The sequence below is a fragment of the Tardibacter chloracetimidivorans genome (assembly GCF_001890385.1).
GTDB lineage: Bacteria > Pseudomonadota > Alphaproteobacteria > Sphingomonadales > Sphingomonadaceae > Tardibacter > Tardibacter chloracetimidivorans.
In genome coordinates this window covers 1,663,331-1,882,854 of sequence record NZ_CP018221.1, presented here as the reverse complement: position 1 = coordinate 1,882,854, position 219,524 = coordinate 1,663,331, and the positions used below count along the sequence as shown (strand labels likewise).

The 219,524-nt window shown below is 62.3% G+C and carries 237 protein-coding genes, 3 tRNA genes and 4 pseudogenes (2 of these 244 running past the window's edge); 129 read left to right on the top strand and 115 right to left on the bottom strand.

The features are described from left to right. The 5 genes from BSL82_RS09865 to BSL82_RS09845 form a co-directional block, all read left to right on the top strand. Positions 1-22: the 3' portion of a cytochrome c oxidase subunit 3 gene (locus BSL82_RS09865; RefSeq protein ID WP_072597234.1), read on the top strand. 806 nt of this gene lie to the left of the window's left edge; only the last 22 of its 828 coding nucleotides appear in the window; its start codon lies beyond the left edge, outside the window; the stop codon is at positions 20-22. Positions 23-25: 3 nt separating this feature from the next. Continuing rightward, on the top strand, positions 26-388 hold the full coding sequence (locus tag BSL82_RS09860) for a DUF983 domain-containing protein (protein WP_072597232.1): 363 nt from the start codon (positions 26-28) through the stop codon (positions 386-388). Between the two features lie 2 nt (positions 389-390). Then, complete coding sequence (locus BSL82_RS09855) at positions 391-996, top strand: SURF1 family protein (protein WP_072597230.1); 606 nt, start codon at positions 391-393, stop codon at positions 994-996. Between the two features lie 68 nt (positions 997-1,064). Then, positions 1,065-3,095 (top strand): TonB-dependent receptor, encoded by a 2,031-nt coding sequence (locus tag BSL82_RS09850; RefSeq protein ID WP_226998419.1) that lies wholly within the window; start codon positions 1,065-1,067, stop codon positions 3,093-3,095. A 123-nt stretch (positions 3,096-3,218) separates the two neighbouring features. Beyond that, positions 3,219-4,292: a hypothetical protein gene (locus BSL82_RS09845; protein ID WP_158010808.1), complete on the top strand. Its 1,074-nt coding sequence runs from the start codon at positions 3,219-3,221 to the stop codon at positions 4,290-4,292. Between the two features lie 7 nt (positions 4,293-4,299). On the opposite strand, the gene BSL82_RS09840 is transcribed toward BSL82_RS09845, so the two are convergent. Both BSL82_RS09840 and BSL82_RS09835 read right to left on the bottom strand, forming a co-directional pair. After that, positions 4,300-4,659 (bottom strand): YbaN family protein, encoded by a 360-nt coding sequence (locus BSL82_RS09840; protein ID WP_072597226.1) that lies wholly within the window; start codon positions 4,657-4,659, stop codon positions 4,300-4,302. An 87-nt stretch (positions 4,660-4,746) separates the two neighbouring features. Then, positions 4,747-4,941 carry a hypothetical protein gene (locus BSL82_RS09835; RefSeq protein WP_072597224.1) on the bottom strand — a complete coding sequence of 65 codons (195 nt, stop codon included), beginning with the start codon at positions 4,939-4,941 and terminating at the stop codon, positions 4,747-4,749. Positions 4,942-5,104: 163 nt separating this feature from the next. Here BSL82_RS09835 and BSL82_RS09830 point away from each other — a divergent pair, with 163 nt between their 5' ends. From BSL82_RS09830 to BSL82_RS09820, 3 genes are read left to right on the top strand one after another with little or no spacing between them, the layout of a single operon-like run. Further along, entirely contained in the window at positions 5,105-5,545 is a 441-nt protein-coding gene (locus BSL82_RS09830; protein ID WP_072597223.1) for an iron-sulfur cluster assembly scaffold protein, read from the top strand. Next, complete coding sequence (locus BSL82_RS09825) at positions 5,545-7,326, top strand: monovalent cation:proton antiporter-2 (CPA2) family protein (protein ID WP_072597222.1); 1,782 nt, start codon at positions 5,545-5,547, stop codon at positions 7,324-7,326. The genes BSL82_RS09830 and BSL82_RS09825 overlap by 1 nt, the downstream gene beginning before the upstream one ends. After that, on the top strand, positions 7,323-7,718 hold the full coding sequence (locus tag BSL82_RS09820; protein ID WP_072597220.1) for a DUF423 domain-containing protein: 396 nt from the start codon (positions 7,323-7,325) through the stop codon (positions 7,716-7,718). Before BSL82_RS09825 ends, BSL82_RS09820 begins: the two co-directional genes overlap by 4 nt. Before the next feature lie 152 nt (positions 7,719-7,870). Here the strand turns inward: BSL82_RS09820 and aroB are convergent, their stop codons facing one another. Then, positions 7,871-8,980 (bottom strand): 3-dehydroquinate synthase, encoded by a 1,110-nt coding sequence (gene aroB, locus BSL82_RS09815; protein ID WP_072597218.1) that lies wholly within the window; start codon positions 8,978-8,980, stop codon positions 7,871-7,873. Beyond that, the gene (locus tag BSL82_RS09810; protein ID WP_072597216.1) at positions 8,967-9,518 is read right to left on the bottom strand and encodes a shikimate kinase; all 552 of its coding nucleotides are present in this window, start codon (positions 9,516-9,518) and stop codon (positions 8,967-8,969) included. The genes aroB and BSL82_RS09810 overlap by 14 nt, the downstream gene beginning before the upstream one ends. Before the next feature lie 74 nt (positions 9,519-9,592). Between BSL82_RS09810 and BSL82_RS20490 the strand changes: the two genes are divergently transcribed. The 5 genes from BSL82_RS20490 to BSL82_RS09790 all read left to right on the top strand — a co-directional run bounded on the left by BSL82_RS20490 (position 9,593) and on the right by BSL82_RS09790 (position 14,897). Then, positions 9,593-9,730 carry a hypothetical protein gene (locus BSL82_RS20490; RefSeq protein WP_158010806.1) on the top strand — a complete coding sequence of 46 codons (138 nt, stop codon included), beginning with the start codon at positions 9,593-9,595 and terminating at the stop codon, positions 9,728-9,730. After that, the gene (locus BSL82_RS09805; RefSeq protein ID WP_072597214.1) at positions 9,711-11,486 is read left to right on the top strand and encodes a hypothetical protein; all 1,776 of its coding nucleotides are present in this window, start codon (positions 9,711-9,713) and stop codon (positions 11,484-11,486) included. Before BSL82_RS20490 ends, BSL82_RS09805 begins: the two co-directional genes overlap by 20 nt. Beyond that, complete coding sequence (locus BSL82_RS09800) at positions 11,483-12,400, top strand: tyrosine-type recombinase/integrase (protein ID WP_072597213.1); 918 nt, start codon at positions 11,483-11,485, stop codon at positions 12,398-12,400. Before BSL82_RS09805 ends, BSL82_RS09800 begins: the two co-directional genes overlap by 4 nt. A 12-nt stretch (positions 12,401-12,412) precedes the next feature. Next, complete coding sequence (locus BSL82_RS09795) at positions 12,413-13,357, top strand: acetyl-CoA carboxylase carboxyltransferase subunit alpha (RefSeq protein ID WP_072597212.1); 945 nt, start codon at positions 12,413-12,415, stop codon at positions 13,355-13,357. Between the two features lie 67 nt (positions 13,358-13,424). After that, on the top strand, positions 13,425-14,897 hold the full coding sequence (locus BSL82_RS09790; protein ID WP_072597211.1) for a M48 family metalloprotease: 1,473 nt from the start codon (positions 13,425-13,427) through the stop codon (positions 14,895-14,897). A 62-nt stretch (positions 14,898-14,959) separates the two neighbouring features. Here BSL82_RS09790 and BSL82_RS09785 read toward each other — a convergent pair whose 3' ends face one another. Together BSL82_RS09785 and BSL82_RS09780 are read right to left on the bottom strand one after the other, a co-directional pair. Next, on the bottom strand, positions 14,960-15,133 hold the full coding sequence (locus BSL82_RS09785) for a Flp family type IVb pilin (RefSeq protein ID WP_072597210.1): 174 nt from the start codon (positions 15,131-15,133) through the stop codon (positions 14,960-14,962). Positions 15,134-15,291: 158 nt separating this feature from the next. Then, positions 15,292-15,471: a Flp family type IVb pilin gene (locus BSL82_RS09780; protein WP_226998418.1), complete on the bottom strand. Its 180-nt coding sequence runs from the start codon at positions 15,469-15,471 to the stop codon at positions 15,292-15,294. A gap of 72 nt (positions 15,472-15,543) precedes the next feature. On the opposite strand from BSL82_RS09780, the gene BSL82_RS09775 reads away from it, so the two are divergent. After that, positions 15,544-15,969: a (deoxy)nucleoside triphosphate pyrophosphohydrolase gene (locus tag BSL82_RS09775; RefSeq protein ID WP_072597209.1), complete on the top strand. Its 426-nt coding sequence runs from the start codon at positions 15,544-15,546 to the stop codon at positions 15,967-15,969. A gap of 127 nt (positions 15,970-16,096) precedes the next feature. On the opposite strand, the gene BSL82_RS09770 is transcribed toward BSL82_RS09775, so the two are convergent. Further along, on the bottom strand, positions 16,097-16,954 hold the full coding sequence (locus BSL82_RS09770) for a class I SAM-dependent methyltransferase (RefSeq protein WP_072597208.1): 858 nt from the start codon (positions 16,952-16,954) through the stop codon (positions 16,097-16,099). A gap of 20 nt (positions 16,955-16,974) precedes the next feature. On the opposite strand from BSL82_RS09770, the gene BSL82_RS09765 reads away from it, so the two are divergent. Genes BSL82_RS09765 through BSL82_RS09750 form a run of 4 tightly spaced genes read left to right on the top strand, consistent with a single transcriptional unit; the run spans position 16,975 to position 19,351 of the window. Next, complete coding sequence (locus tag BSL82_RS09765; protein WP_226998417.1) at positions 16,975-17,748, top strand: ComF family protein; 774 nt, start codon at positions 16,975-16,977, stop codon at positions 17,746-17,748. Positions 17,749-17,793: 45 nt separating this feature from the next. Beyond that, positions 17,794-18,051, top strand: coding sequence for a glutaredoxin 3 (grxC, locus tag BSL82_RS09760; protein WP_072597207.1), 258 nt, complete (start codon positions 17,794-17,796; stop codon positions 18,049-18,051). A 14-nt stretch (positions 18,052-18,065) separates the two neighbouring features. Continuing rightward, positions 18,066-18,893 carry a carbon-nitrogen hydrolase family protein gene (locus BSL82_RS09755; RefSeq protein ID WP_072597206.1) on the top strand — a complete coding sequence of 276 codons (828 nt, stop codon included), beginning with the start codon at positions 18,066-18,068 and terminating at the stop codon, positions 18,891-18,893. Further along, a complete protein-coding gene (locus tag BSL82_RS09750) occupies positions 18,890-19,351 on the top strand; it encodes a DUF1178 family protein (protein ID WP_072597205.1) in 462 nt (153 codons plus the stop codon). Before BSL82_RS09755 ends, BSL82_RS09750 begins: the two co-directional genes overlap by 4 nt. 177 nt (positions 19,352-19,528) lie before the next feature. Here the strand turns inward: BSL82_RS09750 and BSL82_RS09745 are convergent, their stop codons facing one another. The 18 genes from BSL82_RS09745 to BSL82_RS20475 all read right to left on the bottom strand — a co-directional run bounded on the left by BSL82_RS09745 (position 19,529) and on the right by BSL82_RS20475 (position 28,493). Beyond that, positions 19,529-20,560, bottom strand: a complete 1,032-nt coding sequence (locus BSL82_RS09745; RefSeq protein WP_083579131.1) for a tyrosine-type recombinase/integrase — start codon at positions 20,558-20,560, stop codon at positions 19,529-19,531. Then, positions 20,458-20,742, bottom strand: coding sequence for a helix-turn-helix domain-containing protein (locus BSL82_RS21910; protein WP_072597203.1), 285 nt, complete (start codon positions 20,740-20,742; stop codon positions 20,458-20,460). The genes BSL82_RS09745 and BSL82_RS21910 overlap by 103 nt, the downstream gene beginning before the upstream one ends. A 34-nt stretch (positions 20,743-20,776) precedes the next feature. Continuing rightward, complete coding sequence (locus BSL82_RS09735; RefSeq protein ID WP_269466288.1) at positions 20,777-22,132, bottom strand: RtcB family protein; 1,356 nt, start codon at positions 22,130-22,132, stop codon at positions 20,777-20,779. Further along, on the bottom strand, positions 22,098-22,313 hold the full coding sequence (locus tag BSL82_RS09730) for a hypothetical protein (protein ID WP_072597199.1): 216 nt from the start codon (positions 22,311-22,313) through the stop codon (positions 22,098-22,100). The genes BSL82_RS09735 and BSL82_RS09730 overlap by 35 nt, the downstream gene beginning before the upstream one ends. A gap of 2 nt (positions 22,314-22,315) precedes the next feature. After that, positions 22,316-22,732 (bottom strand): DUF1367 family protein, encoded by a 417-nt coding sequence (locus tag BSL82_RS09725; RefSeq protein WP_072597197.1) that lies wholly within the window; start codon positions 22,730-22,732, stop codon positions 22,316-22,318. Further along, positions 22,732-23,073, bottom strand: coding sequence for a DUF968 domain-containing protein (locus BSL82_RS21905; protein ID WP_083579130.1), 342 nt, complete (start codon positions 23,071-23,073; stop codon positions 22,732-22,734). The genes BSL82_RS09725 and BSL82_RS21905 overlap by 1 nt, the downstream gene beginning before the upstream one ends. A 445-nt stretch (positions 23,074-23,518) precedes the next feature. Further along, positions 23,519-23,842 carry a hypothetical protein gene (locus BSL82_RS09710; protein ID WP_072597195.1) on the bottom strand — a complete coding sequence of 108 codons (324 nt, stop codon included), beginning with the start codon at positions 23,840-23,842 and terminating at the stop codon, positions 23,519-23,521. After that, positions 23,842-24,519, bottom strand: a complete 678-nt coding sequence (locus BSL82_RS09705; protein ID WP_072597193.1) for an ERF family protein — start codon at positions 24,517-24,519, stop codon at positions 23,842-23,844. Before BSL82_RS09705 ends, BSL82_RS09710 begins: the two co-directional genes overlap by 1 nt. Continuing rightward, a complete protein-coding gene (locus BSL82_RS09700; protein ID WP_072597191.1) occupies positions 24,516-25,349 on the bottom strand; it encodes a YqaJ viral recombinase family protein in 834 nt (277 codons plus the stop codon). The genes BSL82_RS09705 and BSL82_RS09700 overlap by 4 nt, the downstream gene beginning before the upstream one ends. Positions 25,350-25,450: 101 nt before the next feature. Continuing rightward, positions 25,451-25,591 carry a hypothetical protein gene (locus BSL82_RS20480; RefSeq protein WP_158010802.1) on the bottom strand — a complete coding sequence of 47 codons (141 nt, stop codon included), beginning with the start codon at positions 25,589-25,591 and terminating at the stop codon, positions 25,451-25,453. Between the two features lie 88 nt (positions 25,592-25,679). Continuing rightward, complete coding sequence (locus BSL82_RS09695) at positions 25,680-25,865, bottom strand: hypothetical protein (RefSeq protein WP_158010800.1); 186 nt, start codon at positions 25,863-25,865, stop codon at positions 25,680-25,682. After that, positions 25,865-26,203, bottom strand: coding sequence for a hypothetical protein (locus BSL82_RS09690; protein ID WP_072597187.1), 339 nt, complete (start codon positions 26,201-26,203; stop codon positions 25,865-25,867). Before BSL82_RS09690 ends, BSL82_RS09695 begins: the two co-directional genes overlap by 1 nt. Further along, positions 26,200-26,520: a hypothetical protein gene (locus BSL82_RS09685; protein ID WP_072597185.1), complete on the bottom strand. Its 321-nt coding sequence runs from the start codon at positions 26,518-26,520 to the stop codon at positions 26,200-26,202. The genes BSL82_RS09690 and BSL82_RS09685 overlap by 4 nt, the downstream gene beginning before the upstream one ends. A gap of 1 nt (position 26,521) precedes the next feature. Then, positions 26,522-26,710, bottom strand: a complete 189-nt coding sequence (locus tag BSL82_RS09680) for a hypothetical protein (RefSeq protein ID WP_072597183.1) — start codon at positions 26,708-26,710, stop codon at positions 26,522-26,524. Positions 26,711-26,890: 180 nt separating this feature from the next. Then, a complete protein-coding gene (locus tag BSL82_RS09675) occupies positions 26,891-27,118 on the bottom strand; it encodes a hypothetical protein (protein WP_072597181.1) in 228 nt (75 codons plus the stop codon). Continuing rightward, positions 27,119-27,382 carry a hypothetical protein gene (locus BSL82_RS09670; RefSeq protein WP_072597179.1) on the bottom strand — a complete coding sequence of 88 codons (264 nt, stop codon included), beginning with the start codon at positions 27,380-27,382 and terminating at the stop codon, positions 27,119-27,121. Positions 27,383-27,482: 100 nt separating this feature from the next. Further along, positions 27,483-27,800: a helix-turn-helix domain-containing protein gene (locus tag BSL82_RS09665; protein WP_072597177.1), complete on the bottom strand. Its 318-nt coding sequence runs from the start codon at positions 27,798-27,800 to the stop codon at positions 27,483-27,485. Between the two features lie 231 nt (positions 27,801-28,031). Further along, positions 28,032-28,493, bottom strand: coding sequence for a helix-turn-helix domain-containing protein (locus BSL82_RS20475; protein ID WP_158010799.1), 462 nt, complete (start codon positions 28,491-28,493; stop codon positions 28,032-28,034). Between the two features lie 75 nt (positions 28,494-28,568). On the opposite strand from BSL82_RS20475, the gene BSL82_RS09655 reads away from it, so the two are divergent. The 36 genes from BSL82_RS09655 (at position 28,569) to BSL82_RS09495 (ending at position 55,173) form a co-directional block, all read left to right on the top strand. After that, the gene (locus BSL82_RS09655; RefSeq protein WP_072597173.1) at positions 28,569-28,799 is read left to right on the top strand and encodes a carph-isopro domain-containing protein; all 231 of its coding nucleotides are present in this window, start codon (positions 28,569-28,571) and stop codon (positions 28,797-28,799) included. Then, entirely contained in the window at positions 28,796-29,362 is a 567-nt protein-coding gene (locus BSL82_RS09650) for a GIY-YIG nuclease family protein (protein ID WP_072597171.1), read from the top strand. Before BSL82_RS09655 ends, BSL82_RS09650 begins: the two co-directional genes overlap by 4 nt. Positions 29,363-29,535: 173 nt before the next feature. Continuing rightward, positions 29,536-29,973, top strand: a complete 438-nt coding sequence (locus BSL82_RS20470; RefSeq protein ID WP_158010797.1) for a hypothetical protein — start codon at positions 29,536-29,538, stop codon at positions 29,971-29,973. Then, positions 29,970-30,329, top strand: coding sequence for a hypothetical protein (locus BSL82_RS09640; RefSeq protein WP_072597167.1), 360 nt, complete (start codon positions 29,970-29,972; stop codon positions 30,327-30,329). Before BSL82_RS20470 ends, BSL82_RS09640 begins: the two co-directional genes overlap by 4 nt. Then, the gene (locus tag BSL82_RS09635; protein ID WP_072597165.1) at positions 30,326-30,601 is read left to right on the top strand and encodes an HNH endonuclease; all 276 of its coding nucleotides are present in this window, start codon (positions 30,326-30,328) and stop codon (positions 30,599-30,601) included. The genes BSL82_RS09640 and BSL82_RS09635 overlap by 4 nt, the downstream gene beginning before the upstream one ends. A gap of 130 nt (positions 30,602-30,731) precedes the next feature. Then, on the top strand, positions 30,732-31,133 hold the full coding sequence (locus tag BSL82_RS09630) for a RusA family crossover junction endodeoxyribonuclease (protein WP_072597164.1): 402 nt from the start codon (positions 30,732-30,734) through the stop codon (positions 31,131-31,133). 100 nt (positions 31,134-31,233) lie between these two features. Next, positions 31,234-31,428 carry a hypothetical protein gene (locus tag BSL82_RS09625; protein WP_072597162.1) on the top strand — a complete coding sequence of 65 codons (195 nt, stop codon included), beginning with the start codon at positions 31,234-31,236 and terminating at the stop codon, positions 31,426-31,428. After that, positions 31,425-32,135, top strand: coding sequence for a hypothetical protein (locus BSL82_RS09620; protein ID WP_072597160.1), 711 nt, complete (start codon positions 31,425-31,427; stop codon positions 32,133-32,135). Before BSL82_RS09625 ends, BSL82_RS09620 begins: the two co-directional genes overlap by 4 nt. A gap of 147 nt (positions 32,136-32,282) precedes the next feature. After that, a complete protein-coding gene (locus BSL82_RS09615; RefSeq protein WP_072597158.1) occupies positions 32,283-33,752 on the top strand; it encodes an AAA family ATPase in 1,470 nt (489 codons plus the stop codon). A gap of 31 nt (positions 33,753-33,783) precedes the next feature. After that, positions 33,784-34,023 carry a hypothetical protein gene (locus BSL82_RS09610; RefSeq protein ID WP_072597156.1) on the top strand — a complete coding sequence of 80 codons (240 nt, stop codon included), beginning with the start codon at positions 33,784-33,786 and terminating at the stop codon, positions 34,021-34,023. Beyond that, positions 34,020-34,238 carry a hypothetical protein gene (locus BSL82_RS20465; RefSeq protein ID WP_158010795.1) on the top strand — a complete coding sequence of 73 codons (219 nt, stop codon included), beginning with the start codon at positions 34,020-34,022 and terminating at the stop codon, positions 34,236-34,238. Before BSL82_RS09610 ends, BSL82_RS20465 begins: the two co-directional genes overlap by 4 nt. Beyond that, positions 34,228-34,449: a hypothetical protein gene (locus BSL82_RS09605; RefSeq protein WP_072597155.1), complete on the top strand. Its 222-nt coding sequence runs from the start codon at positions 34,228-34,230 to the stop codon at positions 34,447-34,449. The genes BSL82_RS20465 and BSL82_RS09605 overlap by 11 nt, the downstream gene beginning before the upstream one ends. Continuing rightward, positions 34,442-34,702, top strand: a complete 261-nt coding sequence (locus BSL82_RS09600; RefSeq protein ID WP_072597153.1) for a hypothetical protein — start codon at positions 34,442-34,444, stop codon at positions 34,700-34,702. Before BSL82_RS09605 ends, BSL82_RS09600 begins: the two co-directional genes overlap by 8 nt. Further along, positions 34,699-34,851: a hypothetical protein gene (locus tag BSL82_RS20995; RefSeq protein WP_158010791.1), complete on the top strand. Its 153-nt coding sequence runs from the start codon at positions 34,699-34,701 to the stop codon at positions 34,849-34,851. Before BSL82_RS09600 ends, BSL82_RS20995 begins: the two co-directional genes overlap by 4 nt. Before the next feature lie 214 nt (positions 34,852-35,065). Beyond that, positions 35,066-35,599 carry a hypothetical protein gene (locus BSL82_RS09595; protein ID WP_072597151.1) on the top strand — a complete coding sequence of 178 codons (534 nt, stop codon included), beginning with the start codon at positions 35,066-35,068 and terminating at the stop codon, positions 35,597-35,599. Positions 35,600-35,732: 133 nt separating this feature from the next. After that, a complete protein-coding gene (locus tag BSL82_RS09590) occupies positions 35,733-36,008 on the top strand; it encodes a hypothetical protein (RefSeq protein ID WP_072597149.1) in 276 nt (91 codons plus the stop codon). 140 nt (positions 36,009-36,148) lie between these two features. Then, complete coding sequence (locus tag BSL82_RS21550) at positions 36,149-36,271, top strand: hypothetical protein (RefSeq protein ID WP_257786768.1); 123 nt, start codon at positions 36,149-36,151, stop codon at positions 36,269-36,271. Beyond that, positions 36,271-36,828, top strand: a complete 558-nt coding sequence (locus tag BSL82_RS09585; RefSeq protein ID WP_072597148.1) for a terminase small subunit — start codon at positions 36,271-36,273, stop codon at positions 36,826-36,828. The genes BSL82_RS21550 and BSL82_RS09585 overlap by 1 nt, the downstream gene beginning before the upstream one ends. A gap of 58 nt (positions 36,829-36,886) precedes the next feature. Next, the gene (locus tag BSL82_RS09580; RefSeq protein ID WP_072597146.1) at positions 36,887-37,324 is read left to right on the top strand and encodes a hypothetical protein; all 438 of its coding nucleotides are present in this window, start codon (positions 36,887-36,889) and stop codon (positions 37,322-37,324) included. After that, positions 37,324-38,880, top strand: coding sequence for a terminase (locus BSL82_RS09575; protein WP_072597144.1), 1,557 nt, complete (start codon positions 37,324-37,326; stop codon positions 38,878-38,880). Before BSL82_RS09580 ends, BSL82_RS09575 begins: the two co-directional genes overlap by 1 nt. 1 nt (position 38,881) lies before the next feature. Next, entirely contained in the window at positions 38,882-39,127 is a 246-nt protein-coding gene (locus BSL82_RS09570) for a hypothetical protein (RefSeq protein ID WP_072597143.1), read from the top strand. A gap of 1 nt (position 39,128) precedes the next feature. Then, positions 39,129-39,353: a hypothetical protein gene (locus tag BSL82_RS09565; RefSeq protein ID WP_072597141.1), complete on the top strand. Its 225-nt coding sequence runs from the start codon at positions 39,129-39,131 to the stop codon at positions 39,351-39,353. Then, positions 39,353-40,984, top strand: a complete 1,632-nt coding sequence (locus BSL82_RS09560) for a portal protein (protein WP_072597139.1) — start codon at positions 39,353-39,355, stop codon at positions 40,982-40,984. The genes BSL82_RS09565 and BSL82_RS09560 overlap by 1 nt, the downstream gene beginning before the upstream one ends. After that, complete coding sequence (locus BSL82_RS09555) at positions 40,981-41,256, top strand: hypothetical protein (RefSeq protein WP_072597137.1); 276 nt, start codon at positions 40,981-40,983, stop codon at positions 41,254-41,256. The genes BSL82_RS09560 and BSL82_RS09555 overlap by 4 nt, the downstream gene beginning before the upstream one ends. Continuing rightward, positions 41,249-42,151, top strand: a complete 903-nt coding sequence (locus BSL82_RS09550) for a hypothetical protein (protein WP_072597136.1) — start codon at positions 41,249-41,251, stop codon at positions 42,149-42,151. The genes BSL82_RS09555 and BSL82_RS09550 overlap by 8 nt, the downstream gene beginning before the upstream one ends. Before the next feature lie 221 nt (positions 42,152-42,372). Next, complete coding sequence (locus BSL82_RS09545; protein ID WP_072597134.1) at positions 42,373-43,224, top strand: phage capsid protein; 852 nt, start codon at positions 42,373-42,375, stop codon at positions 43,222-43,224. Between the two features lie 12 nt (positions 43,225-43,236). Further along, complete coding sequence (locus BSL82_RS09540; protein ID WP_072597132.1) at positions 43,237-43,497, top strand: hypothetical protein; 261 nt, start codon at positions 43,237-43,239, stop codon at positions 43,495-43,497. A gap of 104 nt (positions 43,498-43,601) precedes the next feature. Continuing rightward, the gene (locus tag BSL82_RS09535; RefSeq protein ID WP_072597130.1) at positions 43,602-44,033 is read left to right on the top strand and encodes a hypothetical protein; all 432 of its coding nucleotides are present in this window, start codon (positions 43,602-43,604) and stop codon (positions 44,031-44,033) included. After that, positions 44,033-44,677, top strand: coding sequence for a phage connector family protein (locus BSL82_RS09530; protein WP_072597128.1), 645 nt, complete (start codon positions 44,033-44,035; stop codon positions 44,675-44,677). The genes BSL82_RS09535 and BSL82_RS09530 overlap by 1 nt, the downstream gene beginning before the upstream one ends. Beyond that, a complete protein-coding gene (locus BSL82_RS09525) occupies positions 44,617-47,319 on the top strand; it encodes a phage tail protein (protein ID WP_226998416.1) in 2,703 nt (900 codons plus the stop codon). Before BSL82_RS09530 ends, BSL82_RS09525 begins: the two co-directional genes overlap by 61 nt. Continuing rightward, positions 47,316-47,681, top strand: coding sequence for a hypothetical protein (locus BSL82_RS09520; RefSeq protein ID WP_072597125.1), 366 nt, complete (start codon positions 47,316-47,318; stop codon positions 47,679-47,681). The genes BSL82_RS09525 and BSL82_RS09520 overlap by 4 nt, the downstream gene beginning before the upstream one ends. Then, positions 47,681-48,124 carry a hypothetical protein gene (locus tag BSL82_RS09515; RefSeq protein WP_072597123.1) on the top strand — a complete coding sequence of 148 codons (444 nt, stop codon included), beginning with the start codon at positions 47,681-47,683 and terminating at the stop codon, positions 48,122-48,124. The genes BSL82_RS09520 and BSL82_RS09515 overlap by 1 nt, the downstream gene beginning before the upstream one ends. Further along, entirely contained in the window at positions 48,124-50,124 is a 2,001-nt protein-coding gene (locus BSL82_RS09510) for a hypothetical protein (RefSeq protein ID WP_158010789.1), read from the top strand. Before BSL82_RS09515 ends, BSL82_RS09510 begins: the two co-directional genes overlap by 1 nt. A gap of 392 nt (positions 50,125-50,516) precedes the next feature. Next, positions 50,517-52,412, top strand: coding sequence for a glycosyl hydrolase 108 family protein (locus tag BSL82_RS09505; protein ID WP_226998415.1), 1,896 nt, complete (start codon positions 50,517-50,519; stop codon positions 52,410-52,412). Beyond that, complete coding sequence (locus tag BSL82_RS09500; RefSeq protein WP_072597119.1) at positions 52,409-54,829, top strand: hypothetical protein; 2,421 nt, start codon at positions 52,409-52,411, stop codon at positions 54,827-54,829. The genes BSL82_RS09505 and BSL82_RS09500 overlap by 4 nt, the downstream gene beginning before the upstream one ends. Then, entirely contained in the window at positions 54,826-55,173 is a 348-nt protein-coding gene (locus BSL82_RS09495) for a hypothetical protein (protein ID WP_072597118.1), read from the top strand. The genes BSL82_RS09500 and BSL82_RS09495 overlap by 4 nt, the downstream gene beginning before the upstream one ends. Here BSL82_RS09495 and BSL82_RS20455 read toward each other — a convergent pair. Beyond that, positions 55,170-55,616: a hypothetical protein gene (locus tag BSL82_RS20455; protein ID WP_158010788.1), complete on the bottom strand. Its 447-nt coding sequence runs from the start codon at positions 55,614-55,616 to the stop codon at positions 55,170-55,172. The genes BSL82_RS09495 and BSL82_RS20455 overlap by 4 nt on opposite strands. 173 nt (positions 55,617-55,789) lie before the next feature. Between BSL82_RS20455 and BSL82_RS09490 the strand changes: the two genes are divergently transcribed. The 9 genes from BSL82_RS09490 (at position 55,790) to BSL82_RS09455 (ending at position 63,393) form a co-directional block, all read left to right on the top strand. Then, positions 55,790-57,580, top strand: a complete 1,791-nt coding sequence (locus tag BSL82_RS09490; RefSeq protein WP_072597117.1) for a glycosyl hydrolase family 28-related protein — start codon at positions 55,790-55,792, stop codon at positions 57,578-57,580. Between the two features lie 59 nt (positions 57,581-57,639). Beyond that, on the top strand, positions 57,640-58,041 hold the full coding sequence (locus BSL82_RS09485; protein ID WP_072595557.1) for a hypothetical protein: 402 nt from the start codon (positions 57,640-57,642) through the stop codon (positions 58,039-58,041). 10 nt (positions 58,042-58,051) lie between these two features. Further along, a complete protein-coding gene (locus BSL82_RS09480) occupies positions 58,052-59,371 on the top strand; it encodes a hypothetical protein (protein ID WP_072597116.1) in 1,320 nt (439 codons plus the stop codon). Positions 59,372-59,468: 97 nt separating this feature from the next. Further along, positions 59,469-60,491, top strand: a complete 1,023-nt coding sequence (locus BSL82_RS09475; protein WP_048575010.1) for an IS1595 family transposase — start codon at positions 59,469-59,471, stop codon at positions 60,489-60,491. Between the two features lie 29 nt (positions 60,492-60,520). Next, complete coding sequence (locus BSL82_RS09470) at positions 60,521-61,891, top strand: LamG-like jellyroll fold domain-containing protein (protein ID WP_072597115.1); 1,371 nt, start codon at positions 60,521-60,523, stop codon at positions 61,889-61,891. 14 nt (positions 61,892-61,905) lie between these two features. Beyond that, entirely contained in the window at positions 61,906-62,094 is a 189-nt protein-coding gene (locus tag BSL82_RS09465; protein WP_072597114.1) for a hypothetical protein, read from the top strand. Then, the gene (locus BSL82_RS09460) at positions 62,087-62,686 is read left to right on the top strand and encodes a glycoside hydrolase family 108 protein (protein WP_072597113.1); all 600 of its coding nucleotides are present in this window, start codon (positions 62,087-62,089) and stop codon (positions 62,684-62,686) included. Before BSL82_RS09465 ends, BSL82_RS09460 begins: the two co-directional genes overlap by 8 nt. A gap of 10 nt (positions 62,687-62,696) precedes the next feature. Continuing rightward, positions 62,697-62,825 carry a hypothetical protein gene (locus tag BSL82_RS21545; RefSeq protein WP_257786766.1) on the top strand — a complete coding sequence of 43 codons (129 nt, stop codon included), beginning with the start codon at positions 62,697-62,699 and terminating at the stop codon, positions 62,823-62,825. Between the two features lie 106 nt (positions 62,826-62,931). Next, the gene (locus BSL82_RS09455) at positions 62,932-63,393 is read left to right on the top strand and encodes a hypothetical protein (protein ID WP_158010786.1); all 462 of its coding nucleotides are present in this window, start codon (positions 62,932-62,934) and stop codon (positions 63,391-63,393) included. Positions 63,394-63,799: 406 nt separating this feature from the next. On the opposite strand, the gene BSL82_RS09445 is transcribed toward BSL82_RS09455, so the two are convergent. The 17 genes from BSL82_RS09445 to BSL82_RS09365 form a co-directional block, all read right to left on the bottom strand. Then, positions 63,800-64,348: a hypothetical protein gene (locus tag BSL82_RS09445; protein WP_158010598.1), complete on the bottom strand. Its 549-nt coding sequence runs from the start codon at positions 64,346-64,348 to the stop codon at positions 63,800-63,802. Positions 64,349-64,369: 21 nt separating this feature from the next. Beyond that, the gene (locus BSL82_RS09440; RefSeq protein WP_072595686.1) at positions 64,370-64,681 is read right to left on the bottom strand and encodes a hypothetical protein; all 312 of its coding nucleotides are present in this window, start codon (positions 64,679-64,681) and stop codon (positions 64,370-64,372) included. Then, the gene (locus tag BSL82_RS09435; RefSeq protein ID WP_072597110.1) at positions 64,678-65,088 is read right to left on the bottom strand and encodes a hypothetical protein; all 411 of its coding nucleotides are present in this window, start codon (positions 65,086-65,088) and stop codon (positions 64,678-64,680) included. The genes BSL82_RS09440 and BSL82_RS09435 overlap by 4 nt, the downstream gene beginning before the upstream one ends. After that, a complete protein-coding gene (locus BSL82_RS09430; RefSeq protein WP_072597109.1) occupies positions 65,081-65,341 on the bottom strand; it encodes a hypothetical protein in 261 nt (86 codons plus the stop codon). The genes BSL82_RS09435 and BSL82_RS09430 overlap by 8 nt, the downstream gene beginning before the upstream one ends. Next, complete coding sequence (locus tag BSL82_RS09425) at positions 65,334-65,621, bottom strand: hypothetical protein (protein WP_158010782.1); 288 nt, start codon at positions 65,619-65,621, stop codon at positions 65,334-65,336. The genes BSL82_RS09430 and BSL82_RS09425 overlap by 8 nt, the downstream gene beginning before the upstream one ends. After that, a complete protein-coding gene (locus BSL82_RS09420; RefSeq protein ID WP_072597107.1) occupies positions 65,614-66,072 on the bottom strand; it encodes a hypothetical protein in 459 nt (152 codons plus the stop codon). Before BSL82_RS09420 ends, BSL82_RS09425 begins: the two co-directional genes overlap by 8 nt. Then, positions 66,072-66,491 (bottom strand): hypothetical protein, encoded by a 420-nt coding sequence (locus BSL82_RS09415; RefSeq protein WP_072597106.1) that lies wholly within the window; start codon positions 66,489-66,491, stop codon positions 66,072-66,074. The genes BSL82_RS09420 and BSL82_RS09415 overlap by 1 nt, the downstream gene beginning before the upstream one ends. Beyond that, entirely contained in the window at positions 66,488-67,420 is a 933-nt protein-coding gene (locus BSL82_RS09410) for a hypothetical protein (RefSeq protein ID WP_072597105.1), read from the bottom strand. The genes BSL82_RS09415 and BSL82_RS09410 overlap by 4 nt, the downstream gene beginning before the upstream one ends. Further along, positions 67,413-67,730, bottom strand: a complete 318-nt coding sequence (locus BSL82_RS09405) for a hypothetical protein (RefSeq protein WP_162274392.1) — start codon at positions 67,728-67,730, stop codon at positions 67,413-67,415. Before BSL82_RS09405 ends, BSL82_RS09410 begins: the two co-directional genes overlap by 8 nt. Continuing rightward, a complete protein-coding gene (locus tag BSL82_RS20450) occupies positions 67,711-67,965 on the bottom strand; it encodes a hypothetical protein (RefSeq protein WP_158010778.1) in 255 nt (84 codons plus the stop codon). Before BSL82_RS20450 ends, BSL82_RS09405 begins: the two co-directional genes overlap by 20 nt. A gap of 226 nt (positions 67,966-68,191) precedes the next feature. Next, entirely contained in the window at positions 68,192-68,662 is a 471-nt protein-coding gene (locus tag BSL82_RS09400; protein ID WP_226998414.1) for a hypothetical protein, read from the bottom strand. A 259-nt stretch (positions 68,663-68,921) separates the two neighbouring features. Then, positions 68,922-69,302: an HNH endonuclease gene (locus tag BSL82_RS21760; RefSeq protein WP_072597100.1), complete on the bottom strand. Its 381-nt coding sequence runs from the start codon at positions 69,300-69,302 to the stop codon at positions 68,922-68,924. A 143-nt stretch (positions 69,303-69,445) separates the two neighbouring features. Further along, positions 69,446-69,940, bottom strand: a complete 495-nt coding sequence (locus BSL82_RS09390) for a DUF1643 domain-containing protein (protein ID WP_072597099.1) — start codon at positions 69,938-69,940, stop codon at positions 69,446-69,448. After that, a complete protein-coding gene (locus BSL82_RS09385; protein ID WP_072597098.1) occupies positions 69,937-70,410 on the bottom strand; it encodes an XF1762 family protein in 474 nt (157 codons plus the stop codon). The genes BSL82_RS09390 and BSL82_RS09385 overlap by 4 nt, the downstream gene beginning before the upstream one ends. Positions 70,411-70,651: 241 nt before the next feature. Next, positions 70,652-70,903, bottom strand: a complete 252-nt coding sequence (locus BSL82_RS09375) for a hypothetical protein (RefSeq protein WP_072597096.1) — start codon at positions 70,901-70,903, stop codon at positions 70,652-70,654. Further along, positions 70,900-71,223, bottom strand: a complete 324-nt coding sequence (locus tag BSL82_RS09370; protein WP_072597095.1) for a hypothetical protein — start codon at positions 71,221-71,223, stop codon at positions 70,900-70,902. The genes BSL82_RS09375 and BSL82_RS09370 overlap by 4 nt, the downstream gene beginning before the upstream one ends. Next, the gene (locus BSL82_RS09365; RefSeq protein WP_072597094.1) at positions 71,220-71,813 is read right to left on the bottom strand and encodes an HNH endonuclease; all 594 of its coding nucleotides are present in this window, start codon (positions 71,811-71,813) and stop codon (positions 71,220-71,222) included. The genes BSL82_RS09370 and BSL82_RS09365 overlap by 4 nt, the downstream gene beginning before the upstream one ends. A 180-nt stretch (positions 71,814-71,993) precedes the next feature. Between BSL82_RS09365 and BSL82_RS09360 the strand changes: the two genes are divergently transcribed. Continuing rightward, positions 71,994-72,070 (top strand) — tRNA-Arg (locus tag BSL82_RS09360). Positions 72,071-72,287: 217 nt separating this feature from the next. Here BSL82_RS09360 and BSL82_RS20990 read toward each other — a convergent pair. Continuing rightward, the gene (locus tag BSL82_RS20990; RefSeq protein ID WP_226998413.1) at positions 72,288-72,524 is read right to left on the bottom strand and encodes a hypothetical protein; all 237 of its coding nucleotides are present in this window, start codon (positions 72,522-72,524) and stop codon (positions 72,288-72,290) included. A gap of 14 nt (positions 72,525-72,538) precedes the next feature. On the opposite strand from BSL82_RS20990, the gene BSL82_RS09350 reads away from it, so the two are divergent. Then, positions 72,539-72,901: a winged helix-turn-helix transcriptional regulator gene (locus BSL82_RS09350; RefSeq protein ID WP_226998412.1), complete on the top strand. Its 363-nt coding sequence runs from the start codon at positions 72,539-72,541 to the stop codon at positions 72,899-72,901. A 108-nt stretch (positions 72,902-73,009) separates the two neighbouring features. Here the strand turns inward: BSL82_RS09350 and BSL82_RS20985 are convergent. Together BSL82_RS20985 and BSL82_RS20980 are read right to left on the bottom strand one after the other, a co-directional pair. Continuing rightward, a pseudogene (locus BSL82_RS20985) lies at positions 73,010-73,315 on the bottom strand (winged helix-turn-helix domain-containing protein); the annotation flags it as partial. Positions 73,316-73,990: 675 nt separating this feature from the next. After that, positions 73,991-74,311, bottom strand: a pseudogene (locus BSL82_RS20980) (DUF4118 domain-containing protein); the annotation flags it as partial. A gap of 134 nt (positions 74,312-74,445) precedes the next feature. Between BSL82_RS20980 and BSL82_RS09340 the strand changes: the two are divergent. Then, the gene (locus BSL82_RS09340; RefSeq protein ID WP_083579126.1) at positions 74,446-76,362 is read left to right on the top strand and encodes a potassium transporter Kup; all 1,917 of its coding nucleotides are present in this window, start codon (positions 74,446-74,448) and stop codon (positions 76,360-76,362) included. Positions 76,363-76,383: 21 nt separating this feature from the next. Here BSL82_RS09340 and BSL82_RS21900 read toward each other — a convergent pair whose 3' ends face one another. Continuing rightward, positions 76,384-76,470: a small membrane protein YohP gene (locus tag BSL82_RS21900; RefSeq protein WP_158011065.1), complete on the bottom strand. Its 87-nt coding sequence runs from the start codon at positions 76,468-76,470 to the stop codon at positions 76,384-76,386. A gap of 32 nt (positions 76,471-76,502) precedes the next feature. Then, positions 76,503-76,631, bottom strand: a complete 129-nt coding sequence (locus BSL82_RS09335) for an entericidin A/B family lipoprotein (RefSeq protein ID WP_072598711.1) — start codon at positions 76,629-76,631, stop codon at positions 76,503-76,505. Between the two features lie 125 nt (positions 76,632-76,756). Here BSL82_RS09335 and BSL82_RS09330 point away from each other — a divergent pair, with 125 nt between their 5' ends. Continuing rightward, positions 76,757-77,278, top strand: coding sequence for a DUF1993 domain-containing protein (locus tag BSL82_RS09330; RefSeq protein WP_072597089.1), 522 nt, complete (start codon positions 76,757-76,759; stop codon positions 77,276-77,278). A gap of 36 nt (positions 77,279-77,314) precedes the next feature. Here BSL82_RS09330 and BSL82_RS09325 read toward each other — a convergent pair whose 3' ends face one another. Genes BSL82_RS09325 through otsB form a run of 3 tightly spaced genes read right to left on the bottom strand, consistent with a single transcriptional unit; the run spans position 77,315 to position 81,293 of the window. Continuing rightward, on the bottom strand, positions 77,315-78,736 hold the full coding sequence (locus BSL82_RS09325; protein ID WP_072597087.1) for an alpha,alpha-trehalose-phosphate synthase (UDP-forming): 1,422 nt from the start codon (positions 78,734-78,736) through the stop codon (positions 77,315-77,317). After that, positions 78,733-80,529: a glycoside hydrolase family 15 protein gene (locus tag BSL82_RS09320; RefSeq protein WP_072597085.1), complete on the bottom strand. Its 1,797-nt coding sequence runs from the start codon at positions 80,527-80,529 to the stop codon at positions 78,733-78,735. The genes BSL82_RS09325 and BSL82_RS09320 overlap by 4 nt, the downstream gene beginning before the upstream one ends. Beyond that, entirely contained in the window at positions 80,526-81,293 is a 768-nt protein-coding gene (gene otsB / locus BSL82_RS09315; RefSeq protein ID WP_072597083.1) for a trehalose-phosphatase, read from the bottom strand. Before otsB ends, BSL82_RS09320 begins: the two co-directional genes overlap by 4 nt. A 129-nt stretch (positions 81,294-81,422) precedes the next feature. On the opposite strand from otsB, the gene glk reads away from it, so the two are divergent. After that, positions 81,423-82,391 (top strand): glucokinase, encoded by a 969-nt coding sequence (gene glk, locus BSL82_RS09310; protein ID WP_072597081.1) that lies wholly within the window; start codon positions 81,423-81,425, stop codon positions 82,389-82,391. Positions 82,392-82,396: 5 nt separating this feature from the next. Here the strand turns inward: glk and BSL82_RS09305 are convergent, their stop codons facing one another. The 3 genes from BSL82_RS09305 to BSL82_RS09295 all read right to left on the bottom strand — a co-directional run bounded on the left by BSL82_RS09305 (position 82,397) and on the right by BSL82_RS09295 (position 84,316). Beyond that, positions 82,397-82,588 carry a hypothetical protein gene (locus BSL82_RS09305; protein WP_072597079.1) on the bottom strand — a complete coding sequence of 64 codons (192 nt, stop codon included), beginning with the start codon at positions 82,586-82,588 and terminating at the stop codon, positions 82,397-82,399. Positions 82,589-82,616: 28 nt separating this feature from the next. Then, a complete protein-coding gene (locus BSL82_RS09300) occupies positions 82,617-83,261 on the bottom strand; it encodes a hypothetical protein (RefSeq protein WP_072597077.1) in 645 nt (214 codons plus the stop codon). Between the two features lie 170 nt (positions 83,262-83,431). Further along, positions 83,432-84,316 (bottom strand): alpha/beta fold hydrolase, encoded by an 885-nt coding sequence (locus BSL82_RS09295; RefSeq protein ID WP_072597075.1) that lies wholly within the window; start codon positions 84,314-84,316, stop codon positions 83,432-83,434. 117 nt (positions 84,317-84,433) lie between these two features. Here BSL82_RS09295 and BSL82_RS09290 point away from each other — a divergent pair, with 117 nt between their 5' ends. Next, a complete protein-coding gene (locus BSL82_RS09290; RefSeq protein ID WP_072597073.1) occupies positions 84,434-85,522 on the top strand; it encodes a mechanosensitive ion channel family protein in 1,089 nt (362 codons plus the stop codon). Positions 85,523-85,570: 48 nt separating this feature from the next. Here BSL82_RS09290 and BSL82_RS09285 read toward each other — a convergent pair whose 3' ends face one another. From BSL82_RS09285 to BSL82_RS09265, 5 genes are all read right to left on the bottom strand, one after another. Beyond that, entirely contained in the window at positions 85,571-85,762 is a 192-nt protein-coding gene (locus tag BSL82_RS09285) for a hypothetical protein (RefSeq protein WP_158010775.1), read from the bottom strand. Positions 85,763-85,897: 135 nt separating this feature from the next. After that, positions 85,898-87,019: a glycoside hydrolase family 130 protein gene (locus BSL82_RS09280; RefSeq protein ID WP_072597069.1), complete on the bottom strand. Its 1,122-nt coding sequence runs from the start codon at positions 87,017-87,019 to the stop codon at positions 85,898-85,900. Positions 87,020-87,076: 57 nt separating this feature from the next. Further along, positions 87,077-87,295, bottom strand: a complete 219-nt coding sequence (locus BSL82_RS09275; RefSeq protein ID WP_072597067.1) for a hypothetical protein — start codon at positions 87,293-87,295, stop codon at positions 87,077-87,079. Positions 87,296-87,303: 8 nt separating this feature from the next. Beyond that, positions 87,304-87,585, bottom strand: a complete 282-nt coding sequence (locus tag BSL82_RS09270) for a hypothetical protein (protein ID WP_072597066.1) — start codon at positions 87,583-87,585, stop codon at positions 87,304-87,306. A gap of 244 nt (positions 87,586-87,829) precedes the next feature. Beyond that, entirely contained in the window at positions 87,830-88,681 is an 852-nt protein-coding gene (locus tag BSL82_RS09265; RefSeq protein ID WP_072598710.1) for an SDR family oxidoreductase, read from the bottom strand. A gap of 141 nt (positions 88,682-88,822) precedes the next feature. On the opposite strand from BSL82_RS09265, the gene BSL82_RS09260 reads away from it, so the two are divergent. The 3 genes from BSL82_RS09260 (at position 88,823) to BSL82_RS09250 (ending at position 93,566) form a co-directional block, all read left to right on the top strand. Further along, positions 88,823-90,496, top strand: a complete 1,674-nt coding sequence (locus tag BSL82_RS09260; protein ID WP_226998411.1) for an MFS transporter — start codon at positions 88,823-88,825, stop codon at positions 90,494-90,496. Between the two features lie 167 nt (positions 90,497-90,663). Then, complete coding sequence (locus tag BSL82_RS09255) at positions 90,664-93,198, top strand: PAS domain S-box protein (protein WP_158010773.1); 2,535 nt, start codon at positions 90,664-90,666, stop codon at positions 93,196-93,198. Then, on the top strand, positions 93,195-93,566 hold the full coding sequence (locus tag BSL82_RS09250; RefSeq protein WP_072597060.1) for a response regulator: 372 nt from the start codon (positions 93,195-93,197) through the stop codon (positions 93,564-93,566). The genes BSL82_RS09255 and BSL82_RS09250 overlap by 4 nt, the downstream gene beginning before the upstream one ends. Here BSL82_RS09250 and BSL82_RS09245 read toward each other — a convergent pair. The 6 genes and pseudogenes from BSL82_RS09245 to BSL82_RS09220 all read right to left on the bottom strand — a co-directional run bounded on the left by BSL82_RS09245 (position 93,561) and on the right by BSL82_RS09220 (position 101,238). After that, positions 93,561-94,823, bottom strand: coding sequence for an MgtC/SapB family protein (locus BSL82_RS09245; protein WP_072597058.1), 1,263 nt, complete (start codon positions 94,821-94,823; stop codon positions 93,561-93,563). The genes BSL82_RS09250 and BSL82_RS09245 overlap by 6 nt on opposite strands. A gap of 24 nt (positions 94,824-94,847) precedes the next feature. After that, positions 94,848-96,392, bottom strand: coding sequence for a SpoVR family protein (locus BSL82_RS09240; protein ID WP_072597048.1), 1,545 nt, complete (start codon positions 96,390-96,392; stop codon positions 94,848-94,850). Beyond that, positions 96,389-97,699 (bottom strand): YeaH/YhbH family protein, encoded by a 1,311-nt coding sequence (locus BSL82_RS09235; protein ID WP_072597047.1) that lies wholly within the window; start codon positions 97,697-97,699, stop codon positions 96,389-96,391. Before BSL82_RS09235 ends, BSL82_RS09240 begins: the two co-directional genes overlap by 4 nt. Before the next feature lie 20 nt (positions 97,700-97,719). Further along, positions 97,720-99,666 carry a PrkA family serine protein kinase gene (locus BSL82_RS09230; RefSeq protein ID WP_072597045.1) on the bottom strand — a complete coding sequence of 649 codons (1,947 nt, stop codon included), beginning with the start codon at positions 99,664-99,666 and terminating at the stop codon, positions 97,720-97,722. 167 nt (positions 99,667-99,833) lie between these two features. Further along, a complete protein-coding gene (gene hspQ / locus BSL82_RS09225) occupies positions 99,834-100,193 on the bottom strand; it encodes a heat shock protein HspQ (protein WP_072597044.1) in 360 nt (119 codons plus the stop codon). 83 nt (positions 100,194-100,276) lie between these two features. Beyond that, positions 100,277-101,238: pseudogene (locus tag BSL82_RS09220) on the bottom strand (IS1595 family transposase). Positions 101,239-101,527: 289 nt separating this feature from the next. Between BSL82_RS09220 and BSL82_RS09215 the strand changes: the two are divergent. Both BSL82_RS09215 and BSL82_RS09210 read left to right on the top strand, forming a co-directional pair. Then, a tRNA-Ser gene (locus tag BSL82_RS09215) sits at positions 101,528-101,617 on the top strand. 24 nt (positions 101,618-101,641) lie between these two features. Next, positions 101,642-103,333, top strand: a complete 1,692-nt coding sequence (locus BSL82_RS09210) for a DUF6538 domain-containing protein (RefSeq protein WP_226998693.1) — start codon at positions 101,642-101,644, stop codon at positions 103,331-103,333. Here the strand turns inward: BSL82_RS09210 and BSL82_RS09205 are convergent. Further along, positions 103,309-103,521 (bottom strand): helix-turn-helix domain-containing protein, encoded by a 213-nt coding sequence (locus tag BSL82_RS09205; RefSeq protein WP_072598709.1) that lies wholly within the window; start codon positions 103,519-103,521, stop codon positions 103,309-103,311. The genes BSL82_RS09210 and BSL82_RS09205 overlap by 25 nt on opposite strands. 111 nt (positions 103,522-103,632) lie before the next feature. Here BSL82_RS09205 and BSL82_RS09200 point away from each other — a divergent pair, with 111 nt between their 5' ends. From BSL82_RS09200 to BSL82_RS09165, 8 genes are all read left to right on the top strand, one after another. Continuing rightward, entirely contained in the window at positions 103,633-105,096 is a 1,464-nt protein-coding gene (locus tag BSL82_RS09200) for a PH domain-containing protein (protein ID WP_072597041.1), read from the top strand. Between the two features lie 96 nt (positions 105,097-105,192). Next, positions 105,193-105,819, top strand: coding sequence for a hypothetical protein (locus BSL82_RS09195; RefSeq protein ID WP_072597039.1), 627 nt, complete (start codon positions 105,193-105,195; stop codon positions 105,817-105,819). Positions 105,820-106,480: 661 nt separating this feature from the next. Then, entirely contained in the window at positions 106,481-107,167 is a 687-nt protein-coding gene (locus tag BSL82_RS09190; RefSeq protein ID WP_072598708.1) for a recombinase family protein, read from the top strand. Between the two features lie 216 nt (positions 107,168-107,383). Then, complete coding sequence (locus BSL82_RS09185) at positions 107,384-108,883, top strand: type I restriction-modification system subunit M (RefSeq protein ID WP_072597029.1); 1,500 nt, start codon at positions 107,384-107,386, stop codon at positions 108,881-108,883. Next, entirely contained in the window at positions 108,873-110,060 is a 1,188-nt protein-coding gene (locus tag BSL82_RS09180; RefSeq protein WP_072597028.1) for a restriction endonuclease subunit S, read from the top strand. Before BSL82_RS09185 ends, BSL82_RS09180 begins: the two co-directional genes overlap by 11 nt. Then, positions 110,057-113,101 carry a type I restriction endonuclease subunit R gene (locus tag BSL82_RS09175; protein ID WP_072597027.1) on the top strand — a complete coding sequence of 1,015 codons (3,045 nt, stop codon included), beginning with the start codon at positions 110,057-110,059 and terminating at the stop codon, positions 113,099-113,101. Before BSL82_RS09180 ends, BSL82_RS09175 begins: the two co-directional genes overlap by 4 nt. Then, the gene (locus tag BSL82_RS09170; RefSeq protein WP_072597025.1) at positions 113,101-113,877 is read left to right on the top strand and encodes a M48 family metallopeptidase; all 777 of its coding nucleotides are present in this window, start codon (positions 113,101-113,103) and stop codon (positions 113,875-113,877) included. The genes BSL82_RS09175 and BSL82_RS09170 overlap by 1 nt, the downstream gene beginning before the upstream one ends. A 13-nt stretch (positions 113,878-113,890) precedes the next feature. Next, complete coding sequence (locus BSL82_RS09165) at positions 113,891-115,522, top strand: DUF6119 family protein (RefSeq protein WP_193408577.1); 1,632 nt, start codon at positions 113,891-113,893, stop codon at positions 115,520-115,522. 25 nt (positions 115,523-115,547) lie between these two features. Here BSL82_RS09165 and BSL82_RS09160 read toward each other — a convergent pair whose 3' ends face one another. From BSL82_RS09160 to BSL82_RS09130, 7 genes are all read right to left on the bottom strand, one after another. Continuing rightward, on the bottom strand, positions 115,548-116,291 hold the full coding sequence (locus BSL82_RS09160) for a hypothetical protein (RefSeq protein ID WP_072597023.1): 744 nt from the start codon (positions 116,289-116,291) through the stop codon (positions 115,548-115,550). 995 nt (positions 116,292-117,286) lie between these two features. Further along, positions 117,287-117,694 carry a hypothetical protein gene (locus tag BSL82_RS20440; RefSeq protein ID WP_158010769.1) on the bottom strand — a complete coding sequence of 136 codons (408 nt, stop codon included), beginning with the start codon at positions 117,692-117,694 and terminating at the stop codon, positions 117,287-117,289. 33 nt (positions 117,695-117,727) lie between these two features. Continuing rightward, positions 117,728-118,012 carry an excalibur calcium-binding domain-containing protein gene (locus BSL82_RS09150; protein WP_072597021.1) on the bottom strand — a complete coding sequence of 95 codons (285 nt, stop codon included), beginning with the start codon at positions 118,010-118,012 and terminating at the stop codon, positions 117,728-117,730. Between the two features lie 412 nt (positions 118,013-118,424). Then, positions 118,425-121,487 carry a transglycosylase domain-containing protein gene (locus BSL82_RS09145; protein ID WP_158010766.1) on the bottom strand — a complete coding sequence of 1,021 codons (3,063 nt, stop codon included), beginning with the start codon at positions 121,485-121,487 and terminating at the stop codon, positions 118,425-118,427. A gap of 137 nt (positions 121,488-121,624) precedes the next feature. Then, positions 121,625-122,326, bottom strand: a complete 702-nt coding sequence (locus tag BSL82_RS09140) for a glutamine amidotransferase (RefSeq protein WP_072597020.1) — start codon at positions 122,324-122,326, stop codon at positions 121,625-121,627. Between the two features lie 4 nt (positions 122,327-122,330). Further along, positions 122,331-123,734, bottom strand: coding sequence for an NAD(P)H-dependent flavin oxidoreductase (locus BSL82_RS09135; protein WP_072597018.1), 1,404 nt, complete (start codon positions 123,732-123,734; stop codon positions 122,331-122,333). An 81-nt stretch (positions 123,735-123,815) separates the two neighbouring features. Then, positions 123,816-124,679, bottom strand: coding sequence for an alpha/beta fold hydrolase (locus BSL82_RS09130; RefSeq protein WP_072597017.1), 864 nt, complete (start codon positions 124,677-124,679; stop codon positions 123,816-123,818). Between the two features lie 37 nt (positions 124,680-124,716). Between BSL82_RS09130 and BSL82_RS09125 the strand changes: the two genes are divergently transcribed. From BSL82_RS09125 to BSL82_RS09075, 11 genes are all read left to right on the top strand, one after another. Then, positions 124,717-126,126 (top strand): protein adenylyltransferase SelO, encoded by a 1,410-nt coding sequence (locus tag BSL82_RS09125; RefSeq protein ID WP_072597016.1) that lies wholly within the window; start codon positions 124,717-124,719, stop codon positions 126,124-126,126. Between the two features lie 42 nt (positions 126,127-126,168). Then, complete coding sequence (locus BSL82_RS09120) at positions 126,169-127,386, top strand: hydrolase (RefSeq protein WP_072597015.1); 1,218 nt, start codon at positions 126,169-126,171, stop codon at positions 127,384-127,386. Continuing rightward, positions 127,383-128,399 (top strand): arginine N-succinyltransferase, encoded by a 1,017-nt coding sequence (locus BSL82_RS09115; RefSeq protein ID WP_072597014.1) that lies wholly within the window; start codon positions 127,383-127,385, stop codon positions 128,397-128,399. The genes BSL82_RS09120 and BSL82_RS09115 overlap by 4 nt, the downstream gene beginning before the upstream one ends. Then, complete coding sequence (astD, locus tag BSL82_RS09110) at positions 128,386-129,801, top strand: succinylglutamate-semialdehyde dehydrogenase (protein ID WP_072597013.1); 1,416 nt, start codon at positions 128,386-128,388, stop codon at positions 129,799-129,801. The genes BSL82_RS09115 and astD overlap by 14 nt, the downstream gene beginning before the upstream one ends. A 9-nt stretch (positions 129,802-129,810) precedes the next feature. Beyond that, positions 129,811-131,073 carry an N-succinylarginine dihydrolase gene (locus tag BSL82_RS09105; protein ID WP_072597012.1) on the top strand — a complete coding sequence of 421 codons (1,263 nt, stop codon included), beginning with the start codon at positions 129,811-129,813 and terminating at the stop codon, positions 131,071-131,073. Between the two features lie 57 nt (positions 131,074-131,130). Next, positions 131,131-131,934, top strand: coding sequence for a uroporphyrinogen-III C-methyltransferase (gene cobA, locus BSL82_RS09100; protein WP_072597011.1), 804 nt, complete (start codon positions 131,131-131,133; stop codon positions 131,932-131,934). Further along, positions 131,931-132,224 carry a DUF2849 domain-containing protein gene (locus BSL82_RS09095; RefSeq protein WP_072597010.1) on the top strand — a complete coding sequence of 98 codons (294 nt, stop codon included), beginning with the start codon at positions 131,931-131,933 and terminating at the stop codon, positions 132,222-132,224. The genes cobA and BSL82_RS09095 overlap by 4 nt, the downstream gene beginning before the upstream one ends. Before the next feature lies 1 nt (position 132,225). After that, positions 132,226-133,860, top strand: coding sequence for a nitrite/sulfite reductase (locus BSL82_RS09090; protein ID WP_072597009.1), 1,635 nt, complete (start codon positions 132,226-132,228; stop codon positions 133,858-133,860). Continuing rightward, complete coding sequence (locus tag BSL82_RS09085) at positions 133,853-134,278, top strand: DUF934 domain-containing protein (RefSeq protein ID WP_072597008.1); 426 nt, start codon at positions 133,853-133,855, stop codon at positions 134,276-134,278. Before BSL82_RS09090 ends, BSL82_RS09085 begins: the two co-directional genes overlap by 8 nt. Next, positions 134,271-135,032, top strand: coding sequence for a phosphoadenylyl-sulfate reductase (locus BSL82_RS09080; RefSeq protein ID WP_072597007.1), 762 nt, complete (start codon positions 134,271-134,273; stop codon positions 135,030-135,032). Before BSL82_RS09085 ends, BSL82_RS09080 begins: the two co-directional genes overlap by 8 nt. Before the next feature lie 166 nt (positions 135,033-135,198). Then, positions 135,199-135,396, top strand: coding sequence for a hypothetical protein (locus BSL82_RS09075; RefSeq protein ID WP_072597006.1), 198 nt, complete (start codon positions 135,199-135,201; stop codon positions 135,394-135,396). Positions 135,397-135,408: 12 nt separating this feature from the next. Here BSL82_RS09075 and BSL82_RS09070 read toward each other — a convergent pair whose 3' ends face one another. After that, a complete protein-coding gene (locus BSL82_RS09070; protein ID WP_226998410.1) occupies positions 135,409-135,717 on the bottom strand; it encodes a c-type cytochrome in 309 nt (102 codons plus the stop codon). 243 nt (positions 135,718-135,960) lie between these two features. Here BSL82_RS09070 and BSL82_RS09065 point away from each other — a divergent pair, with 243 nt between their 5' ends. Both BSL82_RS09065 and BSL82_RS09060 read left to right on the top strand, forming a co-directional pair. Then, the gene (locus BSL82_RS09065) at positions 135,961-136,239 is read left to right on the top strand and encodes an integration host factor subunit beta (RefSeq protein WP_072597005.1); all 279 of its coding nucleotides are present in this window, start codon (positions 135,961-135,963) and stop codon (positions 136,237-136,239) included. A 72-nt stretch (positions 136,240-136,311) separates the two neighbouring features. After that, positions 136,312-136,398: transfer RNA gene (locus BSL82_RS09060), tRNA-Leu, on the top strand. 146 nt (positions 136,399-136,544) lie between these two features. On the opposite strand, the gene BSL82_RS09055 is transcribed toward BSL82_RS09060, so the two are convergent. The 7 genes from BSL82_RS09055 to BSL82_RS09025 form a co-directional block, all read right to left on the bottom strand. Continuing rightward, complete coding sequence (locus BSL82_RS09055) at positions 136,545-136,742, bottom strand: hypothetical protein (RefSeq protein WP_072597004.1); 198 nt, start codon at positions 136,740-136,742, stop codon at positions 136,545-136,547. Positions 136,743-136,893: 151 nt separating this feature from the next. After that, a complete protein-coding gene (rpoN, locus tag BSL82_RS09050; RefSeq protein ID WP_072597003.1) occupies positions 136,894-138,438 on the bottom strand; it encodes an RNA polymerase factor sigma-54 in 1,545 nt (514 codons plus the stop codon). A 14-nt stretch (positions 138,439-138,452) separates the two neighbouring features. Further along, positions 138,453-139,226 (bottom strand): LPS export ABC transporter ATP-binding protein, encoded by a 774-nt coding sequence (gene lptB / locus BSL82_RS09045; RefSeq protein ID WP_072597002.1) that lies wholly within the window; start codon positions 139,224-139,226, stop codon positions 138,453-138,455. Between the two features lie 125 nt (positions 139,227-139,351). Next, positions 139,352-139,897: an LptA/OstA family protein gene (locus BSL82_RS09040; RefSeq protein ID WP_072598703.1), complete on the bottom strand. Its 546-nt coding sequence runs from the start codon at positions 139,895-139,897 to the stop codon at positions 139,352-139,354. 8 nt (positions 139,898-139,905) lie between these two features. Then, a complete protein-coding gene (gene lptC, locus BSL82_RS09035; RefSeq protein WP_072597001.1) occupies positions 139,906-140,544 on the bottom strand; it encodes an LPS export ABC transporter periplasmic protein LptC in 639 nt (212 codons plus the stop codon). Between the two features lie 3 nt (positions 140,545-140,547). Beyond that, the gene (locus BSL82_RS09030; protein ID WP_072597000.1) at positions 140,548-141,165 is read right to left on the bottom strand and encodes a ribonuclease D; all 618 of its coding nucleotides are present in this window, start codon (positions 141,163-141,165) and stop codon (positions 140,548-140,550) included. A gap of 31 nt (positions 141,166-141,196) precedes the next feature. Continuing rightward, positions 141,197-141,955, bottom strand: a complete 759-nt coding sequence (locus BSL82_RS09025) for a TerC family protein (protein ID WP_072596999.1) — start codon at positions 141,953-141,955, stop codon at positions 141,197-141,199. A gap of 106 nt (positions 141,956-142,061) precedes the next feature. Between BSL82_RS09025 and BSL82_RS09020 the strand changes: the two genes are divergently transcribed. Both BSL82_RS09020 and BSL82_RS21595 read left to right on the top strand, forming a co-directional pair. Next, positions 142,062-142,433, top strand: a complete 372-nt coding sequence (locus BSL82_RS09020; protein ID WP_072596998.1) for a DUF4870 family protein — start codon at positions 142,062-142,064, stop codon at positions 142,431-142,433. 185 nt (positions 142,434-142,618) lie between these two features. Further along, a complete protein-coding gene (locus BSL82_RS21595) occupies positions 142,619-143,401 on the top strand; it encodes a cold-shock protein (protein ID WP_072596997.1) in 783 nt (260 codons plus the stop codon). A 64-nt stretch (positions 143,402-143,465) separates the two neighbouring features. Here BSL82_RS21595 and BSL82_RS09010 read toward each other — a convergent pair whose 3' ends face one another. Next, positions 143,466-144,146 (bottom strand): YiaD family glycine zipper/OmpA-like lipoprotein, encoded by a 681-nt coding sequence (locus BSL82_RS09010; RefSeq protein ID WP_193408576.1) that lies wholly within the window; start codon positions 144,144-144,146, stop codon positions 143,466-143,468. 134 nt (positions 144,147-144,280) lie between these two features. Here BSL82_RS09010 and BSL82_RS09005 point away from each other — a divergent pair, with 134 nt between their 5' ends. Beyond that, positions 144,281-145,624, top strand: a complete 1,344-nt coding sequence (locus BSL82_RS09005; RefSeq protein ID WP_072596996.1) for a hemolysin family protein — start codon at positions 144,281-144,283, stop codon at positions 145,622-145,624. Between the two features lie 35 nt (positions 145,625-145,659). On the opposite strand, the gene BSL82_RS09000 is transcribed toward BSL82_RS09005, so the two are convergent. Together BSL82_RS09000 and BSL82_RS08995 are read right to left on the bottom strand one after the other, a co-directional pair. Then, the gene (locus BSL82_RS09000; RefSeq protein ID WP_083579124.1) at positions 145,660-146,385 is read right to left on the bottom strand and encodes a sugar transferase; all 726 of its coding nucleotides are present in this window, start codon (positions 146,383-146,385) and stop codon (positions 145,660-145,662) included. A gap of 361 nt (positions 146,386-146,746) precedes the next feature. Next, entirely contained in the window at positions 146,747-148,948 is a 2,202-nt protein-coding gene (locus BSL82_RS08995; protein ID WP_072596995.1) for a primosomal protein N', read from the bottom strand. 76 nt (positions 148,949-149,024) lie between these two features. Here BSL82_RS08995 and fsa point away from each other — a divergent pair, with 76 nt between their 5' ends. From fsa to BSL82_RS08980, 3 genes are read left to right on the top strand one after another with little or no spacing between them, the layout of a single operon-like run. Then, positions 149,025-149,678 carry a fructose-6-phosphate aldolase gene (fsa, locus tag BSL82_RS08990; protein ID WP_072596994.1) on the top strand — a complete coding sequence of 218 codons (654 nt, stop codon included), beginning with the start codon at positions 149,025-149,027 and terminating at the stop codon, positions 149,676-149,678. A 57-nt stretch (positions 149,679-149,735) separates the two neighbouring features. Next, positions 149,736-150,293 carry a DUF484 family protein gene (locus BSL82_RS08985; protein ID WP_072596993.1) on the top strand — a complete coding sequence of 186 codons (558 nt, stop codon included), beginning with the start codon at positions 149,736-149,738 and terminating at the stop codon, positions 150,291-150,293. Next, positions 150,278-151,216 carry a tyrosine recombinase XerC gene (locus BSL82_RS08980; protein ID WP_072596992.1) on the top strand — a complete coding sequence of 313 codons (939 nt, stop codon included), beginning with the start codon at positions 150,278-150,280 and terminating at the stop codon, positions 151,214-151,216. The genes BSL82_RS08985 and BSL82_RS08980 overlap by 16 nt, the downstream gene beginning before the upstream one ends. Positions 151,217-151,225: 9 nt before the next feature. On the opposite strand, the gene BSL82_RS08975 is transcribed toward BSL82_RS08980, so the two are convergent. Genes BSL82_RS08975 through rsmI form a run of 4 tightly spaced genes read right to left on the bottom strand, consistent with a single transcriptional unit; the run spans position 151,226 to position 154,043 of the window. Continuing rightward, the gene (locus BSL82_RS08975) at positions 151,226-151,846 is read right to left on the bottom strand and encodes a DedA family protein (RefSeq protein ID WP_072596991.1); all 621 of its coding nucleotides are present in this window, start codon (positions 151,844-151,846) and stop codon (positions 151,226-151,228) included. Next, complete coding sequence (gene gshB, locus BSL82_RS08970; RefSeq protein ID WP_072596990.1) at positions 151,836-152,792, bottom strand: glutathione synthase; 957 nt, start codon at positions 152,790-152,792, stop codon at positions 151,836-151,838. The genes BSL82_RS08975 and gshB overlap by 11 nt, the downstream gene beginning before the upstream one ends. A 52-nt stretch (positions 152,793-152,844) precedes the next feature. Then, entirely contained in the window at positions 152,845-153,153 is a 309-nt protein-coding gene (locus tag BSL82_RS08965) for a YraN family protein (RefSeq protein ID WP_072598700.1), read from the bottom strand. A gap of 41 nt (positions 153,154-153,194) precedes the next feature. Next, positions 153,195-154,043, bottom strand: coding sequence for a 16S rRNA (cytidine(1402)-2'-O)-methyltransferase (gene rsmI, locus BSL82_RS08960; protein ID WP_072598699.1), 849 nt, complete (start codon positions 154,041-154,043; stop codon positions 153,195-153,197). A 17-nt stretch (positions 154,044-154,060) separates the two neighbouring features. On the opposite strand from rsmI, the gene BSL82_RS08955 reads away from it, so the two are divergent. Then, positions 154,061-155,302, top strand: coding sequence for a penicillin-binding protein activator (locus BSL82_RS08955; protein WP_072596989.1), 1,242 nt, complete (start codon positions 154,061-154,063; stop codon positions 155,300-155,302). Here the strand turns inward: BSL82_RS08955 and hemW are convergent. The 5 genes from hemW to BSL82_RS08930 all read right to left on the bottom strand — a co-directional run bounded on the left by hemW (position 155,295) and on the right by BSL82_RS08930 (position 164,089). Beyond that, on the bottom strand, positions 155,295-156,494 hold the full coding sequence (gene hemW, locus BSL82_RS08950; protein WP_226998409.1) for a radical SAM family heme chaperone HemW: 1,200 nt from the start codon (positions 156,492-156,494) through the stop codon (positions 155,295-155,297). The genes BSL82_RS08955 and hemW overlap by 8 nt on opposite strands. After that, positions 156,454-157,056 (bottom strand): RdgB/HAM1 family non-canonical purine NTP pyrophosphatase, encoded by a 603-nt coding sequence (gene rdgB / locus BSL82_RS08945; protein ID WP_072596988.1) that lies wholly within the window; start codon positions 157,054-157,056, stop codon positions 156,454-156,456. Before rdgB ends, hemW begins: the two co-directional genes overlap by 41 nt. Continuing rightward, positions 157,053-157,769 carry a ribonuclease PH gene (gene rph, locus BSL82_RS08940; RefSeq protein ID WP_072596987.1) on the bottom strand — a complete coding sequence of 239 codons (717 nt, stop codon included), beginning with the start codon at positions 157,767-157,769 and terminating at the stop codon, positions 157,053-157,055. The genes rdgB and rph overlap by 4 nt, the downstream gene beginning before the upstream one ends. A gap of 75 nt (positions 157,770-157,844) precedes the next feature. Next, the gene (locus tag BSL82_RS08935; RefSeq protein WP_072596986.1) at positions 157,845-162,050 is read right to left on the bottom strand and encodes a translocation/assembly module TamB domain-containing protein; all 4,206 of its coding nucleotides are present in this window, start codon (positions 162,048-162,050) and stop codon (positions 157,845-157,847) included. Continuing rightward, positions 162,050-164,089 (bottom strand): autotransporter assembly complex protein TamA, encoded by a 2,040-nt coding sequence (locus BSL82_RS08930; protein ID WP_226998408.1) that lies wholly within the window; start codon positions 164,087-164,089, stop codon positions 162,050-162,052. The genes BSL82_RS08935 and BSL82_RS08930 overlap by 1 nt, the downstream gene beginning before the upstream one ends. A gap of 513 nt (positions 164,090-164,602) precedes the next feature. On the opposite strand from BSL82_RS08930, the gene cofH reads away from it, so the two are divergent. Genes cofH through cofC form a run of 5 tightly spaced genes read left to right on the top strand, consistent with a single transcriptional unit; the run spans position 164,603 to position 169,745 of the window. Next, entirely contained in the window at positions 164,603-166,831 is a 2,229-nt protein-coding gene (gene cofH / locus BSL82_RS08925; RefSeq protein WP_226998407.1) for a 5-amino-6-(D-ribitylamino)uracil--L-tyrosine 4-hydroxyphenyl transferase CofH, read from the top strand. A gap of 10 nt (positions 166,832-166,841) precedes the next feature. Next, positions 166,842-167,501, top strand: a complete 660-nt coding sequence (gene npdG, locus BSL82_RS08920) for an NADPH-dependent F420 reductase (protein ID WP_072596981.1) — start codon at positions 166,842-166,844, stop codon at positions 167,499-167,501. Between the two features lie 8 nt (positions 167,502-167,509). Then, positions 167,510-168,265: a coenzyme F420-0:L-glutamate ligase gene (gene cofE / locus BSL82_RS08915; RefSeq protein ID WP_072596979.1), complete on the top strand. Its 756-nt coding sequence runs from the start codon at positions 167,510-167,512 to the stop codon at positions 168,263-168,265. Continuing rightward, the gene (gene cofD, locus BSL82_RS08910; protein ID WP_072596977.1) at positions 168,262-169,197 is read left to right on the top strand and encodes a 2-phospho-L-lactate transferase; all 936 of its coding nucleotides are present in this window, start codon (positions 168,262-168,264) and stop codon (positions 169,195-169,197) included. The genes cofE and cofD overlap by 4 nt, the downstream gene beginning before the upstream one ends. After that, positions 169,194-169,745: a 2-phospho-L-lactate guanylyltransferase gene (gene cofC, locus BSL82_RS08905; RefSeq protein ID WP_072596975.1), complete on the top strand. Its 552-nt coding sequence runs from the start codon at positions 169,194-169,196 to the stop codon at positions 169,743-169,745. The genes cofD and cofC overlap by 4 nt, the downstream gene beginning before the upstream one ends. Here the strand turns inward: cofC and BSL82_RS08900 are convergent, their stop codons facing one another. After that, positions 169,746-170,603: a LysR family transcriptional regulator gene (locus tag BSL82_RS08900; RefSeq protein ID WP_072596974.1), complete on the bottom strand. Its 858-nt coding sequence runs from the start codon at positions 170,601-170,603 to the stop codon at positions 169,746-169,748. A 99-nt stretch (positions 170,604-170,702) separates the two neighbouring features. Here BSL82_RS08900 and BSL82_RS08895 point away from each other — a divergent pair, with 99 nt between their 5' ends. The 4 genes from BSL82_RS08895 to BSL82_RS08880 are packed head-to-tail and all read left to right on the top strand — an operon-like array spanning position 170,703 to position 175,763. After that, positions 170,703-171,854: an isovaleryl-CoA dehydrogenase gene (locus BSL82_RS08895; protein WP_072596973.1), complete on the top strand. Its 1,152-nt coding sequence runs from the start codon at positions 170,703-170,705 to the stop codon at positions 171,852-171,854. Beyond that, the gene (locus BSL82_RS08890) at positions 171,851-173,446 is read left to right on the top strand and encodes a carboxyl transferase domain-containing protein (protein ID WP_072596972.1); all 1,596 of its coding nucleotides are present in this window, start codon (positions 171,851-171,853) and stop codon (positions 173,444-173,446) included. The genes BSL82_RS08895 and BSL82_RS08890 overlap by 4 nt, the downstream gene beginning before the upstream one ends. A 2-nt stretch (positions 173,447-173,448) precedes the next feature. Beyond that, positions 173,449-175,311, top strand: a complete 1,863-nt coding sequence (locus BSL82_RS08885) for an acetyl/propionyl/methylcrotonyl-CoA carboxylase subunit alpha (protein WP_072596971.1) — start codon at positions 173,449-173,451, stop codon at positions 175,309-175,311. Then, on the top strand, positions 175,311-175,763 hold the full coding sequence (locus tag BSL82_RS08880; protein ID WP_072596970.1) for a MaoC family dehydratase: 453 nt from the start codon (positions 175,311-175,313) through the stop codon (positions 175,761-175,763). Before BSL82_RS08885 ends, BSL82_RS08880 begins: the two co-directional genes overlap by 1 nt. Before the next feature lie 128 nt (positions 175,764-175,891). On the opposite strand, the gene BSL82_RS08875 is transcribed toward BSL82_RS08880, so the two are convergent. Genes BSL82_RS08875 through BSL82_RS08865 form a run of 3 tightly spaced genes read right to left on the bottom strand, consistent with a single transcriptional unit; the run spans position 175,892 to position 178,879 of the window. Beyond that, the gene (locus BSL82_RS08875; RefSeq protein WP_072596969.1) at positions 175,892-176,950 is read right to left on the bottom strand and encodes a phosphotransferase; all 1,059 of its coding nucleotides are present in this window, start codon (positions 176,948-176,950) and stop codon (positions 175,892-175,894) included. Next, positions 176,947-178,110, bottom strand: a complete 1,164-nt coding sequence (locus BSL82_RS08870; RefSeq protein WP_072596967.1) for an acyl-CoA dehydrogenase family protein — start codon at positions 178,108-178,110, stop codon at positions 176,947-176,949. The genes BSL82_RS08875 and BSL82_RS08870 overlap by 4 nt, the downstream gene beginning before the upstream one ends. Positions 178,111-178,123: 13 nt before the next feature. Further along, positions 178,124-178,879, bottom strand: a complete 756-nt coding sequence (locus BSL82_RS08865; protein ID WP_072596965.1) for an SDR family NAD(P)-dependent oxidoreductase — start codon at positions 178,877-178,879, stop codon at positions 178,124-178,126. An 85-nt stretch (positions 178,880-178,964) separates the two neighbouring features. Between BSL82_RS08865 and BSL82_RS08860 the strand changes: the two genes are divergently transcribed. Beyond that, a complete protein-coding gene (locus BSL82_RS08860) occupies positions 178,965-179,627 on the top strand; it encodes a GntR family transcriptional regulator (RefSeq protein ID WP_072596964.1) in 663 nt (220 codons plus the stop codon). A gap of 34 nt (positions 179,628-179,661) precedes the next feature. On the opposite strand, the gene BSL82_RS08855 is transcribed toward BSL82_RS08860, so the two are convergent. Next, positions 179,662-180,672, bottom strand: coding sequence for an amidohydrolase family protein (locus BSL82_RS08855; RefSeq protein ID WP_072596963.1), 1,011 nt, complete (start codon positions 180,670-180,672; stop codon positions 179,662-179,664). Positions 180,673-180,907: 235 nt separating this feature from the next. Here BSL82_RS08855 and BSL82_RS08850 point away from each other — a divergent pair, with 235 nt between their 5' ends. Then, entirely contained in the window at positions 180,908-183,271 is a 2,364-nt protein-coding gene (locus BSL82_RS08850; RefSeq protein ID WP_226998406.1) for a membrane-bound PQQ-dependent dehydrogenase, glucose/quinate/shikimate family, read from the top strand. Positions 183,272-183,274: 3 nt separating this feature from the next. Here BSL82_RS08850 and BSL82_RS08845 read toward each other — a convergent pair whose 3' ends face one another. Further along, entirely contained in the window at positions 183,275-185,005 is a 1,731-nt protein-coding gene (locus BSL82_RS08845; protein ID WP_072596961.1) for an N-acyl-D-amino-acid deacylase family protein, read from the bottom strand. 311 nt (positions 185,006-185,316) lie between these two features. On the opposite strand from BSL82_RS08845, the gene BSL82_RS08840 reads away from it, so the two are divergent. From BSL82_RS08840 to BSL82_RS08825, 4 genes are read left to right on the top strand one after another with little or no spacing between them, the layout of a single operon-like run. Continuing rightward, on the top strand, positions 185,317-188,745 hold the full coding sequence (locus BSL82_RS08840) for an indolepyruvate ferredoxin oxidoreductase family protein (protein WP_072596960.1): 3,429 nt from the start codon (positions 185,317-185,319) through the stop codon (positions 188,743-188,745). Further along, positions 188,742-189,623 (top strand): crotonase/enoyl-CoA hydratase family protein, encoded by an 882-nt coding sequence (locus BSL82_RS08835; protein WP_072596959.1) that lies wholly within the window; start codon positions 188,742-188,744, stop codon positions 189,621-189,623. Before BSL82_RS08840 ends, BSL82_RS08835 begins: the two co-directional genes overlap by 4 nt. Positions 189,624-189,646: 23 nt before the next feature. Further along, positions 189,647-190,987, top strand: coding sequence for a cytochrome P450 (locus tag BSL82_RS08830; protein ID WP_072596958.1), 1,341 nt, complete (start codon positions 189,647-189,649; stop codon positions 190,985-190,987). Then, positions 190,984-191,859, top strand: a complete 876-nt coding sequence (locus tag BSL82_RS08825; protein ID WP_072596957.1) for an SDR family oxidoreductase — start codon at positions 190,984-190,986, stop codon at positions 191,857-191,859. The genes BSL82_RS08830 and BSL82_RS08825 overlap by 4 nt, the downstream gene beginning before the upstream one ends. Positions 191,860-191,893: 34 nt before the next feature. Here BSL82_RS08825 and BSL82_RS08820 read toward each other — a convergent pair whose 3' ends face one another. After that, a complete protein-coding gene (locus BSL82_RS08820) occupies positions 191,894-193,087 on the bottom strand; it encodes a phosphotransferase (RefSeq protein WP_083579123.1) in 1,194 nt (397 codons plus the stop codon). A gap of 348 nt (positions 193,088-193,435) precedes the next feature. On the opposite strand from BSL82_RS08820, the gene BSL82_RS08815 reads away from it, so the two are divergent. Both BSL82_RS08815 and BSL82_RS08810 read left to right on the top strand, forming a co-directional pair. Then, complete coding sequence (locus BSL82_RS08815; protein WP_048575010.1) at positions 193,436-194,458, top strand: IS1595 family transposase; 1,023 nt, start codon at positions 193,436-193,438, stop codon at positions 194,456-194,458. A gap of 26 nt (positions 194,459-194,484) precedes the next feature. Next, a pseudogene (locus BSL82_RS08810) lies at positions 194,485-195,252 on the top strand (tyrosine-protein phosphatase); the annotation flags it as partial. Positions 195,253-195,274: 22 nt separating this feature from the next. On the opposite strand, the gene BSL82_RS08805 reads toward BSL82_RS08810, so the two are convergent. The 4 genes from BSL82_RS08805 to BSL82_RS08790 are packed head-to-tail and all read right to left on the bottom strand — an operon-like array spanning position 195,275 to position 199,944. After that, positions 195,275-196,441 (bottom strand): lipid-transfer protein, encoded by a 1,167-nt coding sequence (locus tag BSL82_RS08805; RefSeq protein WP_072596953.1) that lies wholly within the window; start codon positions 196,439-196,441, stop codon positions 195,275-195,277. Then, positions 196,438-196,857 (bottom strand): Zn-ribbon domain-containing OB-fold protein, encoded by a 420-nt coding sequence (locus tag BSL82_RS21405; protein ID WP_072596952.1) that lies wholly within the window; start codon positions 196,855-196,857, stop codon positions 196,438-196,440. The genes BSL82_RS08805 and BSL82_RS21405 overlap by 4 nt, the downstream gene beginning before the upstream one ends. Positions 196,858-196,865: 8 nt before the next feature. Then, on the bottom strand, positions 196,866-198,242 hold the full coding sequence (locus BSL82_RS08795) for an MFS transporter (protein ID WP_072596951.1): 1,377 nt from the start codon (positions 198,240-198,242) through the stop codon (positions 196,866-196,868). Between the two features lies 1 nt (position 198,243). Then, complete coding sequence (locus BSL82_RS08790; protein WP_072596950.1) at positions 198,244-199,944, bottom strand: N-acyl-D-amino-acid deacylase family protein; 1,701 nt, start codon at positions 199,942-199,944, stop codon at positions 198,244-198,246. 227 nt (positions 199,945-200,171) lie between these two features. On the opposite strand from BSL82_RS08790, the gene BSL82_RS08785 reads away from it, so the two are divergent. From BSL82_RS08785 to BSL82_RS08775, 3 genes are all read left to right on the top strand, one after another. Beyond that, the gene (locus BSL82_RS08785; RefSeq protein ID WP_072596949.1) at positions 200,172-202,130 is read left to right on the top strand and encodes a flavin-containing monooxygenase; all 1,959 of its coding nucleotides are present in this window, start codon (positions 200,172-200,174) and stop codon (positions 202,128-202,130) included. A gap of 1 nt (position 202,131) precedes the next feature. Next, complete coding sequence (locus BSL82_RS08780) at positions 202,132-203,469, top strand: MFS transporter (RefSeq protein WP_072596948.1); 1,338 nt, start codon at positions 202,132-202,134, stop codon at positions 203,467-203,469. A gap of 431 nt (positions 203,470-203,900) precedes the next feature. After that, positions 203,901-204,683: an alpha/beta hydrolase gene (locus tag BSL82_RS08775; RefSeq protein WP_158010762.1), complete on the top strand. Its 783-nt coding sequence runs from the start codon at positions 203,901-203,903 to the stop codon at positions 204,681-204,683. On the opposite strand, the gene BSL82_RS08770 is transcribed toward BSL82_RS08775, so the two are convergent. From BSL82_RS08770 to BSL82_RS20740, 6 genes are read right to left on the bottom strand one after another with little or no spacing between them, the layout of a single operon-like run. Then, on the bottom strand, positions 204,680-205,042 hold the full coding sequence (locus BSL82_RS08770; protein ID WP_072596947.1) for an EthD domain-containing protein: 363 nt from the start codon (positions 205,040-205,042) through the stop codon (positions 204,680-204,682). The two genes, BSL82_RS08775 and BSL82_RS08770, sit on opposite strands and share 4 nt — an antisense overlap. Beyond that, positions 205,030-205,545: a VOC family protein gene (locus tag BSL82_RS08765; RefSeq protein WP_158010760.1), complete on the bottom strand. Its 516-nt coding sequence runs from the start codon at positions 205,543-205,545 to the stop codon at positions 205,030-205,032. The genes BSL82_RS08770 and BSL82_RS08765 overlap by 13 nt, the downstream gene beginning before the upstream one ends. 4 nt (positions 205,546-205,549) lie before the next feature. Next, on the bottom strand, positions 205,550-206,659 hold the full coding sequence (locus BSL82_RS08760) for an NADH:flavin oxidoreductase (RefSeq protein ID WP_072596945.1): 1,110 nt from the start codon (positions 206,657-206,659) through the stop codon (positions 205,550-205,552). Positions 206,660-206,680: 21 nt separating this feature from the next. Beyond that, positions 206,681-207,466: a PhzF family phenazine biosynthesis protein gene (locus BSL82_RS08755; RefSeq protein WP_158010758.1), complete on the bottom strand. Its 786-nt coding sequence runs from the start codon at positions 207,464-207,466 to the stop codon at positions 206,681-206,683. A 20-nt stretch (positions 207,467-207,486) separates the two neighbouring features. Next, complete coding sequence (locus BSL82_RS08750; RefSeq protein ID WP_072596943.1) at positions 207,487-208,026, bottom strand: nuclear transport factor 2 family protein; 540 nt, start codon at positions 208,024-208,026, stop codon at positions 207,487-207,489. Beyond that, complete coding sequence (locus BSL82_RS20740) at positions 207,993-208,304, bottom strand: hypothetical protein (protein ID WP_162274388.1); 312 nt, start codon at positions 208,302-208,304, stop codon at positions 207,993-207,995. Before BSL82_RS20740 ends, BSL82_RS08750 begins: the two co-directional genes overlap by 34 nt. On the opposite strand from BSL82_RS20740, the gene BSL82_RS08745 reads away from it, so the two are divergent. Both BSL82_RS08745 and BSL82_RS08740 read left to right on the top strand, forming a co-directional pair. Continuing rightward, positions 208,198-209,145: a zinc-binding dehydrogenase gene (locus tag BSL82_RS08745; RefSeq protein ID WP_072596941.1), complete on the top strand. Its 948-nt coding sequence runs from the start codon at positions 208,198-208,200 to the stop codon at positions 209,143-209,145. The two genes, BSL82_RS20740 and BSL82_RS08745, sit on opposite strands and share 107 nt — an antisense overlap. Then, a complete protein-coding gene (locus tag BSL82_RS08740) occupies positions 209,142-209,900 on the top strand; it encodes a glucose 1-dehydrogenase (protein ID WP_072596939.1) in 759 nt (252 codons plus the stop codon). Before BSL82_RS08745 ends, BSL82_RS08740 begins: the two co-directional genes overlap by 4 nt. Here the strand turns inward: BSL82_RS08740 and BSL82_RS08735 are convergent. From BSL82_RS08735 to BSL82_RS08715, 5 genes are read right to left on the bottom strand one after another with little or no spacing between them, the layout of a single operon-like run. Next, positions 209,869-210,891, bottom strand: coding sequence for a helix-turn-helix domain-containing protein (locus BSL82_RS08735; RefSeq protein WP_072596936.1), 1,023 nt, complete (start codon positions 210,889-210,891; stop codon positions 209,869-209,871). The genes BSL82_RS08740 and BSL82_RS08735 overlap by 32 nt on opposite strands. A 54-nt stretch (positions 210,892-210,945) precedes the next feature. Beyond that, complete coding sequence (locus tag BSL82_RS08730) at positions 210,946-211,710, bottom strand: SDR family NAD(P)-dependent oxidoreductase (RefSeq protein WP_072596934.1); 765 nt, start codon at positions 211,708-211,710, stop codon at positions 210,946-210,948. 21 nt (positions 211,711-211,731) lie between these two features. Next, on the bottom strand, positions 211,732-212,913 hold the full coding sequence (locus tag BSL82_RS08725; protein ID WP_072596932.1) for a thiolase family protein: 1,182 nt from the start codon (positions 212,911-212,913) through the stop codon (positions 211,732-211,734). 28 nt (positions 212,914-212,941) lie between these two features. Next, complete coding sequence (locus BSL82_RS08720; RefSeq protein WP_072596931.1) at positions 212,942-213,763, bottom strand: enoyl-CoA hydratase-related protein; 822 nt, start codon at positions 213,761-213,763, stop codon at positions 212,942-212,944. Further along, positions 213,760-214,932 carry an acyl-CoA dehydrogenase family protein gene (locus tag BSL82_RS08715; RefSeq protein ID WP_072598696.1) on the bottom strand — a complete coding sequence of 391 codons (1,173 nt, stop codon included), beginning with the start codon at positions 214,930-214,932 and terminating at the stop codon, positions 213,760-213,762. Before BSL82_RS08715 ends, BSL82_RS08720 begins: the two co-directional genes overlap by 4 nt. 147 nt (positions 214,933-215,079) lie before the next feature. Between BSL82_RS08715 and BSL82_RS08710 the strand changes: the two genes are divergently transcribed. From BSL82_RS08710 to BSL82_RS08690, 5 genes are all read left to right on the top strand, one after another. Continuing rightward, a complete protein-coding gene (locus tag BSL82_RS08710; protein ID WP_072596930.1) occupies positions 215,080-215,892 on the top strand; it encodes a helix-turn-helix transcriptional regulator in 813 nt (270 codons plus the stop codon). A gap of 269 nt (positions 215,893-216,161) precedes the next feature. Beyond that, complete coding sequence (locus BSL82_RS08705) at positions 216,162-216,926, top strand: acetoacetate decarboxylase family protein (protein WP_158010757.1); 765 nt, start codon at positions 216,162-216,164, stop codon at positions 216,924-216,926. A gap of 2 nt (positions 216,927-216,928) precedes the next feature. After that, positions 216,929-218,116: an acyl-CoA dehydrogenase family protein gene (locus tag BSL82_RS08700; protein ID WP_072596928.1), complete on the top strand. Its 1,188-nt coding sequence runs from the start codon at positions 216,929-216,931 to the stop codon at positions 218,114-218,116. 26 nt (positions 218,117-218,142) lie between these two features. Beyond that, on the top strand, positions 218,143-219,246 hold the full coding sequence (locus tag BSL82_RS08695; protein ID WP_072596927.1) for an acyl-CoA dehydrogenase family protein: 1,104 nt from the start codon (positions 218,143-218,145) through the stop codon (positions 219,244-219,246). A 37-nt stretch (positions 219,247-219,283) separates the two neighbouring features. Beyond that, on the top strand, positions 219,284-219,524 hold the 5' portion of the coding sequence (locus BSL82_RS08690) for an enoyl-CoA hydratase/isomerase family protein (protein ID WP_072596926.1). It continues 572 nt past the right edge of the window; only the first 241 of its 813 coding nucleotides appear in the window; its start codon is at positions 219,284-219,286; its stop codon lies beyond the right edge, outside the window.

Below are 219,524 nucleotides of genomic sequence, written 5' to 3'. Positions count from 1 at the left end.
CGCGCCGCTGGCGGCACACTAGGAGGTGCGGCAGCCGAGCCCGGTCGAAGCTGCGCTCGGCGGGCTCTGCCCGCAATGCGGGGCGAAGACGCTGTTCGACGGGCTTGTCGGCTTCGCTCCGCAATGTCGCGCCTGCGGGCTTGATTATTCGGCCTATAATGTCGGCGATGGCCCCGCCGCCTTTCTGACGCTGATCATCGGCGCGGTCATCACCGTGCTTGCGCTGGTGACGGATGCCGCATTCCGCCCCTCACTTTGGGTGCATGCGCTGCTCTGGGTGCCGTTGACCGCAATCGCCGTGATATGGAGCCTGCGCATATCCAAGGCCGCGCTGCTCGCGCTCGAGTTCCGTCACAAGGCGGCTGAAGGCAGGCGGGACGACAGGTGACGATGCGGCGTGTGCCATTGCTGGCCACGGCGCTGGTCCTGATCGCGGTTGCGGTGATGATCGCGCTCGGCATGTGGCAGTTGCGCCGTGCCGAATGGAAGGAAACGCTGACCGCGCGCGCCGCAGGAAATCTGCTGGAGGCCACGGCCGATCTCCCCTCCACCCTGCCGCCGGGGCTGGACTATCGCCGCTTTCGCGTGACCTGCGAACGGATCGAATATCTTCAGCCCAAGGCAGGAACGGGACGCGGCGGCACGTCCGGCTGGCTGCAGCCGGCGGCTTGCGTCCGAAGGCCGGGTGACGACCGGGTGACGATCGGCCTTGGCATTACCGAGCGGCCCGAACGCGCGCTGCCCAGGGGGACGGCCAACAGCTATACCGGCCGGCTGCTCCACAGCGGAACTGAATCCGCCGATCAATATATCCTCTATGCTGAACAGCCGCCGACCGGCCTTATTCCGGTGGCGCAGCCAACGCCCGAAATGGCGAACACCACCACGCCCGAAGGGCACCGGGGCTATGCAATGCAGTGGTTCCTGTTTGCCGCGACGGCGGTCGCAATATATGGCCTTGCGCTCAGGCGCCGCTGGCGTGCGGGGCGGGAATAGAAACTCGACTCCTGGCCTGATCGCCGGCGGCGCAACGAAAACAACAATCGCAATCAGGGAGAGTATGCGTGCGTCCCAGCTTCTGGATCATGGCCTTTGCGGGCGTTTCGACGGCATCCGCGGCGGCGGCCCAGCCCGCGCCGATCATCGTCACCGGCCACGGCCTGCCGTCCAGCATCGGCGACAGCGCTTATGACCTGAAGATCATCACCCGCGAGCGATTGACCGGGTCGGCATCGGACCGGCTGGAGGATGTGCTGCGTGACGCGGCGGGGTTCCACCAGTTCCGTCGATCCGACTCGCGTTCCGCCCATCCCACCAGCCAGGGGGCGTCGCTACGCGGCCTCGGCGGCAATGCATCGTCGCGCGCTCTCGTGCTTCTTGACGGCGTTCCGGTGGCCGATCCCTTCGGCGGGTGGATCGACTGGCCATCGCTCGATCCGCGGCGGCTGGGCTATGTGCGCGTGACAAGAGGCGGCGGCGCCGGGCCGTTCGGGTCCGGTGCGCTTGCGGGCACGATCGAGCTTGCAAGCGCGGCGCGGGGCGAACTGCCTCTGCTATCCGGCGGCATCGCCTATGGCAGCAGGGATTCGCTGATCGCCGACGCGGCGTTGGCCGGCGATGTCGGTGCCGGTTATGTTACCATTTCCGGACGTTTTGACCGGGGCGACGGCTTCATTCCGGTCGTGGAGGAAAGCCGGGGCAGCGCCGACCGGCCTGCCGACTATCGCCAGTGGAGCACCCGTGCGCGGGCCGTCGTTCCGGTCGGGGATGATACCGAACTGCAGGCATCGGCCGGTGCGTTCGGCGACGATCGCGAGCGGGGCGTCGCCTCTACAGACAACAGCACGCGGGGGGCCGATGCCAGCCTGCGCCTCCTCGGGCGGGGAAGCTGGGCGTGGGAAGCGCTGGCCTATCTTCAGTCGCGCGAGTTCAGTTCCCGCTTCGCAAGTGTGAGCGATGATCGTTCGACCGCGAACCTGGTGCTGGATCAGCACAATGTGCCCGCCACCGGCTATGGCGCAAAGCTGGAGCTGCGCCCGCCCGTGGGCGACAGCACCGAAATCCGGATGGGGCTGGACTATCGCGAGTCCGTGGGCCGCACCAACGAACTCTACTTCTTCGTCGGCGGCCTTCCAACGCGGGCGCGCCGGGCGGGCGGCAGAAACGTCACCATCGGCGGCTTTGTCGAAGGCAGCCATGCCCTTGCCGATAGGCTGGTGCTGACCGGCGGCGCTCGGATCGACCGGTGGCAGATCAAAAACGGCGGCATCAGGGAATGGACGCTTGCGACCGGAGATTCCCTGCGCGGCGAAAGCTTTGCCGATCGCAGCCATTGGGAGCCGACGGGCCGCGCGGCCATTGCCTGGCAGCCTGCAAGCGCGTTGACGCTCCGGGCAGCCGGCTATTTCAGCTATCGCTTGCCCACCCTAAACGAGCTTTACCGCCCGTTCAGGGTCGGGGCCGATACGACGGTGGCCAATGCGGCGCTGCGCCCCGAACGGCTGGCCGGTGTCGAGGCGGGGGTCGAGTTTCAGCCGCTGAGCACCGTGCGGCTGGGCGCGACCCTGTTCTGGAACCAGCTCGACAACGCGATCGCCAATGTCACGCTCGACGATGATCCCGAAGGTAGTTTACGGCAGCGGCAGAACCTTGATGCGATCAGGGCGCGAGGGTTGGAGATCGACGCCTCGTTCAGCCATGGCCCGTGGAGCTTTGCTGCGTCCTATGCCTATGCCGATTCACGGGTCCGGGCTTCCGGGGCCGCGCTTGCGCTCGACGGGCTGCGGCCCGCGCAGACGCCGCGCCATCAGGGGAGCGCGACGATCGGCTGGCTGGGGGAGGGCGGCCTGACGGCTTCGGTGACCGGCCGCTATGTCTCCAGTCAGTTCGAGGATGACGTGAACGTGCGCCGCCTGGACGACGCCTTGACCTTTGATGCCGCGTTGGCTGTGCCGCTCGCCGCCGGGATCAGCGTTGAGGCGCGTGCGGAGAATCTTGCCGACCGGCGGGTCGAGGCGGGGATTTCGGGTGCGGGCCTGATCGAACGCGCGACTCCGCGCACCCTCTGGCTGGCGATCCGCTACACCGGCTCCTGACCGGAACGGATGTGCCGGCGAGCACCCTCTGTCGCTAGCACGATGGTCCATACCCCCGCTGAACAGGGTGACGGGTGGCGCTGAAGTCATTAAGCATATGCAACGTTGGCCATCTGCGGGGGAATGACGTTGGCGACTTCACGATTGGTCCTGATCAAGCGTATCCTCTGGCCTGCGCGTGCGTCGCTGTTCGCGCTCATCGGCGGCGCGGTTGGCCTGTTCGGCGATCTGGTCAGCTTTTTCGCCGAGTTTCTTTCCGCCGGAATGCTCGTCCTCATCTTCGCCGGAATCACGGTGGCGGCGGCGCTGCTTTGCCTTCAGCGCGCCTTCATGGTCAATGAGGGCGATCCGGCCGCCGTCGAGGAGGTGGTGCAGTGCGCGCCGTGCGACGCTTTCCGCTTCGGCCTGTTCGCGACCGCCGCCTTCGTGCTGCTGATGCTGATCGGTCAGGGTCAGTCGGCGACAGAGACGGTGGGGCGGCAGCTTGGCCTGATCCAGAGCGATGTGACGGCCATCCGCAGCGATGTGAGCGACCTCCACGAGATGGCGCAGCCGCACATGATCATCAAAAGGCCCGCCTCGGCGGCCGATCATTTCAACAATGCGTGGCTGTACCACACCATGCAGCGCAACCCCGCGAAGGCGCGCGAGGAAATCCGGGCGCTCTATGCGCGACACACGCCCCGCAAGATGGATGCGGCGCAGCTTTATCTCGACGCCGGATCGGCCGTAACGGGTCGGGCGCAGCTTGTGGAGGAAATGCAGGCGCTGGCGCGCAAGACCGGGGACGCGACGCTGCTGGTCGCCGCCGCGAGGGGCGCGGAGTCCTTTCAGGCGGGCGACATCATGATCGCCGAGGCGCGCCGCATGGACCCCGAGCTTCCGTTCGTCTGGTGGGACATGCAGCGAATCAAGCCGCCGCGCATCAGCGGCATCACGCCTGCCGAACGGCTGAAGCTGCTGCGCGTGGAGCTTGCCGATATCGAGAAGTTCCGCAGCCTCTATCGCGCGCATCCGCCCACCCATTTCTTCTTCATCCCGCAATATCAGGGGGATCTGGAAAGCCTTGCGCGACAGACGTCCGAATCGCTGTCGCAAAGCGTGGCGACTTTCGATGACATGGTGAGCGGGCGGCTGAGCGAGCGGACCCGCGCCGAAGCGCGCAAGGCCTATGAGGAGGCGATGCGAAACCGCTGACGCGCGATCAGGCTTCCCCCTCCGGCCGCCGCCAGATCCAGGTGCCGCCGATCAGCGCGGCGGCCAGGGGGATGAGCGACCAGGGAAAGGGCGAGGCCAAAAGGCCAAGCACGGCGCTGAACGCAAAGGCCGCAAGCGCCGCCCGCTTGCCCCGTCGGGAAATCGCTCCCTTTTCGCGCCACAGCCTGATCGCCGGGCCGAAGCTCGGATTGTCTAGAAGCTTGCGTTCCAGCGCGGTGCTGCTTCGCGCAAAGCAGAAGGCGGCGAGGATGATGAAGGGAACGGTCGGTAGCAGGGGCAGCAGCACGCCCAGCCCGCCAAGGCCCAGCGACATGAAACCCGCCGCCAGATAAGCGACTCTCAGCAAGGAAGGAGGCAAACCGCGTAGGACACGCGATGGATTTGACCGGATTACCGGGGCAAAGCAAGAGCGCCGCCCTATTGCAACGGGCGCTCAGGCCCGGAGCACCGCCCAGACGGCAAGCCCCAGCAGCAGCGCTGCGAGCGTGAAGGAGGCGGACATCAATCCCCAGCCGACAAGGCTGAGAATGGGTGTGTCCGGCCGCTGTTCGCGCCGGTTGCGCGAGATGCTGGCCAGCACGAAGACAGCCAGCAGCGTATAGAGAAATGCAGCGAAATTGATCATCATCGTCCCGTCCAGCTTTGCTGCTAGATGAGCCGGCGCGGGCGCATCAAGACCGGTTCCATAAGCTCGTCGACCCGCTGGGGCATTCCGGCGCAAGCGGCCAAGGCAGGTAGGCAACCAATCTCATCGCAGGTGCAAGCCGCGCATTTCGCGCTATATGCGCTCCATGGCAGAAGCGCTCTACAACACCCGCATCCTCCGGCTGGCGGCGTCCATACCCCACGCCGCCCGGCTGCCCAATCCGCAGGCGAGCGTGGCGAAGCGCTCGCCGGTCTGCGGGAGCCGTGTGACCGTCGACGTCGATCTTGATTCGGCGGGCCGGATCAGCGCGCTGGGGCAGGAGGTGCGCGCCTGCGCCCTGGGGCAGGCGTCCGCCGCGTTGATGGGGGCCAGCGCGATCGGGCGGTCGGGGGCGGAAATCGCCGCCGCGCGCGACGCGCTTCGCGCCTATCTTGCGGGCGAGGGAGAGACGCCGGGGGACTGGCCGGGGCTTGACGTCTTTGCGCCCGCCCGGGCCCATCATGCCCGCCACGCCTCGATCCTGCTCGCGTTTGAGGCGGCCGCCGAAGCCGCCGCGCGCGCCGCTGCCGGGGGGAAGCAAGGCTGATGCACGGCAACGGCGGCCTGCTGCTGGACAGCGTCATCTATCTTGGTTTCGCGCTGGTTGCGGTGCTGCTGTTCCGGCGGCTGGGGCTTGGCGCGACGCTTGGCTATCTGGTGGCCGGCGCGCTGATCGGGCCGCACGGGCTCGGACTGCTTGGCAACACCGAAAACATCATGGCGCTGGCCGAAATCGGCATCGTGCTGCTGCTGTTCATCATCGGGCTGGAGCTTCATCCAAGCCGGTTGATGCGGCTTCGCCGGGATATCTTCGGCCTTGGCCTCGCGCAGGTGGTGGTGTCCGGAATCCTGTTGGCGGCGGGGATCTATTTCGTCACCGGGTTCAGCCTCGGCGCGGCGATCGCCGTCGGCCTACCGCTGGCGCTGTCGTCCACCGCGCAGGTGCTGCCGATGCTTCAGGATCGCGGGCGGCTCAACACCCCCTTCGGGGAGCGCGCCTTTTCCATCCTGCTGTTCCAGGATTTGTCGATCGTGCCGCTCATCACGATCATTGCCGCGCTCTCCCGCGCGCCGGTGGATCCTGCCGCGCCGCCCGGCTGGCAGCTTGCGATCCACACCGTGCTTGCGGTCGCGGGGCTGGTGCTGGCCGGGCGCTTCGTCCTGAACCCGCTGTTCCGCCTGATCGGCCGCATCGGCGCGCGCGAGCTGTTTGTCGTCGCCGGGCTGTTCACCGTGCTGGCCGCGGCGGCCATCATGGAAGCGCTGCACCTGTCGGCCGCGCTCGGCGCTTTCGTGGCGGGCGTGATGCTCGCCGATTCGCCTTACCGGCACGAGCTTGAGGCCGACATCGAACCGTTCCGCTCGCTCCTGCTGGGTCTTTTCTTCGTCGGCGTCGGAATGATGCTGGATGTCGATGCCGTCGTTTCGCGGCCTCATGTCGTGCTTGGGCTTGCTGTTCTTGTCATCGCCATCAAGACCCTCGCGATCTGGAGCGTGGCGCGCATGTTCGGCATGCGGGGGCGCTCGGCGCTGTCGCTGGGCCTGCTGTTGAGCCAGGGCGGCGAATTCGGCTTCGTCCTGTTCGCCCAGGCCAGCGACGCCCTGCTGATCGCGCCGGAGGCGGCCAGCCTGTTCGGCGCGGTGGTGACGCTGTCCATGGCCAGCACGCCCTTGCTGATGACGCTGGTCCGCAGGTTCAACCGCGAGGACGCGCCGATCACGGCCGCGCTCGACGGTCCGGAAAATGCCGGAGCCGCGCGCGCGATCGTGATCGGCTATGGCCGGGTCGGCCAGACGGTCGCGCAGATGATCATGGCCCAAGGCGCATCGGTGACCGTCATCGATTCGAACCCCGAACAGATCGAGCGTACCGCCAGCTTCGGCATGAAGGTTTATTATGGCGACGGCAGCCGGGTCGATCTGCTGCGGCGTGCAGGCGCGGAGGAAGCCAACCTCATCGTCTATTGCGTCAACGGCGAGTGGCTGGGGGCATCGGTAATCGAGGCGGTGCGACAGGCTTTCCCGCAGGCGGCGGTGCTTGCGCGCGTCTTCGACCGGCGGCATCTGCTTGCGCTGGAGGGCGCCGAGCTGAATGGAATGGTGAGGGAGGTCTGGGAATCGGCGATCCTGCTGGGGCGCATGGCGCTGGAAAAGCTGGGCGTCGAGGGTCGGCAGATCGACAGGATCGATTTGGAGTACCGCCGCAGGGACGAGGAAAGACTTGCGCTGCAATCCGTTAGCGGCGACCTTCATTCCGGAAATGAAATGATGTTTCATCGTTCGGGGCCGCTTCCCGCGGCGACGCCGGTGGACGCGGAGGACAAATGACCGAGAGTTCACGTCGATTGTGCGGAACCGGGGCGATCTGGGGGGCGCTTGGGCTTATCCTGTGCGCTTTCGCCGCCCATGGCGTCGATCATCCGCGCGAGGCGCTGTGGCTGCGTCTCGGCGGCATCTGCATGCTGGTTCACGCGGTGATGGTGATATTCATCGCGAATCTGGTTCCCGCCCGCAGCGGCCGCGTGGTCGCTGCGCTGTTTCTGATCGGTTCGGCGGTTTTCGCGGGCACGCTTGCAGCGATGACCCTTGGCGCGCCGCGCTGGCTGGGGGCGATCACTCCGGCGGGCGGGCTGACTATGCTTTCCGGCTGGTTCCTGCTTGCCTGGGTGTTTTTCCGGCCGGAGCCGGAAGCCGCCAAGACGCCCGGGTCGTTCCCCTAAAAGTGTGCGGTTTAGATGAACTCACCCCCGCTCACCCTGAGCATGTCGAAGGGTTAGCGGAAGGAGCGCTGGCTTCGACAAGCTCAGCCTGAGCGCTTCAATCTAATCAGGAAAGACCCTCGCGCCACGCGCCACACGGGGTCGGCGCGCGATCAGCCCTGCGTGATTGTCCGGTCGAGGAAGGCGGCGACGCTGTCCAGCGCGACATCGCGGGCAAGGAAGGTTTTGCCGATGCCTCGGGCGAGCAGGAAAGGAAGCTTTCCCCCTTCCATCTTCTTGTCGTGCATCATGTGTTCCACCAGCCTTCGGCCGCTTGCCGTGACGCCTGCGTCCTTCGGATGCGCTTTCATGCCGCACTGCCGGAGGTGCGTGGCGATGCGATCGGCCGCACCGGCCGCGCACAGCCTTTCGGCCTCGGAAAAGCGGTAGGCGAGCACCATGCCGATGGCGACCGCCTCGCCGTGCAGCAGCCGGTCGGAAAAGCCGGTCTCCGCCTCAAGCGCGTGGCCGAAGGTGTGCCCCAGGTTCAGGAGCGCCCGGACGCCGCTTGTCTCGCGTTCGTCCGCCGCCACGATCCGTGCCTTCGCCTCCACGCTGTGGCGGATCGCATGAACCTGCGCGGCTTCATCGCCCGCGAGCAGCGCGGGGCCGTTCGCCTCGCACCATTCAAAGAAAGGCGCGTCGTCGATGAGGCCGTATTTGACGACCTCGGCATAGCCCGCCCTCAGCTCGCGCGGCGGCAGGGTAGCAAGCGCGCGCGGATCGATGAGCACCAGCGACGGCTGATGGAAGGCGCCGACCAGATTCTTTCCCGCCGCCGTGTTGATGGCTGTCTTGCCGCCCACCGACGAATCCACCTGCGACAGGAGCGTGGTCGGCACCTGGATGAAGTTGCATCCGCGCTTCATGATCGACGCCGCAAAGCCGACGAGATCGCCGATCACGCCCCCGCCAAGCGCGATCACGTGATCCTTGCGCTCCACCCCCAATGCGAGCAGCCGGTCGACCAGTTGGGAGAGGTGCGTCCAGCTCTTCGTGCCTTCGCCCGCCGGCAGGACAATGGCTTCTCCGGTGATTCCAGCCGTCTCCAGCGATTTCAGAAAGGCCGGGAGCTGGGCCGCGGCGACATTCTCGTCCGTCACCACGGCAAGCGGCCGCCCCTGCCAATAGGGCAGAAGCCTTTCGCCCGCCCTTGCCAGCAGGCCGGGCTCGATGTCGATGACATAGCTGCGCTCTGCCAGCGAGAGTTCAACGCTGGGCATTGGCCAGTGCCTCCATTATCGCATCGACCGACGCTTCATGCGGCTGGGCGCGGCTTGGCACGCGCACCGGCGCTTCGGCGTATATCGGGTTGCGGACGGCGGCGAGTTCGCTCAGCACCGTGCGCGGATCGCGGTTCTTGAGCAGCGGACGATGGTCTCGTCGCCCGACGCGCTCCACCAGAGTGTCGATGTCGGCGTCGAGCCACACCGCTATCGCCTTGTCCAGAATGAGGGCGCGTGTCTCCTCGTTCATGAACGCGCCGCCGCCGGTGGCGATCACCTTCGGTTCCCCGTCGATCAGCCGGGCGATGACCCGCCGCTCGCCGTCGCGGAAATGCGCCTCGCCGAACTTCTCGAAGATTTCGCTGATGGTGCGGCCCGCCGCCGCCTCAATCTCGTGATCGGCATCGAAGAACGGCAGCCCGAGCCGTACGGCAAGGCGGCGGCCAAGCGAGGATTTGCCCGACCCCATCAGCCCGATGAGGACGATCGGGCGATCCACCTTAAATCCGGCGGTATATGTCTTGTGCGCGCTCATTGACGTGAGGGGCTATACACAGAGCGGGCATGTCGGGCAAAAGCAGTTCGCATCCAATTGCTCTGGGGTCTCAAATGTCGCGTGCAGCGATCCTTCTGATACTTGTCCTCGTGGTCGTCATGGGCGTCCTTGCGGCGCTTTCCTTCATAGATACCGAAGTTCAGCCCAAGCCGGTGGAAAAGCCGATCCCGAATGAAAAACTGGGTCTCTAGACGCACGCTCGCCTTTGCCGTCGCGGCGATTGCGGCGGCGATACCCGCGCTGGGGCAGGAGGGTCCGGAATCGCTGCTGCCTCCGGGTTTCGGTCCGCCCGCGCCGTCGCGGCCCGTGGCTCCGGCCGTGCCGCCAGCGCCCGCACCCGCGATGGAAGGCCAGGCGGAAGGCGCGCCTGCGGCGGAATCACCCGACGAGGCGACGGCAAGCGAGGAGCCGGAAAGCTATCGCCTGCCGCCGCCCGTCAGCCGTCCCATCGACCGGGTGGGTGCGATCGGCCCCGGGACGACCGGCTTCCCGCAGGACGCCTTCGGAAGCGCCAGCGGCCCCTATCTGACCACGCTGATGCAGCGGCTGGACACGCCCGTCGCCTCGCGCTGGGTGGCTATCGTGCTCCGGCGGGCGCTGCTTTCCAGCGTGCCCACCGCGCCGGGATCGCGCCCCGCCGACTGGGTGGCCGAACGGGCGCTGCTGCTCGTTCGCCTCGGCGACGTCCATGGCGCGCGGATGCTGGTGCAGGCGGTGCCGCTGGATCGCTATACGCCGCGCCTTTATGCCGTGGCGGCGCAGGTGGCGCTGGCCAATGCCGACATCGGCGGGCTCTGCCCCATTGCCGATGTCGGTGAAAGCCTTTCGCGCGATGCGCTGTGGCCGATGGCGCGGGCCATGTGCGCGGGCCTTTCGGGCGATACGAGCCTTGCGGCCGCGCTGACCGACCGGGCGCGCCAGCGCAAGGCGCTGGGCAATGTCGACCTGCTGCTGGTGGAGCGAATCGCCGCGGCCGGAACGGGCAGCCAGCGCAACGCCAATGTCGACTGGACCGAGGCGAATCGACTGAACATCTTCCGCTACGGCCTTGCGACGGCATCTGGCGTGAACATTCCGGCGCGGCTGCTGAGGACGGCGGGGCCACAGGTGCAGGCATGGCGGGCAAGCGCGCCTGCGCTCAGCCTTGAGCAGCGGATCGCGTCCGCCCGTGCCGGCGCCGCACTGGGCATGGTCTCGTCGGCCGATCTCGTCGATCTCTATTCGGCGCTGGCCGAGGAGATCGACCCATTCGAGATTGCCGACACGCCCGCCGGAAAGCTTCGCAGGGCCTATGTCGAGCAGGATGCCGACAAGCGGCTCAATGCGCTGGGAGCGCTCTGGACCGGCGATATGCGCAGCCGCGACGGCTACACTTCGCGCATCCTCACCGCACGCGCGGCGGCGCGGATCGAGCCGGACGAGGATCTGGTGGATCAGGCGGGCGCGCTCATCGGCTCCATGCTTTCGGCCGGGCTCGATCGTCAGGCGGCGCGCTGGTGGCCGGTGCTTCAGGGCGCAAGCGACTCCGATGCGACTGAAGGCTGGGCGCTGCTTTCGATCGGCGCGCCCAGCGCCATTCCGGTGTCCGAGAGCCGCATTCGCGGCTGGGCGCAGCGCGACGAGAGCGCACGCGGACGGCATCGCACGGCGTTGCTGGTGGCGGCACTCGCCGGGCTGGGGCGGCTGGAAGGCAGCGTGGTGGACGAGCTGGGCGCCGAATATGGTGCCAATCTTTCCGCCAGCAGCCGCTATCTGCGTCAGCTCGACAGCGCGGCGGCGGCAGGCCGGGGTGGCGAGGTTGCGCTGCTGGCCGCAATCGGCATGCAGACGGCCAGATGGAATGGCGTGCCGCCGCAGCACCTGTTCCACATCGTCGCGGCGCTTCGCCGGGTGGGACGCGAACCCGAAGCGCGGATGATCGCGGTGGAAGCGTTGATGCGTTCATGAGCGCAACGGCCGCCCCGGCTGGAGAAGACCGCGTGGCGATCGCCCGCTTTCTCGAGATGATGGCGGCGGAGGCGGGGGCATCGCGCAATACGCTGCTCGCCTATTCGGCCGATCTGGGGGGCGCTTCCGAACTGCTTGGCGGGCGGCTGGCTGGGGCCGATGAAGAGGCCGTGCAGAAACTGTCCGCCCACTGGTCCGCGCTCAGCCGGGCGACGGTTTCGCGCAAGGCATCGGCGCTGCGCCGGTTCTTTGCGTTTCTTGCCGATGAGGGGGATCGGGCGGACGACCCGTCTCGCGCGCTGCCGCGCCCGACGCGGGAACGCGGGCTGCCGAAGATCCTTTCCCACAAGGATGTCGATGCGTTGTTCGAGGCGCTGGAGCGCAAGCGGGCGACCGCGCCCGGCCCGGCGGTCGACCGGCTCTCGGCCCTCATGGAGCTGCTCTATGGTTCCGGCCTGCGCGCGACGGAGCTTGTCTCGCTTCCGCGCCATGCGGTTCGGCCCGCCCAGCCCTATCTGATGCTGACCGGCAAGGGAGGGAAGGAGCGGCTGGCGCCGCTGTCGGCAAGGGCGCAGGCGGCGGTGGAGCGCCATGTCGCCCATGTGCCGCCGGATTCGCGCTATCTCTTTCCCTCGGGCAAGAAGCATCTGTCGCGTGTGCGGCTGTTCCAGCTTGTCCGTGCGCTTGGCGCGGAAGCAGGCATTCCGCCCGAGCGAATCAGCCCCCATGTGCTGCGCCACGCCTTTGCCACACATCTGCTGGAAGGCGGCGCAGACCTGCGCGCGGTGCAGGCGATGCTGGGCCATGCCGACATCGCGACGACCGAAATCTACACCCATGTGCAGACGAAGGCGCTGGTCGAACTCGTCGCTTCGAAGCATCCACTCGTTGACGGCAAGCCCCCCCGCCAGTAACGCCAAGCGCCAATGACCACGTTTCTTGAGTTCGAAAAGCCCGTTGCGGAATTGAAGACGCGAATTGCGGACCTTCGCGATTCCGCGGACGACGGCAGCATCGACATTGCCGCCGAGGTCGAAAGGCTGGAGGCCAAGGCCGAGCGGCAGCTTCGCGACCTCTATGCAAGGCTTACGCCCTGGCAGCGCACCCAGGTGGCGCGCCATCCCGAGCGGCCGCACTTCAAGGATTACGCCGCCGCGCTGATCACGGATTTCACGCCGCTGGCGGGCGACCGCAATTTCGGCGAGGATGCCGCGATCACCGGCGGTCTCGGCAGGTTTCGCGGCCGCCCGGTGGTGGTGATGGGCCATGAAAAGGGCAATGACACCACCAGCCGCCTGCGCCACAATTTCGGCATGGCCAAGCCGGAAGGCTATCGCAAGGCGATCCGGTTGATGAAGCTGGCCGACCAGTTCCGCCTGCCGGTGATCACCTTCGTCGACACCGCCGGCGCTTTTCCCGGCGTGGAAGCGGAAGAGCGCGGCCAGGCCGAGGCGATCGCTCGCTCGACCGAGGCGTGCCTGTCGCTGGGCGTGCCGATGATCGCGGCTGTGGTGGGCGAGGGCGGCTCCGGCGGCGCAATCGCGCTTGCGGCCGCAAACCGGGTGCTGATGTTCGAGAACGCGATCTATTCGGTGATTTCGCCGGAAGGTTGCGCGTCCATCCTCTGGCGGTCGGCCGACAAGGCGGCCGATGCAGCCGAAGCGATGCGGATCACGGCGGCCGACCTGAAGCGGCTCAATGTGATCGACCGGATCGTCGCCGAGCCATTGGGCGGCGCGCACCGCGATCCGGCTGCGGCCATTGCGACGTTGGGCGACGCGATGGAGGAAGAGTTGTCGGCGCTTTCCGCCATGACGGAAGCCGCGCTCCTTGCGGACCGGCGGCGCAAGTTTCTGGAAATGAGCGCCTGATCTCGTACCGTTGACGGAACCATGTGCCCCGCCCATGTTTTTTCAAGACTGGAACGCGGAGAGAAACATGAACAGAAATCGGATGCTGAAAGCGGGTCTGGCCGTGATCATCGCGCTCGTGCCGCTGGCGGTTGCCTGCACCCAGTCGCCCGCCGATGCGCAGAGCGGCTCCAAGATCCGGTCGATGTCGCAGAGCGAGCGCGCCCAGGGCGCAGAGGCGCACCCGCAGCTTCTGGAGGAGTTCGGCGGGGCATATAATGCGCCGCAGGCCGCCTATGTGACCCGGATCGGGCGCAAGATCGCGGTGCAGTCCGGCCTTGCCAATGCGGCGTCGGACTACACGATCACATTGCTCAACTCCCCGGTGATGAATGCCTTCGCGGTGCCGGGCGGCTATGTCTATGTGACGCGTCAGCTTCTTTCGCTGATGAACGACGAGGCCGAGTTGGCGTCGGTTCTGGGGCATGAGGTGGGCCATGTGGCCGCGCGCCATTCCCAGAAGCGCAATACGCGCTCGACCATCGGCTCGATCGGATCGGTGCTGCTCGGCGTGCTGACCGGTTCCTCCGAACTGGCGCAGATCGCTGGACAGGCGTCGCAGCTCTATACGCTCTCCTATTCGCGCAGCCAGGAATATGAGGCCGATGACCTCGGCATCCGCTATCTGAAGCGGGCGGGCTATGATCCCTTCGCCGCCGCCGACATGCTCGACTCGCTTGGCCGCAGCAGCGCCCTGGACGCGCAACTGGCCGGTCGCGATGCGGAAAAGGGCGTACCGAGCTGGGCGCGCAGCCACCCGCTGACGCAGGACCGCGTGGCCCGGGCCCGGCGCGAGGCGGCGGGCGGAACCGCCAAGACGCGGAATCGCGACGTCTTCCTGAATGCGCTCGATGGAACCATCTATGACGATGACCCCAACCAGGGTGTGGTCGACGGGCGCGTCTTTCGCCACCCGGACCTGAAGTTCCAGTTCGAAGCGCCGGCAGGCTTCACGATCAACAACGGTACGCAATCCATCGCGATTCAGGGAAATGGCGGACAGGCGCAGTTTGCGGGCGGAAGCCTCGGCGGCGGCGGGCTGGAGGCCTATGTTGGAAAGGTCTTCCAGGCGGTGGGCGGGCAGCAGATCAGCTACAGCCAGCCACGCCGGACGACGGTGAACGGCCTGGAGGCGGCTGTTTCCACCGCGCGGGCGAACACGCAGTCAGGGCCGGTGGATGTGACGGTGACCGCCTATCGCTGGTCGGGCGACCAGGCGTTCCATTTCCTGACGATCACGCCCGGAAGCACGGGGGCAGGGCCATTTGCCGCCATGCTCAATTCGATGAAGCGGCTGAGTGATTCGGAGGCTGCCTCGATCCGCCCGCGCGTGATCGATGTGGTCACGGTGAAGCAGGGCGACACCGTGACCACGCTCGCCAATCGCATGGCCTATTCGGATTTGAAGACGGAGCGCTTCCTGACGCTCAACGCGCTGGAAGCCGGCCGTGCGCTGCGTCCCGGCGAGAAGGTGAAGCTGGTCGTCTACGGCCAACGCTGAACGGCGGACATGAAAAAGGCGGCGAGGAAAACCCCGCCGCCTTCTTTGCGTTTGCGATTAGCTTAGGTGTTTGCGTTCACCAGAGCAGTGTTGACCGCTTCGAAGGTTGTATTGAGTTCGTCGCCAACTGCGCCAAGAGCAGCGATGGCGGCGACAGCAATGAGTGCAGCGATCAGGCCATATTCAATGGCCGTTGCGCCCTTTTCGTTCTTGAGCATCTTACGGATGAAAGACATATTACTTCTCCTCAAATCAAAATCCAAAATCCCGACGACTTACCCCGCCGACCCGTCATCCTTTGGGGCAGCTGACCCCGTTCTAAACACCGAAAATTGACAAATTATTTATCGGATATGGTGTCAGTACAATTTACTTGTGTTGACGCTTCGTTAACTTAGACGATTGCGTTGTCGATCTTCTCGGAAAGGTCGTTGAACATGTTGGTGGTCTGACCTCCGAGAGCGGCAAGTCCCGCCACCATCGCGATCACGATCAGCGCCGCGATCAACCCATATTCAATGGCTGTCGCGCCCTGTTCATCGCGTCCGAGACGGGTTAGATGCCTGGTCACCATTATCGATCTCCTGCAGGGGGCCCCCGCCCCCGCGATGTGCGAAACCTAGAGGCGAGCCGTTAACAAATCGTCATGACAGCCATTATCCTCAGCCAGGCCGGCCTTCCGCTGTTCGTGACCGCTGTGGCGCTGGTGGATGCCGACGGCCGCGTTCTGGTGCAGCAGCGCTCGGCGCATCGCAGCATGGCGGGGCTGTGGGAGTTTCCCGGCGGCAAGGTGGAGGATGGGGAAACGCCGGAGGTGGCGCTGGTGCGCGAACTGCGCGAGGAATTGGGGATAGAGACGAGCAGCGCATGCCTTGCGCCCGCATGCTTTGCAAGCGAGTCGCTGGGCGACCGGCATCTGATCCTGCTCCTCTACGTCTGCCGCAAATGGAGCGGAACGCCGCGCCCGCTCGATTCCGCGGGGCTGAAATGGGTGCGGCCGGTTGATCTGCACGGGCTGGAGATGCCGCCCGCCGACAAGCCGCTCATCGGCCTGCTGGAGGCGTTGCTGTAGCCTCGCCCCTCTTCCCGGAGTCATCCCCGCGCAGGCGGGGATCCATGAACATTGAGCCGATCCAGTTCTCGGCCCCCTGTGTTCATGGATGCTGAAACGAGTTCAGCATGACAACCTCAATATCTTTTCAAATGCCGGCGTCGGGCCTCCGCAGCACGTCGGCGAGAGAGACCTTGCCCGACCCCGGCCGCAACGGCTTCGGCTGGTCGGGGGAGGGCGACCACGCCGTCAGATAGATGATCTCCATCACTTCGGCGATCCGGCCGTCGGCGTCAGCTTCCGCATCGAATGCCGCCGCTGCGGCCGCGACCGCGTGCCGGCCCAGCGGCGTGCGCGCACCCGGTGCGCCCGCATCGCCAGCGCCCCTTATGTCGCGGAGCAGCGGCAGCAGCCCCGAATAGCGGATCGGGACCGCCTCCACATCGACCACGGGCAGCGCAAAGCCGGCGCGGCCAAGAAGGTCACCCGCCGCCCGGACATCGACCATCGGCGCGATGCGCGGCGCTGCGCCATCGGTCGCGGCGATATCGCCCGCCAACAGTGCGGCGCGGGTGCGCGTGAGCGAAGCGCCGCCCGCAAATGCGGCAAGGAACAGTCCGTCCGGCTTCAGCACGCGCCGGATCAGCGCAAGCGCGCCGGGAAGGTCGTTCACCAGATGCAGCGCGCCTGCCGATACGACCAGATCGAAGCTGCCGTCTGCAAAGGGCAGGCGATCCTCGTCGCACTGCACGCCGCCGGTGCCGCTGGCGAAGCGAAAGCCGGCGTCGGCAGAGACCACGCTTTCCACCGGCAGGCGCACGCCAAGCGCACCGTCGGCTGCGCCCAGATCAAGCGCGCGGCTGAACCGGCGGTTGACGGTGGCAAGCCTTGCCAGAAGCTCTTCAACCATATGGTCGCGCAGAAAGGCGTGCTCCCGAAAGCGGGGGGCGGCGCGGTCCCGCCGCAACCGGCGCAAGCGTCGATCAAAAGGCTCGGCGATGTCCATGGCTCTGCTATGACGCCGCCATGACCGTTGCTCAACCTGCGATGCGCAAACGCCTGGCGTCCATGTTCATGAAGGCGGTGAACCTTGCGTTGCCGCCCCGCTGCCTTGGTTGCGGGCTGATCGTCGAGCAGGACGATTCGCTGTGCGTCGCCTGCTGGAGCGGGCTGAGCTTCATCCGCGCGCCCCGCTGCGCTACGTGCGGGGTGCCGTTCGAGACCGATCTGGGCGAAGCGGCGCTCTGCGCCCCCTGCATGGAAGAGCGCCCCACCTTCAACGGCGCGCGCGCGGCGATCGTCTATGCGGAACTGCCGCGCAAGATCATGATGCGTTTCAAATATGGCGGCAGGACGCATATGGCGCGAATGATGGCGCGGCACATCCGCCTGGCCGCGAGCGAATGGCTGGATGCGCCCGGCAGCCTCATTATTCCCGTTCCGCTCGCGCGCTGGCGGCTTTGGCGGCGCGGATATAATCAGGCCGGGCTGATCGCCCGCGCGCTTGCCCGAGACAGTGCGGCCGCGCTGATGCTGGACGGGCTGGTCCGCCGCCGCGCGACCGCGAGCAGCGGGGGCCTTGGGCGAAAGCAGCGTTTCCAGAATGTGCGCGGCGCTTTTCGGGTGGCGGAAAAGGCGAGGCCCCAAATCAAGGGCCGCAATGTCCTTCTCGTCGACGATGTGATGACCACCGGCGCTACCGCGGGGGCCTGCGCCAGGGAGTTGCTGCGCGCCGGCGCGACCTCCGTGCATGTGCTGACCTGGGCACGGGCATTGCCTTTCAAAACGCTCGACAGTTGACAAGCGGCGCTGCGATCCACAGGTCTGCATGCAAGGAGCTTGTTGATGGCGAAAGTTGAAATCTACACGAAGATGCTCTGCCCCTTTTGCACCCGCGCCAAGAAGCTGCTGGCGAGCAAGGGCGCGAGCTTCGAGGAATATGACATCACCATGGGCGGGCCGAAGCGCGCCGAGATGCTTCAACGCGCGCCGGGGAGCGCCACGGTGCCGCAGGTGTTCATCAACGACAGGCATATCGGCGGCTCCGACGAACTGGCCGCGCTCGACGCATCCGGCGGGCTCGACCCGTTGCTTGCCGCCTGACGCCGCAGTCATTCATGCGCGCAGCCATCATCCAGACGACCAGCGGGATCGACCCCGCGGCCAACGTGCACGACCTTGTGCAGGCGCTTGCGAAAGCAGCCGGGGAAGGGGCGGAAATGGCCTTTACCCCCGAGATGTGCGGAATGCTGGACGGCAAGACCGCCCGCATCAGGGAAAAGGCGGTGACGGAGGCCGATGACCCGGTGCTCGCCGCCGTTCGGCAGGCGGCGGCAAGCCATGGGTTGTGGGTGCATCTGGGCTCGCTTGCGCTGAAGGAGGAAGGGGCCGACCGCCTTGTCAATCGGGGGTTCGTCATCGACGCTGATGGCGAAATCCGGGCGCGCTACGACAAGATTCACCTGTTCGACGTCGATCTGCCTTCGGGCGAGCGTTACCGGGAATCCGCCACCTATCGCGCGGGCGAACGGGCCGACATGGCGGAAACGCCCTGGTTCAGAATGGGCATGTCGATCTGCTATGATGTGCGCTTCGCGGGGCTTTACCAGCAGTTGACCGATGCAGGCGCGACCTTGCTATCGGTTCCGGCGGCGTTCACCGCTACAACGGGCGAGGCGCATTGGCATGTGCTGCTGCGCGCGCGCGCGATCGAGGCGGGGGTGTTCGTCGTTGCGGCCGCCCAGACCGGACGGCATGAGGACGGCCGGTCCACCTATGGTCATTCACTGGTCATCGATCCGTGGGGCGAGGTGCTGCTGGACATGGGGACGGAGCCCGGCGTCGCCTTGTGCGAAATCGACATGGCGCAGGTTGAGGATGTACGCGGCCGCGTTCCGGCCATCCGCCACCGCCGACGGTTTTCGGCTCCGGTGCAAGACAGATGATCGTTTTCGATATCCGCTGTTCGTCTGCGCATGTTTTCGAGGCATGGTTCGGTTCGACCGAAGACTGGGAGGACCAGCGTCGGCGCAAGCTGGTGAGTTGCCCCGTGTGCGGCAGCGGCGAGGTTGAAAAGGCGGTGATGGCTCCGGCCGTCGCGGCCAAGGGCAACCGGCGTGCCGACGGGCGGGCCGCGCCGGTTCCGATGTCGGGCGGCGAAGACCCCGAGCAGAGCAAGAAGATGCTTGCCGCGCTTGCCAAGGCGCAGGGCGCGTTCTTGAAAAACGCGGATTATGTCGGCAGCCGCTTTGCCGACGAGGCGCGGGCGATGCACCTGGGTGAGCAGGATCACCGCCAGATCTATGGCGAAACCTCGCCTGATGAAGCACGCTCTTTGCTGGAAGACGGCGTTCCGGTGATGCCGTTGCCGCTGCCTGTGCGCCCCGGCGGGTCGGACGCATGACTTTTAGGCTTGAACTCCGGCCGCCGCTTTCGCACAAGGCGGTGCGCGCCCCCGTAGCTCAGCAGGATAGAGCGACGGTTTCCTAAACCCTGAAACCCGAAAATCAAACTAGCTTGGGAATTGAACAATTTCAAGCGTTTTTGTGTGTTGTCGAAAAATAAACCGCAGTTCCTGTGCCTAGTTTTGTGCCCTCCGTTTTCGCGCCTTTCCATGCTCTTCGGATGGCAGGAAGCGCAGATAGAACCGCTCAGTTGTTGAAACACTGTCATGCCCAAGGTGGCGGGACAGCTCATATATCCCACCACCCTTTTCCAGCCAGCGGGCGGCGAACTCGTGGCGCAGATCGTGAAGGCGGTACGGCTTGAACTCGATGCCCTTTTCCTGTGCCCGTTTTTGTGCCCTCTTCCGAATCTTCGCATAGAAGCTGGACGCACTGGCGTAGCGGCCGTTGTCCCGGTGGTTGAACACATAGGGGCTGTCCAACGGCGCGGGTTGTATCTCGACGATCCTCCGGGCCTGTGCGCTCAGCTTGATCGTGCGCGGCGCGTGGGTCTTCGTCTTCTTGATGAACACCCGCCCATGGGGTTTCACGTCCGACCGCTCCAAGCTCGCCGCTTCCTCCAGCCGCATGCCGGTTTCGAGAAGGAATGACATAAGCGCGCCTAAGCCCGGGGGCGCTTCTGAAACCACAAGGTCGAAGCTCTTCTGGTCCACCCGGTTGATGGCATCCCGGCTTTCCTTCAGCACCGATCGGTCCCATAGCTTCGCCGGGTTGGTGTCGGTCCAGCCCCATGACACGCACATTCGGAGCAATGATGACAGCGCGGTAAGATCGCGCCGGATTGTGGCGTCGGTCGCCTTTTCCTTTTTCCGCGCGCTCACATAATTGGCGATGGTCGCGGGCTTTATCTGATCGACGAACAGCGCCGAAAAATGCGGGGAGAGTTGCCGGGCGCTGGCCTTGTACCGCCGCGCCGTGGAAGGCTCTACATTGGGTAGGAACTCGGTCTGCCATCGAAGGAAAGCCTCCTTGTAGCTGTGGCGCTCGTTCCCGGTGACGGCGAACTCTTCAAGCTTGGTCCGCTCTTCCTGGGCGCGCTTTTTCGCTACTGACTTAGAGCGCGTTCGTAAGCTTCGTCGATAGACGACACCGGCCACCTGTATCTTGAGCCAGTAGACTTCGCCACGCTGGTATAGGTTTTCTGACACGTCTCCGCTTCCGCTGCTATAATCCAGCGGCGGACCTTAATCCTGTCGAAGGTCCATTCCCTACCGATTTTTGCGCAACCGGGTATTTCTCCCCGGAGAGCCATGGCCTGAAGCGCCCGAACGGTCTTCCCCGTCATGCGCGCAAGCTCGCCGATACGGACGCGCTCCTGTCTCTCAGACACTAGTTGTTGTCCTCCCGAGCCGTCGCTTGCGGGGCTATCCCTTCACGCATACGACTTGCTTCAATGTATGAACAATCTTGATGAGGTTCGCTTGGGCGGCCATGACGGCATCGATGTCTTTGTAAGCGCCCGGCGTTTCATCGATCACATCGGCGTCAACGCGGCATTCCACCCCGGCAACGGCTTTGGCATGATCCTCAAGGGAGAATTGCTTCTTGGCCTGCCCGCGCGACATTGCCCGCCCCGCGCCATGTGAGCACGAGAAGAACGCCTCCCTGCCTGCCGCACCGCCCTTGCCGCGCACAATAAAGGACTTGGCTCCCATCGAGCCGGGGATGATGCCAAGCTCACCCTCCTTGGCGGAGACAGCGCCCTTGCGGGTAAGCAATACATCCGCCCCGAAGTGCTTCTCATGCGCCACATAATTGTGGTGGCAGTTGACCGCCTCACAGTCGCTTGTGAAAGGCTTTGATATGGTGACCGACAGAGCCTCCAGTGCAGCGTGCATCATCACTTCACGGTTGGCGCGGGCGAACTTCTGCGCCCAATTCAGCGCGTTCATATAGTCGCCGAAAAGCTCGGAGCCTTGTGGGATGTAAGCCAAATCCTCATCTGGCAGGTTTATGAACCAGCGCCGCATTTCCTCCTTTGCGCGTTCGATGAAATAGGTTCCGATCCGGTTCCCTATCCCGCGCGAGCCGGAATGAAGCATGATCCAGACCCGCTGTTCTTCATCCAGGCAAACCTCAATGAAGTGGTTGCCGGTGCCAAGGGTGCCGACGTGATTGGGCGCACGCTTCGCCGCCTGAGCGATCTTCGGGTGCTTCCCGACAATCTGCTCCAGCGTGTCATGCTGACGGTTGAAAACATCCGCGGCGAGCGGTGAAGGATCGTTCCACGCTCCCCTGTCGTTCGCTCCGCCATTGTCAGTGCGCCCGTGCGGAACGCGCTCCTCGATAGCGGTACGGAGGCCGTACAGATTATCCGGGAGGTCTGAGGCCGTCAGGCTGGTGCGATGGGCCATCATGCCGCACCCGATGTCGACACCAACGGCGGCAGGGATGATCGCGCCCTTGGTGGGAATAACAGAGCCTACAGTCGCCCCCATGCCCCAATGGCAATCCGGCATGATCGCAATGTGCTTGTGAATGAACGGCATCGCGGCCATGTTGTCGAGTTGCTGGCGCGCTTGCTGTTCGACCTGAACGCCGTCAATCCAAGCCTTGATAAGGCCGCCGCGCGAACCGTGAATTACCTGCATTGTAACATCTCCCATATCCTCTTCCAGAGTGGGGTGCGCTTTAACCAAGGCATGTGCACGATCACGTCGTGATGATGAGGGTCTGCCCAGCGCATCAATCAAACTCTCCGGCCGCTTCACGGCGATCATATTCGGCCTGGTTCATCGCCAGTTCTTTCGAGAACGTCGCCCTATCCTCATCCGTGGTGCTGCGAATGCGCTTGATCTCGAATACGCCGCCCCCAACAGGGGTGCCCTGCGGGACGATGAACGTCATGGTTGACGCCGCGAAGTCGGCCGCTTCGGCTATCGCTAAAAATGGCTTGCTCATGTTCACATCCTCACAATGTTCTCTACGGCGGCTTCCCAATCATCCCGCTTGCTGCCGGGAACGATCTTCAACGCCACGTCGATCAATCGGCTGTAGAGTTCCTGAAATTCCAGATCGTCCATCTGAGAGAACGACCAGGACTTGGGCGTCCAGTGGACTTCACCCGTCACGGGATTGATCACTTCATCGGTGAAACCGGCTCCGATCGTCAGAGCCTTCCGGAGCGCTTCCTTCGTCGGGTATTCGGTGTGCGGCCAGACCATATCGAGCAGCACGAAGGCTTTGCGGTGCAGCTTGCCGTTGCGGGGCTTGCTGATCTCCGCGCGCAACTCATCACCGACACGCCAGCCCTTCGGCAAATCCTCCGCGTTGATCGGCGCTATGCCGGTGGCGGTGCGGCGAAGCCAGATGCTAGCCATCACTGCATTTCCCTAAGCTTCGGCCAATGCGGGGAGGATTTAGCCAGCCCTTCCGCTATCGCCTTCATGTCGATCCCGTGGCGCTTCTCGAATGACTCTTCGCCTAGCCGGTGCTGTTCGGCGTGGTGATCGCGGCAAAGGCTGATCGTCCACCGATCCGAAGGCTTGACGCCCATCCCTCCGCCGGTCCCGTTTCGGACGTGAGCAACCTCGATAGGAAGCTGTTCGCATCCGGGGACGGAGCAGAAGTGCGACCGGACGAAATTGCAGTGGGCGGGACTCCGCTTGCCTGCATTCTCGCGACCGGACTTGAGGGATGGGCGTCTGCGGGGGAGGGACATTAGGGCCGATCCTCCCTATAGGTAGCCATCGCCTCAAGTGCGTGAAAGCGGCCATGGCACGCGCTACAGAGCCAAGTCACATCTAGCGGCTTGTTGTAATCATGGTGGTGGGCCTCTAGACGCTCACCGCTTCCACAGAACGCGCAAGGCTGCTTCTTGAGCTTTCCAGACCGAACGGCATTCCCGAGCGCGGTATGCGCGGCCCGCTTCTCAGGGTTTTGATATCTATACGCCTTGGCATATGTGCTGCGTTTAGCGACTCTCTCGGGACGGCGCGCCCGCTCGCGATCATAGGCGCGAACAGTTTCAGCGTTTTCAAGGCGGTGCCGTCTGGCGTCGATTTTGGTGCAGTCCCGGCACTTATTCAGATGCCCATCGGCCATTTCTGAATGGCGATAGTACGCATCCAACGGCTTGACTTCGCCGCACTTGAAGCACGCCTTCATCACCGCACCCGGTATTCCAGCGCCGGGTCATTGGTGACGAAAGGAACGTCATCCTCCAGATCGCTCGCGTTGTTGAAGCCGGTTCCGCCCTGTCCACCGCGCGTCTGTTGCTTCTGATCATCCTTCGGCTCGTACAGCGACAGCAGAACGGTATCCCGATCCGATGGAACGCCTGCCAGGTTGAACGTGCGCTTGAGCATCAGATAGGGGCCTTTATCGCCCTCCATCATCACGCCTACATTCTCATAGCGGCGCTTTTCGTTGCCTTGCCTGTCGGTGTACGAGCCGACTGTTGCAACGACGTCGTAGAGTTTCTTAGCCATTATGCTGCTTTCTTCTGCGGAGCCAGATCGGCCCGCTTGGTTTTGATCGCGTTGCCGATTTCGGCATAGAGCGATGGGTTGGCGAGCGAGAGCGCGCGGAGTAGGGCGCTGTTGCGCTTCTGCAATGCGGTTATCTCGTCGTCCGTCTGGTAGCCGTTCAGGATTTCACGGAAGCCGTTCACCCATTCCACCCATCCCTGCGGAGGTTCGGCGTCCGGGTCTGGCTGCTTGCTCCGCGTCCGCGCCAGCGGCTCCTGAGCATGGCTGTCTGCATCAATGGCCGCGCCTTCACCGGTGGCGATCTTGAACAATGAGCGCAGGAATTGCTTTTCCGCATAGGACTGCCCAGCGCCGAACGCCTGACTGCCCATGCTCGCCTTGATCATGATCGAGCGGCGCATCGGGCCATAGGTCTCGCCATGGCAATGCGCAGAAAACGCAAAGCGCATCCGAAGCCACATGTCCTTGCCTTCGCCGATCACGTCGAAATCATCTTCATCGGCGGATATGATCAGCTTGTGCTTCGCCATCAGCGGGCGAACCGCCTCTAGAAAGTCATCGATCGATGCAAAATTATAGTTGCCGTGGCTGTTCCGCTCGCCCTTGTTGAGTTTTGGGACTTCGGACATGACCGCTGCGATAGCTTCGGCAACCTTGGGGGGCATATTGTCGTTCATGCCGCCAACTCCTTGAATGAAATCGCGCCCGCCTTGCTGCGCTTTGCCTCCAATCCGTGTCCGTAGGCGCGGGACACGTCGTCTTCGATCAGTTCTTTGAGAGACTTCACCGCATTGGCGTGGGTCTTCGCGGCGTCCTTATGCTTGATCCAGTCGGCCGCCAGAGAACCCCAGAGGTTGTTGCCCTCCATGGAGACTTCGCGCGTTGCCAGCGGCTTCGGAGCCTTCACATCGGCGATCTCAACCGGGGGGGTGTCGGTCTGGACACAGCGCCAGAACTTGTGTTCGGCCTCAAGAAGTTCATCCTGATACATCCAGTCGGACGGCACCTCGTAGGTTTCCCATTTGTGGTTGCCGTAGATGACGGAAAGAACTGCGAAGTCCACGCCGCGCACCGCCATATTGTGCTGTAGCTGTGGCATGTAGCGGCCAACAATCTCATCCGGCCTGGCAAAGGCGGACGTGTGCTTTGCTTCCCAAATCGCTCCTTTTGCCTCGACGAAACCATCAAGGTTAGCGGCGCGGAACTCCACCTTGGGACAACGGAGGAACTTGTTGGCCTCGGTCACTTCAAGGCCGGTCTGTTTCACGTACCAGAGGCGATTGAAAGTCTCTGTCCATTGTCCCAGAACGACCTGGAGCACGCCTGACAGATCCTCGCCTTGCACCTTGCCGGTTTTCTCCTGCCAGAGATTGAGCACGCGGGCGTCATCTCCAGACAGGATGGTGTTGGCGTCGCTGCCACCGAGATATGATGCCCGGTCTGCAAGTTCTTCGGCGTTGAAACCAAGGTCTGAGAGCAGAGGCCAGACACCCACGAAATCATTCATCACTGAAACCTTCTCCCGGCAGCCTCTCCTTGCCGTCCACAGGCAAGCCGGGTATAGGTGGACACCGTCCGGGGGATTGGATCGGTTAGAGCTGGTTGAATTCATGCAAACAGGCCGTTCAGCCCGTAGATAATCGCGATCCAGAGAAGCAGTCCGCCAAAGCAACCGCCCGTCATGGCGATGAGCTTCCACGGATCGTCCGGACCATCACACAGAGCATCCCTGCACTTGCGGTAGATCATTTCCGTACTCCAAGAGTCAGAAGACTGACGGTGATCACGATGACGATCAGTGCACCGATGGCGGCTGCGCCCGCGAAGAATATGTCGATCATGCCGCCACCTCATGTTCCGATATGCGCGTGACAGGGCAGGCGGATGCATCACGGCCATAGCCAAGGTGCTTGATCGCCATTTCCCGCTTGTCGGCGTCGCTCCAGTCATCTGGATAGAATTGCATCTGAATGCGGATTGAGTTCTCCAGATGCTCGCCAAGCTGGACGAAGAGGTCGGACATCATTGCCTGTCCTTTCCGGCCTTGGTGAGAAGGGCGCGGGCGGCTAAGCGGGCCTGCTGCTCATCGCGCCAATCGCACTTTGACTTCTTGCAATAGCTCGGGTCAGGATGAGCGCACGGGCAGCCGAATGCCTCGTCCGCCATATCGTCGATATCGTTCATGGCGTCTTCGATGGAGCCAGCGTGACCATAGCGATTGTCGCAGGCATCTTCGGCGCCATCAAAATCGTCGTGCCAGAACTGCCAGTCGGCACTCCGGAACGGCACGGGCGGCGGGTTGTATTCGATGTGCCAATCGCCGTACCTCATCGACTTGACCGTGTGCTGTGCGTTGGTCATTGCCCCATCTCCAGAGCGATCTTGCGGTTATCGTCGTGACGGGAACCGGCGATCTCTTCGGCGGTGGGACAGCGGTTGTCGTCCGCAATGTCGCCAGCCATCTCGTGACAGCCATCAATCCCGAAGGCGTCGCCAATCGCGTTCAGCAGGGACACTTCATCGTGCCAGTCGGCATCGATGCCCTTCTGCATGTCGTCGATCATGACGTTGAGCCGGTCGCGGGCGATCAGAAGCAGGCGGGTGGTTTCCTCGCGCTTGCGAGCCATCTTCGCGTGCTGCTGTTCGATGAACGCCGTGTAATCGAATGGCTGTGCCATCTCAGGCCCTCCCCGCCGGGTAGGCCATCCACTCGTCATCCTTTTGGGCTTCGGTGAAGCCGTGCGATTGGATGAATGCCCATGCCTCGCGCTTGTCGGCGAAAGGACCGAACTCCTGCCAACCGGCGAAGCGCCCGTTGTAATGGATGGCAAGCTCCACCGTGTACGGTGCGTGCTGTGCGTTGCTCACCTTCTATCTCCCGTGCCGTTAGGCTGATGGGGAGATACTGCGCTATGAAACGTAGCGTGTCAACATCAAATGTAGCGTTACACTACAAATTATATCGACACAGGGCGAATCACATGGGAGGCGCGCAAAAAGAAACCCGCCACGAGGGCGGGTCAGTTGGGTCCCTAGGGAGGTGGGTTGTTAAGCGTCGCCGGGATGCTCGGAAGGAAGCGAGATAATCTCTCGGGCGAAATATGGGAGGTCGTTGGCGTCCTCTACGTAAAGGAGCCGATCCGACTTTTCGACGATGATCTCATCGGCGAGGTGGTAGTAGATTTCGAAATCGTCGTTTTCAGCTACGAGGTAGTATCCAAGGAACTCAAGCGTATCCTTGGACACCCCGTCAAGCGACACGTAGCCCGCTCGCACTTACGCGGCCTCCAACGTTTCCGCTATTGAGACGCGGCGGCGCGGGAAAACCGTGGTCACCGTCTGCGAGAGCGATTTGACGCTGATGTTCGGCTGAGTGCCGCCCTGCTCCCGATAGAAGGAGAGGGCATTCTTGACCTTCCGAATGACGGCCTGTTCGCTTTCCGCCCGGAAGCAGAAGTAGGGAGAACTGGCGGAAGCGGCGACAAAGCGGCCGTCCGGAAGTTCGCCAACGTAGAAGTGGCCGTTTGCTTTAACAGTCATAATGGCCTCCTTTCAAAGCGCCATTTTTAGGCGTTCGATATGTACGTATCCTTAAAGCACACTCGATATGGTGCGGGCCAGTGGCAATTTTGAGGCGCACCTATCCCCCTATCATTTCCAACAGCCGCTTATGAAGGATCCCCGCCAGCTCGTCAGCATCCGTTGTCCCGGCTTCCCGGATCACATCGGCCAAAAAGCGGGCGCTGGGGAACTTCTCCCGGCCCAACAGCACATCTGCGGATACGCCAAGCACGTCGCATAGCTGGCGTAGGCCATCCAGTGTGCGGGGAGACGATTTACCGGTTTCCCATTGCTGGACCGCCGGCTGCTCAACTCCCAGAATGTCCGCCAGCTTCTGTTGGCTCAACCTCTTGCGTTTCCGCGCGGCCCTAAAAGCCGCTCTGTCGAGCCCCGCCATGTCCTGCGATATGACATGACCGGTAAATTACCAGTTACAGGCGAAACATTATATTCTCGTTCAGATTCTCGCCCCAAACCTCTTTCGGTCGGTGACCTTCTTTCAGAACGGATGGTTAACGTATGTGGCTAAAGTTAGGGCCGCGAAACGAATTTCGCGAACGGGGGGATTGAATGTCAGGTTGTTCCAGGAATTGCGTACCGTGCGATATTGAGTGCGCGACGCTTTGCTTCACCGTGCAGGTGTATGGTCGGGCTGTTGCAGAAGCAGAGCGCGCATCGCAGCCTCGATCTGACCCTGATCGAGATCAGGCTGCTGCGAACGCAGCGCATCAATTTTATGAACTATCTCTCTCAGCCTTTGAGAATCTTCTTCGGGCAAAGGGCCTCCCGACCAGATCCGAGAGACGGCGATGGCTATAGATGTCGCGAAGTCCGGGTCGGCATGGCCAGGGGGGTCCGCTTCGCTGGGCTGGGGGCCGCCAGATAGAAGCCATCCAGCAGAGACGTTCAGCTTCTTGGCGAACTCGGCGGCGCGCTTGGCATAGCCGTTCTGGCCTGCTTCGTAAGCTCGATAAGTAACCGGGCGGACTCGAACTTTGCGGGCGAAGTCGGCGGCCGTCTTGTATCCGGCTCGCTCTCTCGCCCATTCGAGTCTGCCCCAAGGTGTGGTCAAATCGGGTTTGTCGCTCATGCACGCTACATCGCATGACGCTAGGCTACAAATCATATTGCCAACCGGCGCTACGAATTGTAGTGTATCGGCACTATGGACAATCACAGCGCAATGATCCGGGAGCTTGGCGGCCCGCACCGCCTTGCCCATGATCTCACGCAGGCGGGTGTGGCGGTTAAGCCAGTCACCGCCCGCGCATGGGCAATACGAAACAGCATCCCTGCCAAATACTGGCCGGTCATCCAGACCGTCGCCAAGGCAAGCGGCAAGTCGATTACGATCAATAGCCTAGCCCAAGCGCTAGATACAGGCGCGCAACAATGAGGCGGGTCTACTTCATCCGGCCCATTGGGATGAAAGGCCCGATCAAGATCGGATGCTCGGTTTCTCCGGACGGGAGGCGTGCGTCGCTTGAATCGTGGTCGCCTTTTCCTCTGGAGATCATCGCGGAGATCGACGGGGACGAAGGTATCGAGCGGCGTTTTCACGCGGCTTTCGTTCATCTTCACAAGGGGCGAGAGTGGTTCAATTGGTCGCATGAGATCGACCGGACTGTCGCCGCCATCAACGCGGGTGGCTTCGACGTCGCCAGTCTCCCGGCCCCTCTGCGCGTCTCCCACATGAAGGACGGCAAGCCCATCAGGCGCACTCTTGAACATAGGCGACAAATGAGCCTGTCCGGGCGTCTGCATTGGGCGGAGCATAGGTCCGGCTATGCTCGCCCTCACTCCGGATACGACGTTTACAAAAACGGGGACACCCAAGCTATTGCCAAGCTGGAGGCGTTCATTGCCGCGCCCCACCTTCACGGTTTGGCGTGCCCGTACCATGCGGACAAGCGGGCTGAATACCATGCTCATCTCGAACGCCTAGACGGAACCGCGTAGCAATGCGCGGGGGAAACACAGGGGCGGGGGCCTCCAAGCATTTCGTTAATGTCCCACCATGGGACGCAAGAACGCAAGCCCCATTCGCGGGACTTGTCCAAAAGTATAGTGTTCAAAACTGGAACGCTTTTCGTCTGGTTTGCCATGTCGTTGGCTTAACCCATTCAAAGCGCGTGCCATTTTCGCTGCACCGCAAAATAAGCGGCTGTTTCTCTAGGTTAACCACGTCCCTTGAACACGTCTTTAAACCACGTTTCCGGGGCGATTGTAAGCCAGACCGACAGCTTTCCAACGAGATAGAGACACGTCTTGCGCTGCGGAAAGAGCAGCGTCTGAGCCGCAACGACGCCGCCAAGCGCGGCGCAATCAACCGCCAGCAAGCAGAGGCGCTGCGTCGTCGGACCCACCGTCACGAACTGCTCGCGGGGCTTTCCAAAGGGAGCGAGGCCATGAGGACTCCGGAGAACAGACACCAGCTCAACATGTTCGCGGAACTGCTCGCGCAGGGTGACACCATCACCGCTGCTTCAGGACGTCTGAGCATTTCACGCCAGCGTGGCGGTCAGCTTTTGGCAAAGCTCCGCCGGGAACTGGGGTGGCAGGCACAATGAAAAACAAACTATACACACCAGAAGAAGACAGGCGCATCCGCCAGCTTTTCGATGGCGGGTTGAAGGATGATGAGATCGGCGAGGCCATTGGCCGCCCGGCACGTTCGGTTCGCCTCCGTCGCCAGCGCTTGAGGATCGTCCGCTACGTCCACGGCGGGAAGACGAAGACCAAGACGATTACGCTCAGTGAGGATCGGCAGCGGATCAATGCCGCCACCGCGTCGACAACAATGTTCCTCAACCGCCTTCGTGAAGTTCACCCGGAAGGCTATCCCGATGGGCCGGTGCGGCAGGTCCGCCGCCAGCACTTCACCCACCAGCATAGCTACTCCCTGATCGGGAGCAGCATGTCATGAGCTATGCAAGCAGGCGGCGCTCGGCATGGAAGCGCCAAACCTTCCTGACACACCCGCGCTGCGAGTACTGCAAGCGCGACATTGGGCTGGGCCGGGAGTTCGGCCTGCGGCAGGCGACAGTGGATCACATCGTCGCGCGTCGTGACGGCGGTGCTGACAACCCCTCCAATTGGGCGCTCGTATGCCTTGAGTGCAATCAGGTGAAAGCGGATCGGCCATTTGATCCTGGGGTGCTTACTGGTGTTGTCAGTTACCGGAGGGTGGCTGCATGAACCTCGCTACGCTCCTAGCCCTGCTAGACGGCTTCCCTTCCTATGAACAGAGGGAGGTAATCCGCCGCTACCGTGTGCAGAACCTCATCACTGAGGAAGTCGCCCTAGAGGCGGAAAAGCGGGTGCGGAAGTGATCGCGTCTTTCGTCGTTCCCGGCGAACCTGTCGCATGGGCGCGTGCTGGCAAGAACGGCAAGTTCTCTTTCACTCCGCCCAAGCAGCGCAATTTCGGCGCGATGGTGAAGATTCTCGCAGCCGAGGCGATGGACGGCAGGGAGCCATATGACGGCCCCGTCAAGCTGTTGGTCGATGTGTGTCTGGCGATCCCTGCCAGCAAGCCGAAGAAATGGCAGAATGACGCCGCGCTAAGGCTCATCAGGCCGGTAAAAAAGCCCGATTGGGACAATGCCGGGAAGATCATCTCCGACGCCTTGAACGGCATCGTATGGAATGATGACGCACAGGTGATCGAAGCAACGGTGCGGAAGTTCTACGACCTGACGCCGCGCGTCCAAGTGATGGTGACGGCATGAAAAAGCGGAACCATCTAGGGTCTCAAACCAGTCTTGTCACGACTGTTTATTCGCGCCGTCTCTGCGAGAATCTTCGGAGCAACTTATCGGGGATGGGGCAATGACTCCTATCGGCGAACTCTTCCAATACGTCATCGCCCGCGCAGAGCGGATGATGGAGTTCCAGGAATATCTCGCGACGTTCGCCACAGCCGCCGAACGCAAGGCAACGATCATGGAAGCCAACTATGCCGGTTGGCTCTCCGATGAAGACGCCATGCTTCTCATTCAATCTATGATGCTGGAGACGGCATGAGCGGTTATGTCGCCATGAGCCGCGAGTGGCTTGAGCATGACATATTCGACGGCGATGTGTTCTCGCGTCGGGATGCATGGGCATGGCTTATCGCCAGTGCCGCATGGCGACAGACCAAAGCTCGCATCAAGGGTCACTCGGTCGATCTTGAGCGCGGCGAGCTGTCCTATTCGGTGCGCTTCATGGCTGAAAAATGGGGCTGGTCCAAGTCCGCCGTCGACCGTTTTCTGAAGCTTTTGACCCGCGAAGGCATGATTTCGATGCGTTCAAAAACCGGGACAACAGCGGGACACCCGGCGGGACAAGGCCAATCCATCATAACTATATGTAATTACGCGAAATATCAGACAGCCGAAGTCGCCAAGCGGGACAACGAAGAAACGGAAACCGGGACAACAGCGGGACAACAGCGGGACAAAGAACTAACCATTAAACCATTAAACCAAGAAAATATAAATATACCGGACTACGAGTTTGGCGGGAAAGTGATCCGTCTCAATCTTGAGAATTATCGGGCATGGGAAAAGGCGTATCCCAATCTCGACCTTCGCGCCGCGTTGCAATCTCGTGATGACTGGCTGGCAACCGAAGCGCCGGAAGCGACGCGCAAGAACTGGTTTGTCCCAACCTCGAACTGGCTGGCGAACTTGAACCGGAAGCATCGGCAGCCAAGCCAGTCCGACGAACAGGTTTCGGTGCCATGCTGACATGGGAACCCCGGCGCGCTGGCAAGCAGATTTGCCCCGATTGCGGTCCGACCCGGAAGAACAAGCGGGACGCAAGTTTATCGGTTTCCATCGTGCAGGGCGGCTTCGTCTGGCTCTGCCACAATTGCGGATTCAAGGGAGTTTCAGATGCTGCACGACAAGCACAAGCAATGGATCGAGGCGCGGGGGATACCGGCCGATCTCGCAGAGAAGCTTGGGCTAGAGACGACGCGCGACGGCGCAGGCTTCTGGCTGAGCGTGCCCTACGTCGAGCGCGGACAGGTGGTGAACCACAAGTACCGGCAGACCAGCGAGAAGAAGCACCGCATGGATCAGGGAGCGCCCCTGTGCCTGTGGAACCACGACGTGTTGCTGCTGCCGGAAGTGCAGGAGGGCAAGCAGCCGGTGGTGATAACCGAGGGCGAATGGGACGCGCTGGCGGCGATGACTGCTTGGAACCGCTACGTCCTCTCCGTGCCGAACGGGACCGCCGCCCCGAAAGAAGACGCGATAACCAACCCGGAGAGTGCTGGATACCAGTATCTCTGGCGCAGTCGCGACCTGCTGGACATGGTGGGCGCGTTCATCATCGCGGCTGACGGGGATGAAGCCGGACGCCGCCTCGCCGCTGATCTTGTCCGCTGGATCGGCCCTGAGCGCTGCCGGATCGTCAGCTATCCCGGTGGCTGCAAAGACCTGAATGAGGTTCTGATTGCGCATGGACCCGCTGGGGTAAGGCAGGCGATCAACGACGCCCGACCCTATCCGGTGAAGGGCCTCTACACGATCGACGACTTTCCGGCTCCGCCAGAGATCGAGCCGTTCAATCATGGCGTCCCAAGGCTCTGCGAAATGCTCCCCGTAACACCGGGGACCCTTACGGTCGGCACCGGCTATGCGGGGCAGGGCAAGACATCGTTGCTGGTCAAGATACTGGCGAACCTGCTGAAGGATGGCGTGACCATCGCGCTTGGCTCGTTCGAGACGCAGGTGAACCCGATCCTGATACGGAAGCTTCGCGCTGCGATGGCGAACACCGCGGAATTCGGATGCCCACCCGATCTTGCCGCAAAGGCCGATCAGGTGATGCGCGATCATCTTCGCATCCTCGCACAGCAGGCCGAAGACGACGACGCGGACATGACGCTGGAGGATATGCTGGACCTGGCCCGTACAGCGATCTTGAGGGACGGGGCGAAGGTCGTTGTCATCGATCCGTGGAACGAGCTGGACCACAAGCGCAAGTCGGACGAAAGCGAGACGGATTACACATCACGCGCTATCCGGATGATGAAGCGCTTCGCACGCCGGTATGACGTGGCGCTGTGGATCATAGCCCACCCGGCAAAGCCTCAGATGGTAGGGGCGAAACTGCCCATCCCCGGCCTCTACAGCATTTCAGGATCGGCGCATTGGGCGAACAAGCCGGACTATGGTTTTGTCGTTCACCGCCCGAAAAAGAACCTCCCGAAAGACCACCCTGAGCGCAACTGCATCGACGTGCTTGTGACCAAGGTTCGCATGGGTCTTCCCGGCGAGGAGGCAAGGGTCACACTCAACTACGACTGGCGCACTTCGACCTATCACGAATGGGTTGATGAGTTCGCGGACGCATAACGGATAACCCCATGAACGAAGGAGAAATGACGTGCAGAACGCAATGATGATTGGAACGCAGACGACGCCTGAAAGCCTCTCGCCTCTCACGGACGCGCTTGTCCGCATCATGGAAGCGTCGGGCGATCAGGAAACGAAGCGATGTGCGATCAAGGCGCTGTCCCGCATGGCGAAGATCGAGGCAGTGACAATCCAGCACTGTGTCATCAACGGCGACCGCACGATCAATATCGATGCGCAGGACGCCACGGTAGATGAGACGTTCTCATGAGCATTTTCAATAAGCTTCTGAACTGGTTCCGCCCGGCACCACGCTGGGAAGATTTCCACGTTGAGCCTGTGCGCTGGCCGTGGCCGAAAGAGCGCATCGTGAGAAACGAGCAATGGCGCACCAACTTCTCTCTCACCGCAGCCCAGAGGTCAGAGCGTAGCAGGAAAGCAGCAGCTACCCGCAAGGCCAACAAGGCTAAGTCCAATGGCGAATGACATGGCAAGCGCCAAGACCGGCGACATGCTCATCCACGAAGATGGGACGCGTTGGGAGGTGATCGGCTTCTACACGCAACCGAGCGCCATTTTGCAGCGTGTCGATGCGCAGATTGGCGCGGTAACAGAAAACACCCGCCTCGCCGTCGATCCAACCAGTCCGTGGGCATCGAACTGGCGGGCAATCCAAAAGGAGGGTCACGGTGGCTAACGACATGGTGACGCGCTGCGCCCGCGCGCTCGATCCCTTTCTCAGCGGCGTTCATGCGTTCGATGCCGGCCCGCCGGAGTACCGCGCCAAGTGTCGAGAAGCCGCCCGCGCCGTGATCGAAGCAATGCGCGAACCTACTTATGAGATGCGCTTATCTATCCCGCCCCGCCTCGGGGAAATGGCGTATCGGGATATTGGCGATCTCTGGAAAGCCATGATCAAAGCCGCTCTCTCACAGGAGGATAGAGAATGACGATCAGCATCAATCCATTGATCCAGGCTGGGTTCGCAATCGGTCTTGGGTTCTGGTTTTCAATCATCCTCCCGCTTTGCTTGATCGACCTTGGAAAGCGCATTTGGAGGTTGGCCGCATCCCTTCCGACACGGAAGGACGGAGAATGAGCGCCCGTGCATTTGTGGCAGGAATGACCTGCGGGGTTTTATCCCTGCTGTCACAGGACATGGTGACGATGTCCATATTCGGTGCCGCCTTATTAGTCATCTTGGGGTTGGCACGGAAGGAAGGGTGATGGACAGACTGGACGTGGTTCTTTTGGCGCTCGGTTTCCTGATCGGGTTCGTTCTCTATCCACATTATTTCGGGGGATAACCACACATGGCAAAGCGGGTACGAGCAAAGCGCAAGGTTGAAGAAAATCTCGGCGAGGTGAACGAGTTCGCCCGCGCTCATGGGATGTACGAACCATCAACCGTCGTCGACCTGACAGGCGAATTGGGCGGCAGGCGCAACAGCATGGTCAAGGTCATGCTCAACAGGGGCGGCACGGCCATTGAGCGATGGATGAACGAAAGCCCGAACATGCTCTTTGCCGAACCACAGAAAGCCGCTGTGCGCTATTGCCAGACGCTCTGGCTGCGCGCTGACGGGTTGGTGGCGCTTCAGCCTGGAACCGATCGGATCGATGCGCCATTGGGCTGGAGTCAGCAAGAAGCGCTGTCTGAACTGTCGACGTTCAAGCGCCGCATCCCGGCGAAATACTGGGATGTGTTCGAAAACGTCTGTCGGTTCGATCAGGAGGCAGGCACGGCGGGTTCGTCGCTATCCACGAACAAGCGCTCCGCTGTGGACGCAGCGAAGACCTGCGTTGCGATGGTCGCCAGCCTGATTGCGATGTGGCGTGGCATGTGATTGACACCGTGCGCAGCTAAGTGTATCAAATCTCTTACATGGATCACTGCGCCTAGGGCGCTCCGAAGCCTCGACGGGAAACCGCCGGGGCTTTTTGCATTCAGCCTGTCAAGTTGATGGGCGAGGAGGACTGATGGCTGTCATCGTTACAGAGCTTGCGCAGGTTCGGGACCGCGCCAATGTGCCGCCTGTCCCGCCTCGCGAGCAACAGTCGCTCACGATCGGCGGCGCTGCTTCTGCTGCGTTCGGCGGCGGCACGTCCTACGTGGAGATCGACAGCGACACCGCTTGCCGTGTTGAGTTCGGGGCGGCTCCGGATGGCAATGGCGATACCTTCTACGTTCCAGCTCTTACGCCACGCCAGTTCAATGTGATCCCAGGCCATAAGGTCATAGCGGTCGCTGCTTAGTTTCATTGCGCGCCTACCTGACAGCGGACAACGGCAGCCGCTGCGAAGCGCATTCTCCCGCATAGGGTAAACCGTGGCGCGCGCGGCTCTCGGCCGTTGATCAGCGGTAAGATTGCGAATGCCGAACTTCTGGAGGTTCAATGAACATCAGCTTCACCCCTGAAGGCGATTGGTTTGTCTTCGATGAGGACGGCACGACCATAAAGCGCGGCTTCAAGACGAAGGCTCAAGCTGCCATGTGGATCGCGGCCGGGATGAAGTGATGCCTGTTCTCTCCAACCATAAGCACGAACTGTTTGCGCAGGGACTGGCGGAAGGCAAGACGGCGGACGAAGCCTATATCGCTGCCGGGTTCAAAGAGAACCGTGGCAATGCTTCACGGCTGAAAGCAAATGAAAGCATCGTGAAGCGCGTTGATGAGATACTGAGCGCGTCGGCCGAACGGGTTGAGATCACGAAAGCGCGGGTTCTTGAGGAACTGGGCAAGATCGGCTTTTCGGACATCCGTAAGATATTTACGCCGGGCGGCAACCTGCTTCCTCCACAAGACATGGACGACGACGCGGCAGCCTGCGTTTCTGCGATTGAGGTTGTGACGCGCAAGGTTCCCGGCGGTGATAGCGATGAAGTCGAGCACGTCGCGAAGATCAAGCTTTGGGACAAGCGCGCTGCATTGGTCGACATCGGCAAGCACCTCGGCATGTTCACCGAGAACCACCGCCTTGTCGATAAGGATAACAACGATGTGCCGGTGACCGAAACCGAAGCGGCCCGTCGCATAGCATTCGTACTCGCAAACGCTGCCCGCAAGGCAGAGTGACCGCAGCGCTCCGGTCTGAGCGCACCTCCCAAGCAACAGCAACAGCACTGGAGTTTATATGACTGTATCCCTTCATGGCCGCCGTCTCGGCATTGAGAACGCTGGCAATCTGTCCGCGAACGGCATTCAGGTGTCCAGCCCATGCGTCGATGCGACGATCACGGTTGGCGCTGAGAACGCGGATGTCCGTGCTATCACGATCCAGCTCAAGGACGCCAACGGCGACGACATCAACTATGTCGAAGAGGTGGAGCTAGTGCTGTTCCTCAACGCCGAGCGCACGGCGTATGTCGTGACTGGCGGTTCGACCGGCATTGCGATCGGCACTGACGGCGCGCTGTCGACGATTGTGGCGAAGAAGGTTTTCCGCGCCACGTCCGAAGCGGACGGCGATATTGACCTGACGTGGACTGATACCGGCACTGAAGTGGCCTACCTTGGCGTGAAGCTGCCGAACGGCCGCTATGTCATGTCGGACGCGCTGACCAACGCATAATGACTCTTCTGGATGACGTTCTGGCGAGGCTTGACACCCTCCCGTCAGAGCAGCGTCAGTCCGTCATTCAGGAGGCCTTGAGCGCGACGAAGGATATGCTCTGGGTGCCCAACGCGGGCGCGCAGACTGAAGCCTATCACTGCGACGCGGACGAACTGTTTTATGGTGGGTCTGCCGGCGGCGGCAAATCCGACCTGATGATTGGCCTGTCACTCACCGAACACAAGCGCAGCCTGATCCTGCGGCGCACGAACAAAGAGGCCTCCAAGCTCTTTGAGCGCTATCGGGATATCATAGGGCATCGCGACGGGTGGAACGGACAGGATAGCGTCTGGCGGCTGCCTGACGGGCGTGTCATCGACATTGGCGGGTGCCAGCTTGAGGATGACAAGCAGAAATACAAGGGCACGCCGCACGACCTGATCGGCTTCGATGAGGTCAGCGACTTCACTGAAAGCCAGTACACCTTCATCACGATCTGGAACCGCTCTGCGGATGCGGGGCAAAGGTGCAGGGTTGTGGCGGCGGGCAATCCACCGACGCGGCCTGAAGGCTATTGGGTCATCAAATACTGGGCACCGTGGCTCGATCCGACCCATCCGCATCCCGCCAAGCCGGGCGAACTGAGGTGGTTCCTCGGTGGTGTTGAGGTTGACGGACCTGGCCCGTACGAGGTGGACGGGAAAGAGGTCAAGGCAAGGTCGCGGACGTTCATCCCGGCCAAGCTCGAAGACAACCCGGATCTCGCCGCAACTGATTATGACAGCGTTCTTGCCGGTCTGCCTGAGGCGCTTCGCCTTGCATATCGCGAGGGCCGGTTCGACATCGAGCACCAGGACGATCACTGGCAGGCAATTCCTACCGCATGGGTGAGGGAAGCGCAGTCCAGGTGGACGGCACAACCGCCTGTCGGGATACCGATGTGCGCCATTGGCGTCGACGTTGCCCAAGGTGGTGGGGATAATACGGTTCTGGCAATCCGCCATGATGGCTGGTTCGCGCCGCTTCAGGTGTTTCCGGGAGCGCAGACGCCGCTTGGTTCGGATGTTGCTGGGCTGGTCATGTCGAAGCGCAGGGATAGCGCAAAGGTCATCATCGACGTTGGTGGTGGCTGGGGTGCCGATGCCTATGCGCATCTGAAGGAAAACCAGATTGATGCCCTTGGCTATATGGGCGTCAAGCAGTCGGTCAATCGCACGGTCGATCGGCAACTGAGGTTCTCGAACACAAGGACTGAGGCTTATTGGCGGTTCCGGGAGGCGTTGAACCCGGATCAACCCGGCGGCTCTCCGATCATGCTTCCCGATGATCGCGAACTGCTCGCTGATCTCACGGCCCCGACCTATGCGCCGGTTCCCGGTGGCATTGCTCTGGAGGCCAAGGACAAGCTGGTCAAGCGGATTGGCCGCTCGCCCGACCGTGGCGATGCGGTGGTGATGGCGTGGCATTCAGGCGCGAAGGCGATCACCGACCTTCAGCAATGGAAGGCACGGGAGATGGGACGCAATCTTGGCCGCGCGCCGGTTGTCGTCATGTCCAAGCCCAAAAGGAAATAGCATGGCGAAAAAGATCATCAAAGGCGTCGGCAAGGTAGCTGGCGCTGTCGGGCTGGGCGGTGTTGCCAAAGCCCTTATCGGCGGCGGCAAGAAGAAAGCCGCTGTCGAGGCTCCTGATCCTGTGATGCCGATCGCGGATGATGAGGCGGTGCGTCTCGCCCGCAAGCGCAGCATCGCCAAGCAGGTCAAGCGCGGTGGACGCGAATCCACGATTCTGAGCGATGGCGATTCCCTGGGGGGCTACTGACATGGCGAAGAAGATCATCAAGGGCGTTAAGAAGGTCGCGGGAGCGGTCGGCATTGGTAAGGTCGCCAAGTCGATCCTGGGCGGCAAGAAGAATGCGCCCGCTGATGATGGCCCCTTGAACCCGCTGCTCACGCCTGCCGAGAATGCGGATAAAGAAACGCGGGCGACGATGCGCAAGCGCGCGCAGACAGGTTCCGGCACGATCCTTTCGGACACGCTCGGCTGATGGACGTAAAGGCGCTCATCGAACACGGCGACAAGCTGTTTTCGAAGAGAACGACGCTTGTCTCGATGTGGCAGGAGGTCGCTGACCACTTCTATGCGGAAAGGGCGGATTTTACTGTCTCCCGCACATTGGGTGATGAGTTCGCCGAACATCTGAGCACGAGCTATCCGCTTCTCGTTCGTCGCGATCTCGGAAATGCCTTGGGCACAATGATGCGGCCAACGTCGATCGACTGGTTCCACATGCGGACGATGGACGACGACGGTGAGGATCAGCCAGGCAAGGAATGGCTGGAGTGGGCAACGCAGCGCATGAAGCGCGCGATGTACGACCGGCGCTCACTGTTCACCCGCGCATCGAAGGAAGGCGATCACGATCTCGCCGCCTTCGGGCAATGCGTGAAGACGGTTGAGTTGAACAAGGACGCGACCGGCCTTCTCTATCGCTGCTGGCATCTGCGCGACGTGGCGTGGTGCGAGAACGAGGAAGGCAAGATCGACACCGTTCATCGGAAGTGGAAGCCGACCGCGCGCGATCTCGTCCAGACATTCGGCAGCAAGGTCAGCGACAAGGTAAAGGAACTTCTCATCGGCGCGAACAAGCAGCCGTACAGGGAAATCAACTGCCGCCATATCGTGATGCCCGCCGATCAGTACGCCGGCGAGTATCTCGGCAAGGGCAAGGCTAAATACGTCTCGATCTATCTCGATGTGGAGAACCAGCACATCATCGAGGCGGTGGGACAGACCTACATGATGTACGTCATCCCGCGCTGGCAGACCGTTTCCGGGTCACAGTACGCCTATTCTCCAGCAACAGTTGCCGCTCTCCCTGAAGCTCGGTTGCTACAGGCGATGACGCGCACGATCCTTGAGGCTGGCGAGAAGGCAACGAACCCGCCGATGGTCGCGGTTCAAGAGGCCATTCGCTCCGATATATCGATCTATGCCGGTGGCATCACATGGGTAGACTCGGAGTATGACGAAAGGCTTGGTGAAGTTCTCCGCCCATTGACGCAGGACAAGTCCGGCCTGCCGCTCGGGCTGGACATGCAACAGAACGCGATGGCGCTGTTGAAGGAAGCGTTTTTCCTCAACACTCTGACACTTCCCCAGAACGGGCCGGAAATGACTGCCTATGAGGTTGGGCAACGCATTCAGGAATATATCCGGCAGGCGTCACCGATCTTCGAGCCGCTTGAAGACGAAGACAACGGCCAGATGTGCGAAGCGACGTTCGACCTGATGTTGAGGGCAGGGGCATTCGGACGGCCCGAAGAAATCCCTCAGTCCCTTCGCGGTGCTGATATCGGCTTCCGCTTCGAATCCCCGCTTCACGACGCGATCGAGAAGCAGAAGGGCCAGAAGATGATGGAGGCCATCGGTCTGTTGGGCCAGGTTCTCCCGGTCGATCCTACGGCTGCCGCGCAAATCGACTTCAAGACTGCGTTCCGCGATGCGCTGTCCTCCGTTGGTATGCCCGCCAAGTGGCTGCGCTCCGAAGACGAAGCCGATGCGATCGTGGAAGGCCAGCAGGAACAGCAGCAGGCGCAAGCATTGCTGGAAGACCTGTCAGCCGGTGCGCAGGTGGCGACACAGGTTGGCGAGGCTAATCAGGCGATGGCGGCGTGAAGACACCACAGGCGTTCACTCCGCCCGATTATGATGTGGCGGACGTGGAAGCGTTTCAGGCGCTCGCCCGTGGCGACTGTCCATCGCATCTCCAGCAGCGCGCCTTGCGCTGGGTGATCGAGGCGGCGGCCGGAACCTATGATCTTTCGTACCGCCCCACCAGCGACAGGGACACATGCTTTGCGGAAGGACGCCGGTTCGTCGGCCTCCAGATTGTGAAGATGCTCAAGATCGACAAACAGAAACTGAAGAAAGGCGACGACAATGGCTGAAGAAGCCGAAACCCAGGAAACCACTGCCGAGCAGACCACGGAAGCTGAAACCAGCACGGAAACGACCGCGCAGGAAACTCAGCAGACCACAGAAACCCAAACGGAGACGGGCACCCAAGAGGCCGCGTCTGACTGGCGCTCCACGCTCACCAAGGACGAAAAAAAACTCGGCTTTCTTGGCCGGTTTGCGTCGGCGGAATCCTTCGTCGAAAGCTTCAAGAAGCTCAACGATGACGTGAAGGCCGGGCGCTATGGCGTGAAGCCATTGGGCGACGACGCGACCGATGAAGAGGTTGCCGCCTACCGCAAGGCGTTCGGCGTTCCCGAAGCGCCAGACAAATATCTTGAGGCACTCCCGGACGGCCTTGTCGTTGGCGACGATGACAAGCCCGCCATAGAGCAGTTCGTGAAGGCGGCGCACGAGGTCAACGCGCCCAAGCCGATCGTCGATAAGCTGCTGTCCACCTATTACGATATTGTGGACGCGCAGAACGAAGAACTGATCCAGCGCAACGAGCAAGCCAAGGAAGATGGCATAAACGCGCTGCGTGAGGAATGGGGGCCGGAGTACCGCCGCAACATCAATGTGGTGAACAGCTTTGTCGAGACGCTTCCTGAAGCGGTCCAGACGATCATCTCCGAAGGCACGCTTCCGGACGGAACCTTGATCGGCAACAACCCTGAAGTGCTACGCTGGCTTGCCTCACAGGCGCTTGAAGCCAACCCGCTCGCCACGGTCGTTCCCGGCGCTGGAGCTAACGCGGCCCAGACCATTGCCGACGAAATGGCGGAGATCGAGAACGTCATGCGGACCGATCGCACCAAATATAATCGCGATGAGAAAATGCAGGCCCGCTACCGCCAGCTCATCGATGCGAAAGCGAAGGCCCGTTAATCGTATCGCTCGATCAGTGATGCCCTATTGACAGACTAAATGATTTAACATAATACCACGGATGTTCGGCCCAGTTCGGCTGCCCGGACAGCTACCGTGAAGCCTGTAGGCAGGCACATACGCAGCCCCATCAAGGGGGTCAGACCGTACCCGAAAGGCCCGGTCAGCGACCTATCCCGGAATGGCCCTGTGGAAACCCAATGTTTTCATAGGAGGCTGCAATGGCAGACACTGCCTTTCAGATTCAGTATCGCCAGGAGGCGATCGCCACTTTCGAACAGCACCAGTCGCTGGTTCGTGATTTCGTCACCACTGAAGCCGTTATCAAAGGCAATCAGGCGACGTTCCTCGTTGCCGGTAGCGGCGGCGCGTCTGCGGTTACGCGCGGCGTCAATGGTCTGATCCCGGCGCGTGCCGACGATCTGACCCAGAGCACTGCCACTCTTTCCGAATGGCATGACCTGGTTCGCAAGACGAACTTCAACGTGTTCGCGTCGCAGGGCAACCAGCGCGAGATCATGCAGAAGACCACGATGGCCGTCATCAATCGCAAGATTGACAGCGACATCATCACGCTTCTGAACACCGGCACGCAGGACACCGGCGCGGCCGCCACTGCTTCGTTGCAGATGGTCGTTCGTTCGCAGGCGATCCTCGGCAACAACGGCGTCCCGTTCGATGGTGGCATCACCGCCCTCATCACTCCTGCATTCCTCGGCTATCTCCAGATGACCAAGGAGTTCGGAAGCGCGGACTATGTGACCAAAAAGCCCTTGGACGGCGCAAACCCGAACTGGGCTGATGCTCCCGGCTTCTATCGCTGGATGAACATCAACTGGGTCACGCACCCGAACCTGCCGGGCGTGGGCACGAGCGCTGAGAAGTGCTTCATGTTCCACAAGTCGGCGATTGGCCATGCGGCCAACAAGGACGGCATGCAGACCCCTGTCGGTTATGACGAGGAGCAGGCCTATTCCTGGGCGCGGGCCTCGATCGATATGGGCGGTGTGCTTCTCCAGAACAGCGGTGTTGTCGTGATGAACCACGATGGCTCTGCCTTCGCTGCTGAATAAGGAGGCTTAGAGATGGCTTACGTAGCTTCGAACTCCCCGACGCTCATTGCCGAACAGGTTGGTGGCGCGGGATCGGTCTGGCTTTATCGCTCGGCCGATGATGACGCCACGGTGAACGGCACTGACTATTTCACCAACGGCGAAGCCCTTGGGATGAAGGTTGGCGACATCGTTCTGGTGATCGACACCACGACCCCCAAGGGCTCCTTCCATTTCGTCAGCGCGATTGATGCTGACGGCAATGCAACGACCGGCTTCGGCGCTGTCGCCTAATCTGGTCCAAGTATCGTCGCGTAACTGGGGCTGCTTCGGCGGCCCCGCTTTTTGAGGGCGGGTCTTCGGGCTCGCCCTTTTGCTTGTGAAGAAACGGAGAAAACATGGCGACGCACAAACTAAGCCCGGCCAAGCTGCAAGCGGCCGAACACTATCGCACGCGCTATGCTGCGGTGGTTGATGACGGAACCACGGTAGAAGACCTCCAGCGGCCCGAATTCTGGTGTCATGTGGCGGGCAGAATGCGCCAGATGGATGTGATCGAGGTGCTGTCTGAGGATGGTTCCTATTTCGCCGAACTGCTTGTGCTGAAGACCGGCGTTGGTTTCGCCAAGGTCATGCTCCTTCGCAAGGTCGATCTGGAAACACCGGCAGCGGACGACGACGCTTCGCTTGTGCAGGTTCAGTGGAAAGGCCCCCACCGCAAACACGCTGTCATCCGCAAGAGCGATGGGGAAATCCTGAAGGACAGTTTCGCCACCAAGGTCGATGCGGAGACGTTCGCGCGCGACTATGAGCGGACGGTCACGGCCTGATGCCTACTCAGCTTTCCCTCTATAACGCCGCGCTAAGGCTGTTGGGGGAAAGAAAGCTCGCGTCCCTGTCTGAGAACAGGGAGCCGCGCCGGCTGCTCGACGCGGTGTGGGACAATGGCGCGACCGAAGGTGCGGTGAAGCATTGCCTCCAGCTCGGCCAATGGACCTTTGCCATGCGGACGGCGATGGTGGACTATTCGCCATCGGTTGAACCCTCATTCGGCTATCGCAGGGCGTTCGATCAGCCGGCCGACATGGTGAAGCTGTCGGCGATCTGCTCCGATGAGTATTTCAAGCAACCGCTGCTGGAATATGCCGATGAGCGGCAATACTGGTACGCGGATCTCGACACGATCTATGTCCGCTATGTCTCCAACGGCGCGGACTATGGCGCTGATCTCTCGCTGTGGCCGGAAAGCTTCACCAAGGTTGTGGAAGCCTATCTCGCTGCGGAGATTTGCGAGAACCTGACGCAGAGCGAAACCAAGCTGCAAAGCGTTGAGAAGAAGTTTTCGACGGCGCTCAAGTCCGCCCGCTCGCTCGATGCGATGAACAAGCCGACCGCATTCATGCCGGTTGGATCATGGGCCGGGTCCAGGTCGGGGCGCTTCTCCCATCGCCGTTCGCTCTGGAGCGGCAACTGATGGGCAGGCAGAACGTCGAACTGCTTGCGTTCAACCGGGGCCTTATCTCCCCGCTGGCGCTTGCCCGTACGGACTTCAAGCGTACGGCATGGTCTGCAGAAGAACAGACGAACTGGATGCCTCGTGCGTTGGGTTCGATGATGCTCCGGCCGGGCCTTGAATATACCGGGGCGACGAAAAGCAACAACCAGTCGATCACGATCCCCTTCGTGTTCTCCACCGATGACACGGCGCGGATCGAGATAACGAACTCACTGATGCGGGTCTGGGTGGATGACGCGCTTGTAACCCGGCCTTCAGTGACCACGACGGTCAGCAACGGGACGTTCACCAGCGACCTGACGGGCTGGACCGATGTTGATGGAGGTTCCGCAACATCCGCCTGGGCGACGGGTGGCTATATGTCCCTTATCGGATCCGGGACGGCCTCTGCGCGCCGAAGGCAGCAAGTCACCGTGTCCAGTACAGGCGTTCGCCATGCGCTCAACATCGTGATCGCGCGTGGGCCTGTCATTCTCCGCGTCGGTTCCACGGCTGGTGGTGATGAGTATATCTCACAAACCACGCTCATGACCGGCTCTCATTCGCTGGCATTCACCCCGTCCGGCGATTTCTACATCGACTTTCAGAACTTCAAGCAGGCCGCCTCGCTCGTGGATAGCGTGGCTGTCGCCTCCTCGGGCGTGATGGAACTGACAGCCCCCTGGGCGACCGCCGACCTCAACAAGATCAGGTGGGACCAATCGGGCGATGTGGTGTTCGTTGCCTGTGACGGGTATCAGCAAAGGCGCATCGAGCGCCGGGCATCCGATAGCTGGTCTGTTGTCGTCTATCAGAGCGACAACGGCCCTTTCATGATCCAGAACACCGGGCCTGTTACCATCACCCCGTCTGCTGTTTCCGGGGATATAACGCTTACTGCATCGGCCGCTCTGTTCACATCGGGCAATGTCGGCACGCTCTATCGCCTGACGCAGAGCGGACAAAGCCAGTCGGCATCCCTCACCGGGGCTGATCAATATTCATCCTCTATCCGGGTGATCGGGGTAGGGGCCGCGCGCAGCTTCATCGTAACCCTCACCGGTACATGGTCCGCGACCATCACCCTGCAATACTCGACGGACGATGCAACGTGGGTTGATAGTGCTTCTGGTTCGTATGTGACCAATGGCTCCGTTGCCTATGATGACACGCTGGACAACCAGATCATCTATTACCGGATCGGCATCAAGTCCGGGAACTACACATCCGGCACGGCTGAAGCGACGCTTTCCTATACCAATGGCTCGCAGACGGGCATCGCTCGCGTCACTGGATACACCAATTCCACCACAGTCAGCGCCGCCGTTCTGGATTCCTTCGGGAAAACATCCGCCGCGACTGACTGGTCCGAAAGCTATTGGTCCGCAAGGCGAGGTTATCCCACTTCCGTTGCGATCTATGAAGGCCGCATGTGGTGGGCTGGGCGCGACCGGATATGGGGGTCCGTTTCCGACAGTTATGATAATTACGACGATGAGACGGAAGGCGATTCAGGGCCGCTCAATCGGTCGATCGGGCGCGGGCCTGTGGATAATATCAACTGGATCATTCCCGCCCAGAGATTGCTTCTGGGGGCAGAGGGTTCGGTGTGGTCGGTGCGCTCAACATCGCTTGATGAACCGCTGACGCCTTCGAACTTCAACCTGAAGGAAATCACCGATCAGGGTACGGCCGCTTCGGTCAATGCGGTGAAGGTCGATACATCGTGCGTATTCCTTCAGCGTTCGTCCGTCCGGGTGTTTGAATCGAGCTATGACGCCAGTACCTATGACTATGCGGCGACGGAACTGACCAAGCATATCCCGGAAGCCGGGGAGCCTTCGATCATCCGCATTGCCGTCCAGCGCCAGCCTGAGACGCGGGTGCATTATGTTCGTTCCGATGGGTCGGTGGTGATCCAGCTTCTCGACAAGGGCGAGGAAATCAATTGCTGGGTGCCGTTTGAAACCGATGGTGATGTGGAGGACATCTGCATCCTGCCGGGCACGGTAGAGGATCAGGTCTATTACACGGTGAAGCGGACGATCAACGGTTCCACGGTGCGCTATCACGAGAAATGGGCGCTGGAGAGCGAATGCGCTGGGGGAACCCTGAACAAGCAGGCCGATAGCTTCCTGACCGGCTCTGGTTCCGTGACCGGGCTGGATCATCTGGAGGGCGAGGAAGTCGTTGTCTGGGCCGATGGCGAATATCAGGGGGCCTTCACGGTATCCAGTGGGGCGATCGGCGAAACCTTCACGTCATGGGTTGCGGGGCTTCCCTATGAGGCGACGTTCAAATCGACGAAAATGGCCTATGCTGTTGATGCGGGTTCGGCCCTGACCATGAAGAAGCGCATCCACAAGCTGGGCATCATCGCGAAGAACATTCACCCCCAGGGACTGCAATACGGCCCCGACTTCGACAATCTCGACGATCTGCCGCTGACCGAAGATTATGACGACGTTGATCAGACCGCCGTGCGTGCGGCCTATGATGAGGAAATGTTCAGCTTCGCGGGTTCGTGGGATACTGACAGCCGCTTGTGCCTGAAGGCGACGGCTCCCAAGCCTGTGACCCTGTTGGCATGTGTCGTCGGCATGGCGGCGCATAGCGAATGATCACAACGCGCCCTGCCACTGCGGCGGACGTAAAAGCGATGTACCCGGAACACACGGCGAGCTTTCGCGCATGGGTGGTTGAACTGGGCGGGGAAGCGAAGGGCATCATCGGAATAGCTCTTTACCGCCCGATCGCCTGCCTGTTCTCCGCCTTTGAAGAAGAACTGCGGCCGCATCTGAAAAAGCCCGCCGTTCTGAGACTGATCAAGAAGGTGGAAGCCGTGGTGAACAAGAGCCGGGTTCCTGTTCGTGCGGTGGCTGATCCGAACGAACCGACAGCGCCTAAATTGCTGGAGCGGCTCGGCTTTGAATATATCGGCGAAATCGATGGCGACGCCGTTTATGAACATGGGGGTGCCTGATGGCGCAACTGGCAGGCGCGGCGGCAATCGGCGGCACACTTCTGGACGCCGGGGGAACGATCCTCAGTTCACGGGCACAGGCGAAGGATCTGAAGCGCCAGGCTGGACAGCTTGACGATCAGGCCGGGGATACCCGCGCGTCATCGCAAAGGGCGGCCAGAGAGGAGCGCAGGCAGGCAAGGCTTGCGTCTTCCCGTGGGCTTGCGGTGGCCGCTGCATCTGGTGGCGGGGCGTCTGACCCTACCGTTGTGAACATGATGGCCGATCTCGAGGGCGAGGGGGAATACCGGGCATTGTCTGCGATGTACGAGGGCGAAACACAGGCCCGGCAATATGAGGCGGAAGCCCAAGCGCGGCGGAAAGAGGCGAAGAATGTGAAGCGGGCCGGGTTGTTCAAAGCCGGTTCTACAATTCTCTCCGGTGCTTCGAAAGCGTTTGCTTGATGCCTAGACTTCCTACAGTCGATGATCTCGGCGCACGTCCCGTCCCGCAGTCGCGGCGTGGGGTTGTGTCCGTCCGCAATGCCGGGGCCGTGGGCGATGCCCTGTCCGATGTGGGGCAGACGGTCGCCAATACCGGGTTTGAGATGCAGGAGGCGGAGGACCAGCTTCAGGCGGCCCGTGCCCGATCGCAGTATCTGACGGAAAAGATCGCTCTGGATTCCGAGGTCGAGCAGGATCAGGACCACGAGACGCTTGAAAAGCGGTACACCGAGCGCCTGAACAAGATCGGGCAAACGACCGCACAGATGATCCGCAGCCCAAGAGCGCGGGCGCTCTACGAGCAGGACATAAAAACCGACGCAGCCCGTGGCATGGCGACGATCAAGAGCCATGTCTTTACCAAAAAAAAGGACGCAGGCAGGGCGGGCCTTGCCGAGACGATGCAGACGAACCGCGAGGCGGCGCTTGCGTCACCCAATGAAGCGGATGCGACGGCGCTTCTGGAAAGCACTACCCAGGCCATCACGGCAGCACGGGAAGCCGGTTACATCTCGGTGCAGGAAGAAGTCTCCCAGCGCCAACAGTTCGTTGAAAGCTATGCCAAGGGGCGGTTGACCCTGCTTCCGGACGCCAAGCAGGTCGAGACGCTCACCCGCTCGTTGGAAACCGACAAGACCGGGACGTGGACCGACTTCATTCCGCGCGACCAACGTGAGGTATTGCGCGATCAGGCCGCAACGCGCCTTCGCGCGGAGGAGCGCGCCCGCCGCGCCGAGCAAAAGCTGATTGCCCAGGAAGAGATCGACGAAGCCGAGGAAATCGCCCGCCTGACATCGGACGGGGTGCCAGTACCGCAGGACCAGATTGACAGGGCGATCAAGGTCGCCGAGGCAAACAGCAAGGACGCGCTCGCCTACCGCCTTCGGGTAAGCGGCCTGAAGACCAAACTCTCCACGGAATACAAGGCCTCCACCCCATCCGAACTACAGGACGACATCAACGCCCTGTCCGCGAAGATCACGCAGTCGGGTGGAAGCGCCGAACTCTCTGACATCGTGGCCCGCGACCATTTGATCACGCTCAAGAACAACGCGCAGACGGCGTTGAACGATGACCCCCTGTCATGGGCGGCCGGGGCATGGGGAGTGGAAATCCCACCGCTTAACTGGGATGACCCAAGGACACTTGGAGAGCGGCTGAGGCTTGCAAGAACCGTATCCAAACGCACCGGAGCGCCTGTGCGGCCGCTCACAGACGAAGAAGCCGATGGACTCAAGGTTGAACTGGATCGTGGCGCGGCTGGCAAGCTGGAGGTTCTTGAACAGGTCAAAGCCTTTGGGCCAACGGGGGCCGTTGCCGCTGCCCGACAGATAGCCCCGGATGACGGAGCGTTCCGGATAGCAGCCGGTCTTTCCACTCTACCAAGCACGGGCGCTGCGAAGAATGTCTCCCGGGACATCATCATCGGCGAGGATGCTCTGAAGGCAAACCCCGGCCTTTGGGACAAGCAGGAGGCTGATCGCATTGCTGGTGAAATCGCTACTCCCGCGATGCGCCTGTTGCCTCCTGACATGCGGGCAGGCGTTCTGGACGCGGCGAAGAACATCTACGCGACAAGGCTTTCGCGCATTGGCGCTGCGCGCTGGCAGGGGCAGGATTGGCCGCAAGCAATCAGCGCGGCATTGGGTGGCTACAAGGATTCAGCAGGAACGATGCGCGGCGGACTTGGCAGTTGGAAGGGGGAGATGATCATCCTTCCCACGGGCGTCTCTCAGACAGAGATGGACACGGCCATTGCCCGCGCCGACGAAACGAAGTTTGCGCTTGCCGGAGGCGGCAAGCCGGTGTGGAGCAACGGTGCACCTGTCCCGCTCTCCAGACTGAAGCAGATGGACCTGGTTGCGGAAGGTGATGGCGTCTATCGCCTGTTTGATGGGCGCGGGTTCATCGCCCGCGAAGATGGGCAGCCGTTCCGTCTCGATGTGCGGAAACTGCGCTAATGGGTATCTTTGAGGCGTTCGATCCCGTTGACGTGCCGTTTTCCCCGGCTTCGCCGCCGCCCGATGTGGGGTTCGGCACGGAAAGCCTGAAGGCGGGATGGAAGGCGGGTAACGCCGGTACGGATTGGGGGCTGCATCAAGCCCGCTATGAAGGCGACGTGCTTGGCGCTTTCGATGCAGCCTTGAAGGCGAAGGGGCTGAAGGCCCCGCAATATGATCATTATCTCGCCCGTGAAGCAGGTAGACTTAGCAGGACCGGGGGAAAGCTTCTTCCGCAGCACAAGGCGGCACTGGACGCCGATCGGCAGTTCTGGGGGCTTGTGGCGCAAGCGCGGCAGGATGACCCAAGGTTCCTGCCGGAGTTTTCCGGCGTCAACGACCAGACGACCTTGATGGAAACCGCATACGCCCGCCGCAACAAGGACGAACAGGAGGCGGGGGCAGTCTATGAGCGTTCGACCATCGGCGGCAAGGCCGCATACTGGCTGGGCGCGCTGGGAACGGCTTCGACAGATCCATTGTCCTATGTGCCTATAGGGGGTGGGGTCACTAAGGCCGCGACGTTAACCGGAAAAATTCTTGGCACTGCGGCGCGTGAGGCGGCGATCAATGCCGGGGTCACGCTGGCGCTGGAACCCTTGACCCAGATAGACGCGAAAGAGCGAGGGCAGGATCGCGGGGCAGGCGATGTGGCTGTGGACATGGGGGTTGCGGCGGCGTTCGGTGGCCTCCTGGGTGCTGGCGAGGCGGGACTGACGATCGCCCTGTCCAGACCGAAGCAAGGCAGGGCAGCGGTTGACGGTCTTGTTGAAGCAATAGGCCCCGACCGATTGACGCCAGACGAAAAGGCGGCGGTGCAGGTTGTCACGCGCGAGCTGGACATCAAGGAAGCCAGCCCATTCGTTCAGACCCCTGCCGGAGATGCGGCGCATGGCGCGAGACTGACCACTGCGATCAATGCTTTGGAAATGGACCGCCCGGTTCCGGACTTCAAAACCCCGTCCGCCGCACCTGATTTTGATGACATCGCCAGCTTTGTCATTGACGATTTGGAGGGCGGCGAAACCCGCGTGGTGGATAGTGGCGGCGTCACTCGGTACGGCATTTCCAAGAATGCCAACCCCGATGTTGACGTTGAGAACCTGACGCGCGCCGAGGCGCTGCAAATCTACAAGAACCGCTATTGGCAGCCTCTTGGTCTGGATCGTCTCGACGGTCGGTCGGCTACGGTGCTGTTTGACACGGCGGTCAACCACGGCGTCGGCAAGGCCAAGATTCTATGGGAGAGGGCGGGGCGTTCGGTCGAAGGCTTGATTGAACTCCGTCGTAAGGAATACGCCCGTCTTTCTGCCAAGCCGGAATATGCCAAATACACCAAGGGGTGGGAAAACAGGCTTGAGGCGCTGGAGGCCCGTATCGACGCGGAGCCGGCCATTCGAGCGGACATCATCAAAACCGCAGATGGGTTTTCGGTCACTCCGGAATCCGCTGGAGAACCCGTCAGCATCCCAGTGGTGCAGGAGTCTGCTTTCGGACCAGTCCACAGCGACTTGGCCGGTAACTGGACTGCGGCGGTAGAGCGTCTGAAGACGGATCAGATTGGCGAGGTTCCTGCCGCGCTTTCGCATCCTGAAATCGGCCCGATCGATCTTGTGTGGGGTGAAGCCGGGACGAACAAGAGCGACGGCTTTGGCCTTGCAAAGCTGACAAAGTTCCACCCGGAAGTCGTTGAAAATCTCCCCGAGATTATCGCCGGGATGACCGTACAGAGCGAAAGCGCAAATCGTATCCGGCTGGAAAGCCCAACCCATGAGGCGGCTGTTCGTCTGGATTGGGACAACCAGCAAAAGACTTGGCTCCTGACCGCCTATGAGAAAGGCAAGAGGGCCGGGGCTAGGCTGGAAAAGATGACGCCCCCGCTGGCACCGGACGACGGACTTGGTGCCAAGGTAGGACAGGAAGGCTCCCCTGTCCGCGAGGGCGAGCCGATAATAACGGAAAGCGCGCCGGAAGCCAAGGCCGATCAAACGATCACTCAGCGCGACACGACTGAAGTCGCGAACATCGATGCTGAAGTAAAGTCGCTGTCTGGCTATAGCGAAGTGTCATCCCCGGAGGCGCGTGCGCAGACCGATAGCGTTGAGCACGACCTGCTGGGGTTTACGGACAGGGACGGCAACCTTGCCTTTCAGATCGGGGAGGAGGGGCCTTTGAAAACGTTGGACGATGTACTTCGAGAGGCGGAGGCGGAGCAAGCCGCTATTGATGCGGCGAGGCGCTGCCTGTGAGCCTCAAGGTCTGTATCCCGCAAATGCTTGAGCGGGGCGAAGTCACCCCGGAACAAGCCGCGCAGATGGAGGAACTATACGACTCCCTTGAGCGTGAGTATGCGCGCCAGATGGGGGCTGCCGCTGCCGCCGCCAAGGCGAGCGAGGAAACTCTGACCAGACTTGAGGCGGAGGCATTGACGCGCAAGCGACAGGCGCTGCTCCAGATTTCTGCCCAGCAGCAGGCGTTGGAGAACATCAAAAGCTTTGACGGCCCTGTTGGCACCGCCGCGCTCGCCATGATCGACCAGGACAGCCGCGCGCAGTATTCCAATGTGGAAGGCCGCAGGAAGGCTGTTGTCGGTCGCGCCCATGCCATGATGGAAGGCGTTCTTGCCAAGCACCGCAGGACATTGATCGGAAGGGTTAGAGACCCCGCCGGACTGACGGATATTGTGCGGGAGTTGTTTGGAGCTGACACCGGCAATCTAGCGGCGAAGGAACTTGCGGACGCCTGGCGTCAGACGGCGGAGATGCTCCGCACGCGGTTCAATGCCGCTGGCGGCGCGATTGGCAAGCTTGAGGGCTGGGGTATGCCCCAAAGCCATGACAGCTTTAAGGTTCGGAGGGCGGGCTTCCAGTCATGGTATGATTTCATCCTGCCCAGACTCGATCCGGAACGGATGATCGACGACATCACAGGCAGGCCCTTCACCGCCGAAGGCTTGAGAGAGGCGCTCACCCACGTCTATGAAACCATCCGAACCGAGGGGTGGGCGGATCGGGCGCCGGGGACAGTCGGCGGGAAGAAGCTCGCAAACAAGCGGGCGGATGAACGCTTCTTGGTGTTCAAGGATGCCGATAGCTGGCTTTCGTATCAGGAATCGTTTGGGTCGGCGACGCCATTTGATTCCATGATGGGCCACATCTCGGGAATGAGCCGGGACATTGCCATGATGGAGATACTTGGTCCAAGCCCCAAGGCTACCGTTCGCTGGCTTCAGGACGTTATTCAGAAGGATGCCGCTCTCGGGGCTGGAGATAATATAGACGCCGCCAGTTCGTCTGTTCGTCAGTTGCAAGCAATGTTCGACACCGTTTCGGGAGCAGCGCAAACCCCTGTAAGCCAGAAGATGGCGCGACGTTTTTCGGGTATCCGCTCTGTTCTCACGTCGGCCATGCTCGGATCGGCGGCGATTTCAGCGACTACCGATACCGCATTCCAGGCCGTAACGCGCAGATTCAATGGGCTTCCGGTGGCAGGAGCGATCACCGGCTATCTGAAATTGCTTCGCCCGACCATGACGGCGGATCAGAAAGTTGCGATCAGGCTGGGGCTTATCGCTGAGGAAGCGTCGAAAATGGCGGCTTCGCAGAACCGCTATATCGGGGAGAGCGTCGGACCTGAACTTGCCTCGCGTCTCGCCGATGGCATTCTGCGCGCATCCGGGCTTTCGGCGTGGACACAGGCCGGCAGATGGGCGTTTGGCATGGAGTTCCTCGGTCACATTGCGGACCAGTCGGGGAAGAACATGGACGCGCTGGACCCGGCGTTCCGTCGTGCGTTGCAGCGCTACGGGATTAGCCCGGAAGATTGGGATGTGATCCGGACCACCGAGCAATATAAGCATGGTGGCGCGTCGTTCCTTCGTCCGGAGGATGTGGCAGACCAGCGCCTTGGTGACCGGCTGTTGGAAATGGTTCTGACCGAGACGGATTTCGCCGTACCATCTGCTACTGTGCGGGCGCGCTCAGTTATGAACGTTGAGCGGCCCGGCACATGGATGGGTGAGATTGCGCGCTCAGCCTTGTTGTTCAAGTCGTTCGGGGTGTCGATGTTGCTAACTCACGGCCGCCGCACGATGGAGCAGCAAGGATTTAGCCGGTTGCAGTATGCCGCCGGACTGGCGATCACAACAACCCTAATGGGGGCGCTGGCCTTGCAGTTGAAGGAAATCGCCAAGGGCCGTGACCCACGCCCCATGAATGACCAGAAGTTCTGGGGTGCTGCGTTGTTGCAGGGTGGCGGATTTGGCATTTTCGGGGACTTCATCACGTCAACGGAAAATCGCTTCGGCGGTGGCCTTAGCGGAACGATGGCCGGGCCTGTGGTTGGCGCTGTCGGCGATGCGATTACTTTGACGGCCGGCAATGCATGGGAGACCTATCAGGGCAAGGACATGCGGCTTGGCCGCGATATGGTGAAGTTTGCCAAGCGGTACACACCGGGCGGCTCTCTGTGGTATGCGCGGCTTGCATTTGAGCGTACAATGCTTGACCAGATGCAGGCGATGGTAGACCCAGAATATTACGAGGCGTTCAGCCGTGTGGAGAAATATGCTCGCGAGACTGGGCAGGAATACTGGTGGCGGCCGGGAGAGGTTGGGCCTGATCGTGCGCCTGACATGGAAACCGCGCTAGAGGAAATGCCGGATTGAGCCGCGTTCAGTTCTGGTTGGCCATCGTGGCCCTGATATTCGCCACCGCATGGTATCTGGGCGGAAATTTCGCTTGGGGGTTTATTGTGGTTCTGGCGCTTCCGGGGATTTTGCTCGGCCTTGCACTGATCTACAGCATCATCGCCCTTGCCAGAGGGTGGGGGCAGACCATAGCGACCGCTGCCGGGCTAGGCTTTATAGGAGTTGCTGCCCAAGCCTTCGATGAAGGGATCGCAGCGGACGACGCGGCGGGCCTTTTTGCTGTGACATTCGTGTCGGTTATGGCCTTGAAGGGCGTTCAGGTTTGCGTGGAGCCGTGGGTCACACGGCTGATAGACCGTTAGAACTTCTTTGGTGCTGTTTCAGGGTCGTATGCTTCGCACACCCCGGAGAAGTGAGCAGTTCCATTGATTGAGATGTGGCCGGTTGTTCGGTCTATCCGAACGCGCGGCTTGTTCATGAAGTTAAACGATACATTCCCAGTGATTTCGTCAGTTGAGATCGCGAGATTCCGTATCTCCCACCAACCATCAGAGCTTCCAGAGTATATTTGCGGCAGCATCGGGCGCGGGATGCGGATCAATCCGCTGCCATCGATTATCTGAACATTAACCTGGTCATTGAACTGGGTCCGCGTTGTCGATGAGCTGGCGCTTTCTCCGTAGCTCGACGATGAAGACGACGAAGATGAGACCGCCTTGGAACCGTTGCCGAGGCAAATAAGATCAAGCCGCTCCGCCGATGCCGGGGTCGATAGCAAACCAACTACTGCCAACAATCTGAACATCATTCCCTCCTGATCGCCTCTGCATAGCGCGATTTCAGGCCACGCAAAAGCGCGTCAGTATTATGTTAAATCCTTCCGTATCGCAGCACTGTCTGCTATAGGGAAAGGAGAGCGGGAACACCCGCCAAACGAACGCGCGACGATGAATTGAAACCCGAAAATGGGGCGCGTTCATGCCAGCAACCTATACCGATCGCCTTGAGGGGCTGACCACGTCAGTTGCCATCAAGGCTCCCTGCCAAGCGGTCGCCATCGCGAACATCACTCTGACGGGTGAGCAGACCGTCAACGGCGTAGCTGTGGTCGCTGGGGACCGGGTGCTCGCGACCGCGCAGACCAACAATGTCGATAATGGCATTTGGGTTGTGGGCACGGGCACATGGGCGCGCGCAAAGGACTTCGACGGGACGCGCGACGCTGTTCAGGGAACGTTGGTTTCAGTGTTCCTGGGTGGGACGGATAGCGTCCTCTATCAACTGACAACTGCTGATCCGATCGTCATTGGGACGACTGCGCTGACTTTCGAGCCAGCCACATGGTTGAGCCAAGTCGCGTTTGTAACTGCCGATGAGATAAGCGACGACACTTCGGACCTGCAAGCCATCACGGCAAAGCTCCAGTTCCTCCAGTCCGGCACTGGTGCTGTCTCACGCTCGATCCAGTCGAAGCTTCGTGATGGCACAAGCGCGTTCGATTTCCTGACTTCCGCGCAAATTGCGGACGTTGAGGCCGGGACCGCTCTTGAGGACGTGACAACCGTTCTCCAGGCGGCTCTTGACGCACACAAGACGGTCTACCTCCCCAACGGCACCTATCTGGTGAGCGCCAAGCTTATCCCGCAGGTCAAATCTGTCCTGATCGGTGAGAGCGAGAATGGCGTCATCCTCAAGGGCAATCACTCCGGGGCCATCCTTGAATACCCCATCAACAACTTCGATTGCCAGATCAAGAACCTTTCTTTCGCAGGCGATGATTGCACCGGCATTGCAGTGGCGAGTACGGCCGGGACGCTGCACGATTACCTGATCCGTCCGCAGATCGAGTCCTGCCATTTCCATTATGAACTGGCCTACGGGATCAACGCGGACCTGATTTTCTCCCGGCTCAGGAATTGCTCGTTCGGCTATTATGGGACGGGCACCGACAATAACACGATGGTCGGGCTTCGGTCCCACGCCGTCAGCACCAATTACACCAACCTCAACCGGGTTGAGTGCTGCCTGTTCTTTACCGGCACGGACACAATCGCTGCCGTTGATCTCAGTGCGGGCGATAACTGGCTGTTCGATAGCTGCGACTGGGAACAGGGCGGTATTGCGGTCAAGACCGACAATATCCAGCAGTTGCGCTTCGTCAATTGCTGGTTCGAAGGCAATACGGTTTCCACCTCCGCAGGCGGGGTTGTCATCCTGCTCCAGACCGCAACGACGCCGGTCGTTTTCGAGAGCTGCAACTTCGTCAACAACACCTGCTACGCGGTGATCGGATACAGTTCATCGGTGACGGCTGGCGTCGAAATCAAGAACAGCACGATTGCCAAAACGGGTTCGTCCTTCTGCATTTACGACACCGCCACCACAAGCGTGAACTTGCCGACCGATGGCTCTGTTGCGTTCTACAACAACGTCGTCGCTGGGGGTTCCGGTTCCGACAAGCTGGTGTCGGCCCTTGAATACCGGGGCGGCTTTACATCGCCACGCCTTGTCATCGTTGTTGATACGTCCGGCTCGGGAACGATCCTTGCCAGCAACGACCCCGGCGCGACCATTTTCCGCAACGGCGCTGGCGACATTTCCATATCGGCTTCGTCCGCCATGGCCACTTCCACCGACCACGTAGCCGCGATTGGAACGTGGCGCGACGGGGAAGGCGAGGTTCAGGTCACGAACACCACCACTGTCCGCGCGATCAGAAACGATGCCGCGACCGATAACGTCGTGACCGTCGTGGTCTACGGCGCGTGACCCCCTCATCGGGAGCCTGTAGATGTCGCTCCCCTTTCTCCGCCTGAAAGGACTCTCTCATGGCTAACGCGGTCTATCCCCTCTACAAGCAGGCGCTGCTTGATGCTTCGTCGAACGTCGATGTCAACGACGGCACGGTAAAGGTCGCGCTGATCGACACCGGGACATATACCTACAGTTCGGCGCACGACTTTTACGATGATCTCTCCGGGGTTGTCGGGACGCCTCAGACCATTGCCAACACCACGGTCACGAACGGCCTTCTGGACGGCGATAACGTCACCTTTACGGCCCTGAGCGGAAATACCGTCGAAGCTCTGGTGATCTACATCGACACTGGAGTTGCGGGCACGTCCCGGCTTGTTGCGTACATCGATACCGGAGTGACAGGTCTACCGCTCACGCCAAACGGCGGGGACGTGACGATCACCTGGAATGCATCCGGCATCGTGCAGCTTTAGGTAACCCACGGTGGCCGCGCCCGTCCTCGTATCCAGCCACACTGCATATCGCGGTGCGCTGACCATTGCCGGGGACGGTGGGCTTGTCGATCTCGGGTTCATGCTGCTTGCGGTGGGATCTTCCACTCCGACTTCATGGAGCATCACGCTTACATCGGGGACTTCGGGGCACTGGACGACACCGACGGATGGGACGTTTCCAACGCCTACGTCAACGGGCGATACGGCCGATCTCAATGGCGGGCCTTATGTCTTCAATGTCACCGCGACGAATGGCGACGGGACTTCGGGCACCTGCGTCCTGACGATCAATATCAGGGCGGATACCTACACCATATCGGCACAGTCCGACTGGACGGCGGCGAGAGGGGCGTCGAATTCTACGACGCTTTGTGGCAAGACGGCTGAGGTTGCCCGCGCTGCTACTGGTTTCGAGGTCACAAGCCTGCTGGTCAGTCTTCACAACACGACCGCTTCGAACACCAATTACCATATCATCACGAACGAGGATAACGACTACCCGGCACCGATCTATTATGTGCGGCACCGGGATAGCAGCTACGTCAAGTACAACAATCTGTACACGATCACTGACAGGGCTTCAGGGTCGAGCGGGCACTATTTCATCCGCAACGACTTCAACGGCACCGATGTTACGACAATGGTCGAGATCAACGATCCGATCATTCGCGGGCCTGCCGGGGAGGTGGAGAACACCGCGAACGGGATTTACATCTACTTCACGCTTGAAGGCGAGTTCACCGTCCGCAACGCGGACATGACGTGGGTTGCAAACGCCTTCGGCGCAGCGCCGAACACGTTGAAGGTCTACGGCGGCAAGGCGCGCTATTTCACCTCGAACGGCGCTCAGACCAGTTCTGATAGCTTCACGCTTCACGATTTCATCTTCATGTCCCCGATGCGGGACACGTCGAATGGCGTGTTCCCGGATCAAGATCACGTCGACTTCATTCAGTTCTCAGACAACATCGCGGTCGCGCCGGATATGCAGCGCATATGGCTGGTCCATGCCGATGGCACGGCAAGCTGCACCACCCAATCGGGAACGTCGGTCCAAGGCCCCGGCGTGATGAAGAACATCGTCTCGGTGATGGCCAACGAAGGTTATTCGCCGATGATCAATCGCGGCAATAATCTGGAAGTCGCCTGCCTCACCTCGATCAACCAGACCGTCGCTCCCGGTATGAGCCTTACGGCGAACGCTTGGGGAGACAGTTGGACTGAACCCGGCGCTGACGGCGGAGAGCCTTGGGTCCGGTTCGTCAATACCCATACTGCGGTGACGATCGAACCGTGCCTATCCGCTTGACGCATACACCCACTACATCTAGTGGCTGCCTTGTGGCGCGCGCCTGACTTTTCCTGCGGCTTGGTGCCACCCAAAGCGGTTGTAAAGGGTGGGGATTGTGGACGTTCTTGACCGCGACAAGCTGCCGTTCCCGAAATCCCTCCCCGAGTTCCAGCGGCTTTTCCCGGATGATGGCGCTTGCGCGTCCTGGCTTGAAAAAGCTCGCTGGCCTGATGGATTTGCGTGCCCACGCTGTGGCGTCGTCGGCGATCCGTTTCGTTTCACCACTCGGCCTGTCATCCTGATGTGCCGCTCGTGTCGCCGTCAGACCGGCCTGATGGTCGGCACGGCCATGGAACGAAGCCACATCCCGCTCAGCGTGTGGTTCTGGGCCGCTTACCTGGTTGCGAGTCAGACGACCGGCATATCTGCCGTCCAGTTGCAGCGCCAGCTTGGCCTGACCCGGTACGAGACGGCCTTTGGCCTGCTCCATAAACTGCGCGCCGCGATGGTGCGCCCCGATCAGGATCGGATCGGCGGGCAGAGCGGTCAGCATGTCGAGGTCGATGAGACCTGGATCGGCGGGCGAACGCGCGGCGAAGGCCGGGGAACCCACCACAAAACGCTGGTGGTCGCCGCCGTCGAAGTTCGTCACCGGGAGCCTGGCACTGGCCAGGACCGCCGCCGGAACGGACGCTATGCCGGAAGGGTTCGATTGGCCATCGGTGCAGACCGCAGTGCCGGTGCCCTTGGTGGCTTTGTACAGAGCGCGGTCGAGCCGGGAACGCTGGTCATCACCGATGATTGGAGCGGCTATAGCGGGTTGCAGGGCGGCGGTTACGACCATCACGCCATCGCCCAGTGTGGCGACCCGGAGGTGTCCGAAGAGTTCCTGCCCATCGTCCATCTGGTGTTCTCAAACCTCAAAGCGTGGCTCAACGGCATCCACCACGGCGTCAGCACCAAGCATCTGCAAGCCTACCTCAACGAGTTCACTTTCCGCTTCAATCGCCGCTTCTACCCGTTCAACGCCTTCCGATCCCTCCTCGGGATCGCCAGTGATATCGAGGCGCCGACCTTTGCCGAACTCTACTCAGGCCAATGGACCCACCATACCATATCTAGTGGGTGTATGCCTTAAGCGGATAGGCACGGATCGAACGTGTATGGGTGGGCAACAGTGTCGGCGGAACCCTTACCGGGGTCACGCTGGGAGACGGCATCCTCGAATGGTATCGCTACAGCATGGGAGGCGGGGGCCTCCAGGCGGCCTATGATCCATCGCTGGTGTTTCAGGATTACGCGGCGCTTTCGACGATAGACTACACAAGCGCCGATACCGACGCGATCATTGCCGCTCTGAAAGCTGCCCTTTCGCCCGATCCAACCGGTCCCGCGAAGCTCTCCGACAACAGCTATTCGACCGCACTTTATCCGGACGGCGGGTGGAACCTCGCGCTCCCATACGCCACGAAATACACGCTCTCGGCTTCCGTTGCTTCGGTAGAGGCGGACGGCTCGGTCATCATCACCGCGAACCTGCTGGACGAAGACGATGTGTCGGCTGTTCGTGGCGTTGATCTCGTCATTACCCTCACCGAAGGCGGCGCTTCTGGTAATTCCGGCACCTACCAGATCACCATTCCAGCGGGTGAAAGCTCTGGACAGGTCACAGCGACCGACGCCGGTACGGGAACCGGAAGCTGGACCTTCACCGCAACCACACCAACCGATCTCACCGACCCTGCCGCGCTTGACGTGCCGGTGACAGGAGGCAGCATGGCACTTAGCGACACATTCACGGCGACCGATGGAACGCTGGTGACGGCCCGGAACGCCGACAGCGGCCAAGCATGGACCGCGCTCACCGGCAATTTCGTTATCGCCAGCAACCGTATCAGGGCGAACACCTCCACGGTCGTTGTCCAGAACGAATGGACGCCTGCCGCTGCGGAATACGACATCGAAGCTGATTTCTATGTCCACACCACTATTGTGCAAAGCGCGTTCATTGCCGCGCGGATTCAGGACAGCACCAACTACGTCGTTTTCGGATGGCTGAACGGCACCGGCTGGACGATAGGCCACACGGTCAGCGGCTCGTTCACGAACAACAATTCGTCGGGCGATACGCTGTCGGCTGGCACGTCCTACCATCTGAAGGCGGAGGTCCGCGACGGCACCAAGCGGCTGTACGTCGACGGCGTTCTGAAGTGCTCGACTACGGCCAACAACATCACTCCAGCGGGCAAGGTTGGCTTCCGCAATTCGGGCGGCACTCCGGGCGATGCGACCGGCTACCACTGGGACAACCTGGCCGCCACTGACTTGGTGGCCGCCCAGGACCTAACCCCTTCGCTGTTCACCAATAGCCAGACCTTCCACGCGCCTGCGGTGACAGCCACCTACGCGCTGGCTCCGGCATTGGTCACGAATACGCAGACGTTCTTCGCGCCGATCGTCAGCGGGGGCGGGGGGGGCGGTGGAAGCACCGTCTATCGCGGCAGCATGGGCCTCGGCCTTGGTCACATGGGTTTGTAAGTAGGAGTTGCGGGGTGATTGACGATCCAGAAAAGATCAAGAAGGGCGGCGATCTTGTCGCCCTTGGCGTTGCGGCGATGGCGTGGCCGACAACAGCGACAGAATGGGCGGCGCTGCTTTCGTCCATACTCGCCTGCATCTGGTTCATCTGGCGCTTTTATGATCGCTGGAAGTACGGGCCAAAGGGCCGCCGCGATGAGTAAGGCCCGCCTTGTAGGCGCTGCCGCTACGGCGCTCACATCCATTCTGGGGGCAATCTTCGCTGTCGAGGGCGGCTACGTCAATAATCCGCTAGATCCAGGTGGGGAAACTCATCATGGGGTCACAAAGAAAGTGGCTGTCGAAAGCGGCTACACCGGCCCGATGCGCGACCTCACGAAAGAGAAAGCCGCCGCGATCTACGCCAGTCGCTATATCGAAAAGCCGGGCTTTCTGCCACTGGTGGAGCGTGACCGATGGGTTGCCGAGGAAACCATAGACAGCGGCGTGAACTTCGGCCCGTACCGCCCAAGCTGCTGGTTACAGCAGACCCTCAACCATCTGAACGATCGGCAAAGAGATTATCCGGACGTGGTGGTGGATTGCAAGATCGGTCCCGCCACACTTGCGGCTTTCGATGCGCTCCGGAAACGGCGGGGAGACGCCTTAGCTTGCGAACTGGTGGTCAAGCTGATGGATGCCAAGGCGGCGGGCGAATACATGCGCCTTGCTGGCACCAACGCCAATTCGGAAGCCTTCATGGTCGGCTGGACGCGCACGCGCCTCGGCAACGTCGATTTTCGTCAGTGTCGGTAGGAGAACAACCATGCTTGAGAAGCTGAAAGCGATCTTCCGCAAGAAGCGTTGGATTTACCGGAGCAGCATCACAGGCCGCTTTGTGAGCGAAGCCTTCGCGTTGGAGCATCCTGACACGACATACCGGAGGCCGCGATGACCGAGTTTCACGCGGTCGCGATCATCTATCTTCTGGTCTGCGCGGCCTTTGTTGCAGGGCTTATGATGCTGGGGGCGATATGAGACTTCCGAATCCATTGCTGGACGTGGCGGAACTTGCCGCACGCTTCTGGTTCGCCTTTCCCATCATCGGCTTGGGCATTGCCCTGCTCATCACGCGGGGCACGCTGGCAGACGTGAAGGACGATCTCGCCAAGCTACAGCAAGAGACGGCTCAAGTGCTGCTCGTGATCCGGGAAGTCGCGGACAATCCCCGGCTGAAATGGATCGACGCCGGAAAGCAGGTGCGCGCTGTCGGTGATGCGCGGGACCAGTGGAAACGCACATCTGATGCGCAGACCGCAGCCGTCGAAGCGATGGAGGCCGAAACCGCCCGGATGCGCAAGGTTGCGGAAAGCCAGCAAGCGCGCATTGCCAAACTGGTGAGACAGCGCGACCAGCTCGCCAATAAGTTGTCTGCCAACAAGTCCACCGAACGCCTGTCAGATGCAGAGGAGCTACGCCGTGTGGAAAAAACTCTCGACGATTTGTTTCGCGCTAGCTTTTAGCGGGTGCGGCGGTCCTGTCGTCAAGGAAAAGGTGAGCGTTGCCAAAGTGCCCATCGTCGCCAAGTGCACGGCGGATCGCCCAGAGCGACCACAGCGCCTGTCAGACGTGTTTTCGGATGCGGAGTGGCAAAGCCTTGCCCCGCGCGCGAAAACCTCTCAGGTGGCGGCGCAGGGGCTTAGGTGGCAGAACTACGGGGAGCAGATGGACGCGGCGACGGCGGGGTGTCCTTAGGCGTTACGTTTCGAACGATTAATTAATTCCTGAAACCGCAACGTCCGCCGCTGGATCGGTCATCTGACACACATTATCTCAAAAAGTGCGAGAAATCCGGCAAATATGCTCACGACCGCCAACGCGGATGCAAAGTAATATACCACCGCTTTTGGCATCACGCCTTCCGCTCGCCTAGAGTCTCGACGTATCACTATCATAGAAGCTAAGCTGATCGCGACATACTCGCAGCGCCTCTTCGGCCTTGGCGGCGCGTGCTTCTGCTGCGAGCTTTTGCGACAGGAACATATCGAGCTGGTCTTTGTAGGTGGCGGCCAGTGCCTGCGCGTTTCCCATCTGCCTGTGGAGTTCGTTGAAGGCTGCTGTTCGGCTCTCCACCTCTGCCTTTAGTTCCTTGATGGTGGCGGCTGCTTTATAACGCAACTCCATAGTGTGCGCGAAAATCGCGCCAGCGGCCAATTCAAAGTCCAGTTTCCCCAATGGATTATTGTTATAATCTGCATATTGTGGGAGTTCATTCCACGACTTCTCCGTTATCTGAGAAGCAATTGTCTTAGCCCATTTCTGCTTGATATCATCCTTCAAGGACACTGCTCCTAATTCCTCAACCAGATCATCCGCTTTATCTGAGTGGGTGGTCATGGGTGGCTCGCCGCGCTCAGCAAGAGAAGGCGCAGGGTAGGAATACGTGGTGCACTCGCCAAAGTGTTGGATGCCGTCCATGTCGCATTTCGGACAACTCATCTACCCATCCTCCCACATGGCTGTGATGGCTGCTGTATCAACAATCCATCCATTCCCGCCGCAGCGGGTGCATTCGGTGTGACAAGCATCCTCATCGGCCCCATCAGGGTAGCCACCTTCACCTTCACATTGCGGACACACCATGACGGCCCTCTCCACCGTCGCCTCGTCTGCTTGGTGGTGGGCGAGGCGATGCTTGGCAGCTTCATGTGCCATCCGGCTTACGTCGCGGTCGTAGCCCCCGCCTGTCCCGCGCCGGAACATCTCGGCGAAGGCAATATCAGCCTCCGTCACCTTCACTTCTGTGGTCATACGTCCGGTCCTTTCGGTGGAGATGGGAGGCGACTATTCAAAAAGCGGCGAATTGCATTGACCTCGGAGGCAGGAAGGCGCTGGAAGCGATAATCTTTCGTGGTTTCTCGGTCGTTGTCCCACTCAAGTTCATCATCCGCGAACACGAGACGCGCCGACCCGTCGCGGTTCAGATGGATTGAGCCTTCGGAAAATACCAGTATCGCGCTAACTTCCCCCGGCCTCCAGACGTTCTCAGCCTCAAGCTCTGCCAGCTTCTGAAGGGATTTGGCGTGGGCAATGATGCTGCGCGAGATCGCGCTGCGTTGGCCCGACCGAAGAATATCACCTTCGACTTGCGCCCATTCAGCGAACCCCGCCGCCCTAGCCGCTTCGTCCAGAAAGCTCAGTTCGAGCAGGTCAGACATTCTCGCCTCCATCGGCAGGGAGGTGGGCGAATTCCTCTAGGCCGCCCGCATAGTGGTTGGCAGCGGCCATAGCGGGATCATCGCAGCGTTCAATGTAGCCGGGCTGTTCGCGCTCTATCCACTCAGCCGCCAGTTGCGTCGTCGCCTTGATAGCGGCGAGGGCGACACGCTCAGCATCCCGTTGGAAATGCGTTTGGTCGAACAGTTCTTTGGCGATCTTCGCCGCCAGTTTCAGCGCACGTTCGTCAGTCATCTGCGCAATCCTCAACCCAAAGCCACTTCTTGTCATCCCAAACGCGGCCGGATGGCGTGGTCATCTGAAGCGGTGTATTGATCTCTTCGGCGGTCACGCGGAACTTGGTCGCCAAGCCCTTCGCTTCTGCCAGTTCCATAAAGCAAGCCGAGCACACCATGTCGTTGAACTCTGGCTCGCCGTTGATGCAGCCACCACGCATGACCGCGTTCCAAAGCGGGGAATGGGCGACCCAGATCGCGTTTTCGTGTCCACATCGCGTGCACTGTTCGTCAGTCATCAGATTGTCCTTTGAGATAGGCGCGGAGGGCGAGGCCGGTTTCGGTGAGCGTTGTGGGGCCAGTCCGACCGTTTTGAAGTAGCCCAAGCCTGGTAAGCACAGTGCGGGTGGGTAATGTCCTGCGGCTAGCGGCGTCGATCCCGGCGATGAAGAAAATCGGTGGATTGAAGAGGCTGCGCATCTCGCCCGTCAGATAACGCCGCTGCGCCTCCGTTAGCGATGCTGCCAGAGATGAGAGGTCAGGCATTGGGGCCTCTACGGTGATCCGGGCGGGTTCTTTCTTGATCAGAAGACTGGCCCTACGCATACCTCTGATGGGGTCGGTATCGTGCGCGAACTGCTGCCAATATCCTCTGACCGCGTGATCAAGATACCAGCGGATGCGATCTGGACAGTCGATAGCGTTCTCAACCTCGGTAGGCACAACGACCGTGACGTTGTAGATGGCCATCACTTCTCTCCCCTCTTCGTGAGAAAGGCGCGGGCACTGGCAAATGCTGCTTCAGCCTCTTCCAAGTCGCGCACAGGCTTTCCCGCTGCTATGTTTCGCAAGCGGTCGCAAAGGTGTTCGGCCGCGCGGAATGCCTCCACCGCCTCATCACGTTGACGAATGATGGTTGACGCCGAGCGAAGTGCGTCTCGTTCCTCCACCGCATCTGCAAGAGCGCGTTCGGCTGCTTCGGCTCGTTTGAGGTGCTGTGCTGCCGCCTGTCCGGTTGCGTCCAGTACCTTGGCGCTGGACTTATCCCGCGCTTCAAGAGCGTCGATGTGAGATAGAAGGTCAGGGAGAGCGCGAGCCACTTCCCGCACCTCATCAGTCATCCAGGAGCTTTTGCCCGTCAGCGACCGCAGCCGCTCTATCTGTTTCATTGCTGATCTCCTGCTGAAGGTTGGGAGAACCCGGCAGCATTCCTGTGCCCGCCACCGCCAAATTGAGACGCTACCGCAGACACATCTTCCCGATCATCGCGGCTGCGAAGGCTCCACATCCGCACATTCGGAGCGTCGAAATAGGTTGCTGCGAACGGCGCATTCGGGTGCTTATCCAGCAATGCGTGACCGACCTCACTGGCAAACATCGGCGGGCAATTCACGACGATCGGTTCATGGTCTCCGACGCGGCGGCGCTTGGCGAATGAGGCGATCTCATCCACCTTCGCATCGAAGAATCTCTGCATCGCGTGCGCCTCTGTCATGATCCGGTCGCCGTCGCGCCCGTCTGCCAGTTCCTGGGCGATCAACTCCCACCGTTCAAAGTTGAACGGCTCCGACCGCAGCCACAGGCTGAAAGGTTTTGTCTCATCGTATTGGAACCGCCACAGGTCGCGATCCTCGATAAGCTGGATCAGGTTCGGTGGGTCGTTCTCGTGGCAGAAATCCCAAGCCATGCGAGCGCCGGAGCGGTTCATATCGAACAAGGCGGCGATGGGCTGTCCGATATAATCGTCATTGTGGCGGACAGACTTCATCACGTCATCACCAGCCCAAAAATCACCGGCAACATCTTCAATCGCCCAATCCGCAAGGTCGGCCTGCGCCGTCTTGTGGTGGTCCAGAACGACGATAGAATGAGCCTGCTTGCCCATCTCGCGCAGCACGTCGCGCTTGTAGCTGAAATCGACGATCAGCACGTTCTTGCCCACCACATCCGGCGGCGGTGATCCATAGCTGGCAGCAATATATTCAGGCCTGTCACGCCAGCGCAGCCAGCACGCCCATGCAGCGCCAAAGCCGTCAGCGCAGTGATCGTGATAGATCACGATATCCGGCGTCCATGTCGTGTCCTGATCTTCATTCATGCTGATCTCCACCTGAAGGACCTGATGGTTGGGTGTGCTGGCAACCTGCACCCACCTCGCCGTCGCTCAGGATTTCAGCGCCACAAGCAAAAAGCCAATAGCCCCAGCCAGTGTTGAAGCCCGCTGCCGAGCAAGATGGACATTCGACCCGGCGGAGGTCGATGTAGTTCTTGAAGCCCGCATTCTGCTGGTGAACGACGCACACGGCCAAAATCGTGGAGGCTTGGTCATGCGCCATGTTGGTTGATCCGTCCGCGTCTGGCGCGAACCGAAACGCGCTTTCCGTATCTTCATTCATGCTGATCTCCATTATCGAGACGGCGCTTGATCTTGCTGACCGCCCACGCCTTTTCTGAGGTCCATCCCTCAACAATGCTTCCAATGGCGAACCCTGCATCGAAGGCTTCACGGGCGAGCGTTTGCGCGTGTGCGCTAGGCACCCCGCCGCAACCCCCGCAAAGCCAGCATTGAGTGTCGGCAACACCAACACCAGAGCCGTCACAGGCGGGGCAGATCGACATGTCGTCAATTGGCGGGTCCATCATCGCGCGTAGCTCCCGCTGTGGCCGCGTGCGCCATATTTCTCGCGTCGGGTTTCCCATGCCCGCCGTCTCTCAGCAGAGTAGACGGCTGGGTCGACTTGGCGCTTCAGGCGGGGCTTGCGGCCGGGCAAGTAAACGCCGCAGTCCAAACCATCGCAAGGCGTATGGCCACATTCACAGTGCCATGCGTCAGTTATCCCGTTACCGTCCGAACTTTCGACGATATGTTTCATGCGGCTTTCCTTTCGCGATGCGCACGGATGTAATCGCCCCATTGCTCAGCCATCGCGGCGGCAATGCCGGGGAAGGTCCGGCTGCGTTCCTTTTTGCGATCCGGTCCCGGCCCCATCTTCCAGACGCGCTGCTCCCGGCCTTCAACCGGATTGGTCGGCATGAGAGGTGGCAGGTTCCGCAGCCAGAGGCATGTCGCCTTCGTCTCGCCGTGGCCGTACTCGTGAGGCTGGATCGTCTGCGTCGGGGTCGGGATGCCGAACAACCGGCGCGGGTGGCCCAGCATGATCGGGTTCTCGACCGCCACATGCGCAATCGGTGCATTCAACATCATATTGAAGAACGTGGCAGCCGCGCCCATCATGGCCCAGCGATCGGGGTTAGGGCCGTTCTCTGCCTTCATCCCGGCATAGAGGTGCTTGGCCCCGCTATTCGCCAGGAATGTGCATTCCGGGTGGGCGATCAGCAAATCCCACGGTGTTACAAATCCTAGGTCTAAAAGCGATTTACCCCCAGAATATGTAACAGCGACCGCATCGCCCTGGATGTGCCAGCGAGGATCACCCTCTGTCGGCAACATGTCGCATGACCACGCATCAAAGCCGCGTTCCCTGAACGCATCCCGCACAGTTCCGGAAAACTCACAGGCGACAAGCACCCTCATGCGGGGTTCTCCGATCTTGCACGAAGACTCGCTGCCGTAAGTGCGAGCGCGGGGGTGGCGGCGGTCATTTCCATTGCTTGCCACTTCTGGCTCTCTGAATGGTGGTACGGTTAACACCGTACTGGCTAGCCAACTGTTTCGTTGGCACTTTGCTCGCCTTAATCTGACTTACCTGTTCAGGGGTGAGCTTGGCCTTGGGATTTTGGGCACCGCGACACCACGTGTTTCGCTGCCCCATTCTCCGGCCAGAATCTCTTACCCTTTCTGGCTCACGAAGTTGCCATGCCCGCCCGCGCCGGAACATGTCGGCCACGTTACTCTTGCCATCCCCAACATAGAGATGCTCAGGATTTGCGCAGCGAGGGTTGTCGCAATGATGACAAAGGAGCTTGCCGTCCGGAATAGTGCCGACCAGGATTTCCCACACTGCCCGGTGGTGGAGCATGATCTTTCCGCCCCGCCAAACCCGTCCTCGGCCACGAGCATCCAGCGGCCCGAGCCACAGCCAACATGTGCCGCTGCGGTCGAGTCTATCGAGAATTGCCCGATCCGGCCCCTCCGCTGCTTCTACCTTCGCTGCTAGGTCTGTCATGGGTGTAGGCTCCACGGTTGAAGCTGGCGGCTGTACGGCAGCATGAGAGGGTGGCATGGGTGGCCGTCCTTCGCGGGTGCGCCGATGCTGAACACAGGCTTCCCGCCGTCGATCAGATCCAAGACTTTGCGGAACCTGCCACGGTGGTAGGCGGGCTGCTTGGAGATCGGTCCCCATGCCACGACGATTTGCTGCGCCTCCCGGAACATCCTCATCAGATGAAGGTCGTTGTCCGGCAGTCCGGCAGGATCGGAAACGCGGGCCAATTCGCGCACGTCCGTAGCCCGATAAGCGAACAGGTTGCCTACGATCAGGTTGCCCCAGCCATAGCGATTGCGGAAGCCGATCAGCTTGCGGATCGTGGCGTCGTCCCGTTCTGCATCAGCCGTGGATGGATTGACCATGATTACGGCCGTGCTGAAATCGCCGAACACGTCAGGGCGCTCAAGCCGGTAGCGGTATTTGCCGCACGGGCTGATGATCGCGCTCATGCTGGAATCTCCGGCAAATGTTCCTGCCAGCGATGCTTGGGCAGCGTTTCGATATGTTTGGCCGTGCGAGCGCGCGAAGGCCGGTCCCATCTGGCGGCGGGCACGTCTGACACTGGCGTTGCCCCAGCTCCACGCATTGAAGCGCCGCTCTCGCTCTTGAGCGTGTAGGTGACGAACCGACCGCCTCCCATAAGCTGCCAGATGCGCTTGGCCCGACTGTAGAGCTTGGAGTTCGCACCCTTCGGAGCAGCAGGAGACGTGCATAGCCGCAGCAGTTCGGCCGTGCTTCCATCCTGCAACAGGCGGGCGATAGGACGGCCCACGATAGCGACACCGACGAGCTGGTTGGCGCATTCCAAGCCGATGGCGTATTTGCCACCGTCGTTCGATGTGCGCGCGCTGTGGCGGTGATGCTGCTCAACGAAGTCGTTCGCCTCCCGCAGCGTCAAAGGCACGATCCGAATGGTCATGCTGCGTCTCCCGACTGTGATGCGATATATTCACCGCACCAGTCGTCCTTCCATTTCCGGAGCGTTTCTGGGTTACGGCGGCAACTGCCAGCGCTCCCCATCAAGCGGCGGTACTCGTAGTACGGCGGCTCATCGGTGGTGTATTTGATGAGGCCGAAAAAGAAGGACCGCCTCTCAGGAACGAAGGGCGGGATTTCGTTTTCCGGCTTGTTCCACCAGCGGCATGTCTCGCATGTACCCATCACCCGCGCTCCGGGGAGGCCTTGGCCTTCTGGACCTCGCGAACGTGGTGTTGAACATGCGAGCCGCGAACAACATCAATCTGAAAATCGGCGTCTGAAGCGGCGTCCAGTAGATCGGCCTGCGCCCTGAGATGGGCGGAATAGCTGCGAGCCTGAGAGATCATGTCGGACGCGCTTAGCTCTCCCCAGTCCATAAGACCGGGCCATTGCCGTTGCCCCGGCAGTCGGATGCGGGTAAGTTTCTCGCTCATGCCCGACCTCCGTTCAGATCTCGCGGCTTAGGCGGTTCGAAGTTGTAGGTGTGCCAACCTGACGGGCGGAACGTGCGTTCGCGGTATGCGCTGGCATCCCGGATGTCGGCCAACCCTGCATCGACACAGGCGGCATGAAGTGACATCTCGATTTTTTCGAGCGCCATCGCTTGCCAATTGAGATCGGCGCTTGCCTTCTGAGCCTGCTTCGGCGTCAGTTCACCAAAGCACTTCTCCGAAAGCCGCTCGTACTTCTTGCGCTCTGCCAGATAGCTTTTCGCTAGATCGGCCACGCGCTGAATGTCCGCGAGATCGATCATATCCCGCGCTCCCCTGAGGGGCGGGAGACAGCGCGCTTGAACTTCGGCTTGGGCTTCCAGCCAAGCTTTGCGCTATCCTCCGTCCATGATTTTCCTAGCCGGATAAGGCTTATGGTGGCGTGAGAGACGCCAAGGCGGTTAGCGATCTCGGTGTTGGACAGGCCGATCTGAAAGCCAGCTATGACCTGGGCCAACGTCGCTAGGTCGAGTTTGTTCGCGCCATTCTTCGCGCCCTTGCGGTCGCCGTTTCGATGCCTGCCCCGGCTCATCTTGTCCTCCATATTGTCTAAGTCGGTGCCCAGCCTGAGATGGACAGGGTTGACGCATTGCGGGTTGTCGCAGTTGTGGAGGGTCAGCAGGTCGCCCGGATCGCGCCGATTATGGATTGCCCACGACAGACGATGGGCTGCGACCTGATGATAACTGGCGATCTTGAAGAAGCCGTAGCCCTTGGAATTCGCTTTCGCTGTCCAGCGCCAGCAATCCTCCGGGCTACCTATCTCCACCTTCTCCCAGAACCGCACCTTGATCGCCTCAGCATTTGGGCTTTCAAGATGGTGGTAGAAGGGTTTATAGACGCGCTCAGCCAACGTGACCTCCAACAAGGTTGCGACGGTAGCGCCTCGGTCGGCTAGCGGGCCTTCCGGGGCGCGGCACAAAAGGTCACATCACTGTGCCGCCTTTTGTGTCCGCCGAAACCGCAGGTTGATGCGGCTGATGCGCTTGTTGCGTTAGCCGAAAACCCGCAGAAACGGCGGATTTTCAGGGTTGCCCCCGTAGCTCAGCAGGATAGAGCGACGGTTTCCTAAACCGCAGGCCAGAGGTTCGAGTCCTCTCGGGGGCACCACGACGCCGATTCGCCAAGCGCGTCGAGCGTAGCCGGCGCGGCGACCTTCCGCGCTCGTCAGGTCCGCCGCGATATAATGAACGCTGGCCCGGCACGGTTCGCGCGGTCGTGACCACGCGCGCGCCGGCGTCGTACAGCGCCTCCACCACAGATGCTCCAATCCCCTTGGTGCCCCTAGTTACGAGCGCCCGCATGCCGGTCAATTGAAGGTCGACGGTCATGAGATGATCTCCAGCGAGGCGATCTTGTCGTCATGGAGGCGGAAGAAAAATCGCAGGTCGACGGGGCTGCCGGGAAAGTTGCCAACAAGATGGCAGGTGATGACCGTCCTGCCATCGATCTCGTCGAGCGCAATAGGTTCGCACGTATAGGAGTATCGAGCCGCCGCGTCTGTCTTCCAGGCCGCGATGGCCGAACGGCCGCTATGGGTCTGGGTACGCCTTACGAATGACAAGAACGCACGAAAAAGTGGGGAACTTACCCGAAGGTAAGAATAGCCATCTGACGCCAGTTTCGGCGGCGAGCGGGGTGGAGCAGGTACTGCGGATTCTGGAGGGACGCTGGAAACTGGTGATCCTGTTTCACCTATTCGGCGGCAAGGTGCTGCGCTTCTCCGATCTTGAACGCGCGATTCCCGCCATCTCGCAGAAGATGCTGATCCAGCAGCTGCGCCAGATGGAGAAAGACGGTGTCGTGCGCCGGATCGTCCATTATCAGGTGCCACCCAAGGTGGAATACTGCCTCACGGACTGGGGGCAGGCGCTTTGCCCTGCACTGGACGCCTTGCTGACATGGGCCGGTCAGCGCCCGCCATCGGCGGAACAGGAGTGAAGGCTTCATCTGAACCCTGTCGAACGACGATCGACCAGTTCTCATCTTCATCCCCTTGGGGGCACCATTATCGTTTCCCGCGAACGCCGGGCGGTGGTTCGCTGTCGCTCATGGAGCAACGAGGCGATAACCTATGGCGGGCTCGTTGACGATCAACGCTGGCCGGGTGGGATCTCGCTCCAGCTTTTGACGAAGGCTGCGCACCGCAACGCGCAAATAGTCGATGTGGTCCTGTTGCGCCGGTCCCCACACGGAGCGCAGCAGGTGGGCATGGGTGAGGACGCGGCCGGCGTGCTTGGCCAGCTCTGCGAGTACCGCATATTCCTTGGGCGTCAGATGCACCTCCTCCCCGTCGCGGCGGACGGCGCGGCGGTGCAGGTCGATTGCCAGCGGTCCGATCGCCAGCGGCTCCTGCGCGGCACCGGGGCTGAGATCGACGAGGCTGTCGACATAGCGGTCGAGCTGGGCGGTCTCGGCGGCGACGGCGGCGGCGAGCGCCCGGTCTCCGCCCTCAGCGCGGCGCAGCGCGCGCGCGGCGGCGGCGATAGCGTTGAGGCGCGGCTTCACGTCCTCGCCGATCGAGGTGAGCAGGGCGGAGCGCAGGCGGTCCCGCTCGCGCAGTGCGGCGACATCGCGCGCCTCGCCTTCCAGCCGCGCGCGCTCAAGTGCGAGCGCGACCTGGTCGAGCAGGTTGCCGAGGAGCAGGCGCTGGTCATCGGCGACCGGCAGGACGCCATCCTCGCGCGCAAGACCAGCGGCGGCGAGAACGGCATGGTCCGACGTGACAGGGTGGAACTGCCAGTCGGCGAGATCGACCTTGCGGACCCCGCGCCCCGACGGCTCGCCCGTTTCCAGCGTGAGCGCGGCGGCGGCAAGGTCGCTGGGGGCAAGAGTGATGCCGGCCGGGGCCGCTGCGGCGATGTGCGGCGCGTCGCGGCTCATGAGGAGCACTGCGTGGACGTTGAACAGGCGCGCCAGTTCTGCCACCGTGACATCGGCGATGTCCGCTTCGCTGGCGCAGGACAACAGACGCCTGGCAAAGCCTGCGATCGTCGCGTTGCGAGCGGCATAGGCGTCGGCGCGGCGGCCCTGTTGGCGCAGCGAGGCGGCGAGGCGGCTGACTACAGCGGCGACGAGGAACAGCACCACCACCGTCACCACATCCGCCGGGCTGTGGATCAGGAAGGTGCGATAGGGTTCGGTGAAATAGAAATTATAGGCCAGCGTCGAGACCATGGCGGCGGCAAGCGCCGGCCACAGTCCGCACATGGCTGCGGCGACCAGCACCGGCGGGATGTAGAGCAGCGCCACCGGTCCGCTGCCCCAGCGCGGCGCAATCAACAGCCCGGCGAGCGTCGCGCCGGCGATCAACACAAGCGTGGCGGCGTATCCGCCCGCCCGTATGGCCATCTCGTGCTGCCGGAGGGACCGGCGTGCTGTCTCAATCTTCATGCGCAGAAAATGCGCTCGCTTCAGGCTCTCGTCGAGAGGCGTCCGCCAAATCCACATGGAATCTTTATGCCGATCAGGCCCACATCCGGGGGATGACAACACACCCGCACGCTTCGCCCGCCGCCAACGCGGCTCCGCTTGCCGATGGCCCGAAGGATCGCCTTCCCGTGCTGATGCTCGGCGCTGTCGGCGTCGTGTTCGGCGACATCGGCACCTCGCCGCTCTATGCGCTGAAGGAAAGCTTCATCGGGCCGCACCCCCTCGCAGTGGATCGGCTGCACATCTTCGGCGTGCTGAGCTTGATCTTCTGGTCGCTGATGTTGATCGTTACGGTCAAATACGTGCTGGTGGCGATGCGCGCGCACAACCGGGGAGAGGGCGGTTCGTTCGCGCTGCTGGCGCTGGTTTCGCGCCACCTCGGCGCAAGCCGGTGGAGCGGGACGCTGGTGGTGCTCGGCGTGCTGGCGGCCTCTATGTTCTATGGCGACGCGATGCTCACGCCTGCGATCTCGGTGTTGTCGGCCGTCGAGGGGCTGACGGTTGTCGAGGCGGGCCTCCAGCCGCTGGTGCTGCCGATCGCGGTGGTGATCCTGGTGGCGCTGTTCCTGATCCAGTCAGGCGGGACGGCGCGGGTGGGAGCGCTGTTCGGGCCGATCGTGCTGGTCTATTTCGCCACGCTAGCGACGCTGGGCGTGGCCAATATCGCCGCGCATTCGGAAATCCTCGGCGTGATCAATCCCTATTGGGCGTTCGAGTTCTTCCGCTACGATACGCAACTCGCGTTCCTGGCGATGGGTTCGGTGTTCCTGGCGGTGACTGGGGCCGAGACCCTCTATGCCGATATGGGCCATTTCGGGCGCAAGGCGGTGGGCCTGAGCTGGCTGACGCTGGCCTATCCGTGCCTGATGCTGAATTATATGGGTCAGGGCGCGCTGCTGCTCGGCACACCCGCAGCGGTCGAGAACCCGTTCTACCTGATGGCGCCGGAATGGGCGCGGCTGCCGCTGGTGTTCATCGCCACCGCAGCAACGATCATCGCCAGCCAAGCGGTGATCTCGGGCGCGTTCTCGGTCACCCACCAGGCCATCCAGCTCGGCTTCCTGCCGCGCCTGCGGACGCTCCACACCAGCGAAAAGGCGGCGGGGCAGATCTATATCCCGGCAATCAACTGGGGCCTGCTGGCGATGGTGCTGGTGCTGGTGCTCGGTTTCGGGGAATCGACCCGGCTGGCCTCGGCATATGGCATCTCGGTCGTCGGCACGATGCTGATCACGACGTTGATGCTCGGCTTCCTGGTGTTCAAGGTGTGGCGCTGGAACCGGTGGCTGGCGTCCGGCACGATCGGGCTGTTCCTGCTGGTGGACGGCACCTATTTTGCTTCGAACATCACCAAGATACCCGATGGCGGCTGGTTCCCGCTGGCGGTGGCGGCGGTGCTGTTCACCGTGCTGACCAGCTGGTCGACCGGTCGCCGGTTGATGCGCGCGGCGCTGGAGGAAGCGAGCGTGCCGCTGCCGGTGTTCATCAAGTCGGTCGCCGGGTCCGCTCACCGGGTGCGAAACACCGCGGTGTTCATGTCGGCCTCACCCGACGACGTCCCTCCGGCGCTGCTGCACAACCTGAAGCACAACCAGGTGCTGCACGAGCGGGTGCTGATCCTGACCGTGCAGGTGGAGGACGTGCCCTATGCCGATCCGGGCGCGCGGTTGGAGGTGCACGACGCGGGGCACGGCTTCTATCGCGTGGTGCTGCACTACGGCTTCATGGAAGACGTCGACGTTCCTCGTGAACTGGCTTCGCTCGATTGCATTGGCGGGCCGTTCGACATGATGACCGCCAGCTTCTTCCTCGGGCGGCAGAAACTGCTCGCTTCGCCCGACAAGCCCGGGATGGCGCTGTGGCGCGAACGGCTGTTCGCGTGGATGAGCAGGAGTTCCGAAAGCGCGATGGAGTTTTTCAAGATCCCAACAAACCGCGTGGTCGAGCTGGGCAGCCAGATGCAGATATAGCGGCGGGTGTGATGCCGCTATTCAGAATATCAGGGCCAGCAATCCTATCACCACCAGAAGCCCGATCAGAAATATGACGCCGACCGTGCCGCCCAGAACTTTCAACATCGCTTTTCTCCCGTACCGCGCTGAAGACGTGGCTAGATCGCGTCTTCACCAGCCTCGCCCACGGACTCTATGTCTTCACCCACGCCCTGCACGGTGTTGCAGGCGGTGGCGGCCAGGGCGAAAAAACTCGCTGTGAGTGCGACGATCAGTTTGTGCAGCATCGGCTGATTTCCTTTGTTGACCAGCGTACTTCCATCAATCCATGACGGTCGATAGGGTTCCGGCAGCGGCGAGTTGTGGCCGCTTTGCAGCCGGTGCAAATACGCGACGAGAGGGAGAAATCGCCATGATGACGCTATATGAAGCCTTCGTGCCGGGATGCGTGCAGATTCTCCGATCGGTGAACGGCTTGATCAACAAGGCCGAGGCGCATTGCGCCGACAATTCGCTGCCGCCGGAGAGTCTCATCGGCGCAAGACTTGCGCCCGACATGATGGACTTCGCCTATCAGGTAAAGAGCTGTGCGGTACATTCAATCGGCGCGATCGAAGGGCTCAAGCAAGGCCGGTTTTCGCCAGACATGACAACCCCGCCCGACAGCTTCGCCGCATTGAAGGCGAAGACTGCCGATACGCTGGACAGGTTGAACGCGCTCAGCGCCGAGGATGTGGAAGCGCTCAGTGAAAAGCCGCTGATCTTCACCATAGGGGACAGGTTACGCTGGGAGTTTCGCGGTCAGGACTTTCTCATGAGCTTTTCGCAGCCCAATTTCTATTTCCACGCAACGACAGCCTATGACATTCTGAGAATGGCTGGGTTGAAGATCGGGAAGGTCGATTATCTGGGGGCGCCCCGGAGGATGGAATAGGCGTGCCGTAATTGCGGGAAGGCTTGCTGAAAGCGGCTAGTTTCCGTTCGCCGCGACGAGCACCGCATTTCCCTTCGGCGTTTCGTTTGGCAGCGACAATGCTTCGACAAAGCGTTTCCGCCACCAGATCACATCTTCCCGCTCCACCGAATCCATCAGCTTGCGCCAGCGCGCCTTGCGCTCGGCCAGCGGCATGGACAGCGCGCGCTCGATCGCGTCTGCGATTTCCTCGGCGCTATAGGGGTTGATCAGCACCGCATCCTTCAACTGCAAGGAGGCCCCGGCGAAGCGGGAGAGGATGAGAACGCCCGGATCCTCGGGGTCCTGCGCGGCCACATATTCCTTGGCCACCAGGTTCATGCCGTCCCTGAGGGAGGTCACCAGGCCGACCCTTGCCGCGCGATAGATGCCGGCAAGCTGCTCGCGCGAATGGCCCTGGTTCACATAGCGCAGCGGTACCCATTCGATGTTCGCAAAGCTGCCGTTGATCCGCCCGGCAAGCGCGTCGAGCGTATTGTGGATGTCCTGATAGGTTGCAACCTCGTCACGCGACACCGGCGCGATCTGCAGCAGGAAGACCTTGCCGTGCCGCTCGGGATGGGTCGCGAGGAAGTGCTCATAGCCGAGAAAGCGCTCGGGCAGGCCCTTTGAATAGTCCAGCCGGTCGGCCCCGACGATCATCGCCCGGCCATTGGCGCTGACCCGCATGCGCTCGCACGCTTCCAGCGCGACCGGGGCCGTGGACGCCTCGACGAAGGATGCGGTGTCCAGCCCTATGGGGCAGGCGATCGCGCGCATGGTGCGATTTTCAAGCGTCATCCAGCCGTCGGCGCCGACCGACGCCTCGGTCTGGCTCGCCACATAATAGCGGAAGGAACTGAGCCATTCGGGGGTCTGGAATCCGACCACATCATAATGGAACATCGATTCCACCAGCTGGCGGCAGCTCGGCAGCGTCCGCAGAATCCCGGCGGCCGGCCAGGGGGTGTGGAGGAAAAAGCCGATCCGGTTCGTGCAGCCGCGCCGCCGAAGTTCCCGGCCCAGCGGGATCAGGTGATAGTCGTGAATCCAGAGCAGGTCGTCCGGCTCGATCAGCGGAATCAGCGTGTCGGCGAAACGGGCGTTCACCCGTTCATAGCCCCCGGCAAAGCTGCGCTGAAACTCCGCAAGATCGATACGATAGTGGAACAAGGGCCACAGCGTGCGGTTGGCATAGCCGTTGTAATATTCGTCTATGTCCTGCTCTTCGAGATCGATGGTCGCGGTGGTGACGCCGTAATTGGTCTGGAAATCGATCTCGCCGGTGAAATGCGCGGTCGTGTCGCCCGACCATCCGAACCAGAGGCCGCTGTGCTCCCGCAGCGCGGCGGACAGTGCGACGGCCAGCCCCCCCTGGTTACCGGCGCCCTCGGCGACCGGCTGCTGAACGCGGTTGGAAACTATAATCAGGCGGCTCATCTGACAGAACTCCACGGCTTACTGAGGAGGACGGCGCAGTTGATGAGCCCGACCAGCGAGTAGGTTTGCGGATAATTGCCCCAAAGCTCGCCATTGGCAGGATCAATGTCCTCTGACAGCAGGCCCGCCCTTGTGCGGCGGGCGATCATCTCCTCGAACAGGGCTCGGGCCTCCGCGTCCCTTCCTGTGAAGTGCAACGCTTCGATGAGCCAAAAGGTGCAGAAATTAAACGCCGTCTCGGGCAGGCCGAAATCGTCCTCGGTCGCATAGCGAAGCATGTACGAACCACGGCGCAGGGCTTTCTCGACCACGTCCAGCGTATTGCGGAAGCGGGAATCGTCCGGCGAGAGAAAGCGCAGGTCCAGAAGCTGGAGCAGGCTGGCGTCGATGTCGTCGCCGCCGAAGGTGGCCGACAGGCGGCTGTTGCCGTCCCGCGCGGCGCGGCTTTCTATGGTCGCCCTGATCGTGTCGGCGCGGTCCTGCCAGAAGGCCTGCCGATCCTCCAGCCCCAGCGTGCGGGCCGCATTAGCCAGCCGGTCGCAGGCGGCCCAGCACATCGCAACCGAATAGGTGTGGATGTGCGATTTGGTGCGCAACTCCCAAAGCCCGGCATCGGCCTTGTCGTGGATCGCCCAGGCATGCTCGCCGACACGCTCCAGCGAACGGAAATCCTCCACGCCTGCCATGCGGTAGAGCCGCTGGTCGAAGAACGCCTGGGTATTGGAAAGGACGATCTGCCCATAGGCGTCATGCTGTATTTGCTCATAGGCCTGGTTGCCGACCCGCACCGGCCCCATGCCGCGATAGCCGTTGATCGCGGTTTCCTGCCGTTCGACCAGCGCGGTTTCGCCGCCCACTCCGTAGACCGGCTGGAGACAGCCGCCCGCCGCGCTGTCCACGACGTTGCGCAGATATTCGAGATAGCCTTCCAGAACATCGAGCGCGCCCAGCCGGTTGAGCGCCTGCACCGTGTAATAGGCGTCGCGTATCCAGCAATAGCGATAGTCCCAGTTCCGGCCCGAATTGGCATATTCCGGAATGGACGTGGTGAGCGCGGCGACGATGGCCCCCGTTTCCTCATGCTGGCAGAGCTTGAGGGTGATTGCAGCGCGGATCACCGCCTCCTGCCATTCAAGCGGCGTGGCGAGGCCGCGCGTCCAGGCCCGCCATTCATCGGTGGTGCGGTCGAGCATCGTCTCGACGGCAGCCTGCACGTCCCCGAAAAAGCTTTCGTCCGGCCCAAGGAAGAAGTGCATCGGCCGCTCGACCCGAAACCACTGCTCGTCCCAGATGCGGCCCACGGGCGCGCTCGTCGTCAGCCTCAGCGTCATTTCGGTCAGCAGATAGCGCAGGTGATTGGAACCGCGCGTCCGCTCCACCGCGCCCCGGCCCCAGTTCCTGACCGGGCGGAGGCGCACGCAGATGCGGGGGCTGCCCGACACTGGCCGGACGATGCGCGCGAAGGCGACAGGCCGATAGGTGCGGCCGTGGCGGCTGAAGCGCGGGCAGAAGTCGATCACCTCTATCGCCGCGCCGCTCGTATCGGCATGGCGCGTGACGAGGATGGGCGTGTTGCGCAGATAATATTGCGTCGTCTCGACGCAGCCATCGAGGTCGATCTCCCAGAATCCGGTCGCGCCTTCCCCACCGGGCGGATTGTCGTCGAGCAGCGAGCTGAAGAGCGGATCGCCGTCGACGCGCGGTACGCATCCCCACACGAAACGGCCCGCGCGGTCGATCAGCGCCGATACCTGGCAGTTTCCGATAGGCCATAGGTCGAGCGTAGCGGTCATGTCATCAGTCCTATCGCCTCGTTGAGCCATGCCCGCGTCGCCGTCACGTCGGGCAGTCCGAAGCGCGCCGCCGTCTGCCGGGATGGGCCGACCAGCACACCCGCGCCGCCCAGCGCCTGCGCCGCCTCGAAACCGGCCTCGTCGGTCAGATCGTCGCCGATGAAGACCGGCGGCCGCCCCGCCATTTCCGGTCTCGCCGCAAAGGCGCGCACCGCCGCGCCCTTGTCTGCACCGGTGCTCTTCAGTTCGACCATCATCTTGCCGTGCTGGATGACGAGGCCATGCTCGCTCGCAAGCGCCCGCGCCAGTCCATGCGCATCTTCCTGCGCGGCGGGCGCAAGCCGATAGTGGAGGGCGACGCTGTAGCTCTTCGGCTCAACCAGCACGCCCTCGCGCGAAGCGGCGAACCTGTCGAACGCAGCGACGACGCCGTCCAGCCCGGCCGCCCGTACGGGCAGATGCAGCGCTCCGTCATGCCACCGCCGTTCGGACCCATGGCTTCCTGCATAGGCGAGCATTGGGTCGATCTCGCCCAGCATCTCGTCCAGCTGGGCGATGGAGCGGCCGCTGACCAGCGCCACCCGCCGCGGCAGCGCCCGGCCAAGCGCGCCGAGCAGGCTGCGCAGTTCGCCGTCTATGCAGACCGCGTCCGGCCGCTCGACAAGCTCAACCAGCGTGCCATCGAAATCGATGAAAAGACTGGCCTCCACCACAAGCCCGGCAGGCGGCAGAGGCAGTGCGAACGGAACCGCGTTCGTTGCCATGGGCCTTTCTTTGCCCGATGAAGGCGAAGAAAGGCAAGGTCGGCGACTCGAAATGGGACGAATGCCGGGATCTGTCGGCCATCGCCTCTCAGCGCCCCTGATTTTTCAAGGAACGCATCGCGAGAGCATATGGATATAGTGGCGGTTGACATCGGCGGCACCAATGCCCGCTTCGCCATAGCCAGCGTCGAGGCTGGGCGGGTGCTGAAGCTTGGGCCGCCGCTGACGTTCAAGACCAACGCGCATGTCGGGCTGGAGGCGGCCTGGGCGGTGTTCGCGGCAAGCACCGAACAGCCCCTGCCGCGCAAGGCCGCCATTGCAGTTGCAGCCCCAGTGGAGGGGGATGTCGTAAAGCTCACCAACAGTTCGTGGGTGATACGGCCGTTGCAGCTATCGCAGCGACTGGGCCTGGACCAGAGCATCGTCATCAACGATTTCGTGGCGGTCGGACATGCGGTCGCCCATGCCGCTGACGGACAGTTCAGGCACATTTGCGGGCCGGACCGTCCCCTTCCGCAAGAGGGCGTGATCAGCATCGTCGGGCCGGGTACGGGCCTTGGCGTCGCACAACTGCTGCGCCGCAAGGGCAGGAACTTCGTCAGCGGCACCGAAGGCGGGCACATGGATTTTGCACCGCTCGACGAGCTTGAGGACTCGATGCTCGGGCTGCTGCGCTCGCGCTATCGCCGCGTGTCGGTGGAAAGGATCGTCTCAGGGCCGGGCCTTGCCAACGTCCATGAAACGCTTGCCCGGATAGAAGGGCTGCCGATCCGCATGCAGGACGACGCCTCGCTGTGGAAGTCGGCGCTGGACGGGAGCGACAGCCTTGCCGTGGCCGCCCTCGACCGCTTCTGCATGAGCTTCGGCTCGGTCGCGGGCGACCTTGCGCTTGCGCATGGCGCTTCGGCATTGGTCATCGCGGGGGGAGTGGGTCAGCGACTGGCCGGTCGACTGCCCGATTCAGGCTTCCGGCACCGCTTTACCGCCAAGGGCAGATTCGAGAAGCGAATGGGTGACATCCCGGTGAAACTGATCACCCACCCGCAGCCGGGGTTGCTCGGCGCGGCCGCAGCCCTTGCCGAACAACTCCACGGTTGAGATCATCAGGCGGCGTGTGACAACGCCTCTTCCGGAGCGGGCGCGATCTGGAGAGCGGTGACTTCCACCCGCTGGCGGTGGCTCAGTTCCACCGTATAGGCGCTTCCGTCAAGGCAGCGTCCGACAATGAGTCCGAACGTCCCTACCGGAAACCCCTCAACCGCGTCCGTCAGCCGGACACGCTCTCCAAGCCTCATTTCGATCGCTCCCGATTAACCTCAATCCTTAACCGATTGCGCTAGCCAAAGATGGCCGCCGCCGCAACTGCCAGCCGACCAGTCCGAAGCCCGCAATCATCATCAGCCAGACATGGGCCTCCGGAATTGCGCTGATCGGTCCCAGCCGCACCTGCTGGACATCGGCCATGTCGACGCCGGTTTCGATCAGCACGCGGGAGATGAGCTGGCCATTAATGCCGCGCGCGCCAAAGAAGTTCTGGCCGGAACCGCTCAGCGTGACATTGTTGGCGAAATCATTGCCGAACTGGTCGAAGAAGGTGATCGTGCCCGATCCATCGGCCGATGCGTCGATGTTGAACTCCACCTCGCCAAAGGCGAGCAGCGGATCGGTCATATGGAAGTTCAGCCACTGAAAGCCTCCGTCCACGGCCTCGATCCGGGCCTGGCCGGCGGCCGGTAACGTCAGGTCTTCCAAGCCCTCGAAGGTCACGCTCAAGCCTGACTGGTTCGTGTCTCCGAACACGGTTGTGCCGGTCGTGCCCTTGTTCAGCAGGACGTTTTCGTCCGGCTGGACTGATCCCGGGCCTGTGAAGAACTGTATGTCGGCAAGCGCCGGAGCGGACGGCAATGCCGCCGCTGCAACCGCCATCATGGCGGCGGCGAAGCCTGAAGTGATGTGGGATTTCGTCATGGGATACGCCTCCTCGGTATCCCCCCTGCTGCCAGTACCAAGCACGTCCCGTGCCAGCCTGTTAACCATTTGAGGCGCATCGGCTTCTGTCATGCCGGGAGCGAAACAGTGTAAAACTGCCCGACACAAAGAATATCGCTACACCAATATCGTTTTTATTGGTGGGGCGGCTATTCCCGCAGGAACCGGCGAGCCTCGACGAGGAAATCGTCGAGCCTGTCATGATGAACCCAGTGCCCCGCCCTTTCGAACGTCACTGTGCGGGCATTGGGGAAATAGTCCATGCGGCCATCGGCGAGATGGCTGATCGCCCAGCTTTCCTGCCCATAGACATGGAGGACGGGGCAGGTGATCCGCGACCAGAGGTGCCGCATTTCCTCCAGCGTCATGTCGACTGGCGAGATCGGGCGCACATAATTGTCGAACTTCCAGCTATAGCTTCCGTCCTCGTTCTGCGCGACGCCATGAAGCGTCAGATGCCGCGCCCGGTCAGGCGAAAGATGCCGGTTTTCTTCCTGCATCCGGGCCAGGGCCTCGTCGATGGTGGCATAGCGCCGCGGCTGTCGGCCGGCGAGCTGCCGCTGCTGGTCTATCCATCTGCGCATGCGGCCGTCGATGCCCATCTCCTGCAGCTTCGCTTCGAATTGCGGAGGAAGGCCCAGACCTTCGATCGCAACCAGCCGCGCCACATTCTCCGGATAGATGCCGGCATAGCGCAACGCGAGATTGGCGCCGAAGGAATGGGCGATGATCGTGACCGGTGCGAGCTGCTGCTGGTGGATGAGCTGGGCGATGTCATAGACATGGACCGCCGCCGAATAGCTGCCGTCGGGGGACCATTGGCTGTCGCCATGGCCCCTGAGGTCGGGCGCGATGATGTGAAAGTCCGACCGCAGCTCCTGCGCCACCCAATCCCAGTTGCGGCAATGATCGCGGCCGCCGTGCAGCAGGAGGAGGGGTGGCGCGTCAGGATTGCCCCAGTCCACATAATGCAGCCGCAGGCGCTGCGACACATAGGTGCGCGAGGTGAGGTGCGAACAATCCCGGATGGCCATAGATAGAGCCTAGCGCGGCTTTTGCGCTGCGGCAAACCTGTCCCTCGTTGCAGGCGAAATGGAACGACAGGCTGTTTTCCCGCATTTCAGCCGGATCAACAGCCCTGGAGAAGCCCTATGGACCGGATCGTCGCCGGCTTGCCCGTTCTCGTGTCGAACGCGATCATTATCGGCACGGCCGTTGTGCTGGCGCTTGCCGTCCACTGGATAGTGACGATCATCCTTTCGAGAGCTGCCCGCCGCACCGCCTCCGGCGTCGACGACATGTTGCTCCGGAAACTGCGTCAGCCCAGCCGCTGGCTGCTGGTGGTGCTCGCCCTTTCGTTTGTCCATCCGGCGCTTGGGCTGGACCCGGCTGCCGAGCGGATTGCGGGGCTGGTCGCTGGGCTTCTGCTCCCCGCGCTGTTCGGCTGGCTGGCGATCGCATGTCTTGGCGCTGCCTACCAGGTCGTGGAGGCCCGGACCGACATCGCCGCTCCCGACAATCTCCTCGCGCGGAGCCGCCGGACTCGGATCAGCATCCTCTACCGGATCGGGGTGTTCCTCGTCCTTCTGGTGACCATATGCATGATGCTGATAAGCATCCCGAGCGTGCGCAACGTGGGCGTGACGCTGATCGCGTCGGCAGGTCTCGCCGGTCTGGCTGTGGGCGCGGCGGCGCAGCCCGCGCTCAAAAACCTCATCGCCGGCATCCAGATGGCCTTCACCGAACCGATCCGGATCGACGATGTGGTCATCATCGAAGGCGAATGGGGACGGATAGAGGAAATCCACCTCACCTTCGTGATCGTCAAGATATGGGACGAGCGGCGGCTGGTCGTCCCCGTCTCGAAGTTTCTGGAGAACAGCTTCCAGAACTGGACCCGCGAGACGAGCCAGCTGCTGGGCAGCGTCCTGTGGTATCTCGATCCGACGGCCGACGTCGACCGTTTCAGGGCGAAGCTCGAGGAAGTGGTGAAGGCCAACCCGTTTTGGGACGGCCGCTTTCAGAATGTCCAGGTGACCGACACAAGGCCCGAAGCGATAGAAGTGCGCGCGCTGATGACGGCGCGCGACGCCTCCCGCACCTTCGACCTGCGCTGCGATGTCCGCGAGGCGATGCTCGCCTTCGTTCGCCGTGAGATGCCCGAGGCGATCGTGCGCCATCGCACCGTGATCGAACGGCGGGGTGACACGCCGACGCGCGACGGGACCGGGGCGTCCTGAGCGGAATGGCTTTGCCCCCGGCTCGTTACAGCGGCGATCACCTGCGCGCTAATGGATGCTCGTTTCCTGCCGTTCCAGCCGCATCGCCGCGACGGACGCGAGCTTGGCGCAGGCAAGTTGCCCGTCGCGCTCCAGGTGGCCCGCAAGATCGAATAGCATCTGCACCAGATCGCTGGTGGAAACATCGCCGTTCAGGCGTTTCAGAATATGCCGTTCATCCTCTGTCAGCGCTTTGGGCATTTGCACCTCCATGAGCACAGCCCCGGCCTTTTTTCATATTAACATTAACCTGTCCGGCGTCCGAATGTTCCCCTGTCGTTAACCATATTCGGTTCGCAGCCGTGATAATTTCGCCACTTGTCGCAGCGCGGCGTGTCAGGCGAAAATCGCCTCGCGCGGTATGTGGGTGATGCGGCAGGCGAGGTCGGCCTCGCCCGAAGCGACGATGAAGTGGCTGCCGCAATCCACCACCCCGGTCGTGAAGACCACGTCCCTCAGATATAGCTGATGCTCCAGAGGCCGCGTCAGTTCCGCGCTTGGCTCCAGCACGGGGGTATGGCCGGTGCGAAACACGATGCCGGGGTCGTTCCGGTCGAGGAGCGACCAATAGGTGCGGTAGATCCCGACGATCTCGTGCGGTTCAACGCCGTGCCAGAGGCTCAGCCACCCCTCCTCCGTCAGGATCGGGGGCGCGCCGCCGCCCATGCGGGCCGTCGCGACCGTCGCCGCGTGCGGACGGATGCCGGGCTTGCGATACGGCTTCCAGTGGAGCGCGTCGGGCGAGGATGCCAGGTTGATCGAAGGGCCGGAGCGCCATTCGCTCCCCGGCGGATAGGCGAAGTAAAGCTCGCCCAGCGGCCGGGTCTGTGCCCAGTAGTGCCCGTCTATCCGCCCCTCGAATATCACCATGTCCTTGTTCTGATGATCGAGGATGATGTCCTCGAACCTCCAGTCGAGGCCGTTGGCGGAACTGTAAAGCACTGTGGAATGGCGTTCGGGGCTGACCGCGCAGGCGGTCATCAGCCAGCGGCCGTCCACCCTGCTGATCCGCGCATCCTCCACTCCATAGCATTCCAGATTGGAGGAGGGCGCGACTGCCCTGTCGTAATGTAGGGCCACGATCTCGAGACCGTCGGGCGAAAGCTCGACAGGCAGCAGCCAGGAAAGCGAGGTGAGCGCCATCACCTTCCACTGATTGCCGGACACCATGAACTTGCGCGGATCGGCCGTGTCGACCTGCTCCAGCGGCCATGCGTCCAGAACATAACGTCCATCCGCCCACCGAATCGCATGGACATGGCCGTCGCGAACCGGCGTGCGCAACGCCTCGGCGATGCGCGCCATCATCAGCAGATTGCCGTTGGGAAGGCGGGTCAGACCGGGGTTGAAGGCTCCCAGCACATGGGTTTCAACCCCAAGATACCCGGCGAGCGGCGAACGCGAGAGATCGATGTCGTCGGGCGTCAGAACCAGGCGGTCGATCGGGTAGCGCGTCATTCGGGAACTTCCTCAAGCCGGATCGCTGTATAGCGCAGCCTGACGCCGAACGAACCGCTATGATTTCTTGCCACCCGGCCCGGGTTCGGTGGCTGGACGCGGCGGCACGCCTTCCTTCTTCGGGACCTTCAGATCTTCATATTCCACTTCGCGGTTGTGGGGTCGTTCTTCATCGTCCTTCGGAGCGGGCACGAAATCCGGTTCGTCGTCCTGCGCTTCGCCCCAGCTTTGCGGGTGGTCCGGTCGCTGTTTTTTCGGCTTTTCCATCTCGTCCATTCCTTCATTCAGGCTGGAGACGCGCCGCCGCCTCGAACCTCATCCTCGCAGGCGAGCGCAGCCTCTATCATCGACAGCCACATTGCCGGATCGCCAGCGCGCGCCATCTCCTCATCGGGTTCGCGCAACGTCTTCAGGACGGCGACGGCATCGTCGATCCTGTCGCGCCACGCGGCATCCACCTCATCCCCGGCCGATGAACTGGAGCCATGCGCGTTGATGCTGGCTTCCTCGCCCGCCAGCACGCGGGCGACACGTTCAAGGGTGTTCGTTCTTGCGACGTCAACCATGGTGATCCTCGCGGCTCGATGAAACGGTTGTTCTGGACCAACCGCCGATCCGCGGCTTCGTTCCGTGGTGCCTGCCTTGCGGGCGCACAATGAAGATCAGGCCCCGAACGGCATTGTCTGCGCGCTGGGGCCTGACCGTTTCTCGGCCTCGGATGTGCTTCCACTTCCTGAAGACCGATATGGTTAAAACACCCACTCGCCGTCCGGGTTCCGGCCCCGACGCGCCGCGTTTTACTTTTTTCATCTAGCTGCCGACAACCGTGCCGCCGTTCGGGTGCAGCACCTGCCCCGACATGTAGCTCGCGTCCTCGCAGGCAAGGAACAGGAAAGAGGGGGCAACCTCATTGGGCTGGCCGGGACGCCCCATCGGCGTCCCTTCGCCGAAATGCTCCAGCTTGTCGGGCGTCGCCCCGCCCATGGGGTTGAGCGGCGTCCAGATCGGGCCGGGGGCAACCGCATTCACCCGGATTCCGTCGCCGATCAGATTGGCCGAAAGGCTCCGCGTGAAGGCGGTGATCGCGCCCTTGGTGCTTGAATAGTCGAGCAGTTCCTTCGAGCCCTCATACATGGTGACGCTGGTGCAGTTGATGATCGCCGCGCCTTCCTTCAGGTGCGGGCGCGCGGCCTGGGTCATGAAGAACATGCCGAAGATGTTGGTCTGGAAGGTGCGGCGAAGCTGGTCTTCGGTGATGTCGCGAATGTCCTTGTCGGGATGCTGCTCCCCGGCGTTGTTGACGAGCACGTCGAGCCGACCGAAACGGTCGATGACCTCGCCGATCGCCTTTTCGCAGAACGCCGGGTCTCCGACATCGCCTGCGATGGTGATGGAGTCCCGCCCTTCGTTCCTGACGATCCCGGCGGTCTTTTCCGCATCGTCATGTTCGCACAGATAGAGGATGGCGACGTCGGCGCCTTCCCGCGCGAAGAGCGCCGCCACCGCCCGGCCGATGCCGCTGTCCGCCCCGGTGACCACCGCCACCTTGCCTCGCAGCCGGTCTGATCCGGCATAGCGGGGCTGCCATTCGGGTTTTGGCTCAAGCCTGCTTTCATGGCCGGGCAGCGGGTCTTCGTGGATCTCCGGTTCTTTCGTGCTCATGCCGCCCTCCTTGGCTGCAAAGAACAGAGAACGCGGTCGGTCTCGGGGCGATCCCGCCATGCGCCGGCCGGTACTGAAAGAGACGATTATCCGTTTGCCATCGCGCCGATTGCGCGCCATCTGGCTGGCAGGGAGCGTCAGTTGAAATCAGCCGTCGGTAAGTTGAGCGCAAACGCCATGCTGGCGCCGCTGCGCGTCGCTGTGTTCCGCAGGACATGGTCGGCCAGCCTGTTCTCCAACTTCGGCCTGCTCGTGCAGGGCGTGGGCGCGGCCTGGGCGATGACGGAACTCACTTCGGCGGCCGATATGGTGGCGCTGGTGCAGACCGCCTCGGTGCTGCCGCTCATGCTCTTTGCAATGTTCGCCGGCGCGATCGCCGATACCTATGATCGCCGCAAGGTCGCGATGACGGGCATATTGATCGGCCTTGCCGGCGCAGTTGGTCTCACCCTTTCGGCCTCGGTCGGCGTGCTGACCCCTTGGCTGATCCTCGCTTTCACCTTTACCATCGGCTGCAGCGTGGCGCTGTTCGGCCCGGCGTGGCAGGCATCGGTCGCAGAGCAGGTGCCGCCCGCCCACCTTGGCGAGGCGGTGGCGCTGAACAGCATCAGCTACAATGTCGCGCGCAGCTTTGGCCCCGCAATCGGCGGTTTCATCGTCGCTGCGGCAGGCGCGACCGCCGCCTTTCTGGTAAACGCGATCTTCTTTCTGCCGATGATCGTTGCGCTTCTTTTGTGGCGGCGGGTTCAGGAGCCATCGCGGCTGCCGCCCGAAAAACTGATGCGGGCGATTATTTCCGGCGGGCGATATGTGCTGCATTCGCCATCGATAAGACCGATCATCGTCCGTTCGATCATCAGCAGTCTCGCCGGATCGGTGCTGCTTGCGCTGATGCCGCTCATCGCCCGCGATCTGCTGGGGGGAGATGCACGGCTCTTCGGCCTGATGCTTGGATGCTACGGGATCGGCGCGGTCATAGGCGCGTTCTGCGTGTCGCCGCTGAGAAGCAGGCCCGGGGCCGAAGCATCGGTCACCGGCGGGGTGGTCCTCCTGGGACTTGCCTCGTTCGTCGTCGCGTTCAGCGCCTCGCCGTGGTTGACGGGACTGGCGCTGATGGCCGCCGGGGGTGCCTGGATGGTCAGCGTCACCATCTTCAACATCGGCGTGCAGACGATGTCCCCCCGCTGGGTGGCGGGCCGTGTTCTCGCCGCCTTCCAGACGGCGGTCGCGGGCGGGCTTGCCGTCGGCAGCTGGATTTGGGGACAGGCTGCCGAAACCTGGGGCGTGAGCGAAGCGATCACTGTTGCGGCGGGAGCGACCTTGCTGGCGGCGTTCGTCGGGCGCTGGCTCAAGCTTGCCGATTTCTCCCCGGCCGAGGAGGCGGGCCTCGATCTGGCCGATCCTGAAGTCGAACTCGACATTACCGGTCGCAGCGGGCCGATCGTGATAGAAATTGAATACCGGGTTCCGCGAGACCGGGCCCGCGCCTTTTATGGCGTGATGCAGGATCTGCAGCTCAGTCGCCAGCGCAACGGCGCTTATGGATGGGCGCTGGCGCGCGATCTTTCAGACCCGGAGCTCTGGATAGAGCGGTTCCATTTTCCCACATGGACCGATTTCCTGCGGCATCGCAATCGGCCTACAAGCGCCGAGCGGGAATTGCAGGAGCGCATAAAGGCGTTTCATTCTGGATCGGGGCCGATCCAGATTCGGCGCATGCTTGAACGGCCGTTCGGGTCGGTCCGGTGGCGGGACGACGTCAAGGATTCACGCGTCCCGGTCGTCATGCCGGTGGCGGGCGGCGCTGCTCCCTGAGATGCATCACAGGGAATTGCAGAGAAGATTGACAGCGTTCCGGCGCGGTCTAGGGTCAGGATCCATTCTGGAGGCAAGCCCTGAAGCCGGTTAGGACGACAAGCGGGATCGGAAGGATCGGAACCGGCCGGGATGCCTTGCGGCTTGCCCTGTGCGGTGGGCTGGTCGTGCTCGGGTTTTTGGTGCTGATCGGCTGGTCCCTTGGCATGGAAACCTTGAAATCGGTCATTCCCGGCCAGTCCACGATGAAGGTGAACACCGCGATCGGCTTCGTTCTGGTCGGGTTCGGCCTTGCAGCGGCGGGCAGGCGCGAGTCGGGCGCGGCGGTGATTGCGGTCAGCTGCGGCGCTGCCGCCTTCCTGCTCGGCCTGCTCACCATGGTGGAATATCTGGCGCACACGGACATCGGCATCGACCAGGCCTTCCTGCCCGACAAGGGAACGCTGACCGGTTCCGGTTTCCCGGGTCGCATGTCGCCGCTCACCGCCACCGCCTGGATGGGGCTTGGCCCGGCAATCCTCCTGCTCTCGCTGGCGAGGAAGAGCGTGTGGCTCATGGTCGCGCACCTGCTGGCTGCCTATGCGGGGTTCGTCGCTTTCGTGGCCTCGGCGGGCTATGCCTTCGGAGGCACGACCTTCTGGCTGATAAACGACTATACGGCGATCGCCATCCACACCGCGATCGGCCTTCTGGTCGCGGTTGCCGCCGCGCTCATGACCCACCCGGAAACAGGCTGGCTCCGCGAGGTATCGGGGTCGCCAAGCGCCTGGGCCTTGCTCAGCCGCTTCCTGCCGGTCGCGGCGATCTTGCCGATCGCCTTGGGCTTTATGCTGATGCTTGGCGTGGGCGTCGGCGCTTATAATGTGGAGTTCGGCTTTTCGCTGTTCGCGCCGATGACGGCGCTCGCGCTTGTCTGGGTCACGGTGCGGATCGGACGGGAGATGCGCGATAGCGAATTTGCCATGCGGGAGTATCAGGAGCAGCTTGCGGCGTTCATCTCGCAGACCATGGCCGGTTTCAGCGAGGTGGATCTGAATGGCGTCTTCACCGCGGTCAACGACCGCTTCTGCGAGATCGTCGGCCGCACGCGCGAGGAGCTTTTGGGGCTCAACCTGCTCGACATCACCCATCCCGACGACAGGCCCCGCAATAAGATCGTATTTCAGAGGGCGGTCGTGGAGGGTACGCCCTATGCGCATGAAAAGCGATATGTCCGCCCCGATGGTTCGGCCGTGTGGGTCAACAATTCGGTTTCCGTCAGCCGCCGGGCGAATGGCGAACCCTATGGTGTGCTCGCCGTTTCGATCGATGTGACCGAGCGGCGGCGCGCGGAGGAAACGCTTCGCAAGAACGCCGAAAGCGTGCGGCTCGCGATCGAAGGCGCAGGCATGGCGACCTGGGAGCTGGATTCAAGCAGCCTCAGCGGCGAATGGTCGCCCAACCGCTTCGACATTCTGGGCTTTGCCAGAACGCCCGATCTGCGCGGCGGCTTCGAGGACTGGATCGGGCGGGTCCATCCCGAGGATGTCGAACTCGCACGCGGCGCGGTCGATCGGTGCCTGATGGAGGGCGTGCCGTTCAACATCGAATATCGCATCTTCCGCGCCGACACGGGCGAGGAGCGGTGGTTGCAGAGCCATTGCAGCCGCTTCGGCAATGGCGGCGAGGAGGGCGCGCGGCTGCTGGGCGTCTCGTTCGACATCACCGAGCGAAAGCACGCCGAAGCCGCGCTCCAGGAAAGCGAGTGGCGCTTCCGCACCATCTTCGAGCAGGCGAACGACTATATCTTCACCGCCGATCTCGATCAGCGGGTGACGTCGTGCAACCCGGCGGTGTGCGCGGCGCTGGGCTATACCGAGGAAGAGGCGCTGGGCAAATCCTTCGCGCATTTCGTCGGCGCGGACGGTTTTGAACAGACGACCGCGATGCTCAACAGGAAGGTGCAGCGCGGCGGCAGCACGCGGCATACGATCGCCGTCAACACCAAGGACGGGCGCAGGCTGATCTGGGAGATCAATTCCCGGCTGATGACGGACGCCAGCGGCCAGCCCACGGGTCTTCATGCGATTGCCCGCGATGTGACGGAGGCGCGCCAGTTCGAAGAGCATCAGCGGCTGCTCATCGACGAACTCAATCACCGGGTGAAGAACACGCTGGCGATCGTGCAGGCGATGGCGCAACAGACGTTCAAGGGAGACGCCCGGCTCCGAGCGGCGAGCGAGGTGTTTCAGGGTCGCCTGTCCGCATTGTCCACCGCGCACAACATCCTTGTGCGCGACAGATGGTCGCCTGCGTCGCTGACCCAGATCGTGCGGGACGTCGTCAAGCCCCACAGCGGCGCGGACGAGCGGGTCCGTATCGAGGGCCCGGATGTCACCATCCCGCCAAAGACGGCGATCACCCTTGCGCTCGCCGTCCATGAGCTTTGCACGAACGCAGCGAAATATGGCGCGCTTTCAACGCCAGGCGGAGAAGTGCATATCGGCTGGGATGTGATGCGGGCAGACGGCCAGATTCGCTTGCGGATGAAGTGGGTGGAGCGTGGCGGACCCCCGGTGACGCCACCCGCCCGGCGCGGCTTCGGCACCAGGATGATCGAACGCGGCCTTGCCGCCGAACTGGGCGGAAAGGCGGAGATTCTGTTCAAGCCGGAGGGGCTGGAGTGCGTGGTGGACGCCGTTCTCACGGAGGGTCAGGGATGACGGTGCTCAACGGCCGGAAGATATTCGTCGTCGAGGACGAACCGCTGATCCTGATGGCGCTGGAGGATATGCTGGAGGACATGGGCTGTGCGCTTGCCGGGTCGGCGTCCAATCTGGCCCTTGGTCTCCAGCTTGCAGAGGCGGTCGACTGCGAGGTCGCCATTCTCGACATCAACATCAATGGGGAAAGGAGCGAACCGATCGCCGCCCTTCTGGCCCAACGCGGCATCCCCTGCATCTACGCCACTGGATATGGCCGCGCCGGAATTGGTGCGCCGGCCGACGCGCTGGTGATAGAAAAACCCTATAGCCGTGACGTGCTCGCCAGATCGATCACCCTGGCCTTCGCCCAGACCGGAAAGCTATAGCAGCAGCCAGCCGACAGCGAGGCCTGCGCCTGCCACGGCGGCGGCGACCATCAGCGGAAGCGAGGCGGATACGCCACGAGACGGCCCCGCAAAGACGATGGCTATCACCCCCTTCAGCACCGTGTTGACGATAACAGGCAGCATCAGAAGCAGGCCGGCCATATGGGGCGACAGCGCGCCGGACGGCAGATTGCCGACCGTGATGATCCCCGAATCGACGTCATAAAGGCCGATCAGGGCGAGCAGCGTGGCAAGGCCGGAATCCCCGAAACGCTCGATCGCCCATCTCGACGCAAGCACCATCACGGCGACGACGGCCGCAAATCCAAGGGCGGGCAGGACTTCAAACGGATTGCGGACGGGCAGGGCCTTGCCTGCATTCCCCTGGGCGCGAAGGGCAAGCGGCACAGCCCACAGGACGGCGAGCAGAGCGGCGGGCGCGATGACCAAGGCGAACGTGGGAAAGGCGGATGTTGCGAGAATCGCCGTCAGCAGCAGCACGCGAAGGAACATGACGCCGGACGCCGCCGCTATTCCCGCCTTCAGCACCGCTGCGTCTTCCTCCGGGTTGCGCAGCCGCCGCGACAGCTCGGATATGACCGCCGTCGACGATACGGTCGCGGCGATTGCCGCCGCCGCCAGCGTGCCCCGCGCCGCGCCCAGCCGTTTGCCCGCGACATATCCCGCAAAGGAGAGGCCAGTGACGAGAACCACCATCATCCAGAGCTGGCGCGGGTTCCATGCGGCATAGGGGCCATAGGCGTGATCGGGGAGGAGGGGCAGCACGATCAGCGCGATCACGGCATATCGTGCGGTCGCATGCATGTCCGTCTGGTCCAGCGTCTTGAGCCAGCCGTGCAGCTGCTCGCGCAGCGCCAGTATCACCACCGTCGCGCCCGCCGACACCACCGCCACGGTCGTGTAGCCCAGCGTCGCCAGCATGCCGAGGAAGAGGGTCAATATGGCGGTGATCGCCGCCGTTGCGGACCGGTCCGCCGGGTCGCGGGTCAGCCCGGCGCGATAACCGAATGCGATGATCGCGACCACGCCCAGCCCGCCTGCCGCCGCCAGCAGGCCCAGCCGGTTGGCGATAAGGCCCAGAATGCCCCCCAGCAGGCCCAGAAGGGCAAAGGTCCTGATGCCTGCGACACGGTTTCCGTCCGCCTCGCCGCGCAGCCTCCAGCCGCGCTCCACCCCGATCAGAAGCCCGATGCCGAGCGCAAGCGCAAGGTCGCGCAGCGGACCCAGTTCGTTCATCGGCGGTGTTGCGTCCCGGCTCCGTCAGAACCGGGCTTGATGACGCGGTTTGGCACGATGCTCCTTCAACACCTTGCCGGTCGCCCTGTCCACCTCGTTCAGGCAGACGTCATAGGACCAGATGTCGGCCAGATGCTGCAGGACCTGGTCGGCGTCGCTTTCCGCAAGGAGCACGCCGTTCATCACATTATGCTCAAGGATCAGGTGGCGGTCGCCCGCCATGTCGACATCCACGACCTGGATGTCCGGCTCCTGCCAGCCGATGTCATATTGCCGGGCAAGCGCGCGCCGCACCTTGCGATAGCCCCGTTCATTGTGGATCGCGTCCACGCGGAGCGCAGGCTCGTCCTCGTCGTCGACGAGATGGAACAGCCGCCAGTTGCGGATCAGGTGCGGGCTGAGGAACTGGGCGATGAAGCTTTCGTCGCGGTAATTGGCCCAGATGTGCTTCAGCACCTCCATCGGCTCTTTCGATCCGGCGATATCGGGAAACCATTCCCGGTCCTCTTCGGTGGGATCGGTGCAGATGCGCTCTATGTCGGTCATCATCCCGAAGCCCAGCGCATAGGGGTTGATGCCGTTATAGCCGGGCGTGTCGAACATCGGCTGGTAGACCACGTTGGTGTGGGTCTGCAAAAACTCCATGTATGCGCCGTCGCTCAGCCGCCCCTCGTCGTGCAGCGTCGTGACGATGCGGTAATGGACATAGGTGGCCGCGCCCTCGTTCATCACCTTGGTCTGCATCTGCGGGTAGAAATACTGGGCGATGACGCGGGTGATGCGCAGCACCTCGCGCTGCCAGGCGTCGAGGCGCGGCGCGGTCTTTTCAAGGAAATAGAGGATATTCTCCTGCGGCAGATGGAGCAGCGCCTGCCGTTCCGCCGCTGCGGCCGGGATGGCGGAGGTCTGCTCGCCGCGCGGCAGGGTGCGCCACAGATCGTTGAAGATGCTTTCCTGATAGGCATGGCGTTCGGCCTCGCGCAGCGCCTCCTCCTTCAGGTCGCGGCTTTGCGAGCGGGGATAGCGGTGAACGCCCTGGTGCATCAGCGCATGCGCGCCGTCGAGCAGCCGCTCGACCGCGTCATGGCCGTAACGCTCCTCGCAGTTCATGATATAGCCCTTGGCGAATTCCAGATAATCCAGAATGCCGTCGGCGTCGGTCCATTGCTTGAACAGATAATTGTTCTTGAAGAAGTGGTTATGCCCATAGGCGGCGTGGGCGATCACCAGCGTCTGCATCATGGCGGAGTTTTCCTCCATGATATAGCTGATGCAGGGGTCGGAATTGATCACCAGCTCATAGGCCAGCCCGCGCATGCCCTTGCGGTAGAGCAGCTCGTGATGGACGAACTGCTTGCCGAACGACCAGTGCTTGTAGAACAGCGGCATGCCCGTGGACGAATAGGCGTCTAGCATCTGCTCGGCGGTGATCACCTCGATCTGGTTGGGGTAGGTGTCCAGCTTCAGCGTGCGTTCGGCCACTTCGGCCACGGCCTCGTGGACCCGGCGGATGAGGTCGAAATCCCAGTCGCTGCCGTCGAACAGCAAGCCTTTGCCGGCTCCGCTCATGCCTGACCCGCCGTCTCGCGCGCGGCGCGCTTCCGGAACAGCTCGCGGAACACCGGATAGATCTCGCGCCGGTGATGGACGCGCCGCATGGCGAAGCGGCGGTCGGCGTCGGCGACGCCTTCATAGGCGCGCCACAGATCGGTCTGCCGGGGCGTCGTGCCAAGCGCCATCGGATCGCCGTCCCGCCCGACCTCCAGATAGGCGACATATTGCGAGATCGGCAGGATGCCGTCACGCATCAGGCTGGTGGCGCGTGGATTGTCGCTCGCCATGTTGTCGCCGTCGGACGCCTGGGCGACATAGATGTTCCAGTCGGACGGGTGATAGCGTTCGGCCACCACCTGCAGCATCTTGTCCAGCGCGCTCGACACCAAAGTCCCGCCGGTCTCGCGGCTGTAGAAGAACGTCTGCTCGTCCACCTCCTCAGCCCGGTCGGTGTGGCGGATGAAGACCACGTCCACATAGCGGTAGTTGCGCGTCAGGAAGAGGTGGAGCAACGCGAAGAACCGCTTGGCGAGGTCCTTCATATGCTCGGTCATGGAGCCGGAAACGTCCATCAGGCAGAACATGACCGCCTGCGTCACCATGCGCGGCGTCGGCTCATAGCGGCGGTAGCGCAGGTCGATGGGGTCGATGTAGGAAATCCGCCGCTGGCGGGCGAGGATCGCGTCCCGCTGTGCGCGAAGCACGTCGAGCGCGGCTTCGTCGCGGTCCTCCAGTTCTTCCTGCCGGGCGATCTCCGCCTCCAGCGCTTCCAGTTCGCTGCTGGAAGGGCGCTTCAGCGCGATGCGGCGGGAGAGCGAATTGCGCATCGTGCGGGTGATCGACAGCGACGCGGGCGACCCGCTGGTGGTGTAGCCCGCCCGCCTGACGCCCTCATTCTCGGTCTTGGTGATCTGCCGCTTGGCAAGGTCGGGCAGTTCCAGATCGTCGAGGAACATATCCAGATATTCCTCGCGGGTCAGGACGAAGCGGAACTCGTCCTCGCCCTCGCCTGTACCCGCCTCTGAACCCCCGCCGCCGGCGGCTCCCCTGGGCCGGGGAATGGTGTCGCCTTCCACATATTCGCGATTGCCGGGAAAGACGTAATCATGATCGCCGCCCTCGCGCGACCGGTGCAGCCTCGGCTCGTGGATGCCGCCCTGGACGATCGATACCTCGCCCTGCTGGTCCAGATCCTTGATGCTGCGGTCCTTCAGGCTCTCGCGCACCGCCCGCTGGACCAGTGCCTTGGCCCGGCGCAGGAACCTCTGGCGATTGGCCAGGCTCTTGCCTCCAGGATTGAGGCGGCGGTCGATGATGTGCATGGAACGGCCGGTACGCCTCCTTAGCCTGCCTGCTTCACGCGCATATACCATTCGACCAGTCGCCTGACCTGCCGTTCGGTATAGCCTCGCGCGATCATCCGCTCGACGAACTCATCGTGCTTCTTCTCGGTCTCGCTGTCCTTCTTCGAACCGAAGCTGATGACGGGCAGCAGGTCTTCCACCTGGCTGAACATCCGCCGCTCGATCACTTCGCGGATTTTCTCGTAGGACGTCCACGACGGGTTCTTGCCGTGATTGCTGGCTCTTGTCCGTAACGCGAACTTCACGACCTCGTTCCGGAAGTCCTTGGGATTGGCGATCCCGGCGGGCTTTTCGATCTTGGTCAGTTCCTGGTTGATCAGCTCGCGGTCCAGCAGCTGCCCGGTGTCCGGGTCCTTGAAATCAAGGTCTTCCACCCAGGCGTCGGCATAGGCGACATAGCGGTCGAACAGATTCTGCCCATAATCGTGGTAGGATTCCAAATAGGCCTTCTGGATCTCGTTGCCGATGAACTCGGCATAGCGGGGCGCGAGCTCGGCCTTCAGGAACTCCAGATACCGCGTCTCGGTCTCGGCCGGAAGCTGCTCCTGTCGGATCATCCGCTCCAGCACATACATCAGATGCACCGGATCGGCCGAGATTTCGCTGGTGTCGTGGTTGAAAGTGGCCGACAGCGCCTTGAAGGCGAAGCGGGTGGACGCACCCTCCATGCCCTCGTCGACTCCGGCCGCGTCCTTGTATTCCTGCAGGCTCTTGGCCCGGGGATCGACCTCCCGCAGATTCTCGCCGTCATAGACGCGCATCTTGGAATAGAGGTTGGAGTTCTCATGCTCGCGCAGCCGCGACAGCACCGAGAAGCGGGCCAGCATGTCCAGCGTGCCGGGCGCGCAGGGCGCCTTCGCCAGCTCCGACCCGCGCACCAGCTTGTCGTAGATATGCCGCTCCTCGGTCACCCGAAGGCAATAGGGCACCTTGATGACGTAGATGCGGTCGATGAAGGCTTCGTTGTTCTTGTTGTTCTTGAAATTCTGCCATTCCGACTCGTTGGAATGGGCCATGATGACGCCGCTGAAGGGAATGGCGCCGATGTTTTCGGTGCCGATATAATTGCCTTCCTGCGTTGCAGTCAGCAGCGGATGCAGCATCTTGATCGGCGCCTTGAACATCTCGACGAATTCGAGAAGCCCCTGGTTGGCGCGGTTGAGGCCGCCCGAATAGCTGTAGGCGTCGGGATCGTTCTGCGACAGCGTCTCCAGCTTGCGAATGTCGACCTTGCCGACCAGCGAGGAGATGTCCTGATTGTTCTCGTCGCCCGGCTCCGTCTTGGCCACCGCGATCTGGCGCAGCCGCGAAGGCATCATCCGCACCACCGAAAAGCGCGAGATGTCGCCGCCGAACTCGTCCAGCCGCTTTCGGCACCAGGGGCTGACCAACCCGCTCAGGCGGCGGCGCGGGATGCCATAATCGTCCTCCAGCCGTTCGCCCATCTCTTCGGGGTCGAACAGCGAGAGCGGGCTTTCGAACACGGGGCTGACCTCGTCGCCCGCCTTCAGCACATAGATGGGGTTCACCTCCATCAGCGCCTTCAGCCGCTCGGCAAGCGAGGATTTGCCGCCGCCGACGGGGCCGAGCAGGTAGAGAATCTGCTTGCGCTCCTCCAGCCCCTGCGATGCGTGGCGGAAGAAGCTGACGATCCTCTCGATCGTCTCTTCCATGCCGTAGAACTCGGCGAAGCTGGGGTAGGACCGGATCGTCCGGTTCATGAAGATGCGGCCCAGGCGCTGGTCCTTCGCCGTATCGATGATCGTGGGTTCGCCGATGGCCGCCAGCAGGCGTTCAGGGGCGCTGGCGTACATCATGGGGTCGCTTCGACACCCCTTCAGATAATCGGCCAGCGGCATCTCCGCCTGCCGGCGGGATTCGTAAGTCCGGGAGAAGCTTGTAAACAGATCGTCGTTCGGAGACATGTCTCTACCGCCGCTAAGTTACGTCAAAGAATATAAGTGATATCCGCCCCTTTGCACATACCGATTTAGTGACGGGTTTCGGATTTCCCGCCTTTGTGAAACTGCCGATTTACGCAAAGGCCCTGGGCAGGACCGGTGCGGCCCCTGCGCCGAAGGCCCTGCCTTCTTCAATGCTTGTGCTCACGCTTCAGGACGTAACGTCCCTGCTCGAACGCGTTGAACAGCTGATCGATCGCCGGATGATGGACCGGCACATCGCTGTCGTCATGTTCCAGATTCTGCTGGCTCACATAGGCAACATAACTGTTTTCTTCGTTCTCCGCCAGCAGGTGATAGAAGGGCTGCTCCTTTGCCGGGCGAACCGCTTCCGGAATCGATTCCCACCATTCTTCCGAATTGGCGAACTCGGGGTCCACGTCGAAAACCACGCCTCTAAAGGAAAGCAGCCGGTGCCGAACCACATCTCCAACCGCGAACCGAACCGCTATGGGAGACACCGCCGCAACCGCCTTCTGTAACTCCTTCATCTCGACTCCTGGGCCCTGGCTGGGCCGTCACGCTACTGTAACACATGTTTATACCGTGCCTATCCGCTTAAGGCATACACCCACTAGATATGGTATGGTGGGTCCATTGGCCTGAGTAGAGTCGGCAAAGGTCGGCGCCTCGATATCACTGGCGATCCCGAGGAGGGATCGGAAGGCGTTGAACGGGTAGAAGCGGCGATTGAAGCGGAAGTGAACTCGTTGAGGTAGGCTTGCAGATGCTTGGTGCTGACGCCGTGGTGGATGCCGTTGAGCCACGCTTTGAGGTTGAGAACACCAGATGGACGATGGCAGGAACTCTTCGGACACCTCCGGGTCGCCACTGGGCGATGGCGTGATGGTCGTAACCGCCGCCCTGCAACCCGCTATAGCCGCTCCAATCATCGGTGATGACCAGCGTTCCCGGCTCGACCGCGCTCTGTACAAAGCCACCAAGGGCACCGGCACTGCGGTCTGCACCGATGGCCAATCGAACCCTTCCGGCATAGCGTCCGTTCCGGCGGCGGTCCTGGCCAGTGCCAGGCTCCCGGTGACGAACTTCGACGGCGGCGACCACCAGCGTTTTGTGGTGGGTTCCCCGGCCTTCGCCGCGCGTTCGCCCGCCGATCCAGGTCTCATCGACCTCGACATGCTGACCGCTCTGCCCGCCGATCCGATCCTGATCGGGGCGCACCATCGCGGCGCGCAGTTTATGGAGCAGGCCAAAGGCCGTCTCGTACCGGGTCAGGCCAAGCTGGCGCTGCAACTGGACGGCAGATATGCCGGTCGTCTGACTCGCAACCAGGTAAGCGGCCCAGAACCACACGCTGAGCGGGATGTGGCTTCGTTCCATGGCCGTGCCGACCATCAGGCCGGTCTGACGGCGACACGAGCGGCACATCAGGATGACAGGCCGAGTGGTGAAACGAAACGGATCGCCGACGACGCCACAGCGTGGGCACGCAAATCCATCAGGCCAGCGAGCTTTTTCAAGCCAGGACGCGCAAGCGCCATCATCCGGGAAAAGCCGCTGGAACTCGGGAGGGATTTCGGGAACGGCAGCTTGTCGCGGTCAAGAACGTCCACAATCCCCACCCTTTACAACCGCTTTGGGTGGCACCAAGCCGCAGGAAAAGTCAGGCGCGCGCCACAAGGCAGCCACTAGATGTAGTGGGTGTATGCGTCAAGCGGATAGGCACGGTTTATACCTAATTAGGATGGGGAATCCGGCTTTCAATGGCGATTTCGCCGCGCACCACTTGGCAAGCCGGGGACGCTGGGCTATGCGGCCCACGCTTTCAGCCGTTCCCGCGCGGGAACAGATACCTGGCAATTGCGGAGAGGTGGCTGAGTGGTTGAAAGCACCGCACTCGAAATGCGGCATACGGGCAACTGTATCGGGGGTTCGAATCCCCCCCTCTCCGCCACCGCTTCCCTAAGTCGTTGATTTGGTGAAACCCGTTGCAAAACGGGCGCTTATTCGTGCACTCTGCTACAAAGTTTGCTACAAAATTTGCTCAGCAGGGGGCTTGATGCAGCGGATCAAGGATCATCGTTATCTCTACCGGCGGGGGTCGGCATGGGTCTTTCGCCGGGTCGTCCCGGATCGCGTTCGTACCGCCTTTGGCACGTCGGAAGTGCAGGTCACGTTGAAGGCCGCGAGCATCGCCGAAGCGCGGTTGGCAATGCAGCCTCACCTTGAAAGTTTTGAGCGCAAACTGCGGTTGGCTGCGCATGGCGGTGTGCGTGACGACCCGAGCGCGACTCAGCCCGATCCGTCCATGATCGAAATCGAAGCCGTGGTCCGGCACTGGCTCGCCGAGCGCATGCAGCGATTTGCCCGGCAGGGTATCGCACCGGAAGATGAGACCAGTGCGCTGGCCCGCCTGAGCGAACTGCAAAGCTATCGCGAGGATGTGGAAGCCGGGCTAATGGTCGGACGTCCGACGCGCTCTCAGATGAACGAGTGGATCGTTCAGGCCATCAAGGCTCAGCGCGGTTGGTATTTCGATGAGCGTTCGGCGGCGCACCGCAACCTCCGCAGGGTGGTTGGCCGTGCCCAGATTGAAGCCAGCCGCCGGGAAGAGCAGGACATCATCGGTGCGCCACGGGTTATCGGAGATCAGACATTCGCCCCCGACGAATATCGACTCGACGAGATGCAGGACCGAGCCAGACCTAGACGAGCGGTGACATTGCGTTCCCTCTTCGACGGATACGTCAAGGAACGCGATCCAGCCCCGGCGACCATCAAGGCATGGCGAAGGCAGCTTGACGCATTTGTCACCTACCTAGGTCATGAAGACGCTTCGGCTGTGACTACGGCTGATGTCGTCGCATGGAAGGAACATTTGCTGACCGGGGGTGGCGCGGCGGGCAACCCGTTGTCGGCAAAGACTGTAAAGGACACCTACCTCTCAGTCATAAAGACGGTCTATCGCTGGGGGAACGACAACGGGAAAGTGCGGGGCAATCCTGCCGAACGCGTTACCGTTCTGGTCCCTCGCCGCGCCGTCGTGCGGGAGAAGGGGCTGAACGATGCCGAAGCCCAGACCATCCTCGCCGCTACCCTGACCACACCGCCCAAAAAGCTTAGCAATCAGCGTGCACTGGCTCGGCGGTGGGTTCCATGGATTTGCGCCTATACGGGCGCACGGGTCAATGAGGTCACGCAGCTGCGCGCAGAGGACGTTTTCAAGGTCCGCGATGTTTGGGTCATTCGCATCACGCCGGAGGCTGGCAGCACGAAGAGCTATCAGGCCCGGACCGTGGCACTGCACCCTGATTTGATCGAGCAGGGTTTCCCGGCGGCTGTCGCCAAGCGGAAAGGTCCGTTATTCTACGACCCTGAGCGCTATCGGGGTGGATCAAGCGGCAACCCCCAAGCCAAGAAGGTTGGAGAATATCTCGCACGATGGGTCCGTGAGCTTGGCGTAAGTGACCCGGCGGTCCTGCCCAACCACGGCTGGCGGCATCGTTTCAAAACACAAGCGCGTCTTGCGAATATGGATCCTGAAATCCGCGACGTGATCCAAGGCCATTCGCCCCGAACAGTCGGTGAAGCCTATGGCGACACGTTCCCGGAGGTGTCACTGCGCGAGATATCGAAACAGCCCCGCTACTCGATTGGTCGGAGCAGCTGATCTGGCGGAACTTGTAGCGCCGTGGCGAGACGATCCAATGCTCTTACAGTAGGGTTGCGCGTTCCCCGTTCGAGATCGCTGAGGTAACTTCGCTTCATCCCGGTTTCCAGCGCCAACTCCTCCTGCGACAAGCCCCGCTGTGAGCGCAAATTGCGCACATTTTTGCCAAGGAGCTGTACGGCATTCATCCGGGGGATGAACCACACGACAGGCCATCAGTCTGTCCCCCAATCGTGTCGTTTTTGCTTGCGCAAAATTTGCATGTGCACACATGATACGATTCAAAGGGGGGTGAGCCCGTGCCTACGCATCAAGAGATCAGTGACCAGATAAAGACGTTTAACATCGCCAACGCTTGGTTGGTGCAATCGGAGATCAGAGAACTTCCAGCAATCCTAGAGGAGAATGAGCAAATCATTGCAGCCATTCAGGGCGCTTCAAACAGACAGAACGGCCTTTTGGTAGCCACGAAACGGCGCTTGATGTTTTTGCATAAGGGCTTGGTTCGGCTCGCAGTCAAACATTTTGCTCTTGATCAGATAACCTCGATCGAATTTACGTCCGGATTGGCCTTTGGCGAGATTTCCATTTTCACCTCTGGCCATAAGACGACGATAAATCGTTTGGCCGCGGCAGAAACACGCCCCTTTGTCGAGGCTGTGCGGCAACTGACCAGCCCGATTTTCAGCGGCCAGTTGCCGTCGACCAGCCACGCCAATCTAGTCCATTTTGAACGAGTAGGAAGTTCGCAACCTCCGGAGCCCGCCGTTCTCGAGCGGGAGGTTGAGCAGAGCGTAGGGCATGAGAGCGTGCCAGAAAGTAAGTCGGAGGAGCAGACGTTAGCCTTAACCCGCACCGCTCAGCGCAAGGATAAGAAGGAGCAGCAAAATCCGGAAGCGGGTGCGAAGCGCACAGTCGGATTGCCTTTGACAGCGGGCATCGCGCTTCTCCCAGTCGTATTTGCGTGGTTCCTGCTGAGACAGGGTCATAGCACCACTGCGAGATTGATCGGGTTCGGCTGGGCGTTCGTTTGGGGCTTGGCCTACGCGTCTTCGCTCAACAACACGCCTACGCCCGGCTCTGAACCGAATGCCGTCACCAGAAGTGTAACGCGCGAGCCCCTGACCGCCGCTGCTGCTCCGGGTGATGAGGACAAGCAGCATATTGCATCGCGGCCTGGACTGTCAGGTGCTGCGAAACGGATGAAGCTGCTCTATGAGGAACTGGACGGCTTTCGGCGCAATCCAGAGTTTCTGCGCGTCGGATTTAGCTCGTGCTGCCGATATCATAGATGGAAGCTGAATGTTGAAGAACTCGATCGGAGGAGCGGTTCTGCGCTGTTTCAGGAACTCAACATCACTGCTGGGGATTTGCTTCAACTTGGTCAAGAATATGCCCTGAAAGGCGGTGCCAACACACCACTAGCCCAATCCCTCAGTTCGCGGATTGAGCAGGCGGTTTCGCCGACGTCGCCAAGGTCAGGTGGCGGGAGAGCGAAGGAGGAAGGCTGGTGGTGCAGGGACGTCGAAACATGGTTTGCTTCGATGAGGGCTAACGAGGCCGGTGAATATGCCAAGGCGGCAAGCATGGTCTATGAGCCAGCCTGTTCCCATGTGTTACCGAACTCAACGACGGGGCCGGAACTGGAACGTCGCTATTACAATTTTGCTGATGGTGTGACGCGAGCAGGCTTTGTCAGGGTAAGGCTCACGGGCGGCGTAGAGGTTTGGGCTCCGCTTGACGCGATTGAGTTCCAGCCATAGCCGAGCCGCTTGTAACCGCACGCAATTTGAACGTGAGTTTATTTTAAGATTAAGTGACTGAATTTGCTATAATATCGTAGCAATGGAGGTCATGGCATGCACGATAGGGCAAAGCTTTCTCGGTACCTTGAGGACATCGGTCGCACTCGGCTTTCGCCCAACTTCTTCTTCCGGGATTTCCTGCATAGCGAAATCGCGGCGGCCTTTGGCGTTGTGAACCGGCCCGACGATCTTGACCTGGCGATCGAGGCGGGAACTCGCCTTTGCCGCGAGCTTCTCGAACCTCTCCATGCCACGTTTGGCAAGGTGTGCGTTCGCTCTGGCTATCGCTCCCGAGAACTCAACGCCCTTGGGCACCGCCTCCGGCTGGGCTGCGCAAGCAACGCCTACAACTATGCCGGGCACATTTGGGATGCACGAGACGCAGAAGGCCGGATTGGCGCTACCGCAACTGTCGTCATCCCTTGGTTCGTCGATTACCTTGAAAATGGCGGAGACTGGCGCGCAATGGCGTGGTTTGTCCATGACCATCTGCCATACTCCTACCTGTGTTTTTACCCCCGTCTTGGCGCATTCAACATCCAGTGGCGTGAGCAGCCGGAACGCAAGATTATGAGTTGGCGGTATCCTAAGGGCATTTTGACCCAGCCAAGCATGGGATATCTATTCGATGATCATGCCGCTGCATATGTAAACTTCCCACCGTTTGTCGGTAGACGATGAGCCCGGTGCCAAATGACCAATTGCTGATTGGGCTTTGTAGCCGGTTGCGCGCTTCAATGTGGCCGCTTGCCGGTCCCGAGAGAAGGGTATTCCAGTACCTCGTAGGGGGTGTCAAATTGACACCGGGGGGGTGCCAAATTGACACCCTTTCTATAGGTAAACATTCAATAGGTTTACCAAGAGAAGAACATCCCTCGCCTGTCGGCTCGGATTGTGAAGACCGGGAAGGATCAGGGAGATCATCAATCAGATCTCTCACCCGGCAAAAACACACGGCTGTCGATGGGCCTACCATTGGCGCGGCGGTGCCTTGCCCTATAGTCCCTCAACGCCAGCTTGGTTCAGATTATTTTTTACCGTGGGCCGAGCAGCGCCTCCAGGAGGTGCCGGACAGCATTCAGCATGCCCCCGCCCTTCGATCTGGTTGCTGGCGGCCTCAGGAGGCCCATAGAAGCCGTTCCCGGCCTGTCCCGGGGGGATTGGTTAGACGGCGCTCACATCGGTGCCTGTGCCCCCTTCTGAAGCACGACGCGAGGGGGAGGAATTTATCGGCTTACCAGAAGCGATTGCTGATAGATGTATCTGATAATTGCTTGGTAAAGGATTGGCACGTTCGTATAAAATCTAAATGTCCATTTAGGTCTTAAACGGATCAGTTATGATGAAAAACGGCTTCGTAAGCTATCTTCGGGTAAGCACCGAAAGGCAGGGCGCGTCAGGCTTGGGCATCGACGCCCAGCGTTCGGCCATCCGGCGCTATGTTGAACTGTGCGGCGGAGAGATTGCCGCCGAGTTGGTGGAGGTTGAGAGCGGCAAACGTTCCGATCGGCCTGTTCTTGAGGAGGCAATCTCGCTCTGTCGGAGAAAGAAGGCCACGCTTCTGGTTGCCAAATTGGATCGGTTGTCACGCACCGTATCCTTCATGAGCCGCTTGATCGAAACTGGTGTGGATTTTGTGGCAGTCGATAATCCGCACGCCAACAAGCTCATGATCCACGTTTTGAGCGCCTTCGCAGAGCATGAGCGCGACCTGATCGGAGAGCGAACGCGCGTCGCCCTCGCAGCGGCAAAGTCCAGGGGTGCCCGTCTCGGCAATCCAGACATTGCAGCGGCCAGAGCGCAAGCTCGACTTTCCATCCAATCGGCCGCCGATGATTTTTGCGCAAATGTTGGTCCCCTCATTCTCCAAATCCGAGGATCAGGTATTCACTCGCTCCAAGGCATTGCCGACGCGCTCGCTGCGCGAGGCATCCGCACGGCACGCGGCGGTGCATGGCATCCCGCGACGGTCCGCAACGTCGAGCGCCGTTTTCGACAGCATGGAGCTGATTTGCGCAATGACATGTGACGTGCACCAGCGCTGAAGGGTTCGCCGCGCGCGCGTGAGAGCCATCGTAGCTGGACAGATCTGTCAAAAATCGCCGATTTTTTTGCGGATGACTCGCAATTGGTCCTACTCGGTGCAACCCGTTTCATAATCTTGCGACGTTGATTGGCGGCCGGTCTCCGCTTAGGAACAAGATGCTCGACGCTCGGGTAAGCGCTAGGAAACATTGGGGGGTCAATGGCGAAGCTATCGCAGGCCGAACTTGAACGGCATCTGTGGGGCGCGGCGGACATTCTGCGCGGCACGGTCGATGCAGGGGACTACAAGCAGTATATCTTCGGCCTGCTGTTCTACAAACGCCTGTGCGACGTGTGGGATGAGGAGTTCGAGGCCCTGCTGGCGGAGACCGGCGACCGCGAGGAAGCTGCCGACCCGGACGAGCACCGCTTCCACATCCCCAAGGAACATCGCTGGGAGGCGGTGCGCGAGCAGTCCACGCTGATCGGCCAGCGGCTCAACAATGCGCTGGCGGCTATCGAAGATGCCAACCTGCGGCTGCGCGGCGTGTTCGGCGATGTGGATTTCGCCAATCAGGATCGCTTCTCTGACGCCCTGCTGGAAAAGCTGCTGTCGCATTTCGAGAAGCACCGGCTGCGCAATGCCGATGTTCCAGCCGACATGCTGGGCGATGCCTACCTCTACCTCATCAAGATGTTCGCCGAAGGCGCGGGCAAGAAGGGCGGGGAGTTCTATACCCCGCGCTCCATCGTCCGGCTGATGGTCGAGATCATCGACCCGCGTCCCGGCATGTCGGTGTATGATCCCACCTGCGGTTCGGGCGGCATGTTACTGGAGGCGGTGCAGTATCTGAAGGACCGGGGCGAGGATGCCCGGACCCTGTCGCTCTATGGGCAGGAGAAGAACTTCGCGACGTGGGGCATCGCCGAAATCAACCTGTTCCTGCACAACGTGGACGACGCCTTCATCGCCAAGGGCGACACGATCCTGTCCCCCAAGCGGTATGATCCCAAGGCGCGCGAGTTCGTGGAAGGCATCGGGGCCTATGACCGGGTGCTGGCCAACCCGCCGTTCTCGGAAAAGGTGTGGGGCTACGAAGTCTGGCAGAACGGCGACCCGTTCGGACGCGACACCTATGGCTGCCCGCCCAAGGGCTATGGCGATCTGGCCTTCGTCCAGCACATGCTCGCCAGCCTGAAGGATGTCGGGATGCTGGCGGTGGTGGTTCCGCACGGCGTCCTGTTCCGTGGCGGGGCCGAGGGGCGGATCAGGGAGGCCATGCTGGCCGCAGACGTGGTCGAGGCGGTGGTCGGCCTTGCCCCCAACCTGTTCTATGGAGCGGGCATCCCTGCCGCCCTGCTAGTGTGCCGCAAGAAGAAGCCTGCCGAGCGGCGCGGCAAGGTGCTGATGGTCAATGGCGATGCCACCTACAAGCCGGGCAAGGCGCAGAACTTCCTGGCCGATGAACATGTCCGCAGGCTGGCCGAAGCCGTTCATGCCTTCGCCGATGTCGAGAAGCTGGCCCGTGTGGTCCCGGTCGAGGAGATCGCCGCCAACGGTCACAACCTCAACATCAGCCGCTATGTGCAGACCGGCGCGGATGCCGAGGCGGTCGATGTCGCGGCGGAAGTGTCCAAGCTGCAAGACCTGATCGCCAAGCGCAACGAAGCGGAAGCCGTGATGTTCGGGCACCTCAAGAGGCTTGGCTATGTCGGGTGAGGTGCCGGACGATTGGTCATTGGGGCATGTCCTAGACTTTTTCCAACTTCAGCGTGGCCACGACCTCCCGGTGCAGGATCGTCAGCCGGGCACTGTTCCGGTGATCGCCTCGAATGGGCAGGTTGGGTGGCATAATCAGTCACCTCTTGCCGGTCCCGGCGTTGTTACTGGTCGTTCAGGGACCATCGGGAACGTGAGCTTCATGCAGGGGGCGTATTGGCCATTGAATACCACGTTGTATGTGCGTGACTTCAAGGGTTCCGATCCCGAATTCACTTACTATTTCCTGCAGCATTTCCCTATGAAAGATTACGCAACGGGAACGGGTGTCCCCACGCTCAATCGGAATGACGTCCATGCAGTCGATGTGGTGTTTCCACCCCTCGACGAGCAGCGGCGGATCGCCGAGGTGCTGCGGTCGGTGGATGAGGCGATTGCGGCAACACAGACGACCTATGACGCTGCGGTTGCAGCACAGGCTGCTGCTTTCGCGACATTCCTCCAGTCTGGCAATCTCATTGCGGACAGTCTGGCAGTCAACGGCTGGACGACCGGCAAGATAGACGGTGTTCACCGCCTTCCAGCGGGTTGGCAGATTGTTAGGTTAGTCGATATCGCTCGGCTGGAGAGCGGGCATACGCCTGACCGGAAGAAGCCCGAGTATTGGGACGGTGGCGACGTCGAGTGGATTTCGCTTCACGATACACAGAACCTTGAGCGTTCCGACATCGAGCAGACCGAAATGCGCATCACGCAGGCCGGGTTGGCAAACTCGTCAGCCCGCTTGTTGCCGCCGGGCACTGTATGTTTTTCGCGAACGGCCACGGTCGGCAAGTGCGTGATCATGGCCAAGTCAATGGCTACAAGCCAAGACTTCGCGAACTTCATCTGCTCACCAAAGTTGAACAACCGCTATCTCTTGCATCTAATGCGCTGGATGCAACCAGTATGGAAGGCGTTGGCCAGCGGCAGCACACACAAGACGATCTACATGCCGACATTCAAGGCGTTGCAAATCGTCCTGCCTACAAGGGCAGAGCAAGATCAGATCGCGGCAACCATGGATGGTTTCATGGCTGTTGCAGAGTGGCACGCTGCATCGCTGGAGCGCCTGCGATTAATCAAAGCTGCGATCACGTCCGACCTCCTCTCCGGTCGCGTTCGGGTGCCTGAATGAGCGAATACCGCCTCGCCGAGAAGCCCGCGCTGGACGTGCTGGCAGCGATGGGCTGGCAGGTGCTGTCCCCGGCGCAGGCGCTGGCGATGCGCGAGGAGGAAAACCGCGTCATCCTCAAGCCCGTTCTGATCGACGCGCTGCGGACGATCAACGGCATTGGCGCGGCGGATGCCGAGGCGATCTATAACGACCTGTCCACCCTGTCCGACAACGAGGAGTGGCAGCGCAAGCTGCGCGGCGCCTATTCCCGCCGCCTGTCCGGCGAGAACCGCGACAGCCCGATTGCGCTGATCGACTTCAAGAACCCCAGCCGCAACGCCTTCCACGCGACCCGCCAGTTCCGCGTCGCCACGCAGCGCCCGCGCATCCCGGACGTGGTGCTGTTCGTGAATGGTATCCCGCTGGTGGTGATCGAGGCCAAGTCCCCCTTGAAGGCCACGGCCAAGGCCGAGGAAGCCTTCGAGCAGATCAAGCAGTATGAGCGGGACATCCCCCGGCTGTTCTACCCCAATGCCTTCAATCTCGTCACCGATGGCATGGCGACGCTCTACGGCGCGACCGGCGCGCCCTCGCAGTTCTATGCCCCATGGCCCGACGCATGGCCGCGCCACCGAAATGAGTTCCCCGACGACTTCACCAAAGACCTTTGGTGCCTGTGCGAACCGACGCGCCTGCTGGACCTGCTGGCGCACTTCATCGTGTTCGAGGTGGACCCCGAGAAGGGGAACAAGATCAAGAAGGTCTGCCGCTATCAGCAGTTCCGCGCCGTCAACAAGGCGGTGCAACGGGTTGCATCTGGCGAGCACCGCAAGGGCCTGATCTGGCACACGCAAGGTTCGGGCAAGAGCCTGACCATGGTGTTCCTCGCCCTGAAACTCAAAACCCACCTGACGCTCGACGCACCGAGCCTCGCCAACCCCAACATCCTTGTGCTGACCGACCGGATCGACCTTGACGATCAGATCAGCAAGACCTTTGTCGCCTGCGGCCTGCCCAACCCGACGCAGTGCGGATCGGTGGCGGCGCTGCGCGAGGCGGTGAACCGGGGCGGCAACGGGCAAATCCTGCTTTCCACCATCTTCAAGTTCGCCGGGTCGAAAGAGGCGATCCCCAATTCCGCCAACTGGATCGTGCTGGTCGATGAGTGCCACCGCACGCAGGAGAAGGACCTGGGTGCGTTCTTGTCTGCGACGCTGCCCGCTGCCCACTTCTACGGCTTCACTGGCACGCCGATCAAATCGACCGACAAGGACACCTACGCCCGGTTCTCCATCGCCGGGGAAGGCTATCTCGATAAATACGGCATTGATGACGCGGTGCGCGACGGCGCGACCGTGCCGATCCTCTATGAAGGCCGCAAAGCCGATTGGGCCATCAACGAGGCCGAGATCGACATCCTGTTCGACCGTTGGTTCGTGGACCTGCCCGACGACAAGCGCGATGAACTGAAGCGCAAGGGCCTGACGCTGGCCACCATCGCCAAGCACCCGGAACGCATCCAGCTGATCGCGATGGACATTTGGGAGCACTTCAAGACCGTCTGCCAGCCGGACGGCTTCAAGGCGCAGATTGTCGTCGTGGACCGGGAAGCGGTGATCCTCTACCGCGCCGCGCTCTCCGCAGTCATCGCCGCCGATCTGGTGCGCGGCGGCATGGAGGCCGGTGAGGCGCAGGAACAGGCCGATGCCATGATCGCCTGCGTCTATTCCAAGAGCCAAGAGGACAACAAACCGAGCGAGAACCCGGACCTTGCCGCACTGCGCGCCGGGCTGGAAGCGCACTACCTCGATGACGATGCCGAGAAGGACGTGAAGAAGCGGTTCAAGGCGTTCGGCCAAGACCCGCGCTTCCTGATCGTGTGTGACAAGCTGCTGACCGGCTTCGACGCGCCGCTTGAGCATGTCATGTATCTCGACAAGCCGCTGAAGGAGCACAACCTCCTCCAAGCCATCGCCCGGACCAACCGCACCTGCACAATCAAGAAGCCAGACGGGGGCGAGATCGAGAAGCCCAACGGGCGGATCGTCGATTACATCGGCGTCACCAGCCATCTGGACGAGGCGCTGGCGTCCTATCGCTCCGAGGATGTCGAGCACGCGATGCGCGACATCGCCATCCTGCGCAACGACCTCAAGGAAGCCCACGCCAGCTACCGCGCGCAGAAGCGCGCTATGGGGCTGGAGGGCATGGACGAGAAGGCCGCTGCCTACGCCGCCGCCAAGCTGGCCGCATGCGGGCAAGAAGATGACTGGTTCGACCTCCAGCGCCTGACCCGGACCTTCATCAGGGTCTATGCCGACCTGTCGCCCGATCCCGCGATCCTGGACTTTACCGCCGAGGTGAAATGGGCTGCTGCCTTCCTGCGGCTGGCAACGCAGGCCATGGCCAAGGACGAGAGCCTCGACCACCGCAGCTATTCGGCCAAGATCAGGGACATGCTGGAGGCGCACGTGCATGTCATTGGCCTCTCGACCACGATCCGGCTGCGCAACATCACAGACCCCAACTTCGCTGATGACTTCGCCATCGAGGGCAAGGTCGAGCCGGAGTTGCAGGAGGCGTTCGTCCGCAAGTCTGCCGAGCTTCGCCGGACGACCCGCGAACTGGTGGACAAGAACCCGGCTCAGTATGGTCGCTTCTCCGAACGGGTGCTGGAGATCATCCGCCGCTTCGAGGAGGGCCAGCTTGCCGCCGCCGATGGCCTGCGCGAGTTCGAGGGGCTGACCGGTGACATCGAGACCGAGCAGGGCGCGCACGCCGAGCTTGGCATGGACGAGAACGCCTTCTCGATCCTGCGCATCATCGAAGCCATTGTGCCGGAGGCCGACCATGGAACCGTGCAGGGCGCGGCCATTGCCATCGGCGCGGTCTATGTCGATGCCGCCGCGACCCAGCCCGCGTTCGCGCACATGGAAGCCTACCTGCGCAGTCTGCGCCAGCAAGTCCGCCGGATCCTGAGCGAGCACGGCATCGGTGAAACCAAGACCATTCGCGAGAAGGTCGAGGAGTTTGCCATCCACGCCTATGGGGGCGGGGCCTGATGCCGACGCTCCAGATTGGCCGGAAGGAAATCCCCTACGAGCTTCGCCGGTCGCCGACGGCGTCGGAACGCCGCATAACCATCACGCCCGGCCATGTCGAGGTGCTGGCGCTGACCAGCGACAACGACGACGACATCGCAGGCTTTCTGGAGCGCAAGCGTCAGTGGGTGTTCAACACTGTGCGAGAAATGGAGCGGATCACCGCGACACGGCACGCCGTGCCCCGGTTCATCACCGGATCGAAGATACCCTATCGCGGTCGTAAGATGCCGCTCACCGTCCGCCGCACCGATGCCGAGCGGATCGCCATCGCCTACCGCAACGGCTTCATCGTCGATTTGCCGCATTGGGCCGGACAGGAGGCCGACCACCTTGTCGCCAGCGAGTTGCAGCACTGGCTGAAGCAACGCGCCCGCCGCGACGTGAAGGAGATCGCCGCCGATTTCGGCAATCGGTTCGGCCTCGTCCCCCGGTCGATCCGCATCGCCGACTTCGCCCACGGTTGGGGATCATGCGGCCCGGAAGGCAACTTGCTCATCAACTGGCACCTGATATTCGCGCCCCGAAAGGTGCTGGAATATGTAGTGGCGCATGAAGTGGTGCACCTGCGGCATCGGTCACATAGCAAGGCCTTTTGGAAACATCTATCAATGGTACAACCAGATTTTACTAAATCGAAAGATTGGCTCAATAGACACCAAAGAGAATTGGGCGCAGATTTTCTAAGTTCAGATGCAGTTCTGTTCGCCTGTCTTCCCGGTCGGATAGCGCTGTAGTTTGGGGACGGATTTGACCAAGAAACCTACTGTTAACCTTGCTCTCCGACTTTTGCGCAAGGGCATAACCGTCGACACGGCGCTCAAGGCAGATCACGATCTTGAGCCGCTTGAAAGCTCGCAAGGAACGCTGCTGATTGGCCAGAGCGTTGCCAATCCACCCACGTGGACAAACGTTTTGGCGCACTACAGTCCCGAGGTCCGTGCGCGGCTACGCACTCAGAGTTGTTCCGCTGTGCTGTTAGTGGAAGTGGGTTCAGGTAAGGGCAAGCGGCTCTTCGCCTTGTGTTTTGGGCAAGGTCATCATGCCATCGAAGACGACGCAATACAACGCGGGTTTGGTCTGCGAGTGGTGCTTAACAGCGTTTCGCGCAGCCAGCTCCGAACTCTGGACAGCGCCAGTCTTGATACGACAGTCATGCAGCGTCGGGTTCAGGCGAGCCGCGATACCGATTTGAGTGCGTTCGACCTCGACGCTAATCGCAACCTGCTTCGCTTAGCATCAGGCACTCCTAAGATGGATGACTTTGCCAAGGCTCTGGCTGGCAAAGACGCTTTGCACCTCCGCGCCGCTTTCGATCCAAGCAAACTGTCTGAGATGTGTGAAAAGGCCCTCAACCTCTTCCAAGCAACTGACTATAAAAAAGACTTCGCCTTTATTGACCATGTGCAGCCGGTTGCAGACCGAGCGCTCACTGACAGACTGGACGCCTTGGCGTTCAAAGACCTCGAGGCGATGGTCGATGGGAATGTGTCGGACCTCCATCTCGCTATCCCTGACGTCCTTACTCCCGAAGCGAACCTAGAGATCGGTTACTTTGGCAATGGATTGCCCTCCGGTCCCAAGATGGCCTACGGCGAACTCGCAATCGAAGATTATGTGGATGAGCTTCGCAAAGGGAGCTTCACGCAGATTGCCAACATGGCCGAAATCAAGCGTAGCCATGAGGTGCGGGTGATCACAGACGGGGAAGGTGACCGGGATCACAAGCGCAGGCTATATACGTGCTTCGTTCACGAGGTGACGCTGCACAAGGACATATTTGTCTTGTTTGATGGACAATGGTTTCTCATCAGCCGTGATTATCACGCCGAAATCGAGGATGCTTACAAAGTTCTACTCAAGCCAGCGTTTCGGGCGAGCACGACCGCCAAAAACGAGCGTGAGTTCATCGCTGAACTGGGGCCTGAGCATCATCTGCTTTCAATGGATCAGACTAAGGTTTCGCCGAAAGGAGCGGCTGGTGCCAATCTCGAGCCTTGCGACTTCCTATCGCGAAGCAAGCAACTTATCCATTTGAAGGATGGTCACGCTTCCGCTCCTTTGAGCCACCTTTGGAACCAAGGCTTGGTGGCGGCAGAAGCGTTCGTGTCGGATGAGGTGTTTCGGAAGGGTTTCAGGGCAGCAGCGAAAAAGCGCGAAAAGAAGTTCACAAAGAATGGCTTCGCCAAACTCCTGCCCGATGGCCGGTCGAAGCTGATCCCTAGTGAATTCGCTGTTGTGTTCGGCGTCATGCGGCACCTGTATGTATCCAGTGGTACCTTGGGCCTTCCGTTCTTCAGCAAAGTCGCGTTGGGAGCGGTTGCCGAGCGCATCACCCGGATGGGGTTCTCCGTCGAGCTTCACCTAATCGAAAAGCGGTAACGCCTGGTCTTTGGAGCCTGTTCCATCAAGCTCCGGCACCATCAATGCTTGGCTTTGCGACGTCACCTCTCAAGTGTGCTAAAGTCAAACCGAAGGAAGGATTGTATTTACGGGCCTCCTCTGGCGACACAGCCGGAATATAAAACGTCTTCGTATGTCGCCCACCAAAGGTGTCGATCAGTCGTACCTTCACCCTCACCATACCAGCCTCAGCACTAGGAAAACATCCTCCCCAACTGTCATCTTGCTCGAAGTAGACAACGCCATTTGTCGATTGTCCCACTTCCAAGAAGGTTTCGGATGAAACCCCTGAAAGTGTGCTGCGTTGAAAAAGGAAAGGATAAAACTTGAGATTTTCGCCAATCTTGACCTGAAAATCCTCGATCACGACCGCCTGGTTTGTGAGCCAGAACCACCCAAGGCGATAGCGCAACCATTCGAATGAGAATGGTGAGAGGCCCCAGTGGTAACCCACTTGCACGGCATCTATACTGCTCGACGCTGAACCGACGTTGGAAACGTGAAGATAGAGAGCGAAGGCGGAACGATGGACATCGAACTGACCATGCTTTGCGCCAGTCAAGTAGGTGCAGCAGAATGTAGGACCTTCAATCAGCCTCGTGCGAAAGCGAGGCTTTCGACGAAGCGCGCCAAATATCCCGCTGACCCAACCGAGAAGAAGGGTAATGACGAATATTGCGATGCTTACTACGCCTTGGTTGGCGTTGATCCACTCAATGGCGGCGGCGATTTGTGCTAAGGGGCGCATGGCATATTGCTAGACAACTTCGGTGGCATATTGTCCAGCACGCCCTCCCCGAGTGGGACAGGCCGCAATGCTCCTGTGCAAGCGCATCCTGCAGTGTTTGCGGCGCCAGCAACTGCATTCGGTCGCCCTTCAGCGGCGGCTTGGCCGGAACCGCATCTGACAACGAGAACAAGATAGAATTTAGGTCAACGCTGCAAACTGCGCCGCTCTAAACCAGCGCTACAGGCGATGCGTCGCTGTCATGGCTTCCATCTGCACCAAATCCAGCCGTAACGACGCACAGCGTGTCCAGCCTCAATTTGCGAGCATGACAAATCAACGTCACCGACAGAGCAACGGGCAACCGTCCGCCCATAATGGTCAATATTGGCATGTTTGCATTGCAGAGTCGCGCTGCCGACCGTGCGCCTCAGATTTTCTGTGCTGGCATATGAATCGCCGGGTGTGCACCGCCTGCCGGTGCGACATTGGCCGGGCAGTTCCGGTGCGTCGATCCCCTCAAGGCGAACCCGACGGCTCCCGCAGCGCAACGTATCGCCGTCTACGATTTCAGGAGATTGGCATTCGAACGGGGCCGCTTTCGCTTCGGCTTCGGCACTCCAAAACTGGAGTGAAGCCAATCCGATCAGGATGCCGGACGAACCACCCATAACGACGAGTAGCAGAGGTACTGGACCCCAACGCATGGCGCGCGAGGCGCTGGATCGGTTCGGCCTGTCGTTTTTCATTCTCTGCGCATTGTCGGCCCTCCGTTGGCCGTTTGCACCCGGCGCGTGAGTCGCAGTTTCGTCCTCTGCCCGTTTATTCGCCGTTCCCAAAAAAACTGACAGCCTAATCTAACATGTGCCGTGGTGGTTCCCAAGGCGCCGAGAGCCGCCGCCATTGACTTGGCTGAACGCCCGCCAGCGTCTCTTGCTTCAAGCATGTTGATCCTATGCAGACAGATTCAAGCGGCCTTCCTAACGCCTCGGCGATGATGTTGGGCTTGTAAGACATTAAAATTTACGTGCTGGAAAACCCGTGAACGCGCTCGGGGCACAACTCGCCGTCGTCATGACCAGATAGGGCAAGAGTCGCATTCGGTCGAGCAATGCGCCGGTTTCCCTGTTCACAAAAACGACTTGTTCTAAATCATCCGTTTCTTCAAATAGAAGAACAATCTTTGTATGCGAAACGGAGAAAATTGAATTTGTTTCGATGCATGCCCCAGAACACCAGAGTCCAGAATCTAAATCTACCTTATATCGAATTGTTGTATTCAAGTACTTTGATTTATCGGATAGATCCTTAAAATCTCCAACAAAACGTTTTCCAGTACAATGTAGATCAAAGCGCTGTCCTGTGGTTTGCGCATAAACCATGCTAGGCAGCGCTGCTAAGGCAAAGAAAACTAGGCGAAACATGAGCTATTCCAAACATCAGTGGTGTACATGAAATTAGCGCCCCTGATACGGCTCACAGCCAACGCCATCACCATCGCGATCCAAGTGGGGGCCATAGCCCGGACTGCCTCGGTAAACTGGTGCAGCGCCCGCCCCCCGTGCTTCGGCGCAGTTGCGGAAAGCACTACTTGCGCTGCCGGGATTGAATGACTGTCGGGCCGAAGCCGCCAAGCTACTGTCATGATGGCAATGATATGCGCCTGTTCTGTGATTGTTATGGCAACCCGCAGCATTCAGTCCACCCGGATGCGCCAGCGCGGGAGTGGCGCCGACAAGCATAACAAAAAGCAACCATGTAGTAGTTCGGTGCATCGTCGCCCCTAAAGTCGTGCAGATTAGACTGCAATCATTGCTGGCTGGTAAATCACTCATTCTGCGCACATGAGCCGAACCATATGTCCACTCGATCATCGAATGGCGCGCCACAGTCATGGTCAGTTGGAACGTCGAGAGAAGTTTGCAGGGGGTTGTCGAGCGATTTATGAGCGGCCAATCTCCCACCAATGGTCCATTGAATGCTGCCGAATCGTTCAGTGAGTGCTTGCTCCGCTATAAGGTTGCTACAAAATACGCTACAAAAACGAAGTAATATATTAAGTAATCTATTGAAAATAAACAACATTGTACGAGAGGCGGATAATCCCCCCCTCTCCGCCACTTCTGGCCATCAGGAAATGGAAGCTCTCTTCGCTCAGCTCCTGCCGCGCGCCGGGGTGGGCGGGCGCTGGACAAGCGGCTCCAATATCGGGGTGAGGCTCTTGAAGAGCTGCGTCGGAAGCGCGCTGGTGAAGCGGTATTGCGCGGCGTCCGCGCCTTCGACATGCGCCGTCACCGTGCCGTACCAGCGATCGCCGATGAAGAAGACGAAGGTCGCCGTCCGCGAGCGGGTGACCGATCCGATCACTCGGCCGCCCCTGGCGTACCGGTCGGTGCGGTTGTCGCCCGTCCCGGTCTTGCCGCCCACCACCATCGCGGCCCCGCTGGCGTCGTGGAAGCTGTCGCTCGCGCGGCGGGCGGTGCCGCTTTCGACCGTATCGACCAGCGCCCGCCGGACCACGGCCGCGATTTCCGGTCGAAGCACGCGAACCGGCTCCGGCGGATCGGCCTCGACGATCGTCTCATAGGGCGTGTTCGCCGCGAAGCGCAGTCTCTCGATCCGCACCGTCGGAAGCCGGACACCGTGGTTCACGATGATCCCCATCAGTTCGGCAAGCGCGTCGGGCCGGTCGCCCGATGTGCCGATCGCCGTCGCATAGGACGGCACAAGGCGGTCGAACGGATAGCCCATCCGCTTCCACTGGGCGTGGATCGGCACGAACGCTTCCTGCTCCAGCAGCGTTCGGATGCGCCGGTTCTGCGCGGCGATGCGGCTCGATTTGAACAGCCAGCCATAGGATTCCTGCCGCACGTCCGCGCTTGCGGCGACAATCTCCCGCATCGAAGCGCCCGGATGGCGGTAGAGATGGCCCGCCAACCACAGTTCCAGCGGATGAATGCCGCTTACATAGGCGCGGTCGGCAAGCGAAAGCCGGTCGGGGGCATAGGTGTCATAGAGCTTGCGCATCGCGGCGGCATCGGCGGGCTTTTCGGTGGCGAACCGGTCGATCAGCCGGGCGAACTCCGGCTCCGTGATGCTTGGAAGGACGGTGCGATAGGCGGCCGCCAGCCGGGGACGCAGATATCTGGCGCGTTCGGCCACCCGCTCCAGAATGGCGGGCGGGGCAAGGCCCCGATAGTCGCGGTGGAACTGGCGGAGAAACTGCTGCCCTTCCATGTCGGCGAAGCGCCGCAGATACACCATGCGCTGCGGGTGGTTGACGTCGGCGATCATGTCGCCCTTGCGGGCAGTGATCCGCGCGATCTCATGATCTACGATGTCGCGCATCATCCGGATGAAGACCAGGTTGACGCTCTGCTGAAGCGCCTTGTCGACCGGGATATAGCCGCCGTGCCTGCCGAAGTTGGCGAAGCGGTGCGTGCCGCCGGCGGTGAAGAACCGCTCTCCGGTGCTTGCGGAATATTTGCGCTCCATCGCCGCCTGCATCATCCCCGCCATGCCGGGATCGCCATGTTCGATCAGATGCGCCGCCACCCACCGGCTCAGCGGGTCGCCGGTCTCGGCCGTGCGGGCCAGGGCGGCCGGGCCAAGCCGGCGCTGCTCCTCATAAAGCCGCGCGATGATGTCCAGATAGGTGATCAGCGTCCGCACCTTGGCGGTGGACCCCAGCTCCAGCTTGGTGCCGACATTGATGTCCAGCGGCCTGTCCACGCTGTCGGTCTGGATGCGCGGGTGATTGGCCCCCGTTCCGCGCTCGAACAGTGTGAAGCTGTAGGCGACCTTGGCCGGGTCGCCGTTCATCAGCCGTCCGCCCGTCATGCCCAGCGCCTTTAGCTGCTCCGGGTCGTCAAGGCTGCGGAGTAGGGCGGTCACCTCCGCCTGCACGCTCGCGTCCAGAGAGCTGTCGGCGGTCAGGTCCAGCCGGTCGAGCGTGTAGAGGCTCGGCTCCCGCAGCATCCGCATCAGCTCGAACCGCGTGCCGTTGACCGCCTTCACCGAGGACGGCGGCAGTCGCCGGGGCGGGGGAGCGCCGTCTGCAAAGCGCAGCGGCGCACGCAACGCCGCGTCGCGCAGCCTCATCGAGATGACGCCTGCGTTCGCCATGAGCCGAAGATAGCTTGCCGTCAGCGCCTCCAGTTCCGCCCGGCCCCCGCGCAGATAGAAGGACGGCCGCCGCTGGGCGATCAGCAGCGCCAGCACCTGCCTGAATGCGGCACCCGCTTCGGGCAGGTTGGCGTCGCCGTCCCCGGCCTTCCGAAGCAGTCCGTTGGCCCGGTTGAAGTCCGCGCCGAACCAGAGCGCCAGCCCCTCGCCAAGGCCGATCACCTCGCCATGGCCGACGCGCCCGGCAAGGGGAGTGGAATTGAGCACATCGACGACCAGCTGCCTGCGCTCGTCCATTGTGTCCGGACCGTCGCGATAGGCGTGCATGCTTGCCGACACCATCTGGCGCAGCTTTTCGACGGGGGTGCCGGTCCGGCCGCCGGGGGAATGGCGCATCTTTTCAAGCTGGGTCGCGATGGTGCTGCCGCCGGGGCCGGAGGGCATCAGCAGGCCGCCGGTGGCATAGCCCAGCACCGCGCGCCCAAGCCGGTCCCATTCCACCGCCGGGTTGCGGCGGGGTGTGTCGGGGTTCAGCAGTTCGCGGTTCTCGATGAACAGCAATGCGTTCACCACCAGCGGCGGCACAGCGTTGAAATCCGGATAGACGGCCGATGGGTGGCGCGCGGCGTAGTAAAGCCGCCCGTTCGCATCGCGCAGCGTCAGGCCCGCAGTCGATTTCTCTTCATAGGGAGGAAATCCGCCGATCTTCCGGAAGGTCGCCATTGCAGGCGATTGCCGGGCTTGTGCGGTGATATGATAGCCCCGCTGCTCCAGCGCGCCGAGATAATGGGGCAGGGCGACATAGCCGAGCCTGGAATCATATGGCCCATGTTCGGGAAAGCCGGTGTCCGGATCGGAGCCCCTGCGAACGGAGCTGTCCATCGTCCGTGCGAGGGAGGAGAACACCGCGGACTGAAGCAGCGAATAGTGCATCTCGCCATAGGTCGCGAGCGCGAGAACGCCCGCCGCCGCCGTCCAGATGATGGCCGGCCGCCATCTGGCCATGCGCCGACCTGCGATGCGTGCCTGTATCCGCACGATCCGCCAGGCGGGCAGGCTCTTTGCTGCTGCTTCCGGCGGCCATGCCGTCATGTAGAATTACTCCCGCGCCCAACGCTCGATTCACCTCATAAACGGGGCGGTTCGTCTGCGGTTCCATCGTGCTTGCCGGGTCGCGCAAATAGCGGAAGGCAGGTCGTCCGGCGGGCTGGTCCTGAGACGGCGAGCGGTCAGGCCGGCCGCAATTGCTCCAGCCAGGCCCGCATCACCGCTGCGCCCTTGCGGCCTGCGGTCGGTCCCAGCCGGTCGGCGTCGGCCCTGATCGTGGGCGCATCGGTGCCTGCCGAAGCCAGATAGGCGTCTGCTCCGGCGAGCCAGTTCTCAAGCCCCTCGCCGTCCATTTCAGGATGGCATTGCAGCGCAAGGATGTTCGGCCCTCTCGCAAAAGCCTGGTGCGCATAGCTGGGCGTCGACGCCAGCAGGGCCACATTTTCCGGCAGGTCGAAGCTGTCGCCATGCCAGTGGAGGATCGGTGTGTCGCCCACCGCGCCCAGCGGCGAGTCCCGGCCTGTATCGGTAAGCGTGACCGGCGCAAAGCCGACTTCCTTCACCGGGCCGGGATAGACGTCGGCGCCCATCGCGGCGGCCATCATCTGGCTGCCAAGGCATACGCCCAGCGTCGGGCGATCCGCCGCGATCCGCGCCGACAGCCGCGCCAGTTCATGCGGAATCCACGGGTGCCGATCCGTTTCATAGACGCCCATCGGCCCGCCCATCAGGATCAGCAGGTCCGGCGCAAGGAAATCGATGCCGTCGAATGCGGCGTCGTCGACCTCGGCATAGCCGATGGCATAGCCCGCCTGGCTGATCGGCGCGCGGAAAGCCGCCAGATCCTCATAGGGAACATGGCGGATCACCAGCGCGCTCTTCATGCGGTCAGTCGCCGGTCAGGATACGGTCGACAAGCTGCTTCACCGAAGGCACGAACCCGTTCGAATAAAAGGGGTCCTGCTTGAAGCGATAGGCCGCGTGTCCAGCGAACATCAGGTTCCGCTCTATATCGCCGCCATGGGCGATGTCCTGCAGCGTCTTCTGGATGCAGAAGCTGCGCGGGTCAGCAAGCCGCCCGGTCGAGTTCGTCTCATTGTCGGCCCAGGAGGAAAAGCTGCACTGGCTGAGGCAGCCCATGCAATCCGCCTGGTCGGTGCGGATCATCTTCTTTTCTTCAGGCGTGACGAAAACCAGCGTGTTGTCGGGCGTCTTCAGGGCATCTACAAAGCCCATGCCATACCATTCGCGCGCGCGCAGCAGGTCGCCCTTGGTGACGAAGAAGTTCTTGCCGCGAACGCCCACGTCCAGCGCGAACTGGTGATCGCCCACCGCCTCGGTCGAAAAGGCGATCTGGCGGTTCGAGCGGTCCTCGAGATCGCGCAGAAAGGGGTTGCGGACGGCGCTTGAATAAAAGCCGGTCGGCGAGAAGCGGTGCAGCAGCACGTCGCCGGGCTCAAGCTGGGTCAGCTTGTCCTTCCACGTCTCGGGGATCGGGCTTTCCCTGGTCAGGAGCGGCCGCGTGCCGAACTGGAATGCGATGGTGCCGAGTTCGGGATTGCCGATCCAGTCCTGCCATTCGCGGAGGAACCAGACGCCGCCCGCCATCACGATCGGCACATCGTCGGAAAGGCCGCCCTCGCGCATGGTCGCGCGCAATTCCTTCACGCGGGGATAGGGGTCCTGCGGTTTCAGCGGGTCTTCGGCGTTCGACAGGCCATTATGGCCGCCGGCAAGCCACGGGTCTTCATAGACAACCGCGCCAAGCCATTCCGCTGCCTTGGAGTAGGCGCGCTTCCACAGCGCCCGAAAGGCGCGGGCCGACGAGATGATCGGCAGATAATGAACCTGGTGCTCGGCGGCGATCTCGGAAAGGCGATACGGCATGCCCGCCCCGCAGGTGACGCCGGTGACCAGCCCCTTCGTCCGTTCGAGGATGCCTTCCAGCACGCGCTGCGCGCCGCCCATCTCCCACAGCACGTTGATGTTGATCGCGCCCTTGCCCCCGGCGATGTCCCAGGCGCGTTGCACCTGCTCCACCCCGCCGTCGATGGCATAGGCGACCAGTTCCTCATGTCTCCCGCGGCGGCTCAGCTCGCTGTAGACCTGGGGGATGATCTTACCGGTCGGGTCATAGCTGTCGGCGTTCACGGCCGAAATCGTGCCGATTCCGCCAGCCGCCGCCCATGCGCCCGAAGAGGCGTGATTGCTCACCGCAACGCCCTTGCCACCCTCTATCAGTGGCAGCAGTTCCCTGCCGGCATAGCGGATAGGATTCACCCCCTTGAACACTCTGTACCGGCTCCTTCAATCGTCTTTCGCCGGGCTTATAGGCGAGAGTTTATAGAAATGCGCGCTAAAAAGGGCAGGCGTTCAGGCCCTGTCCACATCGGCCAGAAGCGCATCGATCGCCTCTGTCGCAGGGCCTTCATCAAGCGTCGGCGCATGCCCCGTGCGCGGCACCTCGCAATAACGCATTTCCGGCAGTCGCTCCCGCATCTGCCGCGCCGCATCGGCGCTCAGCAGGTCGGAAAGCTGGCCTCTGATCAATAATAAGGGCATGTGCCTCAGGCTTTCAAGCGCCGGCCACAGATCGACGCCGCCTTCGCCGCCCGGCAGGCGGAAAGGTTCGGCGATTTTCATGTCATAGTCGAAGACGATCCGGCCGCCCGATGAAAGCCGGCACAGCCGCTTCGCCATCGCGAGCCAGTCGGCAAGCTCATAGTCCGGATAGACGGTGGCGTTGAGTTCGGCCAGGGCGCGGGCCGCGTGCAGCCATGTCGGCCAGTTCTGGCTCCTGCCCACATAGGTTCTGATCCGCTCCAGCCCCGCCGGGTCCAGCACCGGCCCGACATCGTTCAGCACCGCCCCGGCCAACCTTTCCCTGTCGGTCGCGGCCAGCAGCATCGTGAGAATGCCGCCAAGCGAGGTGCCGACCGCCACCACCTTCTCCAGCCGCAACTCGGCGATCAGCAAGATTATGTCCTGCAGATAGGTGAGCGGCACATAGGTCATCGGGTCCTTGGCATAGGCGCTTTCGCCGCGTCCGCGCAGATCGACGGCGATCACCGGCCAGCGCCCGGCGAGGCGGTTTGCCAGCCCCTCGAAATCGCGGGCGTTGCGGGTCAGGCCCGGCAGGCACAGCAGCGGCGGCTTTCCCTCCGGCCCCGGATAGCGGCGGTAGTGCAGCCGCAGGCCGTCCTTCGACCACCAATATGCGTCTTCATATTCCGCCATTATTTGATTCCCGTTGCCTCTTCCCCATATCGACGCGATGAGTCCGTCAAGCGTCAACCCCATGCCCGCCGATTTTCAGCCGGAAGAGATCATCTGCTCGCTGGGCGCGGATTTCTACGACGCCGTGGAGCCTGCCGGCTTTCCTGCACATATTCTGCGTTTTCGCAACGACAGGGCGGCGGCCGAGACCGGGCTGGCCGCGCTGGACGACGAGGCTTGGATCAGCCATTTCGGCAAGTTCCTGCCGCTTCCCGGCAGCCTGCAAGAGCCGCTGGCCCTGCGCTATCATGGTCATCAATTCCGCTCCTACAACCCCCAGATCGGGGACGGCCGGGGCTTCCTGTTCGCACAGATGCGCGACAAGGCAGGACGGCTGATGGACCTGGGCACCAAGGGTTCGGGCCAGACTCCCTACAGCCGTTTCGGCGACGGGCGGCTCACCCTGAAGGGCGCGGTGCGCGAAGTGCTCGCGACCGAAATGCTGGAGGCGCTCGGCGTCCGAACCTCGCGCAGCTTTTCGGTGATAGAGACGGGCGAGGCGCTTCAGCGCAACGACGAACCTTCGCCCACCCGGTCGGCGGTCCTCGTCCGGCTGAGCCATGGCCATATCCGCTACGGCAGCTTCCAGCGCTTCGCCTATCTGGGGGAGAGCGAGAACATCGCCCGTCTTGCCGATTATTCGCTCCAGCATCTGCTGAACGACCGGCCCGGCGGTGATGATGCCGCGCCCCGCCTGCTCGACCATGCAGTGAAGGGGGCAGCGCGCCTCGTCGCCTCCTATATGGCGGCGGGCTTTGTTCACGGCGTGCTCAACACCGACAATATCTCGATCACCGCCGAAAGCTTCGACTATGGCCCGTGGCGGTTCAATCCGACATGGAATGGCTCGTTCACCGCCGCCTATTTCGACGAGTCGGGGCTATACGCCTTCGGCCGCCAGGCGGAGACGCTGCAATGGAACCTGCTGCAGCTTGCGAACTGCCTCACGCACATCGCGCCGGTGGAGGTGTTGCAGCCGGTGTTCGACAGCTATGCGGAGCATTACAGGCGGGCGTTTTGCGCCGCGATGCTCTGGCGGCTGGGTGTCCGCTCCAGGGGCGAAGAGTCCGACCAGCAGCTTGTCGAGGCGATGGCCGAGGCGCTGTCGAAAACCGGCGTCGGCATCGACCGCTTCTTCTTCGACTGGTTCGGCGGGCGCAGGCATGGACCGGGGCCGGAAGATGCCGGATACGACCGGCCGGAATTCACCGACTTTATCACCCGGCTCTCAAGCTATGCGCCGCGCCTTGGTTCCACCCCTGATTATTTCCACGACGCCGCGCCCTGTTCGATGCTGATAGACGAGGTGGAGGCGATCTGGTCGGCCATTGCCGGTGACGACGACTGGAAGCCCTTCCACGCGAAGGTGGCCGCGATCCGGCGCATGGGGGAAGCGCTCGCCGGCTGATCCGGGCTTACCTTCGCGCCCGCAAAGGTTTACCATCGGTTCATGGCTGGTCTTTCAGGCGCGGAAGCCGCGCTCCTCGAAGACGTCGACGATCAGGCGCAACCGATGCTCGCCATGGTGGAGGCATGGGCCGCGATCAACACCGGCAGCCGCAATCAGGACGGTCTGGCAGCCATGGCGCAGGTGCTCGCCGATGCGTTCGGCTCCCTGCCCGGCGAGGCGGCGCTGCTGGAGCCTCAACCTGCGACCAGCATCGACGCCGATGGGCGTGAGACGCCGCTGGTCCATGGCCGAAATCTTCACGTAAAGGTGCGCCCCGATGCGCGGCTCCAACTGCTGTTCACAGGCCATATGGATACGGTGTTCGCTGCCGACCATCCTTTCCAGTCCTGTCGCTGGACGGGGCCGGGCGTTCTGAACGGGCCGGGCGTGGCGGACATGAAGGGCGGGCTTGCCATCATGCTGACCGCGCTACAGGCGGTGGAACGCAGCCCAGCGGCGGCGGCGATCGGCTATGAAGTCGTCATCAACAGCGACGAGGAAGTCTCCTCGCTTGGTTCGGCCCACCTGATCGCGGCGGCGGCAAGGGGCAAGGCGGCCGCCTTCACCTATGAACCCGCGCTTCCCGATGGCGCGCTTGCCGGTGCGCGACCGGGCAGCGGCAATTTCTCGATCATCGTCACCGGCCGAGCCGCCCATGCCGGACGCAATCCGGAGGAGGGGCGGAATGCGGTGGTTGCCGCCGCCGATCTTGCGGTCCGCCTTGCGGCAGCAGCCGGCGACGAACTGAAGGTCAATCCGGCCAGGGTCGACGGCGGCGGGCCGAACAATATCGTGCCCGATCGCGCGGTGCTGCGGGTCAATCTGCGTCCAGCGACGGCGGAGGCGGAGCAGGAGGCGAAATCGCTCATAGCCCGTCTGGTCGACGATGTTGCCGCGCGCCATGAGGTTTCGGTCGATGTGCATGGCGGCTTTGCGCGTCCGCCAAAGCCGCTGGACGCAAAGGCCGAAGGACTGTTTCGGCTGGTGCGCGCCTGCGGACTGGAGCTTGGCCTCGACATCGCCTGGCGGGCGACCGGCGGGGTATGCGACGGCAACAATATTGCCGCTATGGGCGTTCCGGTCGTCGACACAATGGGGGCAAGGGGCGGCGCAATCCATTCGACCGACGAGTTCCTGATCGTCGAAAGCCTTGTCGAGCGCGCCCGGCTTTCGGCGCTCGCCATCATGCGCATGGGCGCAGGGGAGTGGCGCGCATGAACTGGCGGGTTCGCGCGGCGGGGCTGGCCGATCTTGATGCGCTGTTCGGCTTTGCGACGATGACCGGCGGCGGCTTCACCAACCTTCCGCCTGATCGAGACACGCTGGCGGCAAAGCTTGAGCGATCCGAAGCGGCCTTCGCCCGCCCGGAATCTCCGCCGGAGGATGAGCTTTACCTGCTGGCGCTGGAGGAGGTTGCGACCGGCGAAGTCGTAGGCACCGCGCAGATATTCTCCCGCGTCGGCGTGCGCTGGCCCTTTTACTCCTACCGTCTGGCGACGCTCACCCAGACATCGCAGCAACTTCGCCGTACCTTTCGCGCCGAGATGCTGAACCTTGTCACCGATTTTGAAGGCGCGACCGAGGTCGGCGGCCTTTTCCTCCACCCCGAAAAGCGGCGGGACGGGGTGGGGCGGCTGCTTGCGCGCAGCCGCTATCTGTTCATCGCAATGCACCGCCGGCGCTTTGGCGAAGAGGTGATGGCCGAATTGCGCGGGCGTCTGGACGAAAAGGGCAGCTCACCCTTCTGGGAAGGGCTTGGCGAAAAGTTTTTCGGTATGAGCTTTCAGGAGGCGGACAGCTTCAATGCGCTCCACGGCAACCAGTTCATCGCCGATCTGATGCCCAAGCATCCGATCTATACCGCGTTGTTGAGCGACGACGCCCGCGCCGCGATCGGCCAGGTGCATGACAGCGGCAAGCCTGCACTGGCGATGCTGGAGGAGGAAGGCTTTCGTTATGACGGTTATATCGACATCTTCGACGGCGGCCCTGCCGTATCGATTCGGACAGAGCAACTCCGCACGGTGCGCGAGGCGAGGAAGGCGACGCTTGGTGGAGTGATGCCGCCCGGCTCCGGTGTTCCCGCGATCGTCGCGAGCGGGCGCGGCAACATGTTTAACGCGACATTTGCAGATATTGATGCACAAGGTGACTCTGTGTTGATTGACGCGGCGGGGCGTTCGGCCCTCAGCCTCGATGCCGGAGAAGAAGTGACCTATGCCCTCCGCTGAAATCGTGTCGACGGAGCCAGCGACCGGTGCCGAACTCTGGCGCGGTATGCCGGGGGATGTGGATGCAGAGGTGGCGCGGGCGCGTGCGTCCTGGGCGGACTGGGCCTCGCGCTCGCTTGCCTTCCGGGTGGAGGCTGCGCGCCGCTTCGCCAATGTCGTGCGCCGCCAGCAGGATGCGTTCGCTGATCTGATCGCGCGGGAGACGGGCAAGCCGCTGTGGGAGTGCCATGCCGAAGTCGAAAGCGTGATCGCCAAGGTCGATATCTCGGTTGCGGCCTATGCCGAACGCACCGCGCAGCGGCGGCTGGAGGGCGCGCTTGGAGTCCGCGCCGCCGTCCGGCACAAGCCGCATGGCGTCCTTGCCGTGCTGGGGCCGTATAATTTTCCGGCCCATCTGCCGAACGGACACATTCTTCCGGCGCTGATCGCGGGCAACGCCGTGGTGTTCAAGCCGTCGGAACATACGCCCGCCGTGGGCGAGATGCTGGTCCGGCTCTATCACGAGGCGGGCATTCCCGAAGGCGTCGTCCGGCTGGTGCAGGGGGCCGCGCCGCAGGGGCAGGCCCTTTCCACCCATGCAGGGATAGACGGCCTGCTGTTCACCGGATCGGCGCGCACGGGCATGATGCTCCACCGCGCCTATGCGGAAACGCCCAGCCGGATCCTCGCGCTGGAAATGGGGGGCAACAATCCCCTGGTCGTCTGGGACCCGACCGATATTCATGCCGCCGCGATAGTCATCATCCAGTCCGCCTATCTCAGCGCCGGGCAGCGCTGCACCTGCGCGCGGCGGCTGATCGTGAAGGACGGAGCGCATCAGCCGCTGCTCGATCAGCTGACGCAGCTGATCGACCGGCTCATCCTTGGCGCGCCGCATGACCAGCCCCAGCCGTTCTGCGGGCCGGTGATCGACAACCGCGCCGCGGATGATCTTCAGGAGGCGTTCCTGGGCCTGATGATGAAGGGCGGCCAGCCCATCCGCCGGCTGGACCGGCCGGTGGAAGGCCGTCCGTTCCTCACGCCTGCGCTGATCGACGTCACCAATGTCGCCCAGCGGCCGGACGAGGAGCTGTTCGGCCCCGTGCTCCAGATGATCCGCGTGCCCGATTTCGATTCCGCCATCGCGGAGGCGGGCAACACCCGTTTTGGGCTTTCGGCCTCGCTCGTCGGCGGCGCGCCGCAGCTTTATGATCGCTTCTGGGCCAATGTCAGGGCAGGGGTCATCAACTGGAACCGGCCCACCAATGGCGCGCCTTCCAATGCGCCGTTCGGCGGCGTGGGGCTTTCCGGCAACCACCGGCCAAGCGCCTATTACGCTGCCGATTACTGCGCCTATCCGGTCACTTCGTCCGAGGTGGAACAGGCCCGCGCTTCGATCGGAATCGGGCTGAAGGACGGCTGAGGTGATGCAATGCCCCTCACGGAAATCAACTTCGACGGGATCATTGGCCCAAGCCACAATTATGCGGGGCTGAGTCTCGGCAATCTGGCTTCGTCGCGCCATGGCGGCCAGACATCCCGTCCTCGCGCGGCGGCGCTGGAAGGGCTGGCCAAAATGCGCGCCAACCTGTCGCTCGGCCTCACCCAGGGTCTGCTGCTGCCGCATGACCGGCCCGACGAGCACTGGCTGGCCCAGCTCGGCTATTTGGGGGCGGCCGAAGCCAAGGCCGATCCGGTGATGCTCGCGAACGCCATGTCTGCCTCCGCCATGTGGGCGGCCAATGCGGCGACGGTCTCCCCCGCGCCCGATACAACGGACGGACGCTGTCATCTGACGGTCGCCAATCTCGTCACCATGGCGCATCGCAGCCATGAATGGCTGAGCACGCTGGCGCAACTGCGGCTGGCCTTCGCCGATCAGCGCCACTTCGCGGTTCATGCTCCCGTGCCCCCACCCTTCGGGGACGAGGGGGCTGCCAATCATATGCGGATGGCGGTTGCACATGACGCGCCGGGCGTGGAGATATTCGTCTACGGCGTCTCAGGCGGCGCGTTTCCCGCGCGCCAGCATGAGCAGGCGAGCAGGGCAGTCGCCCGGCGGCACGGGCTTGATCCGGCGCGGACGCTCTTCGTCCGCCAGTCCGGCGAGGCGATCGCGGCGGGCGCATTCCACAATGACGTGGTCGCCGTCGCCAATGAAAGGGTGCTTTTCGCCCATGAGCAGGCCTTTGCGGAAAAGGACAGGTTCCTTTCCGATCTGCGCCGCCTGATGCCCGAGGTGGCCATCATCGAGGTGCCTGCCAGCCGCATAAGCCTTGCCGATGCGATCGAAAGCTATCTGTTCAACGCACAGCTTGTGACACTGCCCGAAGGTGGCATGGCGCTGATCGTTCCATCCGAAGCGCGCGACAACGCCGCTGTCTGGGGCTGGCTTCAGGAGATGGTCGCGGGGAACGGTCCGATGCGGCGGCTGGAGGTGGTCGATGTCCGGCAGTCCATGGCCAATGGCGGGGGGCCTGCGTGTCTCAGGCTCAGGGTGGTCGCCGATCCGGCCGCCGTCGATCCGCGCTTTCTGGCCGATGAGGCGCGACTGGCGCTGGTGGAATCGGTGGTCCATGATTTCTGGCCGGAGACCATCCGGCCAGACGATCTGGCCAGCCCTGATCTCTGGGCGCAAATCCGCCGCGCACGGGCTGAATTGCTGGGCGTGCTTGGTCTGCGAAAGCTGAGCTAGGGTCAGGTAAAAAAAGCATCCGTTGCGCTTCGTGCCGCGTTGCATCATCTGAGCCTCATGGCGAGTTCCCTCGATCCTTCATCGCGCGGCAAGGTGATTCTTGTCGGCGCAGGGCCCGGCGATCCGGGCCTGCTGACGCTGCGGGCAGTGGATGCGTTGCGGGCGGCCGACGTCGTCGTCCATGACGGGCTTATCGATCCGCGCGTGCTGGACTATGCGCCCCCCGGCGCCCAGCGCATTTCCGTGGCGAAGCAGCGCTCCCGCCACACCCTTTCGCAAGAGGCGATCAACGCGCTGGTCGTCGCGCATGTGAAGACCGGCGCAATCGTCGTGCGGCTGAAGGGCGGCGATCCCTTCGTCTTCGGCCGCGGCGGGGAAGAGGTGGAGGCGGTGCGCGCCGCCGGACTTGCGGTGGAGGTTGTGCCCGGCGTGTCGGCTGCGCTCGGCTGTGCGGCCGAGGCCATGCTGCCGCTTACGCACCGCGACCATTCAAGCGCGGTCAGCTTTGTGGCGGGCCAGTGCAAGGGCCTGTCCGATCAGGACTGGTCGGGGCTGGCGGGGCAGGGGCGCACGCTGGTGATCTACATGGGCGTCGCGACGGCGCGCGACATCGGCGACAAGCTGATGGCCGATGGCGTATCGCCAGCCATGCCGGTTGCGGTGCTGGAGCGCGGCACGCTGCCCGGCAGCCGCGCGCTCCGGACGCTGCTTGCCGACCTGGGCGATCTGGTGGAGCGCGAAGGGGTGAAAAGCCCGGCGATCATCGTGGTGGGCGAGGTGGTACTGCTTTCAGACGCCGAGGACAGGCTTCAGGGTTGGGCGGCTGCGGCGCTGAACGAGACAATGGGGAATGATGCGTGAAGATTCTGACGGGCAATGATCTGAAGACGGGGGCCGTCATCTGGTGGACTGGTCAGGGGTGGTCGGTCAACGTGGCCGAAGCGGTGGACGTGGACGAGCACGGCGATGCGATCGCCGCGACCGAGGAAGCCGCACGTCGGGTGAACGCGCCTTATGTGATCGCGGCGGTTCAGACTCCCCAGGGTTTGCGTCCGGCTCATATCAAAGACCGTATCCGCAGCCTCGGGCCGACTGTGCGGCCCGATCTGGCGCTCGACACCGAGCTTGCAGCTTCGAACTGGGTGATCTGAAATGTACCGTTACGACCAATATGACCAGGCGATCGTCGATGCCCGCGTCGATGAGTTCCGCGACCAGGTGGCGCGCCGTCTCGCCGGTGAACTGACCGAGGACCAATTCAAGCCGCTGCGGCTGAAGAACGGCCTTTATCTGCAACTGCATGCCTATATGCTGCGCGTGGCCATTCCTTATGGCACGCTCAGCAGCCGCCAGATGCGGAAGCTTGGCCATATCGCCCGCACATATGACCGCGGCTATGGCCATTTTACTACCCGCCAGAATATTCAGTACAATTGGATCAAGCTGGAGGACGCCGCCGAGATTCTCGCCGAACTCGCGACGGTGGAGATGCACGCCATCCAGACGAGCGGCGAAAGCATCCGGAACATCTCGTCCGATCAATATGCGGGGGCCTCGGCCGACGAAGTTGCCGATCCGCGCCCCTGGGCCGAGCTGCTGCGGCAGGCGACCACCTTTCATCCCGAATTCAGCTATCTGCCGCGCAAGTTCAAATTCGCGGTCACGGCGGCGAACGAGGATCGCGCCGCGATCCGCTTGCACGACATCGGCCTGAAGCTTGTGCGGAACGATGCCGGCGAGCTGGGTTTTGAAGTTTATATCGGCGGCGGCATGGGCCGGACGCCTTTCGTCGCGCCGCTGATCCGGCCGTTCCTGCCCGCCGCAAACCTGTTCAGCTACATGGAGGCGGCGTTGCGCGTGTGGAACCGCTGGGGCCGCCGTGACAATATCCACAAGCAGCGCATCAAGATCCTGGTGAACGATCTTGGCGCCGAGGAGTTCACCCGTCAGGTGGAGGAGGAATGGCAGGCCATTCTTCCCAATGCGTCGGATGTTCCCCAGGCCGAGCTGGACCGGATCGCCGCCTACTTCGTCGCGCCGCCGTTCGAGACCGGGCTTCCCGATGATGTGGATCGCACGGATCCGGATTTCGCCGCCTGGCTCGACCAGAACGTCAAGCCCCACAAGCAGCCGGGCTATGCGATCGTCAATATCAGCCTGAAGCCTATCGGCGGCATTCCCGGCGATGCGAGCGCCGAGCAGATCGATCTCATGGCGGATCTTGCCGAGCGTTACAGCTTCGACGAACTGCGCGTGACGCATGCGCAGAATATCGTGCTGCCGCATGTCACCAAGCGCGATCTTTATGCGATCTGGAAAACGCTCGATGCGGCCGGATTGGCTTCGTCCAATCTCGACCTCATCAGCGACATCATCGCTTGCCCGGGGCTGGATTATTGCAGCCTTGCCAACGCCCGCTCGATCCCCATCGCGCAGAAGATCGCGACGCGTTTCGCCGATCCCGAACGCCAGCGCGATCTCGGAGAGCTGAAGCTGAAGATTTCCGGTTGCATCAATGCATGCGGTCATCACCACGCCGGCCATATCGGCATCCTGGGCGTGGATCGCAAAGGCACCGAAAACTATCAGCTGCTGCTCGGCGGATCAGGGGCCGAGGACGCCAGCCTGGGTCAGATAACCGGGCCGGGGTTCGACGAAGACGGCATCGTGAATGCGGTCGAAAAGGCGACCGATGTCTATAAGGCGCACCGCGAGCCGGGCGAGCGTTTCCTCGACACCTATCGCCGCATCGGCGTCAATCCGTTCAAGGAGGCGATCTATGGCTGATTCGCTGCGTTTTCGCGATGATCCCGTGCACGAGGAGCCGGCCGTTACGCTGGACGCCTTCCTCAGCCAATCCAACGCGACGGCCGTTCGGCTGGAAGCGGGCGACGATGCGCGCAGGCTGGTCCCATATCTGGATCGGATCGCGTTGATCGAAATCGCCTTCCCTCGGTTTCGCGATGGCCGGGGCTATTCCGGGGCGCGTATCCTCCGTGAGGCTGGCTATACCGGCGAACTGCGCGCCCAGGGCGATGTTCTGGTCGACCAGATCCTGTTCATGCGGCGCTGCGGGTTCGACAGCTTCGCACCGGAGAAGCCGTTCGATCTCGAGGTGGTGAAGGCGACGCTGGAGCGATACGCATTCGTATACCAGAAGGCGGCGGACGACGCGGTTCCGGTCTGGAAGCTGCGGCATGGCTGACGCAGCGCGCAGGATCGACACGATCGACGTCCAGCCTGTTTTCACACAGGCGGACGCCGATGCGTTGAATGCGCGCTATGAGGGCGTTTCGGCGCCCGCCATGCTCAGCGACCTGCTGCGTGGCGAGCTTGCCGGGCGGGTTTCGGTGGTGAGTTCCTTCGGCACCGAATCGGCCGTCCTGCTGCACATGGTGGCGGCCGCCGATCCTGCCGCGCCGGTGATCTTCGTCGACACGCTCAAGATGTTTCCCGAGACGCTTGCCTATCGGGACGATCTTGCCGCCCGCCTTGGGCTTCAGAAGTTGCGGATCATTCAGCCGCGCCCGGAGGTCATCGCCAACAAGGACGAGACCGGCCTGCGCTGGTCCTATGATCCGGACGGCTGCTGCGAAATCCGCAAGGTAGAACCGCTCGCCCGCGCGCTGCGGGGCGTGGACGCCTGGATTTCCGGCCGCAAGGGCTTTCAGTCCAGCACCCGCGCGGGTCTGCCTCGCTTCGAGATCGAGGACGGGCGGCTGAAGATCAATCCCCTTGCTGACTGGGACAAGTCCCGGCTGGACGCCTATTTCGCCGAACATGATCTGCCGCGCCATCCGCTGGAGGCCGAGGGATATCTGTCGATCGGCTGCGCGCCGTGCACCAGCGTGGTAAAGCCGGGCGAAGATCCGCGCGCCGGACGCTGGCGCGGCTGGGACAAGGTGGAATGCGGCATCCACGGATCCGGCGGCGACGAGAGCGAACTGCCCGTATTCTAACGCGCCGCGCCACGCCGGTGGCCCGTCCGATCCGTCCGCCCGGACTCAGCGAATCATCGTCACTGTCACCCGAGCATGGTAAAATTTTCGGGGAGAAAAAGTGCCTGTCAGGAGTCGTTGTATGGTCGCGCCGATCATGCGCACGGTTTGCTAGGAGGGCATTGCAATGCAGCTCAGAGACTTGGCCAGGCTGGTGCAGCCGGTCGACAGTTTTGCAGCCGGATCGGTAGGGCGGATCGTTGGACGCTGCTTCGACCAGCGATCCTATATTCTGGAGTTCTCCAGCCACAGCCGGGTCGAGGTGCCGGGCTGGATGGTAGAGGCGGCAGGTCCGGACACGGAACAATCCGCGCCGCTTAACTGAAGCCGTTTCGCCTTATTTCAACGACATCAGATAGTCCGCGACGGCTGCTGCCTTGGCTTTATCCTTTAATCCCGCATAGGCCATGCGGTTACCCGGCACGGCAGCGCGCGGATTGGTGATAAAGTTGATCAAGGACGCGCGGTCCCATTTGATCTTGGCCTTTGTCAGCGCGGGTGAATATTTGAATCCGGGAGTCGTGCCAGAGACCTTCCCACCGATTGCCCACAGGTTGGGGCCAAGCCCGTGGGGCGCGCCCTGATCCACCTTGTGACACGCACCGCACATGGCGAATGCGGGCGGCTTTGGCGCAGGCGCCGCCATTGCGCCATGCGACATTGCCGCTGCGCCGATTATAGTTGCAAACAAGTGACGCAAAATCCCACTCCCGGGCATATCCTACTCCTGCCTTTCCGACAGCCTTTAACAGCCGGGGCTGAATACAGGATGAGCGGCGAGGCAGGCAACGATGATATTCGGACTTCTGAGGCGCTTGCCGGATGTGTATAAGGTCAAGCGGTAATGTTGCTGCGTATCTGTCGATCCCGCCACGGGAGGAGTCGTCGCATGATCAGATCCGAGCTTGTCCAGACGTTGGCAGCCGAGAACCCAGAGCTTGGCGTTGCCGAGGTGGATCGGTTGGTCAGCGTCATCTTTGACGCCATCACAAACCAGCTTGCACAGGGTGGGCGCGTTGAACTGCGCGGCTTCGGCGCGTTTTCAACCAGGGCGCGTGAAGGCCGGGTCGGACGCAATCCGCGAACGGGAGACGCCGTCACCGTCCCGCCGAAACGAGTGCCCTATTTCAAGCCCGGCAAGGAAATGCGGGCAAAGCTGAACGTCTGAGGCCGGAGAGGGGCGAAACAGCCTCTTTCGCTATGCTCTGAGGAGAGGTAACGAAACCAGTCTCGCTCGCGTGCCCGCGTGGCGGAATTGGTAGACGCAAGGGACTTAAAATCCCTCGCTCTTATGAGCGTACCGGTTCGATTCCGGTCGCGGGCACCATTATTTGTCTTCCCTCAAAGCGCCAGGCGGCCGCATCCGCGGCCTAGCTATGCTCGCATAAGGCGACCGTTCGGCCTTGCGAACCCCTATGGGTTGAACTTTCTTCGCGCAGGCGTACCTTGGCGAACCTCGTGTCCAGGCTCAACTCAGCTTGCGAGCTTGAGCGAGGGACGTCGGCGCAGATGCGCGACGACCTGTCCATCCAGGCAGACCATGGTGTCGGCCATTTCCGAATATCGGCGGCCGTCCCGCGTCGCTTCCAGATCGGAGGCGCATTCAATCTGGGCCACGATATTCATGTGCCCGGTGATGGGGTCGCGTTGATAGATGCTGTAAAGCGTCATGTCCGGCTCCCGAAAATGTAAAGACCCGCCAGCCGTTCTTCGCGGATGCGGTATCGTGAAATCATGAAAGCGAACCGAAGTGATTGTTTCATAATAGGACGCGGATGGCGAGTCGATTCGTCGCAAATCGAACGGGCCGACGCCGAGGGAATCAGGCCGCCTGGGTAGAAGCCAGCAATTTCTGCCGCCTGCGTTGAACGGAAGACCCGATTCCCAAGGCCTCGCGATATTTTGCCACGGTGCGGCGGGCGATGTCGAAGCCTTCCTCGCGCAGCATCTCGACCAGCTTGTCGTCCGACAGAATCGAATCGGCATCTTCCGCGCCGATCAGAATCCTGATCCGCTCCTTCACGGCATGGGCCGACACTGCATCGCCGCCGTCAGCCGACTGGATGCCGCTGGTGAAGAAATATTTCAGTTCGTACAGCCCGCGCTCGCAAGAAAGGAACTTGTTGGAGGTCACGCGGCTGATCGTCGATTCGTGCATGCCGATCTCTTCGGCCACCTGCTTCAGCGTAAGGGGCTTCAACTGGCTGACGCCCTGTTCGAAAAAGCCCTGCTGCGCCGTCACCAGCGCGCTCGCCACCTTCACGATGGTCCGCGCCCGCTGGTCCAGCGCCTTCACCAGCCAGTTCGCCGAGGTGAGGCATTCGGAAAGAAAGGCGCGCTGCGATTTGTCCAGCTTCCCGCCGGTCAGATCGGCATAGTAGCGGCGGTTGATGAGCACTCGCGGCAGCGTGGCGGAGTTCAGCTCCACCGCCCAGCCGCTGCGTGTGCGCGCGACGAATACATCCGGCACGACGATCTGCGATCGTTCCCCGCCAAACTGCAGGCCGGGCTTCGGATTATATTCGCGAAGCTCGCGGATCATCTCGGACAGATCTTCCTGATCGACACCGCATATCCGCCGGAGGGCGGAAAGTTCGCCTCTCGCCAGCAGTTCCAGATTGTCGAGCAGCCGCGCCATCGCCGGGTCGAGGCGGTCCACCTCGCGCGCCTGAATCGCAAGACATTCGGCCAGCGACCGCGCGCCGATGCCCGAAGGGTCGAAGGTCTGGATGACCTTGAGGACGGCCTCCACCATTGCGGGACTCGCGTCCAGCCGATCGGCGACATCCTCCACCGAGTCCGTCAGATAGCCGGTTTCGTCGACAAGATCGATCAGATGGGCTGCAACCAGCAGGTCCGCGCCCTTGAATCTGGCTCCGGCCTGGGCGGTCAGATGATCGTGGAGCGAGATCGTGGTTGCGATCGCCGTCTCGTAATCCTCGTCCCCGCTGAAGCCGGAAACCGGAGCGCCGTCCAGATTCAGTCCGCCGTCCAGTCCATAGCCGCCGGTATCGGCCGAACTGTCGTGATGGAATGTTTCGGCGTCGTAATCCACGTCGAGCGGCGCGTCGGCGCCGCCATCGCCGGTTTCGATCAACCGGTCGGCGGTAAGCGGCTCATCGTCGAAGCCATCGGTGTCATAATCGGCGTCCCCGTCGCCCGCGGCCATCCGATCCGGGTCTCCGTCATCGCCCCCCCGGTCGTCCTCCGTCTGCACCTCCAGCAGCGGATTGCACTCCAGCTCCTCTGTGACGAACGCCTCGATCTCGAGATTGGTCAGCGCGAGCAGCTTGATCGCCTGCTGCAACTGGGGTGTCATCACCAGTTGCTGGCTTTGCCGAAGGTCGAGGCGGGGTCCAAGAGCCATCGGCTGTCATCGCCCTAGAGGGCGAACCCCTCGCCAAGGTAGAGCTTGCGGACTTTTTCATCCGCGACCAGCGCTGCCGGGCTCCCCTCGAACAGCACATGGCCATCATAGATGATGCAGGCCCGGTCGACGATATCGAGCGTTTCACGCACATTATGATCCGTGATGAGAACGCCGATGCCCCGGTCGCGAAGCTGCCGCACCAGATCGCGGATGTCGGCAATGGAGATGGGGTCGATCCCGGCGAACGGCTCGTCGAGCAGGATGATGGAAGGGGTTGCCGCAAGCGCCCGAGCTATTTCCACCCGCCGCCGCTCGCCCCCCGACAGCGCCATCGCCGGGGCCTGGCGCAGACGCTCGATATGGAAATCGCCAAGCAGCTGGTTCAGCCGTTCCTGTCTTTTGACGGAATCCTCCTCGGAGATTTCGAGGACGGCCATGATGTTCTGCTCGACCGTCATGCCGCGAAAGATCGAGGTTTCCTGCGGCAGATAGCCAAGCCCCAGAACGGCGCGGCGATACATCGGCAGATCGGTGATGTCGGTCCCATCAAGGAATATCCGGCCGTGATCCGGCTTCACCAGTCCCATCACCGAATAGAAACAGGTCGTCTTGCCCGCGCCGTTCGGCCCGAGCAGTCCGACGACCTCCCCCCGCTGGACAGACAGCGAAACGTCGCTGAGCACCTGCCGCTTGTCATAGGCCTTGGCCAGCGACACGACCGCAAGGCCGTTATCGCTCACCTCCTGATGCGCCGAGGGGTGGTCCAGGGTTTCCACATCGCTCATCGAAAATAACGGCCTTCATCCATGCTGGAACGGTCCCCGCACTGCAATTTGGCAGGGTTTGTGCATGTGCGACATGTTAGCCGCCGCGCGCGGCGGATCGCAAGCCGTCTTTCGGATTAGCCGGACTAGTCGCCGCTTCGCTGCGGTACGACGAACCGGCCCGACACCCGCCCGCCGTCGGGGCTTGCGACATTCCCGCCGTCCAGCGTCGAACGGCCGGTGTTCAGGTCCATCACCAGCCGTTGTCCACGAACCTGCGTGTCGCCGCGGTTGAGCGAGACGGAGCCGATCAGCGTGATGATCCGGCTGTTGAGATCGTAGATGCCATAGTCGCCGCGCGCGGATTCCGACGGGCTGCGCACCTGCACGCCGCCATCGGCGTCGATCCGCAATATCTCCAGCCCCTGGCCCGATGCGTTGCGATAGGCCACCCTTAGCCGCGCCGCGTCGATCGCCAGATTGCCCTGCCGCACCTTCACATTTCCGGAAAACACGGCCCGGTCCTGCCGGTCCTGCACCTCGATGCGGTCGGCGTCCACATCCACCGGCTGCTTGCTGTCATGACCCTTCAGCACGGAAACGGCCTGCCCCATGGCGGGCGCCGCCAGGGCAAGGAAAAGGCCGGAAATCAACAGTCGCGCACGGAGAGGGCGGAAAGACGGAACGTTCATGATGCGGCTCATCTGACCTTGTTCTGGACGATATGCAAGCGGGCCCGGCCTTCAAGCGTCACCGTCCGCTCGCCGATGTCGGCGGCGATCCGGTCTGCCGAAAAGGTGCCCAGCGGCATCGATCCGGTCACAGGCCCTTCGCTGTGGGCGGTGCGGCTCGCCAGATCGATCTGCACGTCGCGGGTGTTCAGGGCATATCCCCCGGCGGCGCGCACGGCGACCGGCCCATCGACGTCGACGGTTTCGGATTCCATGTCGTACAAGCCGGACTTGGCGACGATATGGGCAGGCCCATCCCGCATCTGGATACGCGCGGCCATATCCTGAAGCTTCACCACCGGGTCGCGCGACGTCTGCTGCACGGCTGATCCGGCTGAAATGACGAAAGGCTGGCCGCGCCGGTCCTCGCCCCGGTAGACGGCCTGGGCGATCTTCAGCCTCTCGCTGGCGATCGCCACGCGATCCTTCGCCAGAACGAAGGAGAAATCATGCCCGCCCATCACCGGCCAGGCGAGCATCGCCACCCCGACAACGCCCGCCAGGGTGGGAAGCAGCCATTTGGCGGTTCCCACCATCTTGTGATAGCCCGTTCCGGGCAGGGCGGACTGCTGCCGGGCCGTCAATTCTCTGGCTGGCCGCGTCGCCATGGATCAGATGTGCGCGAAGATATCGGCTTCGGGCCAGCCGGCGAGGTCCAGCTCGGCGCGGGCGGGAAGGAAATCAAAACATGCCTGGGCCAGTCCGGCGCGATGCTCGCGGGCGAGCCTTTCGTCCAGCTTTTCCCTGAGGCGGTGAAGATAGCGGACGTCCGACGCCGCATAATCCTGTTGCGCTTCCGACAATTGCGGCGCGCCCCAGTCGGACGATTGCTGCTGCTTGGAAATCTCCGCGCCCACCAGTTCGCGCACCAGATCCTTCAGGCCGTGGCGGTCCGTGTAGGTTCGCACCAGCCGCGAGGCGATCTTGGTGCAATAGACGGGCGCGGCCACGACGCCGAGATAGGCCTTGATCGCGGCCAGATCGAAGCGCGCGAAATGATAGATCTTGAGCCGGGCCGGGTCGGCCAGCACCGCGCGCAGATTGGGCGCGGCGAAATCGCTTCCGGGTGAAAATCGGACGAGATGCTCGTCGCCATTGCCATCCGCGATCTGGACCAGGCACAGCCTGTCGCGGGGCGTGACGAGGCCCATGGTCTCGGTATCGACGGCGACCGGCCCGGGAGCAAGCACGTCCCCGGGCAGGTCTTCTTCATGGAAATATACGGTCATGCAGATCGCATAAGCCGCAAACGCTTAACGCTCAATGGCTGGACGCGCCTCTGCCTCGTTTTTCCCGCGCGCGGCGCGCGAAAATGTTGAGCGCCTCGACCCCGGCGGAAAAGGCCATGGCCGCGTAGACATAGCCCTTGGGCACATGGAAGCCGGTGCCTTCGGCGATCAGCGTCATGCCGATCATCAGCAGGAAGCCCAGCGCCAGCATGACGACGGTCGGGTTCTTCGCGATGAAATTCGCGAGCGGCGTGGCGGCGGTGAACATCACCGCGACGGCGACAAGCACCGCGATCACCATGATCGGCACATGGTCCGTCATGCCCACCGCCGTGATGATCGAATCGATCGAAAAGACGAGGTCCAGCAGGATGATCTGGAAGATCGCGGCGTTGAAGGTCAGCCCCGCCACCTTTTTGGTGTCGAACACATCCTCGTTCGGATCAAGATCGACGCTGTGATGGATCTCCTTAGTCGCCTTCCAGACAAGGAACAGTCCGCCCGCGATCAATATGATGTCGCGCCACGAGAACCCGTGGCCGAACAACTCGAACAGCGGTTTCGTCAGCGTGACGATGAACGCGACCAGCGACAAAAGGCCAAGCCGCATCAGCAGCGCCAGGCTGATGCCGATCTTGCGGGCGCGTTCGCGTACATTCTCGGGAAGCTTGTTGGTGAGGATCGAAATGAAGATGAGATTGTCGATTCCGAGCACGACCTCCATCGCGATCAGGGTCACGAGCGCAATCCAGGTGGCGGGTTGCATGAAAAGGGTGGCGAGATCTTCCATCGACGCAAGTCTCCATCTTCACTCGAAAGTGCGGGCTCCCGATTGCATTGGAGAAAGGATCGGCGCAAGCTCTTGCTGGAAAAAGACTTGTCCAATGGGGGATAGCATGACCGACAGCGTTCCGCCGCCCGCCACATCGACGAATGCGGGTTTCGACCTCAACCGGCCGACCATCGTCGCGCTGTTGTATCTGGCGAGCTTTCTCACCGGCATTACCGCCCTGATCGGGCTCGTCCTCGCCTATGTCTGGAAGAACGAGCCGCACGAGCCCTGGGAGCCGAGCCATTACAGCTTCCACATCCGCTCCTTCTGGTACGGTCTGCTGGGCGCGATCATCTGCGGCATATTGACGCTGATACTGATCGGCCTTCTCGGATATGTCCTCCTGGCGATCTGGCTGGTGGTGCGTACCGTGCTTGCCTTGCTGAAGGCGCAGCGCAAGGAAGCGATCCCCAATCCGGAGACGCTTTTCTGGTGATTTTCGCCGCCGGGACGTCCCTTCCGGGCGGTGTGGAAAGGTCTGTGAATAAGTTCTCGCAGCCTTGGACTTTTTAGGTTACGCTGGGATTCGGCTCGAAAAAGATTCGAGCAGGGTTGAGCGCGCGCGCCCGGCGCGGCAGTCTTCGTTAGACTTGGGGCGATATTTAGAGAGATTTCTACCACATGGGTTTTGATAGAGGGCGGCGCGGATCGCGCGGTAGTGACAAGCGTGATCGGTTCGGCGACGAAGGTGGTTTCGACAGCGGGCCCCGATTTGGCGGCGGCGGCAACTATGGCGGTGGCTATGGTGGTGGTGGCGGCGGTGGAAACTATGCGGGCGGCGGCAACTACGGTGGCGGCGGCGCGGGTGGTTTCGGCGGCGGTGGTGGCCGGCCTCGCGGTGGCGGCGGCTTCGGCGGCGGCGGTGGCGGCATGCCGGGCACCGTGATCGGCACCGGCAAGGGCACGGTCAAGTTCTTCAACCAGCAGAAGGGCTTCGGCTTCGTCGTCCGCGAGGATGGCGGAGAGGATGTCTTCGTCCACATTTCCGCAGTCGAGGCGGCCGGCCTGACCGGCCTCGCCGAAGGGCAGCCGCTTGAGTTTACCCTGAGCGAGCGCAACGGCCGCGTGTCGGCCATCGAACTGAAGATCGAGGGCGAACCGCTTCCCATCGAGGAGCGCCCGGCCGGACGCTTCGGCGACCGTGATCGCGGGGGCCCCGCCGGCGGCGGCGGCCATCAGCGGCAGACCACTGGCGAGCGCGTCGAGGGCACGGTGAAGTTCTTCAACGCGATGAAGGGTTTCGGCTTCATTCAGCGCGATGACGGCCAGCCCGATGCATTCGTCCATATCTCGGCGGTCGAGCGGGCCGGGCTGCAGGGCCTGGACGAGGGTCAGCGCCTCAGCTTCGAGCTGGAGATCGACCGGCGCGGCAAGATGGCGGCGACCAACCTTCAGGCGCTCTGATTTCCTGACTGACGATTGAAGAACGCCGTCGGCCGCATCTGCGACCGGCGGCGTTTTCATGTGCTCAGCCCTGGGTGTTGGTGTCGGCTACGGGCACCAGCTTGATTTCCACGCGCCGGTTCTGCGCGCGTCCGGCGTCCGTGTCGTTGGACGCAACCGGCTGCGTCTCGCCGAAGCCCTGGGTACCGATGCGGGCGCGCGCGACGCCATGGGTTGCAAGATAGCCTGCCACGCTTTCCGCCCGGTTGCGCGAAAGCGTCATGTTATAGGCGTCGGCCCCGGTCGAATCGGTATGACCGTAAACGTCCACATAGGTCTGGTTGTAGGAACCGAGCGTGCTGGCGATGTTGTCCAGCGTGGTGCGGAATTCCGGCTTGATCGAATAGCTGTCAGTATCAAATGTGATGCCCGACGGCATGTTCAGAAGCAGCTCGTCGCCCTGGCGGATGACCTCGACATCGGTCCCGGCCGTCTTTTCGCGAAGTTCCTTTTCCTGCTTGTCCATATAGGCGCCGATCGCCGTGCCAGCGATGGCCCCGATGCCCGCGCCGACGATCATTTCGGTCCGCTTGCTCTTGCCGCCGACGACCGCGCCGGCGCCGGTGCCCAGCGCCGCGCCCGCCAATGCGCCGATGCCGGCCTTTGAAAGCCGCCTGTTGCCCGTTTCCGGATTTGTCGTGCAGGCGGTCGTCGCGACCAGCGACAGCACGGCCGCGCTTGCGAGAACGCGCGAAGAAATGGACATTATCCTTGCTCCCATCGATTGATCCGGATGCGGTATGAACCGACCGCCACGGTATAAGTTCCATGACGGACATGAACCGAAAATGAGCAAGGGACTTGTTAAGGCGTTGCGTTTCGCTCTAATCCTTCGGCATCATGCCTGACCCTTCCAGTAGTCTCGCGCCATTTCCCTGGTTGGATGTGGCGGTGATCATCGGCCTTGTTTGCCTGAACGGCGTATTCGCAATGTCGGAGCTGGCGATCGTGTCGTCGAGGAAGGCCCGGCTGAAGGCGCTGGCGGCGGGGGGGCGCAAGGGTGCGCAGTCGGCGCTGCTGCTCTCGGCGGAACCCGGGCGGTTCCTGTCCACCGTCCAGATCGGCATTACGCTCGTCGGTATCGTCGCGGGGGCCTATTCCGGCGCCAGCCTCGGGCGTCCCGTGGGGGATCGCCTGCTGATGCTGGGCGTGCCGCCCGCCTGGGCGCATGAGGCTGGCTTCATCCTGGTGATCGCGCTCACCACCTATGCGTCGCTCATCATCGGGGAGCTGGTGCCGAAGCAGTTCGCGCTTCGCGCGCCGGAAGGGATCGCCTGCGTCGTGGCCGGTCCCATGAAGATGCTGGCGCGGGCAACGGCGCCGCTCGTGTGGCTGCTCGATCGGTCCAGCGCACTGATTTTTCACCTGCTCGGTATGCGCCGGGAATCCGAGAACCATGTCACTGCGGAGGAACTGCACCTCATCGTCGCCGAGGCGCAGAGCGCGGGCGTGATCGACGAAAGCGAGCGCGCGATGATCTCGTCGGTGATGCGGCTGGCGGACAGGCCGGTGCGCGGGCTGATGACACCGCGAACCGACGTCGACTGGCTCGATGTCGACGCCGATGAGGAGGAAATACGCGCGCGGCTGGTGGAAACGCCCCATACCCGGCTTCCGGTCGCCGAAGGATCCGTCGACGCCATCGTCGGCGTTGTGCAGGCGCGCGACCTGGTGGGGGTGTTGCTTGATCGCAAGCCCGTCGTGCTTCGTCAGCTGATGCGGCCCGCGCCCATCATACCCGACCGCATGGATGCGATGGACGCGCTTGCGGTCCTGCAGGGCGCTGCGGTGCCGATGGCGCTGGTCCATGACGAATATGGTCATTTTGAAGGAATGGTGACCCCGGCCGACCTGCTCGCCGCGATCGCCGGTGAATTCGCGTCGGACGCCGAGGCGGGGACCGATCCGCCGGCCGTCGAACGGGAAGACGGAAGCTGGCTGCTCTCCGGCTCGCTGTCGGCGGACGGAATGGCGGACCGGCTCGGCATTCGTCTGCCGTTTGAGCGCGATTATGAGACAACGGCCGGTTTCGCGCTTGCCCAGCTACGGCACCTGCCCGAGACAGGCGAAAGCTTTCAATATGGAAGCTGGAAGTTCGAGATCGTCGATATGGACGGACGCAAGATCGACAAGCTGCTCGCGCAGTGCACCACAGATCGGGTGGAGGAGCCGGACGAGGCGTAACCCGTTTCGTCCGGAGCCGGTGGTTGGCCCGTGCGTTACTTGTGCCCGAAGCCGCTCAGGATCACGCCTATCGTGCTGCGGACGATGGCCAGTTCGATCTTCCAGCTCGCATCGCGGATGTAGTTGAGATCATCGCCTACCTTGGTGGCGACGCTCCGCGCGCAGGCGGCATAGCCGCTGCGGACCTGGGCCAGACCGGTGATGCCGGGGCGCACCAAGTGCCGGTTCGAATAGTTGGGAATGTCGTGGCAGTAGACCACGGCATGGGGATAATAATCGGGGCGCGGGCCGATCAGGCTCATGTCGCCCCTCAGGATGTTCCAGAACTGAGGCAGTTCGTCGACGCGAAGCCTGCGCAGCAGGCTGCCGAGCCGGGTGATCCGCTCGCTTTCGATGCCATCATAGGGGCCGCGGTCGATGCGGTGGGCCTCGGTCATCGAGCGGAACTTGTAGGCGGTGAACGGCTTGCCGTGCATGCCCATGCGTTCCTGCCTGAAGAGCAGGCGACCGGGATTGAAGAGCGGGTTCAGGATGGCGATGACCATGGCGACCATGGCGACGAATGGAAGCGCGATCAGCGCGCTGCCGATGTCCACCGCCCGCTTCGATGCCCAGAAAATATGCGTCCCGCCAATGCTTTTTTCGTCGACCTTGGGCTTCGTCTCGATCTCGCGGTTCACCAACCAATCGAAATCGGGAGCCAGATCGTCCGCCGCCAATCCGGAGTCGCGGACATCGACGTAGCTATGTAGACCCCTCATATACGCAGCATACCCTTTGATCCAATTGTGACGTTTGAACCCTGCCGTCGCGGACCACGTTATTCTTACAAAATCTTCTGACCGAAAGCGTTCTACGGACATCTACTCTTGAGTGCTATTCACGCTCGCACATGCAACAATTTCCCCGCCCTGTCGTCTGTTGTCGACTAACGGTCCTAGATACGCAATGCTACAAAAAAATGGCGATCTGCGGCCAAATCCACGAGATCTGCGACAGAACAGATCGACGACGATGCGCGAGGCCGCGCCCTTTCCTTGTGCATCTGCGTTGCCTCAGTTCATGGCTTGCTATGACATTTTGGGTTAACAAAGGGTCAATTCTCGACCCGCGGCGCCGGCTTCAGACAAAGCTGTAGGGATCGACGTCGACAGCAACACGAACGCCTCGCGGCCATTCCAGTTCCCCAAGCCAGCCGCGGATCGCAGATTGAACATCGAGGTTGCGCGGGGCGTGAACGAGCAGCCGCTGGCGGTGCCGGCCGCGCAGCAGGGCCAGCGGCGCGGGAGCGGGACCAAGCACGGTCAGCCCCTCGATCCGGGGCGCGGCCGCGCCGATCATGCGCGCTGCCGCCGCCGCTTCCCGCTGGTCTTCCGATGAGACGATGATGCCCGCCAGCCGGCCATAGGGCGGCATCGCATGTCGTCTGCGGCTTTCGGTTTCGGCGGCGTAAAAGCCTTCGCTGTCGCCCGACACCAGCGCCTCGATGACCGGCGCTTCGGGCTGGTGGGTCTGAAGCAGCACGCGGCCGGGTTTCTGGCCCCGGCCCGCCCGTCCGGCCACCTGCTGGATCTGCTGAAAGGTCCGTTCGCTGGCCCGCAGGTCGCCTCCGCCGAGGCCGAGGTCGGCATCCACCACACCGACCAGCGTCAGGTCGGGAAAGTGATAGCCTTTCGTCACCAGTTGCGTGCCGATCAGAAGGTCGATTTCGTGCGCCTCGACGCTGCTGACGAGCGCGGCGGCCTTTGCCGGGGACCAGATCGTATCCGACGCGACGATCGCCGTTCGTGCGTCGGGAAGGATCGCGGCGATCTCGTCGGCGATCCGCTCCACCCCCGGCCCGCAGGCGACCAAGGTTCCCTCCGACTGGCATTCGGGGCAGGCGTCCGGCACCGGCATCGAATGACCGCACTGATGGCACTGGAGCCGGCGGAGCAGACGATGCTCCACCATCCACGCCGTGCAATTGGGGCATTCGATACGGTGTCCGCATGTCCGGCACAGCGTCAGCGGCGCATAGCCCCTGCGGTTCAGGAACAGCAGCGCCTGATCGCCCCGCCCGAGCGTCTCTTCCAGCGCGCGGACCAATGGCGGCGACAGCCAGCGTCCCGGCGGCGGCGGGAAGCGGCGCATGTCGACCGCCTCGATCGTCGGAAGCTCAGCCCCGCCATAGCGGGACGGCAGTTCCAGATGGGCATAGCGGCCGCGTTCCACCTGCACCCGCGTTTCGATGGCGGGCGTCGCGGTTGCAAGGACGACGGGCACATTTTGCAGCTGCGCGCGCATCACCGCCACATCCCGGGCGTGATACATCACCCCCTCTTCCTGCTTGAAGCTGGTCTCATGCGCCTCGTCGACCACGATCAGGCGAAGGTCGGGATAGGGGAGGAACAGAGCGGAGCGCGCGCCCACCATCACCCGCGCCTCGCCGCTTGCGGCCGCCCGCCACGCGCGGCGGCGCTCGGTGGAGCGCAGGTCCGAATGCCAGGCGACGGGCGGTGCGCCGAACCGCGCTTCGAACCTGCGCAGCCATGGCTCGGTGAGCGCGATTTCGGGCACCAGCACCAGCGCCTGCCCGCCCTTCTCCACGGCCTCGGCGATCGCTTCGAAATAGACCTCGGTCTTGCCCGATCCGGTCACCCCGTCCAGCAGATAGGGCTGGAACCCGCGCGCCGCCACGGCGTGGCGCAGGGTTGCCGCCGCGCTCGCCTGTCCGCTCTCCAGCAGGGGCGGCGCATGGCCCGGATCGGGCGGCGGAAAGCGTGTATCCAGGGCCACTTCCACCGCCTCGATCGCACCCGCCTTGACCAGCCCGCGAATGACGGAGTCCGAAACCTCGGCCGCCGTCGCAAGCTCGCGCACCAGGCCCTGCCGGCCCTGCAGCCGCTCCAGCGCCTGCGCGCGCTGCGGCGTCAGTCTTTCAGGAATCACGCCCGTCACGCGATATTCGATGCTCGTCCGCCCGCCGTCGAGCGCGGACGCCGACGCCAGCACCATTCGCAGAACGGCCGCATGGGGGGCGAGGTAATAGTCCGCCACCCATTCGACGAGGCGGCGGACCGGCGCCGGCAGCGGGGGCAGATCATAGACGCCCGCCACCGGGCGCAGCCTTGCGTCGTCAACCTCAGTTGCGGGCAGTCGATCCGCCTCCCACACCACCCCCGTGATCAGCCGTGGCCCGAGCGGCACCTGGACGATCTGGCCCGGCTCCAGCCGCCTGCCGCCGGGCGTCGCATAGTCCAGTGGCCCAAGCCCCTGCTGGAGGACGATGACTCGAACGCGGGATCGCTGGCCCGGGCGGCCGGAGGACGTGTCACGGGACATGGCGCTCTTATAGGAATCGCATGTGCCAAGCGCGAGGGGTATAGAGCGGCCGAATCAAATCCCACGGAGCCGCGCCATGAAGTTTTTCGTCGACACCGCCGATGTGAAGGAAATCGCCGAACTTGCGCAGACCGGCCTGCTCGACGGCGTGACGACCAACCCCAGCCTGATCCACAAGTCGGGCCGCAACTTCCTGGAAGTGGTGAAGGAGATCGCGGGCATCGTCGATGGTCCCGTCTCGGCTGAAGTGGTCGCCACCGAATTTGATGAAATGATGCGCGAGGCCGATGTCGTGCGCGCGCTTGCGCCCAATATCGCTGTCAAGCTGCCGCTGACGATGGACGGGCTCAAGGCCTGCAAGCGGCTGACCGACGACGGGACGCTGGTCAACGTCACGCTTTGCTTCAGCGCCAATCAGGCGCTGCTCGCGGCGAAGGCGGGCGCAAGCTTCATCTCGCCCTTCGTCGGGCGTCACGACGACGTGGGCTTTGATGGCATGGCGCTGATCGAGGACATTCGCCTCATCTACGACAATTATGATTTCGAGACGGAGATTCTGGTGGCGAGCGTCCGTCACCCGATCCATGTCCTGGAAAGCGCGCGCATCGGCGCGGATGTGATGACCGCGCCGCCCGCCGTCATCAAGGCGCTGTTCAACCACCCGCTGACCGAAAAGGGCCTCGCCGCCTTTCTGGCGGACTGGGAAAAGACCGGCCAGATCATCGGCTGAAGCGGCCGGCGACTTTTACCCATCGTCTCTTAACCATTTCTCGGTTAGCTTTGCCGGATGGGCGATGTGGTCAACTTTCGCGATAACGCGCTGATCGAACTGCGCGGCCGCGTTGCGGCGCTGGGCGAGGCGAACGCCGATCTGGTGGCGTTCGCGCGCGGGCATTCGGGCGCGGTGGCGCAAATCCATGCGGCGGCGCTGTCCGCGCTGGATGCCGAGGGGCTGGATCATCTCATCCACATCATCACCCAGGACTGGCCCGACAGCCTTGGTCTTGACGCCGTGGTCATCGCCTTGTCGGCCGGGGAACGCGCCGTCCGCGCGGGCACCAGCGGCGTGCAGATGGTCGCGCCCGCCTATATCGACGTGGCGGTGGCCGGCCCGCCTGTTGTGATGCGCAGCGTGGAACAGGGAGATGGCGTGTTCGGCCCCGCGTCCGAACTGATCCGCGCGGAGGCGCTGATCCGGCTCGATCTTCCGCCGCCCTTGGGCACCGGGCTGCTTGCGCTCGGCTCGCGCGAGGCGCACGCCTTTGAAAGCGGCCATGGGTCAGAGCTTCTCGCCTTTCTTGGCGGTGTCGTGTCTCGCGCGATAAGCCGGTGGCTGCTGGACTGACGCTCGGCCAATCGCAGGGCGCGCGCGCGCTCGCCGCGCGCTGGGAGCAGTGGCTCGCGGCCAATCGCCGCAGGTCGGCACATACCGTCCGCGCCTATGTGGCGGCGGTGCATCGGCTGATCGCCTTTCTTGAGCAGCACCGGGGGGAGGCGATCTCGCCCTCCACCTTCGCCGATGTGAAGCTGCAGGACATTCGCGCCTTTCTGGGCCAAAGACGTGTCGGTGGTCTCGCCAACGCCTCGGCATCGCGGGAATTGTCGGCGGTGCGCGCCTTCTTCGGCTGGCTTGCGGAAGAGGGGCTGGCGTCGCAGGGCGTGCTCGACGGGCTTCGCAGCCCCCGCGTGGCGAGGCGGGTGCCGCGTCCGATCGCACCCGCCGACGCAATCGAACTCGCCGATGAGGCAGGCAATGCTGCGTCGGCGCCATGGATCGCGGCGCGCGATACTGCCGTGCTGCTACTCCTTTACGGCTCGGGCCTGCGCATTTCCGAAGCGTTGTCGCTGAGCGGCGCTGCCCTGCCGCTGGGCGAGGTTCTGACGGTCACCGGCAAGCGCGCGAAGACCCGGCTCGTCCCGCTGCTGGAGCCGGTGCGCGATGCTGTGGAAGACTATGTCCGGCAGAGCCCGTGGCCTGTCACCCGCGGCGAGCCATTGTTCCGGGGCGTGCGCGGTGGCCCATTGTCGGCCGATCTGGTGCGGCGCGCGGTCCGTGCCGCCCGCGTGCGGCTGGGCCTGCCCGACAGCGCGACTCCGCACGCGCTTCGCCACAGCTTTGCGACGCATCTGCTGGCGCGTGGGGCCGATCTGCGTTCGCTGCAGGAACTGCTGGGCCATGCCAGCCTCAGTTCCACCCAGGTTTACACCGCCGTCGATGCGGCGCATCTGCTGGACGTCTATCGCAACGCCCATCCGCGATCGGGCTGAAGCCGGGCTTTATCCCCTGCGCCTGAAGCGGTGCTTGATGTTCCAGGTGGCGACGCGCCAGAGATACCAGGCGACCAGCGTCACGATGATCGCATTGGACGCCGGGCTGATCCACTCGTCCACCTGCTGATAATTCTGCCCAAGCTGATAGCCGGCCGTCGCGAGCAGCGTGGTCCAGATGGCGGTGCCGAGCGTCGACCAGAAAACGAAGCGTGAAAAGCTCATCTTCAGCAGGCCGGCCGGCACCGACACCAGCGAGCGCACGGTCGGGACGATCCGCCCCAGAAACACGAATGCCGCGCCAAAGCGGTCGAACCATCGCTGGCCGCGCTGGATCTCGTCCCAGGTCATGGTGATCCACCGCCCCCAGCGCTCGACCCATGGCTTGATCCGGTCCAGCCCCAATGCGCGGGCCAGCAGATACCAGAAGGTGTTGCCCAGCATCGCGCCCGCCGTGCCCGCCCCGATCACGCCCGGCAGCGTCAGTTCGCCCTGCGCCGCCTGCAGCCCTGCAAGCGACATGATGATCTCCGATGGAATCGGCGGAAAGACGGTTTCGGCGAACATCAGGAAGCCGACGCCCAGATAGCCTGAATCCTCGATGGTGCGGACAACCCATTCAGCGGCCATGAGACGCAGCCTTTCTTTCAATCGCTTCCCAGATCAGCGCGGGCGTGTCGGTTCCGTTGAACTTGTCGATCGCGACGATGCCGGTGGGCGAAGTGACGTTGATCTCGGTCAGATAGCCCGCGATCACGTCGATCCCGACGAAAACCAGACCGCGCCGGGCGAGTTCCGGGCCAATGGCGGCGCAAATCTCTTCCTCGCGGGGGGTGAGGGCGGTCGCCTCCCCCTTGCCGCCGACGGCAAGGTTCGAACGGATTTCGCCCGCCTTCGGCAGCCGGTTGACACCGCCCGTCGCCACGCCATCCACCAGCACGATCCTTTTGTCGCCCAGCGCCACGTCGGGCAGGAACTTCTGGACCATGAAGGGTTCGCGCCAGACCTGTCCGAACAGCTCCACCAGCGCAGCCAGATTGGCGTCCTTGCGCCCTATGTGGAACACGGCGGAACCGGCGTTGCCGTAAAGCGGCTTCACCACCACCTCGCCATGTTCGGCATGAAAGTCGCGGGCATCCTCCAGCCTGCGGGTGACGAGGGTAGGGGGCATGAACTGCTGGAAATCGAGGACGAAGAGCTTTTCCGGCGCATTGCGGACGGCGGCGGGGTCGTTCACCACCAGCGTCCTGTCCTGCACCCGCTCCAAGAGATGCGTGGCCGTGATATAGGCCAGGTCGAACGGCGGGTCCTGACGCATCAGCACCACGTCCACATCCTCGCGCAGGTCCAGCGTCACCCGCTCGCCGAAGCTGAAATGGCCCCCTTCCACCCGTTGCACCGTCACCGGCCGGGCAGGCGTGGAGACAGTCCCCTCGCGATAGCTCAGATCGCCGGGGACATAGTGATAAAGGCTGTGCCCGCGCGCCTGCGCCGACAGCATGATCGCAAAGGTGGAATCCCCGGCGATATTGATCGTTTCCAGCGGGTCCATCTGAACCGCAACACGCAAGCCCACGGCAGTCTCCCTGATCGCGCTCACCACCCGTTAGGCGAGTGTGCGGCCAATGTCACCCGTGCCAGATGTTGATGACATGGCGGGGAAAGCGCCCGTTCACGATCAGGATCGCGTCGATGCGAATCTCGTCGTCCGGCCGGGCATAGCGCGGCGCCAGCATCCCGGCTGCCGCGACCACCCTGCGCAGCGCGCGTTCTTCCACCGCCCAGGCGGCCGATGTGCGGTCGGCGCGCCGCTTGACCTCGACAAAGGCGACGGTGCGGCCGCGCCGCGCGATCAGGTCTATCTCGCCCCGCGCGCAGCGCACCCGCTGCCCCAATATGCGATAGCCCTTGAGGCGGAGCCACCATGCGGCGAGCATTTCGGCCCGTCGTCCTCGCGCTTCGCGACCGGCGCGATCGGTCAATTCTTCCTGTCTTTCAGCAGCAGCGCGCGCTCATAGACCTGCTTGCGCGGCAGGTTCAGGCTTTCTGCCACCGCCGCCGCGGCGTCCTTGACGCTGAGCGTGGCGAGCCGGTCGAGCAGCAGCGCATCCAGATCATCCGCCGATGGAGGCGGCGCCTCCGCCGGCGGGCCGACGACCAGCACGATCTCCCCCTTCGGCTGGCTTTCGGCATAGCGGATCGCAAGCTCGCCCAGCCGTCCGGTGACCACCTCCTCGAACTTCTTGGTCAGCTCGCGCGTGACCGCGGCCTCGCGGTCGCCGAGCACGGTTGCCATCGCGGCGAGCGTCGCCGCCAGCCGGTGCGGGCTTTCATAGAAGATCAGCGTCGCCCGGATGCCTGCAAGTTCGGCCAGTTCGGTCTCCCGCGCGAGCGCCTTTGCAGGCAGGAATCCGGCGAACATGAAGCGGTCGGTCGGCAGACCCGCCACGGTCAGCGCAGCGATGGCGGCGCAGGGGCCGGAGATCGTCGTCACATAATGGCCGGCGGCGCGCGCCTCGCGGACCAGCTTGAAGCCGGGATCGGAAATCAGGGGCGTTCCCGCATCCGATACCAGGGCGATCGCTTCGCTCGACAGGCGGTTCAGCAACTCCGGCCGCATCTGATCGGCATTGTGATCGTGATAGGGGATCATCGGCCGCTTCGCCCCGATGTGGCGCATCAGCGTTGCGGTGACCCGGCTGTCCTCCACCGCGATTGCGCTCGCCCGTGCCAGAATATCGGCGGCGCGCGGGGAAAGCTCCCCCAGGTTGCCGATCGGGGTTGCGACAATGTAGAGACCGGGCTTTAGGTCGGATGTCTGACTCATAAAAAGGCAATTCATTGATGGCGCAGCCGCAACGTATACGGCAATGGCTCTCTGCCCGGACGATAGCAACCCTTGCTGTGATTTCGATCCTTGCGGCATGTACGCCCGGCGGACGTGACGCAAGGCCGGGACAGGCGGGGCCGCCCAAGCCGGTGGAAAAGCCGACCGGGCCGGACGAGGCCGATCGCCAGAAGGTCGCCGTGCTGGTGCCGACGACCGGACCCAATGCGGCGCTTGGCCAGTCGATCGCGAACGCGGCCAATCTGGCGCTGCTCGATTCCGGCAACCGCCGGGTCCGGTTGACGGTCTATAACACGGCGGGCGGGGCTGCGGCTGCCGCCCAGCGTGCGCTCGCGGAGGGCAACAGGCTGTTCCTGGGGCCGCTCCTCGCGCCGGATGTGCGGGCGATCCAGGGCATGAGCCGGGCGGCCAATGTGCCGATCCTCACTTTTTCCAACGATGCATCGCTGGCTGGCGGCGGCACCTATGTGCTTGGTTTCCAGGTCGATCAGTCGGTCGAACGGGTGGTTTCCTTCGCGCAGGGTCGCGGTGTCGATCGCTTCGCCGCGCTCGTCCCGGCCGGGGCCTATGGCCAACGCGCCTCCAGCGCCATGATCGATGCGGTCGAGAAAAGCGGCGGCCGCATGACGGCGATCGCGACCTTCACCCGCGACACGCGCTCGCTCACCAGCGCCGTTCGCAAGCTGACGGGGGCCGATGCGCCCGCCGCGCGCGCAAGGGTGCGCCCCGATGGGACGGTGGCGCGCGTCGCTCCCGAAACCAAAGGCGTCCCGTTCGACGCCGTTCTGGTCGCCGACAGCGGCAAGATCGCCTTGGCGGCGCTGCCGGTGTTGCAGAAGAATGGGGCGCGCGGCGTTCGCCTGCTCGGCACCGAACTGTGGAACACGGAGCCGGGGCTTTCCCGGGTGCCGGCCATGCATGGCGCGTGGTTCGCGTCGGTGCCGGACGACTATTTCCGGCAGTTCGCGTCGCGCTATCGCTCGCGCTTCGGCGGTGAGCCCTATCGGTTGGCGAGCCTTGGCTATGACAGCGTGCTGCTGGTGAACCGGGTTGCGGCAAAATGGCAGGCCGGCGCGCCGTTCCCGCAGGCGGCGCTGCGCGACAGCGGCGGTTTTGCGGGCGTGGACGGCGCGTTCCGCTTCGGCGGATCGGGGGTCGCGCTCCGCGCGCTTGAAGTGCAGCAGGTGGGGGCAGGCGGGTTCAACGTGGTTTCGCCCGCTCCGGCCAGCTTCAAGTGATTTCGCGGTCGCTGACCAGTTCGGCGATCAGCGCGTTCAGCACCAGCATACCGGCGGGCGTGGCCTTGAGCCGCGCCTGACCCCCATCGATAAGGCCATGCGCCGCCAGCCGCGCGCGCGCATCCCCGGCGATCAGCCGGTCGAGCGCTACTCCGGTGCGGTGCTCGAACAGCAGGGGATCGATGCCGTCGGCCAGTCGCAGCCCCATCAACAGGGCCTCGCGAGCGCGGTCGGCGGGCGTCAGCGGGCTTTCCTCCACCAGCCCATGACCTTGCGAGGCCACGGCATTTATCCAGTTCTCGGGCTTGCGGTGGCGGACGGTTGCCGATCCGCGCCGCCGCCCATGCGCGCCGGGGCCGATGCCCGCATAGTCGCCATAGCGCCAATAGGTCAGGTTGTGGCGACTCTCCTCGCCCGGCCGCGCGTGGTTGGACACCTCATAGGCGGGCAGCCCGGCCGCCGCCGTCAGTTCCTGTGTCAGGGTTAAGAGGTCGGCCGCGTCATCGTCGCAGGGGATCGTCAGTTCTCCCCTGGATGCAAGGGTGGCGAAGCGGGTGCCCGGCTCTATCGTCAACTGGTAGAGCGAAAGATGGCTTGAGCCGAAACCAAGCGCGCGGTTCAGTTCCGCCCGCCATTCCGCCTGCGTCTGGCCGGGGCGGGCATAGATCAGGTCAAAGCTCACCCGGTCGAACGCGGATTGCGCGACATCCAGCGCCTTCAGCCCTTCGGCGACATCATGCGCCCGGCCAAGGAAGCGCAGCGCCTCATCGTCCAGCGCCTGAAGGCCCAGCGAAGCGCGGTTCACCCCGGCGGCCGCAAAGGCGCGGAAGTTGGACGCCTCGACGCTCGATGGATTTGCCTCCAGCGTGATCTCCAGTTCGGGACCGGCCTGCCAATGACCTGCCGCTGCATCGATCAGGGCTTCGGCGATGGAGGGGGGCATCAGCGACGGCGTGCCCCCGCCGAAGAAGATCGAGCCTAGCCTTCGGCCGGGAAGAAGCGCCGCCTCATGCGCCAGATCGGCGAGCAGCGCCTTGCGCCACCCGGCCATGTCCACCTCGGCCCGGACATGGCTGTTGAAGTCGCAATAGGGGCATTTGGAGACGCAGAACGGCCAGTGGACATAGAGCGCGAGCGGCTCCTGCGCCTGCTCAGAAGCAGGCGGCGACAAGCTGGCGGAAAGCGTCGGCACGGTGGCTCATCGCATGTTTTTCGTCCGGCTCGATCTCGCCGAACGTCTGGTTACGGCCGATCGGCTGAAAGATCGGATCATAGCCGAAGCCCTTCGTCCCGCGCGGCGGCCAGACGATCAGTCCGTCTACGCGGCCTTCAAAGCTTTCGATATGGCCGTCGGGCCAGGCCAGCGACAGCGCGCAGATGAAATGGGCGTCATGCCCGGCGTCCGGCCCCGCCTTTTCCATCGCTTCATGCACCAGCCGCATGGCCATGCCGAAGTCCTTGTCCTCGCCCGCCCAGCGCGCTGAGAATATCCCCGGTTCGCCGCGCAGCGCTTCCACGCACAGGCCGCTGTCGTCGGCAAGCGCGGGCAGGCCGGACAGGTCCGCCGCCTCGCGCGCCTTCAGCTCGGCATTGGCGATGAAGCTCGTTCCCGTCTCGGGCGGCTCGGGAAGGCCAAGCGCGCCGGCCGACACCGTTTCGATGCCGAACGGAGCAAGGAGGTCGCCGATCTCGCGCACCTTGCCCTGGTTGTGGCTGGCGATCACCAGCCTGCCGGGGGCGAGCTTGCGGGTCACGCCACCGCCTTCAACTGCGCTTCAAAGATATTGGCGCAGCCGATCCGCGCCAGACGCAGCAGGCGCAGCAGTTCTTCCTCGCTGAACGGCGCGCCTTCGGCCGTCGCCTGCACCTCGACGATGCCGCCATTGCCGGTGAGGACGAAATTGCCGTCGGTGTGCGCTGCCGAATCCTCCACATAATCGAGGTCCAGCACCGGCGCGCCCTCATGAATGCCGCAGGAAATGGCGGCCACCTGCGTGGTCAGCGGGTCGCGCTCGAACACCGCGCCATTGGCCTTCAGCTTTTCGATCGCGAGCTTCAGCGCCACCCATGCGCCGGAAATGGAGGCGGTGCGCGTGCCGCCATCGGCCTGGATCACGTCGCAGTCGACCGTGATCTGACGCTCACCAAGCGCTTCAAGATCGACGACGGCGCGCAGCGAGCGGCCGATCAGCCGCTGGATTTCCTGCGTCCGGCCCGATTGCTTGCCCTTGGCCGCCTCGCGATTGCCGCGCGTGTGGGTGGCGCGGGGCAGCATGCCATATTCGGCCGTCACCCAGCCCTGGCCCTTGCCGCGCAGCCAGGGCGGCAGCCGCTCCTCCACGCTTGCATTGCACAGCACATGCGTGTCGCCGAACTTGATGAGGCACGAGCCTTCGGCATGGCGGGTGAAACCGGGGATCATTTCGATCACCCGCATCTGGTCTGGCGAACGGCCTGACGGACGCATGAACGCTCCTGTTTTTCGAGATACGGCACAGCGTCTAGCCGTGGTCGCCCTCGGGGTCCAGCAAATGCGGTTCGCTCAATAGTCCTTCGAATAGCGCAGATTGACCGAGGTTCCCGCGACGCCGCCGGTCTGGGTGAGGATGCTGAGCGCCTTGGAGAGCGCGACCTCGAGCTGGGTGGCGGTGAATCCGCGCGCGTCGGTGATGATCTCCACATAGACATCGTTGGTGATGTACTGCCCGGCGGCGACGGCCGTCTCGCGTCCGGTCGCCGGGTCCGATCCAAGGATGCGAAGCCGGTCGATGCCCGCCGCCGATTGCAGCTTGCCGAGCGGATTCAGCCCCCCGCCGCCGCCCCGCAGCGAGTTGAGCGAGGCTGCAAGCTGGATCGCCTGGGTGGCGGAAAGATTGGTGACGCTTTCTCCAAAGAGGATTCGGGACATCACCTCGTCCTGCGGCAGGCTTGGGGTGGAGGTGAAGGCGATCTGCGGATTCTGCGCCCTGCCGGAAATGTTGAGAATGGCGTTGACGTTCTCCACGCTGGTGCTCGCCTGAATGCTGATGACGGGATTATTGATTTCGCCGCCGGTGAAATCGATTTCTCCTTCGTCCAGCGTGAACCGGCGGCCTGCAAAGCCGTAGGTGCCGCGCAGCAGGTCAAGGCTGCCGGTGATGCGGGGATCGGCCGTGGTGCCGGTGATCCGCAGATCGGCGCTCCATTCGGATTCCATGCCCATGCCCGACACGAAAATCTGGTTGTCGGCGCGAACCGCTATGTCCAGATTCCAGATGGATGGCGCGGAGCCGCCTGAATCCGGTTCAGGGGTCACGGGTTCGCCCCTGCGATGCACGCCCGACAGCCGGGCGACCTCCGCGCTTCCTTCGCGCACAAAGCGGTAGCGCAGTTCGGGGAGGCGAAGCTTGCCGGAAATCAGTGCGCCCTTGTCGGGGCTGTTGGTCACCGCCAGCAATCCGCTCACCACAGTGCCGATGTTGTCGCTGCGCGCCAGCCGGGCGCGGTTGAGGCTGGCCTTGATGTTGATGGGAAAACCGTCGGCGGCGGCAAGCCCGACCGTTCCGGTGGCGTTCACCGTGCCTTCGCCCGCGCGCCCGTTGAAGCGGTTCAGGACCAGCCGGTCGTTGGTGAAGCGGCCGTCCAGCTCTATGGCTGAAACGCGGGTGCCGAACGTCTCGTTCTCATAGACAAGCGCGTCGGCGCGCACCACGCCGTTCAGGCGCGGGTTCTGCGGTGAACCGCTGAAATCGGCCGCAAGGGCGATTGGCCCGGTCAGCTGCTGGTCGGGCTGTCCGGCAAATGAAAACAGCACGGCGGCAGGCCCGTTATAGCGGACGCCGCCGTCCAGCGCGCCTGCCGCGAGATCGCTTATCCACCCGCCTCCGCCGCGCGCGGCGTTCACATTCGCGACCAGTCGCCCATAGGTCGTGCCGCCACGGCGGATCAGCGCCCGCGCTTCCGCCCGACCGGCCGGAGCGAGCGTGCCAAGGAGCTGGATGTCGACCGGCTCGGAGACGGTGGTCAGGCTCGACCGGGTGAAGTTCGCGATCCTGACTCGCGCGTCGGCGGAAGGAAAACCACTTCCATTCTGGGAAAAGTCGATGCTCCCGGTGGCGCGCCCGTCGATGCCGAGGCCGGGAACGAAGGTGTTGATGATCGCAAGGTCGAAATCCTCGAACCGGCTTTGCAGCGCCGTGCGATCACCCAACCGGCCCGCCAGCCGGACGCTGCCCTGCGGCAGGACAAGGGTTGTGGGTTCTAGAAGAAAGCCCTGGGTGTCCCGGCGTATGACAGCCGGCTGGCGGAGCCGGAAATCAATCCGGTCCGCGCTGCCCTTCAGCGCCACCACATAACGGTTGGGAGAAAGCGCCGCGTTGGCGGCGATGTCGAAGGACATGCCGCTGCTGCCGTCGGCGACCAGTTGCGCGCGGCCCCGGCCGCCGCTGTAGTCCACCTTCGCCCGCGCCTTGCGGATGACCCATTCGCCATAGGTCGCATTGGCAAGGCGGATGTCGGCGTCGATCTGCGGCGTGTCCCGGAAGACCAGCGACGCATCGATCAGCGCTCTTCCAATGGTGATGTCGAGATCGCCCGGCAGCCGGGCCTTGGTGGCGGTGGCATCGATATAGGCGGCCTGCGCGTCTCCCACGCCTGCAAGCCGGGTCGTACCTTCGATGCCGGAACCCTTCATCCGAAGCGTTCCGGCGAACGGCCCGGCGGGCGTCTGGCGGATGCTGCCGTCCAGATCTACTCCCGCAAAGCGGGCGCGGCGAACGTCGATGGTCAACGGCTCGCGCCCGGACTGGATCAGCACATCGGCCAGCAGCGGCCCATAGGCGGTGTCGCCCTCGGCATCGACATGATAGCCGGTCGCCTCTCCCTCAACCCGCGCGACAAGATTCCGGAGGCCAACGCCAAGCCCCGGGCTTTTCGCCCGCAGCACCGCCTGCGGCCGTCCCACCGTGCCGCGCACTGCGAGCGCCAGCGGGCCATATTGGGTGGAGCGCGCCGACACATCCAGCCTCACTGTGCCGCCCGGTTCATAGCGCCCGCTGCCGGACAGGCGGAAATCCGGGGCGCGGCCGCTCAACTGCGTCAGCGTGATCGCGCCCTCCGGCGTCATTCCGATGCGGCCCGTGAACACGGCCTCGCCGCCGAACAGGTCGCGGACGGTTTCATTCTCGATCTTTGCGGTGCGGACGCCGAAGCGCCCGTCCACGCCGAAGCCACGGTCGCCGACTGATTCGATATCGATATCGGCAGTGAGGTTGACGGTGCCGAACCCTTCGATCCGATAGTCGTTGATGCGCCCTTCCAACATGCCGCGATAGACGCCTTCGCCAAGGTCGGCGAGGACCACGGCCGTGGCGTTCATGCGGTCGCTGTCGATTTTCAGATTGTCGCTGATGAGGCGGCCGGCGGCATAGGCGAAGTCGCCGCTGACGCGCACATTCCGGAGGATTCCGCCAGCCGCGGCGTTGAGGCCGGTGATCCGGGCGGCCCGCGCGTTCACCGGAATGACGACCTGCTCGGCGTTGACCTCCGCCCGGCCGCTGGCGCGCAGACCCTCCACCCCGGTCCCGTCGAACACCAGCCTTGCGGCGTTGACGTCATAGGCGATGAAGGGCGTTGCGAAATCTCCGTCCAGCACCAGCCGGGCGCGCACATCCCGGCCGGAAAGATTCTCCGCCATGCTTCCGGGGGAGAGCAGTCGCATGTCCACGGCAAGATTGCCGAAGCGGTTGCGCGCGAGGTCCACCAGCCCGTTTGCGCTGAGCGCGATCGCATCGGACCGGAGCCGCAGGCGAAGGTCGGCGCGGCGTTCCTCAAGCCTGGCCGCGAGGTCGATTTGCAGGGCAGGGGAGGTGAGCCTTGCCACCGGCCCCTCCAGCAGCAGGCCGGGGCGGGCATCCCCCTTGACCGCGAAACTGCCGTCCCGCGCGGCGATGGCGATATCGGCAAGCCGTTCGTCGCCGGAGCGGGCGCCGAGGCTTCCCTGCCACGCTTGCCAGTCTCCCTTGCCTGAAAGCGTGGCCGCGACAGGCCGGTCGAAACCGGCAAGACCGGCGATCAGCCCGTCCGCAGGCGCATTCAGGACGCCATCTATATCCAGCCGGTTGTCCTCTGGTGAGGCATCGAGGCGCAGCGTCAGTCGGTCCCCCCCAAGCGCCTGTGCGTTGGCGGCGAGCCGGGCGCGGCCGTCGGCAATGTGCGCCTCGCCCTCAAGCGACAGCTCATGGGTGCGGCCCGTCACCGCCCGGCCGATCAACAGCCGGTCGACCGTCAGATCGCCGACGTCGATATCCAGATCGGGCAGCAGCGGCGCGTCAGGGTCGGACGGGACCGGCTTCAGCTGCGGCGGGCGGACCAGAACGACGAGCGGCGAGGTCAGCTCGTTGATGAGGATGTGGTTGCGCACATAGGCGAAGGGCCGCCAGTCCAGACGCACCCGGGGGCTTGCAAGGAACACGCCCTGCGGGTCCCGCACCACCAGATTGTGGATCGTCATGGAACTGTAGATCGATCCCTCGATCCGGCCGATCTGCACGCTCAGCCCCGACGCGGTTTCGATCTTGCCGATCTGGCGCACCAGCATGCGCTTGCCGGGGTCGCTGTTCAGATAGATCGAAAGGCCCGCGACCAGCACCGCCAACGCACCGAGCACGGCGGCCGCCCATATCGCCAAGCGCCGCCAGCGCGATGGCGCGCGGCCATCCTCCCCTTCTTCGAAAGGCGTGGGGGCCATGCTGATGTCGTCCTCGCTCATCAGAAGGCCTGCCCGATGCCGATGTAAAGCGTGTACCGGGATTCGCCCGGACGGCGCTTGATCGGCATCGCCACATCGACCCGTACCGGTCCGAAATTCGTATAATAGCGGCCGCCTATGCCGACTCCAAAGCGGATGTCGGAAAATTGCGGATAGCTGCTTCGATACACCTGTCCGGCGTCGACGAACGGAACGATGCCGAAGTTGCCGAAGCGGTAGCGCGCCTCAAGCGCGAATTCGTTGACCGAGCGGCCGCCCAGCGGATCATTGTCCATGTCGCGCGGGCCAAGCTCTTGATAGCCGAAGCCCCGCACCGATCCCCCGCCGCCCGCATAGAGCCGCCGCGAAGGCGCGATGTCGGCGCGGTCGGAACCGATGATCGAGCCAAGCCGCGTCCGCGCGGCAATCACCAGATCGTTCGAAACGCCGTAATAGCCGCTCAGGTCGAATGTACCGCGAACATAGGGAGTGACGCCCCCCTGCAACGATGCCTCCGGCGAAAGGCGAAGCCGGGCGCGCAGACCATTGCGCGGGTCCAGCAGATCGTCGGACGTATCATAGCCAAGCTCGCCCGGAAGCGCGCCGATCAGATATGTCAGCCGCTTCGTGTCGCCGGTGGTCTCGTTGACCGTGGTCTGGTCCGACGCCAGAAGCTCGAAGCCATAGGACCAGGTCCATCTTTTCTGGAAGATCGGCGTGGACGAGCGCGAGATGGAGCCGCGCAGCGCGGCCGTATAGGCGCTGTAGCTCTTGTAATCCTCGTGCAGCAGTTCCAGCCCCGCCTGCACCGTCCGGTCCCTGCGTCCGGCGTTGGACCGCCTGAATGTGGCTGAAAGCCCCTGTTCCTGCGTTCCGGCGACAGCGCCCAGGATAAGCGCGCCTTCAGGGGGAAAGAGGTTGCGGTGCGTCCAGCTTCCGCCCACGCGGAACCCCTGTCCGGTGCCATAGCCCGCATCGGCCGCCAATGTTCTGGTCGGTCCCGCCTCCTGCAACACGCGCAGGTCGACATATTCGGTTCCGTCCGGCGCCTTGCGTCCGGTCTGGACCGGCTGCACGCCGATGCTTGAAAACAGGTTGGTGGCGACAAGCGCCTTGCGCAGATCGTCGACCTTGCGGCTGTCGTACAGTTCGCCCTCATCGAAGCGGGCGATGGTGGCGACATGATCGGCGCCAAAGGCGAGATCGCCCTCGGTGACGATGTCGCCGAAGCTGCCGCGCGGGCCGGGCTCCACGGGAAGGGTATAGTCGCCGGTCATGGTTGCGGGATCGAGCGCAATGTCGCGATCGCCAAGTTCGACGAACGGATAGCCTTGCTGGGGAAGGATGAGGCTGATGTTCGCCTCGGCGGCGAGCACACGCTCGGCGAGGATCGGGTCACCCGTTTTCAGCGGCAGCGCATCCCGGATCAGGCCGGGAGGCTGAACAGGCGGGGAGCGGATGGCGATGTCGCCCAGCGCATATTGCTTTCCCGGAGTGACGGTGATGACGGCGCGCATCGGCTCGTTCCTCGGGCCCGAAGGCCGTTCCATGGCGGAAGTGACCGAGGCGTCGAAATAGCCGCGCGAGTGGAGCAGCCGCATCGCAAGCTCTTCATCGGCCTGCGCCCGCGCCTCTATCATCGCGGCCGTCTCGGCGCTGCCGTCGCCGTCCTCCAGTGCGCTCAGGTCGCGAAAGCGGTCGCCGAGCCCCGTGCCTTCGAAACCTTCCACCCGCAGGCGGTAGCTGACTGCCGGGGGCTGGTCGCTTGCAGCCTGTTGCTGCCCGGCCGGGGCGGGCGTGACGTCGAACACGGGCAGGGGCGTCAAGGGCGCGGACAGTTCACCGTCGACCGGCGGCAACGGTTCGGCAAGGGCAGGCGGATCCTCCGCCGTCGTCGGCGCGGGCCCGGCAGTGGAAGCATCTGCGTCAAGCGATGGCAGCCGTTCCTCGAACTCGTCGTCGGGCAATATCGGCGCGGGCTCTGCCGTGGTCCCTGCGTTGACGGTCTGGGCCGAAGCTGTGGAGATTATAGACGAAGCCAGAAGGCAGAAAACGATCAAAAGACCAGTTCTGGCGCTGCTGGATTGCATAAGACCTCGTCACCCACACTGCCCGCCAGCTCGCCGGTACCGGCTTTACACGCTCTCATCATCGGCTCCCATGACAATGTGAACCGTTTCGCCCATCAACCTAAATGCGCGGCGCAGGTGCGAAGTTCCCGGCATTTTCCGGGCAGGCGTATCGTGTCGTCACACGGCTTCAGCGCGCCGCCGCGCCTGTCAGGTGACGCAGTAACATCGTCCGGTTTGCGTGATCGCATCCACGACCCCTAAAATTCACAACCGTGGAGGAAGTGTTGCGTCACGACCGTTCCCACCAAACAGGCTTGTCAGCGACCATCAGAAAAGGCACACACGCACGTCATTGCGACAATGCCGTCCTCATCCTGATCGCTGCAGGATGCTCAACGACAGCACCGCGCTGCTCCAATTCTATGCGGAAGAATTACTTTGGGAAGCGAACCGAATCTTCTTGAACGCCCGCTATTCTCATTGATCTCTGATGCTGAGCGGTTGACGACTGAATCATTCGGCCCGGTCGTGACCTATTCACGCAAGGTGTTCATTCCGCTCACCACGCTCTGTCGAGATGTCTGCCATTATTGCACGTTCGCGAAGGCACCGCGTCAAATCCGTTCGCTCTATCTAAGCCGCGAGGAGGTGCTGGCGATCGCCCGCGCGGGCGCCGAGGCGGGATGCCGTGAGGCCTTGTTCACGCTCGGCGATCGTCCCGAGGCACGCTACGCTGCTGCGCGGGGTGCGCTGGCGGCCATGGGTTATGAGAGCACGCTGGCCTATCTTGGTGCCATGGCGAAGGCCGTGCTCGACGAGACCGGGCTGCTGCCGCATCTCAATGCGGGTCTGATGGGCGATGCCGACTATGCGGCGCTGCGTCCGGTGTCAGCCTCGATGGGCCTGATGCTGGAGACCGCGTCGGAGCGGCTGTCGCAGAAGGGCGGTCCACATTATGGTTCGCCTGACAAGCTGCCGGCGCGGCGGCTGGAGGCGATCGAAGCGGCGGGCCGGGCGCGGGTGCCGTTCACGACCGGCCTGCTGATCGGAATCGGCGAAACACGCGCCGAGCGGATCGAGGCGCTGCAGGCGATCCGCGACAGCCATGCACGCCATCGCCATATCCAGGAAGTGATCATCCAGAACTTCCGTGCCAAGCCCGGCACGAAGATGGCCGACCATCCCGAGCCGTCGCTGGACGAGCATCTGTGGACCATCGCTGTGGCTCGACTGATCCTTGGACCGGACATGGTGATTCAGGCACCGCCAAACTTGCATGCGCCCGACGAGCTTGCCGCGCTGCTGCGCGCTGGCGTCAACGATTGGGGGGGCGTGTCTCCCGTAACGCCCGACCATGTGAACCCCGAGGCGCCTTGGCCGCATCTCGATTTGCTGGACAGGGCGACTGCCGCGGCGGGCCGGGTGCTGCGCGAACGGCTTGCGATCGGACCTGGCTTTGCACGCGAACCCGAGGCGTGGATGGAGCCTGCGCTGGCGAAGGTGGTGCGCCGCTCTGTTGATGCGCGAGGGCTGCCGGTCACGGACGGCTGGCATCCGGGCACGGCCTTGCCGATGCCGGTCGAGCGTTGCGAGGGCGTCACCGTCCGGTCCGGCCGGATACGGGAAATCCTGGCGCGCGCGCTCGAAGGTGGACGGCTTGAGGAGGGGGACATCGTCCGGCTGTTCGAAGCCGACGGACCCGACATTGCACTGGTCGCCGGTGCGGCCGACGAATTGCGGCGGCAGGTGGTTGGCGATGCGGTGACCTACGTCGTCAACCGCAATATCAATTACACCAATATCTGCCTTTACAAATGCGGCTTCTGCGCCTTTTCGAAAGGGACGGCGAAGAACCTGCGCGGTCCAGCCTATATGCTCGATCTCGAGGAGGTGGGGCGGCGCGCCGCGGAGGCCGCTGATCGGGGTGCGACCGAGGTCTGCCTGCAGGGCGGCATTCATCCCGATTATGACGGGAACACCTATCTGAACGTGCTGCGCACGGTGCGCACGGCGGCGCCCTCGATCCACATCCATGCCTTCTCACCGCTTGAGGTGACGCATGGTGCGAGCACGCTGGGCCTGTCGCTGCACGACTTCCTAACAATGCTCAAGGAAGAAGGTCTCGCAACCCTGCCGGGAACGGCAGCCGAGATTCTCGACGATGAAGTGCGCGCGATCATCTGCCCGGACAAGGTGAACACGGCCGAGTGGCTGGAGGTGATGTGGACCGCCCATGCCGTCGGCCTGCGGTCGACGGCCACGATCATGTTCGGCCATGTGGACCGCTATGCCAACTGGGCGCGGCATCTGCTGGCAATTCGTGATTTGCAGGCCGAGACCGGCGGCTTCACCGAATTCGTGCCTTTGCCGTTCGTGCACATGGAGGCGCCGATCTGGCGGCGCGGTCAGGCGCGATCGGGGCCAAGCGCACGAGAGACTTTGCTGATGCATTCGGTCGCAAGACTGGTGCTGCACCCGCTGATCTCCAACATTCAGGCGAGTTGGGTGAAGCTGGGCGAGCAGGGCGTGATCGCCGCGCTGCAAGCGGGCGCAAACGACCTTGGCGGCGTGCTGATGGACGAATCGATCACGCGCGCGGCCGGCGGGATAAACGGCCAGGCCTGGGACGCGGACCGCATGACGGCGATCGCCCGGACGGCAGGTCGCTTTGCGACGCAGCGCACGACAGTTTACCAACCGGCCGCGGCGCTGATGACCGCCGCCGAATGAAGAGGATGCTATGACGAACGAAGCAGTGATCGCCGTAGTGGGCGGTACCGGCAAGCTGGGCGCGGCGATCGCGCGGCGGCTGGCCAAGGCGGGGCGCACTGTGATCATCGGTTCGCGCTCGGCGGAAAATGCGCAGAAGGCGGCGGCTGAACTCGGCTTCGGGATTAAGGGCAAGAGCAATGCGGATGCGGCGCAAGCGGGCGACATCGTGATCGTGACCGTGCCCTTCCAGGCGCAGGACGCGACGCTCGCCGAGATCAGGCCATTCGTCCAGGGCAAGATCGTGGTCGATACCACGGTGCCGCTGGTCCCGCCGAAGGTGATGCGGGTGCAGCTTCCCGAGGAAGGCAGCGCCGCAGTTCGCACACAAAACGCGCTGGGCGAGGGCGTGACCGTCGTCTCGGGCTTCCACAATGTCGCCGCGCACAAGCTTGCGACGGACCAGGATATCGGATGCGACGTGCTGGTCTTCGGCGACGACAAGGCCGCGCGAGCGCAAGTCGTCGAACTCGCCAATGACGCCGGGCTGCGGGGCATTCATGGAGGTGCGCTCGTCAATTCGGCGGCGGCCGAGGCGCTGACCTCGATCCTCATCTTCATCAACAAGACCTATAAGGTTGACGGTGCCGGCATAACCATCACAGGAACGCTGACCGACCCTGAGGCCTGAAAGACCGCATGATCCAGATTCATCCGCTCCCGGCCATTGGTGAGGTCCGCCCCGGGGATGATCTAGCGCGGACGCTCGCCAATGCCGTCCATGCGGCGGGGATCATGCCCGTTGCATCGGATGTGCTGGCCGTCACCCAGAAGATCGTGTCCAAGTCCGAAGGCCGCTTCGTTGACCTCGATACGGTGACGCCCGGCCCAAAGGCGCTGGAGCTGGCCGAAGTTACGCGCAAGGACCCTCGCCTTGTCGAACTCGTGCTGGCGGAATCGCAAAATGTGGTGCGCGCGGTGCCGAACGTGCTGATCGCGCGCCATCGATCGGGCCATGTCATGGCCAATGCCGGGATCGACCGCTCGAACCTTGGCCCCGGCGACGGTGACAGGGCCCTGCTGCTGCCGGTCGATGCCGATGCCTCGGCGGCGCGGCTGCGCGATGCGCTGGCGGCAATCTGGCCTGAGCCGCCAGCGGTGCTGATCACCGACAGCTTCGGGCGGCCCTGGCGTTATGGCGTCACCTGCGTGGCGATCGGCGCGAGCGGGATGCCATCGCTGGTCGATCGCCGTGGCGACGTCGATCGCGACGGACGAACGCTTGAGGTCACCCAGATCGCGCTGGGCGACATGATCGCGACCGCCGCCGGCCTTGCAACCGGCGAAGGCGCTGAAGGCGTACCGGCGGCGCTGGTGCGTGGGTTGAGCTGGACTGTGGCGGACACCCCGGCCGCTGCGCTCGTGCGGCCGATCGAGGAAGATCTGTTCCGTTGAGCGGCCACGTCACCATCCTGACGGGCGGCGTCGGCGGGGCGAAACTGGTGCTGGGCCTCTGCCACGCCATTCCGGCGGGATCGGTAACGGCCATCGTCAATACAGGCGACGATTTCCAGCACCTCGGGCTCTCTGTCTCGCCTGACATCGATACGCTGCTCTATACGCTGTCCGGCAAGGCCAATGCCGCGCAGGGCTGGGGCCGTGAAGCCGAGAGCTGGGGCTTCATGAGCGCGGTGCGATCCCTGGGCGGCGAGGACTGGTTTCAGCTCGGTGATGGCGATCTCGCGCTGCATGTGTTGCGGAGCCAAAGACGGCGGCAGGGCGATCCGTTGTCCACGATCATCGCGGATTTTGCATCGGCATGGGGCATCGCGGCGCAGGTTCTGCCCATGACGGACGATGTCGTCGCGACCAAGGTCGAGACCGACGAGGGAATGCTCGATTTCCAATACTATTTCGTGCGCCGTCGCTGTGAGCCGATCGTCCGCTCGATTCGCTTTGAAGGCGCGACCACGGCAAGGCCGGGGCCGGGTGTCATCGAAGCGATTTCGAACCCCGATTGCGAAGCCGTGCTGATCGCGCCTTCCAACCCGTTCCTGAGCGTCGATCCGATCCTGGCGGTGCCGGGTATCAGGGAAGCGTTGGCCGGATCGCGCGCGCCGGTGATTGCCGTGTCCCCAATCGTCGGCGGCAAGGCGGTGAAGGGCCCAACCGCCAAGATGATGAAGGAGCTTGGGCTGGAGACCAGCGCGGCCGCGGTCGCCGTTCATTATGCAGGCGTGATCGATGCGATGCTGGTCGACGAACGCGACCCGCCGCAGGATCTGCCGATCCCCTCGGCGCGGGTCGACACGCTGATGACGACTCTTGACGATCGCATCCGCGTGGCCCGCGCAGCACTCGGACTCGCCCGCGCGGTCCGGTCATGAGTTGGACGGCGGTTGTCCCGCTCAAAACGAGCGGGGAGCGCAAGAGCCGCCTGGCCGCCCTGCTTTCTGCGGAGGAACGGTCTGCGCTCAGCGTCCGGATGTTCCACCATGTCGTCGACGTTCTGACGCAGGTCCCTGCGATCGGCAGGATCATCGTTCTCGCAGACGAGTGCCCCGCCGATTGGGATGGCGACTGGATGGCCGATGGCGGCCGTGGCCTCAATCCCGAACTCGAACAGGCCCGCAAGCTTGTCGCAGGCGACCTGATCGTGCTGCACGCCGACTTGCCGCTGTTGACGCCCGAGGACGTGACGGCGCTGATCGAAGCTGCTTCGGAAAGCGGGCTGGCGATTGCGCCCGACCGGCATCGAACCGGCACCAACGGCCTGGCCTTGAAAGCGGCGACAAGGCTCGAATTCTCCTTCGGTGCCGACAGCTTCCGGCTGCATCGGCTGCAGCGTTCCGATTGCATGGTGGTCGAGCGGGACGGTTTCGCACTTGATCTCGATACGCCCGACGACCTGAAGGCCCTTGCTGCGGCGAGATGATCACTTGACCACCGTCGTTCTCATGACGTCCAGGAGCGGCTCCGGCACCGGCGCGCTGCTCTTGCCATGGAGGATGCCGATCTTGCGGGTCAGATCGAACCCGCAAAGGCGCGGCCGCGCCACCTCGGGGTCACGATAGCTGTCCGGCATGACGGTGATCCCCAGACCGGCGCGCACCAGCGCCAGCGTCTTGTCATCATTGGTCGTACGGAAGCTGAACCTCGGACGCACGCCGCGCTCGGTGAAATACCGGCTCGTCTCCGAAAGCACCTCGCAATGGCGGCGCACCATCATCGTCTCCTGCGCCAGGTCTTCAGCCTTCAGCGAACCGGCCCCTGCGAAGCGGTGCCAGCGCGGCAACGCCAGCGAATAGCCCTCGGTGTAGAACAGCTCCTGCCGCCATTCTTCATTCGGGCGCAGGACCGTCAGCGCGAGATCGATGCGTCCCCTCCCCAACCGTGCGATCAACTCGCGCTCGCTACCCTCCACAATCTCGATCTGCGTCGGGTCGTCCCGCCGTCGGTGCTCGGCGACAAGGCGTTCGAGGGTGGGAGTGGGAATGGTCGAGAGCACGCCGAGCCGGACGACGCTGGTCTCGCTGGCGCCGACAGCGCTGCGGACTGCGAGGTTGAAGTCGTTTTCAATGCGGCGGGCATGCGGGAGGAGGCGCGATCCGGCTTCCGTGAGATGCACGCGTTGGCTTGTACGATGAAAGAGCGTTGCGCCGATCAGCCTCTCGAGCTTGCCGATGCCCACCGAGAGCGTCGGCTGGGTGACGTTCGCCTGCGCCGCAGCCTTGGAGAAGCTGCCAGTGTCCACGACAGCCAGAAAATAGCGAAGGAGGTAGCGGTCGATCATAGACACCATCTATGCCCTGTCGCCAAATCTTTCAATTTTTGTCGTACCGTGATTAGCGGTAGCATGTGAGGGTCAAGACTTACGCGAGACACAAGAGCCATGTCGTTCCCCAATCTGGATTTCGCGCTTGGAGAGACGGCGGACATGATCCGCGAGACGACCCGGCGGTTCGCTGCGGATCGCATCGCGCCGCTGGCGGCGAGGATCGACGCCGAGGACTGGTTCCCGCGCGGGCTCTGGCCGGAGATGGGCGCGCTTGGCCTGCACGGCGTCACCGTGGACGAGGAATGGGGTGGCCTCGGCCTGGGCTATCTGGAACATGTGGTGGCGCAGGAGGAGGTGGCGCGCGCGTCCGCCTCGGTCGGTCTCAGCTATGGCGCGCACAGCAATTTATGCGTCAACCAGATCCACCGCTGGGGCAATGACGACCAGAAGCGGAAGTATCTGCCCCGGCTTGTCTCGGGAGAGCATGTCGGCGCGCTCGCCATGTCGGAAGCAGGCGCCGGATCGGACGTGGTCTCGATGAAGCTCAAGGCCGAGCGGAAGGGCGATGGCTATCTTCTGAACGGAACCAAGTTCTGGATCACCAACGGCAGCGAGGCCGATGTTCTGGTCGTCTACGCGAAGACGGGCGAAGGCTCGGGCGGCATCACCACCTTCATCATCGAAAAGGGCATGAAGGGCTTTTCGATCGGGCAGAAGATCGACAAGATGGGGATGCGCGGCAGCCCCACCGCAGAGCTGGTCTTTTCCGATTGCGAGGTTCCGGAAGCCAACGTCATGGGGCCGCTCAACGGCGGCGTCGGCGTGCTGATGTCGGGGCTCGACTATGAACGCGCCGTGCTCGCCGGTATCCAGCTCGGCATCATGCAGGCCTGCCTCGACGTGGTGCTGCCCTATGTGCGCGAGCGCAAGCAGTTCGGCCAGCCGATCGGCGGGTTCCAGCTGATGCAGGCGAAGGTGGCCGACATGTATGTCGCGCTCAATTCCGCCCGTGCCTATGTCTATGCGGTGGCGCGAGCGTGCGATGCGGGGCGGACGACGCGCTTCGATGCTGCGGGCGCGATCCTGCTGGCGAGCGAGAATGCGATGAAGGTCGCGCTGGAGGCGGTGCAGGCGCTGGGCGGCGCGGGCTATACGAAGGACTGGCCGGTCGAGCGCTATATGCGCGACGCCAAGCTGCTCGACATCGGGGCGGGCACCAACGAGATCCGGCGCATGCTGATCGGGCGGGAGCTGATCGGCGCATGACTGTCGTCACCACCGCGATCGACCGCGAGGGCGAGGGCTTTCGCGCCAATGAAACACATAACCGCACGTTGGCCGAAGAGCTGCGGTCGCGGGTGGCGGAGGCCTCGCTCGGCGGCTCCCAGCAGCATCGCGACCGCCATGTGGCGCGCGGCAAGCTGCTGCCCCGCGACCGGATTCATCGCCTGCTGGACCCGGGCAGCCCGTTCCTGGAGATCGGCCAGCTCGCCGCCAACGGCATGTACGGCTCCAGCCCCGCCGCCGCAGGCGTCATCGCCGGCATAGGCCGGATCAGGGGGCGCGAATGCATGATCGTCGCCAACGATCCCACGGTGAAGGGCGGCGCCTATTTCCCCACGACGGTGAAGAAGCATCTCCGCGCGCAGGAGATCGCCGAGCAGAACCGTCTGCCATGCGTCTATCTGGTGGATTCGGGCGGCGCGAACCTGCCGCACCAGGCGGAGGTCTTTCCCGACCGCGACCATTTCGGGCGGATTTTCTACAATCAGGCGCAAATGTCGGCCAAGGGCATTCCGCAGATCGCCTGCGTGATGGGAAGCTGCACGGCGGGCGGGGCCTATGTTCCGGCGATGTCGGACGAGACGGTGATCGTCCGCAACCAGGGCACGATCTTCCTTGCCGGTCCGCCGCTGGTGAAGGCGGCGACGGGTGAGGAGATCACGGCGGAAGCGCTTGGCGGGGCAGAGACGCATGGCCGCCGGTCGGGCGTAGTCGATCATGTCGCCGAGAATGACGAGCATGCGCTGCTGATCGTGCGCGACATCGTCGGCACGCTTCGGCCGCCGAACCCCGCCAGCGTCAACCGGGCGACATCCCTGCCGCCCCGTCTCGATCCGCAGGAGCTTTACGGAATCATCCCGCCCGATGTGCGCGCGCCCTATGACGTGCATGAAGTGATCGGGCGGATTGTCGACGACAGCGCGTTCCACGAGTTCAAGGCGCTCTACGGCACGACGTTGGTCTGCGGCTTTGCGCATATCTGGGGCATTCCGGTGGCGATCCTCGCCAATAACGGGGTGCTGTTCAGCGAGAGCGCATTGAAGGGCGCGCATTTCATCGAGCTTGCCTGCCAGCGCGGCATTCCGCTGCTGTTCCTCCAGAACATCTCCGGCTTCATGGTCGGCGGCAAATATGAGGCAGAGGGAATCGCGAAGAACGGCGCAAAGCTGGTCACGGCCGTCGCCACGGCGCAGGTGCCGAAGATCACCGTGCTGATCGGCGGCAGCTTCGGCGCGGGCAATTACGGCATGTGCGGCCGCGCCTATGGCCCGCGTTTCCTCTTCACGTGGCCCAATGCGCGGATCAGCGTGATGGGGGGAGAGCAGGCTGCCTCGGTGCTCGCCACCGTCCACCGCGACGCCGACAAATGGACCCCGGAGGAAGCAGAGGCCTTCAAGGCCCCGATCCGGCGGAAATATGAGGATGAGGGCAACCCCTATCATGCCACCGCCCGGCTGTGGGACGACGGCGTGATCGATCCTGCCCAGACCCGCGACGTCCTTGGCCTCGCCTTTGCCACTACGCTGAACGCGCCGATACCGGAACGGCCGCAGTTCGGCCTGTTCAGGATGTGACGATGATCCGTTCGCTTCTGATCGCCAACCGGGGCGAGATTTCCCGCCGCATCATCCGCACCGCACGGCGCATGGGAATCCGCACCATCGCCGTCCATTCCGATGTGGACGCCGCCATGCCCTTCGTCAGGGAGGCGGACGAGGCGGTCTGCATCGGCCCTGCCGCTGCGCGCGAATCCTATCTCGTCCAGGCAAAGCTGCTGGACGCGGCGACAAAGACCGGGGCCGAGGCGATCCACCCCGGCTACGGCTTCTTGTCGGAGAATGCCGGGTTCGCCGAAGCCGTGCAGGCGGCGGGGCTGGTCTGGGTCGGCGCGCCGCCCGCCGCGATCCGCGCCATGGGCCTGAAGGACGCTGCCAAAAAGCTGATGGCCGACGCGGGCGTTCCGGTCACGCCGGGCTATCTGGGGGAGGACCAGTCCCCCGAGCATCTGCAGCGCGAGGCGGACGGCATCGGCTATCCCGTCCTCATCAAGGCGGTGGCTGGCGGCGGCGGCAAGGGCATGCGCCGGGTGGACGCGGCGCAGGATTTCGCCGAGGCGCTCGCATCCTGCAAGCGCGAGGCGGCGGCCAGCTTCGGCGACGATCGCGTGCTGCTGGAAAAATATGTCGTCAATCCCCGGCATATCGAAGTGCAGGTCTTCGGCGACAGCCATGGCAATGCCGTTCATCTGTTCGAACGCGACTGCTCGCTCCAGCGCCGCCACCAGAAGGTGATCGAGGAAGCACCGGCTCCCGGCATGGACGCGACGACCCGCGCCGCCGTGTGCGCGGCGGCGGTGAAGGCGGCGAGGGCGGTGGACTATGTCGGGGCCGGAACGATCGAGTTCATCGCCGACGGATCAGATGGCCTGCGGCCCGACCGCATCTGGTTCATGGAAATGAACACGCGGCTTCAGGTCGAGCATCCGGTGACAGAGGCGATCACCGGACAGGACCTGGTCGAATGGCAGCTCCGCGTCGCAGGCGGCGAGCCGCTGCCGTTGCAGCAGGACCAGCTCGCCATTCATGGCTGGGCGATGGAAGCGCGCCTCTATGCGGAAAATCCGGCGACCGGCTTCCTTCCTTCGACAGGGCCTCTCCAGCGCCTTCGCTTTCCGGAGGGCATCCGCATCGATAGCGGGGTCGAGGAAGGAAATGACGTATCGCCCTATTATGATCCGATGATCGCCAAGCTCGTCGTTCACGCCCCGACGCGCCCCGCCGCCGCACAGGCGCTCGCGAAGGCGGCCGGTGAAACGCAGGTGTGGCCGGTCAAGACGAACGCGGGTTTTCTCGCAAGGGCCGCGCGCCATCCCGACTTTGTCGAAGGCAATATCGATACGGGCTTTATCGAGCGCCACGCCGACCAGTTGATCCCGCCGGCAGAGCCCGACGAGGCTGTGGTTTCGGCCGCAGCGGCCGCGATCTTGGCGCCGGAGACGGGGCCGTGGGGCGGCGTTTCAGGCTTTCGGTTGAATGCGCCCGCCGATCGCCGGGTGTCGGTGGAAGTCGGCGGATCGGTGTATCTCGCCGAGGCGGCGGACGACAGCGTTCCGCTCCACGACATCGACGGCATGCGGATATTGTTCGCCGACGGGACAGGCTGGGCGGTCGACGAACCGCGCGCCGGCCATGGCGGTGTCGCCGGAGGTGTCGCCGACGGTGCCCTGCTTGCGCCAATGCCCGGCAAGATCATCGCCGTGGATGTGGCCGAGGGGGATCACGTTACCAAGGGGCAGAGGCTGCTCGTCATGGAAGCGATGAAGATGGAGCAGGCCATCATTGCGCCCTTCGACGGGCGTGTTGCCAGCCTGTCGCCGCGCGTGGGCGATCAGGTCAGCGAGGGCACGCTCCTCGCCAGGATTACCGGGGAGGAGGACTGATGGCCGGAAAATACTTCGACGAATGGACCGTCGGCGAGCGCATCCAGCATGAAATCCGCCGCACGGTCACCGAGACCGACAATCTGCTGATGTCCACGCTCACCCACAATCCCCAACCGCTTCATCTGGACATCGAAGCCGCAAGGGCGAGCGAATTCGGACAGATTCTGGTCAACGGAACCTTCACCTTCGCATTGATGGTGGGGCTGTCGGTGGGCGACACCACGCTCGGCACGCTCGTCGCCAATCTGGGCTATGACAAGGTCGTGATGCCCAAGCCCGTCTTCATCGGCGACACGCTGCGCGCGGAAACCGAAGTGACCGAATTGAAGCCCAGCAAATCCCGCCCGAACGCAGGCATCGTTACCTTCACGCACCGGCTGGTCAACCAGCGCGATGAGGTGGTCTGCCAATGCCTGCGCTCCGCCCTGATCCAGCGACGCCCGGCATGAGGCTGCGCTCGCTTCTCTTCGTCCCGAGCGACCGGCCCTAACGGACGGAAAATGCGCCTGAAAAACTAACCTGCCGTGTGGACGACTTTGCCCGGGTCACCTCATGTTGTCGAACGGATGCGTTGCAGTCAGCTTAGCTGGCGCCAGGCCAGTTCGGCCAGTTCGGGGAATACACGGGCGCGGTCTTCAGCTTGCTGCGACGAAGCCGTGCCGCGGATCACCCGGCCCTTGATGCCATGGAAGATGGCGGCCAGCCGGAAGAAGTTGAAGGCGGTGTAGAAGCGGTAGTCGGGAATGGAAGCCCGGCCGGTTCGCGCGCAATAGGCCGCAATGTAATCGGCTTCGGACGGAATGTTCAGCGCAGCGAGATCGGCGCCTCCCAACCCCGCGACGATATGCGGCGGCATATGGTACATCATGGCGTTGTAGGCGAAATCCGCGAGCGGATGGCCGAGCGTCGACAGTTCCCAGTCGAGCACCGCGACGATGCGTGGCTCCGTCGGGTGAAAGATCATATTGTCGATGCGGAAGTCGCCATGGACGATTGCCGTCTCGTCGCCGGGCGGGATGTTGGCGGGCAGCCAGTCGATCAGCCGGTCCATGGCGGGATCGCGGCCCGCCTCGGTGTCCTCGAGATACTGCTTTGACCAGCGGCCGATCTGCCGCTCGAAATAATTGCCGGGACGGCCATAGTCGCCAAGCCCGACCGCCGCATAATCGACATTGTGAAGTGCTGCGATCGTCGCGTTCATCGCATCGAAATAGGCGGGCCGCTCGGCAGCCGAGACCTGCGGGATCGTCGCGTCCCAGAAGATCCGGCCCTCGACCAGATCCATGATGTAGAACCATGTGCCGATCACGGAATCGTCCGTGCAAAGCGCATGGACGTGCGCGACGGGAAAGCTCGCCTTCTCAAGGCCCGTCAGCACCGCCACCTCGCGATCGACTGCATGCGCCCCCTTCAGCAACTGGCCCGGCGGCTTGCGGCGCAGCACATAGGAGCGTCCCGGCGTCACCAGCTTGTAGGTGGGGTTGGATTGTCCGCCCTTGAACTGCTCGACAGACAAAGGCCCCTCAAAGTCCGGCACATGATCGGCCATCCAGCGGCTGAGCGCCGCCTCGTCGAAGGCGAAACCCGGCCGAACCTGGGTGGTGCCTTCATTCGCCTCCTGTGCATCCCCGCTCATTGAGGGTTCGCCTTTGCATGGTCGCGCTTGATCTTCTTGGCGAGCGACCATTTGTGGACTTCGGTCGGGCCGTCATAAATGCGGAAGGCGCGAATCTCGCGGAATATCTGCTCGACCACCGTATCGCCCGACACGCCGGTGCCGCCCATCACCTGGATGCAGCGGTCGGCGACCCGGTAGAGCGCCTCCGACACCGCGACCTTGGCCATCGAGCTTTCGACCGTGCCCAGCGACCCGCCATCGAGCACATCGGCGCACCAGTCGATCATCAGCTCGGCCTGTTTCAGGTCGATCATGTTTTCCGCCAGCATGAAGCCGACGCCCTCATGATCGACGAGCTTCTTGCCGAAGGCCTCGCGGCGGCAGGCATAGTCGGAGGCGATCTCCTGCGCGCGCATGGCGCTCCCCAACCAGCGCATGCAGTGCGACAGACGCGCCGGCGACAGGCGGACCTGCGCATATTTGAAGCCCTCTCCGGCGGCTCCCATCATCTGGTCGGCGGGTACACGCAGATTGTCGATCGTCAGCACCGAATGGCCGCCCGGCATCGAACTGTCGATCGTGTCCAGTACCCGGTCGATCCGGATCGCGGGATCAGGAAGGTCCACCAGGAACATGCAGGCGCCGTCTTCCGACTTCGCCATGATGATTCCGACTTTCGCGCCCTGCGCGCCGGTGATGAACGCCTTGCGGCCATTGATCACCCAATGATCGCCATCGAGGCGGCACGTCGTCTTCATCATCGACGGGTCCGATCCTGCGCCGCCCTCTTCAGCCGGTTCGGTCATGAAGAACGCCGAGCGTGCCTCGCCCGCCACCAGCTTGTCGAGGAAGCGTCGCTTGTGTTCGGCCGTCCCGATCTTCCCGATCAGATACATATTGCCCTCGTCCGGGGCCATTGTGTTGACGGCGACCGGCCCCAGTGGCGACAGGCCGGACTTCTTGAGAACGATCGCCGTTTCGCGCTGGCTGAGATGCGATCCGTCGGCGACGATATGCGGCGTCATCAGCCCTGCGGCGCGGGCCTTCGCGCGCATCTCCTGAACCAGTTCCTCGGTCGGGCCGTGCGCTGTGAGGCGCGGATCGCGCTCATAGGGAATGACCGTTTCCCGAACGAAACGCTCTATCTTCGCCGCAATCGCTTCCGCGCGCTCGGTCATCTTCCTTCTCCGATTATAATGTGCTGACCAGATGCCCGCCGTCGACCTCAAGCACCGTCCCCGTCATGTAGGAGCCGGCATCGGAGGCGAGCAGCAATAATGGCCCATCCAGCTCTTCCGGTTGTCCCAGGCGGCGTTGCGGAATACGCTTGATCATCGCTTTTCCTGCATCGGTATCCCAGAAGGCCGCGTTCAGTTCGGTCGAGATATAGCCGGGCGCGAGCGCGTTGACGCGCACGCCGAAGCGCGCAAGTTCGAGCGCGGCGACCTTGGTCAGCTGGATCACGGCTGCCTTGGATACGGCATAGGAGGCCACCCCGGCGGCCTGCCGCAAACCCAGAATCGACGCGATGTTGATGATCGAACCGCCACGGCCATGCGCCCGCATCGCCTTGCCGGCAAGCTGCGTGAGCAGGAACATGCCCTTTACGTTGGTGTTCACCACGGCGTCCCAATCCGCCTCGGAATGGTCGAGGAGCGCCGACTCGCGAGCGATCCCGGCATTATTGATAAGGATATCGACGCCCGCGAGCAGCGGTTCGGCGGCGGCTATGCTGTTCGCATCCGATATATCCAGTGCGGTGACGGTGCAGACGCCGCCGGTCGAGCGAACCTGCGATGCCACCGCCTCCAGCGCCTGCTCCCTGCGGGCCGCAATAATCACCGTTGCTCCGGCTTTCGCCAGCAGCTGTGCAAAGTGCGCGCCGAGACCGCTGGACGCCCCGGTGACGAAGGCGGTCTTGCCTGTCAGATCCAGTAGATCGCGCATATTGACTCCATTGGCAGCTATCTTAAGATTATGGATCAAGATTGTAGAACAATCAATAGGAGCGGTATTGGCCGGGGACGCTGAAATGCAGGAGTACGGGCTAAGCGGAGAGCCCGGCGGGTCGGCTCGCCAAGTGTTTCTTGGCATTCTGCGTGATCTCGAAACAGGCCGCATGGTTCCTGGTCAGCGCCTTGTCGAAACCGAACTTGCATCGCGCCATGGGGTAGGGCGCAACGCCGTTCGGGAGGCCATGCAGCATCTCGCTGCGCGCGGCGTCGTCGACCTCAGCCCTAACCGTTCTCCTGCCATCCGGAAACTCGATCTTGCCGAGAGCATGGAGGTGCTTGACGTCGCCTCGGCGATGACCAGGCTCCTCGTGCGCGGAGCAGCGGCCGCGTACCGGCCCGAAATCGCCGCGCTACTGCAGTCTGCCATGGAAGACCTCGCCGGGGCGGCGTCGGCGAGCGAGCCGGGGCATTTTGGCGCTGCCAGGCGGCGGTATTATCGCAGCCTTCTGCTGATCGGCGGAAATCGCGAACTGCAGCGCATATTTCCCGCCATCGGAATCCATATCATCCACGCGCAATATCCATCCGCCCGGCTGCAGGGCATCCGCCTTGCCGATTATCAGGCGATCGCCCGGGCCGTGGCCGCCGGCGACCCCGATGCCGCTGAAGCCGCGGCGGCGGCCCATGTCGAGGCCGTCCGCGGCATTGTCCGTGAACTTGCTTCGGCAATGGACGTGTGACGGTTCATGTGCTGGTGCCTGGTTCGGGGAGCGGCTAGCTAATCCGATAGGCGTTCGCGGCGGTGTCATGAAACATCGCCCGCTTTTCTTCGGGGTTGAAGTCCGCAACCATCCGCTTGAACCCGTTCCAGAGCACGCCGTAGGACACGCCCAGCATGTCCACCGGAAAATTGCTTTCAAACATGGTCCGGCCCGGGCCGAACATGTCGATCGTCCGCAGCACATAGTCACGCTGCCGGGACGCCAGCTCTTCCGAACTGGGAGGACGGTCGCGGCCAATGAACGACAGGCCGGTGAAGGCCATGTTGAGCGCGCCGACCTTAACGAAAACATTGGAGCAGGTTGCGAGTTCGGCCATCGCAGCGCTCCAGTCTGAAAAGACCTCATCCCCCTTGCCCGCGAAGCGGCCGATCTGGATAGGCGATGCAATATGGTTGAGTATGATCCTGGTGTCCGGGAAGGCGCGCGCCAGATCCGTCAGTTCGGCGATCTGGGGGTGGAGAAGCCAGGCATCGAAGCTCAGCCCCAGCGGCGCAAGTTCGGCAAAGCCCTCTCGGAACCGGGCTTCTCCCAGCATTTCCGGGTAGCCGTCTTCGTTGAACGGTGCATCAGGATCATATGCGGTTCGCACGCGTATGCCGCGGAAGCGCGACGGAGATGCCTGCATGTGCGCTTCCAGAACCTCGAGCACGGCGGAGCCCATGGAGAGCGGTGCGTGTCCGACGATGGCCGCGCACACTCCAGCGTTCCGGCCGCCTCGCCTGATCCCTTCCTGCGCAATCGCTTCGGCATGATCGGTTCCGCCGACGAAACGAAGATGTTCCGGCCCATCCGGCCGGAGGCTGATCTGCGAATCGACATAGACGGTTGCTACGATGTTGTGTCCCGTCGTGGTTTTGTCTCGAAGCAGGCTGTCGATCGGATAGCTTGGGAATATGGGCTTTGGCGGGGTGGCGTAACAGTGATGATGGGCGTCGATGATCGGCAGATCGGGTTCGATCGCCTCTTCATGATGCATGGCCAGCCACTTGCTGTTGTCCGACATTCCACCTCTCCTCAGTGGTGATGAGACTAACGGGGAGCCGCGGCGACGCCAGAGCAGTTTGTCCGGATCGAGCGCCGGAAGCGGCCTGAGACAGAAGCAATGTCCTTTCCTGTCAATGGCCCTCCGCCCCGTTGCAGTCGAAATTGTCTGGGAGCGATATACGGATTGAACCTGTACAATCCCGTCTGGCCCAACCCGCCCTCAAATGTCGAAATACGCATTGCGGAGGGATGCGGTGAATAGAAGAACAGGTGCGGGCGGCGGCTCTCGCGCATTGAGCGAACTGGCATTTGCTGCGGTGACAGTGTTGTTGGGCACTGGGATGGCCTTGCCGGGAGCGCGTCTGCTCTGGCTGGGCGGTTCGCCCTATTATCTCGCAGCCGGTGTCCTGTTGATCGTCGCCGGTATCATGCTCTGGAAGCGGCGTAATGCGGGTGGTTGGCTGTTCCTGCTCATATGGCTCGCAACACTGTTGTGGGCCCTGTGGGAATCCGGCCTCGATGGATGGGCGTTGCTTCCCCGGCTGGGCCTGCTCACTGCAATGGGCATTCTCCTGATGTTGATCCGCCCACCCTTCAAAATCAGGGCGAAGCGTCTCGTCGTGGTAACCGGAACCGCCATTGTTCTTGGTACGGGTGCAGCCGTTTACCTATCAGGTACATCAGGGAATGCGTCCCTGGTAACGCCCGCGCGTCCGGTGGGCACAGTGAAGACGGATGGCGATTGGCGCCACATTGGCGGGACATTGGGCGCCGATCGTTTTTCGCCCCTCGATCAGATCACGCCTGCCAATGTCGAAAATCTGGAGGTTGTGTGGACGGCTCATCTGGGAATGCCGTCGGGCGAAATTACCGGCACCATCGAAGCCACGCCGCTGATGGTGGGCGAATCTCTCTATATCTGCACCATGGACAACAGGGTGCTGTCGCTGGATGCGGAAAACGGAAAGATCAGATGGTCGTTCGATCCGAAGATCGATCCAGCCGGCGTCGCCATGGGGGCGTGCAGAGGCGTTGCCTATCACAGGCAGGCAGGCGCTTCAGGCACATGTGCCGCGCGGATATTCGTAGCGACGCTGGATGCTCGAATGATAGCGGTGGACGCAGAAAGCGGTCAACGTTGCAACGGCTTCGGCGTGAACGGCGAGATCAGCCTCCTCCAAGGGATGGGCGACGTCCCCAAGGGATATTATTATCAGACATCTCCGCCAGCGGTGATCCGTAATCGCCTGGTTATTGGCGGGAGGGTGGCGGACGGCCAGTCGGTGAATGAACCTTCGGGTGTGATCCGAGCATTTGACGCGGTCACGGGCGAACTTGCCTGGGCATGGGACATTGGACGGCCTGAAAACAGGGGACTTCCGCCTGAGGGGGGAAGCTACACCCGTGGAACTCCCAACGCCTGGCCTCCCATTTCAGGCGATGAGCGACTGGGGCTGGCTTTTGTCCCGCTTGGCAACCCCACCCCCGATTATGTCATTTCTCATCGCTCCCCGGAAATGCGCGAATATGGAAGCGCCATTGTCGCGCTGGATGTCGAGACCGGTGAGGAACGCTGGCATTTTCAGACCACGCACCTGGATGTTTGGGATTATGATCTGCCGGCGCCTCCCACCCTCGTGGATTTCCCGACGGCTCAGGGGCTGCGCCCCGCACTGATCCAGCCGACAAAGCGCGGAGAATTTTTCGTGCTAGACCGGGAGACCGGAAAGCCGTTGGTCGAAACGGTGGAACGGGGCGTGCCGTCCGGCGCGGTTCCTGGCGAAACCTTGTCGCCTACGCAGCCCTATCCGGTGGGGATGCCCTCCATGGGAACGCCGTTTCTCACGGAGGCGCGCATGTGGGGCGTCACCATCTTTGACCAGCTATGGTGCCGGATCCGTTTCAAGGAAGCGCGCTATGAAGGTGACTTCACGCCGGTGGGAACCGATCCGACAATTGTGAGCCCCGGCTATTTCGGAGGGAGCAACTGGTCCGGAATAGCGGTTGACCCGGAACGGCATGTCATGGTCGCCAATGTCATGCATTTCCCGATGTACAATCGGCTGATCCCCCGCACGCAAGCCGATCCGGCAGTTTTTCAACCCGCCAGGGTGGGCAAGCACAAGATCAGCGGCGAGAACTGGGCGCAGGCCGGAACACCCTATGCCGTCCGAACCCAGCCCTTTGTCTCGCCCCTCGGCATCCCTTGCAATCAGCCGCCATATGCCGAGATCGCGGCGATCGATCTTGAAACGAGGAAGACATTATGGCGTCAACCGCTGGGGACGGCGCGGGATACCGGACCGTGGAATATCCCGTCCCATCTGCCCTTGATTGTCGGTGTTCCCGCCATGGGGGGCGCGCTTGTGACCCGTTCCGGACTGGTTTTCATCGCTGCCACGCAGGAGCGGGCTTTTCGCGCCTTTGATGTTCAGTCGGGACGCCTGCTCTGGAAGACGAGGCTTCCCGCGGGCGGACATGCAAATCCGATGACCTACCGGTCCCCGCGCAGCGGCCGCCAATTGGTCGTGATACCCGCCAGCGGCCACCCACGTTTTGGAAACGGCAGCGCCGATCTGCTGATCGCCTATGGGCTGCCCCTCCTTGGCGGGAAGTGAGTCTCAGGCGGCAGCGGAGGGGGCCGGCTGCGCGCCACGGACGACCCGCCCGGAAAAGACGCCTGTGGCGTTGTCATTGCGCCGGGTAAGCTCACCGTTCACAATGGTCGCGACATAGCCTGTGGCGGGCTGGTGCAGCCGCCTGCCGCCGGCCGGAAGGTCGGCCACCATCTCCGGCGCGTGAAGGGTGAGTGCGGCGTGGTCGATGAGGTTTATGTCGGCCTTGTAACCGGGCATGATCCGGCCGCGGTCATGCAAGCCGACAGCGTCTGCCGTTTCCGACGACAAGGCGCGGACCGCCTCTTCAATCGTCAGCCCGTCCGTCGCTCGATCGCGCGCCCAATATGTGAGCATGAATGTTGGCAGGCTGGCGTCGCAAATGACGCCGCAATGCGCGCCGCCGTCCCCCAGCCCGAGCACGGTTCGCGGATGGCGCATCATGGCAAGCGCGGCGTCCAGATTGCCGTCGTTGTAGTTCGCGCGCGGAAGGAGAATCACATTTCGCCCCTCGCGCTTCAGCAACATATCATAGGCAACCGCCTGGGCGCTTGAGCCTTCACGTGCGGCGATTGCCGCGATGCTCTGATCCAGGGGCGGCTGATAATCAGGCGTCTCCCCCAGTTCGAACATCCACTCGAACCGGACGAGATGCGCGAGAAAAGGCAGTCCGTTATCGATGGGTTGTTCGGCCAGTATGCGGGCGCGACGTTCCGGTTGCCGCATGGCATTCACGCGCTCTTCGAGTGGCAGCGACGCGATCTCCATATAGGCTGGATGGAAGGAAAACGGATGGAAAGAGAGGTCCAGCCCGAGCAACATCCCGACCGGCCGCCCAAATACCTGCGCGCTGATCGGCACTTCGGCGCTGGACGCTTCATCCAGCTTTTCGAGCATGCGTTTCCAGACATGAGGATGATTGAGCGGCTGCAGAAGCGAAAAGCTGATTGGCCTGCCTGATCGGGTTGCGACGCGGCGAAGCAGGTCGAAATCTTCGTCCACCCCCTCTTCGTCCAGATCCATCACGGCCTGAAAGATGCCACGCCGTTCATCCCGCAACACCTCAGCCAGTGCATGAAGCTCGGCCTCGGTGACATCGTGGGACGGGATTAACTCGCCTTCCGGCGTGCGGTGAACAATGGTTCGAGAGGTCGCGATGCCCATGGCGCCGTGCTGCAGCGCCTCACGCAGCAAAGTCTGCATTTGCACCAGGTCCCCCGGCCGCGCGGGTTCCCTGTTCGCGCCGCGTTCCCCCATGGCATATACGCGCAGGGCTGAATGGGGCACATAGGCGGCGATATCCATGTCGTGGGGAATGGCCGCCACTGCATCCAGATATTCTGGAAAACTCTCCCAATTCCATTGCAAGCCCTCGGTCATCACGACTTCGGGGATGTCTTCAACCCCTTCCATCAACTGGATCAGCCTTTCCCTGTCGGATGGCCGGCATGGCGCAAAGCCGATGCCGCAATTCCCCATTACGACGGTGGTCACGCCGTGCGCCGATGACGGGCTGAGCGTGTTGCTCCAGGTCGCCTGGCCGTCATAGTGGGTATGGATATCGACAAATCCCGGTGTGACGAGAAGCCCCTCAGCGTCCAGTTCCTGACGGCCCGCGGACAGGGGCGATTTGCTTACGCTCTCAATCCGGCCTGCGACAACTCCGACATCGGCCGTGAACGCGGGTTGCCCAGTGCCATCGACCACCGTTCCGTTTCTGATGACAAGGTCGAACATGGTGGCGCACTCCCGGCATATGGATGACCGGTGATGCACGGTGCCGCGCCGCCTTCTCAAGAATAACCGGGCGCCCTGCTTTCAGAGTCTCGGCTCTATTCCCCTCCGGGCAAGGGCGCTTCCCGGCTGGCAGCACCCTGTTCGTCCAGTGGCCTTCACCCCGCACGCATAGGCTCTTGTTTGGAAACGCAGCTAATCCGCAACGCACTGGCGTCGGTCGCAGGCCTCATTACACATTAGCCTCAAGCCAGGGTCCGAAGTGGCCTTCGGATCGGCGCGGCCGATCCCTTTTAGACGTTCTGGAGTGACGAGTGACGGCGAACCCAATCAGCATCCGAGGCGAGGCGGAAATCCTTTCGGGCACCCAGGCGCTCGTCCGCGGCATCATTGCGCAGGCAGAGGATGACCGCCGCAAGGGGTGGAACACCGCCGGTTTCGTTTCCGGCTATCGAGGCTCGCCCTTCGGCAATGTCGATCTTGAACTCTGGCAGATGGAGGAGGCGCTCAAGGCGCATTCCATCTTGTTTCAGCCGGGCCTGAACGAGGATATGGCGGCGACGGCCTGTTGGGGCACCCAGCAGGTGCCGCTGATGGAAAATCCGCGTTACGATGGCGTATTCGCCTTCTGGTACGGAAAAGGGCCGGGGGTCGACCGGTCGGGCGATCCCTTCAAACATGGCAATCTCGCCGGCACCTCGCCCAAGGGTGGCGTGGTCCTTCTGGCGGGCGACGATCATGGGGCGAAGTCGTCGAGCACTGCGCACCAGTCAGAACATGCGTTCGTTGCCGCCTCCATCCCGGTTTTCAATCCAAGCTCGATAGAGGAATATTTCGACTACATTCCGACAGCGGTCGCCATGTCGCGCTTCGCCGGAACATGGATCGGGTTCAAATGCGCGACGGAGATTGTCGAGGCATCCGCCGTATTGCCATTGGAGCGTTCGCCGCGTTCGCTTGCACTGCCGGAGGTGGAATCCCCAGCCGGCGGCTATCACATCTCCAACCAGTTTGCGCCGCTGGCTCAGGAAGAAAGTCTCTATCGTTACCGGCTGCCTGCGGCGCGCGCGTTTCTAGCGGCGAACGGTTTTGACCGGGTGACGCTCGATTCCCCACGCCGCTCCCTTGGTATTGTTGCGCCGGGCAAGGCGCATGTGGACGTTCAGGAGGCCCTTCGGGTCCTGGGATTGAATGCGGAGCGTTCAGCAGAGCTGGGCATCAGAATCCTGAAGCCGATGGTGACATGGCCGTTGGACCCGGTCGCATCGCGCGCCTTCGTCGAGGGGCACCGCGAAGTCATCGTCGTTGAGGAAAAGCGCTCGCTCGTCGAATGGCAGCTCGCTCAGATGTTGTTGGCTGTGCCCGATGCCTTGCGGCCCGCGCTGTCGGGCAAGACAACGCCGGAAGGCCGTCCCTTGCTTCCGGAATATGGTGAACTGAGCGCAGCCAACGTCGCGCTTGCGCTGGCTGACCGGTTGGAAGCGGCCGGATTGCTGGACGCGCCGCTGCGCGAGGCGCGGGAGCGTGTAAGTGCCGAGCTTGCGCAAGCGAGAGGCGTTGGCCCTACAGCCCGTGCGCCGATGTTCTGTTCCGGTTGCCCGCATAACCGTTCGACACGTGTTCCTGAGGGAAGCGAGGCTCTGGGCGGCATCGGCTGCCACGGCATGGCCATGTGGATACCGGAACTGCGGACCCGGCCGTCCACCCATATGGGGGGCGAGGGAGGAAGCTGGCTGGGAATCGCCCCGTTCGGCGGTCCTCGCCACATATTCCAGAATATGGGTGACGGCACCTACGCCCATTCCGGTCTGCTCGCCATACGCGCGGCAATCGCCGCGAACGTCAACATCACCTACAAGATTCTGTGCAACTCCGCCGTCGCAATGACGGGCGGGCAACCGGTCGAGGGATCGCCCGATGCGGGCGCGATTGCTCGCCAGACGTTGGCGGAAGGCGCGCGCAAGGTCGTGCTGGTCAGTGAAGACCCTGAAGCCTTCACGGGCATGCCGCACGAAATAGAGGTGCATCACCGCGACGAACTGATGCGTATACAGCGCGAGTTGCGTGACATCGAAGGCGTGACGGTCCTTGTTTACGATCAAGGCTGCGCGGCGGAGCGAAGGCGGCTACGAAAAAAAGGAGAATATCCCGACCTTCCGATCCGCACTTTCATCAACAGCGATGTCTGCGAAGGCTGTGGGGACTGCAATCGCAAGTCGAGTTGCGTCAGCGTATTGCCGTTGGAGACCGAACTTGGTGTCAAGCGCCAGATAGACCAGGAAAGCTGCAACAAGGACTATACCTGCATCGAGGGTTTTTGCCCTTCGTTCATCACTGTCACCGGCGGACAGCTCAGAAAAGGTGCAGCGAAAACAGATCTTGTCGAAGACCTTGGACAGCGCCTTCAGACCCCTGAGTTGGCGGCTCTCAAGGCCGACACCTTCAACATCGTCCTGGCCGGCATTGGCGGAACCGGGATCATCACCCTTGGCGCGACGCTCGCCCGCGCCGCCTGGCTCGAAGGCCAGCAGGTGCTCACCTTCGACGTCACCGGGGTATCGCAGAAAAATGGCGCTGTGTTCAGCCATGTGCGTTTTCTCGGTACCGGGCGCGAAGAGGATTTTCGGCCACGGGTGCCTCGGGAGCAGCTCGATCTTTTGATCGGTTGCGACGCCATAGCGGCGACGGCTTCCGAGGTGGTGCAGCTTCTGGCGCCCGGGCGGACCCATGCGGTCCTCAACGCAGAGGTTGTTCCAACTGCGGCATTTCAGCGAGACCCCGGTTTTGACACCTCTTTCCAGCGTTTTGATCGCGTGATCGGCGATGTGCTGGGTGCGGATGCGGTCGGTCGCGCCAATCCCGGCCCCGGCGTCTTGCGAATCCTCGGGTCCGGTCCGCTGCTCAACATCTTCATGTTGGGATTCGCCTGTCAGCAGGGACTGCTGCCGCTAAAGATGGAATCGCTGGAGCGCGCCTTTACCGAAGGCCGGGGCGGCAATTCAAACCTGCTCGCGTTCCGCATGGGGCGGATGGCGGCGCAGGACCCTGCAACGCTTGACGAATTGACTGGTGCGGAAACTCCGCCGGTTCCACTCGCGGATCTGCCGCTGGAAGATGTGATACGCCGCTGCCGTGAACTGCTCACGACCTATCAGAACGCCGCTTACGCGGATCGCTATGAACGGTTTGTTCGCAAGGTGGCGGCACAGGATCCGCAGGGCGACTTTACCCATGCGGTTGCACTAAACCTGTTCAAGCTCATGCGTTACAAGGATGAATATGAGGTCGCGAGGCTTCATGCGTCCAAGGACGTGCGGCGTCGGCTCGACAGGCTGTTCGAAGGGTCGTATCGCCTTAATTACCATCTGGCGCCGCCATTGCTCTCATTTCGCAAGAACGATGCTGGTGAACCAAAGAAGATCCGTTTCGGCGGATGGATGCGCCACGCATTCAGCTTGCTTCGTCACTTCAAGTTCTTGCGTGGGACGTGGTTTGATCCCTTTGGCTTGAGCGCCGACCGAAAGCTGGAACGTAAATTGATCTCCGATTACGAAGAGTGGATCGAAGATATTCTCCCCCGCCTCGAAGACGTCGATTATGAAACCGCCGTTGCGATTGCGGCCTTGCCCGACGAGATACGCGGCTATGGGCCGGTAAAGGAGCGCAGCGTCGAGGCCGCTCGGGAAAAGCAGCGGGAGCTGTTTGCCGCCTGTGAACCGGCTCGAGAAGAGAAGGCCGCATGAGCCGGACGTTCGAGACGATCAAGCTTGATGTGGAGGGCGGCGTCGCCACGATCACTCTCGCGCGTCCAGAGCGAATGAATGCGATAAACGCGACGATGACGCTGGAACTGATAAGCGCGCTCGACATCGTCGACAAGGATGACGAGGTCAGGGCCATCATTCTTACGGGCGAGGGAGAAAAGGCGTTTTGCGCCGGCGCCGACATTTCCGGCGGCGCTGCGACATTCGACTATGCAAAGCGTGACCCCGGCATTCGCGCGGAGGCGGAACGTGGCGGCACCTATCGGGACAGCGGTGGCAGGGTAGCGCTGCGCATCTACAATTCGCTGAAGCCGGTGATAGGCGCGATCAACGGTGCGGCAGTCGGTGCGGGCGCCACGATACCGCTTGCGTGCGACATCAGACTTGCATCCGACACGGCGCGCTTCGGATTTCCGTTCGTCAGGCGGGGCATTGTTCCGGAATCGGCATCAAGCTGGTTTTTGCCTCGCATCGTAGGCATCTCCACCGCGCTGGAGTGGGTCCTTTCCGGGCGTTTGATAAGTGCCGCAGAGGCCCGGGAGCGGCGGCTTGTACGATCCGTCCATTCGCCCGCCGACTTGCTGCCGGCGGCACGAGAACTGGCGACAGAGATCGTCGCCAATGCAGCTCCGGTTTCCGTGGCGCTGACGAGGCAGATGTTATGGCGGATGCAGGGCAGCCCTCATCCGATGGAGGCGCATCGCCTCGATAGCCGCCTCGTCCAGGCGCTGGGCGCATCGGACGATGCGCGCGAAGGTATCAACGCATTTTTGGAGAAGCGTTCGCCCCATTTCCGGCAGCGGGTATCGACCGACCTGCCGGAGGGTTTCCCGTGGTGGACGGAAGAGCAATTCTGAGGATCAAGCAAAGGAAGGCGGATATGGCGACGGATACCCAAGGCAAATGCCCGGTCGCGGGCATCGATATCAACGAATTGATGTCCCGCGAGTTCGCGACCTGTCCTTATCCCAAGTTTGCCGAGCTTCAGGCCGATGCGCCCGTTCATCAGGTCGGCGACAAGCCGTGGTATCTGGTGACCCGTCATGACGAGTGCATGCGTGTCTTGCTGGACCCGGAACACTTTTCCAGCGAACATGACGAATTCGGACCCGCGCTGAAGGCGATCGGAATAGCGCCGACGCCGGAACAGGTGCAGCGGATGCAAGAGCTTGGCGGCAATCGTGGCAATATGGTTGATGTCATTCCTCACCGCGACCCGCCAGTTCACACGCGGCAGCGCAAGGTCATCACCAAGGCGGTGACGGCTCGTTTCCGGCGGTGGGAAGAGTTCATCGAACACCAGTCCGCAAAGCTGCTGGACCGGCTGCAGGGCCGCAACGAAGCGGATCTGATCGCCGAAGGTGCGGCGCCGCTGCCGATTGCCGTCATCGCCGATATTCTGGGGATACCCGATGAGTATCTGCCGAAGATAAAGCAGTGGTCCGATGATTCCAGCCAGACCTCGGGGCGCTTCGCAAGCGACGAAGACTGGATGAATCTTGCCAAGGCCATGTCGGAACAGCGCGCCATGTTCGCGTCCGAAGTCCGAAAGCGCCTGCAAAACCCGTCCGACGATCTCATCGGCAGGATCGCGGCGATGACACGGGAAGCCGTCGATGAGGAAACGGGCGAGGGACCGCTCGATTTCGACGAAGGTGTGGAACTGCTCACGCTGGCGATGTTGGGCGGTAATGAAACCACGACGCAGTTGATCGGCGCGGCCATGTTCTATCTAGCCACAGAGCCGGGTCTTCTCGATCGCGTCCGTGCAGACCCGGCCATCATTCCGGGGATCGTGGAAGAATCCCTGCGTCTGACCGCGCCGGTCTTCACGATGATGAGGTTCTGCAAGAAGGACGCCGACATCGGTGGTGTGTCGATCCCGGCAGGGTCCATCGTTTCGGTGTGCTTCAATCAGGCCAACCGCGATCCTTCCATTTTCCCGGAACCGGACAAGTTCAACGCCGATCGCACCAATACGCGGCGGCATCTGTCCTTCGGCCAGGGGATACATGTCTGCCCCGGCGCGCAACTGGCCCGTCTTGAAACCAGAATCTGGATCCAACGTCTCGCCGAGCGGATCAAGCACATGGAACTCGCTGGTCCCGAGGCCGTTCGCTACGATCTTGCGAGCCTGGCGGTACGCGGCATGACAAGTCTGCGCGTTCACTACGAGCTTTTCGATCGCGCGCGGACAGGGCAGGTTGGAGAAGCGGCGTGAGCCTGGACCTGCTGGGCTACAGGGGCAAGACGGTTGCAATCACGGGTGCCGCGACCGGCATGGGGCGAGAGGCGGCCGAACTGCTGATCGCCCTGGGCGCGCAAGTTCATGCAATGGATATCGCGCCGATCGACCTTGAGGTTGCTCAGGCGCTTTCCGTCGATCTTTCCGATCCGGTGTCGATCGACGCGGCAGTCGCAAAGCTGCCGGAGCAGGTTGATTGTGTGTTCGGCTGTGCGGGAATATCCGCCATGTACCTCGGCCGAACCTTCAGTCCGGTCCACGTGAACCTCGTCAACTTCGTGGGCGCGCGGCACCTTGTGGAAAGCCTTGTGCCACGGATACCGAGGGGTGGCGCCATTGCGCTTATCGCCTCGATGAGCGGCAGCGCCTGGCGCGATAATCTTGCGAAGATCGATGAACTGCTCGCCACGCCCGATTTCGCCTCGGCAAAAAAATGGCTTGAGGCCCATGTCGATGATCCGGCGGTGCTGGGCGGCGATCCCCGCCTGAACATGAACTACCGCTTCTCCAAGGAGGCGCTGGTTGCATATATGAAGCGGCAGACCTGGCCGCTTGCCGAACGACATATACGCATCAACACCCTGAGCCCCGGACTCACGGTAACGCCGATGATGTCGTCGTTCGATGCGATTTCCCAAACCGGCGACCCCGATCTCAAGGTGATCTGGCCGGCCGTGGGGCGTCCCTCAAATCCGCGAGAGCAGGCCGAAGCCTTGCTGTTCCTGAACAGCGAGATGGCGCGGTACATAAGCGGCGTCGATCTTCTCTCCGACTACGGTTATCGGGTTAGAGAGCAGTTGGGAATGCCGACCGCGATCGAAGAGATAAAGCAGCTCCAAAGGGCCTGAACGATCCTCAAGCCCTCCAGGGTTGGGGGTGGGTTCAGAGCACCTCTTCCATCGCGCTGATCGAGTCCAGGTCCACCATGGCCTGGCCCATGCGTTCAAGATTGGCGAGTGATATGTGATTGGGCTGCATATCGGGTTGCAGCACTCCGGCGCCGATCGTCGTCAACCAGAAGTAGAGCGGGTGAAAGGTCTGACGCCGATATTCAGCCCAGATTTCCTCGTCGCTCGGCAATTCCTTGACGCCCCCATTTGCGAGTTGTTCACGATAGCGCTTCAGGAGATCGCGCTCCCAGTTCCGCCGGTCCTCAATCTGGAGCGCGGACAGCAGCATGTAGGTAAGGTCTGCGCTCCAGTGACCAAAGCGCATGCTCCAGTCGGTCAAGCCCATTCGCCCGTCGGGGGTAATATACCAGTTGCCGATATGCATGTCATAGTGGGTCAGTACGTGCGCGCGTCGCTCCAGCCGTTTGATGGACGCCATGTGCAGACGCCATAGCTTGTCGCGGTCAACCCTGGTCAGAGCTTCCGGCAACACTGCCGCCGCCCTGTCAAGCCCCACCGCGCCGCGCTTTGCAAAAGGAAGCGCACGAACGTTGATGAGTTCCTGATAGCGTAGTGTCGAGGGCAGCGCGCGGCTGGAACGCAGTTCCGGGCTGTTCCAGGTGGCGGACTGATAGCCGGCCAAGAGGTCGATCATGCCTTCGGCTTGTTCGCGGGTGATATAATGGGACGGGTCCAAGAACTTGGTGCCTGCAACCGCCATGTTGGGGAAGATGATAAGCATCCGGCCCGTTTGACGATCAAAACCGGCATATATCGCGGTCGGCGCCTCGACGGGGAGCGTCTGGCGCATCGTCTGGTAGAAGCGCACCTCGCTTTCGCCGCGCGTGGTGAGCGTGTTCATCATCCGCGTGCGCATTGCAGACGCAGACTTCACGAACAGATCGGTCGGAAGCCCGGCCGCGGTTCCGGCGTCGTTATAGCTTACCCGAAGGGCGCGACGCGTGTTGGTTCCGTCACTGCCGCCAGTCACCTCAATACTGGTGATTTCCGCACCGGGCGTGCCGCCGCAAAGGACTGCGTTCAGCCATTCGGGCGACAACCTTGCCGCAGAAGCGGGTACTTTTCCGGGGTCGGTGGGACAGTAACGCGTCAGCTCTTCCCAAACGACTTGGCTGCCGAACCTTAAGACGCCGCTGCCTCTCCAGAATTTTCCCGCCAGATCCATTATCCACTCCCAAATCTTTCACGTCGGTTGTCCAAGACCTCTTGCCTCCTGTCACCAGTGCCGACGGCATTCTGCATGTCCGGGCAAAGTCCATTGCATTTGGGGACCGCGGCGAAAGTTGGTTCGATGGCACAGATGAGCCGTCAACGAAAATGGGCAGGCGAATGTCGGAACAGCCGTCAAGTGGCAGCGATCTCGAAAGGCGTCATATACGGCTGCCGGGTACATCCAATCCGTGCCTATCCGCTTGACGCATACACCCACTACATCTAGTGGCTGCCTTGTGGCGCGCGCCTGACTTTTCCTGCGGCTTGGTGCCACCCAAAGCGGTTGTAAAGGGTGGGGATTGTGGACGTTCTTGACCGCGACAAGCTGCCGTTCCCGAAATCCCTCCCCGAGTTCCAGCGGCTTTTCCCGGATGATGGCGCTTGCGCGTCCTGGCTTGAAAAAGCTCGCTGGCCTGATGGATTTGCGTGCCCACGCTGTGGCGTCGTCGGCGATCCGTTTCGTTTCACCACTCGGCCTGTCATCCTGATGTGCCGCTCGTGTCGCCGTCAGACCGGCCTGATGGTCGGCACGGCCATGGAACGAAGCCACATCCCGCTCAGCGTGTGGTTCTGGGCCGCTTACCTGGTTGCGAGTCAGACGACCGGCATATCTGCCGTCCAGTTGCAGCGCCAGCTTGGCCTGACCCGGTACGAGACGGCCTTTGGCCTGCTCCATAAACTGCGCGCCGCGATGGTGCGCCCCGATCAGGATCGGATCGGCGGGCAGAGCGGTCAGCATGTCGAGGTCGATGAGACCTGGATCGGCGGGCGAACGCGCGGCGAAGGCCGGGGAACCCACCACAAAACGCTGGTGGTCGCCGCCGTCGAAGTTCGTCACCGGGAGCCTGGCACTGGCCAGGACCGCCGCCGGAACGGACGCTATGCCGGAAGGGTTCGATTGGCCATCGGTGCAGACCGCAGTGCCGGTGCCCTTGGTGGCTTTGTACAGAGCGCGGTCGAGCCGGGAACGCTGGTCATCACCGATGATTGGAGCGGCTATAGCGGGTTGCAGGGCGGCGGTTACGACCATCACGCCATCGCCCAGTGTGGCGACCCGGAGGTGTCCGAAGAGTTCCTGCCCATCGTCCATCTGGTGTTCTCAAACCTCAAAGCGTGGCTCAACGGCATCCACCACGGCGTCAGCACCAAGCATCTGCAAGCCTACCTCAACGAGTTCACTTTCCGCTTCAATCGCCGCTTCTACCCGTTCAACGCCTTCCGATCCCTCCTCGGGATCGCCAGTGATATCGAGGCGCCGACCTTTGCCGAACTCTACTCAGGCCAATGGACCCACCATACCATATCTAGTGGGTGTATGCCTTAAGCGGATAGGCACGATCCAATCTTCGTGACCTTGGGGGTTATCCGGGCGCGGGTGGCCGCAGCGTGCGCTGGGGCCGTCTCTATCGTTCAGGCGCGATGCCAAAGCTGGACGAAGCGGACTGGCAATGGATGCATGAGCGCGAAATTGCGGTCGTATGCGATTTACGCTCGGCGGCGGAGAGGGAGCTTGCGCCGACGCGGTGGCAGGGGCCGAAGGGCACCCGTCATATCCATGCCGATTATGACGCAGCCCTGATTTACGGGAGGCGCTTTGTCCCACCGCGGCCGGGAGCAGCCGTCAACGACCTGCATCAAAGTCTGTATGCGTTGTTCGTCGACCTTCTGGCGCCGGCATTCAAGGAAATATTTGCTGCGCTTCTGGATGATCAGGCGCCGATCATCTTTCATTGTTCCGCAGGCCAGGATCGAACCGGGCTGGCTGCCGGATTGCTGCTCAGCCTGCTGGGCGTGGACCGGCATATCATCTACGCCGATTATCTGCTTTCCACAAAATGCCGTCGGTTCGAGAATGAACTTGACCGCAGGGGTGTGGCGGAGTTCGCCGAGACAAACCTCGTCGCCAGATTTTTCACCGATGCCATCCGCGAAAACGGGATAAATGCGGTTCGTCCTCCGCGCCTCGTGGACGATAACGGCAATGCCCTGCTCCAGTTGGCGTTCGACGAGATTGAAGGCCGTTTCGGCAGCATTGAGGAATATGCGCGACGGCGGCTGGAGATCGAGCCGGACGATATCGAGCGGCTTCGGGATAAGTATCTCGATCCGCAAGGGTGAACATTGATCCGATTGGATCAGCCTAATCCAGCCCCAGGATCACCCCGCTTGTCGGCACCCCGCTGGCGCCCGTCACCAGAACGTTCTCCACGCCTGGCTGCTGGTTGGCGGCCGTCCCGCGCAACTGGCGCACAGCCTCCCCAATTCCATTCAGGCCGTGGATATAGGCTTCGGCCAGCAATCCTCCATGAGGATTTACGGGAAGATCGCCGCCAACCTCAATATTGCCGTTCTTTATGAACTCCCTGGCTTCGCCCGGTTCGCAGAAGCCATAGGCTTCCAGCGACGGCAACACCGTTGGGGCGAAATGATCATAGAGAATGGCGACGTCGATATCTTTCGGTGTCAGGCCCGCTTGGCTGTAGAGTTGGCGCGCCACGATTGCGCCTTCGCGGGGCACTATGTCCTCCCGCCAATAAGAGCCAAGGCCGAAGCTGTTCTTCGGCAGGCCCTGTGCCGCCGCCTTGATCCGGACAGGCTTGTTTCTGAGCCTGGCGGCGCGCGCGGCGCTGGTGACCACTATGGCCACCGCGCCGTCGCTTTCCTGGCAGCAGTCCAGCAGACGCAAGGGATCGGCGATCATCGGCGCGCGGAAATAGTCCTCGCGGGTGATCGGCTTTCCATAGAAAAATGCGTTCGGATTTGTGGCGGCATGTTTGCGCGCGGCAACGGCGATGGTGGCGAAATCCTCTTCAGTGGCGCCTGTTTGGTGCATGTAGCGGCGCATCGACATTGCGATGAGAGCGGCGGGGGTGCGGAGGCCCTGCGCGCCAAGAAAGGCGAAGAGCAGATTGGCGCTGGTCGGCACGCTGGGGGACATGGGCACTCCGAAACGATATTCGGAACGCTCGTTCATGGCCCGGTAGCAAACGACCGTTTCCGCCATGCCGGCGGAGACAGCAAGCATCGCCTGCTGCAGCGGGCCGCATGCCGCGCCGCCACCTCCTGTGGTGCGTGCATAGAAGCGCATTTCGTGAGAGCCGAGCAATTGGAAAATCTCATGCTCGCTGTTGTTGTCCATGGTGTAGGTGGCAAAGCCGTCCACCTCGGCGGCGTCTATGCCCGCATCTTCCAACGCAGCAAGGATCGCTTCCAGCGCAAGCTGCAGTTCGCTTCGTCCCGAGCATTTCGAGAATTCGGTTGCGCCATAGCCCACGATGGCGGCGCCGGACCCGGTTGCTGCATTCACGGGCGCGCTCCATCGGTCAGGACAAAGCGATACCCGGCCACGCCGTTGCGGTCGATGAAACGGGTGTCAATCTTGGCACCGATGCGTATCCGGGTCGGATCGGTGCCGTCCATAGGGCCGACCATGCGGATGGACTCATCCATCTCCACCAGCGCCACGGGCAAAGGTGTCTCAAACCCCGCCAGCGCGGGATGGTGGTGGACTGTGTAACTATAGATCACGCCCGTCCCCGAAAGCGGTCGTGGCGACCAGGAGAAGGAATGGCATTCCGGGCAGGCGGGACCCGGTGGACAGCGCATCGCGCCGCATTCCCCGCACTGTTGCACAAGCAAACGACTCTGAGCCAAGCCCTCATAGAAAAAATCGAAATCTCTGTTGGATAGAGGCTTGAAGGGCTGGTCTTTCGGCTCTCCCATGACTGTGACTAACGTATTGGGGAGGGTAGCGCCGATGGTGCGGAGCTGGCCCTTTCCCGCGCATTGCCTTCAAACGCCACGGCCTGTCGCCACACGACGAAGCCGGCAACGACTCCAAGCACGCAGGCGGAGCCAAGGGTGAGCGCCATCGCCTCCCCCAGCGCCATCGGATCCTTGAAGACACGGTCGGTCAGAACGCCGATGAAGACCGGCCCAAGGCTCCCGGGCGTGGCATATATCAGGGCGCTAACCGCCGCCAGCCGCCCACGCATTCTGTTGGGCGCAATCAACTGCATTGGCGTGAGGATCGCGCCGTGCGCGGCAGCGTACATCAGGAGAACTCCACCAAGCGCTATGATGGCGACCTGTTTCGACCCCAGGGTCATGGCAAGCACCAATGGGGTGAGCACCGCCATGAATGCGATCATGACAAGCATAAGATGCTGGAGCGCGCGATCCGGCGTACAGCGTCCGCCAAGCCAGGCGGCGAGAGCCGTGCCCGGGACGGACGTGAGCAGGTACAGCGGCCCCATGATGACGCCCACCTCGACCGGCGACATGCCATGCACCCGGATGAGCAAGGTCGGCGGCCATGCGTACAGGGAATAGCCGATCATCGAAATGCAGCCGGCGAACAGACAATAGCTCAAAATGAAGCGGCGTCTTTCCCAGAAGAAGGTCCAGAAGGACTCGGGGCTTGCCTGCTCCTTCACCAGTTCCCGCCGCGGCGGTTCTTTCAGGAAGAAGAACAGCCCCACGGCAACAAGCAGGCTGAGCCCTGCCATTCCCATGAACAGGCCGCGCCAGACTTCGAATGTACCGATGATCGGGAAGGGCTGGCCTTGCATCGGGGTTAGCCAGGCGATCATCCAGCCGCTCAGCAGCATGGCGGTTCCGTTCCCGAAATAGCCGCCGTTCATGAACACCGCCGCGGCCCGACCAACCTTGTGGCGGGGAAACAGATCGCCAATCACCGACATCGCGGCCATCGGCACGACGGCCTCCGCGATAGCGAGACCGATTCGTCCGACCACCAGTTCGACAAAGCTCGTGGCGAATCCGCAATACAGCGTGGCCAGCGACCAGATCACCATGCAGGCGAGAAGGACCCGCGTCCGGTTGAAGTGATCAATCAGGTACGACATCGGTACAGCGGCAACCATCAGCACGCTGCTGAATAGAATGCCTTGGAGCAGGCCGATTTCAGTGTCGCCGATGCCGAGGCTGTGTTGCACCGGATCGACGACGATGGTCAGCACCTGGCGGTCGATATATGAAACAATATAGACCAGCATGAACGCCAGCACCGCACCCCAGCGCGATGCGACCGTGCCGGTGGGACGGTGATCCGCTTCCGGGGTGTCGGAGGTCGGGATGTAAGCCAACTTAGCCTCTCTTTCCGCGCACGAGCTTTCCGGGGAGAGCACCTGTTGCCTCGCCGTTGCGGTAGGTGATTTCGCCGGAAACGATAGTCGCGACAAACCCATGGGCAGACTGGTTTAGCCGCCCTCCGCCCGCAGGCAGATCCCAGCTCATTTTGGGAGGCCGCAGTCTCAACCTGACAAAGTCGATAAGGTTGACGTCAGCCTTGGCTCCCGCTGCCAGCCGTCCGCGGTCGAACATGCCCACGGCTTCGGCGGTCCCGCTTGTAAGCGACCGGACGACTTCCCCCAAGGGCAGGCGCTCTCCCGGTCTGTCCCGGCCCCAGTGGGTCAGCATCCAGGTCGGAAAACTTGCATCGCAGATGAGCCCTGAGTGCGCTCCACCATCGCCCAGGCCAAGCACCGTATTGGGACTTTTCATCATCTCCAGCGCGGCATCCAGCGTGCCGTCTGCAAAGTTCGACATGGGTGCGTAGATGATTCCATCACCACTTTCAGCGGTCCCCATCAGGAGTTCATAGGCCCAGATCGCGGGCGCTTCCCCGGCTCTTGCGGCAAGGGCGGCGATGCTGGCGTCCGCCGATGGTTCGTAATCCACCGGATCTTCAAGGGGGAAGAGCTTGTCGAACGGCCGCACCGGCTCGGCGGTTTCCATCTCGGCGATCAACTGGCGACGGGTTTCGAGGTCTCGTAAAGCGGCCAGCCTCTCCTGAACGCTTAAATCAGCGAGGCGAGACTTCCACAAGGCGCAGTTCTGAAATGGGTTCATGCTCAGGTGAAAGCCGAGCAAAAGACCTATAGGACGGCCGCAGACCTGCCCACGGATTTCCATCCCCTGCCTGTTGGACTCCTCAATCCGATCCAGCACGCCGCGCCATCTGGAGGGGGCATTTTCCTTTTGCATCAGCGATATGGAAAGCGGACGTCCAGAGGCGCGGGACATGGCTCGCATCAGTTCGAACTCTGAGTCCAGATTATCGAAGTCCGATATCGCCTCGATGACACCATGACCGGCCTTCCCTATCTCCCGGGCGATGCCCGTCAGTTCGTCGGCTGAAGCCGTGAGGCTGGGAATAAACTCCCCATCGCTGCTCTTGTGGGCGATGGTTCTGGATGTGGAAAAGCCGATCGCTCCGGCCTCGATCGCCTCCCGAGCAATTCGGCCCATCTCCGCTATGTCTTCAGGTGTCGAGGCCTCCCGCTGGGCTCCTCGCTCTCCCATAACAAACACCCGGAGCGGTGCATGGGGAACTTGCGCCGCGACATCCATGTCGAAGCTGCGCCTTTCCAGCCGATCAAGATATTCCGGGAAGCTGACCCAGTTCCAAGGCAAGCCTTCATGCAGCACCGGACCGGGCAGATCTTCGACGCCTTCCATCAGGCGTATCAGCCGGTCCCGATCGTCCGGTTTGCAGGGAGCAAAGCCCACCCCGCAATTTCCCATGACCACCGTGGTTACGCCGTGAGCGGACGACGGTTCCAGCCGGCTTCCCCAAGTGGCATGCCCATCGTAATGGGTGTGGATATCGACAAACCCCGGTGTAACGAGGAGGCCTTGGGCATTGATCTCTTCCTCCGCCGACCAGCCGTCCAGATCATCGACTGCCACGATCTTGCCGCCGGAGATTGCGACATCCGCAACAAAGGGCTCTTCACCGCTGCCGTCGGCGATCATTCCCCCCTTTATCAGCATGTCTGCTTTCATGACCTCTCCTGCCGGCGTCGAACCGTCGAGACGACGCTAGGGCGGACCGTGTCTGTGCTGAATGACTGTGTCGGCAACTGCGCTGCATCCATCCCGCATCGGGAGATCGGGGTTGAAGTGCGGGTTCGATCAACTGCACGTTCTTCGACAAGCATTTCGCTCGGCCGCCCGGTCCAATAGCCGTTTCAAGGGGCGCCAGCGCTTGGCGCGCCGACGGAGGGCGATTGGTGGACCGTGCGCTAGACGAAGCCTTGGTGAACTCTGGATCGGCATCCGAGCTGAATGACGATGCAGGCTCGGCGGCGTTCATCAGCCGCGCCGTTTCCCTCGCTCATCCAAACGCGCTTCGCATAGCTCTTTACCAGGCGACGGGCGACCCAGACCTTCTGGCCATGAAACTGGATACCCAGCCGGTCTGGGGCGGAACATATTTTCAGCCCGTGCTGACCGACGACGATAAGCAGCTATTGCGAGAAAAGGCGGTCGCCTTCCTTACCCGATCGTGCCGAACGGAGCCGAAAGTGCCCGACGACGTGGAGTTGCGCCGCCTGATGGAGGCCTTCAACCAGGGGCCGGTCAGCGATTTTACTTTTCAGATGGGAAAGGAGGAACTGAGCTTCGAGGCATTCCCGCGCGGCGTTGACTGGCAGAACGAGCCATCAGAGTCAGTGAAAGCCGCCTTTCCGGTTATCATCATCGGGGCAGGGGCGGCGGGTCTCACCGCTGCTGTCCAGCTTCAACGATTGGGCATAGGCTTTACGGTCATCGATCGGAACGACGGAGTGGGAGGGACATGGCACACCAATGACTATCCGGATTCGCGGGTCGACATCGCCAGCCATAATTATCAGCTCTCGTACATGCGCAACTATCCCTGGGGGCACTGGTTCGCGACCCAGCCGGAGCTGAAAGCCTATTTGAACGAGGTTGCCGACCGGTTTGATCTTCGCGGGAACATCCGTCTGAAGACGGAGGCAGTCGAAGCGGGGTGGGACGAGGATTCCGCGTCATGGCAGGTGCGGATTCGCCGGCCTGACGGAGTTGAAGAAGTTCTGACCGGCCGAGCGCTCATCAGCGCGGCGGGGCTGTTCAATCAGCCGAACCTGCCCGACATTCCGGGAATTGAGAGCTTTTCCGGCCCGATGTTCCATTCGACGAACTGGGAGCAGGGTTACGACTGGACCGGCAAAAAGATCGCTCAGATCGGTGTCGGGTCGACAGGCGCCCAGCTCGCGCCGCGGCTGGCCCGCGACGCGGAAAGCCTGACCATCTACCAGCGATCCCCGCAGTTCGTGGGAAAGCGGGACGGTTACCGTGATCCTGTCGGCGAGGAGCATCAATGGCTTTTCGATAACATGCCATATTACTGGAACTGGTTCTGTTTTGCCCTGTTTCATATGACTTTTGACGTTGACGGGCTGCAGAATTACGACCGCGAATGGCAGAAGGCCGGCGGCAAGGTGAGCGAACGCAATGATAATCTGCGCGCCCATCTCCAGGCTTATATTCGAGAAAAGGTGGGGCATCGGCCCGATCTTCTGAGGAAGGTGCAGGCCGACTATCCTCCGCTCGCCCGCCGCCTGATTGCGGATAATGGCTGGTATGACGCATTGCTTCGCGACAATGTCGAACTGGTGACGGACGCCATCGAGCGCATTACCCCCAATGCAATCCTCACCGCTGACGGACAGGAGCGGCCGTGTGACCTGATCGTCCTTTGCTCCGGCTTCAAGACAGAGCGTTATCTCTGGCCGGTGCGCTACGAAGGCCGCGACGGCTTGACGCTAGAAGAGGCGTGGGAACGGGATGGCGCGAGAGCCTATCTCGGCATCACCGTACCGGGCTTTCCCAATTTCTTCATTGCTTATGGGCCGAATGGGCAGGCGCGCGCCGGCGGGCTGATGGGGTGGTTGGAAATCTGGGTGCGCTATGCGGTCGCCTCGATCGTGCGCATGATCGAAAGCGATATCGCTTCAATTTCATGCCGCCAAGAGGTCCATGATGCATATAACGAACGAATGGACCGGGCTCTGGAAGACTGTACCTGGACCGCCCCCGAAGCGAAATCCTACTACATCAACGAGCATGGTCGGCAGAACACCAACATGCCGTGGTTGCCCGGCGAATATTATGACTGGGTGAAAGATCCGGATTTCGCGGACTATGAAATCCGCTGGCGGAAATGAGATGAGCGTTGCGCAATCAGGCGGAATGACTCCGGTGGCGGCCGGAGAACCGGCCCGACAAACGGGACGCTGGCTTCCAATCGTTCTCCTTTTCCTGTTCATCTACGTCATTTCCTATATCGACCGGCAGATACTGAGCCTGGTCGTGCAGCCCGTAAAAGCCAGCCTCGGTCTCAGCGACTTTCAGATCGGGTTGCTGCAGGGATTGGCGTTCACCCTGGTGCTTGCGATAGCAGCCGTGCTTGCATCGCCGTTGATCGATCGCGGCAATCGTGCGCGCTTGGTTGCCGGCTGCATGATCGTTTGGTGCGCGATGACCGTGCTTTGCGGTTTTGCGCAGAATTTCCACATGTTGCTGCTTGCGCGGACAGGCCTTGCGATTTCAGAGGCCATTGTGCCGATGGCTGTGATGTCAATGATCTGCGACATTGCACCCAAGACGTCCGTGCCGCGCGCCTCGGCGCTGTTCATGGCCGCGCCTTACGTCGGATCAGGCATAGCGTTGCTGGCCGGTGGGCCGCTCCTGGCACTTATGGCCCCATTTGACGGACAGTCGGCGCCGCTGATTGGGATATTCGAACCGTGGCGGGGGCTTTTCTTGCTGCTCGGACTACCGGGTATCGCGATCGGCGTGCTGTTGTTCCTGTTCTTGCGGGATCCGCAGCGCAGGTCCGCTGAAGACGGCTCGGATCCTTCCAGTTCGGTGATACCGTTTCTGAAGCAGAACGCCGGCTTTCTGGGGCCAATGCTGCTTGCAAACTCGATGCTGAATCTCATCAGCTATACGATCTATGCCTGGTCTCCCACCTTCATGATCCGCGCCCATGGCATGTCGGTGTCGACGGCGGGCGTCACCGTTGGTTCGGTATTCGTGGTTGCGGGGATCGGCGGCTGTATCTTCGGAAGTTGGGCGATGAGCCGTAGCCGGGATGGGCGTGCGCTGAGCCATGTCGTCAAGACGATCGGTCTGACCTTTGCCTGCCTTGCGCCGCCACTGGTCGCATTTCCGCTCGTCCCCAGTGCCGATCTTGCGCTGGTGTTTCTTGCAATCGCATTTTTCCTGATGGCGGCCGGTCTTTCGTCCATCATGACTCCGGTTGCGTTATTCGCGCCCGCCGGCGTGCGCGGGCGAGCGCTGGCGGCGGCGGGGCTGTGTCACGCTGGCCTTGGTGGGCTCGGGCCGCTCGCGGTGGGCGGCGTCAACGATTTCGTCTTCGGTTCACCGGAGCGGATTGGCGATTCGCTCGCCATCTGCCTGGTGGTTGCCCTGGTCATCGGACTTGGATTAATGCCGCGTGTCGTCGGACTTGCAAAGCGGATTGACCGTCCTTCGCGGTAAATATCCGATCATTTCGCTTATTGCATTATTAGATCGGCGAGGCGGAAGTCCGCGGAATCTGGCCTGCCAAATCAAAGCGGAATGCACGCCTGGCCAATTCTACGGGATGGACGAGATCCGCTTCAGGCTTGACTATGGCATTAATGTTTCATCGTTCGGCGGGATGGCGGCTCGCCCCATTCGGAGAACCCAGCGTGGGAATTGGCGACGTTTTGGTCACGGGTAAGCGAGTCTTGTATCAGCCTGCCCATAGAATCGCCCGGCACAAAGCTGCGGAACGCCCCTCGCTGGATACGGATATCAAGGCGTTTCTGGACTTCTCCGCCGCGACCGGGCGTCCACCGAGTTACGCTCTCCCTTATGAAGAGGCCAGGCAGGCCGTGCGAGACGCCAGCCCGCAGCTATGCCTGCCGGGGCCGGAGATGGCCTCTGTGGACGACCTGTTTGTCGCGGGCGCTGGCGGCGATATCGCCATAAGGTTGTACACTCCGCTTGATCTCGTCCGTCCAGCGCCACTGCTCATCTTCTTCCATGGCGGCGGCTTCGTATATTGCGACCTCGACACGCACGACGCTTTGTGCCGTTCCCTGGCGCAGAGCGGGCGGTGCAACGTCGCCTCGGTCGATTATCGCCTTGCACCCGAATACGGCTTTCCCGCTGCGCCTGACGATGCAATCACCGCGACGAAATGGCTGGTCGCCAATGCGCATCGACTCGAAATAGCGTCGCACAAGATAGCGGTCGGCGGTGATAGCGCGGGGGGCAATCTGGCCGCAGGGGTTTCACAGGTCGTGCCCGGCCTCGCGGGCCAGCTTTTGATCTATCCGTGGCTCGACATGCGGATGCGGCATCGGTCACATTATGTGAACGGGAGCGGATATATGCTTACCCGCGCGGCGCTCCTCTGGTTCCGCAGCCATTATCTCACCGACCTTAGCCAACGTAACAATCCTAGAGCCTCCCCGATATTGACAAATTTGCTGGCCGGCCTCCCGCGAGCGTTCATCCTCGCGGCGGGTTATGACCCCCTCAGGGATGAAGCCACCGATTATGCGCGGCGCCTGAGCGAAGCGGGCGTCCCGGTGTGCTATTCTGAATACGCCGGGCAGATACACGGTTTTGCCATGATGAATCGTATCACTTCGGGCGCTGACCTCGCTGTTCAGGAGATCGGAGAGTGGCTTGTGGATCTGTGGGAGACGCAGGCCGATTAGGCGAGTTCTTCAGAGACGATCATCAGTGTCTGCTCGCGTTCCAGAAATTCGGCTTCATCGGCGGTAAACAGCGGGTTGATCTCGGGATCATTGAATATTCGGTTCATTTCCGCCAGGTCACTTTCGTTTTCCAGCCACATTTCAGCAATCGCATCATATTCAATATCCGAAGTCCGCAGATGGACCTGCCGGCCGCTGGGATTGAACAGCGCGGATTGCGGATAATTTCGTCTGTAGCCTTTCAGAAGATGTCCGACGTGACGCAGGGTGAGCGGAACGTGACTTTGCTCATAATGCCTGCGGAAATCGGCAGGAGACATGCCCGATCGCCGTTTAAGCATAAATATCAGCTTAACCATGATTTCACCGTGTCGTTCTTGGGGACATTCGCAAACTGCTCCACCAACACCGGGCAGATGCGAATAAATTCACAATAATGTCCGAGAAGTGGACGTGTATCGACATAGGACACGTCGAAACGCGCCGGATTGGATCCGCGCCACACTATGGGCAGCTTTCTCCGTTCAAGTTCCTTCTCCAGCGCATTCCATGTTTCGTGATCCGGCACCGCCAAGCCCACATGGTTGAATACACATCTGCGCGATTCCGCAGGCGGCAGGTCATCGACATAAACCGGAGCAGTCTTGTCCCTCAAAGGTTCGATGATTTCGATCATCAGCTCGCCGGCCCAGGCCATTGCGATCCGGGCGCCAAATGGGGAATGTCCGTTGGCCGCGGCGCCCACCGGGCTGATCCGAAAGCGCTCTATGCCCAGTTCGCCAAATCGTGCAACGGCGCTTTCCAGGTCGTCCGTGACATAACCGAACTGAAAAATCGCGGCATAATCCTTGAAGATGCCCACCAATTTAGTGCAGCCGTTCACGGTGAAGGATTGAATAGTCCTTCAGTTCATCCGCCCGGCCTTCGCGGATTTTACCTGGCCATTCCGGATCGGCGAGCAAGGCCCTGCCGACGGCCACCAGATCAAAATCGCCGCGGTCCATCCGCCGCACGAGATCGTCAATGCGTGCCAGATCCGCCTTTATGACACTGCGATCCTGGTGCGTGCTCAAGAATTCCGTGGCGAGACCCACCGAGCCGACCGTAATGGTCGGGCGTCCGGTGACCTTCTTTACCCATCCGGCAAGGTTCAGGTCGGACCCGCCGAACTCCGGGGTCCAAAAGCGACGCTGGGAACAATCGAAAATATCAACACCTGCGTCGGCCAGGGGGCCGAGCCACTGCTCAAGTTCGGCAGGCCCAGTTGCTAACTTCGCATCATAATCTTGCTGCTTCCACTGGGAAATGCGCAGTAAGATCGGAAAATCATCGCCCACTGCAGCGCGGGTCGCCCGCACCACTTCTGCTGCAAATCGACTGCGTTCGGCCACGGTCGCACCACCCCAGCGATCTGAGCGAAGATTGGATGTTTCCCAGAAAAATTGATCGAAAAGATAGCCGTGCGCGGCGTGAAACTGCGTGGCGGAAAACCCCAGCCTCTTTGCAGACACCGATGCCGAGGCGAAGGCGGCAACGGTATCGGCGATATCCTCTTCCGTCATGGCCCGGCCATGCTCCATCGTCGCCGAGAAACGGCCCGAGGGGCTCTCCGGCTCTCCGGTCAGGTCACCGACGTGGTGGGATTGACGGGGAGCGGCTCCGACGTGCCAGAGTTGGGGGGCAATGCTGACGCCAGCGGCACTCACCTCGCGGACCACATGCCGCCATCCGGCAAGCGGTTCGTCTCCGTGAAACTTGGGGATGTGGGTGGCGTCCACGGCCGCTGGCCGGTCGATGGCGGCGCCTTCCGTAATGATGAGGCCGACTCCTCCCTCGGCACGGCGGCGATAATAGGCAGCGACTTCGGCGGTCGGAATTCCCCGGGGGGAAAACGACCGGGTCATTGGCGCCATCACGATCCGGTTGCGAATGCTCAGGCTTTTGCAGGTGAACGGAGTGAACAGGGGAGAGGTCATCGAACCCGGCCGACCGCGATATCAGGGAAGAACGACATGACCTTCCCCCATAAGGATCAGCTGTCCGCCGACGCGAATGGCCTCATCGCCCAATGTCACCGAAATCAGAGAGGGACGGCCGATCCTCTCGCCCTGCCGAAGCGAGACGGCCTTTGACGTGCCGAAATCGCGATGCATCAGCATGCCGAGCGTGCCGGCCACGGCGCCGCAGGCGGGATCTTCCGCCACTCCATGGGCGGGACCGAACATGCGGGCCTCGATCTCGCTTTCGGCGCGGCGGCAGACCGCCCCAACCAGGGCAGGACCAAATCGGGTGGCGGGGTGCATCAATATGTCGTGGCGCGGGGTGAAATCCCCGGGATCGTCCTTGGTTACGGCGACAACATAGGTGTTGGATGCGACCACGGCCTTGACGATTTTCTCGACGCTCTTCAGTCCCAGCCCTTCGATCAGATCGCGGTCTTCAATCTCCTCGATGATGGGCGACGGTTGCTCCATCCAGGCCATTTCACCCGCGACCTCGATATTGGCCACGGCGCCCGATGTTGTCTGAATCCATTTGCCTTGGCCCATCACCCAGGCGGCGGCAAGTGAGGGCGATCCCGCATAGCCGACCTCGCGCTCGGGCGTGAACAATCGCATCCGGTACGCCCCGTCGCCGGTCCGTACAGGAAAGACTGTACATGACTGGTTCAGTTGCGTGGCGACGGCCTGCATCACCGAACCGTCAGGCTCATCAAGCGCGATGCAGACCGGATTGCCGGTGAAGGGTCTTGGCGCGCAGCTGTTTACAACGAGGTAGCGCATGTTCGTCGGCATGGAAGTGCTCACTTTGCTCCAAGGTCGCGGAACTCGCGCGTGATCTTCAGTGGACGCTGATAGGAGGGATCGTCCTTGTCATGTGTGGCCGGGATGAAAAGCCCCGGCGGCAGCCATCCGGTCTGTTCAGGCGGGATGGTCGCGCCCCATTCCACGACGGTGACGCGCTCCGCTATCCCCCAGCGTCCTTCGATGCGCTCCAGCCGATCTATGTATCGTCCCCCGGTCAGGTCGATATGGCCATCGGGGCGTACAAGATTGGCGAAAAAATAGGTTTCCGCATGTGCACCGTCGCCTTCGATGTCGATGGTCTGATTGGTGACGTGATGCTGGTAAACATCCCACCGGTGTCGCGTGGCGCTTGCCCGGCCGGTGAACTTCGATATCGGACCTATGTAGCTGCCATGGTCGTCGCAGGCATGCGGGTGAAAACCCGATAGCAGTATCGTTTCATCCTCGCGATCAAGGCCGCGCGCATAAGCGAGGACGCAGTCGCGAATGGCGTCCTTGTCAATCAGCCTTTGAAGCTGGTCGGGAATAACATCCACGGCACTTCCCCATGCTTTTCACTCAAGCATTGTTGGTACGGATTGTGCGGCTCAGCGGTCTTCCCTCCGGGCGAAAGCTCCATTGTCTGGCGGGGCATCTGTGCATCGCGCGGCCTTGAGTCGAAGGGCGGCAACGGAAACAACAGCAGGAACCACAAGGAGGAAAGTTCAATGCTGGGCGCTGTGGTCCACGAAAACAGGTTGCAGGTAAAGGAATTGCCGTCGCCGATGCGATCACCTTCCCAAGCGCTGGTCAGAACGATTGCCTCCTCGATCAATCAGGGAGAGGTCCGGGGAATCCGCTCCGCGCCGCATTGGCAGATTTCAAGCGGGGAAGTGTGGGTGCCTGGCTGGGATTTCGCGGGCGTGGTCGAAGACGCGGCGGAAGATGGCAGCGGTCCGCCCAAGGGAGCGCGCGTGGCAGGATGGGTTCGGCAGGGCGCCTGGGCAGAGTATGTTTCAGCCGCGACCGACCAGATTGTTGAACTGCCGGCCAACGTCCAGTTTCGCGAGGCCGCGACCTTGCCCATCGCCGGATTGACCGCATGGCACGCATTGCGCGTTGGCGGCCTGGCTGCGGGGAAACGGGTGTTGGTGCTTGGCGCCAATGGCGGTGTCGGTCGTTTCGCCCTCCAGATCGCGCGCGCGGCTGCTGCACATACGGTAGGTGTCGTCACTTCCGAATCCAAGCGCGCGTCCATTAGTGATCTAGCGGACGAGATTGCGGTGGGGCTGCCGGTAGAGGGCGCGTACGACATCATACTCGAATGTGTCGGCGGTGAGACGCTGGCAAAATGCTTTGGCCTTGTTGCGCCCTATGGCTCCATCGTGAGCTATGGAAACGCTTCGGGGGAGCAGACCTGCTTCGATCCGGGCGCTGCTTTTCGCAAGCCGTGCCTCAGACTTCAGAGTTTCGCCCTTTATGATGAGCTTGATCGAAGGCCGTCGAGGAACGAGGGGTTGGCTGATCTCGTCGATCTTCTCTCCCAAGGCCAATTGCGAACAGACATCGTTCTTGAAGTCGGTCTGGCCGACGTCCAGCAGGCATGCGATGCCTTGATGGAGCGGCGAGTGGACGGCAAGGCTGTACTGGCGATCGGCGCGGACCAGAAGATGTGAGGCTGGCAAGGCGCAATGCTCTGGTGACTGGCGCGGCATCCGGCATCGGCCGTGCCGTTGCAGAGGCTTTTGCAAAGGAAGGCGCGCGCGTCTGGCTGGCGGATGTAAATGAAGAAGGCGTTGCAGCGCTGGCGGAGATCATCGGCTCGGCGGCGTCGGTTTTGCCGTTGGATGTCTCGGACGCACCGTCCGTTGAACGGGCGATGTCGAATGTGGGTGCGGACAATGGGGGAATAGACCTGCTTGTAAATGCAGCAGGGGTTTATTCGCTTCAGCCCTGGCTGGAAATCGAACCGGAGTCCTGGGACAGGGTCTTCGCTGTAAACGCGCGAGGCGTGATGCAGACAACCCAAGCGGCGGGCCACGCCATGATCGCGCACGGGCGCGGAGGGGTCATCATCAACATCGCATCGGCGGCAGGACGTCGTGGTGATCCGAACTCTGTCGCTTATTCCGCAAGCAAGGCGGCAGCTATCAGCATTTCGCAATCGGCGGCTATCGCTTTTGCCCCGTACAACATCCGCGTCAATGCGATCGCTCCCGGTCCGGTCGCCACGCCCATGTGGTCGGACGTCGTGCGATTGCGTGCTGATCGCGGCGATCAAAGCGCGGAACATATGGCCGCGCGCGTACCTTTGGGGCGCGTTTCAACTCCTGACGAGCAGGCGCAGGTCGCCGTTTTCTTGGCGAGCGCGGAAAGCTCCTATGTGACGGGCCAGACCCTCAATGTCGACGGAGGCCTGATCCCGAGTTGATGAAGGATTCATTCTCCAACGCGCATCGCTCGCGGACCTCTCTGGGGGATTGGCTGAAACGGCGGCGAAAAGCCCTGCTGAAATGGGCACTGCTCTTGAAGCCTGCCGAATAGGCGATCTCGGCGATGGTTCTGCGGTCCAGCGCGGGATCGGTGAGTTGACGAAATGCGCTGTCCAGTCGCGCTTCCCATAAATGGTCATGAAACTTCATGCCGCGTCCCTGCAGCAGATAGTGCAGATAGCGTGTCGAGATTTCGCAGGCTGCCGCTGCCTTTTCGGTGGTGAGTTCCGGATCGGAATGATGGAGCGCGATATAGTCGAGCAACCGTTGCAGTTTCAGCTCTCGTGCGCCGGCGAGTCGTACTGGCGCATCCTTGTCCTCCGTCACCGCGCAGAACAGGGCATTCAGGGCGGATTGCGCGAGAATCATGGAAGAAGCTCGATCGGTGTTGCCGCTTTCCTCATAGAGCGACAGAAACAACTCTCGGGCTATGCGGGCGGCCCCCGCATTTGAAGAATAGCCGATCGCGCAATATCGTCGAGGTTCGGAAAGTGCGTCGGCCAGTATGTGGACCGGCAGGGAAATCTGGTACGAAAGATGTTCCGATCCGTCGTCCGGCATCGTTTCAATACAAAGGGGCTCGAGAGAAGAGGAAAGAGCCAGATTTCCGCGCGCCACCATAGCCGACCTTCCACTCTGCGTGATGGTGACCGAACCGCGAACCGGTATCCAGAGGAGGAAAATGTCCTCTGCGCTGTTTTGTACCTGTTGTGACGAGCGCTTGACCACGGTGCGCGCGCCAATGCAGCGGTGTTCGGAAATAGGGAGTTCACCCGCCCAGTTTCGCGTGTTGCACAGGTATAAATCTTCCTGTTGTGGCCTTACCTTGCAATCGGCCGCATAGTAGTCGCGTCCCACCGCAGCCATGAATTTTTCCGACTGGGTGGAATCCAGCATCGGGCCGGAATATTCGTAGAGGATCTGCGACATTATATTTCCTCTCCCATCGTAATTATCGAGGCAGTGTTCTGCCGATCTGTCACATCAGCGGGGCGGCATGCGTATGGCGCCGTCCAAGCGGATCGTCTCCCCGTTCAGCATCGGGTTGGTTATGATATGCTCCGCCAAAGCGGCGAATTCCGCCGGCGCGCCAAGCCGGGCCGGGTGTGGGACTGCGCGGCCCAGTTCTGTGCGAACGTTTTCGGGAAGGCGCGCCAACATGGGGGTATCGAAGGTTCCGGGCGCGATGGTGCAGACGCGGATCAGGCGCGAGGCCAGGTCACGAGCCGCGACCAGCGTCATTCCGACGACACCCGCCTTGGACGAGGCATAGGGTATTTGTCCGATCTGTCCTTCAAAGGCGGCGACCGAAGCAGTCAGGACGATCACTCCTCGTTCGCCGTTCTCCGGATCGCCCAGGGCCATTGCTTCGGCTGACAACCTCAAGACGTTAAAGCTTCCGATGAGATTGGTCTGCACAATCTCCTCATAGATTTCCAGCGAGCCGGGCCTGCCTTCCTTGTCCAGAACGCGGACCGGCCCACCTCGACCGGCACAATGTATGGTGGCGCGAACAGGCCCCAGATCCCGCGCTTCCTGAAACACAGCCGTTATGTCGTCTTCCGAGCGGATGTTGGCGGGTACGAAGCGGCACTCGCCGCCCATGCCGCGGGCAACTTCTTCTCCCGCCGATCCGGGCAGATCCGTAATGACGACTTTGGCTCCCTTGCTTGCCAGCAGTTCGGCGCTCGCACGGCCGAGGCCCGATGCGCCGCCGGTGACGACTGCGACCTGTCCTTCTATTTTCATCCCGTTACCTTCCGTCGCGTCCTAAAGTCGTTCGATTATCGTTGCGTTCGCCATGCCGCCCGCTTCGCACATGGTCTGAAGGCCGAACCGGCCGCCGCTTTGCTCGAGTCCGTTGAGCATCGTGGCCATCAAACGGACCCCGGATGCCCCCAAAGGGTGCCCCAGGGCGATGGCGCCGCCGCGCGGGTTGAGGCGCGCAGGATCAACCTTCAATTCCTGAAGCCAGGCGAGCGGAACGCAGGCAAATGCCTCGTTCACCTCGAAGTGATCGATATCGTCCACGCGCAGCTTTGCCTTTTTCAAAATCCTGCGGGTTGCGGGTATGGGTGCCGTCAGCATCAAAAGCGGATCATCCGCGCAGACATCGAAGGCGACAAAACGTGCTCTGGGGCGCAGGCCAAGCTTTTCCGCCGTACGCTCACCCATCACCAGCGCGGCGGAAGCGCCATCGCTGATCTGGGATGCATTTCCAGCTGTTACGCTCCAACGTATTTCCGGAAAACGCTTTGCAGTTTCGTCATTGGCGAATGCAGGTTTCAATTGCGATAGGCCGTCGGGGCTGGTCTCCGGGCGAATGGTTTCGTCGCTCGCTATCGCCGCGTCATCGGAAAAGATGGGAACGATCTCGTCGTCAAATCCGCCCGCCTTGCGGGTGGCTTCGGCAAGACGGTGAGACTGGACGGAATAGACGTCCATCTCTTCCCGCCCAATCCCCCACCGCGCCGCGATCAGCTCAGCGGAAATGCCCTGCTGGACCAACCCTTTCGGATAACGCTGGGCCACACCTTCGCCATAGGGGTCTTTGCCGATGCGATTTGATCCCATCGGTGTCCGGCTCATGGATTCCACACCCGCCGCGATGGCGATATCATAGGCTCCAGCCATGATTCCCTGGGCGGCGAAATGCAGAGCTTGTTGGCTTGATCCGCACTTGCGATCAATCGTCGTGGCTGGAACATGGGTCGGATAGCCTGCGCCCAGCCAGGCCATCCGGCCGGGAGTGGCGGACTGCTCACCTACTTGACTGACGCAGCCGACAATGACGTCGTCCACCGTGCCAGGGTCAAGGTCGTTCCGCTCAACCAGCGCCTTCAAGGTCTTCGAAAGCAGGTCGACGGGATGGATATGGGAAAGCTGTCCGCCCTCCTTTCCCCGTCCCATGGGCGTTCGCACAATATCCACAATAACGGGTTGGTCAGCCATTCTCACACTCTCAATAAAAGACCGGCCTTCACCGGCCGTTGAACTTGGGTTGTCGCTTTTCATGAAAGGCGCGCACACCTTCGGCATAGTCCGCCGTAAGTCCGGCTGTTCGTTGCGCCTCGCGCTCAAGCCGCAACGATGTCGCGAGGTCGCCCGTCAGGCCCTCCCGCACGGTCTGGCGGATCAGGCCGTAGCTGACGGTGGGGCCCATGGCCAGACGCCGGGCAATTTCTTCCGCCCTGGCGTCAAGCCTGTCATCGGCTACTGCCTCATATATCAATCCCATGGATACGGCGTCCTGCGCGGAAATGCGTTCGGCCAGCATCATCATGGCCTTGGCGCGTGCTATGCCGATCAATCGGGGGAGCACCCAGGTTGCGCCCGAATCCGGCACAAGACCAACCCGCGTAAACGCCTGAAGGAAAAAGGCGCTGTGCGCGGCGACGACGATATCGCCTTGCAGGGCCAGCGACATACCCGCGCCGACGGCCGGCCCATTCACCGCGACGACAATCGGAATGCGAAGGCTTGAAAGGCGATCGATCAGCGGATTGTAATAATCTTCAACCACCTGGCCCACATCGCGGGGGCGCCTCGGGTCTGCTGACGGACCTGCGGCGTTGAGATCCGCGCCTCCGCAGAAGGCGCGGCCACTCGCGGAAATGAGAACGCATCGCGCCTCGTCGTCGCAGTCTATGTCGTTCAATAGGCCGATCAATTCCTTGATCATTGCGAAACTGAGGCTATTGAGCAATTCCGGACGGTTCAGTCGCAGGCGCGCAATGCCCGTTTCCTTTTCCTTTTCATAAAGTACGGATCGTGTCCGTGGCGCTTCTTCTCCTCCGTTCATTTCTGGTCTCGCAATGAACGGGCGATCAGGAGCTTCATGATTTCATTCGTGCCCCCATAAATGCGGTAGGCCCGTGCGTCCTTGTACATCTCGGCGATAGGGTATTCGGCCATATATCCATAGCCGCCATAAAGCTGCAGGCATTCGTCTATGACTTTGCCCTGGGTTTCCGTGATCCAGTATTTCGCCATCGATGCCGTGACGGGGTCGAGTGTTCCGGACAGGAGTTGTTCGGTGCAGTAGTATAGAAATGTCTGCGCTATGCTCGCCGATGTCTTGCACTCGGCGAGCTTGAACTGACTGTTCTGAAAATCCAGCAAGGACTTGCCAAAAGCGCGTCGGTCCGACGCATAGGCGATGGTTTGGCCGATTGCCGCGTCCATCATAGCCATTGCCTGCCATGCAATGACAAGGCGCTCCTGTGGCAGCTTTTCCATCAGCATGCCAAAGCCGCCGCCTTCAGAACCGATCAGATTTTCAGCAGGCACGCGCATGTCGCTGAAAAACAACTCTGCTGTATCGCGCCCCTCCTGACCGATCTTGTCCAGCAGTTTGCCGCGGGTGAAGCCGTCGGTCTTCTCGGTTTCGACGGAAAAAAGCGATATGCCCTTCGCGCCCGCTTTGGGGTCGGTCTTTGCCGCCACGATGATCAGCGAAGCATGAGCGCCGTTCGAGATAAACGTCTTCTGTCCGTTGATTATATAATCGTCGCCATCGCGGCGCGCGTAAGTTTTCATGGACTGGAGATCGGAGCCCGCGCCAGGCTCGGTCATGGCAACCGCAAGAATGGTTTCTCCCGAAACGACGCCCGGCAGCCATCGCCGCTTTTGCTGCTCGTCTCCGTAGGAGACGATATAGGGGGCCACGACGGCATTGTGCAGCGGTATTGCAAAATTGAGCGCATGATGCTGGCCAAGCTGCTCCATCAGGATTGCGTCGAAGGTAAAGTCCACGCCCGGACCGCCGTATTCGCTCGGCACGCAAAGACCAAGCAGGCCGGCCTCGCCTGCGGCGCGCCACGTTTCCCGATCGACTAATCCCTTTTCCCTCCACGCGCGCGTCCTCTCCGGCGCGGCATGATCCAGCAGGAAGCGTCCGACCATGTCCTCGAAGATGTGATGCTCTTCCCGCCTCATGAAGCCCGGGCGAGCGATATTTAAAGACGACACGAACAACCCTCTCCGCTCAGATAAGCCATTGATGGGAGGTTTGTGCGCAAAGGGCGATCATCCAATCTGATAGGTTCGATCGTATTGCGCACGGAGGCAAGATCGCGGTGCGGCTATCGGCTATTCACTTGGCAGGGAGATCGCGCGATGCCGGAACGTTCGCGGATTGAAGTTGAAAAGGTGACGATCCGTGCATTGTCCGATGTTCGGCCTGCGTCCGAATATTTGCGTGATGCCGCCATATCGCTTGGAAACTTTCGGGTCGCGGCAAGCGACAATATAGCCGCGCGCGTAGCGATGCGCGACGAAGACGGAGAGATACTGGCAACCGCTGTGTTTGGCTGGAGCCCCGAAGGCTGGCAGTGGTGGCACGACGTCCGTTTCGGGTTGCGGGCGCCGGTGGCCGAAGCCTGCCGAATAGAAAGCCGGCCGTTTTGGTCCAATCGTCAAGGAGCCCGTGATCGCGACGGCAATGTGATTTTGCCCGAATTTGATTTTGAGTCCTACTATGGGCGGCTGGTGCCGAATCCGGCGAGCATTATTATCCCGGTACATCTGCCCTTCAGCCGTATCGGAATCGTTTCATTTTCATGCAGGGATAATGCGAGAGACGACCTTTCGCATGAACTCGACAGATACTTCGAAACACTATATTTGCTGGGTCATCTTTTCATTGAGAGTTACGCCCGGTTGGGCACAGCAGATCGCTGGTTGCCCGATGCGGTGGTATTGACCAGACTTGAGGTGAATTGCCTGCGTTGGGTGTCGCGCGGCAAGACCGATGACGAGATTGCTACGATCATGGGCCGGTCCAGGCCGACGATCCGCTTTCATCTTCAGAATGCAGCGACCAAATTGGGCGCGGTAAATCGTTCACAAGCGGTTTTCCGTGCGGGCCAACTGGGTTATCTTAGTATCGCATCCCCGCCTCAGGCTCCGCCTCTTGCGTCGGTCGGCTGATGAAAGCGGTTGACGAACCAAGGGTCGACCCTGCTGGGCGTTGAGCGGAGTGGCGACGATGGCTTTGCCGGATTGGCTAAGCGCCCCCTGCATCGGTTGACCGATTTCCAACGCACGTCGCTCTAAATGGCCTCTGCCGGGCCGGGCAATTGGCATTGCGGCTAAGGTGAAGACGGTTGGCTGCGCCGTAACGTACGGATCAGATGTGTTTTAACGCCTTCGTCCCGGAAAGGAGTATCGCCCGGACCATGAATGCCTTGCGCTACGACATGCCTACAGCATTTGGTCCTTCGCTGATGCCGGACCGGAGCGAAGTCGTCGACGCGGAGGTCGTCGCCCTTTCGTTCGAGACGACGGCGGAGGGAGCGGCTGCTTTACTTCCCGCTCCTATGGTACCGGCGGAGCGGCCTACCTTTTCGATCACCCGTATAACCTATCCCTCGGTCGATTACCTGGGTGGGCGCGGCTATTCAGAGATCGTAGTGGCGCTGGCCGCAAGGATCATGACAACCGGCGGAGAACTCGCGGGCGGCTTTTCACCCGTGATGTGGGTCGACCGAGTCGGCGCGCTGATTGCCGGGCGCGAGTTCATGGGGTTCGCCAAGCTTCCGGGTGAACTGGCGCCGGTAGAGGATCTGGGCGGGGCGCGCCGGTTTGAATGTCGGGAAGAAGGCGCGCTGCTGATGGAAGGCGAGGCGTCCGCCCTTTCACCGCTTTCCGAAGAGCAGCTGGCCCGTATCAACGCCGGAGCCTCGGAAGTCGTCACCTTTGGCTGGAAACACATACCGAGCGCTGAAGGCCCTCCGGATGCCGACTATCCGCTGGCCAATGTGACGCGCTGGACTTATCGACAGGCCTGGAGCGGAAACAGCGCCATATCCTTCCACAAGGCCAATGGCCTGGCTGCGCCCTTCTCCTCGCGCGTGGTGGCCGGTCTTGCGGATATTCCGATTGTAAAGTCCAGGTCTGCCTTTGTGGCCAGTGGCGACGTGATCATTGATCGTGCGGCGACGCGCCGTCTGGTTGGAGCTTAGACGTGCAGCTTGCGTTCACTCCTGAAGATGAGGCCTTTCGCGAGGAAGTTCGCGCTTTTCTGCGGGACCATCTGCCCCCTGAACTGGCTCGCAAGGAGGCGACCGGTTTCCATCTTCATCGCAGCGAGGTCGATCCTTGGCACCGGACGCTGTACAAAAAAGGCTGGGTGGCGCCGAACTGGCCGAAGGAACATGGCGGTCCCGGATGGACGCCTATTCAGAAATACCTCTTCGAAGTCGAATATGGATTGGCGAACGCGCCCGAAATCAGTCTGATAGCACTTGGAATGGTCGGCCCGGTTATTTGCCGCTTTGGATCGACCGAGATGAAAAAGCGGTTCCTGGAACCGATCCTGCGGGCGGAAATCTGGTTCTGCCAAGGTTTCTCCGAGCCGCAGGCGGGGTCGGATCTTGCCAGCGTTCGCACGCGCGCGGTGAAGGACGGCGGCGATTATATCATCTCGGGCCAGAAGATCTGGACCACCTCGGCGCATATGGCGGATTACATGATCTGTCTTGCGCGCACGAACGATCAGGTAAAGCCACAGGCGGGGCTTTCCATGATTCTCGTGCCGATGGACGCACCGGGCGTGGAGTGCCGCTGGATTCCGACCATAGACGGCTCGCACAACGTGAACGAGGTGTTCCTTGACGATGTGCGTGTACCTGCGGCCAATCTGATCGGAGAGCCCGATACAGGCTGGAAGCAGGCGAAGTTTCTTCTCAACAACGAGCGCACGCACAATGCCTATGCCGGCATGTTGAAGCGTTATGTGCGACGCATATCAGGCATGATCAATCGCGCGCAGTCGCAGGGGCTATCGGCGGCGGAGGCGGCTGAATACCGGCGGCAGGTCGCGCAGCTTGAAATCGACGTCGATGCGCTGGAGTGGTCGGTGCTGCGAGTGCTCGCCAGCGAGGAAAGTCCCCTTCTGGGCGCCGCGGCTTCGGCGCTCAAGATTCGTGGATCAGAACTGCTTCTTCAGGCCGGCGAATTGGAACTCGCGATCGCAGGCACCCAGATGGTGCCACGGTTTCAGCCAACGGACAGCGCGCCCAACTATGCAGATGCAAGCGATTGGGTGCCCGGCAAGCTCGACCAATATCTGTATTTCAGGGCCTCCACCATCTTCGGCGGAACCAATGAAATACAGCGCGGCATTATCTGGAACACATTGTATCGCGGCTGACTGACAGCTGGAGCGAATGGGACGTCATGGATTTTCGGCTGACAGATGAACAGGAAATGCTTCGCGACGGCGCAAGGCGATTTGTTGCGGACAAGCTCGATTATGCGTCTCGCGGAAAAAGGATAGCCAGCGGGGAGGATTGCTGGGGCGACTTTGCCGACATGGGCTGGCTGATGTTGGCGGTTCCCGAAAGTGCAGGGGGTCTTGAGCGTCCGCTTGAGGACATCGCGATTATCGCGGAAGAACTGGGGCGTGGCATTGCGCGCGAGCCGTTTATTTTCAGCGGCTTTCTTCCTGCGCGGCTGATGGCTTTGGCGGGCACGGCAAACAGTCCCCTGGAAGAATTGGTGGGAGGCGCTCAGCGTTTTGCAGCGGCCCTCTACGAAACTGCGCATCGCTATTCGCTGGCCGGGCTTGCGACCGTCTCCTCGAAGCAGCCGGATGGGAGCTATCTGCTCAATGGCTCAAAGACCCTGGTTTTGGGAGGAGTGGAGGCTGACTACCTTATCGTCGCCGCACGGAGCGAAGGAGATACGGCGCCGGCGCTTTTCATTGTCGATGCGAATGTGGCGGGCGTGGAGCGCCGCAACTATCGCACGATTGACGAGGCCAATGCCTGCGATGTCAGATTCAAGGGCGTTCAGCTGCCTGCCGACGCGATACTTGCAGATACGGCCGTCGCCACCTCGATCCTTGACCGGGCGCTGGATGAGGCGACCGTGCTGCTATGTGCCGACGCTCTTGGATGCATGGATCGAGCGATCGAACTGACTGCCGAATATCTGAGAATTCGCAAGCAGTTTGGTCAAGCGCTTTCCAACTTTCAATCCTTGCAGCACGGGGTCGCCAATCTGTTTGTCGAGGCAAATGACGCCCGCTCCATGGTCTATCGCGCGCTTGCGGCATGCGCCGCGGACGACGACGCGGGCCGGCCGAAGGCGGTCTCGGCGTGCAAGATCAAGGTCATGCAGGCGGGGCGCTTCGTCGCGGGACAATCCGTCCACTTTCACGGCGGCATTGGAATGACGGTTGAATATCCGGTCGGAGAGCATCTGCGCCGAATGCTGGTGGCAGAGCAGCTGCTTGGAAATTCGCAACATCATTTTGAACGATATTTGGCCGGAGCCTGACCGAAGGTTCCAGCATGACGGATGCAAGGGAGCGCGCATGTACGAGGGTTATGAGCAACTGAAGTTCAGCCGGAGGGGCCTTGTTCTCACGGTTACGATGGACAACCCTCCGGTCAATGCCGCCGGCCATGTGCTACATGCCGAACTGGCGCGCGTGTTCAAGGACATCCAGTGTGACGATGAATGCAACATCGTTGTTCTCACCGGTGCCGGACGCTGCTTTTCAGGCGGGGGCGATCTCAATCAGATGCTCGCGAATCTCGAGGATGGCGCAACCG

What these genes read in the sequence shown, in the direction of transcription:
- BSL82_RS09305 (WP_072597079.1), bottom strand. Translation starts at nt 82,588, where the DNA reads ATGAGGCTTGGAGAGCGTGTCCGGCTGACGGACGCGGTTGAGGGGTTT.
- BSL82_RS09585 (WP_072597148.1), top strand. Translation starts at nt 36,271, where the DNA reads ATGCCTGTTCTCTCCAACCATAAGCACGAACTGTTTGCGCAGGGACTG.
- BSL82_RS08875 (WP_072596969.1), bottom strand. Translation starts at nt 176,950, where the DNA reads ATGAGCGGGGATGCACAGGAGGCGAATGAAGGCACCACCCAGGTTCGG.
- BSL82_RS21595 (WP_072596997.1), top strand. Translation starts at nt 142,619, where the DNA reads ATGGGTTTTGATAGAGGGCGGCGCGGATCGCGCGGTAGTGACAAGCGT.
- BSL82_RS09230 (WP_072597045.1), bottom strand. Translation starts at nt 99,666, where the DNA reads ATGTCTCCGAACGACGATCTGTTTACAAGCTTCTCCCGGACTTACGAA.
- BSL82_RS09300 (WP_072597077.1), bottom strand. Translation starts at nt 83,261, where the DNA reads ATGACGAAATCCCACATCACTTCAGGCTTCGCCGCCGCCATGATGGCG.
- BSL82_RS09695 (WP_158010800.1), bottom strand. Translation starts at nt 25,865, where the DNA reads ATGTCCGACCTCTTCGTCCAGCTTGGCGAGCATCTGGAGAACTCAATC.
- BSL82_RS08955 (WP_072596989.1), top strand. Translation starts at nt 154,061, where the DNA reads ATGGCGCAGCCGCAACGTATACGGCAATGGCTCTCTGCCCGGACGATA.
- BSL82_RS09580 (WP_072597146.1), top strand. Translation starts at nt 36,887, where the DNA reads ATGACTGTATCCCTTCATGGCCGCCGTCTCGGCATTGAGAACGCTGGC.
- BSL82_RS08760 (WP_072596945.1), bottom strand. Translation starts at nt 206,659, where the DNA reads ATGACCTCTCCCCTGTTCACTCCGTTCACCTGCAAAAGCCTGAGCATT.
- BSL82_RS09150 (WP_072597021.1), bottom strand. Translation starts at nt 118,012, where the DNA reads ATGCTTGTCGGCGCCACTCCCGCGCTGGCGCATCCGGGTGGACTGAAT.
- BSL82_RS09665 (WP_072597177.1), bottom strand. Translation starts at nt 27,800, where the DNA reads ATGGCGGGGCTCGACAGAGCGGCTTTTAGGGCCGCGCGGAAACGCAAG.
- BSL82_RS09570 (WP_072597143.1), top strand. Translation starts at nt 38,882, where the DNA reads ATGGCGAAAAAGATCATCAAAGGCGTCGGCAAGGTAGCTGGCGCTGTC.
- BSL82_RS21900 (WP_158011065.1), bottom strand. Translation starts at nt 76,470, where the DNA reads ATGTTGAAAGTTCTGGGCGGCACGGTCGGCGTCATATTTCTGATCGGG.
- BSL82_RS09670 (WP_072597179.1), bottom strand. Translation starts at nt 27,382, where the DNA reads ATGACTGTTAAAGCAAACGGCCACTTCTACGTTGGCGAACTTCCGGAC.
- BSL82_RS09635 (WP_072597165.1), top strand. Translation starts at nt 30,326, where the DNA reads ATGAGCTATGCAAGCAGGCGGCGCTCGGCATGGAAGCGCCAAACCTTC.
- BSL82_RS08745 (WP_072596941.1), top strand. Translation starts at nt 208,198, where the DNA reads ATGCTGGGCGCTGTGGTCCACGAAAACAGGTTGCAGGTAAAGGAATTG.
- BSL82_RS09765 (WP_226998417.1), top strand. Translation starts at nt 16,975, where the DNA reads ATGACCGTTGCTCAACCTGCGATGCGCAAACGCCTGGCGTCCATGTTC.
- BSL82_RS09440 (WP_072595686.1), bottom strand. Translation starts at nt 64,681, where the DNA reads ATGACCACAGAAGTGAAGGTGACGGAGGCTGATATTGCCTTCGCCGAG.
- BSL82_RS09245 (WP_072597058.1), bottom strand. Translation starts at nt 94,823, where the DNA reads ATGAACGAACTGGGTCCGCTGCGCGACCTTGCGCTTGCGCTCGGCATC.
- BSL82_RS09000 (WP_083579124.1), bottom strand. Translation starts at nt 146,385, where the DNA reads ATGAGGGGTCTACATAGCTACGTCGATGTCCGCGACTCCGGATTGGCG.
- cobA (WP_072597011.1), top strand. Translation starts at nt 131,131, where the DNA reads ATGGCGAGTTCCCTCGATCCTTCATCGCGCGGCAAGGTGATTCTTGTC.
- BSL82_RS09170 (WP_072597025.1), top strand. Translation starts at nt 113,101, where the DNA reads ATGCCGACGCTCCAGATTGGCCGGAAGGAAATCCCCTACGAGCTTCGC.
- BSL82_RS09235 (WP_072597047.1), bottom strand. Translation starts at nt 97,699, where the DNA reads ATGCACATCATCGACCGCCGCCTCAATCCTGGAGGCAAGAGCCTGGCC.
- BSL82_RS21760 (WP_072597100.1), bottom strand. Translation starts at nt 69,302, where the DNA reads ATGCTCCACCACCGGGCAGTGTGGGAAATCCTGGTCGGCACTATTCCG.
- BSL82_RS08885 (WP_072596971.1), top strand. Translation starts at nt 173,449, where the DNA reads ATGATCCGTTCGCTTCTGATCGCCAACCGGGGCGAGATTTCCCGCCGC.
- BSL82_RS09435 (WP_072597110.1), bottom strand. Translation starts at nt 65,088, where the DNA reads ATGTCTGACCTGCTCGAACTGAGCTTTCTGGACGAAGCGGCTAGGGCG.
- BSL82_RS09775 (WP_072597209.1), top strand. Translation starts at nt 15,544, where the DNA reads ATGACAGCCATTATCCTCAGCCAGGCCGGCCTTCCGCTGTTCGTGACC.
- BSL82_RS09810 (WP_072597216.1), bottom strand. Translation starts at nt 9,518, where the DNA reads ATGAGCGCGCACAAGACATATACCGCCGGATTTAAGGTGGATCGCCCG.
- BSL82_RS08705 (WP_158010757.1), top strand. Translation starts at nt 216,162, where the DNA reads ATGCCTACAGCATTTGGTCCTTCGCTGATGCCGGACCGGAGCGAAGTC.
- BSL82_RS09655 (WP_072597173.1), top strand. Translation starts at nt 28,569, where the DNA reads ATGGACAATCACAGCGCAATGATCCGGGAGCTTGGCGGCCCGCACCGC.
- BSL82_RS09320 (WP_072597085.1), bottom strand. Translation starts at nt 80,529, where the DNA reads ATGACCGCTACGCTCGACCTATGGCCTATCGGAAACTGCCAGGTATCG.
- BSL82_RS09505 (WP_226998415.1), top strand. Translation starts at nt 50,517, where the DNA reads ATGGAAACCGCATACGCCCGCCGCAACAAGGACGAACAGGAGGCGGGG.
- BSL82_RS09780 (WP_226998418.1), bottom strand. Translation starts at nt 15,471, where the DNA reads ATGGTGACCAGGCATCTAACCCGTCTCGGACGCGATGAACAGGGCGCG.
- BSL82_RS09530 (WP_072597128.1), top strand. Translation starts at nt 44,033, where the DNA reads ATGCCTACTCAGCTTTCCCTCTATAACGCCGCGCTAAGGCTGTTGGGG.
- lptB (WP_072597002.1), bottom strand. Translation starts at nt 139,226, where the DNA reads ATGAGCGATGTGGAAACCCTGGACCACCCCTCGGCGCATCAGGAGGTG.
- BSL82_RS09565 (WP_072597141.1), top strand. Translation starts at nt 39,129, where the DNA reads ATGGCGAAGAAGATCATCAAGGGCGTTAAGAAGGTCGCGGGAGCGGTC.
- BSL82_RS09070 (WP_226998410.1), bottom strand. Translation starts at nt 135,717, where the DNA reads ATGGCGGCGCCTGCGCCAAAGCCGCCCGCATTCGCCATGTGCGGTGCG.
- BSL82_RS09590 (WP_072597149.1), top strand. Translation starts at nt 35,733, where the DNA reads ATGGCTGTCATCGTTACAGAGCTTGCGCAGGTTCGGGACCGCGCCAAT.
- BSL82_RS09640 (WP_072597167.1), top strand. Translation starts at nt 29,970, where the DNA reads ATGAAAAACAAACTATACACACCAGAAGAAGACAGGCGCATCCGCCAG.
- BSL82_RS09370 (WP_072597095.1), bottom strand. Translation starts at nt 71,223, where the DNA reads ATGATCGATCTCGCGGACATTCAGCGCGTGGCCGATCTAGCGAAAAGC.
- BSL82_RS09540 (WP_072597132.1), top strand. Translation starts at nt 43,237, where the DNA reads ATGGCTTACGTAGCTTCGAACTCCCCGACGCTCATTGCCGAACAGGTT.
- BSL82_RS08900 (WP_072596974.1), bottom strand. Translation starts at nt 170,603, where the DNA reads ATGATCGACCGCTACCTCCTTCGCTATTTTCTGGCTGTCGTGGACACT.
- BSL82_RS09005 (WP_072596996.1), top strand. Translation starts at nt 144,281, where the DNA reads ATGCCTGACCCTTCCAGTAGTCTCGCGCCATTTCCCTGGTTGGATGTG.
- BSL82_RS20475 (WP_158010799.1), bottom strand. Translation starts at nt 28,493, where the DNA reads ATGAGCGACAAACCCGATTTGACCACACCTTGGGGCAGACTCGAATGG.
- BSL82_RS09525 (WP_226998416.1), top strand. Translation starts at nt 44,617, where the DNA reads ATGGGCCGGGTCCAGGTCGGGGCGCTTCTCCCATCGCCGTTCGCTCTG.
- BSL82_RS09270 (WP_072597066.1), bottom strand. Translation starts at nt 87,585, where the DNA reads ATGGTTGACGTCGCAAGAACGAACACCCTTGAACGTGTCGCCCGCGTG.
- rsmI (WP_072598699.1), bottom strand. Translation starts at nt 154,043, where the DNA reads ATGAGTCAGACATCCGACCTAAAGCCCGGTCTCTACATTGTCGCAACC.
- BSL82_RS09725 (WP_072597197.1), bottom strand. Translation starts at nt 22,732, where the DNA reads ATGGCTAGCATCTGGCTTCGCCGCACCGCCACCGGCATAGCGCCGATC.
- BSL82_RS09295 (WP_072597075.1), bottom strand. Translation starts at nt 84,316, where the DNA reads ATGGCCATCCGGGATTGTTCGCACCTCACCTCGCGCACCTATGTGTCG.
- BSL82_RS09130 (WP_072597017.1), bottom strand. Translation starts at nt 124,679, where the DNA reads ATGGCGGAATATGAAGACGCATATTGGTGGTCGAAGGACGGCCTGCGG.
- BSL82_RS09385 (WP_072597098.1), bottom strand. Translation starts at nt 70,410, where the DNA reads ATGACCATTCGGATCGTGCCTTTGACGCTGCGGGAGGCGAACGACTTC.
- BSL82_RS09280 (WP_072597069.1), bottom strand. Translation starts at nt 87,019, where the DNA reads ATGACGCGCTACCCGATCGACCGCCTGGTTCTGACGCCCGACGACATC.
- hspQ (WP_072597044.1), bottom strand. Translation starts at nt 100,193, where the DNA reads ATGAAGGAGTTACAGAAGGCGGTTGCGGCGGTGTCTCCCATAGCGGTT.
- BSL82_RS20465 (WP_158010795.1), top strand. Translation starts at nt 34,020, where the DNA reads ATGAGCATTTTCAATAAGCTTCTGAACTGGTTCCGCCCGGCACCACGC.
- BSL82_RS09520 (WP_072597125.1), top strand. Translation starts at nt 47,316, where the DNA reads ATGATCACAACGCGCCCTGCCACTGCGGCGGACGTAAAAGCGATGTAC.
- BSL82_RS08725 (WP_072596932.1), bottom strand. Translation starts at nt 212,913, where the DNA reads ATGGCTGACCAACCCGTTATTGTGGATATTGTGCGAACGCCCATGGGA.
- BSL82_RS09855 (WP_072597230.1), top strand. Translation starts at nt 391, where the DNA reads ATGCGGCGTGTGCCATTGCTGGCCACGGCGCTGGTCCTGATCGCGGTT.
- BSL82_RS09430 (WP_072597109.1), bottom strand. Translation starts at nt 65,341, where the DNA reads ATGACTGACGAACGTGCGCTGAAACTGGCGGCGAAGATCGCCAAAGAA.
- rpoN (WP_072597003.1), bottom strand. Translation starts at nt 138,438, where the DNA reads ATGGCTCTTGGACCCCGCCTCGACCTTCGGCAAAGCCAGCAACTGGTG.
- BSL82_RS09115 (WP_072597014.1), top strand. Translation starts at nt 127,383, where the DNA reads ATGAACTGGCGGGTTCGCGCGGCGGGGCTGGCCGATCTTGATGCGCTG.
- lptC (WP_072597001.1), bottom strand. Translation starts at nt 140,544, where the DNA reads ATGGCGACGCGGCCAGCCAGAGAATTGACGGCCCGGCAGCAGTCCGCC.
- cofC (WP_072596975.1), top strand. Translation starts at nt 169,194, where the DNA reads ATGAGTTGGACGGCGGTTGTCCCGCTCAAAACGAGCGGGGAGCGCAAG.
- BSL82_RS09490 (WP_072597117.1), top strand. Translation starts at nt 55,790, where the DNA reads ATGCCAGCAACCTATACCGATCGCCTTGAGGGGCTGACCACGTCAGTT.
- BSL82_RS09010 (WP_193408576.1), bottom strand. Translation starts at nt 144,146, where the DNA reads ATGTCCATTTCTTCGCGCGTTCTCGCAAGCGCGGCCGTGCTGTCGCTG.
- BSL82_RS09625 (WP_072597162.1), top strand. Translation starts at nt 31,234, where the DNA reads ATGACTCCTATCGGCGAACTCTTCCAATACGTCATCGCCCGCGCAGAG.
- BSL82_RS09415 (WP_072597106.1), bottom strand. Translation starts at nt 66,491, where the DNA reads ATGAAACAGATAGAGCGGCTGCGGTCGCTGACGGGCAAAAGCTCCTGG.
- BSL82_RS09075 (WP_072597006.1), top strand. Translation starts at nt 135,199, where the DNA reads ATGCAGCTCAGAGACTTGGCCAGGCTGGTGCAGCCGGTCGACAGTTTT.
- BSL82_RS09020 (WP_072596998.1), top strand. Translation starts at nt 142,062, where the DNA reads ATGACCGACAGCGTTCCGCCGCCCGCCACATCGACGAATGCGGGTTTC.
- BSL82_RS09690 (WP_072597187.1), bottom strand. Translation starts at nt 26,203, where the DNA reads ATGACCAACGCACAGCACACGGTCAAGTCGATGAGGTACGGCGATTGG.
- BSL82_RS08860 (WP_072596964.1), top strand. Translation starts at nt 178,965, where the DNA reads ATGCAGGAGTACGGGCTAAGCGGAGAGCCCGGCGGGTCGGCTCGCCAA.
- BSL82_RS08780 (WP_072596948.1), top strand. Translation starts at nt 202,132, where the DNA reads ATGAGCGTTGCGCAATCAGGCGGAATGACTCCGGTGGCGGCCGGAGAA.
- BSL82_RS20440 (WP_158010769.1), bottom strand. Translation starts at nt 117,694, where the DNA reads ATGTTTCGCCTAGTTTTCTTTGCCTTAGCAGCGCTGCCTAGCATGGTT.
- BSL82_RS09515 (WP_072597123.1), top strand. Translation starts at nt 47,681, where the DNA reads ATGGCGCAACTGGCAGGCGCGGCGGCAATCGGCGGCACACTTCTGGAC.
- BSL82_RS09055 (WP_072597004.1), bottom strand. Translation starts at nt 136,742, where the DNA reads ATGACGCTTTACAGCATCTATCAACGCGACCCCATCACCGGGCACATG.
- BSL82_RS09335 (WP_072598711.1), bottom strand. Translation starts at nt 76,631, where the DNA reads ATGCTGCACAAACTGATCGTCGCACTCACAGCGAGTTTTTTCGCCCTG.
- BSL82_RS20480 (WP_158010802.1), bottom strand. Translation starts at nt 25,591, where the DNA reads ATGATCTACCGCAAGTGCAGGGATGCTCTGTGTGATGGTCCGGACGAT.
- BSL82_RS08845 (WP_072596961.1), bottom strand. Translation starts at nt 185,005, where the DNA reads ATGTTCGACCTTGTCATCAGAAACGGAACGGTGGTCGATGGCACTGGG.
- rph (WP_072596987.1), bottom strand. Translation starts at nt 157,769, where the DNA reads ATGCGTCCGTCAGGCCGTTCGCCAGACCAGATGCGGGTGATCGAAATG.
- BSL82_RS09190 (WP_072598708.1), top strand. Translation starts at nt 106,481, where the DNA reads ATGAAAAACGGCTTCGTAAGCTATCTTCGGGTAAGCACCGAAAGGCAG.
- BSL82_RS09535 (WP_072597130.1), top strand. Translation starts at nt 43,602, where the DNA reads ATGGCGACGCACAAACTAAGCCCGGCCAAGCTGCAAGCGGCCGAACAC.
- BSL82_RS09205 (WP_072598709.1), bottom strand. Translation starts at nt 103,521, where the DNA reads ATGAATGCCGTACAGCTCCTTGGCAAAAATGTGCGCAATTTGCGCTCA.
- BSL82_RS09460 (WP_072597113.1), top strand. Translation starts at nt 62,087, where the DNA reads ATGAGTAAGGCCCGCCTTGTAGGCGCTGCCGCTACGGCGCTCACATCC.
- BSL82_RS09420 (WP_072597107.1), bottom strand. Translation starts at nt 66,072, where the DNA reads ATGGCCATCTACAACGTCACGGTCGTTGTGCCTACCGAGGTTGAGAAC.
- BSL82_RS09820 (WP_072597220.1), top strand. Translation starts at nt 7,323, where the DNA reads ATGACCGAGAGTTCACGTCGATTGTGCGGAACCGGGGCGATCTGGGGG.
- BSL82_RS09030 (WP_072597000.1), bottom strand. Translation starts at nt 141,165, where the DNA reads ATGACCGTATATTTCCATGAAGAAGACCTGCCCGGGGACGTGCTTGCT.
- BSL82_RS09485 (WP_072595557.1), top strand. Translation starts at nt 57,640, where the DNA reads ATGGCTAACGCGGTCTATCCCCTCTACAAGCAGGCGCTGCTTGATGCT.
- BSL82_RS09595 (WP_072597151.1), top strand. Translation starts at nt 35,066, where the DNA reads ATGGCAAAGCGGGTACGAGCAAAGCGCAAGGTTGAAGAAAATCTCGGC.
- BSL82_RS09120 (WP_072597015.1), top strand. Translation starts at nt 126,169, where the DNA reads ATGGCTGGTCTTTCAGGCGCGGAAGCCGCGCTCCTCGAAGACGTCGAC.
- BSL82_RS21545 (WP_257786766.1), top strand. Translation starts at nt 62,697, where the DNA reads ATGCTTGAGAAGCTGAAAGCGATCTTCCGCAAGAAGCGTTGGATTTAC.
- BSL82_RS09835 (WP_072597224.1), bottom strand. Translation starts at nt 4,941, where the DNA reads ATGATGATCAATTTCGCTGCATTTCTCTATACGCTGCTGGCTGTCTTC.
- BSL82_RS09410 (WP_072597105.1), bottom strand. Translation starts at nt 67,420, where the DNA reads ATGAATGAAGATCAGGACACGACATGGACGCCGGATATCGTGATCTAT.
- BSL82_RS09710 (WP_072597195.1), bottom strand. Translation starts at nt 23,842, where the DNA reads ATGGCTAAGAAACTCTACGACGTCGTTGCAACAGTCGGCTCGTACACC.
- BSL82_RS09040 (WP_072598703.1), bottom strand. Translation starts at nt 139,897, where the DNA reads ATGAACGTTCCGTCTTTCCGCCCTCTCCGTGCGCGACTGTTGATTTCC.
- BSL82_RS09425 (WP_158010782.1), bottom strand. Translation starts at nt 65,621, where the DNA reads ATGACTGACGAACAGTGCACGCGATGTGGACACGAAAACGCGATCTGG.
- BSL82_RS09685 (WP_072597185.1), bottom strand. Translation starts at nt 26,520, where the DNA reads ATGGCACAGCCATTCGATTACACGGCGTTCATCGAACAGCAGCACGCG.
- BSL82_RS09240 (WP_072597048.1), bottom strand. Translation starts at nt 96,392, where the DNA reads ATGAGCGGAGCCGGCAAAGGCTTGCTGTTCGACGGCAGCGACTGGGAT.
- BSL82_RS09125 (WP_072597016.1), top strand. Translation starts at nt 124,717, where the DNA reads ATGAGTCCGTCAAGCGTCAACCCCATGCCCGCCGATTTTCAGCCGGAA.
- BSL82_RS09700 (WP_072597191.1), bottom strand. Translation starts at nt 25,349, where the DNA reads ATGAATGATTTCGTGGGTGTCTGGCCTCTGCTCTCAGACCTTGGTTTC.
- BSL82_RS09605 (WP_072597155.1), top strand. Translation starts at nt 34,228, where the DNA reads ATGGCGAATGACATGGCAAGCGCCAAGACCGGCGACATGCTCATCCAC.
- BSL82_RS09250 (WP_072597060.1), top strand. Translation starts at nt 93,195, where the DNA reads ATGACGGTGCTCAACGGCCGGAAGATATTCGTCGTCGAGGACGAACCG.
- BSL82_RS08985 (WP_072596993.1), top strand. Translation starts at nt 149,736, where the DNA reads ATGGGCGATGTGGTCAACTTTCGCGATAACGCGCTGATCGAACTGCGC.
- BSL82_RS09405 (WP_162274392.1), bottom strand. Translation starts at nt 67,730, where the DNA reads ATGGAGATCAGCATGAATGAAGATACGGAAAGCGCGTTTCGGTTCGCG.
- BSL82_RS09650 (WP_072597171.1), top strand. Translation starts at nt 28,796, where the DNA reads ATGAGGCGGGTCTACTTCATCCGGCCCATTGGGATGAAAGGCCCGATC.
- BSL82_RS08735 (WP_072596936.1), bottom strand. Translation starts at nt 210,891, where the DNA reads ATGTCGCAGATCCTCTACGAATATTCCGGCCCGATGCTGGATTCCACC.
- BSL82_RS09750 (WP_072597205.1), top strand. Translation starts at nt 18,890, where the DNA reads ATGATCGTTTTCGATATCCGCTGTTCGTCTGCGCATGTTTTCGAGGCA.
- BSL82_RS08975 (WP_072596991.1), bottom strand. Translation starts at nt 151,846, where the DNA reads ATGGCCGCTGAATGGGTTGTCCGCACCATCGAGGATTCAGGCTATCTG.
- BSL82_RS08695 (WP_072596927.1), top strand. Translation starts at nt 218,143, where the DNA reads ATGGATTTTCGGCTGACAGATGAACAGGAAATGCTTCGCGACGGCGCA.
- BSL82_RS08890 (WP_072596972.1), top strand. Translation starts at nt 171,851, where the DNA reads ATGACTGTCGTCACCACCGCGATCGACCGCGAGGGCGAGGGCTTTCGC.
- cofE (WP_072596979.1), top strand. Translation starts at nt 167,510, where the DNA reads ATGATCCAGATTCATCCGCTCCCGGCCATTGGTGAGGTCCGCCCCGGG.
- BSL82_RS09085 (WP_072597008.1), top strand. Translation starts at nt 133,853, where the DNA reads ATGGCTGATTCGCTGCGTTTTCGCGATGATCCCGTGCACGAGGAGCCG.
- npdG (WP_072596981.1), top strand. Translation starts at nt 166,842, where the DNA reads ATGACGAACGAAGCAGTGATCGCCGTAGTGGGCGGTACCGGCAAGCTG.
- fsa (WP_072596994.1), top strand. Translation starts at nt 149,025, where the DNA reads ATGAAGTTTTTCGTCGACACCGCCGATGTGAAGGAAATCGCCGAACTT.
- BSL82_RS09705 (WP_072597193.1), bottom strand. Translation starts at nt 24,519, where the DNA reads ATGAACGACAATATGCCCCCCAAGGTTGCCGAAGCTATCGCAGCGGTC.
- BSL82_RS09755 (WP_072597206.1), top strand. Translation starts at nt 18,066, where the DNA reads ATGCGCGCAGCCATCATCCAGACGACCAGCGGGATCGACCCCGCGGCC.
- BSL82_RS21905 (WP_083579130.1), bottom strand. Translation starts at nt 23,073, where the DNA reads ATGTCCCTCCCCCGCAGACGCCCATCCCTCAAGTCCGGTCGCGAGAAT.
- BSL82_RS09795 (WP_072597212.1), top strand. Translation starts at nt 12,413, where the DNA reads ATGACCACGTTTCTTGAGTTCGAAAAGCCCGTTGCGGAATTGAAGACG.
- BSL82_RS21405 (WP_072596952.1), bottom strand. Translation starts at nt 196,857, where the DNA reads ATGGGAGAGCCGAAAGACCAGCCCTTCAAGCCTCTATCCAACAGAGAT.
- BSL82_RS08995 (WP_072596995.1), bottom strand. Translation starts at nt 148,948, where the DNA reads ATGTCCCGTGACACGTCCTCCGGCCGCCCGGGCCAGCGATCCCGCGTT.
- BSL82_RS09105 (WP_072597012.1), top strand. Translation starts at nt 129,811, where the DNA reads ATGCCCCTCACGGAAATCAACTTCGACGGGATCATTGGCCCAAGCCAC.
- BSL82_RS09545 (WP_072597134.1), top strand. Translation starts at nt 42,373, where the DNA reads ATGGCAGACACTGCCTTTCAGATTCAGTATCGCCAGGAGGCGATCGCC.
- BSL82_RS09830 (WP_072597223.1), top strand. Translation starts at nt 5,105, where the DNA reads ATGGCAGAAGCGCTCTACAACACCCGCATCCTCCGGCTGGCGGCGTCC.
- BSL82_RS09805 (WP_072597214.1), top strand. Translation starts at nt 9,711, where the DNA reads ATGAAAAACTGGGTCTCTAGACGCACGCTCGCCTTTGCCGTCGCGGCG.
- BSL82_RS09800 (WP_072597213.1), top strand. Translation starts at nt 11,483, where the DNA reads ATGAGCGCAACGGCCGCCCCGGCTGGAGAAGACCGCGTGGCGATCGCC.
- BSL82_RS09145 (WP_158010766.1), bottom strand. Translation starts at nt 121,487, where the DNA reads ATGACGGCATGGCCGCCGGAAGCAGCAGCAAAGAGCCTGCCCGCCTGG.
- BSL82_RS09180 (WP_072597028.1), top strand. Translation starts at nt 108,873, where the DNA reads ATGTCGGGTGAGGTGCCGGACGATTGGTCATTGGGGCATGTCCTAGAC.
- BSL82_RS09375 (WP_072597096.1), bottom strand. Translation starts at nt 70,903, where the DNA reads ATGAGCGAGAAACTTACCCGCATCCGACTGCCGGGGCAACGGCAATGG.
- BSL82_RS08755 (WP_158010758.1), bottom strand. Translation starts at nt 207,466, where the DNA reads ATGCGCTACCTCGTTGTAAACAGCTGCGCGCCAAGACCCTTCACCGGC.
- BSL82_RS09735 (WP_269466288.1), bottom strand. Translation starts at nt 22,132, where the DNA reads ATGATCGCCGTGAAGCGGCCGGAGAGTTTGATTGATGCGCTGGGCAGA.
- BSL82_RS09510 (WP_158010789.1), top strand. Translation starts at nt 48,124, where the DNA reads ATGCCTAGACTTCCTACAGTCGATGATCTCGGCGCACGTCCCGTCCCG.
- BSL82_RS09285 (WP_158010775.1), bottom strand. Translation starts at nt 85,762, where the DNA reads ATGCCCAAAGCGCTGACAGAGGATGAACGGCATATTCTGAAACGCCTG.
- BSL82_RS21550 (WP_257786768.1), top strand. Translation starts at nt 36,149, where the DNA reads ATGAACATCAGCTTCACCCCTGAAGGCGATTGGTTTGTCTTCGATGAG.
- BSL82_RS08820 (WP_083579123.1), bottom strand. Translation starts at nt 193,087, where the DNA reads ATGGATCTGGCGGGAAAATTCTGGAGAGGCAGCGGCGTCTTAAGGTTC.
- BSL82_RS20455 (WP_158010788.1), bottom strand. Translation starts at nt 55,616, where the DNA reads ATGTTCAGATTGTTGGCAGTAGTTGGTTTGCTATCGACCCCGGCATCG.
- BSL82_RS08880 (WP_072596970.1), top strand. Translation starts at nt 175,311, where the DNA reads ATGGCCGGAAAATACTTCGACGAATGGACCGTCGGCGAGCGCATCCAG.
- BSL82_RS09620 (WP_072597160.1), top strand. Translation starts at nt 31,425, where the DNA reads ATGAGCGGTTATGTCGCCATGAGCCGCGAGTGGCTTGAGCATGACATA.
- otsB (WP_072597083.1), bottom strand. Translation starts at nt 81,293, where the DNA reads ATGGCAACGAACGCGGTTCCGTTCGCACTGCCTCTGCCGCCTGCCGGG.
- BSL82_RS08965 (WP_072598700.1), bottom strand. Translation starts at nt 153,153, where the DNA reads ATGCTCGCCGCATGGTGGCTCCGCCTCAAGGGCTATCGCATATTGGGG.
- BSL82_RS08710 (WP_072596930.1), top strand. Translation starts at nt 215,080, where the DNA reads ATGCCGGAACGTTCGCGGATTGAAGTTGAAAAGGTGACGATCCGTGCA.
- BSL82_RS20995 (WP_158010791.1), top strand. Translation starts at nt 34,699, where the DNA reads ATGACGATCAGCATCAATCCATTGATCCAGGCTGGGTTCGCAATCGGT.
- BSL82_RS09185 (WP_072597029.1), top strand. Translation starts at nt 107,384, where the DNA reads ATGGCGAAGCTATCGCAGGCCGAACTTGAACGGCATCTGTGGGGCGCG.
- BSL82_RS09195 (WP_072597039.1), top strand. Translation starts at nt 105,193, where the DNA reads ATGCACGATAGGGCAAAGCTTTCTCGGTACCTTGAGGACATCGGTCGC.
- BSL82_RS08870 (WP_072596967.1), bottom strand. Translation starts at nt 178,110, where the DNA reads ATGACCGAGCGCGCGGAAGCGATTGCGGCGAAGATAGAGCGTTTCGTT.
- BSL82_RS09390 (WP_072597099.1), bottom strand. Translation starts at nt 69,940, where the DNA reads ATGAGCGCGATCATCAGCCCGTGCGGCAAATACCGCTACCGGCTTGAG.
- BSL82_RS09290 (WP_072597073.1), top strand. Translation starts at nt 84,434, where the DNA reads ATGGACCGGATCGTCGCCGGCTTGCCCGTTCTCGTGTCGAACGCGATC.
- grxC (WP_072597207.1), top strand. Translation starts at nt 17,794, where the DNA reads ATGGCGAAAGTTGAAATCTACACGAAGATGCTCTGCCCCTTTTGCACC.
- BSL82_RS09615 (WP_072597158.1), top strand. Translation starts at nt 32,283, where the DNA reads ATGCTGCACGACAAGCACAAGCAATGGATCGAGGCGCGGGGGATACCG.
- BSL82_RS09265 (WP_072598710.1), bottom strand. Translation starts at nt 88,681, where the DNA reads ATGAGCACGAAAGAACCGGAGATCCACGAAGACCCGCTGCCCGGCCAT.
- BSL82_RS08830 (WP_072596958.1), top strand. Translation starts at nt 189,647, where the DNA reads ATGGCGACGGATACCCAAGGCAAATGCCCGGTCGCGGGCATCGATATC.
- BSL82_RS09785 (WP_072597210.1), bottom strand. Translation starts at nt 15,133, where the DNA reads ATGTCTTTCATCCGTAAGATGCTCAAGAACGAAAAGGGCGCAACGGCC.
- BSL82_RS08855 (WP_072596963.1), bottom strand. Translation starts at nt 180,672, where the DNA reads ATGTCGGACAACAGCAAGTGGCTGGCCATGCATCATGAAGAGGCGATC.
- BSL82_RS08790 (WP_072596950.1), bottom strand. Translation starts at nt 199,944, where the DNA reads ATGAAAGCAGACATGCTGATAAAGGGGGGAATGATCGCCGACGGCAGC.
- BSL82_RS09025 (WP_072596999.1), bottom strand. Translation starts at nt 141,955, where the DNA reads ATGGAAGATCTCGCCACCCTTTTCATGCAACCCGCCACCTGGATTGCG.
- aroB (WP_072597218.1), bottom strand. Translation starts at nt 8,980, where the DNA reads ATGCCCAGCGTTGAACTCTCGCTGGCAGAGCGCAGCTATGTCATCGAC.
- BSL82_RS09790 (WP_072597211.1), top strand. Translation starts at nt 13,425, where the DNA reads ATGAACAGAAATCGGATGCTGAAAGCGGGTCTGGCCGTGATCATCGCG.
- BSL82_RS09065 (WP_072597005.1), top strand. Translation starts at nt 135,961, where the DNA reads ATGATCAGATCCGAGCTTGTCCAGACGTTGGCAGCCGAGAACCCAGAG.
- BSL82_RS09445 (WP_158010598.1), bottom strand. Translation starts at nt 64,348, where the DNA reads ATGGACGGCATCCAACACTTTGGCGAGTGCACCACGTATTCCTACCCT.
- BSL82_RS09845 (WP_158010808.1), top strand. Translation starts at nt 3,219, where the DNA reads ATGACGTTGGCGACTTCACGATTGGTCCTGATCAAGCGTATCCTCTGG.
- BSL82_RS09080 (WP_072597007.1), top strand. Translation starts at nt 134,271, where the DNA reads ATGGCTGACGCAGCGCGCAGGATCGACACGATCGACGTCCAGCCTGTT.
- BSL82_RS09175 (WP_072597027.1), top strand. Translation starts at nt 110,057, where the DNA reads ATGAGCGAATACCGCCTCGCCGAGAAGCCCGCGCTGGACGTGCTGGCA.
- BSL82_RS09575 (WP_072597144.1), top strand. Translation starts at nt 37,324, where the DNA reads ATGACTCTTCTGGATGACGTTCTGGCGAGGCTTGACACCCTCCCGTCA.
- astD (WP_072597013.1), top strand. Translation starts at nt 128,386, where the DNA reads ATGCCCTCCGCTGAAATCGTGTCGACGGAGCCAGCGACCGGTGCCGAA.
- BSL82_RS09160 (WP_072597023.1), bottom strand. Translation starts at nt 116,291, where the DNA reads ATGCGCCCCTTAGCACAAATCGCCGCCGCCATTGAGTGGATCAACGCC.
- BSL82_RS08865 (WP_072596965.1), bottom strand. Translation starts at nt 178,879, where the DNA reads ATGCGCGATCTACTGGATCTGACAGGCAAGACCGCCTTCGTCACCGGG.
- BSL82_RS09330 (WP_072597089.1), top strand. Translation starts at nt 76,757, where the DNA reads ATGATGACGCTATATGAAGCCTTCGTGCCGGGATGCGTGCAGATTCTC.
- BSL82_RS09825 (WP_072597222.1), top strand. Translation starts at nt 5,545, where the DNA reads ATGCACGGCAACGGCGGCCTGCTGCTGGACAGCGTCATCTATCTTGGT.
- BSL82_RS09730 (WP_072597199.1), bottom strand. Translation starts at nt 22,313, where the DNA reads ATGAGCAAGCCATTTTTAGCGATAGCCGAAGCGGCCGACTTCGCGGCG.
- BSL82_RS09340 (WP_083579126.1), top strand. Translation starts at nt 74,446, where the DNA reads ATGACAACACACCCGCACGCTTCGCCCGCCGCCAACGCGGCTCCGCTT.
- BSL82_RS09275 (WP_072597067.1), bottom strand. Translation starts at nt 87,295, where the DNA reads ATGGACGAGATGGAAAAGCCGAAAAAACAGCGACCGGACCACCCGCAA.
- BSL82_RS09090 (WP_072597009.1), top strand. Translation starts at nt 132,226, where the DNA reads ATGTACCGTTACGACCAATATGACCAGGCGATCGTCGATGCCCGCGTC.
- BSL82_RS09550 (WP_072597136.1), top strand. Translation starts at nt 41,249, where the DNA reads ATGGCTGAAGAAGCCGAAACCCAGGAAACCACTGCCGAGCAGACCACG.
- BSL82_RS09140 (WP_072597020.1), bottom strand. Translation starts at nt 122,326, where the DNA reads ATGAAGAGCGCGCTGGTGATCCGCCATGTTCCCTATGAGGATCTGGCG.
- BSL82_RS20490 (WP_158010806.1), top strand. Translation starts at nt 9,593, where the DNA reads ATGTCGCGTGCAGCGATCCTTCTGATACTTGTCCTCGTGGTCGTCATG.
- BSL82_RS08895 (WP_072596973.1), top strand. Translation starts at nt 170,703, where the DNA reads ATGTCGTTCCCCAATCTGGATTTCGCGCTTGGAGAGACGGCGGACATG.
- BSL82_RS09560 (WP_072597139.1), top strand. Translation starts at nt 39,353, where the DNA reads ATGGACGTAAAGGCGCTCATCGAACACGGCGACAAGCTGTTTTCGAAG.
- BSL82_RS08770 (WP_072596947.1), bottom strand. Translation starts at nt 205,042, where the DNA reads ATGGTTAAGCTGATATTTATGCTTAAACGGCGATCGGGCATGTCTCCT.
- BSL82_RS09325 (WP_072597087.1), bottom strand. Translation starts at nt 78,736, where the DNA reads ATGAGCCGCCTGATTATAGTTTCCAACCGCGTTCAGCAGCCGGTCGCC.
- BSL82_RS20450 (WP_158010778.1), bottom strand. Translation starts at nt 67,965, where the DNA reads ATGATGGACCCGCCAATTGACGACATGTCGATCTGCCCCGCCTGTGAC.
- glk (WP_072597081.1), top strand. Translation starts at nt 81,423, where the DNA reads ATGGATATAGTGGCGGTTGACATCGGCGGCACCAATGCCCGCTTCGCC.
- BSL82_RS08720 (WP_072596931.1), bottom strand. Translation starts at nt 213,763, where the DNA reads ATGAACGGAGGAGAAGAAGCGCCACGGACACGATCCGTACTTTATGAA.
- BSL82_RS08730 (WP_072596934.1), bottom strand. Translation starts at nt 211,710, where the DNA reads ATGAAAATAGAAGGACAGGTCGCAGTCGTCACCGGCGGCGCATCGGGC.
- BSL82_RS09770 (WP_072597208.1), bottom strand. Translation starts at nt 16,954, where the DNA reads ATGGACATCGCCGAGCCTTTTGATCGACGCTTGCGCCGGTTGCGGCGG.
- BSL82_RS08835 (WP_072596959.1), top strand. Translation starts at nt 188,742, where the DNA reads ATGAGCCGGACGTTCGAGACGATCAAGCTTGATGTGGAGGGCGGCGTC.
- BSL82_RS08935 (WP_072596986.1), bottom strand. Translation starts at nt 162,050, where the DNA reads ATGAGCGAGGACGACATCAGCATGGCCCCCACGCCTTTCGAAGAAGGG.